This window comes from Pseudomonas sp. BIGb0176 (assembly GCF_024810175.1).
GTDB classification, from domain to species: Bacteria; Pseudomonadota; Gammaproteobacteria; order Pseudomonadales; family Pseudomonadaceae; genus Aquipseudomonas; species Aquipseudomonas protegens.
Genome location: NZ_JANUEC010000001.1, coordinates 2165496 through 2395613, shown reverse-complemented (window position 1 = coordinate 2395613; position 230118 = coordinate 2165496). Strand labels below are relative to the sequence as shown.

Below are 230118 nucleotides of genomic sequence, written 5' to 3'. Positions count from 1 at the left end.
AAGGCGCCGAAGACGGTCAAGGGCCAGGGCTCGGTCGGCGGCCTGCGGGCACTGATCCTCACCGGCACCCTGGACAGTGCGGTACGCATGGGTTTCCTGACCTTCCTGCCGTTCCTGCTCAAGGCCAAGGGCGCCGGCACCGCCGGTATCGGCCTGGCCCTGACCCTGCTGTTCGTCGGTGGCGCTTTCGGCAAGCTGCTGTGCGGTTACCTCGGGGCGCGCATCGGCATGATGAAGACCGTGTGGATCACCGAGTTCACCACCGCCAGCCTGATCGTGCTGGCGGTGTTCCTGCCCTATGTGGGGTTGATGGTGATGCTGCCGCTGCTGGGGCTGGCGCTGAACGGCACCTCGTCGGTGCTCTATGGCGCGGTGCCGGACCTGGCGGGGGCGGGCAAGCGCGAGCAGGCGTTCTCGCTGTTCTACACCGGCACCATCGGCGGCGGGGCACTGGCGCCGGTGCTGTTCGGCAGCCTCGGCGACGTCACCGGGATTCCCCTGGCGGTGATGGCCCTGGCCGCGACCCTGTTGCTGACCCTGCCGCTGTCCTGGTACGTGCAGCGTGGCCTGGACGCCGACGCCCGATCCTTGCCCAGCCCCGGCTGAGGTCCCGCCAATGCCCTGAAAGCGCAGGCCCGGAGCGGGATGGTCCGGGCCTGCTGCTTGCTGGTGGAGCGCTAGCCGCGCAGGCGCCATTCGGGCCCCGCGGCAGGGGCCGGCAGCGGCGCTGCCAGGGTCCTGGCCAGTTCGACGAAGCGCTCCAGGCAGCGCGACCCCAGGGGCGTGCGCCAACTGACCGTCTGTTCCAGCACATAGGGCTCGGCCAGCGGCACATAGACCACCCCGGGACGCTGCAGGGTCGCGGTGTAGTCGGGCACCACGGCCACCCCGCGCTCCGCCGCCACCAGGGACACCAGGGTGGTCATCTGTGACGCCGTGGGCCCCAGGCGCGGGATAATCCCGCTGTGGGCGCAGAGGTCCTCCAGGGCGGTGTTCAGGGCCGATCCGTAGGCGCTGGGAAAGGTCACGAAGGATTCCCCCGCCAGTTCGCAAAACCCCAGGCTGCTCCTGCCGGCGAAGGCGCTGCGCGACGGCACCGCCACCACCAGGGAATCGCGCGAACTCACCAGCGACTGCAAACCGTGGGCCGGCAAGTTGGGCGCCCCCCAGCCAAAGCCGATATCCAGGCTGCCATCGATCAACTGCTGGCGCTGGCTGGCGGTGGACACCTCGCGAAACGCCAGCTCCACCTCCGGCAGGCTGCGGCTGGTGTTACGGATCATCTCGGAGAAAGCGTTGGACAGGGGAATCGAGCTGGCATAGCCGATGACGATACGGCCGATGGCGCCATGGGCGATCTTGCGCGCGGTGGCCTCGGCCTCGCCGACGGCACTGATCACCCCCCGGGCCTGCTGCAGGAACAGTTCGCCCTCCGGGGTCAGGCACACGGTGCGGGTCGAGCGTTCGAACAGGCGGATGCCCAGGCGCGCCTCCAGGGCGGCGATATGCCGGGTCAGCGGCGGTTGGGCGATCCGCAGGCGCAGGGCGGCGCGGCCGAAGTGCAATTCATCGGCAACGGTGACGAAATAACGCAGACGACGGAGCTCTAGCATTTCTTGTTTTTCCAGTATCAATCACGACGCAAACAGTATTGGCCGCTATTTGCGACTGTCATCAGAATGTAAGACGACCAGCCTAGACCAGCTTTCCAAGTTGCCGCAGGCGCATGGGTACAGGCTCGGTTCACTCTGTTTTCCGATTGTTTTCGCAGGTATAAAAATGACAAGCAGCGAAGCCACGGCCGTCCGTTTTTCCTTGTCCCAGCGTGCGCTGGGCCTCAGTGCTCCAGGCACCTCGAGCATGCGCAGCAAAGCCAACGCCCTGAAGGAAAGCGGGATCAAGGTGATCAATTTCGCCGCCGGCGAATTGTCCTTCGATGCCTGCGAGGACATGCGCGCCGGGGCCATCGAAGCCATCGCCAATGCGCGCAACCGCTACACCCCGCCCATCGGCCTGCCGGCCCTGCGCGAGAAGCTCGCGCAACGGGTCAGCCAGCGCACCGGGGTGGAGTTCGCCGCCAATGAAGTGGCGGTCACCGCCGGGGCCAAGCAGGCGCTCTACAACGCCTGCATGGTGCTGCTCAACCCCGGGGACGAGGTGATAGTGCCCACCCCGTACTGGGAAACCTTTCCCACCCAGATCCGCCTGGCCGGCGCCACCCCGGTGTGCGTCCAGACCCGCGCCGACCACTACCGGCTGACGGTGGACGCGGTGCGTGGCGCGCTCACCGAGCGCACCCGGATGATCGTCATCAACACCCCCAACAACCCCACCGGCACCGTCTATGAACGCGAGCAACTGCTGGCCATCGCCCAGTTGGCCCAGGAGCGGCAACTGTGGGTGATGTTCGACGAGTGCTATCGCGGCCTGGTGCGCGAAGGCCGCGAGCACCACAACATCCTGGCGCTGTGCCCGGCATTGAAAGGGCAGACGGTGCTGATCGATTCCTTCTCCAAGAGCCAGGCGGTGACCGGCTGGCGGGTCGGCTACGCCTGCGCCCCGGCGCCGGTGATCGCGGCCATGCACAACCTGCAGGGGCACACCACCTCAAACCCCAGCAGCCTGTCCCAGTACGCCGCGCTCAATACCCTGAACGCCGATTCGTCGCACTTTGCCGACCTGGTCAACCCGTTCCTGCAACGCCAGCTGCACGCCGCACGCACCTACCTCGACCGCCTGGAAGGGGTGAGCTATGCGCCGCCGGAAGGCGCCTTCTACCTGTATATCGATGTCTCTTCCCGGCTCGGCGGCTACTACCACGGCGAAGCGGTGCGCGATGTGGATCACCTGGCCGACCTGCTGCTGACCGAGGCGCACATCGCGGTGGTGCCCGGCTCCGGTTGTGGCGACCCCCACTGCATCCGCATTTCCTACGCCGTGGAATATGAGGAACTGATCGAGGGCCTGGGCCGTTTCGCCCAGTTCATCTCGGCGATCGTCATCGACTGAAGCGGCTCCCGGCAGCCCAGCCCCCAGGGGATCAAGCCCGTTCCCGAGCCCGCCGTGGCCCGGGCCGGCGTCGTTCATCTTGTTGTCCGTGAAGTGAAGAACAATTACAGGAGAAAAACATGGAGAGTTCCCGCAAGGCGTTCATCGGCTACGTGCACCAGGCCCTGGTGGATGTCGAGGACCGCAACCTGGTGGAGGCCCTGCTGACGGGCTTTGAAAACCACCCCGACAAGCTGGACGGCTACTGCCTGACCTACCAGCGCATGACCTCGCGCAAGTGGTCCGAGGACTCGCTGTGCACCTTCTTCTGCGGCTGGCGCAGCCCGGATGGCGCGGCCCATGCGGTGTCCAGCATCATCGTGCGGCTGCTGCAGGAGTCCGAGGACCTGCCCGGTGATGACAACAAGCTCAAGCTGCTGGAGGCGGCCCGGCACTGCGGCGAGATCATCGTCGAGGACGTCGGCCTGGGCGAGATGCACGGCCATCCCCACCATTCCAAGCTCTACCACCGCATGGCTTCGGCCATCTGCGGCTCGGACAACTGGCGCCTGCAGGACAAGTACCTGAACCCCATCACCAAGGAGTTCTCCACCTGGGTCGGCGAGAAGCGCCCGCTGGCCCCGAACCTGGTGGAAGCCCTGGAGATGATGGCCCTGACCGAGCTGTTCAACACCGGCGAGTACAACCTGATGACACCACTGTGGAAGAACTGGCTGCGCGAATCCTGCGGTTACCCCGCCGGGGAAGCCAACCGCATCGCCGGCTTCCTCAGCGTTCACTGCGGCGCCGTCGAGGCCCGGCATTTCCGCCACGCCACCGACGCCCTGAAGCTCTACACCCAGGCCACCGGCCAGCAGGTCAACTACCGGCGCATCGCAGCGCTGTCCGATGAGTACGTGCTGCGCGCCTGCCAGCACCTGGAGAAGATGGCCTCCGTACTCAAGGAATAAGCGCCTGCCAACCAGGCCGGGCAGGGCGCCTGCCCGGCACCGCAGGCCGGACCCTCATTCATTTATTGGAGAACTACCCACATGCGTCTTGAATCCGACTCGATGGGTTCCATTTCGGTACCGTCCAACAAGTACTGGGGAGCCCAGACCGAACGCTCCATCCACAACTTCCCCATTGGCCGTGCACGCTTCCAGTGGGGGGCGCCGATGATCCGCAGCATGGGCATCCTGAAGAAGGCCGCGGCCCTGGCCAACCTCAAGCTCGGCGAGCTGCCGGAAGCCATTGCGCTGCCCATCGTCAAGGCGGCGGATGAGGTGATCAGCGGGCAACTGGACGAGCATTTCCCGCTGGTGGTGTTCCAGACCGGTTCCGGCACCCAGTCCAACATGAACGCCAACGAAGTGATCGCCAACCGGGCCATCGAGATGCTCGGCGGCGAGCTGGGCAGCAAGAAGCCGATCCACCCCAACGACCACGTCAACCGTGGCCAGTCGTCCAACGACACCTTCCCCACGGCGATGTACATGGTGGTGGTGACGGAGATCTTCGAAACCCTGCTGCCGGGCGTCTCGGTGCTGCGCGACACGCTGTTCGAGAAGGCCGAGCAGTACCGCGATGTGGTCAAGGTCGGACGCACCCACTTGCAGGACGCCACCCCCATCACCCTGGGCCAGGAGATCGGTGGCTGGGTCGAGCAGATCGACTACGCCCTGGCGGCCATCCAGCACAACCTCACCGGCCTCTACGACCTGGCCATCGGCGGCACGGCGGTGGGCACCGGGCTCAACTCCCATCCGCAGTTCGGCGACGAATGCGCCCGGGTCATCGCCGAGCTCACCGGCTACCCGTTCAAGTCCTGCGCCAACAAGTTCTTCGCCCTGTCGGCCCACGATGCCCTGATCAACACCTCGGCGGCGATCCGCACCCTGGCCATGGCCCTGATGAAGATCGCCAACGATGTGCGCTGGCTGGCCAGCGGGCCGCGCTGCGGCATCGGCGAGATCGACATTCCAGAGAACGAGCCGGGCTCCTCGATCATGCCGGGCAAGGTCAACCCGACCCAGTGCGAGGCGCTGACCATGGTCTGTACCCAGGTCTTCGGCAACGACGCCACCGTGGCCTTCGCCGGCAGCCAGGGCAATTTCCAGCTCAACGTCTACAAGCCGGTGATGGTGCACAACGTGCTGGAAAGCATCACCTTGCTGGCCGAGTCCTGCCGGGCCTTCAACGACCACTGCGCGGTGGGCATCGAGCCGAACCGGGCGCGCATCGAGGCCAATATCGAGAAGAACCTGATGCTGGTGACCGCCCTCAACCGCCACATCGGCTATGACAAGGCCGCGATCATCGCCAAGACCGCCCACCACGAGGGCAAGTCGCTGCGGGAAGTGGCCCAGCAGCTGGGCTATGTCTCGGCGGCGGATTTCGACCGCTACGTGGTGGCCCTGGACATGACCCATCCCTGAGCGAACCCGGTGTTCCCCAACCACAAGAGGCGTGTGAATCCCATGCAGGAAGCTGATATTCGCCGAACCAACCTGAGCCAGTTGCTGCGCCGCAAGCGCTGCCTTCGCGTGCTCGAAGCCCACAGCCCGATCTCCGCCCTGCTGGCGGAGCAATCCAGGCTGGAGCGGGGCAGCGGACCGAGCCTGGTCTACGACGCCATCTGGTCCAGTTCCCTTACCGACTCGACCCACAAGGGCCTGCCGGACATCGAGATCCTCTCGCCGAGCAACCGCTTGCACGGCATCCGCGAGATCTTCGATGTGTGTTCGTTGCCGATGATTTTCGACGGCGATACCGGGGGCAAGGCCGAGCACTTCGCCATCCACGTGAAGATGCTGGACCGGGCCGGGGTCTCGGCGGTGGTGATCGAGGACAAGTGCGGGCTGAAGAAGAACTCGCTGTTCGGCAACGCGGTGAGCCAGCTCCAGGACTCCATCGAGGAGTTCTGCGAAAAGATCCGCGTGGGCTGCGCCAACCGCAGCCACGAGGATCTGCTGATCATCGCCCGTTGTGAAAGCCTGATCCTCGACAAGGGCATGGACGATGCCATCGAGCGCTGCCTGGCCTATGTCGCGGCCGGCGCCGACGGGATCATGATCCACAGCCGCAAGAAGGACGGCCTGGAGATCCTCGAGTTCGCCCGGTTGTTCCGCCGCCACTGCCCGCGTGTGCCGCTGATCTGTGTGCCCACCAGCTACGCTCACTTGAGTTTCGACGAGCTGGAGGGGGCCGGCTTCAACGCGGTGATCTACGCCAACCACATGCTGCGCAGTGCCTACATGGCCATGCGTGATGTGGCGGTGGGGATTCTCGAGCATGGCCGGACCCTGGAGGTGGAGCCGCGGTGCCTGGGCATCGACGAGATCCTCGACCTGGTGCCGGGCACCCGTTAGGCACTCGCGGCCAACCCCCTTCGCAGGGCCGTGGAACGGGCGTGCTTTATCCGATTCCACTCCGAGATTCGGAACGTTCTGAATTCAGAATTTTCCTACAGACGCTGTGGGGGGCGCTGTCTAGACTCGCTCCCCGTTCGCCCGGCCAGCTACCACAGGCAACACGCTGAATGGCGGTGGTTGGTCAGGGCGGGCTGCAACACGGCTGTACCTGCCTGCCCGGTCCATGTTTCGCCTACTGCCCAGGCTGACCGGGTTGGTTCTACAGCGTGGGGCACTCATGGCCCCGGTCCCCGCATCCCCCCAACCTCTCATCGCCCCAGCCCCCTGATACCCGGCCATCGCCAGTGGCTCAGGGCAAGGTCTGGGCGCGGGCCAGGCTCGGTGCCTGCGCGCCATCCTCCCAGGCACCACCCAGGGCCCGGAACAGATTTACCTCGGCCAGCAACTGCGCCAGGCGATCGTTGATCAGCCCTTGCTGGGCGCTGAACAGCGAGCGCTGGGCATCGAGGAACACCAGGTTGCTGTCGACGCCGATGCGGTAGCGGTGCTCGGCCAGGTTGTAGTAGTCCTGGCTGGCCTGCACCAGGCTGTGCTGGGCACTCAGTTGCTGCTGGAAGGTCTGGCGCGCGGCCAGGCCGTCGGCGACTTCCTGGAAGGCGGTCTGGATGGCCTTTTCATACTGGGCGACGCTGATGTCCTTCTGCAGCCGGGCGTAATCCAGGCTGGCCCGCAGGCTGCCGGCATTGAAGATCGGCAGGTTGATCTGCGGCTGGAAGGTCCAGGCCCCGGCACCGCCCTTGAACAGCCCGGACAGCTCCTTGCTGGCGCTGCCGGCGTTGGCGGTCAGGCTGACGCTGGGGAAGAACGCTGCACGGGCCGCGCCTATATTGGCGTTGGCGGCCTGCAACTGGTACTCGGCCTGGAGAATGTCCGGGCGCCGCTGCAGCAGGTCCGAGGGCAGGCCCGCGGGCACCTGGGCCAGCATGCCCTCGGCCAGCCCGCGCCGGGGCAGGGCGTCGGGCAGCGGCGCCCCCACCAGCAGCGTCAGGTTGTTCAGGTCCTGGGCCACCTGGCGCTGGTAGCGGGCCAGGCTGGCGCGGGCACTGTCGACGCTGGTGCGGGCCTGGGCCACATCCAGGGCCGAGATCTTGCCGGCGCTGCCATTGCGGGCGGTCAGGCGCAGGCTCTGTTCGTCCGCGGCCAGGGTCTTGCGGGTCAGCTCCAGCAACTCCTGGTCGGCACACCAGCTCAGGTAGGCCGTGGCGACATTGGCCACCAGGCTCAACTGCGCGCTGCGCCGTGCCTCTTCGCTGGACAGGTAGGTCATCAGCGCCTGCTGGCTGAGGCTGCGGATGCGCCCGAAGAAGTCCAGCTCATAGGCACTGATGCCCAGGTTGGCGGAGTAGCTGGAGCTGATCAGTGCCTTGCTGCCGGTCATCTGTTCCGGCAGGCGCTGGCGCTTGCCCGAGACGCCGGCGCTCACCGCCGGGAACAGGTCGGCACGCTGGATGCGGTACTGGGCCTGGTAGGCCGCGACATTCAGCGCCGCCACTCGCAGGTCGCGGTTGTTCTGCAGGGCGCTGTGAATCAATTGCTGCAGCAACGGGTCCTGGAACAGTCCCTGCCAGTCGGCCCCCGGGTTGCCGGCAGCGGGGGCGAAGGCTGCGCCCTGTGGGTACTGGGGCGCCACGGGAGCGGTCGGGCGCTGGTAGTCCGGGGCCAGGGAGCAGCCGCCGAGGGCCAGGGCCAGGGCCGCCAGGGTCAGTGGGGAGTTACGCATTGATCAGCCTCGTGACAAGGACATCCTGATGGCGGACAGCCAGGGGCGTGCGGGCGGTTTCAGGCGCCGACCATCCACTTGGCCAGCCCGTGACGGCCGCTGACCCCGAGCTTGGCGGCGGCGCGCTTGAGGTAGGTTTCCACCGAGCTGTTCTTGACGCTCAGGCGCTGGGCCATTTCCGGCACGGTGCCGCCGGTCAGCAACCCCAGGCAGACTTCCTTTTCCCGCGCCGAGAGGGTGATGTCACCCAGGGACAGGCGCTCATCGAACTCCCGTTGCAGCGGTGTCTGCTGCAAGGCATCGGCGGGCTTGGCACTCCAGCTGCGCAGGTTCTTCAGGGCCTGTTGCCGGTGCAGCTGGGCGTGGCGTTCCAGCAACGGCAGCAGGGTCTGCGACAGGCTCTTGAGAAACGACAGTTCGGACAGGGAAAAGCCGCCCTGGTCGGGAGCCCGGTAGAGGGCGATGACACAGCGGCGATTGGCTTTGCGCGAGACCAGGTGGCATTGGTGCGCGGTGGTGCGGGAAGGGCCGCTGCGGGCCTGGGCATTCATTTGAATCAGCAGCGAGTCGTCCATTTCCAGCATCTGCTGCAGCAGCGGGTCATGGCGTCGCGGCGGCTCCGGCAGTGGCAGGTCCTTGTGCAGCCCGGCGCGGCCCAGCAGGGTAATGGCCAGGGGGCTGGCCTGGCGTTCGTCCAGGGTCCATTCGCTGAGTACCAGTTGGGTCAGTGGCACCAGCTTGTCCACCAGTTGCAGCATTTCGCTGGCGAACTGCGGGTGGCCGGAGCTGGAAATCAACTGCCCCAGTTCGAAGTAGAAGTGCGGGGTTTCCAGGTTCGCAATACTGCTGGTCAGACTCATATCCTTATCATCCTTGATCGAGACAAATCGCTGATCGACGCGCGCTTGCCGCGGCATGCCGTGGCAGATTCCCGATGAACCTGATCCAGTTCCCGGGCGTTGATTTAAGCCTATGGCTTTGCCTGGCGTCTGTAGGGGGAAACCGGGACATCATGGCCCTGCCAGGGCCTCGCCAAGGCTCTGGGTCAAGCCCTTGCGACGGTCCCGTCGCGCCCGCCGGCGGGGTGTTTCCCGGCGTCAAGGTTGCCCGAGGGGCAAGCCTGCGGTGGAACGCAAAAGCCCTCCGCCAGGCCATGAGCGTCGTTCACGCGTAGCCAATTTCCTACAGCCGATTCAGCTGATCAGCAGAGCTGCTGCAACAGCCCGGCGCGGTGCTGCCCGAGGTGGCCGACCGGGGCCGGAACTGTCCGGGTTTCGGGTGACATACAGGCCCTGGGGCCGATGCTTAAATCCGCGGACGCCGGTGCCCGGGCCCATCACATGAGAAGGATCTTATGACGCATTTTTCCGCCGCAGCCGTGGGCGCTTTCGTCGCGCCAGTCACCCCAGCCAGCCACTGCCCGCCATGGGCCGGGCACCCCGCCCGGGGGCGCGCATGAACGCCGGTCCGGTACAGGCCCGGGGCCTGCCGCTGACCGCCGGGCAGCGCGATATCTGGCTCGACCAACTGAGCCGGGGCGACTCGCCGCTGTACAACATCGGCGGCTATGCCGTGCTCAAGGGGCCGTTCCGGCCCGAGCTGATGCAGCGCACCGTGGAGCTGCTGGTGGACAAGCACGACGTGCTGCGCACGGTGCTGTCCCTGGAGGGCAGCGTCGACGGCCTGCCCTTGCAGCACTTCGATCGGCAGTGGCCGGTGGAGCTGGTGTTCCATGACCTGTCCGCGGCGGCCGATCCGCTGGCGGCGGCCCAGGCGCAGATCCGCCGGCAGATGCAGCAGGCGTTCAAGCTCGACGGCGAACGGCTGTGCCGCTTCTCGCTGTTCCGGGTGGGCCCCGAGCATCACCTGATGGAAGTCGAGGCCCATCACCTGATCCTCGACGGCTGGGGGTTCGCCCAGCTGTCCCAGTCCCTGGGCGGGCTCTACAGCGCCCTGGCCAGCGGCGAGGAGCCCCAGGCCACGGCGCCGTCCTTTGTCGACTTCATCGAGGACGACGCCCGCTACCACCAGTCCAGCCGCTATGCCCGGGACCGCGACTACTGGCTGGACAAGTACCAGAGCCTGCCGGAGCCGGTGCTGCGCCCGCGCTACCGGCCCGCCGCCGACGCCGCGACCCCGGGGGCGACCCTGGTCCAGGCGTTCCCCGCGGCCTTGCACGAACGTATGAAGGCCCTGGGCAAGAGCACCGGGGCCTCGGCCTTTCATGTGCTGCTGGCGGCGCTGCATGTGTACTTCACCCGCACCCTGCAACGGGACGAATGGGTCCTGGGCATGCCGGTGCTGAACCGCCCCAATGCGGCCTTCAAGGTGACCCTGGGTTCCTTCACCCAGGTCAGCGCGGTGCGCATGGACTTCGGCCGCGAACTGAGCTTCGAGGCCCTGGTGGGGGCGGTGCGCGATGTACTGAAACAGGACTTCCGCCACCAGCGCTTTCCCCTGAGCGAACTCAACCGCGCCCTCGGCCTGCTGCGCGAAGACCGCGCGCAGCTGTTCGAGCTGTCGCTGTCCTACGAACTGGAAGACCTGGACTACCGCTACGGCGAGGCGGCGGCCTCGTCGGTGAAAGTCTCCAACCGCCACGAGCCCACGCCCCTGGCCATCCACCTGCGCAGCAACAGCTTCGATGACAGCGCCTGGATGCACTACGTCTACGACTCGGCGTATTTCCAGCCCGAGGAAATCGAGGCCCTGGCCGCGCGCCTGCTGCATGTGCTGGAGCAGGGGCTGGACAATGTGCAACTGCCGGTGGCCCGCTTCTCCCTGCTGCCTGCCGCCGAGCTGCGCCGCTTGCAGGCCTGGAACGCCAACGAACAGCCAGCCGCCGCCGAACAGCGGATTCACGCCCGGGTCGCGGCCTGGGCCCGGCGCACGCCCCAGGCCATTGCCCTGGTCGCCCAGGGCCAGGCCCTCAGCTATGAACAGCTCGACCGCCGGGCCAACGCCCTGGCCCTGCACCTGCGCGAGCTCGGAGTGGGGCCGGATGCGCGGGTGGCCATTGTCGCCCGGCGCAGCCCGGAAACCCTGGTGGGGCTGCTGGCGATTCTCAAGGCCGGCGCGGGCTATGTGCCCCTGGACCCGGCCCATCCGGCTGAGCGCCTGGCCTTCCTGCTGCACGACAGCGCACCGCGGGCGGTGTTGACCCAGGGCGCCCTGCGCCAGTGCCTGCCGACGCTGAACGTGCCGCTGATCGACCTCGACAACGGCCAGTGGCTGGATGGCCCGGGCGAGATTGCCGAGGCCGCCGGGCTGACCGCCGAGCACCTGGCCTACGTGATCTACACCTCCGGCTCCACCGGCCAGCCCAAGGGCGTGATGGTGGAGCACCAGAGCCTGTCGAACCTGGTGGACTGGCATGGCCGGGCTTTCGACCTCCAGGCTGGCAGCCACACCTCATGCCTTGCCGGTTTCGGCTTCGATGCCATGGCCTGGGAAGTCTGGCCGGCCCTGTGCGCCGGGGCGACCCTGCACCTGGCGCCGGTCAGCGACGGCCCCGAGGAGCTGGACCGCCTGCTGGCCTGGTGGCGCGCCCAGCCGCTGGAGGTGAGCTTTCTGCCGACCCCGGTGGCCGAGTACGCCCTCAGCCAGCAACAGGGCCACCCGACCCTGCGCACCTTGCTGATCGGCGGCGACCGCCTGCGCCAGTTGCCTGCTGACCCCGGGTTTGCCGTGATCAACAACTACGGCCCCACCGAGGCTACGGTGGTCGCCACTTCCGGTGCCATCGAGGCCGGGCAGGCCCTGCATATCGGCCGGCCCATCGCCAATACCCGGATCTACCTGCTGGATGAACAGCAGCAACTGCTGCCCATCGGCGTGCCCGGCGAGCTCTATGTGGGCGGTGGCGGGGTGGCCCGGGGTTACCTCAACCGCGATGGGATGAATGCCGGACGCTTCCTTGCGGACCCCTTCAGCGACCGCCCCGGCGCGCGCATGTACCGCAGCGGCGACCTGGCTCGCTGGCGGGAGGACGGCAGCCTGGAATACCTGGGGCGCAACGACGATCAGGTGAAGATCCGCGGCCTGCGCATCGAGCTGGGGGAAATCGAGACCCGCCTGGGGGATCACCCGGCAGTGCGCGAGGCGCTGGTCCAGGCCCGGGACGGCCAGTTGCTGGCCTGGTTCATTCCGCGCCAGGCGGTCACGGCCCTGCAACTGCGGGAATTTCTGCGCCAGCAGTTGCCGGAGTACATGTTGCCCATGGCCTACGTACCGCTCGACGCCTGGCCGCTGACCGGCAACGGCAAGCTGGACCGCCGGGCGCTGCCGGCGCCGGGGCCCGAGGACCTGATCAGCCGCGCCTACGAGGCGCCCCAGGGCCCGCTGGAAATCACCCTGGCCGGGCTCTGGAGCGAGCTGCTGCAGGTGGAGCAGGTGGGCCGCCACGATCACTTCTTCGAACTGGGCGGGCATTCGCTGCTGGCCCTGCAACTGATCCAGCGCATGGCCCAGGCCGGCCTGCAGGCCGATGTGCGGGTGCTGTTCGGCCAGCCGACCCTGGCCAGTCTCGCTGCGGCGGTGAGCACCGGGCAGGTCGTCGAGGTCCCGGCCAACCGCATTCCGCCCGACTGCCAGCGCATCACCCCGGCGATGCTGCCCTTGGTGGAGCTGGACCAGGACAGCATCGACCGGGTGGTGGCCTGCATCCCCGGCGGCGCTGCCAATGTGCAGGACATCTACCCCCTGGCGCCGTTGCAGGAGGGCCTGCTCTATCACCACATGACCGCCGCCCGCGATCCCTACCAGCAGCACGCGCTGTTCGCCTTCGCCCGGCGCGAGGACCTGGACGCCTTCGCCCTGGCGCTGCAGGCAGTGATCGAGCGCCACGACATCCTGCGCACCAGCCTGGTCTGGGACGTGCTGGAGCAGCCGCTGCAGGTGGTCTGGCGCCAGGCCCGGCTGACGGTGCAAGAGTGGCAGGCCGGGCCCGGCGGCCATGTAGCGGAGCGCCTGCGCGAGCACTTCGACCCGCAGCACAACCCGCTGGATATCCGCCAGGCGCCGATGCTGGCCCTGGCCTGGGCCGAGGACCGGGCCAATGGGCGCTGGATCGGCCTGCTGCGCTTCCATCACCTGGTCAACGACGCCAGCAGCACCGCGGTGCTGCTGGCGGAAATCGCCGCCCATGTGCAAGGCCGGCAAGCCAGCCTGGCGCCGGCCTATGCCTACCGTGACTACGTGGCCCGCACGCGCCAGGGGCAGGCCGCCCACAAGGCGTTCTTCGAGGCCGGCCTGGGCACGGTGGACGAGCCGACCCTGGCCTTCGAACTGCAGGAACGGCCCGGGGAACAACTGGACCTGCAGCACGCCAGCGGCCTGCTGGAAGCCGAGCTTGGCCAGCGCCTGCGAACCCAGGTGCGCCAGCTCGGGGTCAGCGCCGCCAGCCTGTTTCACTTGGCCTGGGCCCTGGTACTGGGGCGTACCAGCGGCCGTGAGGACGTGCTCTTCGGCAGCGTATTGCTGGGCCGTCTGCAAGCCGGAGCGGGGGCCGACCGGGCCCTGGGCATGTTCATCAACACCTTGCCACTGCGCCTGGAACTGGCGGGGCTGACGGTGGCCGAGGGGCTGGGCCAGGCCCAGCAGCGCCTCAGTGCCTTGCTCGCCCACGAGCAGGCGCCGCTGTCCCTGGCCCAGCGCTGCAGCGCGGTGGCGGCGCCGACCCCGCTGTTCAATGCCTTGCTCAACTATCGCCACAACCTCGGCGGCGACCTGTTGCAAGGTTTGCCTGGGGTCGAGTTGCTGAGCAGCGAAGAGGTGCTCAGCTACCCGCTGATGCTGGCGGTGGACGACCTGGAACCGGGTTTCCGCCTGGGCTGCCGGGCCCCGCGGCGGATCGGCGCGCAACGCCTGCTGGGCTACCTGAACACCGCTCTCGAAGCGCTGGTGCTGGCCCTGGAACAGGCGCCGCAGACGCCGTTGCACAGCCTGTCGATCCTGCCGCCGGTGGAGTCGCGCTACCTGCTGCAAACGCTCAATGCCACCCGTTCGCAATACCCGCGGGAGCTGACCCTGCATGCCCTGTTCGAAGCCCAGGTGCGGCGCACGCCCGAGGCCATTGCACTGCAGGCCGGCGCGCGGCAACTGAGCTACCGGCAGCTCAACCAGCGCGCCAACCAGCTGGCCCATTACCTGCGCGAGCAGGGTGTGGGGCCGGATGTGCGAGTCGGGCTCTGCGTGCAGCGCAGCCCGGAACTGCTGATCGGCCTGTTGGGCATCCTCAAGGCCGGCGGTGCCTATGTGCCCCTGGACCCGGACTACCCGCTGGAGCGCCTGCGCTACCTGGTGCAGGACAGCCAGCCACTGGCGGTGCTGGTGCACCAGCCGACCCGCGAGCTGCTGGGCCCGCTGCCCCTGTCGCTGATCGACTTCGACCGCAGTACCTGGGAGCAGGCGCCGCAGCATGATCCCGTGGTGGCAGGGCTGACGGTTTCGCACCTGGCCTACGTGATCTACACCTCGGGTTCCACCGGTACACCCAAGGGGGTGATGGTGGAGCACCGCGGCCTGGGCAACCTGATGCACTGGAGTTCGCAGCTGTGTGGCGAGCGGGCCCGGGGCACCCTGCTGCAAAAGGCACCGTTCAGTTTCGACGGCTCGGTCTGGGAGCTGTTCTGGCCCCTGGTCACGGGCATGCGCCTGTTGCTGGCGCGGCCCGACGGCCAGCGCGATCCGCTGTATCTGGCGCAATTGGTGCGCGAGGAGCAGGTGAGCATGATCAAGTTCGTGCCGGCCATGCTCCTGCAATTTCTGCAGCTGGAAGAGGCCGGCCAGTGCCACAGCCTGACCGATGTGTTCTGCGGCGGCGGCGAGCTGACCGAAGCGATTGCCCGGCTGTTCCGCCAGCGCCTGCCCGGGGCCCGTTTGCACAACGTCTACGGCCCCACCGAGGCCACCGTGGACAGCAGCGCCTGGACCCTGGAGCCCGGGGCGGCGGTGCCGCCGGTGCAACTGCCGATCGGCAAGGCCATCACCAACACCCGGCTGTATGTGCTGGATGCCCATGACCAGCCGGTGCCCCAGGGCGTCAGCGGCCAGCTGCACATTGGCGGGGTCGGGGTTGCCCGGGGTTACCTGGGCTTGCCGCAGTTGCAGGCCGAGCGCTTTATCGACAGCCCCTTCGTCGCCGGCGACCGGCTGTACCGCAGCGGTGACCGGGTGCGCTACAACGCTGACGGCGACCTGGAGTTCCTCGGGCGCAACGACTTCCAGGTCAAGCTGCGGGGCCTGCGCCTGGAGCTGGGGGAAATCGAGGCGCGGCTGGCCAGCCACCCGGCCCTGCGCGAGGTGGCGGTGCTGATGCGTGGCGAGCGCCTGGTGGCCTATTTCAGCCTGCACCCCGGGGTGGCGGCGCCGGGGATCGAGGCGCTGCGGGCCCATGTCCTGGAGCGTCTGCCGGAGTACATGGTGCCGGCAGCCTATGTGCAACTGGCGGCGCTGCCCCTGAGCGCCAACGGCAAGCTGGCGCGCGATGCACTGCCGGAGCCGGGCCTGGAAGCGGTGCTGAGCCGCGATTTCGAGCCGCCCCAGGGGCCGCTTGAAACCACCCTGGCGCGGCTCTGGGCCGAGGTGCTGCAAGTGGAGCGGGTAGGGCGCCACGACCACTTCTTCGAACTGGGCGGGCATTCCCTGCTGGCGGTCAGCCTAGTGGCGCGGATGCGCCAGGAAGGCCTGCACGCCGATGCCCGCCTGTTGTTCAGCCAGCCGACCCTGGCGGCGCTGGCGGCCCATACCCTGGGCCAGTTGCAGCGCCTGGAAATCCCCGCCACCACCATCCCCCAGCTCAAGCGCCAGCGGCGTCTCTGAGGCCGCTGCAAGTGCTTTTCCCCGCGCCGGCCCCAGGGCCGGCGCGGGCCGTGGTGCCTCAGCGGGACAGGCCCCGCGCCATGTCCCGGCTTCCCATGTCAGCCCCGCTGCGGCGGATGTTTTAGCGTCTGCGAGCTGCCAGCAAGCCTGGCGGGCTCACTGTCCCTGGTGCTTTTTGCGCAACGGCGCGACAGCCCCGCGCGGTGCCTGGCAGCGGCGCTTGTCGCCCGTCCGGGCAGTGGGGCGCCGGTGAAAGGTTGCATCTGAAACAAGGACGTTCTCTTCAACCGTTTCCGAATTCTCAGGCAGGTTACAAGATGCAGTTCAGCGAATTGATGGCAGTGCTTTCGACCCTGGCGATCCGTCTTCAACGGGAACAGGAGGACCTGCTCGTCCAGGGCGATGACGAGGCGCTGGACGACGGGCTCTGGGACAGCCTGGTGCAGCACAAGGCCCGGCTCCTGGAACTGCTCGACGGCCAGGGTGGCAGCTGGCTGAGCCCGGCCTTCAGGATCACCCCGGACATGCTGCCCCTGGTGCAGCTGGACCCGCCCGCCATCGAGCGTATCGTCGCCGCAGTGCCCGGTGGCGCCGCCAACGTGCAGGACATCTACCCCCTGGCGCCGCTGCAGGAGGGCATGCTCTATCACCATTTGTCCGCCGCCCAGGGCGACCCCTATGTGCTGCAGGCGCGCTTCGCCTTTGCCAGTGCCGAGCGACGGCAAGCCTTCGCCGAAGCCTTGCAATGGGTCATCGACCGCCACGACATCCTGCGTACCGCCATCGCCTGGGAAAGCCTGGATGAGCCGTTGCAGGTGGTCTGGCGCCAGGCGCCGCTGGTGATCGAGGCCGTGGCGCTGGACCCGGCCGACGGCGATGTGCTCGGCCAGCTGCAGGCCCGCTACGACTCCCGGCACTTTCGCCTGGACCTGCGTCAGGCGCCGCTGCTGCGCCTGGTGCACGCCGAGGACCCGGCCAACCAGCGCCAGGTGGCGCTGCTGCTGTTTCATCACCTGGCCCTGGATCACTCCGCGCTGGACCTGGTACGCCAGGAAATCCACGCCCGCCTGCAAGGGCACAGCGAGCGCCTGCCGGCCCCGGTACCGTTTCGCAACCATCTGGCCCAGGCCCTGGCAAGCCGCAGCGAGGCGGCCCACGAGCGCTTCTTTCGCGAGATGCTCGGCGATGTCGACGAGCCGACCCTGCCGTGCGGCCTGGGGGATGTGCAGGGCGCCGGGCGGGTGATCGAAGAGGCCCGGCTGACCCTGGACCGCGAGCTCAGCCAGCGCCTGCGGGCCCAGGCCCGGCAACTGGGGGTGAGCAGCGCCAGCCTGATGCACCTGGCCCTGGCCCGGGTGCTGGGCCAGCTGTCGGGGCGCGAAGCGGTGGTGTTCGGCACCGTGCTGCTGGGCCGCATGGAGGCCGGCGAAGGCGGCGAGCGGGCCCTGGGCATGTTCATCAACACCTTGCCGCTGCGGGTGGATGTCGGCGCCCAGGGCGTGCGCGCCGGGGTCCTGGCCACCCATCAGCGGCTCAGTGCCTTGCTCGCCCATGAGCATGCGTCCCTGGCCCTGGCCCAGCGCTGCAGCGGGGTCAGTGCGCCGACGCCGCTGTTCAGCGCCATGCTCAACTACCGCCACAGCCACGCCGCCGATGGCGCCCAGGTGCAGGAGGTGGCCCCGGGCATCCAGGTGCTGGGCGCCGAAGAACGCACCAACTACCCGCTGACCATCAACATCGATGACCTGGGAGAGGATTTTTGCATCACCGCCCTGGTGGATCGGCAACTGGGCGCCGAGCGCATCGCCGGCTACCTGCTGACCGCCCTGGAGAGCCTGGCCCTGGCCTTGCAGAGCACTCCGCAGGCACCGCTGTACAGCCTGGAGATGCTCCCGGCCAGCGAGCGCCGCTACCTGTTGCAGGGCCTGAACACGCCGCTGGGGCACTACCCGGACAGCCCGCTGATCCACCAGCAGGTGGAAGCCCAGGCCCGGGTCCAGCCCGAGGCCCCGGCGCTGCTGTTCGGCGAGCTGCGGCTGAGCTACGGCGAGCTCAACCGGCGCGCCAACCAGGTGGCCCACCGTTTGCTGGCGCTGGGCGTACGCCCGGACCAGCGGGTGGCGATCTGTGTCGAGCGCGGCGTGGAAATGATCGTCGGCCTGCTGGGCATCCTCAAGGCCGGCGGCGCCTACGTGCCCATCGACCCGGCCTACCCCCGCGAGCGCATCGCCTACACCCTGCAGGACAGCGACCCGGTGGCGCTGCTGGTGCAGGCCGGCACCCAGTCCCTGGTGGCCGACCTGCGGGTGCCGCTGATCGACCTCGACAGCCGCACCCTGGCCCATGAAGCCCAGGACGACCCCGAAGTGCCGGGGCTGACCCCGGCCCACCTGGCCTATGTGATCTACACCTCGGGCTCCACCGGCCTGCCCAAGGGGGTGATGGTGGAGCACCGCAACGTGGCCCGGCTGTTCAGCGCCACCCGCGACTGGTTCGACTTCAACTGGCGGGACGTGTGGGCGCTGTTCCATTCCTTCGCCTTCGATTTCTCGGTGTGGGAGATCTGGGGGGCGCTGGTGCATGGCGGCCAGTTGCTGGTGGTGCCCCAGGCCGTCAGCCGTTCGCCGGATGACTGCTACCGGCTGCTCTGCGAAGCCCGGGTGAGCATCCTCAACCAGACCCCCAGCGCCTTCCGTTCGCTGATCGCGGCCCAGGACCAGAGCCCCCTCAAGCACTCCCTGCGCCAGGTGATCTTCGGCGGCGAGGCCCTGGAACCGGGGATGCTCAAGCCCTGGTATGCCCACCTGGAAAACGTCGGCACCCAGCTGGTGAACATGTACGGCATCACCGAAACCACGGTGCACGTGACCTATCGCCCGTTGCAGGCGGCGGATGCCCAGCTGGTGGGCAGCAGCCCCATCGGCCGGCGCATTCCCGACCTGCAACTGTATGTGCTCGATGCCCACCGCGAGCCGCTGCCCAGCGGCGTGGTGGGTGAGTTGTATGTGGGCGGCGCCGGGGTTGCCCGGGGCTACCTCAACCGCGATCAGCTGACCGCCGAGCGCTTTATCGCCGACCCCTTCAGCCACGAGCCGGGGGCGCGGCTGTACAAGACCGGCGACCTGGCGCGCTGGCGCAGCGACGGCAGCCTGGAGTACCTGGGGCGCAACGATGACCAGGTGAAGATCCGCGGCTTTCGCATCGAGCTGGGGGAGATCGAGGCCCGCCTGGCGGCCTGCGACGGCGTGCGCGAAGCGGTAGTGATCGCCCGGGAAGACACCCCGGGGGACAAGCGCCTGGTGGCCTATGTGATCCCCCGGCCGGGGGCCGCTGCCAGCGCTGCGCAACTGCGCGAGCAACTGCAACAGAGCCTGGCCGAGCACATGCTGCCCAGCGCCTTCGTGACGTTGCAGGCCTGGCCCCTGACCCCCAATGGCAAGCTCGACCGCAAGGCCCTGCCGGCGCCGGACAGCCAGGCCCTGGCCCGGCGTGAATATGCAGCGCCCCAGGGCGAGGTGGAACAGGCCATCGCGGCAATCTGGCAAGAGCTGCTGGGCTTGCCGCAGGTCGGGCGCCAGGACAACTTCTTCGAGCTGGGCGGGCACTCGCTGCTGGCGGTCAAGCTGATGGAGCGCATGCGCCAGGTGGACCTGTGCGCCGATGTGCGGGTGCTGTTCGGCCAGCCGACCCTGGCCGCGCTGGCGGCGACCGTGGGCGGGCAGCGCGAGGTGCAGGTGCCAGCCAACCGCATCGCCGCCGATTGCCGCCACATCACCCCGGACCTGCTGCCCCTGGCGGACCTCGATCAGGCCGCCATCGACCGGCTGCTGGCGCGGGTGCCCGGCGGCGCCGCCAACGTCCAGGACATCTATGCCCTGGCGCCCTTGCAGGCGGGGATCCTCTATCACCACCTGAGCAGCGCCGAGGGCGATCCCTATGTGCTCCAGGTGCAGTTCGAATTTGCCGGCGAAGACGCCCTGCAAACCTTCACCCTGGCCTTGCAGCAGGTCATCGCGCGCCACGACATCCTGCGCAGCAGCATGGCCTGGGAAGGCCTGGAACAGCCGGTGCAGGTGGTCTGGCGCCAGGCGCCCCTGGACATTCAGGTGGTCGAGACGGACCCGGCCCAGGGCCCGGTGCTGGAGCAGCTGCAGGCGCGTTTCGACCCCCGTCGCTACCGCCTGGACCTGAGCCGGGCGCCGCTGCTGCAACTGGCCTGCGCCGCGGACCCGGGGCAGCAGCGCTGGCTGGGCCTGCTGTTGTTCCACCACCTGGCCCTGGACCACAGCTCCCTGGAGGTGTTGGTGGAGGAGATCAGCGCGGTGCTGCAGGGCGCCGCCGCGCAGTTGCCGGCGCCGGCACCGTACCGCAACTATGTGGCCCAGGCGCGCCTGGGCCATGGCGAGGAGCAGCACCAGGCGTTCTTCCGCGAGATGCTGGCGGACATCGACGAGCCGACCCTGGCCTTCGGCCTGCAGGACGTGCAGCGCGACGGCAGCGGCATCCGGGAGCGTCAACTGCGCCTCGACCCGGCGCTGTGCCGGCGCCTGCGAGAGCAGGCGCGGCACCTGGGAGTGAGCCTGGCCAGCCTGCTGCACCTGGCCTGGGGCCGGGTGCTGGGGCAACTGGCGGGCCGTGATGACGTGGTGTTCGGCACCGTGCTGCTGGGAAGGATGCAGGGCGGCGCCGGTGCCGACCGGGCCCTGGGCATGTTCATCAACACCTTGCCGTTGCGGGTCAGTGTCGGGGAGCAGGGTGTGGCCGAGGCCTTGCGCGCCACCCACGCCCGGCTGGCCCGATTGCTGGGCCACGAGCACGCCTCCCTGGCCCTGGCCCAGCGCTGCAGCGGCGTGCCGGCATCGCTGCCCCTGTTCAACAGCCTGCTCAACTACCGCCACAGCGCTGCCGACACCGCGCAGCAGGGGCCGGCGAGCTGGGAGGGGATCCGCGTGCTCGACTCCCGGGAGCGCAGCAATTACCCCCTGGCGCTGAATATCGACGATGACGCCCAGGGCCTGCGCCTGACCGTGCAGGCCGTGGCGCAGGTGGACGGCGATCGGGTCTGTGGCTACCTGCAGTGCGTGCTGGAACACCTCGCCCAGGCCTTGGAGCAGACCCCGGCCCTGGCCCTGGAGAACATCCCGGTACTGCCGGCGGCCGAGCGCCGCCAGGTATTGCTGGAGTTCAATGCCAGCACCCGCGACTACCCGCGCCAGCACACCGTGCACCGGCTGTTCGAGGCCCAGGCCCAGGCCCACCCGCAGCGGGTGGCGGCGGTCGAAGGCCAGGCGCAGCTCAGCTACGGCGAGCTCAATACCCGGGCCAACCAGTTGGCCCGGCACCTGCTGGAGCTCGGGCTGCAGCCCGGCGACCGGGTGGCGATCCTGTTGCCCCGGTCCCTGGACCTGCTGGTGAGCCAACTGGCCGTCTGCAAATGCGCCGCGGCCTATGTGCCCCTGGATATCAACGCCCCGGCCCAGCGCCAGGCCTTCATGGTGGAAGACAGCGCCAGCGTGCTGCTGCTCAGCCGCAGCGACCAGGTGCTTGCGTGCCCGGCCAGAAGGGTCGACCTGGACCGCCTGCAACTGGCGCCATTGCCCGGGCACAACCCGGACCTGGCGCAGTCGTCCGAGACCGTGGCCTACATCATGTACACCTCCGGCTCCACCGGCGTGCCCAAGGGCGTGCAGGTGCCGCACCGGGCCATCAGCCGCCTGGTGCTCAACAACGGCTATGCCGACTTCAACCCCGAGGACCGGGTGGCGTTCGCCTCCAACCCGGCCTTCGACGCCAGCACCATGGATGTCTGGGGCGCCTTGCTCAATGGCGGCCGGGTGCTGGTGATCGATCACTACACCCTGCTGGAACCTGCGCGTTTCGGCCGGGCCCTGAGCACGGCCGGGGCCACGGTGCTGTTTGTCACCACGGCGCTGTTCAACCAGTACGTGCAACTGATTCCCGAGGCCCTCAAGGGCCTGCGGATTCTCCTCTGCGGCGGCGAGCGTGCCGACCCGGCGGCCTTTCGCCGCCTGCTGGCGCTGGCGCCGCGGCTGCGCCTGGTGCACTGCTACGGCCCCACCGAAACCACCACCTACGCCACCACCCATGAAGTCACCGCCCTGGCCGATGACGCCGAGCACGTGCCCATCGGCCGGCCGATCGGCAACACCCGGGTGTATGTCCTGGACGCCCAGCAGCGGCCGCTGCCCATCGGTGCCCCGGGGGAGATCGTGATCGGCGGCGACGGCGTGGCCCTGGGTTATCTCAACCGCCCCGAACTCAACGCCGAGAAATTTATCCGCGACCCCTTCAGCGAACAGCCCGAGGCCTTGCTGTACCGCACCGGGGACATTGGCCGCTGGCTGGGCAACGGCCTGCTCGAATGCCTGGGGCGCAACGACGATCAGGTGAAGATCCGTGGCCTGCGCATCGAACTGGGGGAAATCGAGGCGCGCCTCACTGCCTGCGCCGGGGTCAAGGAGACCGTGGTCCTGGCCCGGGAAGACGAGCCCGGGGACAAGCGCCTGGTGGCCTACTACACCCTGCAGGCGGACGCCGCGCCGCTGCCGGCCGAAGCCCTGCGCGCGGCCCTGCAGCAGCAACTGCCGGACTACATGGTGCCCCTGGCCTACGTGCAGTTGCAGGCCTTGCCCCTGACCAACAACGGCAAGCTGGACCGCAAGGCGCTGCCGGCGCCGGCCCCGTCGGCTTTGCTCAGCCGTGAATTCGTCGCCCCCCGGGGCGAGGTGGAAATCGCCCTGGCGCGGATCTGGAGCGAGCTGCTCAAGGTGGAGCAGGTGGGGCGCCACGACCACTTCTTCGAACTGGGCGGGCACTCGCTGCTGGCGGTGAGCCTGATCGAGCGCATGCGCCAGATCGGCCTGAGCGCCGATGTGCGGGTGCTGTTCAGCCAGCCGACCCTAGCCGCCCTGGCCGATGCCGTGGGCAGCGGCCGGGAAGTGCAGGTGCCGGCCAACCTCATCAGCGCTGATTGCCCGCGCATCACCCCGGACCTGCTGCCCCTGGTGGAACTGGACCAGGAGGCCATCGACCGGGTGCTGGCCAGCGTGCCGGGCGGTGTGGCCAATGTGCAGGACATCTACCCCCTGGCGCCGTTGCAGGAGGGCATTCTCTATCACCACCTGAGCGCCGGGCAGGGCGACCCCTACCTGCTGCAATCGCGCCTGGCCTTCGACAGCCTGGAGCGCCTGCAGCGTTTCGCCGGGGCCCTGCAGCAGGTCATCACGCGCCATGACATCCTGCGCACTGCGGTGCTCTGGGAAGGCCTGCCGCAACCGCTGCAAGTGGTCTGGCGCCATGCCGAGCTCCGGGTCGAGGAACAGCACCTGGACCCGGCCGAGGGTGACCTGCTGGCGCAGTTGCAGCAGCGCTTCGACGCTCGTCACTGGCGCCTGGACCTGGCCCAGGCGCCGCTGATCCGCCTGGTCTATGCGCGAGAGCCCGGGCAGCAGCGGGTGCCGGCGATCCTGCTGTTCCACCACCTGGCCCTGGATCACACCGCCATGGAGGTGATCGGCGAGGAAATGCGCGACCTGCTGTTCGACCGCGCGCAGCACCTGGGCACACCGGTGCCGTACCGCAACTATGTGGCCCAGGCACGCCTGGGTGCCGGGCAGGCGGAACACGAGGCGTTCTTTCGCGACATGCTCGGGGACATCGACGAGCCGACCCTGGCCTTCGGCGTAGAGGATGTACAGGGTGACGGCCTGGGTATCGAAGAGGCCGAGCTGGTGCTGCCCGAGGCGCTGAGCCGGCGCCTGCGGCAACAGGCGCGGCACCTGGGGGTGAGCGCCGCGGCCCTGATGCACCTGGCCTGGGGCCTGGTGCTGGGGCAGTTGGCCAACCGTCGCCAGGTGGTGTTCGGCACCGTGCTGATGGGCCGCATGCAGGGCGGCGCGGGCGCCGACCGCGCCCTGGGGGTGTTCATCAATACCCTGCCGCTGCGGGTCGATGTGCAGGGCAGCGTGCGTGCCGCGGTCAAGGCCACCCACGCCCGGCTCAGCGCCTTGCTCGGCCATGAGCACGCCTCCCTGGCCCTGGCCCAGCGCTGCAGCGCGGTGGCGGCCGGCGCGCCGCTGTTCAACACCTTGCTCAACTACCGCCACAGCGTGCCGAACACGGCGGCGCCGGACGGCCTGGATATCTGGCAGGGCGTCGAACTGCTGGGGGGCGAGGAGCGCAGCAACTACCCGCTGAGCCTCAGCGTCGATGACCTGGGCGAAGGCTTCAGCCTGGCGCTGCTGGCCCAGGCCGGAATCGGTGCGCAGCGTGTCGGCGCTTATATGCAAAGTGCCCTGGAGCAACTGGCCCAGGCCCTGGAACACAACCCGCAGGCGGCCCTCGAACAGTGCTCGGTGCTGCCGCCACAAGAGCGCGAGCAACTGCTGGAGGGCTGCAATGCCAGCACCGCCGACTACCCCCGCGGGCAGACCCTGCACGGGCTGTTCGAGGCGCGAGCGGCACAGGCTCCCGACGCCGTGGCGCTGGTGCAGGGGCCGTTGCGCCTGAGCTACCGCCAGCTCAACCAGCAGGCCAATCAGCTGGCCCGGCAACTGCTGGAGTTGGGCGTGCACCCAGACGATCGCGTGGCCCTGTGCCTGCAACGCGGGCCGCACTTGTTGCGGGGCATGCTGGCGGTCCTCAAGGCCGGGGCGGCCTATGTGCCCATCGACCCGAGCCTGCCGGCCGAACGCATCGCCTACCTGCTGCAGGACAGCGCGCCGCTGGCGGTGCTGGTGCAAAGCGCCACCCGCGAGCTGCCGGGCAGCCTTGCGGTGGTGTCGATCGATCTCGATGGGGTTGCCTGGCAAGAGGCCGAGCAGGGCAACCCGCTGCTGCCGCACCTGACCCCGGCGCACCTGGCCTATGTGATCTACACCTCCGGTTCCACTGGCCTGCCCAAGGGCGTGATGGTGGAGCACCAGAGCCTGGAAAACCTGGTGCACTGGCACTGCGCGAGTTTCGACCTGGGCCCGGGGCGGCACAGCTCCAGCGTCGCCGGCCTGGGCTTCGACGCCATGGCCTGGGAGGTCTGGCCGACCCTGTGCAGCGGCGCGACCCTGCACCTGCCGCCCGCCGAAGTGGGCAGCCAGGATATCGAAGCGCTGCTGCACTGGTGGCGCGCCCAGCCCCTGGATGTCAGCTTCCTGCCGACCCCGGTGGCCGAATACGCCTTCAGCCAGGGGCTCGGCCACCCCACACTGGACACCTTGCTGATCGGTGGCGACCGCCTGCGCCAGTTCGCCGCCGACCCGGGTTTTGCAGTGATCAACAACTACGGCCCCACCGAAGCCACGGTGGTGGCCAGCTCCGGGCGGATCGAGGCCGGTAGCGCCCTGCATATCGGCCGGCCCGTGGCCAATGCGCGGCTCTACCTGCTGGACGAACTGCAGCGTCCGGTGCCCCAGGGGGTCAGTGGCGAGCTGTATGTGGCCGGCGCCGGGGTGGCCCGGGGTTACCTCAACCGCCCGCAAATGACCGCTGAGCGCTTTCTCAACGACCCCTTCAGTGCCGAGCCCGAGGCACGCATGTACCGCACCGGTGACCTGGCCCGCTGGCGCGCCGACGGCAACCTCGACTACCTGGGGCGCAACGACGACCAGGTGAAGGTGCGCGGCATGCGCATCGAACCTGGGGAAATCGAGGCGGCGCTGCTCACCCATCCGGCCCTCAAGGAAGCCCTGGTGCTGGTCCGCGAGGGGCGCCTGCTGGCCTATTTCACTTCCCGTACCGAGGGCGTGCAAGCCGCCGCCGAAGACCTGCGCGACCACCTGCAAGGCCGGCTGCCGGACTACATGCTGCCGGTGGCCTATGTGCGCCTGCCGGCCATGCCCCTGACCGCCAACGGCAAGCTCGACCGCAAGGCCCTGCCACCGCCGGGGGAAGAGGCCTGGCTGAACCGGGAATTCGTGGCCCCCGAAGGCGAGGTGGAACAGGCCCTGGCACGGATCTGGAGCGAGGTGCTGCAGGTGGAGGCGGTGGGGCGCCATGATCACTTCTTCGAACTGGGCGGGCATTCGCTGCTGGCGGTGAACCTGATCGAACGCATGCGCCAGATCGGCCTGGACGCCGACGTGCGGGTGCTGTTCGGCCAGCCGACCCTGGCTGCGCTGGCGGCTGCGGTGGGCAGTGGCCGCGAGGTCGCGGTCCCGGCCAACCGGATCACCGCGGATTGCCCGCGCATCACCCCGGACCTGCTGCCGCTGGTGGAACTGGAGCAGGAAGCCATCGACCGAGTGGTGGCCAGCGTGCCCGGCGGCGTGGCCAACGTGCAGGACATCTACCCCCTGGCGCCGTTGCAGGAGGGCATCCTCTATCACCACCTGAGTGCCCGGCAGGGCGACCCCTACCTGCTGCAAACGCAGCTGGCCTTCGCCAGCCGGCAACGCCTGGATGATTTCGCCGCAGCCCTGCAGCGGGTGGTCGAGCGCCACGACATCCTGCGCACCGCGGTGCTCTGGGAAGGCCTGAAGCAGCCGCTGCAAGTGGTCTGGCGCCAGGCAGGGGTGCAGGTGCAAGAGGTGCAAGCGAACCCCGCCCAGGGCGAGGTCCTGGAGCAACTGCAGGCGCGCTTCGATGCCCGGCACCTGCGCCTGGACCTGACCCGGGCGCCGCTGATGCGCCTGGTGTATGCCCAGGACCCGGCCCGCCAGCGCATCGTCGCCATCCTGCTGTTCCATCACATGGCCCTGGACCACACCGCCCTGGAGGTGGTGCGCGAGGAAATCCAGGCCTGCCTGCTGGGGCAGTCGCCCGCGGGCACGGCGATTCCCTATCGCAACTACGTGGCCCAGGCGCGCCTGGGTGTGAGCCGTGAAGAGCACGAGGCATTCTTTCGCGAGATGCTCGGCGATATCGATGAGCCGACCCTGCCGTTCGGCCTGCAGGACGTGCAGGGCGATGGCGATGCCATTGAAGAGCGCCAGCAGGCCCTGGAGCCGTCACTGAGTGCGCGCCTGCGAACCCAGGCCCGGTTGCTGGGGGTGAGTGCGGCGAGCCTGTTCCACCTGGCCTGGGCCCGGGTCCTGAGCGTCACCTCGGGCCAGGACCGGGTGGTGTTCGGCACCGTGCTGCTGGGGCGCCTGAGCGCCGGGCAGGGCGCCGACCGGGCCCTGGGCATGTTCATCAACACCTTGCCGCTGCGGGTCGACCTGGATGCGCGTGGCAGCCGTGCCGCGGTCAAGGACACCCACGACCGGCTCAGTGCCTTGCTGGGTCATGAACACGCCTCCCTGGCCCTGGCCCAGCGTTGCAGCGGGGTGGCCGCGCCGCTGCCGCTGTTCAGTGCCATGCTCAACTACCGCCACGGCAGCGACGGGGTGCCGAGCCAGGCCGTGCAACAGGCCTGGCAGGGCATCGAGACCCTGCATAGCGAGGAGCGCACCAACTACCCCCTGAGCCTCAACGTCGACGACCTGGGCCAGGGGTTCCGTCTCACCGCCATGACCCTGGCGCGGATCGGTGCCGAGCGTATCTGCGGCTACATGCAGCAGGCCCTGCTGGCCCTGGTGGAGAACCTGGAGACGGCGCCGCAGCGGCCCCTGCGCGAGGTGCCGATCCTGCCGCCGCAGGAGCGTCAGCACCTGCTGCAAGGGTTCAACGCCACGGCCGTGGATTACCCCCTGGAGCAGACCCTGCACGGGCTGTTCGAGGCCCAGGTGCGGCGCAGCCCCGAGGCCACTGCGGTGCAGGCCGGCGAGCAGCAGCTGAGCTACGGCGCACTCAACCGGCGCGCCAACCAGCTGGCCGGGCACCTGCTGCAACTGGGCGTCGGCCCCGACAGCCGGGTGGCGATCTGTGTCGAGCGCGGGCTGGAAATGGTGGTCGGCCTGCTGGCGATCCTCAAGGCCGGCGGCGCCTATGTGCCCATCGACCCGGGCTACCCCGCCGAACGCATCGCCTACATGCTCGACGACAGCGCGCCCCTGGCGGTGCTGGCCCAGGGCGCGACCCGGGCATTGCTCGGCGAACTGGCGCGGCCCCTGGTGGACCTCGACCAGCTGGCCTGGAGCGGGCCGGCGCCGGGCAACCCGCAAGTAGAGGGGCTGACCCCGGGGCACCTGGCCTATGTGATCTACACCTCCGGTTCCACCGGCCAGCCCAAGGGCGCGATGAACGAGCACCGGGCCGTGGTCAACCGCCTGTTGTGGATGCAGGCGCAGTACCGCCTTGGCACCGAGGACGCGGTGTTGCAGAAGACCCCGTTCAGTTTCGACGTCTCGGTCTGGGAGTTCTTCTGGCCGCTGTTCACCGGCGCGCGCCTGGTGATGGCGCGCCCCGACGGGCACAAGGACCCGGCCTACCTGCGCCAGGTGATCCGCGAGCAGGGCATCAGCACCTTGCACTTCGTGCCCTCGATGCTCGATGTGTTCCTGGCACAGGGCGAGGGCGCCGAGGACCTGGGCCTGCGCCAGGTGATGTGCAGCGGCGAGGCATTGCCGGGCAGCCTGGTGCGGCGCTTCAAGCAGCAACTGCCACAGGTGGCATTGCACAACCTCTACGGCCCCACGGAGGCCGCGGTGGACGTCACTGCCTGGGATTGCAGCGGCCCGCTGGCCGATACCCCGGACCACACGCCCATCGGCAAGCCCATCGCCAATACCTGCATCTACCTGCTGGACGCGCAGATGCAGCCGGTGCCCCTGGGGGTGGTGGGCGAGCTGTACATCGGCGGGGTGCAGGTGGCCCGGGGTTACCTGAACCGCGAGCAGTTGAGCGCCGAACGTTTCCTCAAGGACCCGTTCAGCCAGGAACCGGGGGCGCGCCTGTACCGCACCGGCGACCTCGGGCGCTATCAGGCCGACGGCACTATCGAGTACCTGGGGCGCAACGACGACCAGGTGAAGATCCGCGGCCTGCGCATCGAACTGGGGGAGATCCAGGCGCGCCTGACCCAGCTGGAGGAGGTCAAGGAGGCGGTGGTACTGGCCCGCGAGGATGTGCCCGGCGACCAGCGCCTGGTGGCCTACTACACCACCCACGACAGCGCCCGGCGCCTGCCCGTCGAGCACCTGCGCACGCAACTGCTGCAGCACCTGCCGGAGTTCATGGTGCCGGCGCTGTTCGTGCACCTGGCGGCGCTGCCCCTGAGCGCCAACGGCAAGCTGGCGCGCAAGGAACTGCCGGCCCCGGGGCTGGAGGCGGCCCAGGTGCGCGAGTACGAGGCCCCGGTGGGCGACACCGAAATCGCCCTGGCGCGGCTGTGGGCCGAACTGCTCAATGTCGAGCGGGTGGGGCGTCACGATCATTTCTTTGAACTGGGTGGGCACTCACTGCTGGCGGTCAGCCTGATCAGCCGCATGCGTGAGCTAGGCATGGAAGCCGATGTCCGGGCGTTGTTCGAACAGCCGACCCTGGCGGCCTACGCGGCCATGACCGAACGAATGGAGATCGTCCTGTGAGCGTGATCGAACTGTTGGCGACACTGAAGGAAAAGGATGTGCAACTGGTGCTCAAGGACGACCAGCTGGTGGTCCAGGGCAACAAGCAGGCCCTGAGCGAACCGCAGCTGCTGGCCCGCTTGCGCGAGCACAAGCCGGAGCTGATCGAGCTGATCCGCGCCGGCCAGTATTCGCCGAGTAAGGCCGGGCAGGTGCAGGTGCCGGCCAATGGCATCACCCCGGGCATCAGCCGCATCACCCCGGCGATGCTGCCCCTGGCCAACCTCGACCAGGAGGCCATCGAGCGCATTGTCGCCAGCGTCCCGGGCGGGGTCGCCAACGTGCAGGACATCTACCCCCTGGCGCCCCTGCAGGAGGGCATTCTCTACCACCACGTCAGTGCGCAGCAGGGCGACCCCTATGTGATGCAGGCGCAGTTCGCCTTCGCCAGCGAGGAACGCCTGGAAGCCTTTGCCGAGGCCCTGCGCGGGGTCATTGCGCGGCACGACATCCTGCGCACCGCGGTGCTCTGGGATGGCCTGGAGCAGCCGATGCAGGTGGTCTGGCGCGAGGCCGGGCTGGAGCTGCAAGAGGTCGAGACCGACCCTGCGGCCGGTGAGGTTCTGGCCCAGTTGCATGCGCGTTTCGACGCCCGCCACTATCGCCTGGACGTCAGCCAGGCGCCGCTGCTGCGCCTGGTGCATGCCCGGGATGAAGCCGGGCAGCGCATCGTCGCCATGCTGCTGTTCCACCACATGGCCCTGGACCACAGCGCCCTGGATGTGGTGCGCCACGAGATGCAGGCCTTCCTCACCGGGCAGGCCGAGCGCCTGGGGCCGGCCATGCCGTTTCGCAACTACGTGGCCCAGGCGCGGCTGGGCATCAGCGAACAGGAGCACGAAGCGTTCTTCCGCCAGATGCTCGGCGATATCGACGAGCCGACCCTGCCTTACGGCCTGCAGGATGTGCAGGGCGATGGCCGGGCCATCGAGGAATGCACCCAGGCCCTGCCAACCGAGTTGAGCCAGCGCCTGCGGACCCGGGCCCGGCTGGCCGGGGTCAGCGCGGCCAGCCTGTTCCACCTGGCCTGGGGCCGGGTGCTGGGCACCCTGGCGGGCAAGCACAAGGTGGTGTTCGGCACTGTGCTGATGGGCCGCCTGCAAGGCGCCGAAGCCACCGAGCGGGCCCTGGGGATCTTCATCAACACCTTGCCGTTTCGCCTGGATGTGGACAGCCAGGGCCTGGGCGAGGCCCTCAAGGCCACCCACGCCCGGCTCACCACCTTGCTGCGCCACGAACACGCGGCCCTGGCCCTGGCCCAGCGTTGCAGCGGCGTGAGCGCACCGACCCCGCTGTTCAGCGCCTTGCTCAACTACCGGCACAGTGCTGCCGGGGCCAGTGCCGCGGCCCAGGCCGCCTGGGCCGGGATCAGCACCCTGAGCTCCGAGGAGCGCACCAACTACCCCCTGACCCTGAGCGTCGACGACCTCGGGCAGGATTTCAGCCTGACCCTGCTGGCCAGCACCCAGGTCGACCCGCGGCGCATCCTCGGCTACCTGCTGTGCACCCTGGAGAACCTGGCCCAGGCCCTGGAGCAGACGCCGCAACTGGCCCTGGAGCAGTTGCCGATCCTGCCGGTGGCGGAGCGCGAGCAGGTGCTGGAAGGCTTCAACCGCAGCGCGGTGGACTACCCCCGGGGGCAGGCTATCCATGGCCGCATCGAGGCCCAGGCGCAGCGCACCCCAGACGCCCTGGCGGCCTGCTACCAGGGCCGCTCGCTGAGCTATGCCGAGCTCAACCGACAGGCCAATGTCCTGGCCCGGCAACTGCGCGGGCTGGGGGTGCAGCCCGATGACCGGGTGGCCATCGTTGCCCGGCGCAGCCTGGAAACGGTGGTGGGCCTATTGGCGATTCTCAAGGCCGGGGCCTGCTATGTGCCCATCGACCCGGCCCACCCGGCCGAGCGTCTGAACTACCTGCTCCAGGACTGCGGCCCGCGGGCGGTGCTGACCCAGGCCGAGCTGCTGGGGCGCCTGCCGGCCCTGGCGGTGCCGGTGATCGAACTCAACCAGCGGTTGTGGCTCGATCAGACGGCGGACAATGCCCAGGTACCGGGGCTGAGCGCGGCCAACCTGGCCTATGTGATCTACACCTCCGGCTCCACCGGCCTGCCCAAGGGGGTGATGGTGGAGCATCGGACCCTGGGTAACCTGGTGGACTGGCACTGCCAGGCCTTCGACCTGCGTCCCGGCAGCCAGGCCTCGTGCTTGGCCGGCTTCGGTTTCGATGCCATGGCCTGGGAGGTCTGGCCGGCGCTGTGTGTGGGCGCGACCCTGCACCTGGCACCGGCCCAGGACGGCAGCGAGGACCTGGATGCCTTGCTCGCCTGGTGGCGTGCCCAGCCCCTGGACGTGAGCTTCCTGCCGACCCCGGTGGCCGAGTACGCCTTCAGCCAGGAGCAGGGCCACCCGAGCCTGCGCACCCTGCTGATCGGCGGCGACCGCCTGCGCCAGTTCAGCCACGACCAGGGCTTTGCCCTGATCAACAACTACGGCCCCACCGAAGCCACGGTGGTGGCCAGTTCCGGGCCGATCCACGCCGGTGGCGAGCTGGACATCGGCCGGCCGGTGGCCAACGCGCGCATTTACCTGCTGGATTCCCAGCAGCGCCCGGTGCCCATCGGCGTCGCCGGTGAGCTGTATGTGGGCGGCGCCGGGGTGGCCCGGGGGTACCTCAACCGCCCGCAATTGACCGCCGAACGCTTTCTCGACGATCCCTTCAGCGACCAGCCTGGGGCGCGCATGTACCGCAGCGGCGACCTGGCGCGCTGGCTGGCGGACGGGCGCATCGACTACCTGGGGCGCAACGACGATCAGGTGAAGATCCGCGGCGTGCGCATCGAGCTGGGGGAAATCGAGACCCGTCTTTGCCAGTTCCCCGGTATCCAGGAAGCGGTGCTGCTGGCCCGCGAGGATCAGCCGGGCAACCCGCGGCTGGTGGCCTATTTCACCCAGCAGCAGGATGTCGCCCTGGACGTGGCGCAGTTGCGCGCCCACCTGCTGGCGCAGTTGCCTGACTACATGGTGCCGGTGGCTTATGTACGGCTCGACGCCTTGCCCCTGACCGCCAACGGCAAGCTCGACCGCAAGGCCCTGCCGGCGCCGGATCAGGCGGCGCTGTTTGGCCGTGAATACCAGGCCCCGCAAGGCGCCACCGAAACCACCCTGGCCGCGATCTGGCAGGAGGTGCTGCACCTGCCGCGGGTCGGGCGCCAGGATCACTTTTTCGAGCTGGGCGGCCATTCGCTGCTGGCCATGCGCATGGTGTCCCAGGTACGCCAGCGCCTGGGGGTGGAACTGGCCCTGGGCGAGCTGTTCGCCAATGCCGAGCTGAGCGCGGTGGCCGCGGTGCTGGAGCGCGCCGGGCGCAGCCATCTGCCGGAGATCTTCCCGGCGGTGCAGGATCACGACCTGCCGCTGTCCTTCGCCCAGCAGCGCCTGTGGTTCCTGGCGCAGATGGACGGTGCCGCCAGCGCCTACAACATTCCCATCGGCCTGGGCCTGCGCGGGCAGCTCGATCGCTCGGCGCTGCGCCAGGCGCTGCAGGCCATCGTCAGCCGCCACGCCACCTTGCGCAGCCGTTTCGTGCGCGTCGAGGACCAGCCCCAGGTGCTGATTGGGCCCCTGGACAGCGCTCTGGAACTGCACGAGGAAGACCTGCGCCAGGCGCCGCTGACCCTGGCCGGGCGGGTGCGTGCCGAAGCCGCCCAGGCCTTCGACCTGGAGCAGGGGCCGGTGATCCGCGCGCGCCTGCTGGCCCTGGCGGACGATCACCATGTGCTGCTCCTGACCCTGCACCACATCGTTGCCGATGGCTGGTCCATGGGCGTGCTGACCCGGGAGCTGGTGGCCCTGTACGAGGCCTTCAGCCAGGGCCGGCCCGATCCCTTGGCGCCGCTGGCGGTGCAGTACAGCGACTTTGCCCTGTGGCAACGGCGCTGGCTCAGCGGCGAGGTGCTGCAGCAGCAGAGCGACTACTGGCGCCAGGCCCTGGCCGGCGCGCCCAGCCTGCTGATGCTGCCCACCGACCGGCCGCGGCCGCAGCAGCAGCAGGATTTCAGCGGTGGCAGCATCGAGCTGCTGCTGGACCGGGCCCTGAGCGACCAGCTCAAGGCCCTGAGCCAGCGCCATGGCTGCACCCTCTACATGACCCTGCTGGCCGGCTGGGGGCTGCTGCTGAGCCGCCTTTCGGGGCAGGACGATCTGCTGATCGGCAGCCCGGTGGCCAACCGCATGCGCGCCGAGGTGGAAGGGCTGATCGGGCTCTTCGTCAACACCCTGGCCCTGCGCTTGGACCTGGACCCGGGGCAGAGCGTGAGCGGGCTGCTGGCCCAGGTCCGCGCCCGCAGCCTGGAGGCCCAGGCGCACCAGGACCTGCCGTTCGAGCAGGTGGTGGAAATCGTCCGGCCCCAGCGCAGCCTGTCCCACAGCCCGCTGTTCCAGGTGGTGCTGACCTGGGTCGACAACTTCGCCCAGGACCTGCAACTGGGGGACCTGAAACTCGAAGGTGTGGCCGGGGCCAGCGCGGTGGCCAAGTTCGACCTGACCCTGAGCCTGGGAGAAAGCCAGGGGCAGATCCGCGGAACCCTGGACTACGCCACCGCGCTGTTCGATGAGGCCACGGTGCAGCGCTATGCCGCCTACCTGGTGCAGGTGCTGCGGGCCATGGTGGCCGACGATCAGCAATGCCTGGCCCAGGTGCAGTGGCTGGATGAGACCGAGCGCCGGCAACTGCTGGAGGATTTCAACGCCAGCGCCGTGGACTACCCACGGGGCCGGACCCTGGCCCAGCGCTTCGAGGCCATTGCCGCTCGGCAGCCCGAGGCCACGGCCCTGCAGGTAGGCGCGCAGCGCCTGAGCTATGGCCAGTTGAATGCCCGGGCCAACCAACTGGCCTGGCACTTGCGGGCGCTGGGGGTGGGCCCGGATCAGCGGGTGGCGATCTGCGTCGAGCGCGGGCCGGGGATGGTGATCGGCCTGCTGGGGATTCTCAAGGCCGGTGGCGCCTATGTGCCCATCGACCCGGGTCACCCCGCGGAACGCATCGCCTACCTGCTGCAGGACAGCGCGCCGCTGGCGCTGCTGGTGCAGGGCAGCACCCGGGCCCTGGTGGGCCAACCGGCCATGGTTCGGGTGGACCTCGACCAGCCCGAGTGGCAGGCCCGCCCCGAGGGCAACCTGCAGGTGCCGGGCATGAGCTGCGCGCACCTGGCCTATGTGATCTACACCTCCGGTTCCACCGGCCTGCCCAAGGGCGTGATGGTGGAGCATGCCAGCCTGGAAAACCTGCTGGACTGGCATTGCCAGGCCTTCGACCTGGGGCCGGGGCGACATGCCTCCAGCGTCGCCGGTTTCGGCTTCGACGCCATGGCCTGGGAACTCTGGCCGACGCTCTGCGGCGGCGCCACCCTGCACCTGCCGCCGGCCGGTATCGGCCACCAGGACCTCGACCAACTGCTGCACTGGTGGCAGGCCCAGCCCCTGGACCTGAGCTTTTTGCCGACCCCGGTGGCCGAATACGCCTTCAGCCAGGGCCTGGGCCACCCGACCTTGCGCACCCTGCTGATCGGCGGCGACCGCCTGCGCCAGTTCAGCCAGGAGCCGAGCTTTGCCGTGGTCAACAACTACGGCCCCACCGAAACCACGGTGGTGGCCAGCTCCGGGCGGCTGCTGGCCGGCGGGCCCCTGGACATCGGCCGGCCCATCGCCAATGCACGGATCTACCTGCTGGACCCGCAGCAGCGGCCGGTGCCCATCGGCGTCGCCGGTGAGCTGTATGTGGGCGGCGCCGGGGTGGCCCGGGGCTACCTCAACCGCCCGGAGCTGACGGCCGAACGCTTTCTTGAAGACCCCTTCAGCACCGTGCCGGGCGCACGCATGTACCGCAGCGGCGACCTGGCGCGCTGGCGGGCGGACGGGCGCATCGACTACCTGGGGCGCAACGACGACCAGGTGAAGGTGCGTGGCGTGCGCATCGAGCTGGGGGAGATCGAGACCTGCCTCAACCGCCTTCCGGGCATCCGCGAGGCGGTGCTGCTGGCCCGGGAAGACCAGCCGGGGCAGACCCGGCTGGTGGCCTATTTCAGTGCAACCCCCGGCGCCGAACCGAGCCCGGCCGAGCTGCGCAGGCGCCTGCTGGAGCAACTGCCGGAGTACATGGTGCCGGCGGCCTATGTGCACCTCGCTGCCTTGCCCCTGACCGCCAACGGCAAGCTCGACCGCCGGGCGTTGCCGCAACCGCCGCTGGAGGCGCTGCTGAGCCGGGACTATGTGGCCCCCGAGGGCGACAGCGAGATCGCCCTGGCGCAGATCTGGAGCGAGCTGCTGCAGGTCGAGCGGGTAGGGCGCCACGATCACTTCTTCGAACTGGGCGGCCATTCGCTGCTGGCCATGCGCATGCTGTCCCAGGTGCGGCAGCGCCTGGGGGTGGAGCTGGCCCTGGGCGAGCTGTTCGCCAATGCCGAACTGTGCGCCGTGGCCGCGGCCCTGGCCCGGGCCGAGCGCAGCAGCCTGCCGGACCTGCTGCCGGCGCCGCGCAACCAGCCGCTGGCGCTGTCCTTCGCCCAGCAGCGCCTGTGGTTCCTGGCGCAGATGGAAGGGGCCAACACCGCCTACAACATTCCCATCGGCCTGCGCCTGCGCGGGCCACTGGACGGCGCGGCCCTGCAGCAGGCCCTGGAGCGCATCGTCGCGCGCCATGAAACCCTGCGCAGCCGCTTTGCCCAGTACGGTGACGAAGCCCAGGTGCTGATCGCCCCGGCCGAATCCGGGCTGGAGCTGCTGCTGGAAAACCTGCGGGGCCACCCCCAGGCCAGCGACGCCTTGCAGGCCCTGGTGCAGGGCGAGGCCTCGGCGCCGTTCGACCTGCAACGCGGGCCGCTGATCCGCGGGCGCCTGGTCAGCCTGGCGGACGACCACCATGTGCTGTTGCTGACCCTGCACCATATCGTCAGCGATGGCTGGTCCATGGGCGTGCTGACCCGGGAACTGGTGGCGCTGTACCAGGCCTTCAGTCGTGGCCTGCCCGACCCCCTGGCGCCGCTGGCGGTGCAGTACAGCGACTTTGCCCACTGGCAGCGGCACTGGCTCAGTGGTGCGGTGCTGGAGCAGCAGGCGCAGTACTGGCGCCAGGCCCTGGAGGGGGCGCCGCCGTTACTCATGCTGCCCACCGACCGGCCACGGCCGGCCCAGCAGGACTACGCCGGCAGCAGCGTCGAGGTGCGCCTGGATGCGCAATTGACCGCCGGCCTGCGCGCCCTGAGCCAGCGCCATGGCACCACCTTGTACATGACCCTGATGGGCGCCTGGGCGCTGCTGCTGGGGCGGCTCTCGGGGCAGTCCGAGGTGGTGATCGGCACCCCGGTGGCCAACCGCATGCGCGCCGAGGTGGAAGGGTTGATCGGGCTGTTCGTCAACACCCTGGCCCTGCGCCTGGACCTGGAGGCGGCGCCCCGGGTCCAGGCGCTGCTGGCCCAGGTCCGCGCCCGCACCCTGGAGGCCCAGGCTCACCAGCACCTGCCGTTCGAGCAGGTGGTGGAGATCCTGCGGCCGTTGCGCAGCCTGTCCCACAGCCCGCTGTTCCAGACCCTGTTCACCTGGCAGAACGGCGACGGCCCGCAGCTGGAGCTGGGGGACCTGCAACTGGAGGGCATCCACGAGGCCAGCCACTTCGCCAAGTTCGACCTGTCCCTGAGCCTGGGGGAGGTGCAGGACCGCATCGAAGGCAGCCTGGAATACGCCACGGCGCTGTTCGATGAAACCACCATGCTGCGGTATGCCGGCTACCTGCAGCGGGTGCTGCAGGCCATGGTGGCCGATGAACAGATGCTGCTGGCACAGGTGCCGCTGCTGGATGCCGCCGAGCGCGAACAGCTGCTGCACGGCTTCAATGCCACCGCCCGCGACTACCCCCTGGAACAGACCCTGCACGGGCTGTTCGAGACCCAGGTGCTGCGCAACCCCGAGGCCATCGCCGTGCAGGCCGGCGAGCAGCAGTTGAGTTACCGCGAGCTCAACCAGCAGGCCAACCAGCTGGCCGGGCACCTGCTGCACCTGGGCGTCGGCCCCGACAGCCGGGTGGCGATCTGCGTCGAGCGCGGGCTGCCCATGGTGGTGGGCCTGCTGGGCATCCTCAAGGCCGGCGGCGCCTACGTGCCCATCGACCCGGGCTACCCCGCCGAACGCATTGCCTACATGCTCGACGACAGCGCGCCCCAGGCGCTGCTGGCCGATAGCGCGACCCGGCCGCTGCTGGGCAACCTGGCGCTGCCCCTGGTGGATCTCGACCAGCCGCAATGGCACCGCCAGCCCCGGGTCAACCCGCGGCTCAACGGCCTGACCCCGAGCCACCTGGCCTATGTGATCTACACCTCCGGTTCCACCGGCCGGCCCAAGGGCGCGATGAACGAGCACCGGGCGGTGGTCAACCGCCTGCTGTGGATGCAGGAGCAGTACCGTCTCACTGCCGAGGACGCGGTATTGCAGAAGACCCCGTTCAGTTTCGACGTCTCGGTCTGGGAGTTCTTCTGGCCGTTGTTCACCGGCGCACGGCTGGTGATGGCGCGCCCCGATGGGCACAAGGACCCGGCTTACCTGCGCCAGGTGATCCGTGATGAACGCATCAGCACCTTGCACTTCGTGCCCTCGATGCTCGATGTATTCCTGGCCTATGGCGACACCCGCGAATGCGCCGGCCTGCGCCAGGTGATGTGCAGCGGCGAGGCGCTGCCGGGCAGCCTGGTGCGGCGCTTCAAGCAGCAGTTGCCGCAGGTGGCGCTGCACAACCTCTACGGCCCCACGGAAGCGGCGGTGGACGTCACCGCCTGGGATTGCGCCGGCCCGCTGGCACAGACCCCGGACAACACCCCCATCGGCAAGCCCATCGCCAATACCCGCATCTACCTGCTGGACGGGCAGATGCAGCCGGTGCCCCGGGGCGTGGTGGGCGAGCTGTACATCGGTGGGGTGCAGGTGGCCCGGGGTTACCTGAACCGCGAACAACTGAGCGCCGAACGCTTCCTCAAGGACCCGTTCAGCCAGGAACCGGGCGCGCGCCTGTACCGCACCGGCGACCTGGCCCGCTACCTGGCCGACGGCACTATCGAGTACCTGGGGCGCAACGACGACCAGGTGAAGATCCGTGGCCTGCGCATCGAGCTGGGGGAAATCCAGGCGCGCCTGACCCAGCTGGAAGGGGTCAAGGAAGCGGTGGTGCTGGCCCGGGAAGATGTGCCGGGCGACCAGCGCCTGGTGGCCTACTACACCACCGTTGCCGGGCAGCCGGCCCTGGCGGTGGAACAACTGCGCCGGGCGCTGCTGGAACACCTGCCGGAGTTCATGGTGCCGGCGCTGTTCATGCACCTGGCGGCGCTGCCCCTGAGCCCCAATGGCAAGCTGGAACGCAAGGCCCTGCCGGCCCCGGGGCTGGAGGCGGCCCAGGTGCGCGAATACGAGGCCCCGGTGGGCGACACCGAGATCCTCCTGGCGCAACTCTGGGCCGAACTGCTCAAGGTCGAGCGGGTGGGGCGCCACGACCACTTCTTCGAACTGGGCGGCCATTCGCTGCTGGCGGTGAGCCTGATCGGCCGCATGCGCCGGGCCGGGCTCTCGGCGGATGTGCGGGTGCTGTTCGGCCAGCCGACCCTGGCGGCCCTGGCCGCTGCCGTGGGCCGCGGTCGCGAGGTGCAGGTACCGGCCAACCTGATCTACCGCGACTGCCCGCGCATCACCCCGGACCTGCTGCCGCTGCTGGCACTGGACCAGGCCGCCATCGACCGGGTGGTGGCCACGGTGCCCGGCGGTACCGCCAATGTGCAGGACATCTACCCGCTGGCGCCGTTGCAGGCCGGCATCCTGTTCCACCATCTGGCGGCTGGAGCGGGTGACCCCTACGTGTTGCAGGCGCAGTTCGCCTTTGCCAGCACCGAGCGCCTGCAGGCCTTCGCCCAGGCCTTGCAGGGGGTGATCGAACGCAATGACATCCTGCGCAGCGCGGTGCTCTGGGAAGGCCTGGAGCAGCCGCTGCAAGTGGTCTGGCGCCAGGCGCCGCTGTGCTGCGAAGAGATCGCCCTGGAGCCTGGCGACGGCGAGGTGCTGGGCCAGTTGCAGGCGCGCTTCGACAGCCGTCGCTACCGCCTGGACATCGCCCAGGCGCCGCTGCTGCGCCTGGTGCATGCCGCCGACCCGGTGAACCAGCGAGTGGTGGCCCTGCTGCTGTTCCATCACCTGGTGATGGACCACGTGGCCCTGGAGGTGCTGCAGCACGAACTGCAAGCCTTCCTCCTGGGCCAGCAGCAGCGCCTGGGGGAAGCGGTGCCGTACCGCAACTACGTGGCCCAGGCACGCCTGGGCATCGGCGAGGCCGAGCATGAGGCGTTCTTCCGCCAGATGCTCGGCGATATCGACCAGCCGACCCTGCCGCTGGGCCTGCAGGAGGTACCGGGAGGCAGCGCCGAACTCAGCGAAGCGCGCCAGCCCCTGGACCGCCTGCTGAGCCGGCGCCTGCGCTTGCAGGCGCGGCAACTGGGGGTCAGTGCCGCAAGCCTGATGCACCTGGCCTGGGGCCGGGTGCTGGGCAGCCTGGCGGGGCAGCAGCAGGTGGTGTTCGGCACCGTGCTGCTGGGGCGGATGCAGGGCGGCGAGGGCGCCGAGCGGGCCCTGGGAGTGTTCATCAACACCTTGCCGCTGCGGGTCGATCTGGGCGAGTTGCCGGTGCGCGAGGCCCTGCTGGCCACCCATGAGCGGCTGGCGCAGCTGCTTGGCCACGAACAGGCGCCGCTGGCCCTGGTCCAGCGTTGCAGTGGGGTGGAGCCGGGTACACCGTTGTTCAGCAGCCTGCTCAACTACCGCCACAGTGCCCCGGCGGCAAACCAGGCGGGGCAGGCCGGCAGTGCCTGGGAGGGCATGCAGTTGCTCAATGCCCAGGAGCGCAGCAACTACCCGCTGACCCTGAGCATCGACGACCTGGGGGACGGCTTCATGCTCACCGCCGTGGCCGCCGGGATCGATGCCCGGCGCATCTGCGACTACCTGCACGGCACCCTGGAACAGCTGCTGCTGGCCCTGGAGCAGCAACCGGAACAGGCCATCGGCCAGGTGCCGGTGCTGCCGCAGGCCGAGCGCCGACAGGTACTGGAGGGCTTCAACGCCACGGTGCGCGACTACCCGCGCGAGCAGGCCCTGCACCAGTGTTTCGAGGAGCAGGTGCTGGCCCGGCCGCAGCAGGTGGCGGCGGTGCAGGTCGCCGAACAGCTCAGCTATATCCAGCTCAACACCCGGGCCAACCAGCTGGCCCAGCATCTGCTGCAACTGGGGGTGCAGCCCGGGGATCACGTGGCGCTGCTGCTGCCGCGCTCCCTGGACCTGCTGGTGAGCCAACTGGCGGTGAGCAAGTGCGGCGCCGCCTATGTACCGCTGGACGTCAATGCCCCGGCCGAGCGCCTGGGGTTCATGCTGGCCGACAGCGGGGCGCCGGTGCTGCTCAGCCACAGCGAGCGGGTGCTGGAAGCCGCGGTGCAACGGGTCGACCTGGACCGCCTGCGCTTCGACCGGCTGGCCGGGCACAACCCGAACCTGGCGCTGTCGTCCGAGGCGGTGGCCTACGTCATGTACACCTCCGGTTCCACTGGAGCGCCCAAGGGCGTGCGGGTGCCGCACCGGGCCATCACCCGGCTGGTGATCAACAACGGCTATGCCGATTTCAACCCCGAGGACCGGGTGGCCTTCGCCTCCAACCCGGCCTTCGACGCCAGCACCCTGGAGGTCTGGGGGCCGCTGCTCAACGGTGGCCGGGTCGTGGTGGTGGACCACGCGACATTGCTGGACCCGCACGCCTTCGGCTCGTTGCTGGAACGCACCGGGGTCAGCCTGCTGTTCCTCACCACCAGCCTGTTCAACCAGTACGTGCAACTGATTCCCCAGGCCTTCAAGGGGCTGCGCATGCTGCTCTGTGGCGGCGAACGGGCGGATGCCACGGCCTTCCGGCGGATCCAGGCCGAGCTGCCGCACTTGCGCCTGGTCAACGGCTACGGGCCCACCGAGACCACCACCTTTGCCGTGACCCATGAGCCCGGTGAGCTGGCGGCGGATGCCGACAGCGTGCCCATTGGCCGGCCGCTGTCCAACACCCGGGTGTACGTGCTCGATGCTCTGGGCCAGCCGCTGCCGGTGGGGGTGGTGGGGGAGCTGTACATCGGGGGTGATGGCGTGGCCCTGGGCTACCTCAACCGTCCGGACCTGTCGGCGCAGAAGTTCCTCATCGACCCGTTTCACCAGCAAACCCAGGGTACCGCTGCGCCGGCCCTGATGTACCGCACCGGCGACCTGGGCCGCTGGCTGGAAAATGGTCTTCTGGAATGCATCGGGCGCAATGACGAGCAAGTGAAGATCCGCGGCCTGCGCATCGAACCCGGGGAAATCCAGGCGCAGTTGGCCCGCTTCCCCGGCCTGCGGGACGGCGTGGTCGTGGTGCGTGAAGACAGCCCCGGGGACAAGCGCCTGGTGGCCTACTACACCCTGCACGAGCACACCCCGGCGCCGGATGCCGAGCAACTGCGCAGCCACCTGCAACAGCAGTTGCCGGACTACATGGTGCCCCTGGCCTATGTGCACTTGCAGGCCTTGCCCCTGACCCGCAACGGCAAGCTGGACCGCCGTGCGCTGCCGGCGCCCGGCAGCGCGGCCCAGCTCGCCCAGGCCTATGCCGCGCCCCAGGGCGCGCTGGAGCAGGCCCTGGCCGGGCATTGGGCGGCGGTGCTGAAGCTCGAGCAAGTAGGGCGCCACGACCACTTCTTCGAACAGGGCGGGCATTCGCTCTCGGCCATCCAGTTGCTCAACCGCCTGCAACAGGCGGCGTTCGACGTGACCCTGGCGGAGCTGTTCCAGCACGCCACGGTGGCGGCCATGGCGCGCCTGTTGAGCGAGCGCACGGCCGCGCCGCGCTCCACCGAGCTGATCCCGGTGCGCACCGGCGGCAGTGGCCCGGCGCTGTTCCTGGTCCATGAGTTCACCGGGCTGGACGTGTATTTCCCGGCCCTGGGCCAGCACCTGGACGGCGATTTCCCGATCTACGGCCTGCCCGGCGTGGCGGTCGGCGAGCCGCAGTTGCGCACCCTGGAATGCCTGGCCACACGCTTGCTTGACGTGATGCGCAAGGCCCAGCCGCAGGGGCCATATCGCCTGGCCGGCTGGTCCTTCGGTGGGGTCCTGGCCTATGAGATCGCCCAGCAGTTGCTGGGCCTGGACCAGGAGGTGGAGTTCCTCGGCCTGATCGACAGCTACGTGCCGCGCCTGACCGACCAGGGCAAGGCTCGCTGGTCTGGCGAGCACGCGCACAAGCGCCACCTGCTGTTGCAGTGCCGCGCCTACTGGAGCGCCCAGGGCGCGGCCGGGGTGCAGCCCCTGGCGCACCTGGAACAACTGGAGGCGCTGCTGGAGCCACTGGACTTTGCCGACCTGCTGCAACGCTGCCGCGACCAGGGGCTGCTGTTCGAGCAACTGGCCACGGCGCCGCCGCAAGCGCTCGGTCATTACCTGGACCGCGAGGTCGCCCACGGCCATGCCCTGGCCCATTACCGGGTCCATCCCCTGGGCATGCCGGTGCATCTGTTCTGCGCCGCCGAACGGCCCACCGAGCTGTCCCGGCGCAGCCCGACCCTGGGCTGGGGCGAGATCCTGCCGGCGGGCGAACTGCACTGCATCAGCGTGCCCGGGGACCACCTGAGCATGATGAAGGCGCCGCATATCCAGGCCCTGGGGCACGCCCTGGGCCAGGCCCTGGCGGCGGCCAGGGCCAAGGGCGCGGTGAGCGCTGCGCCGCACCAGCCCTTGCTGCGGATCCAGAGCGGGCGCCCCGGGCACACGCCGATCTTCTGCGTGCCCGGGGCCGGTGACAGCATCACCGGCTTTATCGGCCTGAGCGAGGCCCTGGGGGCCGAATGGCCGATCCTCGGCCTGCAGGCCCGGGGCCTGGACGGCTGCGGGGTGCCCCATGGCCAGGTCGAAGTGGCAGCCCGGCATTACCTGGAGGCCATCACCGCCGAGTACCCCGACGGGCCGCTGCACCTGATCGGCCATTCCTTCGGCGGCTGGGTGGCATTCGAGATGGCCGGGGCCCTGCAGGCCGCCGGTCGCGAAGTGGTGTCGCTGACCCTGATCGACAGTGAGGCCCCCGGAGGCAATGGCGCGCTAGGGCGGCCCTATACCACCACCGCGGCGCTGTGGCGCTTGATCGAATCCATGCAACTGGCTGCAGGCCAGGACATGGGCATCGACCCCGAGCGCTTCGCCGCCGAGGACGACGGCATGCAGATGCACCTGCTGCATGCCGGCATGGTACGGGTCGGGCTGTTGTCCCCGCGCGCCGACCCGCGGGCCATGCACGGCCCGGCGCGAACCTTCGCCAGCGCCCTGCGCACCCGCTACCAGCCTCGGCGCCCGTACCAGGGCAAGGTGCGCCTGGTGCTGGCGGATGACCCGAGCCTGGACGCCGCCGGCAACCGCCGGGAGCAGCAGGGGATGGTCCAGGGCTGGCGCCGGCAGGCTGCGCACCTGCAGGTGTGGTACGGCCCGGGCAACCACTTCAGCCTGCTCAAGGCGCCCAACGTCTACCACCTGGCGGCCTGGTGGCATGACGGCCTGGCGCTGCCCCAGGGGGAGGTCATGTCATAGGGCGCGGGGCAACACAGGCGCTGGCCCTGCCGGCGCCTGGACACCCGGTTTCATTCATCTGGAACACCGCTCACTACGGCAGCACGGTGTTCTGTAAGGGGGCTCGCCGCTGGCCGGTGCAGCCCGCCCTCAACGGACTTGTGGTCATCTATGGAAAAGTCGAAGTTTCGCAAAATCGGTATGGGGCTGTTGCTGGTGGTTGTGGCCGGGTTGATTTTCTATACGGTGCAGGCGCCGGCGGAGCCGCCGCAGTACCTGACCGCCAAGGTCGAACGGGGGGATATCGAGAACGCGGTCCTGGCCTCGGGCCTGCTCGAAGGCATCAAGCAGGTGGATGTCGGGGCCCAGGTCTCCGGGCAGTTGAAGTCGCTCAAGGTCAAGGTCGGGGACAAGGTGAAAAAGGGCCAGTGGCTGGCGGAAATCGACCCGCTGGTGCTGCAGAACACCCTGCGCCAGGCCCAGGTGGACGAGGAGAACCTGCAGGCCAAGCGCCGCGCCACTGCGGCCCAGCTCAAGGAAACCAAGGCCATCTACGAGCGCTACCGTGACTTGCAGTCCGACGCCTCGATTTCCCAGCAGGATTACGAGACCGCCGAATCCAACTACGAGGTGCAGCGGGCCAACCTGCTGTCCCTGGACGCGCAGATCAAGAGCGCGCACATCCAGATCGACACCGCCAAGGTCAACCTGGCCTACACCCGCATCGTCGCGCCGATCGATGGCGATGTGGTGGGGGTGGTGACCCAGGAAGGCCAGACGGTGATCGCCAACCAGCTGGCGCCGGTGCTGCTCAAACTGGCGGACCTGGACACCATGACCGTCAAGGCCCAGGTTTCGGAGGCCGATGTGATCCATATCGCCCCCGGCCAACAGGTGTACTTCACCATCCTCGGCGAGGCGGAAAAACGCTACTACGCCAAACTGCGGGGCACTGAGCCGGCGCCGCAGAACTTTCTCGAGACCCAGACCGCCGGCACCCCCAAGCAGAACACCGCGGTGTTCTACAACGCGCTGTTCGACGTGCCCAACCCGGACCATAGGCTGCGCATTTCCATGACTGCCCAGGTGCGCATCGTGCTGGATACCGCCAAGGACGTGCTGATGGTACCGGTGGCGGCCCTGGGCCCGCGCAATGCCGACGGCAGCTTCGCGGTGCGGGTGCTGGACGCCAAGGGCCATGCCCAGGCGCGCAACGTCAGCACCGGGATCAACAACAACGTCAAGGTGCAGATCAAGGACGGCCTGGCGGAGGGTGACCGGGTGGTGATCGGTGATCCGCTGCCCGGCACGGCAGGGGCCTGAGCATGAGCGAGCCCCTGCTGCACCTCACCGGCATCAGCCGCAGCTTCACCGCCGGGGATCGGGAGTTCCTGGCCCTCAAGCACATCGACCTGAGCATCCAGGCCGGGGAAATGGTGGCGATCACCGGGGCCTCGGGGTCGGGCAAGTCGACCCTGATGAACATCCTCGGCTGCCTGGACTACGCCACCGCCGGCAGCTACAAGGTCAACGGCCGGGAAACCCGCGACCTCGACGACCAGGCCCTGGCGGAACTGCGCCGCGACTACTTCGGCTTCATCTTCCAGCGCTACCACTTGCTGCCGCACCTGAGCGCCATGCACAACGTCGAGATGCCGGCGATCTACGCCGGTACCCCGCAAGTCAGGCGCCATGGCCGGGCCCGGGAACTGCTGGCGCGCCTGGGTTTGTCCGGGCACCTGGGCCACCGGCCCAACCAGCTCTCCGGCGGCCAGCAGCAGCGAGTGAGCATCGCCCGGGCGCTGATGAACGGCGGCGAAGTGATACTCGCCGACGAACCCACCGGTGCCCTGGACACCGCCAGTGGCAAGGAGGTGATGAACATCCTCCAGGAACTGCACGGCCTGGGGCACACGGTGATCATCGTCACCCACGACCCCAAGGTGGCGGCCAACGCCCAGCGCATCATCGAAGTGCGCGACGGCGAGATCGTCAGCGACCGGGCCAACCCGCGCCCGGCGGACGAGGCGCCGAGCGAGCCACCGGTCAGCGTGCGGCCCGCCGGTGCGCGGCGCCTGGTGGCCAGCCTGGGGCTGTTCAAGGAGGCCTTCGTGATGGCCTGGGTGGCGCTGGTCTCGCACCGCATGCGCACCCTGCTGACCATGCTCGGGATCGTCATCGGCATCACCTCGGTGGTGTCCATCGTGGCCATCGGCGAGGGCGCCAAGCGCTACGTGCTCAAGGACATCCAGGCCATTGGCAGCAACACCATCGACATCTTCCCCGGGGCCAGTTTCGGCGACAGCCGGGCGGCGGCGATCCAGACCCTGATGCCCGCCGACGTGACGGCCCTGAACCAGCTGTACTACGTCGACAGTGCCACGCCCATGGTCGGCCGCAGCCTGTTGCTGCGCTACGGCAACATCGATCTCAACGCCACGGTCAACGGCGTCAGCCACCTGTACTTCCAGGTTCGCGACATCAAGCTGGCCAGCGGCATTTCCTTCAGCGAGAACGACGCGCGGCGCCAGGCCCAGGTGGTGGTGATCGACCACAACACCCGCAACCGCCTGTTCGGCTCGGATGTCGACCCGCTGGGGCAGGTGATCCTGGTGGGCAACCTGCCGTGCACGGTGATCGGCGTGACCCGGGAGAACAAGAACATGTTCGCCGCCAGCAACCTGCTGAACGTCTGGCTGCCCTACGAGACCGCCGCCGGGCGGGTGCTCGGCCAGCGCCACCTGGACAGCATCAGCGTGCGGATCAAGGACGGCCAGCCGAGCAAAGTGGTGGAGGAGCATGTGAAGAAGCTGATGGAGCAGCGCCACGGCACCAAGGATTTCTTCACCAACAACCTCGACAGCATCATGCAGACGGTGCAGCGCACCAGCCGCTCCCTGGCCCTGCTGCTGTCGCTGATCGCGGTGATTTCCCTGGTGGTGGGGGGAATCGGGGTGATGAACATCATGCTGGTGTCGGTCACCGAGCGGACCCGGGAGATCGGCATCCGCATGGCGGTGGGGGCCCGGCAGTCGGATATCCGCCAGCAGTTCCTGGTGGAGGCGGTGATGGTCTGCCTGATCGGTGGGGCCATCGGCATCAGCCTGTCGTTCGCCATCGGCTACCTGTTCACCCTGTTCATCAAGGAGTGGGAGATGGTGTTTTCCATGGGGTCGATCATTACCGCGTTCGCCTGTTCGACCCTGATCGGCATCGTCTTCGGCTTCGTTCCGGCGCGCAACGCCGCGCGCCTGGATCCCATCGAGGCCCTGGCCCGGGATTGACAGGCCGTAGACCGAACCGCCGGCGCTGGGGCCGGCGGGGGTTACAGGGCCAAGGCTGGATCAGGCCGTCGGGGTTTCGCTGCTGTGCGGCGCTGGTTCCTCGGGCGAGTACATCCAGCGCAGCAGCGAGTGCCGGCCACTGATGCCGAGCTTGATGGCGGCGCGTTTCAAGTAGCTTTCGACGGTATTGACCTTGAGCTTGAGCTGCTCGGCCAGCTGCGGCGCGGTGCGCCCGGCCAGCAGCCCGACACAGACCTCCAGCTCGCGGTTGGACAGGCGCAGCCCGGACTGTTCCAGGCGCGCGGCAAAGCGCAGGCGCAGGCTTGCCAGGCCCTCGATGGCGGCACTGTCCTGCTCGGCGGCATTGCCCCGGGGCTGCAGGGCGCTGATGTGTTTTTCCACCATGGGCAGCAGCAACGGCGAGATGTCCTCCAGCAGCAGGCGTTCCTGAGGGGAAAAGCTCTGGTCCTGGCTGCTGCGGTACACCGAGAGCACGTAGTGGTAGGAGTCCTTGCGCCCGGTCAGGTGCAGTTGTGCCGGGTCCGCGTGGCCGCGCTGGCGTTGCAGCGACGGGCCCGGGGCCGGTTCGCCGGGTTGTTCGGGAAAGCCGGTGAGCAGCAGCGGGTCATTGCTGGCATGGGCATCGCTGTACAGCGGGTGGCGGGTCTGCATCAGGGTGTTGCCGGTTCTGCCGACGGCCTGTTCCGGGTCGGCCCGCAGTTGGGTGATATGGGTGGCGTCCACAGCCAGCTGGGTGAGTATCAGGTCGTGCAGCATGCGCGGAAAGTTGCGGCTGCCGGTGCTGGCGATGACCTTACCAATGTGTGGAAACAGTATTTGTGAGTTCATCATTTCATCCATGAATGTGAAGGTGTGGAGGGGGGCTGCCTTATAGCAACGAGTTTGGGTCAGGGTTGATTTACCTCCTGTTTGCTCTGGGCGACAAAGGGTCGCCTCGTATCCTAGTACAAGGTTTTGTTGGTCGTTTGGTGAAAATGGTCAAATAGTCGATTTTTCAAGCATCGACTTTGCTTTTTTGAGGGGCTGGTCAAAGAAGGATCGCACCATCAATCGCTGTAGAGGGGGAGCAGCTTGAAATCGGTCTGGACCACAATACATCGATGGCCTCATTCCTCTGGTCCTAGCTGGGCCAATGAGGCTGATAGTGTTCTGCTCATCACATTCTCAGGCGCTAGTACTGGGTTTTTTCCAGAAGTGATAAAAAGGTTCGATCTTCTGAATCTGAAATTCGCATTTCTGGTAAAGCCCACATGCGGACAGGTTGTTCTTTTGGGTAACAACCTGACATTGCTTGAAACCTCGGTCCTGGAACCATTGTTGAGCGTGTCTGACCAGCGTTTGACCATGTCCTTGTCCGCGAACTGATGAATCAACGGCGAGTAGCCCTATGTCTGCAATGCCGTTCTTTGTGCCAGCGGTCAACATCGCCACTATTTTAGTGTTACTGCGTATCACAAATACCTCGAGAGCGATTTCCTTGGCTGCTGACCTTCTGGCCCAGATGCTGTAGAGCTCATGGAATTTTTCCAGGTCGATATTAGGGTCAACTGAAAACCTTGAGTACTCGCCGCTTTGAACAGCGAGGTCGATCAACTCTTCAACTTTCATTGATGGATGGTAGGTTTCCACCAGTGACGAATATCTCTTGCCCTTGGTGGTGGCGAGGTTGGTGATGAACGTAGCCTTAAGATCTACTAGGCTGCCTTTCATGGGGAGTGAGTCCAGCTCACTCAGCTCTTTTTCTGATTGCCAGTAAACTAAGCTGGCACCTAGTTTTAGCGCCTTACTTAACTGCTCTTGCAGATGTGCCTTCGAAAGTGTGGGGTTGCTGATTCGATAGACTGGGGTCTGAAAAAAATCGGTGTCCCACTCAAGCTTTTCTATATCCATTGCTCTCTCGATGTTTAAGTTGATTGCTGTTTTACAAAGAGATAAGTATTAAGAGTTCAAGGGGGTGTCAGGGTTTTCCCTGAACACGTAGTACTTGCATGCGAGAAAACTGTACGCCGCTAATAATATTATGGCCGATGCTTGGACTATTTCATGTGGATAGTGGAGTTGGTCGAAAAATACATACAGTAATATCAGGTTTATTACATAGCCTGATACATGCATTTGTATGTAGCGAAATGGTGCGCCAGCTCGCCCGCTTTTTTTGAAAGTCCAACGGTAGTTGACAGAATAGCTGTAGGTGGCTCCTGCCAAATACATAAGCGTCATAGATAATTTTTCTCCACAACCGGCATACACGATCAGTAAGTAACCAGCGTAAGCCAAGGCATTGCTGGTTACGCCAATAATTCCGTAGCGAATCAGCTGAATGATGGTATGGGTAGGGATAGTGTTCACTATGGCATTCTATTTGGCTTTGGAGTTGAAGGGGTAGTGGAACTGCCAGTATTCAGACTAGAAGGTTTTTCGTCCGACGATATAAAGCGGACGCTTTTTAGTCTCGTCGAATGTCTTGCCTATATATATGCCGACTACGCCTTGAATGGAGATGACAATTCCGCCAATGAAGAAAATAGATACCATGAGGCTGGTCCAACCTTGTACTACCGTGCCATGAAAGTAGGTGGTGATCATAAGGTAGATGCCATAGATGAATGAAAGTGAGGCCATTGTAAAGCCGAGCTTTACTGCAAGCCTAAGTGGTTTGTCCGAATAGGCGATAATGGTATCCATGGCCAGACTCCAGAGTTTGGAGAAAGTGTAAGTGCTTTTGCCGTGGCCTCGTTCGCAGTGCTCGACATCAATGCCGGTGCTGGTAAAGCCCATCCAGTGGACCAAGGCGCCAAAAAAGCGCAACTGTTCACGCATTTGGCACAGATTGTCAGTAACTTGGCGGGAAATTATTCGAAAGTTACCGCTATTCCCGTCATACTCAAAGTCGGCAAGATAACTGAACGTCTTGTAAAAAAACCACGAGCCTAGGCGCTTTATTGCAGAGTCTTTTCTTAAACCTCGTAGAGCCAGGACAATGTCGTACCCTTCCTGTGCCTTGGCATATAGCCGGGGAATTTCTTCAGGACGATCCTGTAGGTCGCAGTCCATGACCACAACCCAATCTCCTCGGGAACTATCGAGACCCGCAGTGATGCCGTAATGCTGGCCGAAGTTCCGGCTTAGCTGAATTCCCCGCACTCTTGGATCGACCTTTGCCAACTGTTTTATTAAATCCCAGGAGCGATCACCGCCGCAGTCCTCAATCAACAGGATTTCAAAATTTGGTGTGATCTCTTCCAGCGATGTTTTCAATCGCGCATAAAGCTCCATCAGCGAATTTTCAGCCTTGTAAACAGGTACGACGACAGAAATGTGAGGTTTTTCTTTTGGATTTTCCACTGTGCTTATCATTTATAGGTTTAAAGGGGAGTTCGGGATTTACCAGAATTTTTGATAGCGAAAACAGAGCTCTAGGAAGTAGTAGAGTGCTCCGAATGCAGTGTGTGCGAAAAACAAGATGACGCAGCGTTTATATTTTTTTACGTTGCTTATTGTTGCTGTAAAAGCTTCTTTGTTTTTTAGCAGGAATGCCGCAGAGAAAAGAAAGCTCAAATATAGGCCAATCTGACCGCTCCACCAAAAATTTCCGGCATACATCCGGTAGCCACTTTCAGAAAAGAAGTAAGTCAAAGTTAGCCCCATCAAGAGACAGAGCGATGCGAGAAGCAGTGCCTTGTCTTTGATGAACTCTTTAGGGTAGTAGCAGAGTACAAGAAGTGGGAATGCGATAGATAGAATCAGCTTGATGAACAAGTATTTTGAGTAGTGGGCCATGCTTTCAAAAGGCAGAAATAGAACGTGGCTTTCCTCATTTGCGGTTTCTATTGAAAGGCTTTGGTAGAAGTAGGTGTGCAGAAACTGAAGACTGAGCACGAATACTGTCGGCAGGAAAAAAGCCCAGTAAATATATGCGCTTTTCAGGCTGCTTTTCAGTTGCTGGGTTGCGATGAGAAACAAAATCAGTGCTGGCAAAATGATAATAAGGAAATTTGGCTTTGATATTCCGCAGAAAAAAATTGAAATTGCCAGTAGCGTGCCTCTTGAGAGTGTATTGCCTGAGGTTTCGGTGAAAGATTTTAATGTGTAGCAAAAAGCGATGAGGGCTAGTGGCTTGAGCAGGAGCATTGTTGGACTATGATAAATCGTAAGCCCCACATAGCCAAAATAGAAATGATGGTCAAATACCGCAAGGATCTGGAGGGGGCTGGCCACTAGTAAACATACTGACACAAGCGTGGCTGTTTTAGCTGAGGTGTACCGGCTGAGGACTTTATAGTTTAAGATCGCCAGCAGGTAAATGGCGGAAACTATGATGATGGTGGAGGCTATGGCGTAATTGACACTTAGAATATTTTTAGTGAGGATCGTGAGTAGATGGTATAGCGGGTGCGGCAGCATGAGAGTGCCGTTATCTTCCATATCGCTCGCCCATTTCAGGTGTGCAATATAGTCGCCGCCAATTGTTGAGAGCTTATATATAAGGGGGGTGAAGGTGATGAAAATAAATGCAAATAGTATGAAGTAGGCGCGAGTGTGGTGTTGGCGGTTTTTATCTGGTGCTGGATATGTTTCGCTTATGTTGTCGTCTGTCATTCGCTCTCGCCTATTTTATTCTGGTTTTTACAGGAATCTATTCTTGGAGTGGTTTTGGTGTTCTATTTAATCTTGCCGGAATGAGTTGGTCTTTGGGTTGGTCTATGTTTTTTGCATATGTTTAAGTGATAAAGTAATTCTGGGTCGCACTGAGTTAATGGTTTATTGACGACGATGATGTTTTGATTTTCGTGTTCAGAATCTGTTCCTGTTTTACTTTCTGTTTTAGGTTCAAGAGCATCGTCCTGCTGCCGGACCTTATAGGCCCAAGTCCCCGTCAAGCTAAGGGGCGAGAGGTAAATTTGGCGGCGAGTATACCCTCAGTCCCTCTAGGGAGTCCTCTATTGTTGGCCCACGAGTGCTGTTTTCGGAGCGAAACAGCAAACTGATCTGGTCTTCGTCCTCATTGGTCGCAGGAATATCCGCTTCCGACAATTGGTTTGGCTGCTACCTCCGCAACGGATTGACCTCCCCGGGAAGCCACCCAGAACTTCCTGGAGGAGGGCAATGTTGGTAGTCAGGTGGGCCAGGGTTACTGGCGCTTCTCGCAATTGACCATCCATGGCACACCAAAGCGGTCCACCAGCATGCCGAAGCGCTCGGCCCAGAAGGTGGCTTCCAGGGGCATCTGCACGTTGCCCTGTTCGGCCAGGGCGGCGAATACCCGTTCGGCTTCGGCGGCGTTGTCGATGTTCAGCGAGATCGAACAGCCGTGGATGCCCAGGTAGGGCAGCTCAGGGGTGGTGTCCGAGCCCATCAGCACCTGGTCGCCGACGCTCAGGCGGGTGTGCATGATGCGTTCGTGACAGTCGGCAGAGATGTGATCACGGGCCGGGCTTTCACCGAAGGTCATCATCATTTCCAGGGTGCCGTTCAGGCATTGGGCATAGAAGGTGAAGGCGGCCTTGCAGGTGCCGTTGAACACCAGGTAGGGGTTGATTTTCATGCTGTGCTCCGGTCGCAGGTAACGGGCAGGCACGCGGGCCTGTGGACGAACTTCCATAGCAAAGCCGCTATCGGCCCTGCGCGGAGGTTTTTTTATAGATGGTTTTTCCATGCTCGCCCGTGGCGATATAACCGTCGCCGCGCCATTGGGGGCGCGGCGGCGGTGCGGGCGGGGGTTACAGGCGCGGCTGCTCCTGGGGCGTGCCGAGCAACTGGTGCAGGGTGTTGATCAGCGCCTGCTGGCGCAGCCGGTCTTGCTGGTGCCGGGCTTCGGCGGCGGCGACATCGGCGTTGCAGTGCGGGCAGGTGCTTTCATGGGCGTGGATGTACTCCAGGCAATTGCGACACAGGGCCAGGCGCGGCGGGATGCGGCCTTCCTCGGGCGACGCCTGGCCCTGGTTGACCCAGGCCAGCTTGATCACCTGGCCGCTGTCGTTGACGCTCGATACCGCCTCGCCGGTGTCGATGCGTTCGGTGATCAGGTCGAAACGGCCCACCGAGAACGACGCCGGGCCGGCGTCTTCGAGCTTGACGATGCGTTCGCGCAGGCCCTTTTTCGCCAGGTCCAGGGTCCGGTAGTGGCAGTAGGGATTGTTCCCCGGCTTGCCCAGCAGCGAGTGCGAGGTCCAGGTGCACCCGCCGCGGCAGACATCGTTGTAGTAACAGGTGCGGCAGTAGCCCCACAGGTCGTCCACCGAGCGCAGGCGGCCGAAGTGGATGCCTTCGCTGTAGTGCCAGATGTCGTGCAGGCTCATGCTGCGCACGTTGCCACCGGAGAAACCCACGGTGGCCAGGGACGGGCAGCCCTTGACCGTGCCGTCGGCCTCCAGGGCCAGGACCGTCTGCCCGGCGGCGCATCCGCTCCAGTGCACGCGATCGTCGCCGAAGCCGCGCCACATGTGCTCGTAGGGGCCGTAGTAGCCGATGTTGTTGCCCACATTCATCAGCAGCCCGCGCTCGGCGCCTTCGCGGTACAGGCGCGCCAGCAGCGGCATCACCTCCAGCAACTGGTAGGGCTGCAGCAGCAGCTCGGGGTGATCCACCGCATTGCCCATGGCCACGGTCAGCTGGATCTGCCAGTGGCTGGCGCCGGCATCGATGATCAGCTCCATCAGGGCCGGCAGGTCGGGCAGGGTGGCGGCGCCGATCTGCGTGTTGACGCTGACCTTGAGCCCGGCCTGCTTGGCCCGGCGCAGGGTATCCAGGGCCTTGTCGAAGGAGCCGGGGACATTGCGCACCGCGTCATGCAGCGGCGCCAGGCCATCTAGAGAGACGCCGACGCCATTGAGCCCGGCATCCACCGCGGCCTGCATCTTGGCCGGGGTCAGGTTGCGCCCGCCGGTCTGGATCGCCACGTACATGCCGTGGTCGTGGATGGCCTGGATCAGCCGCGTCCAGTCCTTGCGCAGATAGGCTTCGCCACCGATCAGGGTGACTTCCCGGGTGCCCAGGGCGGCGATCGAATCGATCACCGACAGGCATTCCTGGGTATTGAGTTCGCCCGGGCGCCGATGCCCGGCGCGGGAGCCGCAATGCAGGCACTTGAGGTCGCAGGCGAGGGTGATTTCCCAGACCACATGCACCGGGACAAAGCGCTTGAGGTCGGTTTCGCTGAGGTAGCGGGCGGGGAGACGGTCTGACATGAGAGTTCCTTGCGCACCCGGCGGTGCGCGGCACCAACCCATCGAAATAGGCGCGCCTTCCTTGTGTCGCAATGGCGCGGTCGTTTTGTGGCAGCCCCCGGGGCCGCGGCGGGCGGCCCCGGGTGCTGGTGGTCAGCGCTGTTCCAGGCGGCTGATTTCTGCCTGCAACTGCTGCACCGCCTGGGTCAGGTTGTCAGCGTTGGCCAGTTGCTGCTCGCCCTGGGCCACCAGTGCCTTGAGCCGCGCCAGGTCGCCGCTGGCCTGGGCCTGCTGCAGCGCCACGGCATACAGCGGGTGGCGCACTTCGGCGGCCGGGCCGGCCTGGCTGGCGTAGTCCGCTGCCTGCGCCTGCTCCACCGGGGCCGGGCTCACGGCGGCGTGTTGCACCACGTGCCAGTGCCCCTGGAACTGGTACTTGTAGCTGGCGAAGCCGCTGGCCCAGTCCAGGCCGAGGATGCCCTGCAGGTGGAAGGTCTCGGCGATCTGGCTGGTGGGGCCGCTGGGGTTGCCGGCCAGGCTGAGAATGATGTGCCCCTCGCTGGAGGGGTCGAGCTTGACCTGGGAGTAGTCGCCCCACACGTCGGCGTGGAACTGCACCGGTGGCGAGGTGCTCTGGGTCACGCGGGCAACGCCGCTGACGCGTTTCTTCGGGGTATCGACCAGCAGGTCGAGGGTCAGCACCGGCCCACCGATCACGGGGTTGGCGACGATGAGGCGGGTATGGAACAGTCCGATTGTCATGCTGCAACTCCTTATCTTCTTGAAGACATCAGGTTCGATGGACGGCCGGGCTCAGCGCCGCTCCTGCTGGCTGATCTCGGCCTTGGCGGCCACCAGTGCGGTACGGATCAGCGGCAGCTGTTCCAGTTGCTGGGTGGCGACCTTGTGCAGGCTCTTCATCTGCGCCAGATCACCGCTGGCGATGGCACCGTGGATCGGCGCCCCGTACAGCGCCGAGATCGGCGGCAGCGGATGGTTGGGCTGGCCGCGGTGCAGAGGGGCCGACAGGGTGCTGGACTGCACGGTTTCCTGCAGGTGGGCGGGCACCTGGTTGACCGTCACCCAGCTGTGGCCGTTGTAGTACTGATAGTTGGCCACGCCTTCCTTCCAGTCGTCGCTGACCACCAGGTGCAGCTTGAAGTTGATCACCGAGTTCGACCCCGGGCCGCCCTGGTTGCCCTGGGCCGTGATGAGGATCTTGCTGGTGCTGGGCGGCATGACGGTGAGGTAGGTGTACTGGCCCCAGACATCGCTGTGCAGGTCCAGGGGCGGGTTGACCGCCTGGGTGATGCTGGAAGTGCCGCGCACACTGTGTTCCGGGGTATAGGCCAGCAGGTTGAGGATCAGGGTGGGTGCGCCGGGTTGCGAGGTGCCGATGCGGTAGCTCAGGGGGAACAGGCCTTCGGCTTGCGAGTAGTTGCCGGACATTTGCTTTGCCTCCATTCAATGACAGGGGAACCGCGATCAGCGGCGTTCCAGGCGGGCGACTTCCTTGGCCAGCTGTTCGTAGGCGTTGTGCAGATCCTTGGGTTCGTTCCTGGCCGGATCGCGCTTGGCCAGCAGGGCTTTCATCTCCGGCAGCTTGCCTTCGCTGATGGCCGACTGGATGGCGACTCCGTAGGGGGGGATCACATGTTGGGATGCATTGCTCATGGCGTTTGCCTTCCGTGGGTGTGGATGGGGTGCTGCGCTACTCGGCAGCTTTTGCAGTTAAGCAGCGCGGGTGGAATTGGCAGGGTAATGGCACATTGATTTTGTGGGTTTCCGACCGGTGGATTCACGGTCGGTAAAGGGTTGATTTTGGAGACATTCCAAAGGGCGATATGCAGGCGGGAGGTGATTGCGGATGGCGATAGGAGGGGGTGAGAAAGGGGGGCGAGCGTAGGCACCGGCTGCCGGCGAAGAGGCCCGCGACAGCCATGCATCGCCCTGGCCGGCGCCTTCGCTGGCAAGCCAGCCCCTACGGGGTGTCAGTGCGCTCGGACCACCCCCAACTCCTCCAGCCGGCGCCGCGTCTCGGCCGCCGTCACATGATGAATCGCATGCCACCCCAGCGCCGTTGCGGCGACGATATTGGGCGCATGGTCGTCAATGAACACCAGTTCCTCGGGGGCCACCCCCGGCAAATGCGCACGAATGCGCCCCAGGGTCGTGTGATAGATCTCGGCATCCGGCTTGATCTGGCGCTCTTGCCCCGACACCACGATGTCGCGAAAGCGCTGCAGAAACGGGTAATTGTCCCAGGCATAGGGAAAGGTTTCCCGGGACCAGTTGGTCAGCCCGAACAGGGGCACCTGCGCCTGGTGCAGTTCTTCCAGCAGGGCCACGCCCTGATCCAGTGGCCCCTTGAGCATCTCCGGCCAGCGCCCGTAATAGGCCTCGATCAAGGGGGCATGGTCGGGGTGCTCGGCCACCAGGCTGCGGGTCGCCTCGGCCAGGCTGCGGCCGGCGTCCTGCCGGGTATTCCAGGCCTGGGTGCAGATGGTGTCGAGGAACCACTGGCGGCGCTCATCGTCGGGGATCAGCTGGCGGTACAGGTGGTGCGGGCTCCAGTCGAACAGCACGCCACCAAAATCGAAAACCACGGCACGAATCGTCATGAACACGTCCTTTTGAGCGGTTATGGGCCAGGCGCCATCCTGCGACGCCCGGCAGCACAATGCAATTTGCCGCTGGCCGCTGGTCCGCTCGGCGGCACCCTGGCCACGAATCGTGATCCAACCCCTGTATCCGGCCTTTTCCAGGCTGGCACAGGAGCTGCCCATGACTGCCAAGAACCCCACGGGGCCGCGCTCGTCCGAGCATGCCTCGAATCATCATGACCCGGGTTTCGACCCCGATTCGCCAGACCTGGCCGACCCCCAGGTAGACCCGGTAGGCCCGGCCAGGGCACCCCTGGACCGCCCTGAACCCGAGCACCGGCGCAAGCGCTCGCGGGCCTACGATCCCCTGGCCAACCTGAAGAAATGACCCGGCGCGCCGACATGCGGCAGTCGCCGGGCGGTGTGGCGGGTGTAAGGTAAAACGCCCAAGCCCCAGGCTCGCCGAGGAAAAAGGAGGTGTCCATGAGCACGCCGCTGCTGAACAAACTGCAGATCAACGGCTATCAGGTCTTGAGCGTCAACCACGGGCCCTGGAAGGTCTGCACGCCGGGTGACCGGCTTGCTACCTTCGGCACCCGGGAAGAGGCCATGGCCTTTGCCGCCGCCCTGCCGGCGCGCAGGCAACGACCGGCCGCCACCGGTGGCTAGCGCCCAGGCAGGAAAAAAGCCCCGACCGGTTCGGGGCTTTTTTATGCCCGGCCGGGGGCATGGCCGGACGGGGCGAGGGCGCAGCGGGGCGCAATTACGGCTGCATGAAACTCAGCAGCGGGAGGATGAAGGCTGCTGCCAGGGCCAGTGCCCACAGGGTCTGCAGAAACAGCTCATCGGCGTTGTCGGCGGCGGGCCGCGGGGCGAGGCGGCGGCGCCAGTAGAAGTACAGGCCGCTGACCACGAACACACAGGTGATGCCCATCATGTACTCCAGCTCCCACTTCTGGGGGCTGATGGCCAGGCTGCCGTCCTGGTCATCCGGGTAGTCGAGCCGCCACCAGGCGCCCAGCAGCAGCGGCACCAGCCCGGCCAGGAGCCAGGCCAGGCGCGCGCCGGGCATCCGGGTCAGCAGGGTCACGGCCAGGCCGATCAGGCACAGCACCCAGACAAAGAGGTACAGCTGAAAGCCCATGGCCCCACCGAACAGCGTGCTGCTGACATCCCGCGGCTGCATCATCTGCACGTCGCACAGCAGCATCAGCGACAAGGGCGCGGCAACGACGATCCAGCACAGAGGGCGGTAGAGCCACAACCACAGGGTAAACAGGCGAGACATGGGCACACTCATCGAGGTTTGGTGAAGCAAGAAAGAGGCGGGGTTGACGGTCAGTCGACAATGACCCGGGTGCCAGGGCCCAGGCACAGGCTCAACTGTTCGCCGGCCCGGTTGAAGGCGCAGTACGGCAGGGGCGCCTTGCTGGCATTGACCAAGGGGGGGATGAAGAAGCCCCCCAGCAACACCGCCCATGCAATCCGCAACGACAGCTCACGGAGGGTGGCGGGGGCTCTCGGCTTGAGCCGCTGCCGGTGCAACAGGTAGATGCCGCTGTAGACCAGGGCGAAACCGAAGACCATCACATAGTCCAGCTCCCGGGCCTGGATGCTGAAGATCAGGTTGCCGTCGAAATCGTCCGGGTAGTTGATCCGCCACCACAGGCCCAGCAGCAACTGCACCAGCCCACCGATGATCCAGGCCAGGCGGGCGCCGGGCACCCGGGTCAGCACGGCCAGGCCCAGGCCGATGACGCTGAAGGCCCAGCCGCCCAGGTACAGCATGAAACCCATGGAGCCGCCGAACAGCGTGCCGCCGACTTCCCGGGGGACGATCAGGTGCAGGTTGCAACGGATCATGGTGGCCAATTGTGCGGCCACGGCGATCCAGCACAGGAGGTAGTAGAGCCGGGACCAGAAGGTGTGCAGGGGCGACATGCAGAGACTCGAAAAAAACAGGGCCGATGAGAGTGTGTGGTGGGCTGGGTTCAAACCAACAGCAAACCGCAGGCAACCGCGAACAGCACCAGGGCGATGCTGATGCCCGCCAGGGGAATGCGAAACCAGTAACGAATCGCCAGCACCCACAGGCTGGCGAGAAACCCCAGGCCGATCAGCAGCAAGCCACGGGCCTCCAGCAGCAGGGCCGGGTGCAGCCAGGCGAGGTAGCCATAGACCAGGCCGAACAGCATGGCGCCCAGGCTGTGGCTGGCGTTGAAGCCGACCCAGGCCCGCCACAGGCTGGTCTGGCGGGTGATCATCGGCGACACCTGGCGCATGCGTTCGGCCAGGGCCGGGTCACGGGGCTGGAATTTGTCGGTGGCGAAGGTGTAGATCAGGTGCAGGGTGCCGAGCAGCAGCACGATGGCTGAGCTGGCGATGATCAGGGCGGGGGCCAACACGTTTCTTCCTTGGGCGGTGCTCGGGTGCGCGGAGTATGCCGGGCCGCCCGGGGTTTTGCACCTGCGGGCGCGGCTTTTTTACCGGCACGGGGCAGGGCGCCGGGCGCCCTGCCCAGGGGCTCAGAAGTGCTCGGCGTCGAGGCCGAACAAGGAGGCGCTGCCGGCGCGGATGCTCTGCTCCAGGCTGAGGATGCGCGGCAGCATGCGACTGAAGTAGAAGCGCGCGGTGGCCAGCTTGGCACCGTAGAAACCGTCGTCCTCGGAACGCTTGTGCTCGGCCACCTGGGCCATGCGCGCCCACAGGTAGGCGTAGGCCACGTAGCCGAACAGCTGCAGGTATTCGACGCAGGCGCTGCCCACCGCGTGGGGGTTCTGCGCCGCCTGTTCACGCAGCCAGTCGCTGAGGTCTTCCAGGCGTTGCACCGCGTCCAGCAGCTCGGCGGCGTAGGCGGCGCCGGGCAGGTAGGCGTAGTCGCGGATCTCGCCGGTGAACAGGCGCAGGGCCACGCCGCCGTTGCCCACCACCTTGCGCCCCAGCAGGTCCAGGGCCTGGATGCCGTTGGTGCCTTCGTAGATCTGGGCGATGCGTACATCCCGCACCAGTTGCTCCTGGCCCCATTCGCGGATGTAGCCGTGGCCGCCGAAGATCTGCTGGCCCAGCACGCAGCTGTCCAGGCCGGTGTCGGTGAAGAACGCCTTGGCCACCGGGGTCAGCAGCGCCACCAGGGCCTCGGCGTTGTGCCGCTCATGGGGCTGGTCGGCGAACTTGGCCAGGTCCAGCTGCTGGCCGACGTAGCTGGCGAAGGCGCGGCCGCCTTCGGTCATGGCCTTCATGGTCAGCAGCATGCGCCGCACATCGGGGTGGACGATGATCGGGTCGGCGATCTTGTCCTTGGCCACCGGGCCGGCCGGGGAGCGGCTCTGGATACGCTCGCGGGCGTAGGTGCGGGCGTTCTGGTAGGAGTTCTCGGCGCAGCCGATACCCTGGATGCCGATGGACAGGCGCTCGTAGTTCATCATGGTGAACATCGCCGCCAGGCCCTTGTTGGCCTCGCCGATCAGCCAGCCGGTGGCGCCGTCGAAGTTCAGCACGCAGGTGGCCGAGGCCTTGATGCCCATCTTGTGCTCGATGGAACCGCAGCTCACCGCGTTGGCCGCGCCGAGATTGCCGTTGGCGTCCACATGGATCTTCGGCACCAGGAACAGCGAGATGCCCTTGGGCCCGGCCGGGGCGTCCGGCAGCTTGGCCAGCACCAGGTGGATGATGTTCTCGGTCAGGTCCTGCTCGCCGCCGGTGATGAAGATCTTGCTGCCGCTGATGCGGTAGCTGCCGTCGGCCTGGGGCTCGGCGCGGGTGCGGATGATCCCCAGGTCGGTGCCGGCGTGGGCCTCGGTGAGGCACATGGAGCCGGCCCAGCGGCCTTCGTACATCGGCGGCAGGTACAGCTGTTTCAGCGCTTCGCTGGCGTGGGCGTCGATGGCCAGGCAGGCCCCGGAACTCAGGGCCGAGTACAGGGCGAAGCTGGAGTTGGCGGCGTAGAGCATTTCCTCGAACTGCACCGCGAGCATCTTCGGCATGCCCATGCCGCCGTAGGCCGGGTTGCCGCTCAGGCCGACCCAGCCGCCCTGGATATAGGTGCTGTAGGCCTCCTTGAAACCGGCCGGGGTGCGCACCTGCCCGGCGTGCCAGCTGGCGCCTTCCTCGTCGCCGCTGCGGTTGAGCGGGGCGATCAGGTTGCCGGTGACCTTGGCCGCTTCTTCGAGAATGGCGTCGGCGGTGTCGCCGTCCACGGTATCGGCCAGGGCCGGCAGGCGCGCCCAGAGCTTGGGTGCGTTGAACACTTCATGCAGGACAAAGCGCATGTCGCGCAGCGGAGCGTTGAATTCGGGCATTGCAGGAACCTCGGGCAAAAGTGGAGGTTGAGCGGCCTCGGCCGCATGAATCGACAACGAAAACCCCGCCACCTTGTAGGAGCCGGCTTGCCGGCGAAGAGGCCCGCAAGCCATGCATCGCCCTGGCCGACGCCTTCGCTGGCAAGCGGAGCGCCGCCCGGCCAGCTCCTACAAGGGCTGGGTAGGTGTATTCAGGCTAGAAGTTTTTCGCCATGTCGCGCAGGACGAACTTCTGGATCTTGCCGGTGGAGGTCTTGGGCAACGGGCTGAAGACCACGGTACGCGGTACCTTGAAGCCTGCCAGGTGCTCGCGACAGAAGGCGATGATCTCGGCTTCGCGCACGTCCTGATGATCGGCCTTGAGGGTGATGAAGGCGCAGGGCGTCTCACCCCACTTTTCATCGGGCCGGGCCACCACCGCCGCTTCCAGCACTGCCGGGTGGCGATAGAGCACGCCTTCCAGTTCGATGGTGGAAATGTTCTCGCCCCCGGAAATGATGATGTCCTTGAGCCGGTCGCGGATCTCCACGTAGCCGTCCGGGTGGGTCACCCCCAGGTCGCCGGTGTGGAACCAGCCGCCCTCGAAGGCTTCGGCGGTGGCCGTGGGGTTCTTCAGGTAGCCCTTCATCACGGTGTTGCCGCGCATGAAGATCTCGCCGATGGTCTGGCCGTCCCGGGGCGTGGGTTCGAGGGTTTTCGGGTCGGCCACCATCACCCCTTCCAGGGTCGGGTAGCGCACGCCCTGGCGCGACTTGATCTGCGCCCGCTGTTCCAGGGGCAGTTCATCCCAGGCGGCGTGCCAGGCGCACAGGGTCACCGGGCCATAGACCTCGGTCAGGCCGTAGACGTGGGTCACCTTGATGCCCATTTCCTCCACCGCGCCGATCACCTTGGCCGGCGGCGCGGCCCCGGCCACCATGGCGTTGACCGGGTGGTCGATGGCCGCCTTGGCGGTGTCGGGCATGTTCACCAGGGCATTGAGCACGATGGGCGCGCCGCACAGGTGCGTGACCTGATGCTCGCGGATCAGGTCGAGGATCTTCTGCGGGTCGACCCGGCGCAAAAACACATGCACCCCGGCCAGGGCGGTGACGGTCCAGGGGTAGCACCAGCCGTTGCAGTGGAACATCGGCAGGGTCCACAGGTACACCGGGTGGTTGCCCATGGCCCAGGTCATCTGGTTGCCCAGGGCGTTGAGGTAGGCGCCGCGGTGGTGGTAGACCACGCCCTTGGGGTTGCCGGTGGTGCCCGAGGTGTAGTTCAGGGCGATGGCCTGCCACTCGTCATCGGGCCACTGCCAGGCAAACTCGGGATCGCCCTCGGCCAGGAACGCTTCGTAGTCCAGCTCGCTGACCGGCTGGCCCTCGCCGTACTCCGGGTCGTCGAGGTCGATCACCAGGGGCGGGTGATCGAGCATGGCCACGGCGGCGTGGATCACCTCATGGAACTCGCGGTCGGCGATCAGCACCTTGGCTTCGCCGTGGGCCAGCATGAAGGCGATGGCCTCGGCGTCCAGGCGCACATTGAGGGCATTGAGCACGGCGCCGATCATCGGCACGCCGAAGTGTGCTTCGAGCATCGCCGGGATGTTAGGCAGCATCACCGCCACCGTGTCGTTCTTGCCGATGCCGCGCCCGGCCAGGGCCGAGGCCAGGCGCCGGCAGCGGCTGTAGGTCTGGGCCCAGGTGCGACGGATCGAACCGTGGATCACCGCCGGGTAATCGGGGTAAACCGCAGCGGTACGCTCGATGAAGCTCAAGGGGGAGAGGGCGATATGGTTGACGGCAGTCGGCGCTAGGCCTTGCTCGTAGATGGACATGGTTCGGGTACCCGGTGGCTGATTATTAGCTCTATTGGCCGAGGCTTGGGTGGCGCGTGCTGTGTACCTGGGGGCACTGACTGTAGGCGCCGGCTTGCCGGCGAAAGCGATCCCACGGGCCTCTTCGCTGGCAAGCCAGCTCCTACGTTCGGCGTTGCTTACAGGTACGCAGCACACCCAGCGAAAGCTCGGTGACTTATCCGGGGTCTTTTATATACTGTTTGTCGATTGATATGGAAGTACTACCTGAGTTGTATAGTAGTTGTACTATAAAAAGAACCTACCCTTCCGGCCGCGAGACTGATCGACCATGCCCGACTCTACCCACCTGCGTCACTGGCTGCGCCTGCAGCGTGAAGGCCAGTTGCCGGACTCGCCCTGGCTCGGCCACGACCCGCAACCCAGCCTGCTGCTGGACGCCCAGGCGCAGCCGCTGGACCTCAACCCGGCACTGCGCCAGTGGCTGGACGATGCTGCCACTGGCGATCTCGCGGCCCTGCTGCCGGTCAACCACCCGGCCCTGGTGCGGGCCTGCCTGGAACAGCAGCGGGCCATCGAGCAGGTGGAAGCCCAGTGGGGCGAGCGCATCCTGCTCTGGAGCTTTATCCCCGATCCGCATCGCCAGCGGGTACTGGCGCGCTGCCAGGAAGCCACGGCCCAGGTCCGGGCCGAGCGCGAGTCGGCCAAGGCCCGGCGCCTGTACCGCCTGATCACCGAAAACACCACTGACCTGATTTCCCGGCACACCCCGGACGGCAGCTTCCTCGACGCCTCACCGGCCTCCTGGACCCTGCTCGGCTACTGGCCCGAGCAACTGCGCGGACGCCTGGCCCGCAGCCTGTTCCACAGCCAGGACCTGGCCGGGCTGATGCAGCGCACCCGCGATGCCCTGGAGCAGGACGGCTACCACACCATGACCTACCGCATCCGCCATCGCGACGGCCACTACCTGTGGTTCGAAACCGCCTGCCGCGGTATTCGCGACACCTACACCGGCACCGTGGTGGAAGTGGTGGCGGTGTCCCGGGACATCACCGCCCGGGTCCAGGCCGAAGAGAACAAGCGGCGCCTGGCGGAAGTGGTAGAGGCCAACCCCGACCCGGTGCTGTTCATCCAGCCCGGCGGCGCGGTGACCTACCTCAACCCGGCGGCGCGGCGCACCCTGGGGCTCGGCGACGGGCAGGCAATGCCGCCACTGGCGGCCATCCTCAGCGCTGCGGTACTCGACAGCCTGCAACGCGAAGGCTGGGACCGCGCTGAACACAGCGGCCGCTGGAACATCGAGGCGCGCCTGCAACCGCCGGCCGGCGGCGCCTCGGTGCCGGTCTCGCTGATGCTCCTGGCCCACCGCGCGGCCAGTGGCGAGCGTTTCTATTCCCTGGTGGCCCACGACCAGAGCGAGCGCGAACTGCGCGAAGCCCAGCAGCGCCATCACCAGGACGAACTGGCCCACACCGCGCGCCTGGTGACCCTGGGCGAACTGGCCTCGGGTATCGCCCACGAGATCAACCAGCCGCTGGCCGCAGTGGTCAACTACGCCAATGCCAGCCAGCGCTACTTGCAGGCCCTGGGCACCCAGCCCGAGGCCGCCCGCAAGGTGGCCCAGGGCCTGGAACGGATTGCCGAGCAGGCGACCCACGCCGCCGAAGTGATCAAGCGCCTGCGGGCCTTTTTGCGCAAGGGCGGGCGCCGGGTGCAGGCCCTGGACATCGCCGAAGTGGCCCGGGAAACCGTGCGCCTGTGTGCCTGGGAAGCCCAGGCCAGCCAGGTGACGATCGACTTGCAGCTGGCGGATAATCTGCCGCCGGTGTACGCCGACCGGGTGCTGCTGGAGCAGGTGCTGCTGAACCTGCTGCGCAACGCCATCGAGGCCAACCGCGAAGTGCATGGGCAGCAGGGCTCGCACATTGTGCTGGCCGCCGAGGCGACGGCCGAAGGCGGGGTGCAGATCAGCGTCAGCGACCAGGGCCCCGGTGTCTGCGCCGAGCAACTGCCGCAGCTGTTCACCCCGTTCTACACCAGCAAGGCCAATGGCCTGGGGCTCGGGCTGTCCATGAGCCGCAGCATCGTCGAGGGCTTTGGCGGCGACTTGCAGGCCCAGCCACAGGCCGTCGGCCTGCGCATGTGCTGCCGGCTGCCGGCCAGTGCCCCGGCCGACCCCTCGGCAACGTCCCAGGCAACTTCCCCCGCAACGACAGGAGCAAGGCAATGACGAGTGTGGCGCAGCAACTGGTGTATGTGGTCGACGACGACCCGGGCATGCTCGACTCCACCGTCTGGCTCCTGGAGTCGGTGGGGCTCAAGGCGCTGCCCTTCACCAGTGGCCGCGAGTTTCTCGAACACTGCGACCCGAGCCTCAATGCCTGCGTGCTGCTGGATGTGCGCATGCCCGGCATGGGCGGGCTGAACGTCCAGGAAGAGCTGCGCCAGCGCGATATCCGCCTGCCGCTGATCTTTGTCAGCGGCCACGCCGACGTGCCCATCGTGGTCCGCGCGTTCAAGGCCGGGGCGGTGGATTTCATTGAAAAGCCCTACAACGAACAGCTGTTGCTGGACAGTGTGCAGCAGGCCCTGAGCCGCGCCGACAACCATCAGAACCAGAGTGCCGGGCAGGCCCGGGTGCAGGCGCTGCTGGAAAGCCTGACGCCACGGGAGAAAGACGTGTTGCTGCCGCTGGTGCAGGGCTACACCAACCGGGAAATTGCCGAGCAACTGGGGGTCAGCATCAAGACCATCGACCTGTATCGCTCACGGGTGATGAAACGCATGCAGGCCGAACACCTGCCGGAATTGGTGGGCATGGCCATTGCCGCCGGGCTGGTAGACCCGCTGCACCTGCGCTGAGGTTCAGGCCACCGCGCTGCGCACGGGCACGCCGCCCAGCAGCCGCTCGATGGCGCCGCTCAGCAGGTTTTCCAACAGGGCTTCGCGTTCCCGCTCGGCCAGGGGTTGCTCGCTGAACCAGCTGGGGGCGCTGTTGAGCAGGTTGGCCAAAGCATGGGCCGCGGCGCGCTGCGCCTGTGGGCCAAGGCCGGTCGGGGTGCCCAGCAACTGCACCAGCTGTTGTTCGTAGCGTTCGCGCAATTGCCCGACCCGCAGTTGCTGGTCGGGATTGAGGCAGCCGCTGTCGCGCTCCACCAGGCGGAAATGCCGCGGCAATTCCCGGTGCAGCTTCAGGTGGGCGCGGATCAGCGCCGGCAGGCAGTCGCCCTGCAACTTGCGCCGTTGCAGGCGCTTGAGGGTGCTGTGCAGCTCATCGAAGAACTCCTCGATCAGGTCCAGCAACAGGTGCTGCTTGCTCGGGTAATGGTGGTACAGCGAGCCCGGGGTCAGCCCCAGATGGCTCGCCAGCTCACGCATGCCGACCTGGCCGAAGCCCTTGCTGGCGAACAGCTCCAGGGCCTTGTCGCGGCTTTCGGCAAAGCGTGAGCAACGCTCAGCCATAGTGATGGAAACCCCGACCGGTCTTGCGCCCCAGGTAGCCGGCGGCAACCATTTCCTTGAGCAGCGGCGCGGGGCGGTACTTGCTGTCGTTGAAGCCGTCGTAGAAGGCTTCAAGGATCGCCAGCAGGGTGTCCAGGCCGATCAGGTCGGCCAGGGCCAGCGGGCCGATCGGCTGGTTGCAGCCCAGGCGCATGCCGGCGTCTATGTCCTCGGCGCTGGCCAGGCCTTCCTGGAACACCAGGATCGCCTCGTTGATCATCGGCACCAGGATGCGGTTGACCACAAAACCCGGGCGGTTGCCGGCGGTGATCGCGGTCTTGCCCAGGCGCTGGGCCATATTCATGGCCAGGGCGTGGGTCGCGTCGCTGGTCTGCAGGCCGCGGATCACTTCGATCAGGCCCATCACCGGCACCGGGTTGAAGAAGTGCAGGCCGATGAACCGCTCGGGCGCGCTGACGCTGGCGGCCAGTTGGGTGATCGACAGCGACGAGGTGTTGGAGGCGATCACGCACTCGGCGCTGACCTGGGCGGCGATCTGCTGCAGCACCTTGAGCTTGAGGTCGAGGTTCTCGGTGGCGGCTTCGATCACCAGTTGCGCATCCTTGAGCACGCCGTAGTCGGTGTTGATGCGGATCCGGCCCAGGGCGGCGAGCTTGTCGTCTTCGCCGAGGGTGCCCTTGCTCACCTGGCGGTCGAGGTTCTTGCCGATGGTGGCCAGGGCCTTTTCCAGGGCGCCCTGGGCGATGTCCAGCAGGGTCACGTCAAAGCCCGCCTGGGCGCAGACCTGGGCGATGCCGTTGCCCATGGTGCCGGCGCCGATCACCCCGATATTCGCAAGATTCATCTTCAGCTCTTCCTTTGTTCATTGCCTTCGCGGAGCATGGCGCGTTTGCCTTGCACAGCGCGTTATCCAGCGCGAGTCTAGAGCCCGGCGCGGTGGCCGGCCTATGCCGAAAGCGGTCAAGCGTGCTGGCGTTTTTTGCCATAGGTCCAGCTACGGGAGCACAGCCTCTACATGCGTGAATCGGATTCGGTCGCGGTCTACTTTGTCCGGGTGATGACCCACGCCCTGCGCCAGCAGCCGGCGCGGCTGGCGGCCGTGCTGCGCGAGGCCGGCATCGACCCGGCGTTGCTCGACCAGCCCCGGGCACGGGTGCCCGGCAGTGCCTTTGCCGCGCTGTGGCTGATCCAGATCCGCGAGTTGCAGGACGAATTCTTCCAGCTCGACTCCCGGGGCATGCCGCCGGGGGCCTTTGCCCTGATCTGCCGCGGGCTGATCCAGGAGCCCAACCTGGAAAAGGCCCTGCGCCAGTGCCTGAACAACTTCGGCCTGTTCCTGCGGGACGTCGGCGCCAGCCTCAGCCTGCGGGGCAAGCGTGCGGTGATCAGCCTGGACAGCCGCTGCGCCGACCCGCTGCGCAGCCACTACGCCGAGGAAACCCTGCTGGTGCTGATCATCAGCCTGTTGTGCTGGCTCGGCGGGCGACGGATTCCCATCGACCGCGCCGATTTTCGCCACTCGCGCCTGAGCCTCAGCGACGATGCGCTGCTGTGGGGCAGCAACCTGAGCTGGAACGCCGGGCGCACCGAGATCGAATTCGCCAGCCGCTTCCTGCGCCTGCCGGTGGTCCAGGACCTGGCCTCGCTCAAGGTGTTCCTGCGCAGCGCGCCGCAGTGGCTGGTGATCCGCTTTCGCAACCAGCACGGGCTGACCACCCAGGTGCACCAGCGCCTGCGGGGCAGCCACTACAGCCAGTGGCCGACCCTGGAAGCCTTCGCCCGCGAAGTGCAGATGAGCGCCAGCACCCTGCGCCGGCGCCTGGAGCGCGAGGGCGGCTCGTACCAGGAGATCAAGGACGAAGTACGCCGCGGTGTCGCCGTCGAGCTGCTACGCCGCTCGGCGGCCAGCATCAGCGAGATTGCCGAACTCACCGGCTTCCAGGAGCCCAGCGCCTTCCACCGCGCGTTCAAGAAATGGACCGGCGAAAGCCCCGGGCGCTACCGCGCCCGTTTCCAGCCAGCCCCCGCCTGATTCCACGACATCCCGGCTCCTACGGATTTCGTCCCGTCACGCAGTCCGTTGTAGGAGCTGGCTTGCCAGCGAAGGCGCCCGCAAGATCACCGCCTGATCCGAGGGCCCATTCGCCGGCAAGCCGGCGCCTACGGTCGGTGTGGGTTAGGCCGGGCTGCGGCCGGGCATCTGGATGCCGTGCTGCTGCACGCGGCGGTACAGGGTGGCGCGGGAAATGCCCAGGGCCTTGGCTGCCGCCACGGGTTTCCAGCGGTGGCGCACCAGGGCGTCCAGCAGGGCCTGGCGCTCGGGGCTGGTGGCGGTTTCCAGGGCGGGCAGGGCGCCTTCGGCCTCGGCGCCGCGCAGTTGTTCGGGCAAGTCATGCAGTTGGATCAGCGGTCCTTCGCACACCGCGCAGGCGTAGCGCAGCACATGGCGCAATTGCCGCACGTTGCCCGGCCAGCGGTAGCCCAGCAGGCATTCCAGCGCCGCATTGCCCAGTTGCACCGGCGCACCGCAGCGCTTGGATTCCTCTTCGACAATCCGGGTGATCAGCGCCAGCCGGTCGCTGCGCTCGCGCAGCGGTGGCAACTGAAAGCGCGCGCCCCCCAGGCGGAAATACAGGTCCTCGCGAAAGCTGCCCTCGGCCACCAGCGCTTCCAGGTCGCGGTGGGTGGCGCAGATCACCTGAATATCCACCGCCTTGCGTTGCGCGGCCCCCAGAGGTGCCACTTCACCCTCGGCCAGCACCCGCAGCAGGCGGGTCTGCAAGGCCAGGGGCATGTCGCCGATTTCATCGAGGAACAGGGTGCCGCCATCGGCCTGTTGCAGCAGCCCCTGCATGCCCTTGTTCGAGGCCCCGGTAAAGGCCCCGGCGACGTAGCCGAACAGTTCGCTCTCGATCAGGTTCTCGGGAATCGCCGCGCAGTTCACCGCGACGAAGGGCCGGTCCCGACGCTGGCTGGCCTGGTGCAGCTGGCGGGCGAAGACTTCTTTGCCGGAACCGGTCTCGCCCTGGATCAGCACCGGCAAATGCCGGTCCTTGACCCGCACTGCCAGGCGCAGGCTCTGTTCCACCCGTGGGTCCAGCGGTTCGCCGGCCAGGCTCAGGCGCGGGCGACTCTGGGGTCGGCGCGGCGCCTGCAAGCGGCCATGCAGCTCGGCAGACAGCGGGCACAGGGCCTCGTCCCGGGCGCGCTGCAACAGCTGCGGGTCGAACACCTGGGCGATGTGCTGCGGCAGCCGCCCAAAGCGTTGTAACAGGTAATGACGCGCCGCCGGGTTCAGCGCCCGCAGGCAACCGTCGTCGTCCCAGGCCAGCAGGTAGTCCGGTTGGCTGTCGACATAGCCCGGGCTGGCATGGGCCCGCAGCACCCAGTAGCCCTGGGCGCTGTTCATGAAGAATGCCTGTTCGATCTCCCGCGCGCTCTGCACCACCATCTGCCGGATCAGGTGCTGGGAACGGCGGTCGTCCGGGGAACGCACCGCCGACACGTCCAGCACCCCCAGCAACTCGCCCTGGGGGTCGAACACCGGGGCGGCGGAACAGGTCAGGCCGATGAACGCGGCGCGAAAATGGTCGCGCTTGTGCACGGTGATCGGCGTGCGCGCGGTGAGCACCGCCGCCACGCCGCAGGTGCCTTCTTCACCCTCCGACCAGCAGGTGCCCAGGTACAGCCCGGCCTTGCGGCAGTCGTTGCGCAGGGTGGATTCCACCCGGTAGTCGATGGTCTGGCCCTGGGCGTCGGTGAGCAGCACGCAGTAGTCGGCGTCGCGCACCCGGCCATGCAGGCGGGCCACTTCTTCGCTGGCGATGCGCAGGAACAGCTCGGAACGCTCGCGGCATTCCTTGAGCACGTTTTCGGACAGGATGCGCGGCCCCTGCAGCGAGCCGGGGTCCAGTTGGTGCTGCTCCATGGAGCGGCGCCAGGAATCGAGGATCAGGCTCGGCACCGGCGCCTGGGGCAGGTGATCGGCGTTTTTCAGGACCCGGCTGACGCAGTCCACATGGGCTTTTGAATGTGCGGAAAGCATGAAGGCCTCCGGTTGCAGCTTCTTATCGTTGTGGGCGCATTAAGCGCCGATCCGCGGCTCCCGACAAGCACCGGGCGGCGCCGTGGGGGCGCTGAGACGCAACGTCTCAGGGTCTCGCCAAGGCCCCGTGCAGCCTGACATGCAACGTCTCAGGCGCAGGGCTTCCCGACACCTGCAGGCGAGTGCAACAGCCGCTCTGCCACGGGCCTTTGCAGCGGTTTTTCCATAACTGGCACCGACCTTGCTCTGGCTCTTGGCAACCAGCCCTTGGCAACCCGCGCCGACTGGCCCATCGAAGAATAAGAACGAGGTGCCCGATGTTTTCTCCTGCCTGTGCTCCGCCCGCGGTGAGCCCATGAGCCGCCGCCCCCTCACTGTCGGCATCATCGCCAACCCGGCTTCGGGCCGTGATGTGCGCCGCCTCACCGCCAATGCCGGGTTGTTCTCCAGCACCGACAAGGTCTCGGTGATCCAGCGTCTGCTGGCGGCCTTTGGCGCCACCGGCATCACCCAGGTGCTGATGCCCACTGACATGACCGGCATCGCCGCCGCGGTGCAGAAAAACAGCCGCAGCCGCCAGGCCCGGGAGCAGCACTGGCCGGCCCTGGAGTTTCTCGACCTGACCCTGCGCCAGAGCGTCGAGGACACCCGCCAGGCCGCACGCTGGATGGCCGAGCGCGGGGTGTCGCTGATCGCCGTGCTCGGTGGCGATGGCACCCACAAGGCGGTGGCTGCCGAGGTCGGCGATATTCCGCTGCTGACCCTGTCCACCGGCACCAACAACGCCTTTCCGGAACTGCGCGAAGCCACCAGCGCCGGGCTGGCCGGTGGGCTCTACGCCAGCGGCCGGGTGCCCGCCGAGATCGCCCTGCGGCGCAACAAGCGGCTGCTGGTGCGCGAGCCGTCCCGGGGCCTGTGCGAAGTGGCCCTGGTGGATGTGGCGGTGTCGCCCCTGGCCTTTGTCGGTGCCCGGGCCATCAGCCGCGCCAGTGATCTGGTCGAGGTGTTCGTGACCTTCGCCGAACCCCAGTCCATTGGCATTTCCGCGCTCTGCGGGCTGTGGTTGCCGGTGACTCGCCAGGAAGCCCACGGCGCCTGGATGCGCCTGGACCCGCAGTCCCCAGAAGCGCTGCTGGTGCCCCTGGCCCCGGGCTTGTTGCAAGGCTGCGGGGTGCTGGAGGCCGGTTACCTGCCAGCCGATGTGCCCCAAGCCCTGTGCCTGAGCGCCGGCACCCTGGCCCTGGACGGCGAGCGCGAGATCGAATTCAACCCCCACGACCGGCCCACGGTCACCCTGGATGCCGGCGGCCCGCTGAGCATCGACGTCAACGCGGTCCTGGAACACGCGGCGCGCCAGCGCCTGCTGGCCATCGACCGCCATCACCGGCAACACCCCGTGAACCTTCAGTCCGAAGACACCCTGGAGAATAAAAATGTCGACACCCCTGACCACTGATCAGTTGCTCCACGCCTACCGGGTGATGCGCACCATCCGCGCATTCGAAGAACGCCTGCACGTGGAATTCGCCACCGGCGAGATCCCCGGTTTTGTCCACCTCTATGCCGGTGAGGAAGCCTCGGCCGCCGGGGTCATGGCCCACCTGCGGGACGATGACTGCATCGCCTCCAACCACCGGGGCCACGGCCATTGCATCGCCAAGGGCGTGGACGTCTTCGGGATGATGGCGGAGATCTACGGCAAGAAGACCGGGGTCTGCCAGGGCAAGGGCGGCTCCATGCACATCGCCGATTTCGAGAAGGGCATGCTCGGCGCCAACGGCATCGTCGGCGCCGGGGCGCCGCTGGTGGTGGGCGCGGCCCTGGCCGCCCGGCTGCAAGGCACCGACGGCGTGTCGGTGGTGTTCTTCGGCGACGGCGGCTCCAACGAAGGCGCGGTGTTCGAGGCCATGAACATGGCCTCGGTGTGGAACCTGCCGTGCCTGTTCATCGCCGAGAACAACGGCTACGCCGAGGCCACGGCCTCCAACTGGTCGGTGGCCTGCGACCACATCGCCGACCGCGCCGCCGGCTTCGGCATGCCCGGGGTGACGGTGGACGGCTTTGATTTCTTCGCCGTGCACGAAGCTGCCGGCGCCGCCGTGGAGCGGGCCCGGGCCGGGGAGGGGCCGTCGCTGATCGAGGTCAAGCTGACCCGCTACTACGGCCACTTCGAGGGCGACGCCCAGACCTACCGCGCGCCGGATGAGGTCAAGCATTACCGCGAGCACAACGACTGCCTGATGCAGTTCCGCGAGCGCACCACCCGTTCGGGCCTGGTGCAGGCCAGCCAGCTGGACCAGATCGATGCCGACGTGGAAGCGCTGATCGAAGACGCGGTGCGCAAGGCCAAGTCCGACCCCAAACCGAGCCCCGCCGACCTGCTCAGCGACGTCTACGTCGCTTATCCATAACGCCCCACAGAACAACAAGAGACCACCATCATGGCGAGAAAAATCAGTTACCAGCAGGCCATCAACGAAGCCCTGGCCCAGGAAATGCGGCGCGACCCCAGCGTGTTCATCATGGGTGAAGACGTGGCGGGCGGCGCCGGCGCCCCCGGCGACAACGACGCCTGGGGCGGCGTGCTCGGGGTGACCAAGGGCCTCTACCATCAATTCCCCGGGCGGGTGCTGGACACCCCGCTGTCGGAGATCGGCTACGTCGGCGCTGCGGTCGGCGCCGCCACCCGTGGCGTGCGCCCGGTGTGCGAGCTGATGTTCGTCGACTTCGCCGGCTGCTGCCTGGACCAGATCCTCAATCAGGCGGCGAAGTTTCGCTACATGTTCGGCGGCAAGGCCCAGACCCCGCTGGTGATCCGCACCATGGTCGGCGCCGGCCTGCGCGCCGCGGCCCAGCACTCGCAAATGCTCACCTCGCTGTGGACCCACATCCCCGGGCTGAAAGTGGTCTGCCCCTCGTCGCCCTACGACGCCAAGGGCCTGCTGATCCAGGCCATCCGCGACAACGACCCGGTGATCTTCTGCGAGCACAAGCTGCTCTACAGCCTGCAGGGCGAAGTGCCGGAGGAGTCCTACGCGATTCCCTTCGGCGAGGCCAACTTCCTGCGCGACGGCAAGGACGTGACCCTGGTGTCCTACGGGCGCACGGTGAATACCGCCCTGGACGCGGCCCGCAGCTTGGCCGGGCGCGGTATCGACTGCGAGGTGATCGACCTGCGCACCACCAGCCCGCTGGATGAAGACAGCATCCTGGAAAGCGTGGAGAAGACCGGGCGCCTGGTGGTGATCGACGAAGCCAACCCGCGCTGCTCCATGGCCACCGACATCTCGGCCCTGGTGGCGCAGAAAGCCTTCGCCTCCCTCAAGGCGCCGATCGAAATGGTCACCGCGCCCCACACCCCAGTGCCGTTCTCCGACGCCCTGGAAGACCTGTACATCCCCGACGCGGCGAAGATCGAGAAAGCCGTGCTCACCGTGATCGAGTGGAGCCGCTGATGAGCCAGATCCATACCCTGACCATGCCCAAGTGGGGCCTGTCGATGACCGAGGGCCGGGTCGATGCCTGGCTCAAGGAAGAAGGCCAGAGCATCAGCAAGGGCGATGAAGTGCTGGACGTGGAGACCGACAAGATCTCCAGCAGCGTCGAGGCGCCGTTCTCCGGCATCCTGCGTCGGCAGATCGCCCGCCAGGACGAGACCCTGGCGGTGGGCGCGCTGCTGGGCATCGTGGTCGAAGGCGAGGCCAGTGACGCCGAGATCGACGCGGTGATCGAGCAGTTCCAGGCCAGCTTCGTGCCCGGCGACAGCGCCGATGAAGACAGCGGCCCGGCCCCGCAGAAGGTCGAACTGGGCGGCCGCCTGATCCGCTATTTCGAGCGCGGTGAAGGCGGTACGCCGCTGCTGCTGGTGCACGGCTTTGGCGGCGACCTCAACAACTGGCTGTTCAACCACGAAGCCCTGGCCGCCGGGCGCCGGGTGATCGCCCTCGACCTGCCGGGCCACGGCGAATCGACCAAGGCCCTGCAACGGGGCGACCTGGATGAATTGAGCGAAGTGCTGCTGGCGCTGCTGGATCACCTGGAGATTCCCGTGGCCCATCTGGTGGGCCACTCCATGGGCGGCGCGGTGTCCCTCAACACCGCGCGGCTGGCGCCGGACCGCGTGCGTTCCCTGACCCTGATCGGCAGCGCCGGGCTGGGCCGCGAGATCAACGGCGACTACCTGCAAGGTTTTGTCGAGGCCAGCAACCGCAATGCGCTCAAGCCGCAGCTGGTGCAGTTGTTCTCCAACGCCGAGCTGGTGAACCGGCAGATGCTCGACGACATGCTCAAGTACAAGCGCCTGGAAGGGGTGCAAGCGGCCCTCGGGCAGTTGGCCGGCAACCTGTTTGCCGACGGCCGCCAGCAGGCCGACCTGCGCCCGGTGGTGCAGGACGGCCCGCAGCCGGTGCTGGTGATCTGGGGCAGCGACGACCGGATCATTCCGGTGAGCCACAGCGCCGATCTCAAGGCGCAGATCGAGGTGCTGCCGGGGCAGGGGCACATGCTGCAGATGGAAGCGGCGGAGCAGGTCAACCGCCTGATCCTCGACTTTATCCAGCAGCACTGAGGTGTTCTGCGGCGGCCAGGGGGCCGTCGCAGCTCTACAAGAATAAGGAGAAGCCAAGATGAGTGTTTCCCTCAAGCCTGTTCCCAGCATGCGTGCCGCGGTCTGGCACGGCCGCCACGATATCCGCGTCGAAGACGTACCGCTGCCCGACGCGCCGCCTGCCGGCTGGGTGCAGATCCGCGTCGATTGGTGCGGCATCTGCGGCTCCGACCTGCACGAATACGTGGCCGGGCCGGTGTTCATTCCGGTGGACGCACCGCACCCGCTGACCGGGATCAAGGGCCAGTGCATCCTCGGCCACGAGTTCTGCGGCGAAATCGTCGCCCTGGGCGAAGGGGTCCAGGGTTTCAGCGTTGGCCAGCCGGTGGCCGCCGACGCCTGCCAGCACTGCGGCACCTGCTACTACTGCACCCACGGCCTGTACAACATCTGCGAAAACCTGGCCTTTACCGGGCTGATGAACAACGGCGCCTTCGCCGAATTGGTCAACGTGCCGGCCAACCTGCTGTACGCCTTGCCGGCCAACTTTCCCGCCGAGGCCGGAGCGCTGATCGAGCCGCTGGCGGTGGGCATGCACGCGGTGAAAAAAGCCGGCAGTTTGTTGGGGCAGAACGTGGTGGTGGTCGGCGCCGGCACCATCGGCCTGTGCACCATCATGTGCGCCAAGGCCGCCGGCGCGGCCCAGGTGATCGCCCTGGAAATGTCCGGCGCGCGCAAGGCCAAGGCCCTGGAGGTGGGCGCGACCCACGTGCTCGACCCCAAGGAGTGCGACGCCCTGGCCGAGGTCAAGCGCCTGACCGGCGGGCTGGGGGCCGATGTCAGCTTTGAGTGCATAGGCAACAAGCACACCGCCAAGCTGGCCATCGACCTGATCCGCAAGGCCGGCAAGTGCGTGCTGGTGGGGATATTCGAAGAGCCCAGCGAGTTCAACTTCTTCGAGCTGGTGGCCACCGAGAAAACGGTGCTGGGGGCCCTGGCCTACAACGGTGAGTTCGCCGATGTGATCGCCTTTATCGCCGATGGCCGGCTGGATATTTCGCCCCTGGTGACCGGGCGCATCCAGCTGGAAGAGATTGTCGGCCAGGGCTTCGAGGAACTGGTCAACAACAAGGAGCACAACGTCAAGATCATCGTGTCCCCCGGTCAGTTGCGACGCTCGTAAACGAGCGATTTGGCGATGGCCGGCCGCGGCCATCGCACTTTTTTACAGTTTTGCGTTCTATCACCTGGCCTGGCCGCGCCGATCCCCGCCGCAGCCCGTGAATTCCGACCCGGTGCCGATGGCCTACGCTCCCTCTTCTTGCATGATGCAAACCCGCTTTCAGCGCCTGTTCCTGGTGGCGCTGCTGATGCTTGGCGCCACGGCCTGTACCCAACAGCAAGGGCGCGATTTTGCCAAACAGTTTCGTGAAGGCAAGCCTGACGAATTCTTCCAGACCAGCGTCGATCGCATGGCCACCATCGGCATGCGCGACAACCTGCAGAGCCTGTACCTGCTGATGGGCAAGCTCTACCTGCGCAACCCCAGCCAGTGGCGCAAGTCGGGTTTCCCCGATGGCACCACGGCCCAGCGCGAGATCCGCAATGCCATCGAAAAGCGCCAGCCGCTGCCGGCCCTGGGGGATCGTCGCGACCTGGCGGCCCTGAGCTATTCCCTGAGCCCGGAGTTCCAGGGCGATCGGGTGGGGGCGTTCATCTATGCCATTGGCAGCATGCTGGTGACCGCCCATGGCGGGCGCACCGAGTTCTACATGACCGATACCATCGACCCGCAGTTCATCAGCAACGCCGCGCGCAATATCGAGAAGGCCACCTGGCTGCTGAGCCAGCGCCAGGATGCCAATGGGGTGCTGTTGCTGTTCTCCAACGAGATTTCCGAGGAGGGCAGCAACCTGAGTTTTGCCGTGGAGTTCGGCAAGATCGTCGCGCGCCTGGATTTGCTGACGCAGATTCTGGATGAGCGCTATCGGCGGGTGGGGTTCAATTACGCGCAGAGCCTGCTGCTGATGAATTTCTTGCCGGTGCAGTAGGAGCTGGCTTGCCAGCGAAGGTGCCCGTCCAGACGCTGCAAGGCCCAAGGGCCTTTTCGCCGGCAAGCCGGCTCCTACAGGGAACTGCACGGACTATCTGCCTGCTGTAGGAGCTGGCTTGCCAGCGAAGGCGCCCGTCCAGACGCTGCATGTCTCGCGGGCCTTTTCGCCGGCAAGCCGGCTCCTACGGGGAACTGCACGGACTATCTGCCTGCTGTAGGAGCTGGCTTGCCAGCGAAGGCGCCCGTCCAGGCGCTGCATGTCTCGCGGGCCTCTTCGCCGGCAAGCCGGCTCCTACGCGGCGCTTTTGCCCCGCGCAAAAAACGGTCGCATTTCAGGTCATGCCGAGTTTCTTGCGGGCCATCACCAGGGCTACGACGCTCAACGCCGCCGCCAGCATCAGGTAGAAACTCGGTGCCAGTTGTGAGCCGGTCAGGGCAATCAATCCGGTAGCAATCACCGGTGCAAAACCGCCGAAGATCGTGACCCCCAGGTTGTAGCTCAGGGACATGCCGGTGACCCGGGTGCGCACCGGGAAGATGTCCGCCATCAGCGACGGCAGCGGGGCGAAGTACACCGCCTTGATCAGGGCCATCAGCGCCACCACCAGCAGCAGCGAACTGGCACTGGGGCGGCTGTTGAGCCAGAAGAACGCCGGCAGGATCGCCACGGCATAGACCACCGCCGCTGCCAGCATGATTTTCAGGCGACCGATATGGCCGGACAGGTAGCCGACGATGGGCGTGATGATGGTCAGGATCAGGCCGCCGGTAAGGGTCGCCAAAAAGCCCGAGGACTGGGCGATGTTCAGGCGGGTGGCGGCGTAGGACGGCATGTACTGGATCATGTAGTTCGAGGCGGTCGACACCACCAGGGTGCCCATGGCGATCAGCAACAGGGTCTTCTGGGTCACCAGCACTTCGCGCAAAGGGCGTTCCCCCGGTTCGCTGGCCTTGAAGTCCGGCGACTCGTCCACCGTACGGCGGATGTACAGGCCCACCGGGCCCAGCAGCAGGCCGAAGAAGAACGGCACGCGCCAGCCCCAGTCGAGCATTTGCTGGGCATCGAGGTGCTTGGTCAGGAAGTAGCCGAAGGTCGAGGCGATGACCACGCCAAAGCCCTGGCTGGCGAATTGCAGGCTGGCGACAAAGTGCCGGGTGCGCGGCGGCGCGTGTTCCAGCATGAAGGCGGTGGAGGTGCCGAACTCGCCGCCGGCGGAGAAGCCTTGCAGCAGTCGGGCCAGGAGGATGCCGATCGGCGCGGCGAGGCCCAGGGTGGCGTAGCTGGGCATGATGGCGATCAGCAGGGTGCCCGTCAGCATGATCAGGATCGACAGGGTCAGGGCTTTCTTGCGGCCCCGGCGGTCGGCGTAGGAGCCCAGTACCGCCGCGCCCAGGGGGCGGATCAGGAACGAGATGCCGAAGGTGGCGAAGGCCAGCAGCAGGGAGAAGGTCGGGTCCGCGGTGGGAAAGAACACCTGGCTGATGGTCAGGGCGAAGTAGGCGTAGATCGACAGGTCGAACCACTCCAGGGTGTTGCCGATCAGGGCGGCGCCTATGGGTTTCCACAGGGCCTTGGGTTCGACCCGGGTCGCGGTCGAGGTGGTGGCTAACGCTGTCATACAGGACGCTCCTGCTTATTGTTGGATTTTGAGCGACAGGTGCCCGGCCAGGGCCGGGCGGGGTAAGCGATGGCCTCAGGTCCGGGGCAGGTCCCCCAGGTCCCAAAACAGGGCCGTCATGATCTCCAGGCCTTCACGAATCACCGGCAGCAGCAGGTGTTCGTCCGGGGCGTGCTGCGAGCAGCCGGGGTAGGAGTGGGGAATCCACAGGGTCGGCAGCCCCAGCACGTCGGCGAAGATGTCGTTGGGCAGGGTGCCCGCCAGGTTCGGCAACAGCGCCAGGCGCTGCGCACTGCTACCTGCAATCGAGGTCTTGGCGAACCTGACCCAGGGGTGGTCCGGGTCCAGGCGGGTGGCCGGGGAGCAGCGCTCCATGACGATCTCCACCTGGCTGAAACCTTCGAGGTCCAGGTGCGCCCGCAGCAGGCTTTCCAGCTGCTGCCAGGGCGTGCCGAGGACAAAGCGCAATTGGCAGAAGGCCACGGCCCGGGGCGGAATCGCGTTCACCGGCTTTTGCGGGTTGCCTGTGCTGAAGGCGAGGATTTCCAGGGTGTTCCAGGCGAACAGGCGCTCGCCCAGGGTCAGCCCCGGTTCGCCCCAGTGTTCGTCCAGAGGGCGGCCCAGGGACTCGCGCTGGATCTCCAGGTCGGCGATGGCGGCGCGCACGTTGTCGGGAATGTTCGCCGGCAGCAGTTCGCGGCAGCGGATGCGGCCGTTCTGGTCCACCAGGCTGGCCAGGGCGTTGGCCAGTACCACGCCGGGGTTGCTCATCACCCCGCCCCAGTTGCCCGAGTGCAGGCCCTTGTCCCGGGTGTTGACCTCCAGGCGGAACTGCGCCGAGCCGCGGGAGCCGAGGAACAGCGTCGGCCGGGCCTGATTCAGCCGTGGGCCGTCGGAGGCGATGAACACATCGGCCCGCAACAGTTCGCGCTGCTCCTGGCACAGCTGGCGCAGCCCCGGGGAACCGGCTTCCTCACCCATCTCGAACAGCAGCTTGAGGTTGAAGCCCAGGCGCCCGTCGCGGGCCTTTAGCACTTGCTCCAGGGCGGTCAGGTTGATGCTGTGCTGGCCCTTGTTGTCGGCGGTGCCACGGCCGTACCAGCGTTCGCCCTCCAGGGTCAGTTGCCAGGGATTCAGGCCCGCGCGCCACTGCTCGGCGTAACCCGGCACCACATCGCCGTGGCCGTAGCTGAGCACCGTGTGCAGGGCCGGGTCTTCCAGGCGCGTGGCAATCAGGAACGGCCCACCGGCCTCGGGGTTGGCCAACATGTGGCAGTCGAAGCCCAGGCGCTGCAGCAGCGGCTGGATTTCCTCCAGCAGGTAGCGCGGCAGTTCATCGGCATGGGCCGGGTCCTGGCTGTCACTGCGAAACGCCACCCGGCGTCGCAGGTCCTGTTCAAAATGGCCGGCGTCCAGGTACTGGCGAACGCCGGCGAGGGCAGCTTGCTTGGTCATTGCAACTCCGGTCGGGCAAGGGGAACGGGCCCATGGTGGAGTTGGCAAAGGCATCTGTATATTGCTGTTTTTTGAAGGCATGATTCTAAAAATTGGATGCCTGGCAAGGGGATGCAGATGGACTATCGGTATTTTCTGGCGGTGATCGATGCTGGCTCCCTGGCCGCGGCGGGGGAGCGTTTGCACATCGCCCCCAGCGCGGTGAGCCGGCAGATCGCCCTGCTGGAAGAGAGCGTTGGCGTGGCGCTGTTCGAGCGGCGCCCGCGGGGCATGCAACTCACCGCCGCTGGCGAAGCCCTGGCCGAACACGCCCGGCGCACCTGGCTGGAACAGGAGAACATCCTCGCCGAACTGCGGGGCGAGGGTTACCCGGGGGCCAAGGTGATCCGCCTGGTATCCACCGAGGGCCTGTCGCGGTATTTCCTGCCCCGGGTGCTGCTGGAGCATTACCGCCTGCGGCCCGGAGCCGAGTACCGCCTGGACGTGATCTCGCCCCACGAGTGCGTGCAGCGCATTCGCCGGGGCGAGGCGGACGTGGGGCTGACCTTCAGCACCGAGCCGGTGGAGGGGGTGAATGTGTGCTATTCGATCCGCTCGCCGATTCGCGCCCTGATGCGTGCGGGGCATCCACTGGCCAACGCTGGGGTGCTGTCGTTGGAGCAGGTACAGGCATTTCCCGTGGCCTTGACGCCCAAGGGCACCACCCAGCGGCAACTGCTGGACCTGGTGTGCCAGATGGATGGCCTGAGCTTTGAACAGGTGATGACTTGCAACTTCTCCGGGGCCCTGCATGAGTTTGTGCGCCAGTCGGATACGGTGGCCTTTGCCAGCGCCATCAGTGGTGAAGGGCAGGGGATGGATGGGCTGGTGTCGGTGCCGCTGTCCAACCCGCGCTTGGGCGATCGGGACATTCAGGTGCTGACCATGCCCAAACGGGTGCTGCCGGAAAGTCTGGCGTTTTTTATCGAGACCTTGATTGTGCGGTTGCAGAAAGAGGGCTGAGCGATGCGGCTGACTGTGGAGCAGGCTGTTTGCGCCGCTCGTGGTTAACGGCGGGTGCCGATCAACCTCTTCTATACGGCTATCGACCAAGCCTTGGCTGTGGCTCCGATGCAAAAAACTACCTGTGAATGGAGGCATTCAATCGTTGAAAACGCTGAAAAAATTTACCGTGCATGGCACCGCTGTGGGCAGCGACAGGAGCGTTCAACTGGATGAGATCTCGATACTCGCCGAGCCGGACACACTCAGGGTGCTGGGTGAGTTCCTGATCAAGGCTTCAGCCGACATGGCGGCCAATGGCCTGGAGCATGTGCACCTGCAAGACGTGATCGAGCACTTCTCGCACCAAGAGCATGTGGATGTGATTGCCCTCAACCGGGCTGTGATCAAGCCTGCCTGAGGCAGCGCCGTGCCCGGCCCGGCTACATGTTGCGAATCCTCTCGTCGGCCCTGAGCTCGAACTCAAAGCCAATGCCCACATCATTCAGGGTTTCGGTGACGCGGGCCATGAAGTACTCGGCCTGCGCGGGCAATTCATACAAGCCAATGACCCGGATGATCGGGTACTTGCCATAGGCGCCGGGGATCTCGGTGTAGATCTCGCCACTTTCGATGAAGGCGATGTAGCTGTTGATTTTCTCTTGCAGCACGAGCAAGTGCTCGCCTTGTTCCGCCTTGTCGCCCCATTCGAGGTGGTCGGTCATCACCAGTAGCAGGTCGTTGGGAGCCTCCTTGGAGATCCCCCAGAAATCGATGACTTTGGGATTGGTGACGGACATGGCTGATCCTTCAGGCGGCGGGGGCGGGGATTGTATTACGTGCCCCGGGGTTAGTGGCGGTGCTGTTGCGCGTGCAGCATGGATGGGCATGCAGCGCACGATGCAGGAACTGTTCTAGTGACCGGGCCGGGCCCTGATGGCGAGAACCGCCCCGGCGATTTTCCAACAACCGTTGCGTAATGGATAGTTGGCCATAGGATGTGCGCGTTCCCGATGATGATCGGGCCCTATCGTCGCGATCCTTTACTCAGTTTCAAGGTTGCTGCATGAATCCGGATGACTTCAAGAAATTCAATATCGGCTCCATTGTTCGGGCCACTCAAAGCTCTGCTGCGCTCAAACACCAGCTCGGATTCCTGATCAAGGTTCTGGAGGAACTGGATATCCAGTTCTCCGACTGCGAGCAGGATCCTCTGCGCCTGGCGAAAGCCTATGTTGCCGGGGAAATTCCTGCTGAGCGCTGCAAGGCGCAGGCTGCACTCTGGTGGGCAAAAATCGATGAGCAAGGGGCAATACGAGGGTTCAAGGACCGGGAGGTATTGAAGGCACGACTGGCCATTTGTCTGCTGTCGAATGATGAGGACGATATTTCCGTGTTGGGAGATAACCTCTCGTGGTTTCTTGAGGTGTTGGGTTTCTTGAATGTGGAACCGATGAAGCCAATTGAAATGATGAGAGAGTATTTCGAGTTCAAATAGAAGTTCATTCGCGCCCGGCTCGCTCTCGGTGCCCTGGCCGGCAGCCTGACGACAGCCAAGCCCCCATGCGTTTTGCTGGCTCCCCCCGTCACGCGGGCGGAGTGCTCGACGCGTTTTCCATGAGCAGCATGTGGATTTCATTGCGCTTGATCGGGCGCTGATCCTGCCTGCACAAGGTGTTCCTGCGCGCGGCTCAATCGGCGAGCGCGCAGGGGGCGAGCTACAGGCTGGAAGCCTCTTGGTTCACTTTCAGCTCGAAATCGAAGCCGATGCTCCGTTCATGGAGGATCTCGGTAATGCGTTTGAAAAACCAATCGACTTGCTCGGGCAGTTCGTGCAAACCCAGTACCCGGATAATCAGGTGCTTGCCGCAGGCATCGGGAATTTCGCTGTAGATCTCTTCACTTTCGATGAAGGTGATGTAGGTGTTGATCTTCTCTTGCAGCAGGAGCAGGTGTTCGCTGTGTGCCGCTTCGTCACCCCATTCGAGGGGGTCGACCATGATCAACAGCAGGCTGTCGGGCGCCGATTTGGGGATGGCCCAGATATCGATGACTTTTGGATTGGTGATGGACATTGCTGATCCTTCAGAACGTGGGGGCGGCGGCATTATAGTCCGTAGCGATGGGTTTCTTCAGTGGGCAATCGGTGGTCGCGGTTCCGGCCCGTGGGCGAGGCCAGGGTGGGCTTGCCCCGTTCAGGCGCAACCTGATCGAGCGGCGGCGTGCTCTTTTCAATAGCGGTCTGATCGACGGTAGTGACAAAACGCCATCATCTGCTATGGCTTGTTAGGCCCCCCGTGGATAGATGCGGGGCTCCAGGTGCCATTGCCCAGAAAAATCGAGACGGCGCGGGCCGCGTTATTCGACTTAACTGATGCTCACGCGCCAAGGGGGACATGGGCGCAGGAGGACCGAGTGGGGCCTGCGTCCCGACAGGCCTGGATTGACCCGAGTGAGTATCGACGTTGCCGTGCCGGGTGGGCCGCTAACCTGGTCGTCGGCTTGTTTGCAGCTCTCTGACACTCAGTCGATAGCGTGGAATGACAGCAGGGAAGTACCGACCATTCTATTAGAGAGATAAAAAATGAACGTCAGGACAATGAATCTTGCTCCAAGGTCTGCCGCCTTTTTCTCGCTCATTGTCCTGGTGGTGTTCGCCCTGGGCATTGTCGCCGTGCTGCAAATGGGCAAGCTGCGAGACGCGGAGCAGGATGTCGAGACCAACTGGATGACCAGCATCCGCGAGATCGGCAAGATGAAGACCAGCGTCTTGCGCCTGCGTCTGGAAAGCATCCGCATCACCGTGACCACCGACGAACAGCAGCGCCAGACCCGCATCGCCTCGTTGAGCGGTTATCGATCCAACCTGCAGAACACCATCAACCAGTACGAACCGCTGATCACCGGGCCGGCGGAGCGTGAGCTGTACCAGGCTGTAGCGACCGATGTGCAGGCCTACTTCAAGCTGGTGGACGAGCTGGAGCCGCTGCTGCGCAGTGGCGACAACGCCGCGGCCATCACCCTGATCAACACCCGCATCAGCCCCATGACCAACGCCATGCAGGAGAAGATGGACAAACTCTCGGACTTCAACGACGAGGGCGCCAGGCAGGCGGGGATCACTGCTGCGTCGGTTTACAGCAGTGGCCTGACGCTGGTGCTGGTGTTGATGGGGGTGACGGTGGTGCTCACCGTGGTGTTGGCGGCGGTGCTGACCCGCAGCATCACCGCGCCCATCAGCGACGCCCTGGCCGTGGCCGAACGTATTGCCGGCAGCGACCTGTCCCGGGAGATCGGCGTCAGTGGCCGCGATGAAGCCGGCCGCCTGCTGGCCGCCCTGGCGCAGATGCAGACCAACCTGCGGGAAACCATCGCCCACATCGCCGATTCCTCCACCCAACTGGCCTCGGCCTCGGAAGAAATGACCGCGGTGACCGAAGACGCCAGCCGCGGGCTGGTGCGTCAGAACGACGAAGTCAGCCAGGCGGCCACCGCAGTGACCGAAATGAGCGCCGCGGTGGACGAGGTGGCCCGCAACGCCGAAGCCGCCGCCCAGTCGTCCCGCGAGTCCATGGAGTTCACCCGCTCCGGCATCGAGAACGTGGCCCAGACCCTCAAGGCCATCGAAGGCCTGGCCGGCAACGTCGCCACCACTGGCGAGCAGGTCAAAGCGCTGTCCAGCCGCGCCCAGGACATCAGCAAAGTGGTGGAAGTGATTCGCGCCATTGCCGAACAGACCAACCTGCTGGCCCTCAACGCCGCCATCGAAGCGGCGCGGGCCGGCGAGCAGGGCCGCGGCTTTGCGGTGGTGGCCGATGAAGTGCGGGCCCTGGCCCACCGCACCCAGCAGTCGACCCAGGAAATCGAACAGATGATCACCGCGATCCAGGCCGACTCGACCCACGCGGTGAGCGCCATGAACGTCAGCGCCGAGATGGCCAGCAGCTCGATCTCCGTGGCGCAGAACGCCGACCTGTCCCTCAAGCAGATCGCCCAGGCGATTACCCAGATCAACGAACGCAACCTGCTGATTGCCACCGCCTCGGAAGAACAGGCCCAGGTGGCGCGCGAGGCGGACCAGAACCTGACCAGCATTCGCGAGCTGTCGATCCAGAGCTCGGCGGGGGCCAGCCAGACGGCCAGCGCCTGCGGGGAGATGGCCAATCTGGCGATCGAGTTGAACCGGCTGGTGGCGCGGTTCAAGGTTTGAGCGCGGTTTTTTGCCCTACGGTGGTCTGGTTCCTCCGTAGGAGCTAGCTTGCCAGCGAAGCTCGCCAACGATGATGCGCAATCAGCGAATCAATGCGGCGTCGGCGAGTGTTTTGCAAGCCAGCGTGTGCCTGCCCAAACCCATTCTTGAAATCCGGGTTCACAGGCTTTTGTCGGCGCAGGCGCAGGCTGCAAATAGGCTGTTGCGCCCCTCATATTGAACGCTGGTTAACCCGGGCCATCAATTGCTCGGCGCTTTCCTTGCGCTCGGAATAACGGTCCACCAGAAACGCCTGCCGGTCGCGCAGCAGCACGGTGAACTTCACCAGCTCTTCCATCACATCCACCACCCGGTCGTAGAACGGCGAAGGCTTCATCCGCCCGGCGTCGTCGAACTCCATGTAGGCCTTGGGCACCGAGGATTGGTTGGGGATGGTGAACATGCGCATCCAGCGCCCGAGCACGCGCAACTGGTTGACCACGTTGAACGACTGGGAGCCGCCGCAGACCTGCATCACTGCCAGGGTTTTGCCCTGGGTCGGACGCACCGCGCCGAGCTCCAGCGGAACCCAGTCGATCTGCGCCTTGAACACTGCCGACATCGCTCCGTGGCGCTCTGGCGAACACCAGACCTGGCCTTCCGACCACAGCACCAGCTCCCGCAGTTCCTGGACCTTGGGATGGTCCGCCGGGGCATCGTCGGGCAAGGGCAAGCCGGAGGGGTTGAAGATCCGCGTCTGGGCACCGAAATGCTCCAGCAGGCGCGCCGCCTCTTCGACCAGCAGCCGGCTGAAGGAGCGCTCGCGGGTGGAACCGTAGAGCAACAGGATGCGCGGCTTGTGCTCGTCTGGCGTCGAAGTGGGTGCGCCATCGAACAGGCGCAAATCCAGGTTGGGCAGGTGCTCGGACATGGGTCCTCCTTAAAGCGTGCCGATGCGATCGAGCTCGGTCTTGAGCTGATCGCGGCTGAGGTGGTTGAAGGGCAGTGCGAAGAAGGCTGCGCAGCGCTGTTCGATCTGCGCCAGGGTGGCGCGGAACGCGGCGTCGATCGCTGCCTCTTCACCGCGCACATCGGACGGGTCCGCCAGCCCCCAATGGGCCTTGAGCGCCGGACCGAAATACACCGGGCAGCTTTCACCGGCCGCCTTGTCGCAGACGGTGATGACAATATCCGGCGGGTTGTCGGCGAAGGCGTCATTGCCCTTGCTGTACAGGCCGTCGGTGGCGATGCCGGCCTGCTGCAAGGTCGACAGGCTACGTGGCAGCACCTGGCCCTTGGGGAAGCTACCGGCGCTGACCGCCGCAAACCCCTCGGGCGCCAGATGGTTGAACAGGGCTTCGCAAAGAATGCTGCGGCAACTGTTGGCCGTGCACATGAACAGGACTCGCATGGGGGGCTCCTGCCGCTTTGGGCGGCTGTCAGAGGCTCAGGCGCAGGGCCAGGGCCGAAAGGGTGACCAGCAGAACCGGAAGGGTCAGCAGCACGCCGACCTTGAAGTAATACCCCCAGGTGATGCGCAGGCCCTTGCGCTCCAGCACGTGCAGCCAGAGCAACGTGGCGAGGCTGCCGATGGGGGTGATTTTCGGGCCCAGGTCGCAGCCGATGACGTTGGCGTAGATCATCGCCTCGCGCACCAGCCCCTGTGCCTCGCTGGCCTGTATCGACAGCGCGCCGATCAGCACGCTGGGCATGTTGTTCATCACCGAGGACAGCAGCGCCGACAACAGGCCCGTGCCCAGGGTGGCGCTCCACAGCCCCTGTTCGGCCAGGCGGTTCAGCACCTGGGCCAGCAGGTCCGTCAAGCCGGCATTCTTCAGGCCGTACACCACCAGGTACATGCCCAGCGAGAACACCACGATCTGCCACGGCGCCTCGCGCAGCACCCGGCGCGTGGAGATCCGGTGGCCCTTGGCGGCGACGGTAAACAACAGCGCGGCACAGGCCGCCGCCACGGCGCTGATGGGAATACCCAGGGGCTCCAGGGCGAACAGCCCGACCAGCAGCATCAGCAGGGTCCAGCCCCCGACCCTGAAGGTGGCCCGGTCACGGATCGCCGTGCAAGGTTGCGGCAGCGCATCCAGGGCGTAGCGGTGCGGCAGGTCCTTGCGGAAATAGAGGAACAGCACCAGCAAGGTCATGGCGACACTGGCCAGGCTCACCGGCAGCATCACCGCCGCGTACTCGGCGAACCCCAGTCGGAAGTAGTCGGCGGACACGATATTCACCAGGTTGGACACCACCAGCGGCAGGCTCGCGGTGTCGGCAATGAAGCCCGCGGCCATGACGAAGGCCAGCGTCGCCCCGGGGCTGAAACGCAGCGCCAGCAGCATCGACATGACGATGGGCGTGAGGATCAGCGCTGCGCCGTCATTGGCGAACAGCGCCGACACCGCCGCCCCCAGCAGCACGCAGAAGGCGAACAGCCGATGGCCGCTGCCCTTGGCCCAGCGCGCCACATGCAGGGCGGCCCATTCGAAGAACCCGGCCTCGTCCAGCAGCAGACTGATGATGATCACCGCGATGAAAGTCGCGGTGGCGTTCCAGACAATGGCCCACACCGTGGGAATGTCCTGCAGCGATACCGCGCCCACCGCCAGTGCGATCATTGCGCCGAGCGTGGCGCTCCAACCGACGCCGAGGCCCTTGGGCTGCCAGATGACGAGAATCAGGGTGAAGAGAAAAACAGCCACAGCGACAAACATGCAGGTTCACTCGATAGGGGTCAGCAGCAGGCGGCTTCGCGAACGGGGCGGCCATCCATGTTCTGCAGGCGCGCGGCGTTGTCCTTGAGCCAAGCGGCGTTGGCCTTGGCCGTCACCTGCAGAATCTCCCGGACCCAGCCCGGCAACTCGGGGTTGAGGCGGTAATACACCCATTGGCCCTGGCGGCGGTCGAGCAGCAAGCCACTGCTGCGCAGTTGCGCCAGGTGGCGGCTGATTTTTGGCTGGCTGTCGTCGAGTGCACACATCAGCTCGCAGACACACAGCTCACCCTGATCGGCGATCAGCAGGGTGGCGCGCACACGGGTTTCGTCGGCCAGGCTTTTGAAGACTTCGGGAGGCGTGATCATGCTCGCTCCTTGTATATGGAAAATCGAATATACGAATATCCATATGTATTGAGCAAGCCAAAATTTTTCGAGGCGCAGGTCTGCGGTGAGGAGCGGCCAGAGGCGCGTGGCTTTTCATGGACGTTGCACGGCCGCCCATTGCACTATTGCGCCGGCCTTTCAGCCACTCATCACCCTCCCGTCGAAGACAGAGCCCTCTACGACCCCCTGCCAAGGAAGTCATCAGACCCATGACCGTCAGCGAACTGCTTGCCGCCATTCGTAAACCCTATGTCGAAACCCTGGCGCGTATCGCCGCAGAAGGGGCGGCGCATGTCGAGCCCGCTTACCGCAACAGCGATGGTTCGCTGGCGGTTGAAGGGGCCATGGCCACGCCTTGCCGGGTGGATGTGATTGCGGCCGAGGGCGCTTCGACTGGCGAGCCGGTGCAGGTCGATTCCGAAACCGAGCTGGGCTTTGAGCCTGTGCGCTTTGCGATCGAGCAGATGGCGGTGGTGATCTCGCCCTTTGGCTGGGACTGGTTGCCCCTGGAGGTGCGGGGCTTGAGCCTGGAACAGGCCTCTGAGGTTATTCGCACCTGGTTCTTTGAGTGGTTCGATGGCGAAGATGAAAACCTGCCAACCGAAGAAGGGCTGCAAGGGGTGCTGCACTTTGTGTCGGACCCGGAGGCCACGGAGGAGGGGTACAGGCTCAAGATTGACCTCGGCTCGGCGCCCGAAGAAGCGCTGGAAGCACTGCTGTTTGCATTGGCCGATGCCGGCGCCAGCGGAGCTTTTCTCGCATAGAGCAGGAGAGGCCCCCGAGCCGACCTGATATCGCTTCCCCTGTAGGAGCTGGCTTGCCAGCGAAGCTCGCCAACGATGACGCGCAGCCACCTTCTTACCGCGTGCACCTGGGGGCGGGTTGGCCACGGCTCAATGCCTGCCTTCGACCCTCCTGTCCGCAGGGGCAGGAAGATCAACAGCCAACACCGCCAACGATAGTCTCGCTCTCAGAGCTTCATGCCCACCGCCAGTCGGTTGAAGGCATTCATCAAGGACACGGCCAAGGTCAGGTCGGAAATTTCAACGTCGCTAAAGTGCGCTTTCAGCGGTTCGTACAGCTCGTCCGGCGCGCCCTTGTCGTGGACGTAGGTGAGGGTTTCGGTCCAGGCCAGCGCGGCGCGCTCGCGTTCGCTGAACAGTTCGCTGACGCGCCAGCCGGCCAGGCAATCCAGCTTGTCTTGCGCCACCCCACACTCGCGCAGGGTCTGTGAGTGCTTGCCCAGGCAGAACGAGCAGCCGTTGATCTGCGACACGCGCAAAAACACCAGTTCCACCAGGGGCAAGCCCAGGGGGCTGGCGACCAGCGCGGTGTTGGTGGCGAGCAGGCCTTGATAGGCGGCTGGCGACAGGGTGGCAAAGGGCAGTCTGAGTTGGCTCATGGTGAAACTCCGATAGGGAAAAAAGTGATCAGGCACAAACGAGAGGGTTGAACAGGGGCTGCAAGGACAGTGCGCTGCGGGCCTCGTCGAGGGTTGCACGCACGGCCTCGTCACCGAACACCAACCCTTGCAGATAAGTGAACTGCAGGTCGAACAGGCCGAGGGTGTTCAGCACCTGGCGCAGGTAAGGCGTCAGAAAATCCGGTTGGCGTGCCCGTTCGCCCTGGTGAAAGCCGCCGGAACTGACCAGTACATGCACCGGGCGGTCCTTGAGCAGGCCGACCTTGCCCTCCGGGCCGGAGCTGAAGGTGCGGTGAATGCGCAGCACGTAGTCGATCCACAGCTTGAGCGCGGCCGGCAGGGTGAAGTTGTGCATGGGCGTGGCAATGAGCAGGGCATCGCTGCGCTCCAACTCGCCGATCAGCCCTTCGGACACCTCGAACAGTGGCGCGTCGAAGGGCGTGGGGGTGGTCAGGGCGTGGGCGTAGTCCATGCCCAGGGGTGGCAACGGATTGGCCCCCAGATCGCGCTCGACCAGTTCGAGGTGCGGATAGCGTTGGCGCAGGGAACTCACCAGTTCCAGTGCCAACTGGTTGCCATGGGAAACCTGCCCACGGGGGCTGGCGTTGATCAGTAGAAGGTTGTTCATGCCGGCTCCCCACCTTGAAGTCGCTGAGTGAAATGCATGCCACGGGCCAGCAACCCCTGACGGAAATAGAAACGCTGGGCCAGGGGCATATGCAGGCCGGTATCCAGCACCAGGTGATCGCATTGACGCTGCACGGCCTCCTCCCGCACGGCGCTCAACAGCCGCGCACCCAAGCCGCTGCGCTGAAGGTCGGGGCTCACGACCAGGTCATCGACGTAGATGAAGCGCCCGTAGAGCAGGTTTTCCAGCTCGCGGTAACCCGCCAGGCCGACGATGCGCTCAGCGTCCCACACGGCGAGCAAGCGGTAGCCCTGCTCGGTTTGCCGGGCTACTTGGGCGACATAGGCCGCCGGGCTGGTGAGGTGGGGGCGCAAGACACGCATCAAGTCGAAACTGGCCGCCAGGGCCGCTTCGCTTTCGAGGTGTTGAAGGGTGTAGGGCATGTCCGTCATCCGCTGAAAAGAGATGAGCCACTTTAGAAGGTCAATGGCTTAAGCTATAGGGCCAAAAAATGCATAAATGACTAGGCCATGATCCTTCCTTTCGAATTGGACCGCAGCCAGACGGCGCCGATCTATCGCCAGCTTTACCAGCGGTTTCGCGAGTCTATCGCCGATGGCCGCCTGCGTCCTGGAGACCGAGTGCCGGCGGTTCGCGCCTTGGCGGCGGAACTCAACCTGGCGCGGGGCACCGTGGAAGCGGCCTACCAGCTGCTGATAGGCGAGGGCTACCTGACTGCTCGCGGGGCCGCCGGGACCATTGTCACGCCGCAACTGGCACCGGTTTCGGCGCCCACGCAGCGCGCCCCAGTGGCCCCCACGACCTACCAGGCCACCCATGCCGGCACCTCGCCCCTGGCCCTGCAAATGGGCCTGCCAGCGCTGGATGCCTTTCCGCGCAAGCTCTGGACCCGCCTGGCGGGCCGGCAACTGCGCCAGGCGGGCGTCGAAGGCCTGGTCTACCCGGACGCGCGCGGCTACGCCCCGTTGCGTGCGGCCATTGCCTCCTACCTGGGGATTTCCCGGGGCATCAGCTGCCACCCGGAGCAGATTTTCGTCTGCGCCGGCTACCGCGCCTGCCTCGACTTGATCAGCCACACGCTGATGGGCCCGGGCGCCACTTGCTGGCTGGAAGAGCCCGGCTACTTCATGGCCAGGAACGCGCTGCTGGAAGCCGGCGCGCAACTGGTGCCGGTGCCCGTGGACGATCAGGGTCTGGACGTCGCCCAAGGCATCGCCCGCGCCCCGGAGGCCGGCTTTGCCGTGGTCACCCCGACCCACCAGAGCCCCCTGGGGGTGTCGCTGTCCCTGCCGCGGCGCCTGGCCCTGCTGGACTGGGCCAACCGTCAAGGCAGCTGGATCATCGAGGACGACTACGACAGCGAATACCGCTACCAGGGCAAGCCCTTGCCGGCCCTCAAGAGCCTCGACCAGCAAGGCCGCGTGCTCTACACCGGCACCTTCAGCAAAGTCCTGTTTCCAGGCCTGCGCCTGGCCTACCTAGTGGTGCCCGCCGAACAGACCCCAGCGTTCGCCCGCCAGGCGGATCGTTTGCACAACCATTGCCCGCACCTGCTGCAGGCGACGGTCGCGGCCTTTCTCAACGAGGGGCACTTTGCCCGGCACCTGAACAAAATGCGTGGCCTGTATGCGCGTCGGCGGCAATGGCTGGTGGAGGCGTTGCACCAGGCGTTGGGTGGGCGTTTGCAGATAGACCCGCAGGCGGGGGGCATGCATGTGGTGGCTGGGCTGGGGGAGGGGGACGATGTGCAGATTGCCCGGCGGGCTCGGGAGGTGGGGGTTGCGGTGGAGCCGTTGTCGCAGTGGTATCTGGGGGAAGGAGGTAGGCAGGGGTTGGTGATGGGGTTCACCAATGTGGTCAGTGCCGAGCAGGCGGCGAGTGTGGCGCTGCGGTTGGCTCGGGCCATTGGCTGAAAAGGGGGGCTACGGCCGCTGAGGCTGGAGTCTTTCCTGTGGCAGCCCCCGCCATTTGGCAGGCCACAACCCCTGTGGCGAAGGCTGAAGGGCCAGACCAAAACCTGTAGCCGCTGTCGAGCGCAGCGAGGCTGCGCACGAGGACGCAGTCCTCGCCAAACCTGCCGATGCTTTTCACCTGGCTGCATACGGTTCTGCGTACATATCCGTTGCTGCGGTCACGGCTGCTTAGGGTTCCGCTCTTACAGCGGGTCACTTTTGAACAGCGCAAAAGTAAGCAGTTTCCTGATGGCCCTGACCGTCGAAACCTGTAGCCGCTGTCGAGCGCAGCGAGGCTGCGCACGAGGACGCAGTCCTCGCCAAACCTGCTGATGCTTTTCACCTGGTTGCATGCGGTTCTGCGTACATATCCGTTGCTGCGGTCACGGCTGCTTAGGGTTTCGCTCTTACAGCGACTCACTTTGGAAAAGCCCCAAAGTAAGCAAAGGGCTCCTGCCCCCGCATCCGGCGCCTCGCCTAGGCTCGGCGTTCCCTCACTCCGGCATTGCTCCGGGGGCACGCCGCCACAGGCCATCCATGGCCTGATGGCGGCTAGCTCGGCATCCATGCCGAGCTGCCCCCTGCGCAATGCCTGCGTTCGGCCTTCTGGAGGGGGCAGGAAGATCAAGAGCAGGATCAAAAGCCAAAGCAAGATCAAAGGCCGGGGCAAAACCGAGCGCGTTTTACGCGCTTGTTGAGTTCAATGGCGTTCAAGGCTCTTGCGCTGTTCGCCACTGAATCACCTCCAGCACCGCGCAGCCCTCCCGGGTGAGCAGATGCACCCCTCGGGTGACCCGCGTCAGGTCGCAGTCGGCAATGTCTTTCAGGTTGAGCGTGGACAGAGTGTCCATCAGATCCCGCACCACGGTGAAACGATGGGCCGCACTGCTGGCCAGATCGCTCAGGGAGGCTTGGGTGTCGAGGTAGAAAACGGCTTGGTTGGCGTCGTGAGTGTCGACGGCGGTAAAGCGCGAAAGTGGCTGGTCAATCATCGGTACAGCTCCTGTTTATGGAGCAATCACCAAGGTTGCCGACGACGAAGAAAATGACCGCTGTGCGCGCCTATGACCACCGGAGAATCACCGCGCACAGCCGTCATAACATCCTGTCGCGGGCACCGGAAAGGCGACTGCAAAGGTGTTGTGGACGCTGATGCTGCGTTGTAATTCGACCGGCCAAGGTCGTCGCGGATTTTGCTGCGAGGGGGGACTATAGGGGCGGTGTTTGGAGGCGGCAACCGTGCATTGGGTGAGATGTTTGAGCGGTTATGTCTTAACAATTAGCGACTGCTGAATCAGGTGAGTTGCCCCTGACCTTGTGGACAGACTTGAAAGGCAGCTTTCGGCCAGAAGCGGACGAAAAACTATTTCCGCTCCCCATTGATTTAGTCGTCCTGATCGCGGTCACGACACCACCGGAGGAAGCCACTAAAGGTAGTTGCGATAGGTGCTAATTCGCCCTTTAGAAGAAGGTCGAACTGACCGAACTCTACATCAAACACAGCTTGGGATGAGCGATTGTAGAGCACGATGCCTTGCCCCACTACTCCGGTAAGAGCCAGATAACCAACTGGCACTCCAAGCTCGTTGATCGCGTAGGTAGTCATCTCCTCAACCTGATCTATTTCGATCAACTCATACCATCCCCGAACAGGCATTGCGCCGTGACGAAAATAAAGATCGGCTAGCTCAGTACCCTCGATTTCCAACGTGGTGACGTAAAACGAGACGTCAGCTTGGTGAGCTAGCAAATGTGCTCTATAGCCAGAGGAAGAGTTAGATTGGAGCCATTCTTCGATGTCGGAGGGGAGCATATGTTGAGGGCCAGGAGCGAAGTTTGTTCGGCAGACTACTAGAGTATTTTTACCGTGCAAAGCTCTAGGTAAGCGCTGTCCGCTCCTGGCCGATAGCAGTCTTTCACTAAGTGCAGCAATAAATACCTCTACTCAAGCTAAACAGGCGCCGCACAATACGCGGCGCCTATCCACTCAATGCACAATCTGCGCAAGAAACGCCTTAGCCCTCTCACTCTTCGGCGCCCCAAAAAACTCCTCCGGCGGCGCATCTTCAACGATGCGCCCACCATCGAGAAACAACACCCGCTCCGCCACCTGCCGCGCAAACCCCATCTCATGAGTCACACAAAGCATGGTCATGCCGCTGCCAGCGAGCTTCACCATCACATCCAGCACCTCACTCACCATCTCCGGGTCCAGCGCCGAAGTCGGTTCATCAAACAACATAATCTTCGGCTCCATGCACAACGCCCGGGCAATCGCCACACGCTGTTGCTGCCCACCCGAAAGCTGGCTCGGGTACTTATCCGCCTGATTCTCAATCCCCACCTTGGCCAGAAACCCTCGCGCCAACTCTTCAGCCTTTTTCCGCGACAACCCGCGCACGGTCATCGGCGCCAGGGTGCAGTTGTCCAGCACGCTCATGTGCGGGAACAGGTTGAAGTGCTGGAACACCATGCCCACTTGGCTGCGGACCTGGGCGGCTTCGCGGGTGTTTTGCGAGAGGTCGGTGCGGTCCACCAGGATGCGGCCTTTTTCGGCGATTTCCAGGCGGTTGATGCAGCGAATCAGGGTGGATTTGCCGGAGCCGGAAGGCCCGCAGAGGACGATGCGTTCGCCCTGGCGCACCTTGAGGTCGATGTCGTGCAGGACGTGAAAGGCGCCGTAGAACTTGTTCAGCCCGGCAATATCGATCACCACTTCACGCGGGTCGGCAATGGGCTGGATGGGCGCTTTGGAGGCGGCGGGAAGCGGGGCGGTCTGGGTCTGCATGGCGGTTCTCCGTCGGTCAGTTGAAGCGCTCGGCGCGGTAGGGGGTGGGGTCGGTAAAGGGCGTTTCGCCGGTGACCATCTGTGCCAGCAGGTGGCCGCTCACCGGGCCCAGGGTCAGGCCGTGGTGGGCGTGGCCGAAGTTGAACCACAGGCCGGGGTGGCGCGGGGCCGGGCCGATCACTGGGCACATGTCCGGCAGGCACGGGCGGCGGCCCAGCCAGGGTTCGGCGTCGAGGCGTTCGCCCAGGGGGTAGAAGTTCCGGGCCAGGGCTTCGCAGCGGCGCAGTTGGATTTCGTTGATCGGGTCGTCGCAGTCAGCGAATTCGATGCCGGTGGTCAGGCGGATGCCGCCCACCATCGGCGCCAGGACGTAGCCGCCCACCGGGTCGAGGATCGGGTGCTGCAAGCGGGTCCCGGGCAGGGCGGCGTAGTGCATGTGGTAGCCGCGCTTGATCGCCAGGGGAATGCGGTAGCCCAGGGGTTCAAAGATGCCGCTGGCTTGCGGGCCCAGCGCCACCACCACTTCCTGGGCGGTGATCGGGCCGAGTTCGCTGTGCACCTGCCAGCCGCCTTCGATCTGGGTCAGGCTCAGGGCATCACCGATGACGAATTGGCCGCCGCGCTGCTTGAACAGTTCGGCGTAGCCACGGGTCAGGCCGCCGGGGTCGCTGACGGTCTTGGGGTCGAGCCAGTGCAGGCCGCCGACTACGTCTTGGTGCAGGCCAGGTTCCAGGGCCCGCAGTGCAGTGCGATCCAGTACCCGGTAGTTGAGCTGGTAGTCGCGCAGGTCGGCGGCGGCGCGTTGGGCGATGTCGAAGGCCTGCTGGTCGTTGAAGGCTTCGAGCCAGCCGCCGTCAGCGATCAGCTGCAGCATGTTGGCCGGGCGGGCCAGGTCCAGGTGTTCGCTCACGCAGCGTTCGATCAGCGGCAGCATGGCGCGAGTGGCGGCAGCCAGGCCCTTGGGCGAGGAGTGGCGCCAGTATTGCAGCAGCCAGGGGCCGGCCTTGGGCAGGTGGCGCAGGCTGTAGCGCACGTCCGATTGCTGGTTGAGGCCGTAGCGCACCAGCTTGGTCACTTCCCGGGGGAAGGCGTAGGGAATCACGCTGGCGCGTTCGATCAGCCCGGCGTTGCCGTGGCTGGTGCCGTTGCCCGGGGGCTGGCGGTCCAGCAGCACTACTTGGCGGCCGCGGGCCTGCAGGTGCAGGGCGCTGCTGACGCCGACGATTCCGGCGCCCAGAACGAGGGTTTGGCAATGCATGTTTCAGTCCTTATGACAGGGGCCGCGGGGCGGCCCGCTCAAGGGTTCAGTTCAGGTGCCGGCCCAGGCGGCCTTCCAGGTATTTGAGGCTGCGCCGCACTATTTCGACGATCAGCAGGTACAGCACCGCAGCCCACAGGTAGATCTGGAAATCGAAGCTGCGGGAGAAGGCCAGCTTGGTCACCCCCATCAGGTCGTAGATGGTCACCAGGGAGGCGATGGCGCTGGCCTTGATCATCAGGATCAGTTCGTTGCCCAGAGGCCCGATGGCGATCAGCAGCGACTGCGGCAGTATCACTTTGCGAAACGCGGTCCAGCGCGACAGGCTCAGGGCCTTGCAGGCTTCGCGCTGGCCCTGGGCTACGGCCAGCAGGCTGCCGCGCAGGATCTCCGCCTGGTAGGCGGCGGTGTTCAGGGTGAAGGCCAGCAGGGTGCAGAACCACGCGTCGCGGAAGAACCACCACAGGCCCACGTCTTGCCAGAAGCCTTTGAACGAACCCAGGCCGTAATACAGCATGAACAGCTGGGCCAGCAGCGGCGAGCCACGGAAGAAGTACACATAAGCCCCGGTGAAGCGCCGCAGGAAACGATTGCTGGACAGCCGCCCGAGGGCGATCAGCAGGCCGAGCACCGCGCCCAGGCTGAAGGAGATCGCCACCAGCTTGGCGGTCACCAGCAGGCCGTCGATAAAGCGCGGGCCGTAGCGTTCCAGCAGTTCCTGGTTGAGGAACAGGTTCAGCAGGTCATCCAGGTTCATGGCTGCAGGCTCCGTTGCGCACGGTTGAAGCGTCGTTCGAGAAAACTGAACAGGTGCCCGGACAGCGCCGAGAAGAACAGGTAGCCAAAGCAGGCCACGCTGTAGAACAGCATGGGTTCCTTGGTCACGCTGACCGCGAGGTTGGTCTGGCGCATCAGGTCCACCAGGGAAATGGTCGACACCAGGGAGGTGTCCTTGAGCAGCGACAGCCAGTTGTTGGAAAGCCCCGGCAGGGCGATGCGGGTCAGTTGCGGCAGCAGCACCCGGGTGAAGGTGGTGCGGCGCGACAGGCTCAGGGCGCGGGCGGCTTCGTACTGGCCCTTGGGCAGGGTCTTGAACGCCGCCAGCCAGATCTCGCTGGAGAAGGCGGCGAACACCAGGCTGAAGGCGATCATCGCGGCGACGAAGGTGTTGATCGCCACTTCACCGGGGTAGCCCAGGGCGCCGAGGATCTTCTGCGCGGCAATCTGGCAGCCGTAGTAGATGACCAGCAGGGTCAAGAGCTCCGGCAGGCCGCGAAACACCGTGGAAAAGGTCGTGGCCCAGGCCCGCGCCCAGCGGTTTTTCGAGCGCGCGGCCAGGGCTACGGCCAGCCCCAGGGGCAGGCCGATGGGCACGCAGGCCAGTGCCAGGGCGATGGTCACCAGGGCCCCGGCAAGCAGGGCCGAGCCCCAGCCGCTGGCGAAGGACAGGAGTGACAGCTGTTCGAACATGCGCGAACCCTCTGGAAAAATGAACCGTGCAGGGCGCCGCCGCGCTCAAGGGAACGCGGGGCAACGGCAGCGGCAAAGGCGGGCGGTCAGTAGATGTCGAAGGCGAAGTAGCGGCTGGAGATTTTCTTGTAGGTGCCGTCGGCAACGATCTCGTCCAGGGCCTTGTTCAGGCGCTCGCGCAGGGCGTTGTCTTCCTTGCGCACGGCGATGGAAGCGTCGGCGGTGGTGCCGTTGACGTCGCCGATGATCTTGCAGCAATCCTTGCCGGTGCTTTCAGCCCAGGCCAGCAGCGGGAACTTGTCGGCGATCACCCCGTCCACGCGCCCGGCGGCCAGGTCGCTGTTGGCTTCGTCCAGGGTCGGGTAGAACTTCACGTCGGCGCCGGCCGGGCCGTAGTGGTCCTCGGCGTAGATGGCCTGGGTCGAGGAGGCCTGACCGCCCACGGTGCGGCCCTTGAAGTTGGTCTGGGCGTCGGTGATGTCCGAGTCCTTGGGCACCGCCACCGACAGCGGGGTGCGGTAGTAGTGGTTGCTGAAGGCGATCTTCTTCTTGCGTTCGTCGGTGGCGATCATCGAGGCCACCACGGCGTCGTATTTCTTCGCCAGCAGCGCCGGGATGATGCCTTCCCAGTCCTGGGCAACGATCTGGCATTCAACCTTCATGCGCTCGCACAGGGCGTTGGCGATGTCCACGTCAAAGCCGTGCAGCTGGTTGTTGGAGTCCACGTAGTTGAAGGGCGGGTAGGCGCCTTCGGTGGCGATCTTCAAGGTTTCGGCCTGGGCCGTGGAGGCGGCGATGACCAGGGCGCAAGCGCCGGCGAAGCGGAGGACGTTGTTCATGGAGCACCTCGGTTATTTATTGTTTTGGTCGGGCGGACGATGTGTAGCCAACAAACTCGTTATGCAGGGCAGCGGTGGCTTCCAGGCGTTTTTCCACCTCGGGTCCCAGGTGCTTGCACACCTCGTTGACCAACAGGTGCACCAGCGACAGCATGGCCGCGGTGGATTCCCAGAACAGGTTGAATTCAGTGGGCACGCGGAACACCTCGTCGGCGTTCTGCTCGGCCCAGTCGCAGAAGGTGTCGGTGACCAGGGTCACCGGAATCCCCGCCTCGCGGGCCTTGTGGCACAGGGTCAGGGCGTGGCGCGAGTAGCGCCTTGCCTCGAACACCACCAGGGCGCAGTCCTCGGCGGGGCTCAGCAGTACGTCGGCGAAATGCCCGGCGGCGCCGTCCACCAGGTGCACGCCGTCGCGCAGGTATTGCAGCAGGTGGACCATGGAGGCGGCGATGCCGCGCTCGGTCTGGAACCCCGCCACGTACACCCGGCGCCGGCTGGCTAGGCGCTGGACCACGGTCTGCCAGGCCGGGGTCAGGCTGTATTCGTAGACCTTGACCAGCGCCGCCACTTCCAGCTCGAAGCTGCGGGGCAGGCCCTGGGCCGCCGGGTTGGGCTGCTGGCGAAATTCCTGCAGGCGGTCGCCCACCAGCCACGGGCCTTCGCCGAGGTCGTTCTTCAGGTCGTTTTTCAGATCCTTGAAATGGCTGTAGCCGATGGCGCGGCAGAAGCGGCCGACGCTGGACTCGCTGACGCCGAGTTTTTCGGCGATGTCGGCGGCGGTCTGGAAGGGCAGTTCATAGAGGTTGGCCAGCATGTAGCTGGCAATCGCCCGGCCCGACGCGGTGGCGCTGGACAGGCTGCTTTCAAGGCGTTGCTTGATGGGCTGGCTCATGGTTGTTTTCATTCTTGTGGGCCGTTGACAATGGAAAATGAATGTTTTCTGTCATGAAGTCAACATTTGACAGTTAACTGGCGTGACGCGATAGTCAGGCACCTTCCAATAACAATTCCAATGGAGCTGCAATGACCGAAGCGAACCAGGCGACCCTGGCGCAGGCACCCGTCGAGTACCTCGATCTGCCTGCCTTGACCGACTTGCTGCAACGCATTTTTCTTCGCCACGGCACCTCTGCCGAAGTGGCCCGGGTGCTGGCTGATAACTGCGCCCGCGCCGAGCGCGACGGTTCCCACAGCCACGGGGTGTTCCGCATTCCCGGTTATCTGTCGTCCCTGGCCAGTGGCTGGGTGAATGGGCAGGCGCTGCCGCAAGTGGAGGATGTGGCCCCCGGCGTGGTGGCGGTGGACGCCGCAGGCGGCTTTGCCCAGCCGGCTCTGGCGGCGGCCCGCGAGCTGCTGCTGAGCAAGGCCCGCAGCGCCGGGATCGCGGTCCTGGCGATTCGCAATTCCCACCATTTCGCCGCCCTGTGGCCGGATGTCGAGCCCTTCGCCGAAGAAGGCCTGGTGGCCCTGAGCCTGGTCAACAGCATGACCTGCGTGGTGCCCCACGGCGCCCAGCGGCCGCTGTTCGGCACCAACCCGATTGCCTTCGCCGCACCCCGCGAGGGCGCCGAGCCCATCGTCTTCGATCTGGCCACCAGCGCCATTGCCCACGGCGATGTGCAGATCGCCAAGCGCCAGGGCCAGCAGCTGCCACCGGGCATGGGGGTGGACCGCGACGGCCAGCCCACTTGCGACCCGGCAGCGATTCTCGACGGTGGCGCCTTGCTGCCCTTTGGCGGGCACAAGGGCTCGGCGCTGTCGATGATGGTGGAGCTGTTGGCGGCGGCGCTGACCGGTGGCAACTTCTCCTTCGAGTTCGACTGGTCACAACACCCCGGGGCGCAAACGCCCTGGACCGGGCAACTGCTGATCGTCATCGACCCCAACCACCTGGGCGGCGGGCATTTTGCCCAGCGCAGCGGCGAGCTGGTGCGGCAGATGCAGGCCGTGGGCCTGGAGCGCATGCCGGGGGATCGGCGCTACCGCACCCGAGCCAAGTCCCTGCAAGAAGGCATTCCCCTGGCCGCCGCCGAACTGGCGCGGCTGCGGGCCCTGGCGGGCGACGACTGAACGGGCGACGACTAAGGACTTCATCCCTTCGCACCCGGGTCCATGAGCCCTTGGTGTTACTCCAGGTAGTGGGCCCGGTAGCGGGCCGGTCGTGGATCGGATTTGCCGCTCCCTGCCAGCCCCTCCAAAGCACCGTGAACTTGCCCCCAAGGCAGCCTATGGGCGGCCTTGGCGCGTTTCGATAATCGCCTCCGACATTTCGTCCCCCGTTTGCGGAGCGCGCCATGCATAACAATAAGAACTGCCAGTACCCTCTGATTCCGGCCCTGCTTGTCGGCCTGTCGACCCTTGGCCTGGGCTCTGTCGCCGAAGCCGAGATCATGCTGTACGACAAGGACCAGACGACCTTTTCCACCGACGGCTACATCAACGCCTTCTACGTCAACAGCAAGGTCGACCGCGCCGGCGACCAGTACGACCGCCGGCAGGCGCGGGTGAAGATGGGCTTTCTGCCCAACTACCTGGGCTTCAACATGGGCAAGCAGGTGGACGACCTCAAGCTCGGCGCCCGGGCCTCGTTCTGGGTGACCATCAACGACAGCGAGACCAACGGCACCGACACCGCCATCGACGTGCGCCAGTTCTACGGCACCGTGGCCAACCCGGAGTGGGGCGAGGTGCTGATCGGCAAGGACTTCGGCCTGTTCGCCCGTTCCAACATCCTGCTCGATGAAATGCTTGCCGGTTACGGCCAGGTCAGCGACAGCCTGGGGCTGGTGGACGGCGGCGGGGTGTCGTTCGGCAACATCGGCAGCGGTTACCCCTATCCCTTTCCGTCGTCGCAGATCACTTACCGCAGCCCGATGATGGACGGCCTGCGGGTGGCGGTGGGCATCCTCGACCCGGTGGACACCAACGACAGCAGCGCCCTGGGCAAGGCCTACCAGAAGAACCCGCGCACCGAGAGCGAGGTCACCTACCAGTTCGACCTGGGCGGGGCCAAGTTCTACAGCTGGCTCAACGGCAGCTACCAGACCTCCGACAACACCGACCCCAACGTGCAGTCGGTAACCTCCAAGGGCCTGGGCTATGGCCTGCAGGCCAAGATGGGCGGCCTGTCCCTGACCGGTTCCGGGTTCCAGGCCAAGGGCATCAACCCGTTTTTCACCAACAACGCCGGCGAGGCCACCCTGCGCAATGTCGACAGCAAGGGCTACCTGCTGCAGGGCTCTTACAAGCTGGGCAAGAACCGCCTGGCGCTGTCCTACGGCAAGACGAAGGACGACGGCAACGGCGTGGTCGGCAGCGGCGCCGATTACCAGACCCGGGGCGTGGCGCTGTTCCACGACATCAACGACAACCTCAAGCTGGTGGCCGAGTACAACCAGTTCGAGATCGACGGCCACCACACCACCGCGCAGAACGAAAACACCGACACCTTCGCCGTGGGCGCGGTGCTGACCTGGTAACCCCAGCGCCGGCCCTGGCGTGCGCATCGCGCCCGGGCCGGCGCCCCGCATTCCCCGCCTATTTTCCGCAACGGCGCCTTCCCCGTAGGAGCCGGCTTGCCGGCGAATAGGCCCGCCAGCCTTGCACCAAACCGGCCGACGCCTTCGCTGGCAAGCCAGCTCCTACGGAGGTGGCGCGCCGCATTCCCGGCCTATTTTCCGCATTGGCGCCTTCCCTGTAGGAGCCGGCTTGCCGGCGAATAGGCCCTCAAGCCTTGCACCAGCTCGGCCGACGCCTTCGCTGGCAAGCCGGCTCCTACGGAGGTGGCGCCCCGCATTCCCGGCCTATTTTCCGCATTGGCGCCTTCTCCCCGTAGGAGCCGGCTTGCCGGCGAATAGGCCCGCCAGCCTTGCACCAAACCGGCCGACGCCTTCGCTGGCAAGCCAGCGCCTACACCCATGGAACCGGCTACCCGCTACCCAAGTAGCATTCGTGCCCCGGGGCCGGCTTCGTACACTCATTGCTCAGACAACCCGCGCCGGAGGCGACGATGCAGCAAGCCCAGAGCGAGGGCGTGGTCAGCGCCATGTCCCAGGCCGTCGATCCGCAGCAGGTGGCCCAGGACCTGGCCAGCCAGTTACTGCATCCGCACCTGGGCTTCGTGCTGTTCTTCTGTTCCGCCGAATACCCCCTGCACACCCTCGGCCCGGCCCTGCAGCAGAGCTTCGGCGGCATCCCCCTGGTGGGCTGCACCAGCGCCGGGGAAATCACCCCGCAGGGCTACGGGCGCAATTGCGTGACCGCCATCGGCTTCGATCACCGGCACTTTTCCATCGCCGCCGAACTGATCGACCAGATGGAGCACTTCAGCCTGATCGACGCCCAGCAGATGGTCGAACGCCTGGTGGGCCGCTGCCGCAGCAACACCCTGGCGCCGATCAAGGGCAACAGCTTCGCTCTGACCCTGCTGGACGGCCTGTCGAGCCGCGAAGAGATGGTGCTGGCCGCCCTCAGCGCGGCCCTGGGGGACATTCCGCATTTCGGCGGTTCGGCCGGCGATGACAACTACCTGACCCACACCCACGTGTATTACGGCGGCGAGTTCCACAGCGGCGCGGCGGTGGTGGTGCTGGTCAACACCTGGCTGGATTTCGAGGTGTTCACCACCCACCACATCCTGCCCCGGGAAGAAAAACTGGTGGTCACCGGCGCCGACAGTACCTTGCGCCGGGTCTATGAACTGAACGCCGAGCCCGCCGCCGAGGAGTACGCGCGGCTGATCGGCGTGCCCCTGGCGCAGCTCGACCATCGGGTGTTCGCCGCCCACCCGCTGGCGGTGCGCATCAACCAGCACTATTACGTGCGCGCGGTGCAGCAGGTGCACCCGGACCTGAGCCTGAGTTTCTACTGCGCGGTGGAGAACGGCATCGTCCTCACCGCCATGACCCCCGGCCCCTTGCTGCCCAACCTGCAACAGCTGTTCGACGGCTTGCAGCAGCGCCTCGGCGGGTTGCTGCTGACCATTGGCTGCGACTGTTTTTTGCGCCGCCTGGAGCTGGAGGGGCAGGGCAGCCTGGAGCAGATCGGGGCCTTTTTGCGGGAACAGCGGGTGATGGGTTTCAACACCTACGGAGAACAGTTCAATGGCATGCACATCAACCAGACCTTCACCGGGGTCGCCATTGCCCGCAGTCGAACTCCGGCCCGCCGCTGAGCTGCAAGCGCAGCTCGACTGCCTGCAGCGCGAGAACCGCAAGCTGCGGCGCATCAACAGCGCGCTGATCGAGCGGGTCGAATCCGGCATCACCCGCGGCAATGACCCCTATGCGGCGTTCCAGCATTCGGTGGTGCTGGCCGAGCAGGTGCGCGAACGCACCGACGCCCTGAACCAGGCCATGGCCGAGCTCAAGGCCGGCAACCATTTGCTCAGCGAAGCGCGGCTGCGGGCCGAGACGGCGCACCAGCACCTGATCGACGCCATCGAGAGCATTTCCGACGCCTTCGTGCTGTTCGACCAGGAGCAGCGCATCGTCCTGTTCAACAGCCGCTTCCGTGCCTTCTGGAGCCACAGCCGGGTGCGGATCATGGCCGGCATGCGCCTCTCGGAAGTGCGCAGGTTGCTGACCAGCACCGGGTTGTTCAGCGAAGAACCGCGCAGTGGCGGTGACGAGCAGTTGCTGTATCGCCTGCACAACGGCCGTTGGTTGCAGGTCAGCGAGCGGCCGACCCGGGAAGGCGGGCGGGTGATCCTGTTCACCGATATCACCGAGGTCAAGCACAGCGAAACCCTGCGCCGGGAACAGGCGGTGGCGCAAAAGTCCCACCTGCTGCAACGGGCGGTGGACAACCTGTCCCAGGGCGTGGCCATGGTCAGCGCCGAGGGCGTGCTGGAGTTGTGGAACCGGCGCTTCCTGGAACTCAGCGGGCTGGCCCCGGTGGCCGCGCATCGCTTGTTTGCCGAGGTCATCGGCGACAGCGAACTGCGCCTGCTGAGCCCCGACAGCCGCGACGCCAACGGCCGGCCGATCCACGAATGCGAGCAACGCCTGAGCGATGGCCGGGTGCTGGAGATCCGCACCCATCCGCTGCCCACCGGTGGTTTCGTCAACACCTTCACCGACATCACCGAGCGCTACCAGCACGCCGAGGCCCTGAGCGAAAGCGAACGCTGGATCCGCCTGATCACCGACCATGTGCCGGCGCTGATCGCCTACCTCAATGCTGATCTGGTGTATGAGTTCACCAACAAGGTCTACGAGGAATGGTACTGCTGGCCCCGCGGCGTGATGCTCGGCCAGAGCCTGCGCGAGGTGCACAGCGAGCAGCACTACCAGCGCCTGGAAAGCTATGTGGAACGGGCCCTGGCCGGGGAGAGCGTGACCTTCGAATTCGCCGAGACCAACATCAACAATCAGGAGCGCTACATGCTGCGCTCCTACGTGCCCAACCGCCTGGCCAATGGCGAGGTGGTGGGGATCTTCGTGCTGATCCGCGACATCACCGAGCGCCGGCGCACCGCCGAGGCCCTGCATCAGGCCTACCAGAACCTGGAGCTGCGGGTGCGCGAACGCACCGCCGAGCTGACCACCCTCAACCAGCAGCTGCTGCGCGAAATCGAAGAGCGCAGCCGGGTTGAATCGCGGCTGCGCGAGGCCAAGGCCGAGGCCGAACGGGCCAACCTGTCGAAGACCAAGTTCCTCGCCGCGGTCAGCCATGACCTGCTGCAACCCCTGAACGCCGCGCGGCTGTTCACCAGCGCCTTGCTGGAGCGTCGCGATCCTCAGGCCAGCAGCGCCCTGGTGCGCAATGTCAGCAACTCCCTGGAAGACGTGGAAAACCTGCTGGGTACCCTGGTGGACATTTCCAAGCTCGATGCCGGGGTGATCAAGGCCGATATCGCGCCCTTTGCCTTGAGCGAACTGCTGGAAAACCTCGCCGCCGAGTACGCCCAGGTGGCCCGCAGCGAAGGCCTGGAACTGCACTTCGTGGCCTGCTCGGCGCTGGTGCGCAGCGACATCCAGCTGCTGGCGCGGATTCTGCGCAACCTGTTGAGCAACGCCATCCGCTACACCCGCCAGGGCCGGGTGGTGCTGGGCTGTCGGCGCCAGGGGCGCTGGTTGTCGATCGAAGTCTGGGACAGCGGCATGGGTATCGCCGCCGAACGCCTGGAGGAAATCTTCCAGGAGTTCAAGCGTGGCGAAGAACAGCGCCCGGACCAGGATCGCGGCCTGGGCCTGGGGCTGGCCATCGTCGAGAAGATTGCCGGGATTCTCGGGCACCGCATTGGCGTGCGCTCCTGGCCGGGGCGTGGTTCGGTGTTCAGCGTGCAGGTGCCGATCAGCGCCAGCGCGCCCTTGCCAGCGCCGCGCCCGGAGCTGGGCGACGCCCTGCTGGAGCGTTTGCAGGGGGCGCGGATCTGGGTGCTGGATAACGACGCGGCGATCTGCGCCGGCATGCGCACCTTGCTTGAAGGCTGGGGCTGCCAGGTGATCACCGCCTTGTCCGAAGAAGACCTGGCGCGCCAGGTGGACGACTACCGCGCCGAGGCCGACCTGCTGATTGCCGACTACCACCTGGACCAGCAACAGAACGGCATCGATGCGGTAGCGCGAATCAACGCCCGTCGCGCCCTGGCGATCCCGGCGATGATGATCACCGCCAACTACAGCAACGAGCTCAAACAGCAACTGCGCGAACTGGGCCACACCCTGATGCACAAACCGGTGCGCCCGATGAAACTCAAGACCGCCATCAGCCACCTGCTGAGCCCAACGCGGCATCCCTGACAACCGTAGGAGCTGGCTTGCCAGCGAAGGGGCCCGCAAGACCGCCTTCGCCGGCAAGCCGGCTCCTACAGGGTCGGTGCACGATCAGCGCAATTCAACGGCGCAGGTAGGCGCCGAAATCGATGTCCCCGGCACTGAGGATCGCTTGCACCCGGTTGTGCACGTTGAGCTTGCGCAAAATCGCCGAGACGTGGGCCTTCACCGTGGTTTCGGCAATGTCCAGGGTGTAGGCGATCTGCTTGTTGGATTCGCCCTTGGTCATGCGTTCCAGCACCAGGAGCTGTTTGCGGGTCAGGGCCTGGAGCAGTTCCGGGGGGAAGCTCGGGGTCTCGCTGCTGCGCCGCCCCGGTTGGCTTTTCTGGGTGCGGATGATGTCCGGCGGCAGGTACACGTTGCCGTTGAGGATCTGTTCGATGGCCTCGGTCATCTGCGAGCGCGCCGAGGATTTGGTGATGAAGCCGACGGCGCCGTAGGTGATGGCCTGGAGCACGATCTGCTTGTCCTGCTCGGCGGAAACGATCACCACCGGAATGGTCGGCGCTTCGTTGCGCAGGGTGATCAGGCCGTTGAGGCCGTGCATGCCGGGCATGTTCAGGTCGAGCAGGATCAGGTCCAGGTCGTCGTGCTCCTGGGTCAGGGCCAGGGCGCTGTCCAGGTCGGCGGTTTCCATCACCTCGCTGCCGGGAAATCCGTCGCTGATGACGTTGTGGATGGCTTCGCGAAACAGTGGGTGATCGTCGGCTATCAGAATTTTATACATGGCCTTTCACCTCGTTATTGTGGTTATGGGGGCGGCAACGCCGTGCTGCGGCGCTCAGGGAAAGGGTTGCGGCCGGGCCGCCTCCACGGGCAGGCCGGCGGCCTCCCAGGCATCCAGGCCGTCGCGGTACCAGTAGATGTTCTTATAGCCCAGGGCTGCCGCGCGTTTTACCGCGTTCCAGCTCAGCCAGCAATCGGCACGGCAATAGAACACCAGGGCGCGCTGCGGGTCGGCGTGGCTCAGCCGTTGCAGGTTGCCGGCGAAATAAGCCTGCCACTCGGGGCTCAGTTCGCCGTCGCCGGTGTTGGCCAGCCAGTGGCTGCCGGGGAGGTTGGCGTGGGGCTCGCTGTCGATGAAGCGGCCTTGCAGCCATTGCCGACGGTAGACGTCGATCAGCAGGGGCGCCGGTTGCTCCTTGAGCAGCTCTTGCAGGCCCGGGGTGTCGATGATCCGGCCCTGGTCGATCTGCAGCGGGGTCGGGCTGCGGTACAGGCTGGTGCGATAGCCCTCGGCGGAAAACAGCGGGGCAGCGGCATGGGCGGCGCCCAGCGCCAGGCTCAGGGTTAGCGCGGCCAGGGTCTCTAAGGCACGGGGCATAAGGCTTTTATCCTTTTTGTTATAGGCCCATTACATGCCAGGGCAGGGCCTTTTGTGAATGCGACCATCGACAGCAAAAGCAGTACCAAAGTCGTAGATCGCCCATGGGCAAGCGCTGTGTAGGAGCCGGCTTGCCGGCGAAAGGGGCCTGGGGTCTGGCGTTGGGATTGCGGGCCTCTTCGCTGGCAAGCCAGCTCCTACGTTGGGTGGAGGTGGGTGGCAGGATTGTGGCTCAGGTGCTTTTGCGCAGGGCGGCGTGCTGGGGGTTGAAGGTCAGCACCGCCAGCAGGGAGAACACCAGGGTCAGGCCCAGGCACACGGCCAGGGCCAGCAGGTTGAGGCGTTCGTACAGGGCGAAGCGCACCAGTTCCACGGCGTGGGTGAAGGGGTTGAGGGCGCACAGCCAGTACAGCCAGGGGCTGGCTTCGAGCATCTTCCACAGCGGGTACAGCGCCGAGGACAGGAAGAACAGCGGGAAGATCACGAAGTTCATCACCCCGGCAAAGTTCTCCAACTGGCGGATGGCGTTGGACAGCAGCAACCCCAGGGCGCTGAGCATCAGGGCCACCAGCAGCAGCGCCGGCAGGGCGCTGAGCAGCCCCATGGCCGGCGGTTGCACGCCATACAGCCAGGCCACGGCGAGGAAGGCATAGACCTGCAGCAGCGAGATCAATGAGGTGGCCAACAGCTTGCTGGCCAGCAGGAAGGCCCGGGGCAGGGGGCTGGTGAGCAGCACGCGCATGCTGCCCATTTCCCGGTCGTAGACCATCGACAGCGAGCCCTGCATGCCGTTGAACAGCAGGATCATGCAGGCCAGCCCCGGGACGATGTAGACCTCGTAGGGAATGTAGGTGCTGTAGGGCTCGATGATGGCGATGCCCAGGGCCGCGCGAAAGCCGGCGGCAAACACCAGCAGCCACAGTAGCGGGCGCACCAGGGCGCTGAGAAAGCGTGTGCGCTGCAGCACGAAGCGCAGCCATTCGCGCAGCACGATGCCGCGCAGGCATTGCCAGTAGGCGTTCATGCGAGCGGTTCTCCGATCGGGGCCGGGCGTGGCTGGGGATTCTGGGTCAGGCGGGCGAAGGCCGCGCTCAGGTCGCCGCCCTGTTCCTGGCTGATGGTGCCGGCCACGCCACTGGCCACCAGGCGCCCCTGATGCAGGATCAGCAACTGGTCGTCGGCCTGCACCTCATCCAGCAGGTGGGTGGTCCAGAGCACGCTCAGACGCTGTTCCTGGCACAGCTGGCGAATGTGCCGGTTGAGCGCCAGGCGGCTGGCGGGGTCGAGGCCGGCGCTGGCTTCATCGAGCAGCAGCAGGCGCGGTTCATGCAGCAGGGCGCGGGCGATCTCCACCCGCCGGCGGTGGCCGCCATTGAGGGCGCGCACGCTATCCCGGCGCCGTTCGCTCAAGCCCTGGCGCGCCAGTTCGGCGTCGATCCGCGCCTGCCCCTGGCGCCGCGACAGGCCATGCAGCGCGGCGTGGTAGTGCAGGTTCTGCTCCACGCTCAGGTCCAGGTCCAGGGTGCTTTGCTGGAACACCACGCCGAGCTGGCGCAGGGCGGCCCGGGCGGCGTTGCGCAGCGAGCAGCCGCCGACGCGGATGTCGCCCTGCTGCAGGTCGTAGAGCCTTGTGAGCAGGGCGATCAGGGTCGACTTGCCGGCGCCGTTGGGGCCCAAGAGCGCGGCGAAGCGCCCGGGAGCCAGGCTCAGGCTGACCTGATCGAGGGCCTGGCGCGGGCCGTAGGCGAAGCTCAGCTGGCTGACCTCCAGGGCGTTCATGGGGTCACCACCACGCCCCAGGGATAGCGCCCGACCTTCACCGACTTGAGCACCTTGAGGCTGTTCACATCGATCACCGAAACATCGCCGCTGACCCCGTTGGTGGCCAGCAACTGGCTCTGGTCCGGGGTGAATGCCAGCTGCCAGACCCGCCGCCCCACCAGCAGGTAGTCGAGGATCTCGTAGGTCTTGGCGTCGATCACCGCCACGTGGTTGGCCGGGCCCAGGGCGACGAAGGCGTACTTGCCGTCGGCGCTGAGCTTGATGCCCACCGGCTGCACCTTGTCCGGGTGCACGCCCTTGATCTTGAAGTTCAGGGTCTTGAGCACCTGGCGCGTGGCCACGTCGAGGATGGTCACGGTGCCGCCGATTTCCGCCGAGGCCCAGAGCCTTGAGCCGTCCTGGTTGAACTCGACGAAGCGCGGGCGCTGGTCCACCAGGGTGCTGTCGGCCAGGGTCTGGGTGCTGGTGTCGATCCAGTGCAGCATGTTGGTGGTTTCGCTGGTGTTCACCGCCCACTTGCCGTCGGGGCTCACCGCCATACCTTCGGGCTCGACCCCGACGTTGATCTGGCCGAGGACCTTGGCGGTCTCGGTGTCGATCACCGTGACCAGCGCATCGTCCTCGTTGGACACGTACAGCCAGCGGTTGTTGGGGTGCAGGGCGAACTGCTCGGGGTCCTTGCCGGACGGCAGCTCCTTGATGATCTTGCGGGTGGCCACTTCCATCACCTGGACCCGGTCCGAATCGCTGGCGCAGATGTACAGCAGCTTGTTGTCATGGGACAGCAGCAGCCCGCGCGGGCGCTGGCCCACCGGCAGGGTCTGGGTGACTTCCAGGGTCTGCAGGTCGATCAGGCTCAGGCTGTTGTCCTTTTCATTGGAGACCCAGGCCGTGGCGGCCATGGCGTGCCCGGCGGCGAGCAGCAGGCCCGCGCACAGGACGGAGCGGCAGAGAAGGGGGCGGCGCATGGCGGATTCCTTGTTGTTGTGGTTATCGGATCAGGGGTAGCGGCAGGTCACTTCGGGGCGGTCGTAGCCCAGGCTGTCCATTTCGTTGAAGGGGTGCAGGAAGCCGTCCTGGGGCGAGGTGCTGACCAGGGCCCGGGGCTGCACCAGGGGAATCGGCTGGCGCAGTTCACCGTTCCACGGCCGGTAGCTGAGCTTGCGGCCCTTGAACCCGTCCAGGGGCAACTGGTCGCTGAGCAACAGGGTCTGCAGGGCCCGAGGGTCGGCCTGGCGCAGTTTGCTCACCGCGCTGGCGATGCTGCGCACGGCCATCCAGGCGGCGAAGTCGCGGTCGTTCATCCAGCGTCCGGCCTGGGCTTCGAAGCGCTTTTGCAGTTGCGCGGCGCCGAAGGTCTCCACGCTCTTGTGCCAGCCGGTGGGGGTCAGGCCCTGGGTGCCGGCCACCGGGCGCGGGAACCAGGTCTGGTAGGGCAGGTACTCGCCGAAGTCGCCGCGCTCGTCGGCCACCAGCACCACGTCGTATTCGGCGGTCTGGGTGAACAGCGGCATGTCGGCCTGGGCGCTGCGGCGCTGGTCGTTGTCGAAGGTCCAGTCTTTCTCGGCGACCAGCTTCACGCCGAAGCGCTGGGTGGCCCGGCGCAGGGCATCGGCGTAGGCCCGGTCATCCTCGGTCTGGCCGACGACGAGCAAGGCCCGCTGCCATTTGCGCAGCACCATGAACTGCACCAGGGCGTCGGCCAGCATCGCCCGGCCGGGCAGGCTGTGCAGTACGTTGCCCAGGCACTGGCTGCTGCGCAGGCGGTCGTCGGGGCTGCCGGCGTTGAACAAGAGGCTGTCGGGCAGGGCGGCGGACAACTCGCGCAGGCTGGCCGCCGGGGCATTCACCACGAACAGCCGCAGGCCCTGGTCGTGCTGGGCCTTGGCGGCTTGCAGCAAGGCTTCGGGGCTGTCGACGCTGGCGCTGTCGAGCTGGAACTGCTGCTTGAGAAAGCGCCCGGTGCTGTTGCTGTCGACAATCGCCAGCTGCGCGCCCTGCAGCCCGGCGTCGGCTGGCTCGGGAATGATGTTGGACAGCAGCGGGCCGGGGTCGGGGTGATAGCCCAGGTAGCCGATGCGCACCTGCAAGGGGTCCTCGCTGGCCTGGCTCGCGGCCAGGGGCAACAGGACCGAGGCCAGGGCCAGCAGGCAGGTCGGGATAAGCGGGGCAGGCTGGTGCATAAGGCACTCCACGGCAGGTGGCGCCAGCATAGGAAGAGTACCGGGGCGGGGAAATATGCAGAAAGTAGCGCCCGGGCAGTACCAAGGTAGTAGCCCGGCGCGGGTGCGGCGGTCTTAGCATGGTTGCAGCGGCCCCGACCCTGGAGAACACCGGCATGCGCATCCTCAAATTGCTGCTGTTGCCCTTGCTGCTGATCCTCAGCCTGATCGGCGTCGACCGTCTGCACGGCCCGCGCCCGGTGCTGCCCCAAGCGCTGCCGTTGGTGCCGGGGCGCTAGGCATGTCGGCGCTGTGGCGGATCAACCTGTGGGTCACGGCATTCTTTGCCGTGGTGACCCTGGCCTGCGCGGCCTTGCTGCTGCACCAGGCGGTGGCCGATGTCGAGCGTGAGTTGCAGTCCGCCGAGGCGGTGGTGGAGTACTTGAGCGACAGCGCCGCGCGCAACCCGGCGGGCCTGCAACCGCACCTGACCCAGAGCCTGCGCCATGTACGGGTGCACTGGCTGGCGGCGGACGAGGCGGCCCGCATGCCGGAGGAGGCCGGGTTGGACGCCTGGCTCGGCCGCCAGCTGTTCAGCGAGCGCCGCCACAGCGCCCGCGAGCTGGACCTGGGCGACGGCCGCCGGGTGCTGATCGCCGTGGACGCGCGGGATGAGATCGACGAAGTCTGGGATTCCCTGCAACAGCTGTTGAGCCTGTGCGGCCTGGCCCTGTTCCTGAGCCTGCTGACCATCCGCTGGGCGGTGCGCCGCGGCATGGGCCTGCTGGATGACCTGTTGCGGGCCTTGCAGCAGGTGTCCGGCGGGCAACTGGCGGTGCGCCTGCGCGAAGCCGGCCTGCCGGAAGCGCGGCAACTGGCCGGGCACTTCAACCGCATGACCGCGACCCTGGAACAGACCCGCGCCGACAACGCGCAACTGACCCAGGCCCTGCTGGCGGTGCAGGAGCGCGAGCGCACCTACCTGGCGCAGACCCTGCACGACGACCTCGGGCAATACCTGGCGGGCATCCGCGCCCAGGTCTGCCTGCTGCGCATGGTGGCCGACCAGCCGACGGTAGTGGAGCACACGGCCCAGGCCCTGGAGCTCAACTGCGAGCGCTTGCAGCAAGGCTTTCGCGCCCTGGTGCAGGACCTGTACCCGGTGGTGCTGCAGCACCTGCCGCTGGCCGAAGCCTTCGGCCTGCTGGTGAGCCAATGGCAGGACAGCCAGGGCATCGACTGCCAATTGCGGGTCGGCGCCGACCTGCCAGCGTTGCCCAGCGCCAGCAAGACCCACCTCTACCGCCTGCTGCAAGAAGCGCTGACCAATGTCGCCCGGCACGCCGGCGCCAGCCAGGTACGGGTGCGCCTGCAACGCAGCGCCCGGGGCCTGCGCCTGCTGGTGCGCGACAACGGTCGCGGCGCGCACCAGCCCCAGCGCCCCGGCGTCGGCCTGCACTCGATGGCCGAACGGGCCCGCAGCCTGGGCGGCGAACTGCACATCCTCAGCCGTCCCGGCGCCGGTTGGGCCCTGGCCTTGAACATGCCCCTGAACATGCCCATGGAGGCCTGATGAACATCTTGTTGGTGGATGACCACGCCGTGGTCCGCCAGGGTTACGCCAGCCTGCTGCGCGCGGTATTGCCGGCGATGCAGGTGCGCGAAGCGGCCAGCGGCGAAGAGGCCCTGGCCCGGGTCGCCGAAGAAGTGCCGCAGCTGGTGATCATGGATTTCGGCCTGCCGGGCATCAGCGGCCTGGAGACCACCCGCCGCCTGCGCCAGCGCCTGCCGCAACTGCGGGTGCTGTTCTTCAGCATGCACGACGAACTGCCCCTGGTGCGCCAGGCCCTGGAGGCCGGCGCCTCGGGCTACCTGACCAAGAACTCCGCGCCCCAGGTGCTGATCGAAGCGGTGCACCGAGTACTGGCCGGGCACGCCTACATCGAACAGCCCCTGGCCACGCAACTGGCCTGCACCCCGGCGCAGAACAGCAGCGACCCGCGTTTGCAGAGCATGACCCAGCGCGAGCTGGAGATCTTCGTGATGCTGGCCAAGGGCACCCCGGCGCGGGTGATTGCCGAGCAGCTGTGCATCAGCGCCAAGACTGTGTCCAACCATTTGACCTTGCTCAAGAGCAAGCTGCAGGTCAGCTCCCATGCGGAACTGGTGCATTTGGGGATTGATATGGGGGTGGTGCGGGTGAGTAGCGGCTAGCTACAAGTGGTAAGCGGCAAGATAAATTCAGTATTTTGCTTATTATTTTGCTAATTCACGGGATAAAAATCAGATTTATGAAGTTATTGGGTTCTTCATAAATTTCCAGCATAACTCTATAATTTTGAGTGTTATGTGAGATTTAAGGATTTAACACTCGATATGCTGAATTTAACGCTTGCCAGGCCGGATGAGGTGCTCAAGCTGCTTTGCACCCGCCTGCGCCAGGAACGCCTGTCCCAGCAGATGACTCAGGCCGAAGTCGCCGCCCGTGCCGGCATCGGGGTTGGCACCCTGTCCAATCTGGAGGCCGGGCGTAGTGTCGCATTCGACAGCGTGGTTCGCGTGGCGATGGTGCTGGGGCGTCTTCGCGAGCTGGAGCAATTATTCCTGCCGCAGCTGGAAAGCCTCGACGACATCCTCCGTTATGAACAGGGCGCCCAGCGGCAGCGCGTCAAAAGGAAGTCCGCCGATGCTTAAGCAAGTCGATGTCTACTACGACGGTTGGGGGGAGCACTGGCGCTGGGGTTCGCTGGTATCCACGACGGCGCTGACCGGCCGCCCCTTGATTGCCTTCGAGTACAGCGAGGAGGCACAGGATCGCGGCCTGGAACTGTCGGCCTTGCGCTTGCCGCTCAAGGGCCCGAGGCTGCGTCGGGACTTTCCCGATCATCAACTGTGGCTGCCGGGGCCGGTCTATGACTCGCTGCCTGACGGTTGGGGCATGTTGCTGATGGATCGCCTGTTCAAACGCCGTGGTCTCAACCCCGCGCAGATTGGTCCTTTGGAGCGACTGACCTATATCGGCACCCAAGCCATGGGCGCGATGTCGTTCGAGCCTGTGGCGCCGGAGCTGTTCATGGCGCCTGAAGAGGTTCCCCTTGAGCGACTGGCTGCCGAAGTTCAGGAGGTGCTCCATGGTCAGGGCGGGGAGTTTCTGCAGCGACTGCTGCGGATGGGCGGCTCGCCGCAGGGCGCTCGACCCAAGGCCTTGCTCTATCGCGACCCTGAGGGAGGGCGTTTCAGCACGGCGGCGGCATCTGGCCTGGAAGCCTGGTTGATCAAGTTCCCGGGAGCGGGTGAACACCCCGAGGTCTGTGCTATCGAAGCTGTCTACGCACAATGCTTGCGCGAATGCGCCATCGAAACGTCGGACAGTGAACACTTCGAGCTACCCAATGGACAGGCGGCCTTCGCCACCCGAAGATTCGACCGGCACAAAGACATGCGCGTGCCCATGCAAAGCCTGGCCGCCTTTACCGGTGCGGACTACCGAGCAGCCGGGGCGCTGGACTACAGCAATTTCCTGCGGGCAACCCAGTACTGCTGCAATGATGTGCGGGAAAAGGCGCTGGCCTTTGCCCGGATTGTGTTCAACGTGGCGTTCAACAACCGTGACGACCACCCGAAGAATTTTGCCTACCTTATGTCGTCGAGCGGCCAGTGGAAGCTGGCGCCGGCTTACGACGTGACCTTCTGCGAGGGGCCGGGCGGCTATCACCAGATGGACGTATTGGGCGAGGCGTTGCACATCACTCGCAAGCACTTGCTCAGGCTCGCGGCGGTGGAGGCGGAACTCTCGGTGAGGGAGGCCACCGATATCATCGAGCACATCTGCCAGGTTGCCAGCGGCTTTACCCGCAGCGCCCGGTCCCGGTTCCCGGGTGGCATCACCGTGGACACCCTGAGCATGATTCAGGCGCGCATCGACGAAAACCTTGCGCGACTCAGCTAGCGTGGCTGTAGCTGCTATTGAACTGGCGATTGTTCCAATAGCAGGTACAGCGAGGCGCTTGGTCATGCCTGGGGCAACGGCCTATTTATCCCAACTCCCCGGACACCCCTGGCACCCCTCCATATTGGCATCCTGAAAATTCCCATAGTGCTGCCGCGCCCCGCGCAGGTCGGCGCGTTCCAGATTGCTCTCGCCAAACTTCGCCTCCTGCAGATTGGCATCACTCAGATCGGCCCCTTGCAGATCCGCCTTGCTCAACCAGGCCATCTCCAGGTCCGCCGCCCGCAGTTTGGCCTGGTGCAGCTTGGCCCCGGACAGGCGGGCAAATTGCAGGTAGGCCGCGCTGAGGTCGGCTTTTTCGAATTGCGCGCCCTGGGCAAACAGGCCCCAGCCCTGGATCGCCATCAGCTTGGCGTCGGTGAAGTCCGCCAGCCGCAGGTTGCTCTGTTGCAGGCTGGCGCGGGTCAGGTTGGCGCCTTGCAGGCGGGCCTTTTCCAGGTTGGCCAGGTCCAGTTGGGCGTGGCGCAGGTCGGCGCCGGAGAGGTCGGCGCCGGCCAGGTTCATCTTGCGCAGGTCCTGGTTGGCCAGGTTGGCGCCGCGCAGGTTGGCGCCGGGGCATTGGCTGGCTTCGGCGATCAGGCAGCCGTTGATGGTCAGCGGGACGTCGTTGCCGTCGTCGTCGACGTTCATGGCCAAGGCGGGGGAGAGGCCCAACAGCAGGGCCAGGGGCAGGTAGTTCATGGTGCGGTTCTCCAGGCGGGAGTGAAGGCGGGTGTGGCGAGGGAGCGGGCTCCCTCGCCACAGACAAGGCGGGGATGATCAGCGTTGGGCGGTCTTGTTATCCCAGCTCGGGATCTTGAACACCCAGAACGAGCCGCCTTGGGCCACCGGCTTGGTCAGTTCGGCCATGTCGCCGCCCCACAGCGGCACCGCGCCGCCGTAGCCCACGGTCACGCCGATGTACTGCTCGCCATCCTGTTCCCAGGTGATGGGCGGCGAGACGATGCCGCTGCCGGTCTGGAATTTCCACAGCTCCTTGCCGGTCTTGGCGTCGAAGGCCTTGAAGAAGCCGTCGCCGGTGCCGGTGAACACCAGGTTGCCCTTGGTCGCCAGGACCCCGGCCCACAGCGGCAGGTGTTCCTTGTGCTCCCAGACCAGCTTGCCGGTGGTCGGGTCCATGGCGCGCAGGGTGCCGACGTGGTCGTCGTACATGCGCTTGATACGGAAACCCATGCCCAGGTAGGCCGAGCCTTTCTTGTAGTTCACTTCCTCGGTCCAGTACTCCTCCTTCCACTGGTTGCCGGGGATGTAGAACAGCCCGGTGTCCTGGCTGTAGGCCATGGGGTTCCAGTTCTTGCCACCCAGGAACGGCGGCGAGACTTCCACCGGCTTGCCCTTGGTTTCACCCGGCAGCGGCTTGGCCGGACGCTGGCCTTCGTTTTCCACCGGGCGGCCGGTCTTGAGGTCGATGTGGCTGGCCCAGGTGATGTTGTCGACGAAGGGGAAGGCGTTCTGCAATTTGCCGTTGTTGCGGTCCACCACGTAGAAGAAGCCGTTGCGGTCGGCGTGGCCGGTGGCCTTGACCACCTTGCCGTCCTTGCCCTTGTAGTCGAACAGCACCAGTTCGTTGTTGCCGGAGAAGTCCCAGGCGTCGTTCGGCGTGTGCTGGTAGAACCATTTCACTTCGCCGGTGCTTGGGTCGACGCCGACCTGGCCCGAGGTGTACAGGCTGTCGTAGTCGTGGGGGTTGCCGTCTTTGGCGGTGCGCGCCCAGGTGTTCCACGGCCCGGGGTTGCCGGCGCCGACGATGATGGTGTTGGTTTCGGCATCGAAGCTGGCGCTCTGCCAAGGGGCGCCGCCGCCGTGGCTCCAGGCTTCGACCTTGCCGGTTTCGGTGGTCTTGTCGTCGGGCCAGGACGGCGCCTTGACGTCGCCGGTGGGGGTGCTGTCCTTGCCGTTCAGGCGGCCCATGTGGCCTTCGACGAAGGGCCGCATCCACACCTCTTCGCCGGTCTCCGGGTCGCGGGCGAACAGCTGGCCGACCACGCCGAATTCATCGCCCGAGCTGCCGTGGATCAGCAGCACCTTGCCGCTGGTCTTGTCCTTGATCAGCACCGGGGCGCCGGTCATGGTGTAGCCGGCGCTGTGGTCGCCGAACTTCTTGTTCCACACCACCTTGCCGGTGTTCTTGTCCAGGGCGATGACCCGGGCGTCGAGGGTGCCGAAGTAGATCTTGTCGCCGTAGATCGCCGCGCCGCGGTTGACCACGTCGCAGCACGGGCGAATGTTGTCCGGCAGGCGGTGGTTGTAGGTCCACAGGCGCTTGCCGCTCTTGGCGTCCAGGGCGAACACCCGCGAGTAGGAGCCGGTGACGTAGACCACGCCGTCGCGGACGATGGCCTGGGATTCCTGGCCGCGCTGCTTCTCGTCGCCGAAGGAGTAGGACCAGGCCGGGGTCAGCTTGAACACGTTCTTGTCGTTGACCTGGGCCAGGGGGCTCCAGCGCTGGGCGTTGGTGCCCATGCCGTACTGCAGTACGTCCTTGGTGGTCAGGTGGTCGTTGGCGATGTCTTCCCAGGTCACGTTCTTGCCGGCAGGTGCCGCCGGGGCGGTGGCCGCTGTGGCCGCCGCGCCCAGGGACAGGCTGCCGGCCAGCAGCAGGGCCTGGACGGCAAGGCTCAGGGGGGAGAGGGCGGGTAGCGATCTTATTGTCATGGTTGCGGTTCCCAGTGGAGGTTTTGGCCTGACTAGGGTCTGCCGCGCGAGGCGCTTTGAGATACGGAAAAAGTCCCGCCCTTGCCGGGAATAGTTCCCGGGCGGCACCTGATTTAGGCCCGCGCCACAAGCCCTACTACCAAGGGAGTAGGGCGCGGCCACCAAAGCAGCATACGGCCGCCCTCCGGCTGTTTCTAAGATGGCGCCATGGCCTCTGTAGCTGAGGTCTTGCGTGCAATCTTGAGGGCATAACAATGACAACAAAACGCAACGCCTTGCTCGTGGTAGGGCTGCTGACCGGTGCCTTGGCCACCGGTGCCGTATGGGCCCATGGCAACGTGGTGCCCCAGGCGGTGGAGACCAAGGGCCTGACGCCGATCAAGGATGCCGGGGTGAGCGTCGATGGTGACGGCTGGGCCGCGGTCAACCCGTACCGCACCTCGCCCGAGCACGACAAGGCGGTGGAAATCGGCGCTTCGGCCTACAACCAGAACTGCGCCGCCTGCCATGGCCTGGAAGCCAAGTCCGGCGGTATCGCCCCGGACCTGCGCATGCTCGACGCCGGCGAAGCCGGGGATGAATGGTTCGTCGAGCGGGTGCGCCACGGCGCGGTGCGCGATGGCCGGGTGTACATGCCGAAGATGGCCGATTACCTGAGCCAGGAAGCCCTGTGGGCGGTGCGCACCTACCTGGACAGCGTGCGCGTCGAGGAGTGATCGCCATGGGCCGCTTCGCCCTGTTCCTGGTTGGCCTGCTGCTGTGTTGCGCCACGGCCCAGGCCGAGGTGCGCAACTACGACACGATGATCGCCTCCGGTGAACTGAAGGTGGCGGTGTACGAGGATTTTGCCCCCTACAGCTTCGAGGACCAGGGCCAGCCCCGAGGCGTCGACGTGGAGCTGGCGCAAGCCCTGGCCGAGGCCCTGGGGGTGCGCTTGCAACTGATCTGGGCGCCCCCGGGGGAGAAACTCGACGACGATTTGCGCGACTACATCTGGCGCGGCAGCCCGCTGCGCCACCAGCAGTTGGCCGACCTGATGATGCGCGTGCCCTACGACCACGACTACGCGCAAAAGCGCAACGAACTGGGGGAGCTGGCCAACGATCACGTGGTGATGTTCGGCCCCTATCAGGAGGAGCGCTGGCAGGTGGCATTCGACCGCCGCCGGCTGGATGCGGTGGCCAGTGTCGCGGTGTTCCAGGAGCACCCCATTGGCGTCGAAGTGGACAGCGTGCCGTCGTTCTACCTGACCTCGGTGTTCAACGGCATGCTCAGTGCCAAGACCCACCATTACCCCAGCGTGCAACAGGCGTTCGGCGCCTTGCGGGCCGGGCAGGTGGACGCGGTGATGGCCATGCGCGGCGAGATCGACTGGCAGTTGCATAAGGCCGCTGATCCGCAGTTGACCCTGGCGGAAAACGCCTACCCGAACATGGGCAAGCAGGTGTGGGAGATCGGCATGGCGGTGCATGAAAGCAACCGCCAGCTGGCCTATGCCGTGGAAGAGGCCCTGGAAGGGCTGATCCGCGACGGTCGCCTGCAGGCGCTGTACGCCCGTTATGGCCTGCGTTACGAGGTCCCACAGATGTATCAATAGGAGCTGCGATGAACTGGCGAGCGACCTGTCTGCTGGCGTGCTGGCTGCCCTTGGCGACCCCGGTGCTGGCCGCCGATCCGCAGGCCCCGGGCCCGGACCCGGTGCCCTCGGTGATGTGGGCCTTCTACCACAAGCAATTGCTGGGGGAGGCGGCGTTCGTCTTCGATGACCGGGTCAAGCTGCTGGCGCCGCCCTTTGCCGAGGATGCGCGGCAGGTGCCCCTGGAGATCGACGCCCGGGCCTTTGGCGGCGAGGTGGTACGCATCCTTGCCTGGGCCGAGCTCAACCCCTTGCCGCGCATCGTCGATTTCGAACCGGGGGAGCGAGTGCTGCCCTGGCTGTCGATCCGCATCCGTATCGAGCAGGCCACGCCGCTGCGCGCCGCGGTGCTGACCCGCGATGGCCTGTGGCACGTGGGCTCGACCCTGATCGATGCCGCGGGCGGCGGCTGTACCGCCCCCAGCGTGGTGCGCACCCAGCCCGGCTGGGAGGAGCACATCGGCGAGGTGCTGGGCGGGCGCTATCCCCGTGGGGATGCCAGCCGCCTGCGCTTGCAAGTGTCCCACCCGATGGACAACGGCCTGGTCAGCGGCGTCCCCGAATTCTTTCTCAACCACGCCGAATTGCGCGACCAGAACGACCAGCGCCTGGCCAGCCTCGAACTGTTCCCGGCGGTCAGCGAAAACCCCAACCTGGCGTTCGATATCCTGGGGCCGGGGCAGACCCGCTTGCTGTTGCGCGACAACAGCGGCAACCAGTTCGAGGCCAGGCTGCCCTGACCGCATCCTTTGACCCACCCGAGCCGAGGCGCGCCATGCGTTGGATCCTGCTGTTGCTGCTTTGCCTGGGCCTGCCGGCCCGGGCCGACCTGGACTATCCACTCAAGCCCCGGCAGATCGCCGCGGGCACCTGGCTGCTGGAAGGCAGCACCGACAACTTCGCCAAGGCCAATGGCGGCAACATCGTCAACACCGGCTTCATCGTCACCGACAGCGGGGTGGTGGTGATCGACAGCGGGCCGTCGAAACGCTACGGCGAAGCCTTGCGCCGGGCGATTGCCGCCACCACCGACAAGCCGGTGATCCAGTTGCTGCTGACCCACCATCACCCCGACCATGTGCTGGGCAATCAGGCTTTTGGCGACGTGCCCATCGGCGCCCTGGCCGGCACCAGCGACCTGCTGCGCCAGCAGGGCGAGGCCATGGCCGAGAACATGTACCGCATGGTCGGCGACTGGATGCGCGGCACCGAGGTGGTGCTGCCGACCCAGGTGCTTGAGCCCGGGGTGCTTGAGGTGGGCGGGCATCGCTTGCGCTTGCTGGGCCTGAGTGGGCACACCGGCGCTGATCTGGCGATTCTCGACGAGAACACCGGGGTGCTGTTTGCCGGTGACCTGGTGTTCTACGAGCGCGCGCTGACCACCCCCAACAGCCCGGGGCTCGGGGTCTGGCGCAAGGACCTGGACACCTTGCAGGCCTTGCCGTGGAAACTGATCGTGCCTGGCCATGGCCCGGTGGCGACGGATGCCCGGCCCTTTGCCCAGATGCGCGACTACCTGGGCTGGCTGGACGGGTTGATGCGCGACGGCGCCGCCCAGGGCGACGACATGGCGGAGATGATCCGCCGCCCGATCCCCGAGCGTTTTGCCAGCATCAGCCTGACCCGCTATGAGCTGATCCGCAGCGTCAGCCACCTGTACCCGCGTTACGAACGCCAGCGCCTGCAGCGTATCGACGGCCTGTAGGAGCCGGCTGGCCGGCGATGGCGGTCTTGCGGGCCCCTTCGCTGGCAAGCCAGCTCCTACGGTAGGCAGGGAGATCGGGTGGGGTTTTGTAGGCGTCGGCGGCCGCTCCTGTACCAAGGAACTAGAAAACTCCGCACTGCGGGCAATTGTTGGCAGGCAGGCCGGGACCAAGAATTCCCGGCAGACCGGGAAAATTTCCCGGGAACAACAATAACCGCCGAGGTAGCCGTCATGACCCAACCCCCACGTCGTCCCTTTTTCGCCGTGAGCCTGGTGCTCAGCGCCATGCTGCTGTCCAGCGCGGCCCTGGCCGCCGTCACCGATGAAGAGATCCTCCAGGACCCGAAGAACCCGCAGCAGATCGTCACCAACGGCCTGGGCGTCCAGGGCCAGCGCTACAGCCCGCTGGACATGCTCAACGTCGATAACGTCAAGGAGCTGCGGCCGGTCTGGGCCTTCTCCTTCGGCGGCGAGAAGCAGCGCGGCCAGCAGGCCCAGCCGCTGATCAAGGACGGGGTGATGTACATGACCGGTTCCTACTCGCGGGTGTTCGCGGTGGACGCGCGCACCGGCAAGAAGCTCTGGCAGTACGACGCGCGCCTGCCGGACGACATCCGCCCTTGCTGCGACGTGATCAACCGCGGCGTGGCGCTGTACGGCGACCTGGTGTTCTTCGGCACCCTGGACGCCAAGCTGGTGGCCCTGAACAAGGACACCGGCAAGGTGGTGTGGAGCAAGAAGGTCGCCGACCACAAAGAGGGTTATTCCATCAGCGCGGCGCCGATGATGGTCAACGGCAAGCTGATCACCGGGGTGGCCGGCGGCGAGTTCGGCGTGGTCGGCAAGATCCAGGCCTACGACCCGAAAAACGGCGAGCTGCTGTGGATGCGCCCCACCGTGGAAGGCCACATGGGCTACGTGTACAAGGACGGCAAGGCCATCGAGAACGGCATTTCCGGTGGCGAGGCGGGCAAGACCTGGCCGGGTGACCTGTGGAAGACCGGTGGCGCGGCGCCGTGGCTTGGCGGCTACTACGACCCGGAAACCAACCTGCTGCTGTTCGGCACCGGCAACCCGGCGCCGTGGAACTCCCACCTGCGCCCTGGCGACAACCTGTATTCCTCGTCGCGCCTGGCCCTGAACCCGGACGACGGCACCATCAAGTGGCACTTCCAGAGCACCCCCCACGACGGCTGGGACTTCGACGGCGTCAACGAGCTGATCTCCTTCAACTACAAGGAAGGCGGCAAGGAGATCAAGGCCGCCGCCACCGCCGACCGCAACGGCTTCTTCTACGTGCTCGATCGCACCAACGGCAAATTCATCCGCGGCTTCCCCTTTGTCGACAAGATCACCTGGGCCACCGGCCTGGATAAGAACGGCCGGCCGATCTACAACGAGGCCAGCCGCCCTGGCGCCCCGGGTAGCGAAGCCAAGGGCAGCTCGGTGTTCGTCGCCCCGGCCTTCCTCGGCGCCAAGAACTGGATGCCCATGGCCTACAACCGCGACACCGGGCTGTTCTATGTGCCGTCCAACGAATGGGGCATGGACATCTGGAACGAAGGCATCGCCTACAAGAAGGGCGCGGCGTTCCTCGGCGCGGGCTTCACCATCAAGCCGCTGAACGAGGATTACATCGGCGTGCTGCGGGCCATCGACCCCATCAGCGGCAAGGAAGTCTGGCGCCACAAGAACTTCGCGCCGCTGTGGGGCGGGGTGCTGACCACCAAGGGCAACCTGGTGTTCACCGGCACGCCTGAGGGCTTCCTCCAGGCGTTCAACGCCAAGACCGGCGAGAAGGTCTGGGAATTCCAGACCGGCTCCGGGGTCCTGGGCTCGCCCGTGACCTGGGAAATGGACGGCGAGCAGTACGTCTCGGTGCTCTCCGGCTGGGGCGGCGCGGTGCCGCTGTGGGGAGGCGAAGTGGCCAAGCGGGTCAAGGACTTCAACCAGGGCGGCATGCTCTGGACCTTCAAGCTGCCCAAGGACCTGGTGAGCAAACGCTAATCGTAGGAGCCAGCTTGCCGGCGAAGAGGCCCGCAAGAGCGCTTTCGCCGGCAAGCCGGCTCCTACAAAGCCCTAGCGATATCCCTGCCAACCGTAGGAGCCAGCTTGCTGGCGAAGAGGCCCGCAAGAGCGCTTTCGCCGGCAAGCCGGCTCCTACAAAGCCCTAGCGATATCCCTGCCGACCGTAGGAGCCAGCTTGCTGGCGAAGAGGCCCGCAAGAGCGCCTTCGCCGGCAAGCCGGCTCCCGCACAGGGCAATCAACCTACGACCAAATGACGAGAGCCCCCCTGCCAACGATGCATTCGTCCGGCACGCGGGGCTCTCTACCATCGAGCCATCGCCTGTCGTGGACAGGCATCGACCAGCAGAGGCCCAGCATGATCTACGCACAACCCGGAACCCCAGGCGCCGTCGTGTCCTTCAAGCCACGCTACGGCAATTTCATCGGTGGCCAGTTCGTGCCGCCGGTGGACGGCCAGTACTTCAGCAACACCTCGCCGGTCAACGGTGAGGTGATCGCCGAATTCCCGCGCTCCACTGCCGCGGACATCGACAAGGCCCTGGACGCCGCCCATGCCGCCGCCGATGCCTGGGGCAAGACCAGCGCCCAGGACCGTTCGCTGGTGCTGCTGAAGATTGCCGACCGCATCGAGCAGAACCTGGAGATCCTCGCGGTCAGCGAAACCTGGGACAACGGCAAGGCCGTGCGCGAAACCCTCAACGCCGACGTGCCCCTGGCCGCCGATCATTTCCGCTACTTCGCCGGTTGCATTCGTGCCCAGGAAGGCGGCGCCGCAGAGATCAACGAACTGACCACCGCCTACCATTTCCACGAACCCCTGGGCGTGGTCGGGCAGATCATCCCGTGGAACTTCCCGCTGCTGATGGCCGCCTGGAAGCTGGCCCCGGCCCTGGCCGCCGGCAACTGCGTGGTGCTCAAGCCCGCCGAGCAGACCCCGCTGTCGATCATGGTCTTCGCCGAGCTGATCGCCGACCTGCTGCCGGCCGGGGTGCTGAACATCGTCCAGGGCTTTGGCCGCGAAGCCGGCGAGGCCCTGGCCACCAGCAAGCGCATCGCCAAGATCGCCTTCACCGGCTCGACCCCGGTGGGCTCGCACATCATGAAATGCGCCGCCGAGAACATCATTCCGTCCACCGTCGAACTGGGCGGCAAGTCGCCGAACATCTTCTTCGAAGACATCATGCAGGCCGAACCCAAGTTCATCGAAAAGGCCGCCGAAGGCCTGGTGCTGGCGTTCTTCAACCAGGGGGAAGTCTGCACCTGCCCATCCCGGGCCCTGGTCCAGGAATCGATCTACGAGCCGTTCATGGCCGAGGTGATGAAGAAGATCGTCAAGATCAAGCGCGGCAACCCGCTGGACACCGAGACCATGGTCGGCGCCCAGGCGTCGCAGCAGCAGTACGAGAAGATCCTCTCCTACCTGCAGATCGCTCAGGAGGAGGGCGCCGAGCTGCTCACCGGTGGCGCCGCCGAGCTGTTGGAAGGTGACCTGGCCAGCGGCTATTACATCCAGCCGACCCTGCTCAAGGGCCACAACAAGATGCGCGTGTTCCAGGAAGAGATCTTCGGCCCGGTGGTGGGCGTGACCACCTTCAAGGACGAAGCCGAGGCCCTGGCGATCGCCAACGACAGCGAGTTCGGCCTGGGCGCCGGGCTGTGGACCCGCGACATCAACCGCGCCTACCGCATGGGCCGGGCGATCAAGGCCGGCCGCGTGTGGACCAACTGCTACCACCTGTACCCGGCCCACGCCGCGTTCGGTGGCTACAAGAAATCCGGGGTGGGCCGCGAGACCCACAAGATGATGCTCGACCACTACCAGCAGACCAAGAACCTGCTGGTGAGCTACGACATCAACCCCCTGGGCTTCTTCTAAGGGCAACAACAGGCGCGGTGGTTGGGTGCCGCCGCGCTTGTGCGGGACGGACACGGGGAGGGCTCATGGGTGGGCACCTCCCCGTGTGCGTTGTGGGCGCAGCACTGCCATCCCTGTAGGAGCCAGCTTGCTGGCGAAGGGGCCCGCAAGCCCACCCCCATTTCCCCCTACCAACGCACCCGCCGGTTCGTCCCAAAGTAGCATTCGGCCCCCGCGCTCCCCGTGCATTAATGCCTTTACCGGAATCCCCCGGCACAACAAGAGGCTTGACCCCATGTGGCATAAACCCGCGTACACCGACCTGCGTATCGGCTTTGAAGTGACCATGTACTTCGCCAACCGCTGAGCCGTCCCGCTCCGGCCGGTACTGGTGTCGGCCGGAGCCTTTTGCCCTTCAGGAGCACCTCATGCATATCCGCATTCTCGGTTCCGCGGCGGGGGGCGGTTTTCCCCAGTGGAACTGCAACTGCCGTAACTGTGCCGGCGTGCGCGACGGCAGCCTGCGCGCCCGGCGCCGCACCCAGTCGTCCATCGCCCTGAGCGACCAGGGCAGCGAGTGGATCCTGTGCAACGCCTCCCCGGACATTCGCCAGCAGCTGGAGTCCTTTCCGGTGCTGCAACCGGCCCGACAGCTTCGGGACACCGCCCTGGCCGGAGTGATCCTGCTGGACAGCCAGATCGACCATTGCACCGGCCTGCTCAGCCTGCGCGAAGGCTGCCCGCATCAGGTCTGGTGCACCGAGATGGTCCACCAGGACCTGTGCAGCGGCTTCCCCCTGTTCAACATCCTCAGCCACTGGAACGGCGGCTTGCAGTGGCAGCCCATCCACCTCGATGGCCGGGAATTCAGCCTGCCGGCCTGCCCGGACATCGCGCTGCGGGCGATTGCCCTGCGCAGCAGCGCGCCGCCGTATTCGCCCCATCGCGGCAACCCGCACCCGGGGGACAATATCGGCCTGTTCATCGAGGACCGGCGCAGCGGCGCCAGCCTGTTCTATGCCCCGGGTCTGGGGCAGGTGGATGAGGCCCTGCTGGCGTGGATGGAGCGCGCCGATTGCCTGCTGGTGGACGGCACCTTGTGGCGCGACGATGAAATGCGCGTCTGTGGCGTCGGCGACAAGCTGGGCAGCGAGATGGGCCATCTGGCGCAAAGCGGCCCCGGCGGCATGCTTGAGGTGCTGGAGCGCTTTCCCCGGGCGCGCAAGGTGCTGATCCACATCAACAACACTAACCCGATCCTCGACGAGGACTCCCCCGAGCACGCCGAACTGACCCGCCGCGGCATCGAAGTGGCGTACGACGGCATGGATGTTCACCTCTGATCTGCACAGCGCACGTCGCATGCACCACACGCCGTACGCTACATACCGTAGGAGCCAGCTTGCTGGCGAAGGGGCCCGCAAGACCGCCTTCGCCGGCAAGCCGGCTCCTACAGGGGAGAGACGGGCAGGGGCCGGATCACCACCACCCAATGGTCGGATTGCTTTCAGCAACGGATGCTTTAGGCTGGCGTTCTTCTCCAGAACAATAAGAAAACAGGCTTCCCCCATGAGCCAGAATCTCAGTCTGCTGCGCAAGTTCGTGTCCCCGGAAATCATCTTTGGTGCCGGTTGCCGGCATAACGTCGGCAACTATGCGAAGACCTTCGGTGCGCGCAAGGTGCTGGTGGTCACCGACCCCGGGGTGATCGCCGCCGGCTGGGTCGCCGATGTCGAGGCCAGCCTGCTGGCCCAGGGCGTCGAGTACTGCCTGTACAGCGCGGTGTCGCCCAACCCGCGGGTGGAGGAGGTGATGCACGGCGCGCAGATCTACCGGGAAAACGCCTGCGATGTGATCGTCGCGGTCGGTGGCGGCAGCCCCATGGATTGCGGCAAGGGCATCGGCATCGTCGCCGCCCACGGGCGCAGCATCCTCGAGTTCGAGGGGGTGGACACCATCCGCATGCCCAGCCCCCCGCTGATCATGATCCCGACCACTGCCGGCACCTCGGCGGATGTCTCGCAGTTCGTGATCATCTCCAACCAGCAGGAGCGGATGAAGTTCTCCATCGTCAGCAAGGCGGTGGTCCCTGATGTGTCGCTGATCGACCCGGAAACCACCCAGGGCATGGACCCCTTCCTTTCCGCCTGCACCGGCATCGACGCCCTGGTGCATGCCATCGAGGCTTTCGTTTCCACCGGCCACGGGCCGCTGACCGATCCCCACGCCCTGGAAGCCATGCGCCTGATCAATGGCAACCTGGTGCAGATGATCGCCAACCCCGCGGATATCGCCCTGCGCGAGAAGATCATGCTCGGCAGCATGCAGGCCGGGCTGGCGTTCTCCAACGCGATCCTAGGCGCGGTGCATGCCATGTCCCACAGCCTGGGGGGCTTTCTCGACCTGCCTCACGGGCTGTGCAACGCGGTGCTGGTGGAGCATGTGGTGGCCTTCAACTACAGCGCGGCGCCGGAGCGCTTCAAGGTGATTGCCGAGACTTTCGGCATCGACTGCCGCGGGCTCAACCAGCGGCAGATCTGCGGGCGCCTGGTGGAGCACCTGATCGCCCTCAAGCGCGCCATCGGCTTCCACGAGACCCTGGGCCTGCATGGGGTCAGCAGCAGCGATATTCCGTTCCTCTCGCAGCACGCAATGGGCGACCCATGCATCCTCACCAACCCTCGTGAATCCAGCCAGCGTGATGTCGAGGTGGTCTATGGCGAGGCCCTCTGACGAACAGCAACGGGCCCTGGCCGGGCTCTTGGGGCTGGGCAACCACTCGGCGCGCAAGAGCCATTACCCGGAACTGGCGGCGCGCCTGGAAGACCTGGAAACCGAGCGCAACCGCTACAAGTGGCTGTTCGAGAACGCGGTGCACGGCATCTTCCAGGCCAGCCTGCAGGCCGGCATGCGTGCCGCCAACCCGGCCCTGGCGCGCATGCTGGGGTATCAGGACCCCCAGGAAGTGCTGTTTTCCCTGGCCGACCTGGCGGGCAACCTGTTCGTGGGCGGCGCTGGGGAACTGGCGGCCATCGGCGAGCAGTTGCAGAACCAGCGCAGCCTGCTGGGTTACGAAACCCAGCTGCGGCGCAAGGACGGCAGCAGCATCGATGTGCTGATGAACCTGTTGCTCAAGCCCGACCAGGACGGGCTGGTTGAAGGGTTCGTCGCCGACATCACCGAGCGCAAGCTGGCCCAGCAGCACCTGGAACAGCTCAACGACCAGCTGGAGCAGCGGGTGGCGGCGCGCACCGATGAGTTGCTGGACGCCAACCGCAACCTGCAGCAGCAGATCGCCCGGCGCGAGCGCATTGAGCGCGACCTGCGCGAGGCCCGGGACGCCGCCGAGGCGGCCAACCGCAGCAAGGACAAGTACCTGGCCGCCGCCAGCCACGACCTGCTGCAACCTCTGAATGCCGCACGCCTGCTGATTTCCACCCTGCGCGAGCGCAGCCTGCCGGCCCCGGAGCAACTGCTGGTGGAACGCACCCACCAGGCCCTGGAAGGCGCCGAGGACCTGCTCACCGACCTGCTGGATATTTCCAGGCTCGATCAGGCGGCGGTGAAGCCGGACCTGGCCACCTACCGCCTGGATGAAATGCTCGCGCCCCTGGTTTCCGAGTTCCAGTCGGTGGCCGAGGCGGCGGGGCTGGGGCTGCGGGTGCGCTTCGGTGATTTTGCCCTGTTCACCGACTTGCGGCTGATGACGCGGATCCTGCGCAACTTCCTCAGCAATGCCTGCCGCTACACCGAGCGCGGCAGCATCCTGCTGGCGGCGCGGCGCCGGGGCGACCAGTTGCGGCTGGAGGTGTGGGACACCGGGCGCGGCATTGCCGCCGACCGCCTGGAGTCGATTTTCCTTGAATTCAACCAGCTGGATGTAGGCCGCGCCGCCGACCGCAAAGGGGTGGGCCTGGGGCTGGCGATTGTCGAGCGCATCGCCAAGATCCTCGGCTATCGGGTGCAGGTAGCGTCGCGGCCGGGGCACGGTTCGCGGTTCAGCATCGAGGTGCCCCTGGCGGCCCGGGTGCCCTTGCCCTTGAGCCAGCAGGCGCCGCAGCCGGGCACCGGCAACCCGCTGCCGGGGCGGCGCCTGCTGGTGCTGGACAACGAGTTGAGCATTCTTGAAAGCATGGCCGCGCTGCTCGGCCAGTGGGGCTGCGAGGTGCTGACCGCCACCGATCAGGCCGCGGCCCTGGAGGTGCTGCAGGGCCGGGCGCCGGAGTTGATCCTGGCGGACTTCCACCTGGATCACGGGGTCACCGGCTGCCAGGTGGTCAGGCGCTTGCGCGAGCATTTCCAACAACCGCTGCCGGCGGTGATCATCACCGCCGACCGCAGCGACCAGTGCCGCCGCGCCTTGCAGCAACTGGGCGCGCCGCTGCTCAACAAACCGGTGAAGCCGGGCAAGTTGCGGGCCGTGCTCAGCCAGTTGCTGGGCTAGTGGTGGCAAGGGGGGCGGCTAAATCGATGCGCCGCGCGGGGCTCAGATGATGCGCAGCATCCACAGTAGGCCCAGGTAGACCGCTGCACAGCCCAGGGGCCAGACCACCAGCAGGCGGGTCTGGCTGAAGAACGACGGCGCTTTGCCCACCAGGGTCGAGTCTTCCAGCTGTTGCAGGGTCTTGGCGGGGACGCCTTCCTCCACCGGGGCCTGGAGCTGGGCCTCGATCAGCGGCTCGACTTCTTCGACCTTGCGTATCATCCCCCGGCCCGTGGCGAACAGCGCCGCGCCGACGAAGATCAGCAGATAGATCACCAGGAATTTCCAGTGGGAGGAGTAGCTCAGGTCGAGGAAGCTGGGCGTCGGGCTGTTGTCCCAGAACCAGTTCAAAGGCTGGGTGTTGGCATTGACCTGGTACACGAAATACTTGATCGGGCGGTTGATGGTCGAGGCCATGGTGGTGTAGCTGTCCAGGCGCCAGTAGAGCATTTTCAGGGTCGAGAAAAAGGTCGAGATCAAGGCACCGGTAAACAACAGTGCGCCTGCGGCGATGTACAGCCGGTACTGCAATTGGGCCCTGGTGTAGGTCATGGGTGCTTCCTGCAATGAACAAACGGGCCGCAATACTATATTCCGTGGCCGCTGGGCGATAGGGGCGCGCCCTGGTTCATCGGTTGCCGCGCTGCAGGTTTGCGCTGGTGCCATGGGCGACACGGGTTATCCTTGAGCCCCCTTCAGGTCGGACGAGTCAGCCCATGCTGGAAGTGCAAGGAGTGTTCAAGAGCTATGCCACCCCCCAGGGGCCGCTGGCGGTGCTGCAGGGTGTCGATTTGCACCTGGGGCAGGACAGCAGCCTGGCGCTGATGGGCGAATCCGGCAGCGGCAAGAGCACCTTGCTGCACCTGGTGGCCGGGCTGGACAGGGTGGATGGCGGCAGCATTTGCATCGGCGCCCAGCGTCTGGAGCGCATGAGCGAAAGCCAGTTGGCCAACTGGCGCCGCACCGAAGTCGGCCTGGTGTTCCAGCAGTTCAACCTGATCGGCAGCTTGCGGGTCGAGGACAACCTGGGTTTCCAGGCGCGCCTGGCCGGGCGCTTCGATCCGCGCTGGCAGGCGCAGTTGGTGGAACGCCTGGGCCTGGGGGACTTGCTGCGCCGCTACCCCGAGCAGTTGTCCGGCGGCCAGCAGCAGCGGGTCGCTTTGGGCCGGGCCCTGGCGTCGAGGCCCGGGCTGTTGCTGGCCGATGAGCCCACCGGCAGCCTCGATGAAACCACCAGTGACCAGGTGCTGGATTTGCTGCTGGAATTGCTGGCCGACAGCCCCACCAGTTTGCTGATGGTGACCCACAGCCAGCGCGTGGCCAGCCGTTTGCAACACACCGTGGTCCTGCAGCGTGGCCGCCTGGCCGCAGCGGGCGGGGCCTGAGATGCGGGTGCTGCGTGGCACCTTGCAGGCGCTGTTGAGCCACTGGCGCCAGCACCCGGTGCAGTTCTTCAGTGTGCTCACCGGTTTGTGGCTGGCCACCAGCCTGCTGACCGGGGTCCTGGCCCTCAACAGCCAGGCCCGGGACAGCTATGCCCGGGCCAGCCAGTTGATTGGCGGTGAACCTCAGGCCAGCCTGGGCACGGCCACTGGCGCAAGCTTTGCCCAGCAATGGTTCGTCGACCTGCGCCGGGCCGGCTGGCCGGTGTCGCCGGTGCTGCAAGGGCGGGTGCAGTTGCAGGGCTTCGAGGCGCTGCGCCTGCAACTGATGGGCATCGAGCCTTTGTCCTTGCCCGCCGGTTCCGCAGTGGCCGGCAAGCCACTGGCGATGCAGCAGGTGGTGGAATTCTTCAGCCCGCCGGGGCGTACCTGGGTTGCCCCAGAGACCCTCGCCAGCCTCGGCTACCGCGAGGGCCAGCAGCCCCGTGCCAGCAATGGCCGGCTGCTGCCGCCGTTGCAGGTGCAGGCGGACATGGCCCCGGGGCTGCTGCTGATGGACATCGGCTTTGCCCAGCAGGTACTGGACCAGCCGGGGCAACTGAGCCGCCTGCTGCTGCCCCGGGACTTTGCCGCCCGCGCGCCGCCCTTGCCGGCCGAGCTGGCGGGGCAACTGGTGCTGCATTTGGGCGAGTCGGAAAACACCCTGGCGCGCCTGACCGAGAGCTTTCACCTGAACCTGGATGCCTTGGGTTTCCTGTCCTTCGTGGTCGGGCTGTTCATCGTGCATGCCGCCATCGGCCTGGCCCTGGAGCAGCGTCGTGGCCTGCTGCGGACCTTGCGCGCCTGCGGGGTCAGTGCGCGGCTGCTGATCTTCAGCCTGATTCTGGAACTGGGGGCCCTGGCGCTGCTGGGTGGAGTGGCGGGGGTCATCAGCGGCTACCTGCTGGCCGGGCTGCTGCTGCCGGACGTGGCCGCCAGCCTGCGCGGCTTGTACGGCGCCGAGGTGGCGGGGCAGTTGAACCTCAGCCCCGGGTGGTGGTTCAGCGGTATCGGCCTGAGCCTGTTGGGGGCCTTGCTGGCCGGCGCCGCCAGCCTGCTGCGGGCGGCGCGCCTGCCGCTGCTGGCCCTGGCCAACCCCCAGGCCTGGCATCAGGCCCATGCCCGCTGGCTGCGCCGCCAGGGTGCGGTGGCCGTAGTGGCGCTGCTGCTGGCCCTGGCGGCGTGGCAGTGGGGCGACAGCCTGGCCAGCGGCTTTGTGCTGATGGCGGCCTTGCTGCTGGCGGCGGCCCTGGGCCTGCCGGTGCTGCTCGATGCGGTGCTCGGGGCCTTGCTGGGGCACCGGCGTGGGGTGCTGGGGCAGTGGTTTCTTGCCGATTGCCGCCAGCAACTGCCGGCCCTGAGCCTGGCCCTGATGGCGCTGCTGCTGGCGCTGGCGGCGAATATCGGCGCCGGCAGCATGACGGCAGGGTTTCGCGAAACCTTCAACGACTGGCTGGAGCAACGCCTGAGCGCCGAGTTGTATGTCAATCCGCAGAGCCCGGAGCAGGCCCGGCAGTTGCTGGACTGGTTGCCGCAACAGGCCCAGGTTGCCGCGGTGCTGCCCAGCTGGCAGGTGGCGTTGCAGGTGCAGGGTTGGCCGGCGGACCTGTATGGGGTGATCGACCATTCCAGCTACCGCCAGCACTGGCCGCTCCTGGAAAGCGACGGCGCCGAGCCCTGGGCACAACTGGCGAGCCAGGACACCCTGATGCTCAGTGAACAGCTGGCCCGACGCCTGAAGGTGCGCCCCGGCGACCGCCTGAGCCTGCCGGTGCCCGCCGGGCAGTGGGCGCCCCGGGTGGTGGGGATCTACGCCGACTATGGCAACCCCAAGGGCCACCTGCTGGTGAATGCCGGGCACTTGCTGGCGCATTGGCCAGCGCTGACGCCGAGCCGTTTCAACCTGCGCCTGGCGCCGGGAGCGATGCCCGGGCTGGTCGGCGCCTTGCAACAGCAGTTCGCCCTGGACGACAGCCGGATCATCGATCAGGCCCGGCTCAAGGGCTGGTCGCAGCAGGTCTTTGAACGCACCTTCGCCGCCACCGCCGCCCTCAACAGCCTGACCCTGGGGGTGTCCGGGGTGGCGCTGTTCATCAGCCTGCTGACCCAGAGCCAGAGCCGGCTGGGCCAGCTGGCGCCGCTCTGGGCCCTGGGGGTGGGGCGGCGTCAACTGATGCTGCTGAACCTCGGGCAGACCTGGCTGCTGGCCTTGCTCACCCTGGTCCTGGCGCTGCCGCTGGGCATCCTCCTGGCCTGGTGCCTGGACAGCGTGATCAATGTCCAGGCCTTTGGTTGGCGCCTGCCGTTGCGGGTGTTCCCCGGGCAGCTTCTGCAACTTTTGGGCCTGGCCATGCTGGCGACTCTGTTGGCATCGGCCTGGCCGCTGCTGCGTTTGTACCGCGCGCAACCGGCGGACCTGCTGAGGACTTTTGCCCATGAAGACTGATGTGTTGGGCCGGGCCCTGGCGGGGTTGCTGCTGGCGCTGCTGGCCGGTTGTGAACAGCCCGCCGAGCCGCCCCAGGGTTTTGCCGGCCTGGGCAGCGAGGCCGCGGCCTTCACCCCGGTGTTGCCGGGGCGCAGTTTCAGCTTTCCTGCCGACCACGGTGCCCATGACGGGTTTCGCATCGAGTGGTGGTACCTCACGGCAGACCTGAGCGACGCCCAGGGCCGCCACTTCGGCGTGCAGTGGACGCTGTTTCGCAGTGCCCTGCGGGCCGCTCCCGAACAACTGGGCTGGGGCGCGCCGCTGGTGTGGCTGGGCCATGCAGCGGCCACTTCGGCCCAGAGCCACCACGCCGCCGAGCGCTATGCCCGGGGTGGCGTCGGCCAGGCCGGGGTGATCGCGCAGCCGTTCCAGGCCTGGATCGACGACTGGCAGTTGAGCACCCTGAACAGCGCCGGCGACCCCCTGGCGCGGATGCAGGTGCAGGCCGCGGGGCCGGGGTTCGCCTATCGCCTGCAACTTTCCAGCAGCCGGCCGCTGGTGCTGCAGGGCGAGGGCGGCTACAGCCGCAAGTCCGACCAGGGGCAGGCCTCCTACTACTACAGCCAGCCGTTCTTCCAGGCCGCGGGGGAGTTGCAGATCGATGGCCAGCGCTATCAGGTCAGCGGCCCGGCCTGGCTCGACCGGGAATGGAGCAGCCAGCCCCTGGGCGCGGACCAGAGCGGCTGGGACTGGTTCTCTCTGCACCTGGACAGCGGCGAGCGGCTGATGCTGTTCCGGGTCCGCGAGCGGGACAAGGCGCCCTATATCACCGGCACCTGGATCAGCACCGATGGCCACACCCAGAGCCTGGGCAAGGAGCAGATCCAGTTGCTGCCGCTGGCCCAGTCCAGGGTCCAGGGCCGCAGCCTGCCCACCACCTGGCAACTGAAGATCCCCGCCAAGGGCCTGGATATCACCACCCGGGCCCTGAACCCCCAGGCCTGGATGAACCTGAGCATTCCCTACTGGGAAGGGCCGCTGCAATTCGCTGGCAGCCACAGTGGCAGCGGCTACCTGGAGATGACCGGTTATTGAGGGCGCCGCGACGCTTGCACCCATCCCCCCGGTGAAAGCTGGCAGGGCGTCTATGCTCAAGGGCCTGACTGAAAGTCAGTGTGTTTCTCAACCACAAGGAATGTTCATGATGAAAACCCTCAATACCCTGGCCCGCGCCATCGCCCTGGCCACTGTGCTGGGCACCGCCAGCCTTGCCGCACACGCCGCCGATATCCCGCTGTCCGGGGCCATCGAGGCCGATCAGGTGGTGACCAAGGTCCTGTCGGTGGACGCTGCCAAGCACCAGGTGGTGCTCGAAGGCGCCGGGGGCAAGCCGGTGCATGTGCAATTGAGCGATCAGGCCAAGGACCTGGGCCACCTCAAGGTCGGCGATCAGGTCAAGGTCACGGTCACCCACTCGGTGGTGGCGGTGCTCGACACCGACGTTGAAAAGGGCAAGCCCGATTCCAGCGAAGCCAGCGGCGTGGTCCGCGCTACCGCAGACAACCCCAACCCCGGCGGCGCGGCCTATCGCCAGGTGCAGGTGCAGTTGAAGATCACCGCCATCGACTTGAAGAAAAACCAGCTGACCTTCGAAGGCCCGGCGGGCAACAAGAAAGTGGTGAGCGTGGAGAAACCCGAAGTCCAGCAGCGCCTCAAGGACCTCAAGGTGGGCCAGAGCGTGCTGGTGACCTACACCGACATCCTGCAGGTCAGCACTGCCCACGAAGGCTGAGGGGGCAGGACTGAGCGGGGGAGGCAATGGGCAATCGGGTTAACTGCACCGTGCAGTTTTATTCAGAATCTGCCCACGGACTTTCCCCGCCAGTTGCACTAGAATGCCAACCGTTCGCCCGGTGCAAGGGCTCTTTACCGGTGCAAGGATTGCCAAGGCCAGAGCACTGGGCGAACACCTTTCCCTGTCGCGTCCTGCGACTTTCCCGCTTTACATCACCCTGAATCGACCCTGGCTGGATGCTCCGGCGCGAGCCTGCCGTGCTCCCTCTACAGTGCCACCGGACTCAAGCTGACCTGGCGTGCAAGCAGGCTGACGAAGCCGCCTGGCTGCGCGTGGCCACCCTGCAGCGACAGCAGGACGATGTTCGGACCTATGGCCAGCGCCGCGACAGCCTCGTCTTCCCGGGGCAGCAACTGCCCGGTGACCCGCAGCCCCGCCTGTTCCCGGCTGATGCGTGGCCTGTCCTGGGTCGCGGCCCACAGGTTGTGATCCCAGACAAAATCGTCCTCCAGGCTCAACTCCACCTCATGCACCTGGCCCATTTGTGGCGGCGTGCCCAGCCATTGGCCCCGGCCTTCGCCGAACGCACTGCTGAAATTGACCCACAGGCTATGGTCGGCTTCTACATGGAGGGTGTTGAGGGTGATACGCATGGCCAATCCTTTCCTTGGTACTGCGGGTTCAAGAGGCGTCCAGCCGGCTTTCCGGGGGGGCGGCCGGGCTGGATGGCAAGCGGCCACTGCGCTTGTTATTGCACACTGCGCGGGCCTTCAACAGAATGCGCGATTGCCCGACCGGGACAGGTCGAGGGCGGTGAATGATAGCGGAGATCCTGGATTGATCTGGTTAAAACGTTTGCTCATGTCGGTGGGCGTACTGGCGCTGGTATTGCTGGCGGTGGTCGTGTTCAAGAACGGCTTCTCCACGACGCCGGCCCATGTATTGGCCGAGCACCCTGATGCGCGGTGGCAGGGGGGCCCCGATGGTGGGCATTACATTGAGATCACCCGCTCCGAGCCGCCTTATTTCTTTGTGCAGGTGCGTCATGAAAGTGGCGACTTGTGGGATGAGGGCTGGCTCAAGTACGAGGACGGCGACGCCAGCGCCCTGACCACCGACAAGGTGCTAGCCTTCGACGGTGACGGAGTGATTTACCTGCAGCAACGCAAGGTATTGGCGCCACTGCGTTCCTCGGCCCATTGATGGCACCCGGCCTTAAGGTTGGGCAGCCCCATCCCCTGTGGCCCCCAGCCCATAGGCATCCCACAACTTGTTGCGGAACTTGTTCTGCGGATCGACCCGGGCCTTCAGCGCCAGGAACTCCCCGGCCCGTGGATAGGCCGCGCGAAACTGCTGGGCCGTGGCGTGGATCTGGTACGGCAGGTAGTAGCTGCCGCCGCGCTCGATGGCGCTGTCCACCAGGGCGCGGGTCCATACGCCGACTTTTTCCCGTTCCTCTGGCGCGGTGCTCTGCTGGTAGTACAGCACCAGGGCGAAGACCTCGGTCTTGGCCCAGGCCAGCAGGGTGCCGGGGTCGGCCTTGGCGTGGCGGATCGACAGGTTGATCACGTTGACCTTGTGCGCCCGCAGGGTCGCGCCCATCTCCTGGATGAAGCTTTCCAGCTGGTCGGGGGGCACGAAGTATTCCTGCAGCACGTAGGTGCGCTTGGCCCGGGAGTCGGGTTCCAGTTCACGCACATCGAGGCTGGCTTCGTGGTTGCGCCAGGACACTTGCGGTTTCTTCAGCACCAGGGGGTCGATCACTTCCTGGCGCAGGGTCTTGCCGCCGGGCCACTGGCTCACCACTTTCAGGGCCTTCTGTTCTTTCCAGTAGTTCTGGTCCAGGGGCGTGAGGCGTTCCTTGACCGTGACCGGCAGGTCGGTCTGGCTGTAGGAAACCGCGCGCAGGGCCTGGTACTGGTCGGGGTAGAGCACGGCGTTGTGCAGGATGACCTTGGGGTTGTTCTGGATCCGGGCCTGGAAGTAGGGGCGGTAGTCCCCCAGGGGCATCTCGTCGACGCTGCGCAGCAGGCGCACGTTGTCGCTCAGTTGCAGGGTGGCTTGGACGATCACCCCCAGGCCGCCGTAGCCGCCGATGGCGCCGTAGAACAGGTCGCTGTTGTGCTGCGGGCTGGCGTCCACCACTTGGCCGTCGGCCAGCACCAGCTTGATGGATTTCACCGAGCTCACCAGCGGGCCGTAGCCGATGTAGCGGCCATGGGCGTTGACGCTCAGGGCGCCGCCGACGGTGAAGTTGGCGTAGCTCTGCATGATGCTCACGGACAGGTCGTGGGGGTCGATGTAGTCCTGCACGGCGCGCCAGGTGATGCCCGGCTGCACGGTGATTTCCTTGCGTTCCTTGGAGAAGTCGAGCACCCGGTTGAAGCCGCGCATGTCGATCTGTAAGGCCTGTTCGGTGGCGGTCTGGCCGCCCATGCTGTAGCGCCCGCCGCCAATGGCGATGGGGCCGGGGTGCCCGGCCACCAGCTGGACGATCTGCTCCAGGCGGGTGGGGCGCACCACCTGGTCCACCACTATGGGGTTGAGCTGGGTGATGTCGTTGACGGTTTCTGCGGCGTGGGTGGTGAGTGCGCCGCCGAGTGCCGCGCATAAAAACAGGCCGATCGCGAATCTCATTCGCCGTGTCCATCCCTGGTGGTGGCGCGCCGCTGATGGGGGCGCAAGTGGCGGCAGAATAACGCCGCGACGGGTCCATGACCATGGGGGCAGCGCACCGGCTGCAAGGCCGGCATCGACCCGCGGGCCTGCCTTGCGCCTTAGAGCGCCGGCAGGCCCAGGGTGGCGGCGCAGTGCTCCAGGGAGCGCTGCTGGGTCTGGGCGTAGAGCTGCAGTTCGTCGAGGGTGGGGCGGCCCAGGGCGGCTTCGAACGCCTGGCGGTTGGATTGCCCGGCGTAGTGGCTCTGGCTGTCGTCCCCCAGGTTGGACTGGAAGATCCCGGCGGCGCTGACCGGCAGGAAATCTTCATACACCAGGGGTTCGGCGCTCAGGTGCCCGGCCGCCAGCAGCGCTGCCAGGGTGGTGGGCCGCTGGGGCTGGTTGCGCGCGGCCAGCCCGGTTTCGCTGACGAAGTAGCGAAAGTAGGCCAGGCCCTGTTCGCGCATGGCTGGGTGGCTGTCGGGAAATTCCCTGAAGTGCTCTTGCATCAGTTGGTTGTAGCGTTGGGCATTGACTTCGTTGGGGAAGTCGCCCAGGGCGTCGCGGGCGGCGTTCAGCAGGCGGTCGTAGAGCTCGCGGCCCTTGGGGGTCAGCGCCGCGCCGCGCTGTTCGATCTCGCCGAAACGCGCGCTGTGGCTGCCCTGGCTCTGGGCCTGGTCGGTGAAGGCCACGGATTCCTCCAGGGCCTTGAAGCTGGTCTGGCGCAGCAGGATCGGGCATTCCCGGCGCGGCGGGCCTTCGATCACCGCCTTGGGGGTGATGCCGCGGGCAGGCATCAGCCGTTGCACTTCATCGATGTCCAGGGTACGCGGGGTCAGGTGGTTGATGTGCGGGCCCTTGAAGGCCACCACGTCGGCGATCAGCCGGTGCTGGGCGCTGAGGCTGGCGTACTGGGCGGCGGTCACCGTGGCGTGGTGGTGCCAGCGGAAGGTTTCCAGGGCCTGGCGGATAAAGCGCTCGGCGTCTTCGGCGTCCAGGCCTCCGGCAGCCTCGGCCTGCTGGATCAGTTCCAGCACCTGGGGGGTGAAGATCTGGCGCCGGGCCAGGACCTGTTCGGCAAAGCTGCGCAGCTCCGGGTTGTCGATCAGCTCCAGGCGCAGCAGCGAGGTGAAGACCCGGAACGGGCTGACTTGCAGGGCCGCTTCGTGCACCGCGCGAAAGGCCGTGGAATGCACCGGCACCCCGGCGGGGGTCAGGTCGTAGTAGCCCACCGGCTGCATGCCCATCACCGCGAACAGCCGGGCCAGGGTCGCCAGCTCGGCGGCGCTGCCGACGCGGATCGCGCCGTGGCGCTCCAGGTCCAGGCGCTGCAGTTCACCGCTGCTCTGCAGGTGCCGGGCAAGCGCCGGCTGCCGCTCCAGGACCTGGGCGTTGACTTCGGCCACCAGCTCCATCAGGGCGCCGTAGAGCGGCACCTCTTCGCGGTACATATCCGACATCGCCCGGGAAAATCCCTGGCGGATCAGGTCCGGGCTGACGAAGTGCTGGTTGCTCATGAACAGGCTTCCCGTGGCAGAGGGGCGAGGCGTGAAAGGGCGGGTCGGCCTCGATTCTGCTGGGCCTGCCCGAGGCTGACAAACGAAGTTTCCTCTGAACTTCATTCTGCAAATGAATGCATGAGCGGGCCGCTGTCAGTGCCGCTGGCGTTCCAGGAACTGCTGGTACAGCCGGGCACTGCGCACCGGGCGTTCGACCATGGGCATATGCCCGATGCCCTCCCAGAGTTGCACCTGGGCCTGGGGCAGGCCCTTGGCCCAGACCTGGGCGCTGCTGGGGTGCAGCAGGCGGTCCTCGCGGCCCCAGAGCAGCAGGGTCGGGGCCTGGATCTTCGCCAGCTCGGGCTCCATGGGCGGGCTGGCCTGGAGCTCGGCGAAGATCCGCGCCAGTTGCCCGCGGCGCGCCTGATAGCGTTCGGCGATGGCCGCCAGCACTGCTTCGGGCACCCAGGGCGGGGCGGCCATGGTCAGGCTGTAGAAGTGCTGGAAGTCGGCGCGGGAGCGGACCAGGAAGGGGTTCTTGCCCTGTTCCAGCAGGTGCTGCAGGTCGCTGGTCTCGGGGGCTTCGACGCCGGCCGGGTCGAACAGCGCCAGGCCGCTGATCCGTTGCGGGGCATGGGCGGCCAGCCAGGCGGCGATATAGCCGCCCATGGAGTTGCCGATCACCTGCACCCGCTGGATGCCGCAGGCGTCGAGCAAGCGCAAAAGGCGCTGGGCCTGGGCCGGAACGCGGTAGTCCTGGTGGGCGGCATAGGCGGTTTCGCCATGGCCGCCCAGGTCCGGGATCAGCAACCGGTAGTCGCGGTTGAAGTGCCGGGCAAAACGCAGCCAGATGCTCTTGTCCGCGCTCAGGCCGTGCAGCAACAGGATCACCGGCGCCTGGGCCGGGCCGCCCTGGTAGGTCATCAGGGTCTCTTCGCCGATCTGCACCGGGACTTTCTGCAGCCGGTACAGGCGTGCTTCCAGGGCCACGCTGGCGTCGTACAGCAGGTGGCCGATGCGCGGGTAGGTGCGGTAGCACCAGAGTGCGGCAAGGAGCAGCAGGACCAGGATCACCAGCATCGGCGGCCTCCAGGGGCAGGGTGGATCGGCTCAGGGGCGGCGCGCGTCGTGCTCGCCACTGCGAAGTCGGTTATCGGCCGCCCCTCAGTTATAGCCAAATATTCCCCACCTGCTGGCGCTGGCAGGCCGAAACTGGGCGTTGGCAGTGATGGCGCTTTGAAACGCGACTGATAGACTTTCACCGGTTGCTTGCCACCCGCTCGTTCCACCTTTACCCATTGCTGATCGGAGGCGACTTGCTCCCTGCGCAGGACACCAGAGGGAAGGGACTGTCATTGGCCAGGAGGCTTTATCGGTCACGGACCCTGGGCCTGGCCCTGGGGTTTTTCTGCGTGGCCGCGGGGATGGCGCCCCTGCAACCGGCGCCCTGGGTCTGGGGCTTCATGCTGTTCAATGCATTTGCCTGGCCGCACCTGGCCTACCAATGGGCGCGGCTGGCCCGGGTGCCGTTTCGTGCCGAGTACCGCAACCTGCTGGTGGATTCGCTGCTGGGGGGCTTCTGGGTCGGCGCCATGCACTTCAATCCGCTGCCGCTGGCCACCACCCTGGGGATGATGGCCATGAACAACATGGCCCTGGGCGGGTTACGTTTCTTCCTCGCCGGCAGTGCGGCCCAAGTGCTGGGCATGGGCGTTGCCCTGTGGCTGTTCGGGCCGGCGTTTGTCGCCCAGACCACCCCTGAGCAGGTGTATGCCTGCCTGCCGATGCTGACCCTGTACCCGCTGGCCCTGGGCTACATCTGCTATCAGCAGGCGGTGACCCTGGGCCGGCATAAGCGCGAGCTGCTGGCCCTGAGCCGCACCGACAGCCTGACCGGGCTGCTCAACCATGGCGCCTGGAAGGACCAGTTGGAGATCGAGTTCCAGCGCTGCAAGCGCCAGGCCCATGGTGGTGCCATCGCCCTGATCGACATCGACCACTTCAAGGCCATCAATGACACCTACGGCCATGTGGCCGGGGATGTGGTGCTGCGCCAGTTGAGCAAGCTGCTGCGGCAGAACCTGCGGGTCAGCGACCAGGCCGGGCGTTATGGCGGCGACGAGTTCTGCGTGATCCTGCCGGACGTGCCCCTGGCTCATGCCGCCGAACTGATGGAGGCCCTGCGCGGTCGTTTTGGGGCCCTGGGCTATGAACAGAGCCCGGCGCTGCAGGTCAGCCTGAGCATCGGCCTGGCGGCCTTCAACCCCCTGCACGACGACGCCATGGGCTGGCTCAACGATGCCGACCAGGCCCTGTATGCGGCCAAGACCTGCGGCCGCAACAACGTCACCTGCCACCCGCCGGAGCAGCCTTCCAGGCGTTTGCTCAACTCCCTGTAGCCGCTGTTCCTTGTGTCCCGCGAAGGCGTCTGTGGGTATGCCGCCGGGTCGGGGGTGTTCCCTTCGCCGGCAAGCCGGCTCCTACAGGGAGTGGGGTCAGTCGTGGGTGGGGTGCAGGCGCCGGGCCAGTTCCAGGGCGGTGCGGCCGCTGGCGATGCCCGGCACCAGTCGGGCGAAGGGGATGTCGATCAGTCGGTCTTCGCGCACTGCGCGCAATCGCGACAGCACAGGGTCGCTGTGCAGCAGCTGGCGTTTGCGCCGGGCCGGGGACCACAGGGCGTCGGCCAGGAGCATGGCGTCGGGGTCGTTGGCCAGCAGGGTCTCGCTGTCCACGGTCAGGCGCGGGCGGTCGATGGCGGCAAAGCTGTTGCGTGCACCGGCCGCTTGCAGCAGCACGCCGACAAACCCGCGCTGGCCCTGGCTGGCCAGGCCGTTGACTTCGCTGTCCAGGTAGAACACCGAAGGGGTCGGGCGCCCGCGGTACAGGGCCGCGGCGGCCTCCAGGTCGGCATCCATCTGGCCCACCAGTTGCTGCGCGCGGGCCTCCTGGCGCAGCAGTCGGCCCAGGGTCAGCAGGTCGCGGCGGATATGCCCGAAGTAGTCCTGGTCATGCCCGGCGCAGGCCGATTCCAGCAGGTAGCTGCCCACGCCTATGGCCCCCAGGCGTTGCCGGGAGCTGAAGTTTTCCGGGAAGGCCGAGGCGAAGCCGCCCACCACCAGGTCGGGTTTCAGGCTGTAGAGCACTTCTGCCGACGGGTACTGGCGGGCGATGACCGGCACGCCGTGGTAAAGCCCTTCGGCCTGGGCCTGGTCATCGTCGTCCAGATAGGCGACGCCGATCATCGACGGCCCGGCACCCAGGGCCAGCAGCAGGTCGGCGCTGTGCTGGTTGAGGGCGACGATGCGCTGGGGCGGGCCGTCCACCGTCCAGGTCCGGCCACAGTTCTGGTAGCTGTGCGCCAGGGCCGGCAGGGCCGCCAGCCACAGCAGCAGGCCGAGCAGTCTGCTAGGCATCCGCGGTTCCTCCGTAGGGCGCGGGAATCCGTAGATCCGCCACCGGTTCGCCCTGGACCAGGTGCTGCTGCACCAGGCGCAGCACCTCGCCGTCATCGCGCACCCGGTACCAGCAGCCGTCCGGGTGCACGGTGAGTACCGGCCCCAGGTTGCACGGGAACTGGCAGGCGGTGCGGGTCAGCAGCACGCCACCGGGCGTCTCCATGTGCTCCAGGCGCAGCAGTTCGCGGCGCAGGGTCTTCCACAGCGCCAGGGCGCCGCGCCGCACGCAGCGCGGGCCGGTGCACAGGAACACCTGGCGGGCATGGGGCGGCACCCGCGACCAGTCCGGGTCGCTCTGCACCGCGTTGACGTTGTCGCAGGCCAGGTGGCGCTCGCGCTGGCCGATGCTGGCGCAGGCCAGGGCCGCGTCCAGCCCGCGCCGGCCCAGGGCCTGGGCGGTGATCCACAGCCGCGGTGCCTGGGGGTGGGCCTGGGCCAGGCGCCCCAGCTCATCGCGCAGCCAGTCCAGGTAGGCACTGTCGGAGCTGGGTTCCAGGTCCACCACCAGCAGCTTCGCGCCGTCCTCGGGCAGGGCTTCGCCCAGCGCCGCCCAGAGGCTGTCGAAGCCGTCCAGGGTGTCGATCACCCGGGTGTCGGCGCCGTCGCCGCGCAGGGCCTCGAGCTCCTTGCGAAAGGCTTCGCCGAGGGCGCCGCCGTGCAGGCCGGGGCCGACGAACAGCACCCGTTGATAGTTCTCATGCATGTCGGTCGGCCTCAGAAGCGGTAGGTGTAGCGCACTTCGGTGGTGAAGGGGCGCCCCAGGTTGTCCACCGAGGGCGAGGTGCTGGTCATGCTGGTGCTGTAGTCGCGGTCGAACAGGTTCTCCACCAGTAGGCTCAGGCGGTGCTGCTGGGCCGTATCCAGGTAGCGATAGGCATCGGCGTCGACCACCGAATAGTGGCCGTAGTCGACGTTCTTCGGGCTGTCGATCTGGCCGATGTAGCGGACCGCGCCACCCACGCCCCACATCCGGTCCGGGGCTTCGAAGCCCAGCCGCGAACGGGCGAAGAAACCGGGGATGTTGCTCAGGGTCACGCCGTTGCGCGACTCCACCAGGTTGCGGGTCATGTCCGCCTGCAGGGTCCATTGCGGGCTGAACTGCCAGCGCCCGTCGAGTTCGATGCCGCGCACCTTGATCCGGCCCTGGCCGTTGCTCCAGACATCGTTGGCGTCGAGGGTGATCAGGTCGTCGATCTTGCGGTGGAAGGCGCTGACGCTGGTGTTGAATTCGCCGGCCAGCAGGCTGCCCTTGTAGTCCAGGCCGAGCTCGGCATTGAGGCTCTTTTCCGGCTTGAGGTCGGGGTTGCCTTTTTCGTAGTCCTCGTTGGCGTACAGCTGCTCGGCGTTGGGCAGCTTGAAGGCGCTGCCGTACTGGCCGCGCAGTTGCCAGTGGGGCGAGAGGTCGTAGAGCGAGGTGAGCATGCCCACGGTGGCGCTCTCGCCGCCGCTGATTTTCTCGTGGCGCACGCCCAGGCTCGGGTGCCAGTCGGGCAGGGTGTCGAACACCGGGCGCAGTTGGGTGTACAGGGCATTGGCCTGGGCCTGCTTGTTATCGATCTTCAGCACGTCGTCCTGGCCCTTGAACCACTGGTTGTCGGTGCCCAATACCAGCACGTGGCCGCCGTCCAGCTCGGCCTTGCCCTCGGCCTGCAGGCCCCAGTCGGTGAAGCCCCAGTAGTCGTTGTGGTTGCGCACCTTGAGGCTGGCGTCGTCGAGGCTGTCGATCCTGGTGTAGCGGGTGTCCCAGTCGTTGACATGGCCCTTGACGAAGTAGCTGAAGCCTTCGTCCAGGCGCTGCTCGAAGGTCGCGGTGGCGATCTGCTGGATGCGGTCGTTGGTGGTTTTCCGGTTGTTCACCGGGCGGGCGAAATCCAGGTTGGCGTCGCTGTACTGGTAGAACAGTTCCAGCCGCGAAGCGTCGCCAAGGCCCTGGATCGCCTTGGCGCCGAAGGTGGTCACTTCATAGCTGCGTTTCTTGTCCCGGGTGTTCGCGTTGTAGGCGCTGTTGCGAAATGGCTGGTAGCCATCGGAGACGTTGTGGCTGACATAGGCCAACAGCCCGAGCTCGCCCAGGCCGTTGCTGAGGATCTGCTCGGCGCGGGCGTCGCCGCTCCTGCCCATGAAACTGTCCAGGCCCAGGTTGACCTCGCCGGAGACGTCGCGGGTCTGCGGGCTGCGGGTGACGATGTTGATCACCCCGGACACCGCCTGTGTACCGAACAGCAGGCTCTGGCCACCCTTGAGCACCTCGATGCGCTCGATGGCGTTGGCCGGCAGGGTATCCAGGTACAGGCCGCCGTACAGGCGGTTGTTCAGGCGCACGCCGTCCAGCAGGATCAGGGTGTCGTCGTTGCGCCCGCCCAGCAGGGAGTAGGTGCCGTAGTCGAAGGGGCCATTCTTGGGCGCCACATACAGCCCCGGCACGTACATCTGCAGGACCCGGGTGATGTCGCTGCTAGGGCCGGCGCGTTCGATCTGCTGGCGGTCGATGATCTCCACCTTGCTGCCGTACCGGGCCATTTCGGCCACCGTGGTGGACTCCACCGAGGGGGCGGAAACAAATTGCCGGTCCAGCGTCAGGGGGCTGTCGTCCGCCAGCAGCAGGGGGCTGAACAGGCAGCCGAGCAGGGCGCCGCTCATGGTGCGGCCAGGTGCACGCCAGTCGCGTGCAGGCAAAGTGTCAGGTGTTGTCATTGTTGGTCTTCTCGAAAGTGTCTTCGGGAAGCACGCAGGAGAGGGTATCGGCCACGGGCACGCGACCATACCGGCCCATGCCCGCCCACCGCAGGATTGCCAAACAGACGTCACAGGCCGGTCTCCGGGCTTGCGAGTCTGGCGGCATTCGCCTTCCCATACCTTGGGTACAGTGGCCTGTTGAATGCAGCACTCGCTTACCGTTGCGGGGGCAGCACCGGACTTGCCCGAAAAGGGGCGCACCGGTTTCCCGTTTCACCTCCTGCACGGCGGCAGGAGGCACCTGAAACTGGGCGGCATATGAACATCCGCCCCGGCGTTCGTCAACGTTGCGCCTGCCGCCAGGTGTTACCGGATTCATCGCCCTGACGCCTCTGTAGCCGCTGCCGAGCCCACGAGGCTGCGCAAAGGCCCGCAGGGCCTTGCTTGGCAGTCTCATGTCGAGCACCTCAGCGGTCTTGAGATTTCGCGCCCCTGCGGGCCGTGCTTCCGAGCGCGGCCCGAGCCTGCGGCAGCGGCTACAGGAGCAGGGCGCTTTGCGGGGCCAGGTGCCGCTGTGCGTGCAGGGCCGTGCGTGACTCGCAGGCCAGCAGCGGCACCGCCCGTACCGAGTCGCCCGGCTGCAGTTGCAGGCGCTTGGCGGTCAGCCGGTCCACCAGCAGGCAACCCGAAACCAGGCGCCCGGGGGCGGCGGTGATGCGGCAGCTTTCCAGGCGCCGGTTGTGGATCAGCCACACCGGCGCCTGTGCGTCCGGAGTGCCCACCAGCAGGGGCAGTGTCTGGCTTTCGCGCACGCTGCGGATCTTCGCCACCTCGGCCTCGATCAGCGGCCCGCCATCGAAGATGTCGATGCAGCCCTGATGACTGAAGCCTTCGTCGCGCAGGATGCTCACCGCCTGTTCGGTGCTGGCGTGGGCCTGGCCGATGGCGGCCTGCGCCTGGGGGCTGAGCAGGCAGGTGTACAGCGGCTGGCGCGGCATCAGTTCGGCGATGAAGGATTTGCTGCCGTGGCTGGACAGGCGATTGGCCTGCTGGAAACCCATCTTGAAGAAGTGCCGCCCCAGGCTGTCCCAGAACGGCGAGCGGCCCTGGCTGTCGAGCTGGCCGCGCAGTTCGGCCACCAGTTTGTCGCCGAACAGCCGGGGGAATTCGGCGACAAACAGCAGGCGCGCGGTGGACAGCAGGCGGCCGGTGTAGCCCTGGCGGTGATCGCGGCGCAGGAACAGCGAGCACAGCAGCGACTGCCCGGTCATCTCGTTGCACAGGAACAGGGTCGGGATGTGCTTTTCGATGCCCAGCACCGGGGCGCTGCCGTGGGTGGTGCCGACCCGGTAGTTGTAGCAGGGCTCGCGCAGGCCGATGGCGCCGCTCAGGCCGCAGACCCCGATCACCTGCTGCTCGTCATCTTCCATGACGAACAGGTAGTCGGCATCGGCCCGCTCCACCTGGTTGGCGAAGGCTCGCTGCGCCCAGCGCACCCGATGGGCCAGGCGCTCGGGGTCGGTGGACAGGTTGTTCAGTTCGCGACAGCTGCCTTCGAGCAGGCTCAAGACCGCCGGCAGATCGGTGACGCGGATCGGACGGACGATCATTGGCGGGCTCCTGGCAATGACGCCGGGCAGGGGGGCAACAGGGGCCGGTTCATAAGGCAACGCTCCGTACCGGCTCGCCCGGCGCCAGTTGCAGGGCCTGGAACATGGCCGGGTCGAGGCCGATTTCAGCGCCCGGGGCGGTGTCCAGCGCCGCGACTATGGCGCGAAAGCCCTGCAGCCGCTCGTTGCTCAGCAGCCACCGCTGGCCCTGGCCGCTCTGGGGGCTGGGGTAACTGGTGGCGACCCGGCTCTGGGCGATCGAGCGCAGTTGGTGGCTGCGCCCCTGCAGGGTCGGCCCGGCATCGAACAGGTCGACGTACTGGGTCGGCGCGAAGCCTTCGTCGATCAGGATCTGGCAGGCCTCCCGGGCATCCGGGTGAACCTGGCCGATGCAGTCCTGGGCCGCCTGCGCCAGCATCGGGATGTACAGCGGGTACTGGGGCATCAGTTCGGCGAGAAAGCCGCGGCCCTGCAGGGCGCACAGGCGCTCGGCCTCGACATAGGGCAGGTCGAAGAAGTGCTGGCCCACGGCTTGCCAGAACGGCGACTCGCCGTTGGCGTCGCTATAGCCGACGATCTCGCTGATGCAGCTGTCGGCGAAGCGCTGGGGGTGGGCGGCGATGAACAGCAACCGCCCGCGGGAGGTGAGCTGGGCCAGTGGCGTACCGCCCAGCGGCGGGTCGACATGGAAGCTGCGCAGCAGGGTCTGTTCGCTGAGGTCGTGGCACAGCGACAGGGTGGGCACCCCGTGCTGGATGTTCAGCTCCCGGGAACTGCTGATGAACGGGCGGTTGCGCAGGCTGTAGAACGGGCTGGCAAAACCGGCAGTGGCGAGGATGTCCGAGCAGCCGCGCAACTGGCCGCTGTCGAGGTCCTCGAGCACCAGGAAATAGTTCTCCGGGCCCTGGCTGGCCTCGCTCTTGGCGAAGGAGGCCTGGGAGTCGAGGATCTTGTCCTGCAGGCAGGTTTCGTCAGCCACCAGGGAGGTGACGCCCAGCAGGCGTTCGCGGGCCAGGCGCCGCAGTTGGGGCAGATCGGATAACGCCACCGGACGCAAGGCCAGCATGGGTGTACTCCTGTATCAAGGGCCGCTTGCCCCGGGGGGCAGGCACTGGCCAGACATCACTGTCGGTTACCACGCAGTTCCATGGCCGCGGCATCCGGCGGCCAGTCCCCGGGCCGCTCTTGCTGGCAGCGCCGGGGTTGGCGCGACGCCCTGGGGCGCCGCGCGGGTGCAACTAGTGCTTGAGCGGGTCGGGCAGGGCGGCGCCGCTGCCCAGCTTGTTCAGCAGGAACAGGTAGACCAGCCCGGCAAGGATCCAGATGGCGCCGAGTTTCTGCGCATCCACGCCCATGTTGTACATGATGGCGCTGACGATCACGAAGCCGATTACCGGGCAGATCAGGTGGCGCACCACCTGGCCGGACTTCTGCCGGCGCCAGTAGAAATTGATCACGGTGATGTGCAGCAGCATGAAGCCGCTCAGGGCGCCGAAGTTGACCAGGGAGGTCAGGGTGTCCACCGAGTTGATGAACAGGTAGCAGATCAGCAGCGACAGCACCGCCACCAGGTAGATGCTGATGTGCGGGGTGTTGTGCTTGGGGTGGACCTTGGCCAGCACCTTAGGCAGCTTGCCGTCGCGGGCCATGCCGAACAGCAGGCGCGATACCGCGGCCTGCGAGGTGATGGCCACCGCCACGCCCCAGGCCAGCGCGGTGGCCACTCCGGTGAGGGTCGCCAGCCAGCTGCCGGCGGCCAGTTCGGCGATTTCATAGAAGGCGGTGTCGGCGGACTTGAAGCCCATGCCGGCGGCCAGGTCGGTGGCGATCCAGGTCTGTACCACGAAGATCGCGCCCATCACCACCAGGGTGATCAGCGCGGCGCGGCCGACGCTGCGGCCCGGGTCGCCCTTGACCTCTTCGGCGAGCGTGGAGATGGCATCGAAGCCGAGGAACGACAGCACCGCGATGGACACGCCCTGCATCAGCATGCCGAAGTGGAAGTTCTCCGGGTTGTACAGCGGCGCCAGGGTCAGCTGGCCGTTGCCGGCGCCACCGTGCAGGGCATTCCAGGCGTAGAACAGGAAGATCCCCAGGACCGCCAGTTGCGCGAGCAGGAACAGGATGTTCATCCGCGCGGTGAAGGTGATACCGCGCAGGTTGACGAAGGTGGCGCTGACCAGGAACGCCAGGATGAAGCCGACCTTGGGCACTTCCGGGTACAGGTGGTTGAGCGCCATGGCCGCGTAGACGTAGAGCAGCGGCGGGATCAGCAGGTAGTCCAGGAGCATCAGCCAGCCGGCAAGAAAGCCCACATGGGGGTTGAGGCCGCGCTGGGCGTAGGAATACACCGAACCGGCGATGGGAAAGGCGCGGGCCATGGCGCCGTAGCTCAGGGCGGTGAAGACCATCGCCACCATGCCGATGATGTAGGCCAGGGGCACCATGCCCGGGGCTTCCTGGTTGACGTAGCCGTAGACCCCGAACGGGGCGATGGGAATCATGAAAATCATCCCGTAGACCACCAGGTCACGCAGGCTCAGCCCGCGCTTGAGTTCCTGTTTGTAGCCGAATTCTTCAATCTCCATGAAGCCGTTCTCCTTGAGCCTGTGTAAGTGGGTAAAGGCGGGGCCCTGCGGGTCGTCATTGACACCTCGGGCCGCGCTTTCGTGTTTGAACCTGGCAGGGTTTAAAGACACACCACAGCGGTTTTTCTAGTTGTTGTACCGGTCCTGCAAACAGCGTTTTGGCGCGCCGGGTGAGTCCTTCGGGGCGCGCCGGTGAAACCTTCCTCTCGCCGCGGCTACAGCAGCGGCGCCAGTGTATCGCTCCAGTGCTGCACCGCTTCAGGGGTACGCAGCAGATCGTTGCGCACCTCGATCAATACCGACGCCAGGCCACGGGCGTCGCCGTGCACCGGCACGGTCATGTCGCTCAACGGATCGATCTCGTAGGGCTGGTTGCCCGCCACCTTGATCGGCAGCCTCCACAGCCCTTCGAGGATCCGCGCCGCGTAGTCGGTGGCGCTGCCATACAGCACGCCGATTTCCAGCGCGCGCGGCTGCCCGTAGTAGACCGGGGTGAAGCTGTGGATCCCCACCACCCGCACTTCACGGCCCTGGGCCAGGCGCCGGTCGATGATCCTTTGCAGGCGCTGGTGAAACGGCGTGAACAGCTGCTGGCGGCGGTACTCGCGAGTGGCCTCGTCCAGCTGCTGGTTGCCCGGCACCTGATAGATCTCGCTTTGCAGCGGGATGCTGTCGGGGGCGTGGCGCGGCCGGTTGAGGTCGATCAGCAGGCGCGAGTAATTGGCCGCGATCAGGGTCGCGCCCAGGGCCTGGGACAGGCTTTGGGCCAGTTCCAGGGCGCCCGGGTCCCAGGCGATGTGTTCGCGGGCCGCCAGCGGGTCCAGGCCCAGGTCGTGCAGGGCCGGTGGAATGTAGTGGCTGGCGTGTTCGCACACCAGAATCAGCGGGTGCTCGGAGTCTTCACGGATCAGGCGGTAGGCCGGCTCGGTGTAGAACCCCAGCTCGGCGGATTTAGTACAGGTGTCCATAGTGCTCACAGAGTTGGGCAGCGGTCAGGTGCTCGGTCAGGGACACTTCCTTTTGTTTGACGGCGAAGTAGGTGGCCAGCAGGTCCTGGGGCAGGAACTGCAGCAGTTCAGTGTTGCCGCGCAGGCATTCCAGGGCCTGGGGCAGGGAGCCCGGCAGCGGCACGATGCCACTGGCCAGGCGTTGCTCGGCGCTCAGGTCCGAGGGGGCCTTGTCGGTCACCGCATTGAGCACCCGTTGCTGTTCGAGGCCCAGGCGCCCGGCCATCAGGATGACCGCCATGGCCAGGTGCGGCGAGGCGGTGGCATCCAAGGCGCGGAATTCCAGGTTGTACTGCGGCGCCACCGGCTTGCCGCCCAGGCTCAGGGTCGGGCAGATACGCAGCGAGGCTTCGCGGTTGCGCAGGCCCAGGCAGGCATAGGAGGCGCTCCAGTGATGGGGCTGCAGGCGCTGGTAGGAAATCGGCGTCGGCGCGGTGAAGGCGCACAGCGCCGGCAGGTGCCTGAGCACCCCGGCGGCCCAGTGCTGGCCCAGGCTCGACAGGTCGTCGCCACTCACCGCGTGGGGGTCGTAGAGCAGTGGCTCGCCGTCCAGGTTTTGCAGGCTCAGGTGCAGGTGCACCCCGTTGCACACCGCGTCGTCGGCAGTCTTGGGCGCGAAGCTGACCCGGTGCCCCAGTTGCCGGGCGATTTCCCGGGTGATCTCGCGCACGTTCACCGCCCGGTCGGCAGCGGCCAGGCCCTGGGTCGGCCGGCAGGTGATCTCGTACTGCTGCTTGCCGTATTCGGGGAGGAACATTTCCGGTTCGGCGCCGGCGGCTCGCAACGCCGCCAGCAGCCAGCCACCGAAGGCCGCGCCCTGGCGCTGGGCTTCCAGGGAGAAGGCCAGGTGCTCGCGCTGGCCGGTGCCGGTGTCGAGGTTGAATTCATGCTCGAAGGCCGCGGTGATCTGGATGCCCAGCTCGCGGTAGCGCTCGATTTCCTTGCGCAGCAGGGTGCGCGGGCAGGCCGCCCAGGGCGTGCCGTCGGTCTCGCAGATGTCGGCGTGGATGAAATCCAGCGGCGCCGCGCTGGCATCCGGCCCGGCGCCGACACTGACCCGGCTGTCCAGGTCGGGGATCAGTCGCAGGTCGCCATAGGCGCCCCAGGGGTTGTCCTCGGCGATCAGGTCCTGGGGCGTCAGCGCGCTGTTGGCCGGCACCCAGCCGCAGCCGCCGACCTTGTAGCGCTCCAGTTCGTCGCTGGGAAAGGAGCGGCCACGGGTGACGCCGATCAGGTCGGTGGTGACGATGCTGGTCATGGCCACCGGGGTCAGGGCCTCGATGCCCTGGCCCCGGCTCATCCGCGGATCTCCCGCAGGCGGCCGAGCACGGTGTCGGTGTCGGTGATCCAGCAGTAGCCCTTGATTGCGTTGAGGCAGGCCTGGTGCCGGGTATCGCCGTAGGTGGCGCAGGCATCTTCCACCAGGGTCACCAGGTAGCCGCGGTCGGCGGCGTCGCGCACGGCCATGTCCACGCACTGGTCGGTGACGATCCCGGCGATGATCAGGTGGCGGGTTTCCAGGTTGCGCAGCACGTAGTCGATGTTGGTGGAGTTGAACACCCCGGAGGAGGTCTTGGGCAGCACGATCTCGTTTTCCACCGGCTCGAGCTCGGCAATGATCGCCGCCTGGGGGCTGCCCTTGGGCAGGTGCATGTCCGACAGCTTGTGGTCCAGGGAGCGGTCACGGCCATCGGCGGTCAGGCTTTCGATAATGGTGTGCAGCACGTTCTGCCGCGCCTCGCGCACCGCCGCCAGCAGCCGTTGCTGGTTGGGGATCACCCGCTCTCGTGCGCGCTTGAGAAAGGCCTCGCCCTCGGGCCCTTGCAGGTGCGGGTCGAACTGCGGTTCAAGCCACGCCCGCTGCATGTCCACCAGCAGCAGGGCGGTGTGGTCGACGACGAAGGGCAGGTCCCGGGGCGAACGGTGGGGCAGGCTGAACATCCTTATTTTTCCTCCAGCACATGGGTAGCAAATTCCGCCCGCAGGGCATCGATGCCCTCCAGGCGTTGATCAAGATGAGGGCTGCGCGGGGTCAGGCAGGCGACCAGCGCCTCGACCTGGGCCAGCGCCGGCACCAGGGTGTCGAATGGCGACAAGGATTCCACCGGTGCACTGATGACCAGGTCCGCCAGCTCCCGCAGCGGCGAGGCATAGATATCGGTGAACAGCACCACCCGGGCGTTGCGTGCCTTGACCGCACTGGCCACGCGCATGGCCTGGGACTGGTAGCGGCGGTAGTCGAACAGCAGCACCAGGTCCTGGCGCTGGACATCGAACAGGCGGTCCGGCAGTTGGGCGTTGTCGTCAAGGAAGAAACAGCCCGGGCGCATCAGCCGCAGGTGGTTGAACAGGTAGAGGGCGAGGAAGCTGCTGAAGCGGCCGCCGAAGCAGTACACCGAATGCCGGCTGTCCAGCAGCCAGTCCATGAGCACGCGGATATCTTCGGGCTGGGTCAGGGCCTGGGTGTCCTGCAGTACGCGCTGGCTGTCGGCCAGGTAGCGGCCCCAGGTATCGCCCTGGGCCACTTGCGAACGCGGGCGCAGCAGGGTGCTGGGGGAGCGCAGGCGGTCATCCATGTCACTGAGCAGGGCTTCCTGGAATTCGCCGTAGCCGCTGAAACCGAGCTTCTTCACCAGGCGCACGATGGTCGGATCGCTGACCCCGGCGTGTTCCGCCAGGCGTGACATCGGCCCCAGCCCGTTGCGCGGGTAGTGATCGAGCAGGGCCCGCACGACCTTGCGCTCGGAGGGCGTGAGGTCGAGGGCGGGGTCGGTGATCAGGTCTCTGAGAGAGGGCATCGGGGTGCCTTGGAAGTGATGTCGTTTTTATTTCATAAAATGGCGAAATGGATATTTATGTAATAGACGCTACATGTCTAGTGAATTTTCCTCTGATATCAAATTGCCCTGAAATGGGGCGGTTTCAGGTGGGAATCTGTTGTTGGCGGGGCGGGAAGCCACGGTGCGGGACGTAGGGGAGCGATCGCAACAGGGTCTGGCTTACGCCGAGCAGGCCGAATACAGTGGCGCGACCGCACCGGACAGGCACCGGCGTGCTGTTTTGCAATGAACCTTGGAGGCGGTTGCAGCAAAGATGTTGCATCTGCCCGGCCCGTGTAGGTTTGCCAATCGATAACGCCAGAGTAAACACCGTGCAGGCCACCCGTCTGACCCTGATCTGCCATGCCCGCACCGCCGCCCAGAAGCTGGCGCGTTTTCCCCGGGACGAACCCCTGGAGCTGGACTGGCAAGCCCAGGCCCTGAGCCGCGCCGGTGATTTCAAGCGCAGCGTCCGGGTGCTGTGCGGGCCCGAGTTGCGCACCCGCCAGAGCGCCCAGCTGTTCAGCGCCGAGCATGAGGTGCAGGACGCCTTGCGTGACTGTGATTTCGGCGCCTGGCAGGGGCTGCGCATCGATGAACTGCAAGAGCGTGAACCCGAGGCGCTGCAGGCCTGGCTCAAGGACCCGCAGCTGGCGCCACCGGGAGGCGAATCCCTGGCCCAGTTGTGCCAGCGCGTGGCGCAATGGCTGGAGGTCATGGCGCAGCGCCCGGGCCACTGGCTGGCGGTGACCCATCCCTTCGTCATCCGCGCTGTGCTGGTGCAGGTGCTGCAGGCGCCGCTGGCCAGCTTCAACCAGATCGACATCGAGTCCCTGTCCCGGCTCGACCTGAGCCACGCCGGCCGCTGGCGCCTGCGCCTGCCCGGCCCCCCGACGCCATCCCGGTAGCCGCTGCCGAGCCCGCGAGGTTGCGCAAAGGCCCCGGGGGGCTTGCCTGGCCATCTCCCGCCGGACATGCGACGGCCTCCAGGCCAGCATCGCCGCGCCGATGCCCGCCGCCCCAGGGGGCCACAGAAGCATTTCTCATCAGGCCAAAGCGCCGCATACTGGCCCGCTGGCAAAACAGCGAGAGCAAGCCCATGAAAACCCTCCTGGTGATCGGCATCGGCGCCGGCAACCCCGACTACATCACGATCCAGGCGATCAAGGCGCTGAACCGCAGCGACGTGGTGTTCCTCATGGACAAGGGGCCGAGCAAGGATTCCCTGATCGACCTGCGGCGCGAGCTGTGCGAGCGCTACCTCACCGAGCGGCCCTTTCGTTACGTCGAGGCGCAGAACCCCGAGCGCGAGCGCGGCGACGTGGACTACCAGGCCAGTGTGCAGACCCTGAACCGCGACAAGCAGCAGGTCTTCGAGCGGCTGATCAACCAGGAACTGGCGGACGGTGAAACCGGCGCTTTTCTGGCCTGGGGCGATCCGGCGCTGTACGACAGCACCCTGCGCATCCTGCAGCAGATCCTGGCCAGCGGCGCGGCGTCGTTCGAGTACGAAGTGATCCCCGGCGTCACCAGTGTCCAGGCCCTGACGGCCCGGCACAAAGTGCCGCTGAACCGCATTGGCCGCTCCGTGGAAATCACCACCGGACGCCGCCTGGCAGCGGGGCAGGCCGGTTCCGCCGACAGCCTGGTGGTGATGCTCGACGCCGAGGACTCCTACCGCCACCTGCGCAACCAGGGCCTGGACATCTACTGGGGGGCCTACCTGGGCACCGCGGATGAAATCCTCATCAGCGGCCCCTTGGACCAGGTGGCCGATGAAATCCGTCGTGTGCGCCTGCAGGCCCGCCAGACCCATGGCTGGATCATGGACACCTACCTGCTGCGCAAACCCCAGGACTGACGCCCCGCCGGACCCGCGTCGACCGATTGCATCCCGCTCCTGCACGTCTCTTCTGCAGGAGCGGGCTTGCCCGCGAAAGCGCCGGGATGGACGCCGCCGGACCCGCGTCGCCCCCTTCGCCGGTAAGCTGGCTCCTACGTCCCCTTCCTGCATTAATCTTCTGTAGGAGCGGGCTTGCCCGCGAAAGCGTCGGGATGGACGCCGCCGGACCCGCGTCGCCCCCTTCGCCGGCAAGCCGGCTCCTACATCCCCTTCCTGCATTAATCTTCTGTAGGAGCGGGCTTGCCCGCGAAAGCGCCGGGATGGACGCCGCCTGACCCGCGTCGCCCCCTTCGCCGGCAAGCCGGCTCCTACGGGCGCGGTGGTGTGGTGCTTTCCAGGCCGCGGCCGAAGCGTTCGCGGTACACCGACGGCGGTACGCCCACCAGGCCGCGAAAAGCCACGCGAAAGCTCTCCACCGAGCGATAACCGCAGCGCAGGGCAATGCTTTCGGTACTCTCGCTGCCGCTTTCCAGCAGTTCCCTGGCCCGGGCCAGCCGTTCATGCTGCAGCCAGGCCTTGGGCGAGGCGCCAGTGGCGTCGTGGAAGCGCCGCAGGAAGGTGCGTTCGCTCATCAGCGCCCGGGCCGCCAGTTCGCTCACGCTCAGCGGTTGATGCAGACGCTCCCGGGCCCATTGCATGACTCGCGACAGGTCGCTGCGCGGGGTCCGGCTGACCGGTGCGGGAATGAACTGCGCCTGGCCGCCGGTGCGTTGCGGCGACATCACCAGGCGCCGGGCCACGCTGTTGGCCACCTGAGTGCCGAAATCCCGGGCCACCAGGTGCAGGCAGGCATCGATACCGGCGGCGCTGCCAGCGGAAGTGATCAGCTGCCCGGCATCGACATAGAGCACATCCGGGTCCACCCGGATATTCGGGAAACCCTCGGCCAGCTCGCGGGCGTAGCGCCAGTGAGTGGTGGCGCTACAACCATCCAGCAGCCCGGTCGCCGCCAGAACGAACACCCCGGAGCAGATCGACAGCAGCCGCGCACCGCGTTGGTGGGCCTGGCGCAGCGCTTCCAGCAACTTCGGCGGCGGCGCCTGCTCGCGGCTGCGCCAGCCGGGAATGATGATGGTCCGCGCCTGCTCCAGCAGCTCCAGGCCCCCGTCGGCCAGCACCTGGATCCCGCCCAGGGCACGCATCGGGCCGGGGTCCACGGCGGCGATGGTTTGCCGGTACCAGGGGAAATCGAACTCCGGCCGGGCCAGGCCGAAAATCTCCACTGCAATGCCGAACTCGAAGGTGCAAAGGCCGTCGTAGGCGAGAATCGCCACCAGGCCAGGGTGATTGTGCATTTGGCGGAAAGTTACCAGTCAGTGTCTGGGTCGCCACTTTAGCGTGGTGGGGCAGGGCCTATAAAGTCCTTCCCACCTTAATCGCAAGTTTCTGGAGATGCCTATGACCAGCCTGGTCCGCAGCACTGCCGCCGCCCCTTCGGCCGTTGCCCTTATGCATTTTTGCAACCGCCTGACCTTTGAAACCGACTGTTCCGACGTCCACAGCAGCCAGGAGGCCGGTGAAGTGGATTTTGTCCTGGTGGATGTGCGTGGCCCCGAAGCCTTTGCCCGTGGCCATGTCCCCGGCGCGATCAATCTGCCCGGGCGCTTGCTCACCGCCGAACACCTGGCCGGTTATCCTCGCGACACCCTGTTCGTGGTGTATTGCGCCGGCCCTCACTGCAATGGCGCGAACAAGGCGGCGGTCAAGCTGGCGGCCCTGGAATACTCGGTCAAGGAGATGATCGGCGGTGTCACCGGCTGGCTCGATGAGGGCTTCCAGCTCAGCACCGGGCAACCGCGCCGCGAGGGAGCGGATCTGTCCTGCGCCTGCTGAAGGGCTGACTCCGCTGGTAGCGGCCTTGGGCTGCGGCTAGCGGGGATGTGTCGGTAAAAATGGCCCGTTCTGAGGCGAACGTCGGGATTTTCAGGGACAAACGCATCATGTCGGGGCGAGGGAGGAGGTAGAGGATCGCGGGCGCATATTTTTTATAAGTATTTGTCGCATAAACACAATTTGCATCCCGGGAGCCGCTCTAGACTGCTGGCCACTTCGATTTGCCCCCCAATCGAAACCAGCCAATAAAAGCCTCCGTCTCCTGGAGTTATAAATGAACAAGTTTGCGCTGTTCGGTGCCCTGGCACTGTCGCTGTTTTCCTTTACCGCTTCGGCCGACGAGGCCAAGCCGATCCGTATCGGTATCGAAGCCGGCTACCCGCCGTTCTCGATGAAGACCCCCGACGGCAAGCTCACCGGTTTCGATGTCGACCTGGGCAACGCCCTGTGCGAGCAGATGCAGGCCAAGTGCACCTGGGTCGAGCAGGAGTTCGACGGCCTGATCCCGGCGCTGAAAGTGAAGAAGATCGACGCCATCCTGTCGTCCATGACCATCACCGACGACCGCAAGAAGAACGTCGATTTCACCATCAAGTACTACCACACCCCGGCGCGCTTCGTGATGAAGGCCGGCACCAGCATCAAGGACCCGCTGACCGAGCTCAAGGGCAAGAAGGTCGGTGTGCTGCGGGCCAGTACCCATGACCGCTTCGCCACCGAAGTGCTGGTGCCGGCGGGCATCGACCTGGTGCGCTACGGCTCCCAGCAGGAAGCCAACCTGGACATGGTCTCCGGCCGCGTCGACGCGCTGCTGGCGGATTCGGTGAACCTCGACGATGGCTTCCTGAAAACCGACGCCGGCAAGGGCTTCGCCTTCGTGGGCCCTGAGTACAACGATCCGAAATACTTCGGCGGCGGTGCCGGCATTGCCGTGCGCAAGGGGGATCAGGAACTGGCCGGGAAATTCAACAAGGCCATCACCGAGATCCGTGCCAACGGCAAGTACAAGCAAGTGCAGGACAAGTACTTCGATTTCGACGTCTACGGCGAGTAAGCCCGGGCGTTGAAAAAGGTGGTTGCCGGGGGCCGGCAGCCACCTTTTTTGTGCGCCACTGTTTTATTCTGCGCCACGCCTTTTTCTGATCTCCGGAGTTGCCATGCAACGCATCGACCATTCCTTGCCCTGGGGCCACCTGGGCACCCAGCGCCAGCTCAGTGTGTTCCGCTTTGGCAGCGGCCCGCGCAAGGTGTACATCCAGGCCAGCCTGCACGCCGACGAACTGCCCGGCATGCGCACTGCCTGGGAGCTCAAGCAGCGCCTGGCGCAGCTGGAGAACCAGGGGCGCCTGCAGGCAGTGGTCGAGCTGGTGCCGGTGGCCAATCCCATCGGCCTCGACCAGCAGGTGCAGGGCAGCCACCTGGGGCGTTTCGAGCTGGGCAGCGGCAAGAATTTCAATCGCGCCTTCGTCGAGCTCAGCGGCCCGGTGGGCGACTTGATCGGCAAGCAACTGGGGGACGACGCCACGGCCAATATCGCCCTGATCCGCCGTGCCATGGTCCAGGTGCTGGATGAGCTGCCAGCGGCTGATTCGCAGCTGCAAGCCCTGCATCGCTTGCTGTTGCGCCATGCCTGCGACGCCGACATCACCCTCGACCTGCATTGCGATTTCGAAGCGGCGATCCACCTCTATGCCTTGCCCCAGCACTGGCCTCGCTGGCAATCCCTGGCGGCGCGGCTCAAGGCCGGGGTGGCGCTGTTGTGCGAAGACTCCGGCGGCAGCTCTTTCGACGAATCCTGTTCCGCGCCCTGGCTGCGCCTGGCCCGGGACTTTCCGCGGGCGGCGATTCCCCCGGCAAACCTGGCCGCCACCCTGGAGCTGGGCAGCATGGGCGACACCCGGGTGCAGCAGTCCCGGGCCAACTGCGAAGCCATCCTGGGGTTTCTCGCCGAACAGGGGCTGATCAGCGGCGAGTGGCCGGCCGCTCCGCAGCAGTGCTGTGAAGGCATGCCCTTCGAAGGCACCCAGTACCTGTTCGCCCCCCACCATGGCGTGGTCAGTTTCCTGCGCGATGCCGGAGAGTGGGTGGAGCGTGGCGATGCGTTGTTCGAAGTGGTGGACCCCTTGAGCGATCGCGTCAGCACCGTGTGTGCCGGCACCAGCGGCGTGCTCTTTGCCCTGGACCGTGGGCGCTACACCCAGCCGGGCATCTGGCTGGCCAAGGTAGCCGGCCGCGAGGCGATTCGTGAAGGCAAGCTGATCAACGACTGAACCGCCACCGCAGGGGTCGATCGGGCGTTGGCTGGCCAGCGCAAGCTACAGCGCGCCCACCCCTTGATCCGGCGTCACGCCCTGCGCCGGCCAGCCGGCTCCTATGACAGATGTGCCCATGCCCCGAGTGTCGCTGTGCATCCGCCTGCTGTTCGCCCTGTGTCTGCTGGCGGCGACGTTCAATCACCTGCGCGCCGCCTTCGAGCATGGCCTGCTCTGGGATTATGGCTACGGCGCCGCCACGCCCCTGGCCAGCCGGGCCTTCTGGGGCTCCCTGACGCTGTTCGATCCGCTGGCGGCGCTGCTGCTGTTGGTGCGCCCGCGCTGGGGCCTGCTGCTGACCCTGGCAATCATCCTGCTGGATGTGCTGCACAACAGCCTCTACGTGGCGGCCCATGGCCAGTGGCTGGAGACCTTCTACCTGTCCCAGGTGGGGTTTGCACTGGCGGTGCTGCTGTGCTTGCCGCTGGCCTGGCGCGGGCTGGGCAGATGAACGCTCGGGGCTGGCAGTGCTAGGCTCTGGCGACCCGTTTTTACCCCTTCAAGGAGCTACACATGATCCGCTACCTGGCGCTGTTGGCGCTGCTGGCCGCGCCTTGGGTGCAGGCCGCCGATGCACTGCACGATGACCTGCCGCTCAAGTACCTGGAGCAGGCCCCGGCCGAGCCGCGCAACCAGCCGCTGGTGATTTTCCTGCATGGCTACGGCAGCAACGAGGCCGACCTGTTCGGCCTTCGCCAGCGCCTGCCGGCGAGCTACACCTATGTGTCGGTGCGGGCACCGCAGACCCTGGAGGAGGGCAGCTACCAGTGGTTCCACCGCAAGGGCCAGGGCCCCTACGACGGTGTGACCAGCGAGCTGGCCAGCGGCGCCGAGCTGATCGGCCAGTTTGTCCGCGCGGCGCTGGCCAAGTACCAGACCCAGCCGGACAAGGTGGTGCTGGTGGGGTTCAGCCAGGGCGCGGTGATGGCCTATGAAGTGGGCCTGCGCCATCCGCAGTCGGTGCGGGGCATCGCCGCCTTGAGCGGGAAGATCCTGCCGGTGCTGGCAGCGCAGGTGAAGAACAACCCGAGCCTGCAGCGCCTGGGCATCTTCATCGGCCATGGCACCCTTGACCAGCGCCTGCCCTACAGCGATGCGGTGGATGCCCAGCGCTTGCTGCAGGGGTTGTCACTGCAACCGCAGTTCCATGCCTACCCGGGCCTGGGGCACAGCATCAGCGACGCCGAGATCGACGACCTCAAGGGCTGGCTGCAGGGGCTCAACCCCTGAGCCGGCACGGGGTCTACTGACCGAGGATCTGCTTCATCAGCGCGGTGTGGCCGGCCTTGTCGGTGGCCCGGGAAATTATCTGGATCACCGCCATGCGTGTGCCGGAGCCGGCAATCAGGGTGGAGTTCAGGGTCAGGCCGCCGCCCATGGTGGCGGTGCTGTCGATCTGGCGCACGCCAAGGCCCTTGAGGGTCATGTTCTTTTCGCTCTGCTTGCTGAAATCCGGCAGCGCCGCGGCCTGTTGCGCGAGAAAGCCGCTGACCGCGTCATCGAGAAAGGCGGCGTCGTTGTCCTGGACCTTGGCCCCATGGGGAATGGTGTTCTGCGCCGCGATCACCACGGTACGGGTGGTGGCGTTGGAATACAGGGTGCCGCTGGCGCCCTCGGTGCCATTGGCCTCGCTGCCGGCCGGCAGTACCGAAGCGCTGAACCCCTTGGGCAGGGTGAAGGTGAGCTTGCCGTCGAGGACTGCGACCTTCTCCCCCGAGGCCTGCCTGGCCGCGGATTTGCTGGCGGCGACCGCGTTCAGCGCGCCCAGGCCCGCTACGGTGGCGAACACCAGGACCAGGGCTTTTCTAGCGAAAGATGACATGCGCAATCTCCGGGCAGTGATCAAAGGCGCGCATCATCCCACGGCCGTTGCGGCCTGCTCCACAAGGATTTTTCAGCGCGGCTCCGATGACGGCCAGCCAAGGCTTGTAGGAGCTGGCTGGCCAGCGAAAACTTCCGCCAGCCCGGTGCAAGACTCAAGGGCCCCTGTGCCGGCCAGCCGGCTCCTGCACAGTGGCTCGCAACAGCCGCTTGCTCAGCCCCAGGACCAGCATCGACGCTGCCAGCGCCACCGCGAAGGCGAGCATGCCCAGCGGGGGCAGGGCCAGTGCCAGGGCCAGGCAGAAGGCGGCGAAGGCGTACAGGCCGGTGGTCAGGGAGCGCAGCAGGACAGTGGTGAAGGCCACGCCACGACTCTGATGGGAGAACACCGCAAGGACGCTGCCAAGCACCGGGAACACCGCGAGCATGCCGCTCCAGCGTTCGCCGACGGTGCTGGCCAACAGGGTCACGGCCAGGGTCAACAGGGCCCCGGCGAGCATCCGGTAGGGCAGTTTGTCGGAGCGCGGCCCAGGGCTGGCGGGCAGTTCGCCCACCGGCGGAAACAGCCGTGGGGCCAGGAGCAGGGCGCTGGCGGCGCAGAGGCTGGAAAAACCCAGGGATGGCGGCACCTGGGCGATGACCGTGGCCAGCAAGGCCCACACCAGGGTCGCAATGGCCAGGGCCCCGGGCCAGGAGAAGCGCTGCGCGGCATGGGTATAGGCGACGCTGAAGGCGATCATCGCGAACACCGCCGACAGGGCCGCCACCGCGGCATGGGTGGCGAACACCTGGCCCTGCTCCAGGGCCAGGAACAGCAGGATCGGCCCCACCACCACGGGAAACCCCGCCAGCCAGCCAGCGACATTCGGGCCCCAGCGCTTGCTCGCCAGGGAGATCAACCACAGAAATCCGGGAACGGTCAGCAGTTTCAACAGCAGCATGGGCGCACTCGGCGGATGAACGGTGCGCCACGCTAGCATCCAACGAAGCGATTGGCGCGTATCTGCAGGCAGGGAAGTGGCCGGGAGTGAAGTGCAGGGTCGTTTTTTCTTGTACAGATAGAAAGTATTGAATCGATTAAAGGCTTGTTTGTACAAGTATTTGGGCTTAAAAGGCATTTTTTGCCGATAAAAATTGTACAAAAAATAAATTGTCGTATAGGTTTTTAAGGTGTGGGATGTGCCGATAGCTGCTCAGTTTTTCAAGGGGCGGCGGTCGCTGCCCACGCTTTTTGGGCTCCGAGGTCAGGCCCGGGTGGAACCGGGGCTGGGTCAGTTAGGTGGTCGACCACCTCGGAGGCCTTTTTTCCTTGGCACGTGCAAGGAATTGCCCGCCCTGCCAGCCTTTCGGAAGCCATGCGCCATGCACGATCCTCTCTCCCAGCACTTTCACGGCATTTTGCAGGGGTTGGGTGAAGACCCGACCCGCGAGGGCTTGCGGGACACTCCGCAGCGAGCCTCAAAAGCCTTGCGTTATCTGTGCCACGGTTACGAAACCAGCCTCGAAGAACTGGTCAACGGTGCGTTGTTCAGCTCCACCAGCGACGAGATGGTGATGGTCCAGAACATCGAGTTGTATTCCCTGTGCGAGCACCATTTGCTGCCGTTCATTGGTCAGGCTCATGTGGCTTACATCCCCACCGGCAAAGTGCTGGGCCTGTCCAAGGTGGCGCGGATCGTCGACATGTATGCGCGACGCCTGCAGATCCAGGAGACCCTCACGCGGCAGATTGCCGAGGCGATCCAGGAAGTGACCCGGGCGGCCGGGGTGGCGGTGGTCATCGAAGCGCGGCACATGTGCATGATGATGCGCGGGGTCGAGAAGCAGAACTCGCTGATGAACACCTCGGTAATGCTGGGGGCCTTTCGCGAGTCGGCCAGCACCCGCCAGGAGTTTCTTCAGCTGTTGCGCAGGCAGCCTTGAATGAAACGCAGGCGGCGAGTGGGCGTGGCCCGGTTGCTGTGGCTGCTGGTCGTGCTCAGCGCTACGGCCAGTGCCGGTTGGCAAGAGTCGTTGCCCAATGCGCGGCTGCTGGGCAGCGGTGAGTTCAGCTGGTTCGGCTTCAAGGTCTACACCGCGCGGCTCTGGGGCACGACGTTGCCATTGACGGCCGATCGCCCCTTCGCCCTGGAACTGACCTACCGGCGCACGATCAGCCGCGACGATCTGGTGCAGACCAGCCTCGACGAGATCCAGCGCCTGTCCGGCAGCGCGGTGAGCCCGGCGCAACTCAAGGACTGGCAGGCGCAGATGCAGCGCGCCTTCGTCGATGTCGAACCGGGCCAGCGCATCACCGGGGTGTTCCTGCCCGGGCGCGGGGTGCAGTTCTTTGTCGACCAGCGCTTGCAGTACAGGGTCGAGGACGAAGCCTTCGCCCGAGCGTTTTTCGCCATCTGGCTCGACCCGCGCACGCGCAATCCGCAGTTGCGCGCACAACTGCTGGGCCAATAGCGGGCGCAGCACAGGAGATATTCCATGCTCAAGCAATACTTGCTAGTGCTGTGCCTCGGCCTGGTCGCATGCAGCGACACCGACGTCAAGCAGTACCGTGACCAGAAGCCCGAGCTGGAACTGCGGCAGTTCTTCAGTGGTCGTGTGGAGGCCTGGGGCCTGTTCCAGAAGCGCTCCGGCGAGGTGATCAAGCGTTTTCATGTGCAGATCGACAGCCGCAGCGAAGGCGAGAAATTCATCATGCACGAAGACTTCACCTACAGCGACGGCACCCGCCAGACCCGGGTCTGGACCCTGGTCCCCGCGGGGCCCGGCCTGTGGCGCGGGACCGCCGACGATGTGGTCGGCGAGGCCCGGGGTGAGGTCGCCGGCAATGCCCTGCGCTGGCGCTACGTGCTCAACCTGCCGGTGGATGGCAAGACCTACCAGGTGCACTTCGACGACTGGATGTACCTGTTGGACGAAAACACCCTGGCCAATCGTTCCTACATGACCAAGTTCGGCTTCGAGCTCGGGCAGGTGACGCTGTTCTTCCGGCGTCAGCCCGGCTGATTGGGTCGGGTCGGGGCCTCAGGACGGGTCGTCGAGAAAGCGCCCCTGGTGATCCGGGCTCGGCAGTAAACAGACGTCGAGACGGCCGAACAACCGATAGCGATTGCGCGCAATAAGGTCGTAGACCCAATCCCGCAGCGGCCGGGGAACCCCGCGCAACAGCCGCAGCCAGCGCCAGGGCGCCGGCAGTTGCGCCATCAGGCGGATAAACGCATCGGAGCGCTGGGACAGCCGGGTTTCCTCGATCAGCACCACGCTGTCGAACTGTTCGGTGGGCAGGCCGAACCAGGCCAGCAGCGCCTGGCCCTGGGGCGATTGCACCGAGGCCAGCTTGATCCGCCGCTGGCTGTCGTGGCGGATGACGAAGCGCACCGAGGCATTGCACAGCTTGCACACGCCATCGAACAGCAGCACCCGGTCGCCGGGTTGCAGGAAAGGGGGCAGAGGTTCGGGGGGCGTCGCAGTGCTGTTCACAGGGCTACCTTGGGCCAGAAAATACCCACTGCCGAAGGTTTCGGCGCAGGGCACAACCTGCGCAGCATACTCGCCTTGGCGGGGTAAATTCAGGCTTGGGTGCCCGCATTGAAACGTCTAAGCTGGGCCCCTGCGCCAATCCGCCTGGGAAATATCCGTGAAATTCAGCTTGCCGAAAATCGCCACCGCGCCCTTTTGCCCGCCGGAGGTGGCGGGTTCCGTCGCCGTCGACCCCGGCGCTTCCCTGTGGCGCCGCCTGCTGCGCTTTGCCGGCCCCGGGCTGCTGATTTCCATCGGCTACATGGACCCCGGCAACTGGGCCACGGCCATCGAGGCCGGCTCGCGCTACGGCTACAACCTGCTGTTCGTGGTACTGCTGGCAAGCCTGGCGGGGATGGCGGTGCAGTGCCTGTGTTCCCGCCTGGGGATCGCCACCGGGCGCGACCTGGCCCAGCTCTGCCGCGAGCGCTACAGCACCCGTTCGGCGCGCACCCAGTGGCTGCTGGCAGAGGTTTCGATCATCGCCACCGACCTGGCCGAAGTGCTGGGCTGCGCCTTGGCGTTCCACCTGCTGCTGGGGGTGTCCCTGAGCACCGGGATCGTCATCACCGCCTTCGACACCCTGTTGGTGCTGGCCCTGCAGAACCGCGGCTTCCGCCGGCTGGAGGCGATCATGCTGGCGCTGGTGGCGACCATTGGCGTGTGCTTCTTCATCGAGCTGCTGCTGATCAAGCCCTACTGGCCGGACGTGGCCCGGGGCTTTGTACCCTCGCTCTCGGCCATCGGCGACGCCGCGCCGCTGTACCTGGCCATCGGCATCCTCGGCGCCACGGTCATGCCCCACAACCTCTACCTGCACACCTCCGTCGTGCAAACCCGGCTGGTGGGCAACGACCGCGCCAGCCGCGCCGACGCCATCAAGCTGGCGCGGATCGACACCATCGGCTCGCTGGCCCTGGCGCTGCTGGTGAACGCGGCGATCCTGATCCTCGCCGCCGCGGCCTTCCACAACACCGGCCACAGCGATGTGGTGGAGATCCAGGACGCCTACCACCTGCTCGACCCGCTGGTGGGCGGGGCCCTGGCCAGCGTGCTGTTCGGTGTGGCGCTGCTGGCTTCGGGGCAGAGCTCGACCTTCACCGGGACCATTGCCGGGCAAGTGATCATGGAGGGTTACCTGAACCTGCGGATTCCCTGCTGGCAGCGGCGCCTGATCACCCGTGGGCTGGCCCTGATCCCGGCGTTCATCGGCGTCTGGCTGTTGGGTGACGGCGCCGTGGGCCAGTTGCTGGTGCTGAGCCAGGTGGTGCTCAGCCTGCAACTGCCGTTCGCCCTGTACCCGCTGATCCGCATGACCAACGACCGGCGCCTGATGGGCGAGTTCGTCAACCGCTGGCCGACCCGGATCCTCGCCTGGAGCCTGTTCGCCATCATCAGCGCGGCCAATGCCTGGCTGATCCTGCAAATGGCCCTGTAGGAGCCGGCTTGCCGGCGAACGGCCCCTGGATCCTGCGCAAGCCTTGCCGCCGCCTTCGCTGACAAGCCAGCTCCTACGGGGCGGGGCGGCGGTCCCAGTAGGGCTCGGGGCCGAATTTCTCGACGAAGAAGTCGATCACCGTGCGCACTTTCACTGACAGCCGTCGGCTGCCGGGCCAGAGGGCGGCGATCTGTTGCGGTTCGAGGCTGGTGGCCACGTCGAAGTCTTCGAACAGCGCCACCAGCCGGCCCTGGTGCAGGGCTTCGCCAATCAGCCAGGAAGGGAACATCACCAGCCCCAGGCCCTGTTCGGCGGCCTGGGTCAGGGTGTCGGCGTGGTTGCCGGTCAGCGGGCCCTTGACGCTGTAGGGCGTCCAGTCTGCCCGGCCCTGGCGGAAGAACCAGCGCTGCTGGCCGGTCTCGCCCTTGTAGGCCAGGCACTGGTGCCGCTGCAGTTGCTCCGGATGCTGCGGGGTGCCGTGCCGGGCCAGGTACGCCGGGCTGGCCGCTACCCGGTAGCGCTGCGGGGCCAGCAGGCGCGCCTGCATCGAGGAGTCTTCCAGGGTGCCGATGCGAAACAGCAGGTCAGTGCCGTCCTGCAAGGGGTCGATGTAGCGGTCGGTCTGCTGGATATCCAGCTGCAGCTTCGGGTAGCGCCCGTGCAGTTCACCGAGCCAGGGCGACAGGTGGCGCTGGCCAAAGACCACCGGGGCGTTGATCCGCACCAGCCCGGCCGGCTCGTCTTGCTGTTCCTGCAACGCCTGTTCGGCTTCCTCCCACTGCGCCAGTACCCGCCGCGCGTGGTGCCCCAGCAGGCGCCCGGCCTCGGTGGGGCTGACGGCGCGGGTATGGCGGTAGAGCAACTGCTGGCCCAGGGCCTGTTCCATCAGTTGGATCTGCCGTGAAATGGACGAGGGCGCCAGCCCCTCGCGGCGCGCCACGGCAGAAAAACTGCCCTGGTCGAGCACGGCGATAAACAGGCGCAGGGCCTTGAAACCGAGGTCGTTGAAGCCGTGCATGGGTCGATCCTGCTGTGCGTTTTGCGCAAAGGTGTTGTCGGCATGCTCCCATTTATCGCAAAGCTTGCGCAATCGATAATGCCGGCCATTCCTTGATGTCGAGCAGGTGTTGCATGTCCTCTGAAACCATAGAAGTACCGCTGCCCAACCCGGTGGCGAGCGCTGTACCCGCTGCCGGCTGGCAGCGTCTGATGCTGTTGCCGCTGGTGATCCTGGCGGGCATGGGCCTGTCGGTGGAGGCCGGTCTGCTGGGCCCGCTGGGGAGCCAGGTGGGCCATTTGTGGGCGACCCTGAGCATCTTCGGCGTGGGCACGGCGCTGCTGTTGCTGCTGCTGTTGTTCAGCGGCCCGCAGCCCGGGCCGGCCTTCAGCCAGTTGCCGCGCTGGCAGTTGCTGGGCGGGGTGCTGGGGCCGATCTACGTGGTGGTGCTGACGTTGGCCACGCCCCATATCGGCATTGCCATGACCATGATCGCGATCCTTTCCGGGCAGGTGGGCAAAAGCGTGCTGATCGACCATTTCGGCTGGTTCGGCAGCGCCCGCAAGCCGGTCAATGCCGAACGCTGGCTGGCCCTGGCGCTGATTGTGCTGGCCCTGATCCTGATTGCCCGAGGTTGAAGATGAATCTGTTTCTATTGCTGGTTGTGGTGGTGGCCGCCGGTGCGGTGCTGAGTGTGCAGGCGGCGATCAATGGCCGCCTGGGGGAAAGCGTCGGTGTGTTGCGCAGCAGCCTGCTGACCTTTGCCGTGGGCGCCCTTATCACCGGGCTGCTGATCGTGTTTTTCCAGCCGCCCCAGGCCATGAGCCTGCTGCAGGCGCCGAAATGGCAACTGACCGGCGCGTTGTTCGGCGTGGTCTACATGCTGGTGATGGTGGGGGCCGTGCCCCGGGTCGGCACTGCGGTGGCCACGGTGGCGGTGATTCTCGGGCAGTTGGGCATGGGCATGCTGATCGACAACTTCGGCTGGTTCGGCAACCCGGCCATCGAACTGTCGCCCAGCCGCCTGCTGGCGATGCTGTGCCTGGCCCTGGCGCTGCTGTTCATGTACCGCAGCAGCGTGCGCCGCGCCTGAACCCGCTTCAATCGCGCTCCAGGCACGCGGCGCCAGCCAGTGCCACCTGGGCGTCTTCACCGGCTTTGACCCCGGAAACCCCCACCGCGCCGACCACCTGGCCGCCGACGCGGATCGGCACGCCGCCTTCCAGGGAGGTGAGCAGCGGCGCCGAGAGAAAGGCGCTGCGCCCGCCATTGACCATGTCCTCGTAGGCCTTGGTTTCGCGCCGGCCGAGGGCCGCGGTGCGGGCCTTTTCGGTGGCGATATAGGCACTGATCGGCGCGCAGCCGTCGAGGCGTTCCAGGGCCAGGGGATGGCCGCCGTCGTCGACCACGGCGATGCTCACCGCCCACCGGTGGCGCTGGGCCTCGGCGCGGGCGGCGGCGAGGATGCGGCGGGCTTCGTCTTGACCCAGTACGGCTTTGTGCTGCATGGCGAGCTCCAGGGGCGTGAGGTTCAGGGCAGGGCGGCTTCCAGCACTTCGATCCAGTGCCGTACCGGGGTCCGGCCGGCGCCGTCGAGGTGGCTCTGGCAGCCGATATTGGCGGTGGCAATGAGGTCCGGCTGGCCGCTTTCCAGGGCCTGCAGCTTGTCGTTCCGCAGTTGCCGCGCCAGCGCCGGCTGGGTCAGCGAATAGGTGCCCGCCGAACCGCAGCACAGGTGGCTGTCGGGCACCGCGGTGAGGTGAAAACCCAGGCGTTGCAGCAGGCTTTCCACGGCGCCGCCGAGCTTCTGCGCGTGCTGCAGGGTGCAGGGGCAGTGGAAGGCCAGGCGCTGGCCGCTGTGGGCGCCGAGCTGTTCCAGGGGTTCATCCCGCAGCACTTCCACCAGGTCCCGGGCCAGGGCACTGACGCGCTGGGCCTTGCTGCGGTAGGCCGGGTCATGGGCCAGCAGGTGCTGGTAGTCCTTGATGAAGGCGCCGCAGCCGCTGGCGGTCTGGACGATGGCTTCGGCCCCCAGTTGCAGGTGCGGCCACCAGGCGTCGATATTGCGCCGGGCGCGCTGCAGACCGGCTTGCTGGGCATCCAGGTGATAGTCCACCGCGCCGCAGCAGCCGACCTCGCTGACCGGTTGCACGCTGATGCCCAGGCGATCCAGGACCCGCGCTGCGGCGGCGTTGGTATTGGGTGACAGCCCCGGCTGCACGCAGCCTTCGAGCAGCAGCACGCGCCGTGCATGGCGCAGGGGCGGACGCGGTTTGGCGGTGGGCACCTGGCGCGGCAGCTTGTCCTGCAGGGCCTGGGGCAGCAGCGGGCGCAGGCGGCTGCCGCCATGGATCAGGGCCTTGAACAGCTGCGGGTTGGCGCTCAGCGCCCGCAGGCCGCGGCGCAACAATTGCTGGCCGGCGGGCCGGGGCAGGGCGGCATCCACCGCGGCGCGGCCGATGTCCAGCAGGTTGTGGTAGTCGACCCCGGAAGGGCAGGTGCTTTCGCAGTTGCGGCACGACAGGCAGCGGTCCAGGTGCTGCTGCGTCTGGGCGGTGGCCGGGGCGCCTTCGAGCACCTGCTTGATCAGGTAGATGCGCCCCCGCGGGCCGTCCAGCTCATCGCCCTGCAACTGGTAGGTGGGGCAGGTGGCGTTGCAGAAGCCGCAATGCACGCAACTGCGCAGGATGCGCTCGGCTTCGGCGGCCCGGGGCAGTTGCCGGGCCTCGGGGCTGAGGGTGGTCTGCATGGTCTAGAGCTCCGCGTAGAGTCGGCCGGGGTTGAAGATCCCTTGCGGGTCCAGCTGGGCCTTGAGGCGCTGGTGGTAGTGCAGCAGGGTCGGCGCCAGGGGCTGGAACGGGCTGTCTTGCAGGCCGTGGCTGTAGCAGCTGGCGTGGCCGCCAACGGCGCTGACAACGGCGCGGATGTCGGCGGCCGTGGCATCGGTCTTCAGCCAGCGCTGGGCGCCGCCCCAGTCCAGCAGTTGTTCGCCGGGCAGGGGCAGCAGCGGCGTGTTGTGCGGCACCGACAGGCGCCACAGCGGCGGGCCGGGGTTGAAGAAGTCCAGTTGCTGCTCGTTGAGCTGGCTCCAGTAGCCCGGGTCCAGGGGCTCGCCGCCGAGCCGGTCATGGGCCGCCGCCACCGAGCCTTCACCGCCCTCCAGGCGCAGGTGCAGGCGTTCGCCGTCATGGCAGGCGGCGCTGATGGGCAAGGGCTGCTGGCCCCATTCGGCAAGCTGGGCGAGGGCCCGCTGGCGGTCCATTTCCAGGCTCAGGCTCATGCATTGCCGGGGCTTGGGCAGGACCTTCAGCGAGACCTCGGTGACCAGCCCCAGGCAGCCGTAGCTGCCGGCCATCAGCCGTGACAGGTCATAGCCGGCGACGTTCTTCATCACCTCGCCGCCAAACCGCAGGTGTTGGCCGCTGCCGCTGATGACCCGGGTGCCGAGGACGAAATCGCGCACCGCCCCGGCCCAGGGCCGGCGCGGCCCGGACAGGCCGCTGGCGAGCATGCCGCCCAGGGTCGCGCCCGCGCCGAAGGACGGCGGTTCGCAGGGCAGCATCTGCCCGGCGGCGTCCAGGGTGGCGTGCAGCTCGGCGAGCGGCGTACCGGCCCGGGCGCTGATCACCAGCTCCGTGGGGTCGTAGCTGACGATGCCGCGATGGCTGCGGGTATCGAGTATTTCCCCGGCACTCTCGCGGCCGAGAAAGGCCTTGCTGTTGGAACCCTGGATGCGCAGCGCGGTGTTGCTCGCCAAGGCATCGCGCACCTGTTCCAGCAAGGTCTCGGCGGCGTCGAAATCGCTGGCCACGTTCATCAGAATCGCTCCAGTTCGGGGAAGGGCAGTTGCCCGTGGTGGATGTGCATGGCGCCAAATTCGGCGCAGCGGTGCAGGGTCGGGATGTTCTTCCCCGGGTTGAGCAGGCCGCTGGGGTCGAAGGTCGCCTTGATGGCGTGGAACAGGGTCAGCTCGTGGTGGTTGAACTGGGCGCACATCTGGTTGATTTTCTCCCGGCCCACCCCGTGTTCGCCGGTGATGCTGCCGCCCACTGCCACGCACAGTTCGAGGATCTTGCCCCCCAGGGCCTCGGCCCGCTCAAGCTCGCCGGGCTGGTTGGCGTCGAACAGGATCAAGGGGTGCATGTTGCCGTCGCCGGCATGAAACACGTTGGCCACCCGCAGCTGGTGTTCGTCGGCCAGGCGGGCGATGCCCCGCAGCACCCCCGGCAGCTCGCGGCGGGGGATGGTGCCGTCCATGCAGTAGTAGTCCGGGGACAAGCGCCCCACCGCCGGGAAGGCGTTCTTGCGCCCGGCCCAGAAACGCACGCGCTCGGCCTCGTCCCGGGCCAGGCGCACCTCGCTGGCGCCGGCCCGTTCCAGCACCTGGCGCACCCGCTCGCAATCGTCGTGGACATCGGCTTCCACGCCGTCCAGCTCGCACAGCAGGATGGCCTCGGCGTCCACCGGGTAGCCGGCATGGATGAAGTCCTCGGCGGCGCGGATCGCCAGGTTGTCCATCATCTCCAGGCCGCCGGAGATGATGCCCGCGGCAATGATGTCGGCCACGGCGCGGCCGGCGGCTTCCACTGAGTCGAAGGCCGCCAGCAGCACCTTGGCGATCTGCGGCTTGGGCAGTAGCTTGACCGTGATTTCGGTGATCACCCCCAGCAGGCCTTCGGAGCCGGTGAACAGCGCCAGCAGGTCGAAGCCCGGCGCGTCCAGGGCCTCGCTGCCCAGGGTCAGGGGCTGGCCCTCGACGCTGAGCATCTGGACCTTGAGCAGGTTGTGCACGGTCAGGCCGTATTTCAGGCAATGCACGCCGCCGGCGTTTTCCGCGACATTGCCGCCAATCGAACAGGCGATCTGCGAAGAGGGGTCGGGAGCGTAGTACAGGCCCCAAGGCGCGGCGGCCTGGGAGATCGCCAGGTTGCGCACCCCGGGCTGGAGCCGGGCGCAACGGGCGGCGGGGTCGATCTGGAGGATTTCCTTGAAGCGCGCCATCACCAGCAGCAGGCCCTTTTCCAGGGGCAGGGCGCCACCGGACAGGCCCGTGCCGGCGCCCCGGGCCACCACCGGCACCCGGTGGGCGTGGCAGATCTGCAGGATGCGCTGCACCTGGTCCAGGTGCCGGGGCAGGGCCACCAGCATCGGCGTGCTGCGGTAGGCGCTCAGGCCATCGCATTCGTAGGGTTTGAGCTGTTGCTCCTGGTCCAGCAGCTCCAGCTCCGGTAGCTGCTGGCGCAGGGCCTGGATCAGGGCCTGGCGGTCGACGTCGGGCAGGGCGCCATCGAGGCGTTCGTCGTAGAGAATCGTCATGGCGGCTAAGGACCTTGTGTGGTTTTTATCAGGTCGCGAATGCTGTACGGCTGCCTTGCATGATTGGCCCGGCGGGCTTTAGTGTCCATGTGCGTTGGCAGTGGTCGAACCACTTTGTTTTCCAGGGCAGGCCGGGGTTTTTCCGAAAGATCAGGTTTTTCAAACGCTTGGCGGGCACGCAGGAATAGCCGGACAAATGGCACAGGGCTGGTCATACCAGTGGGAGGAAGCATGCAGGACACGCAAGCGGGGCGTCGGCCCCAGGTGGCGGACCTGGTCTGCGCACGGATCGAGCGGCTGATCGTCGACGGGGTATTCAAGACCGGCCAGTTGCTGCCCTCGGAACGGCGCCTGACGGCCAAGCTCGGGGTTTCGCGCACGGCCCTGCGCGAGGGCCTGAAACTGCTGCGGGCGCGGGGCATCATCGACACTCGACAGGGCCGCGGCTCCCAGGTGGCGCAACTGTCGGCCCCGGCGGCGCAGTCGCCGCTGATGCATCTGTTCAGCTCCCAGCCCCGCACCCTCTACGACCTGCTGGAAGTGCGCAGCCTGCTTGAAGGCGAGTCGGCGCGGCTGGCGGCCCTGCGCGGCACCGAAGCGGATTTCGTGCTGATCGAGCGCGCCTACCAGGCCCTGCTGCAGGCCCATGAACAGGCCCTGGAGCCCGCCGCCCTGGCGCGCCTGGACCACGCCTTTCACCTGGCGATCTGCGAGGCCTCGCACAACCCGGTGCTGGTGCAGACCCTGGGCTCGCTCACCGACCTGCTGCTGAACTCGGTGTTCGCCTCGGTCAACAACCTCTATCACCGCCCGGCGCCCAAGCGCCAGATCGACCGCCAGCATGCGCGGCTGTACAACGCAGTCACCGGGCGCCTGCCGGAACAAGCGCGCAAGGCGGCGGTGGCGCATATCCAGGGCATTGCCCGCAACCTCAGGGACATCGAGGACGAAGAACAGCGGCTGGTGCGCGCTACCTTGCGTTTGCAGGGCTGGGAGTGAGGGGCCGACCATCAGTCGCGTGCGCCCTGGCCGGGCGGTGCCTTGGCCTAACCTGTGGGGACTCGGCCCGAGCGGGGCGCTCGGTGAAGCACCCGCTCAAAGGCCCGAGCCTTGAACCCGAGGAGCCATGCCATGTCCACGCAAACCTGTGCCTGCCCGGCCTGCACCTGCAAGCTGGGCGCCCATGCCATCGTCCGTCACGGCAAGCACTACTGCTGCCAGGCGTGCGCCGACCATCACGCCCACGGCGAGCCTTGCGCTTGCACCGAAGGCTGCAAATGCGCCAAGGGCGCCCACGGCTGAGGGGGGATCGGCGGGTGGGGCCGTGCGGCTCCACCCGCGTTGCTGCGTCCTAGACCGAAGGGCGCCAGGTGACGTTTTCGATACCGAACTTTTCGGCCATGGGCTTGCTGGTCTTCTTCACCCGTTCGCGGCCGAAACGTCCTATCCGACCCACTCCAGCGTCGCAACTGGCCCAGTGCCAGGCCTCGGCGTTGTCCATCTTTTCCTGGCGGATGATGAAGGACTTGGGGGCGCCGTGGAGGGTGTATTCGATGACGAAAAGTTTTGCGTTGTTCATAAAGCCTTGGTTCCTCCCTGTGATCTTTTAGTGATCCTGGCGCGGCGGAAAAATTCACTCTGATTGTCCGCCCGGGCTACCGACGGTCATGGGCCGCCAGCCGCTCTATCCGAATGGATTCCCGAGCGGCGCCCAGGCCTTCATCCGGATGGGCGCGGCAGCGGTTGGCGGCGCCCCGGGCGGCTGGTTACCATGGGCGCCCGCCGACCTGCCGCGACCTTGCCATGGCCCTAGCCGCACCCCCCGACCTCAGCGACCCCGCGATCCCGGTGCAACCCCTGGCCCGCACCTATCCGCGGGGCTTGTTCATCGAGCCCCATGAACACGATTGGGGCCAGTTGCTCTACGCCATGAGCGGGGTGATGTGGGTCGAGACGCCCCATGAAGCCCTGGTGGTGCCGCCCCAGCGCGCGGTGTGGTTGCCGCCGGGGGTGAGCCACGGGATTCGCGTGGTCAGCGACCTGCAGATGCGCAACATCTATTTGCGCCCGTCCCTGGCGGCGACCCTGGACCCCAGCGTCCAGGTGCTGCAGGTGGACAACCTGCTGCGCGAATTGATCGTGCGCCTGGTGGAACTCGACCCGCCGCAGCCGGAGTACTACGAGGCGCTGGTGGGGCTGGCCCTGCTGGAACTGCGCCGGGCTCGTCGCTCGCAATTGAAGATAGCCCTGCCGGACGCCTCCGACCGGCGCCTGGGCAGCCTGTGCCAGGCGGTGATGGCGGCGCCGTCCCTGGCCATCTCCTTTGAACAGCACGCCGATGCGGCGGGGGCCAGCGTGCGCACCCTGGCGCGGCTGTTCAAGGAGCAGTTGGGCGTGGGCTTTGCCGAATGGCGGCGCCAGGTGCAACTGGCCACTGCTGCCGCCGAGCTGATCCAGGGTGTACCGGTGAGCCGCATTGCCCGGGAGCTGGGTTATTCCCCCAGCAGCTTCAGCGACATGTTCCGCCGGGAACTGGGTGTCGCGCCTTCCCAGTACGCCAGCGCCAGCCAGGTGTAGCCGCTGCCACAGGCTCGGGCCGCGTTCGGACGAACGGCTCCGCAGGAGACGCGGCAATCTCAAAGCCGCCATAGGTTCGTCGGGATATCGCCAAGCAAGGCCCTTCGGTCCTTTTCGCAGCTTCGCAGGCTCAGCAGATGCTACAGGGACTGCCTGGCGTCGTGTAGCCGCTGCCGCAGGCTCGGGCCGCGTTCGGACGAACGCTCTGGGCGGCACTCCGTCGCAGGAGACATGAAGATCCGGAGAGCGCCGGATGTGCATCAGGCGGACGCCAGCCAAGCGACCGCCAGGGGTTCGGCCTTGGCCGAAATCCTGAAGCACTTGGCCGATGCCGCGGGACCGTGCCACCTAGACTGTGCCGCACACGCCACTTCACCCCGGCATGAGCCGCACGGCCTCTGGAGCGCAGCATGAACTACCTGATTTCCCTGGCCGCCGGCCTGTTGGTCGGCCTGCTTTACGGCGCCTTACAGGTGCGTTCTCCGGCGCCGCCGGCAATTGCCCTGGTTGGCCTCTTGGGCATGCTCGGCGGTGAGCAGTTGTGGCCCGTGGGGCGCCAGTTGCTCGGCAGCTGGCTGTCCTGAACACGCATTTTTCCTTTCCCCCCCGACTCATGGAACCGACGATGAAAGCACTGCAATTTTCCGCCACCGGCGACCTCGCGGCCCTGCACGTAGTGGACCTGCCCACCCCGGTACCGGCTGCTGGCCAGGTGCTGGTGCGCATCAAGGCTGCGGGCCTCAACCCCAGTGATGTGAAGAACGTCCTCGGGCGCTTTCCCTACACCACACTGCCGCGGGTGCCCGGGCGGGACTTTGCCGGGGTGGTGGAGCAGGGGCCGGCGCAACTGCTGGGCCAGGAAGTCTGGGGCACCGGCAAGGAGCTGGGCTTCTTCGCCGACGGCAGCCATGCCCAGTACGTGGTGCTGTCCGCCCAGGGCGTGGCCCGCAAGCCACGGCACCTGAGCTTTGCCCAGGCCGCAAGCCTCGGGGTGCCCTACACCACGGCCTGGGATGCCCTGGAGCGCAGTGGTGTAGCCCGTGACACCCGGCTGCTGGTGATCGGCGGCGGCGCGGTGGCCTCGGCGGCCCTGGCCCTGGCCAAGGTGCGCGGCGCCCGGGTGCTGGCGGCGGCGCGCCGGGTGGAGCAGGTCCAGGCGCTTGAAGCCCAGGGCTACCCGACCCTGCACCTGCAACAGCCGGAAACCCTGGCGGCCCAGGTGGCCGAAGTCTATGCCGGCGGTGCCGAGGTGATCTTCGACACCACCGGCTTCTGGCTGCCGGCCTCGGTGCCGGCCCTGGCCACCTTTGGCCGCATCGCCATCATCGCCGCCCCGGTGGACGGCCATGTGCAACTGCCGGCCCTGGCGCTGTACCGCAAGGGTGGCTCGGTGGTGGGGATCAACTCGCTGTTGTATGGCGTAGAGGCGTGCGCGGCGATGCTGGAGCAGTTCGGCCGCTATTTCGATGAAGGCCTGCTGCCGCTGCCGGAAGGCCTGGTGGAATCGCCGCTGGAGCGGGGGCTGGAGCGTTATGCCGAAGTGAACCAGGGGCGCGGCGAAAAAATCATCCTCATCCCCTGAGCGCAGCGGCCATCCCTGCGTAGGAGCCCGCTTGCTGGCGAAGGGGCCCTTGAGATCGCCTTCGCCGGCAAGCCGGCTCCTACGGGGGATGCGTGCGCCGTGTGTCCTGTGTAGGAGCCAGCTTGCTGGCGAAGAGGGCCCAGAGATCGCCTTCGCCGGCAAGCCGGCTCCTACGGGGGATGCGTGCGCTGCGTGTTCTGTGTAAGAGCCAGCTTGCTGGCGAAGGGGCCTTGAGATCGCCTTCGCCGGCAAGCCGGCTCCTACGGGGGATGCGTGCGCCGTGTGTTCTGTGTAGGAGCCAGCTTGCTGGCGAAGAGGGCCTTGAGACCTCCATCGCCGGCAAGCGGAACGCCGCCTGGCCGCTCCCGGGAGAGAAATCAGGTCTCGGGCACGCCCTTTTCCCAGGCCGACCAGTTGCCGAGGATGTCCTGCACCAGGGGGTTGCCCGCCCGGTAGAGGTTTTCCAGGGCCGGGACAAAGCCGCCCTGGTCGGCGTACTTGAGCAGGTTGTCCACTTCGCTGGCCCCCGGGGCCGGGCGGTCGAAGTCGGAACCGGCGCGCACCACCGCCAGGCGCTGGATGTCCAGCAGGCCCTCGCGGCTGGCCCGCAGCAAGGCTTCGTAGGTGGAGTTGTCTTCCTGCTGGGTGGTGCAATAGGTGCCTTTGTTGTCGGTCAGCAAGCGGGTCCAGACCTCCGCCCGTTCGCTCAGGCGGGTGCCGGAAAACCAGGTGTTGCCCGCCAGGGTGTCGCAGCGGGTCACCACCGGTGGTTGGTTGGCCGGGGCCTTGGGGTATTTCAGGCGCCAGGCCGCCGACTCCTTGCTCTCGCTCAGGGCCACGTTGCGGCTCAGGGCGAAGGCCTTGGCCTGGAGCTTGGGGTTCAGCTCGAAGACTTCGGTCTTGTAGTCCAGGGGCGGTTTTTCGTTGGGGCCCTTGGTGTTGATCCCCAGGTAGCCGGTGGGCCAGCCCTCGGGCGCATCCCGGGAGTCGATTTCCCACTGGGTGCCGAACTCCACCAGGTAATGGGCCCAGGCGGCGGTGCCGATGGTGCCGTGCTGGGGGCTGATGCCGGCGATCCCGGCAATCAGGAAATAGCTCTTGCGCAGGTCGAATTTGGGCGACAGCGCCAGGGCCAGGGTCGACGCCGCGGCATTGGTCTGGCCCATGCCCGTGGTCAACAGGCACACCTCCCGGTCGTTGCAGCGAATCACCGGATACTCCGCCGCCAGCCCCGGCACGCGGATCTCGCGCTTGAGCTCCAGGCGCTCGATCCAGTGCTGCGCTTCCGGCGCGAACATGCTGATCAGCACCACCTTGGGCTTGATCGGTGCCTCACTGGCCCAGGCGCCGCTAGCCACCAGTGCACTCAAGCCCATTGCCCACGAAACCTTTTGAATCCCACGCATACAACCTCCATGACTGCCGTTAACCGGCGCTTATCCTGCCTGATCCAGGTTGCAACTCATCGCAACCGCTCTTGTCTTGCCGCTGCTTTAAAACTGATAGCCAACCCCGGCGTAATAGCCCCAGCCATTGGAGCGGGCGCGGAATTCGCCGTCGCCGAAATTCAGCACGCTGCCGTCTTCCCAGTTGCCGCCGTTGTGGAAGTAGCGGCCCACCAGGGTGAAGCGCAGGTGGGTGAAGGAATAGAGCAGCACGTTGGTGGCCACCGTGGCGTTGGCGGTGCGGGCCGGGTTGTCCTTGTGCAGGTCGGAGCCGAAATCGAAGTTGGTGAAGCCGATGTAGGTCAGCGAGGCACCGTTGCTGAAGCTGTCGATGGGCACGATGTATTTCAGCTGGGCGCGGTAGCCGTCCCAGGAATACTCGTTGCTGGCGCCGTAGTTTTCCCACTGGTAGCGGCCGTAGAAGTTGGCCGAGAGGTTCACCCGCGAATGGGTGTCGATGTCGGTGCCCAGGCCGCTGTACAGGGTGTTGGCGCGGTTGGCGGTGCGGCTGCCGTGGTCGTAGATCCAGTCGAAGGCCACGTACCACTCCTTGAACGGGCCGATGGCCAGGCTGCGGCCGGCCAGGTAGTCGATGGAGATTCGCGGCTCGTGCTCCATGAACAGCGGCGAGCCGTGGTCCCAGATGCCCTTGTCGTGGCTGTTGCCGATGTCGAGGATCTTCGGCAGGTCGATGTAGCCGTACAGCTCGAAGGGGCCCTTGCGCCCGAAGTATTCGTATTCCAGGTAGATGTCGTCTGCCGGGCGCGGGCCGAAGCTGATGTCCTTGCTGCCGATGAGCATCAGGTCCTGGTTGTACCAGCCGGAGAGGTAGGCGCCCTGTTTGGCCGGTTGCACATCGGCGCTCAGGCTTTCGCCCTGGGCCGAGTCGTCCGCCGGGGCGGCGGGGGGCTGGGCGAAGGCGCTGGGTAGACCCGTAACGCCGGCCAGCCACAACGAAACAGCCAGGGTACGGCAGGACGCATGGCGTCGCAGAGGGTTGAGCATGGAAAGTCCCTGTTCTTGCAGTGTGAAGTCCCTTGTGCTCGACACTTCGAAAGAAGGCGGCGAACACCCACAAAATTACAACTCGCAAACGTTTGCATATGGCGTACCAACTTGAAACAGCGGCTTGCGACAAAGGCGTGAATGGCCGCGGGATTGGCGCTTGGGGCGGGGTGCGTGCCGATGGCGGGGAGGGCCGGACGCTGCAGGCCTGGGCAATGCCCGCCCCCCAGGCCCGGCGCTGGTGCAGGCGCGCAATGCTAGAGTGCGCCACTTACCCGCCACCACCTCGGGAGTGACCATGGAGCTGTCCGACCACCTGCTGATGCTTGAACGCCAGTTGCAACAGGCCGAAGTGCGTGCCGATCGCCAGGCGCTGGAGGCCTTGCTGGCCGATGACTTTCTTGAATTCGGCGTCAGCGGCGGGCGCTGGGACAAGGCCCAGGTGCTGGCCAGCCTGCCGCAGCAGGTCTTCATCGAACGGCGCATCAGCGAGTTCGCCGTGCAGTGCCTGGGGGCCGACCTGGCCCAGGTCACCTACCTGTGCCATAACGCCGCAGCGCCCGGGCGGGCGGCCAGCAGTGCCTGGCGCAGCTCGCTGTGGCGCTGCCAGGAGGGGCGCTGGCAGATGCTGTTCCATCAGGGCACGCCGCGGCCAAGTGCCTGAGGGCTCTGCTAGAATCCCGGTCCCAGACTTGACGAGGTGCCCCATGAGCGAGCCGATTCGCCTGACCCAGTACAGCCACGGAGCCGGCTGCGGCTGCAAGATTTCCCCCCAGGTACTGGAGGTGATCCTGGCCGGCAGCGGGGCGCAGAACCTCGACCCCAAGCTCTGGGTCGGCAATGCCTCGCGCGATGACGCGGCGGTGTACGCCATCGATGAAGAGCGCGGCGTGGTCTCCACCACCGACTTCTTCATGCCCATCGTCGACGACCCCTTCGACTTCGGCCGCATCGCCGCCACCAACGCCATCAGCGACATCTACGCCATGGGCGGCGACCCGCTGATGGCGATTGCCATTCTCGGCTGGCCGGTGAACGTGCTGGCCCCGGAAATCGCCCGGGAGGTGATCCGCGGCGGCCGTGCCGTGTGCGACGCCGCGGGCATTCCTCTTGCGGGCGGGCACTCCATCGATGCGCCGGAGCCGATCTTCGGCCTGGCGGTCACCGGGCTGGTGGAAAAACGCTTCATGAAGCGCAACGACACCGCCACGGCCGGTTGCCTGCTGTACCTGACCAAGCCCCTGGGGATCGGCGTGCTTACCACCGCCGAGAAAAAGGGCAAGCTGCGCAGCGCCGACATCGGCCTGGCCCGCGACTGGATGTGCACCCTGAACAAGCCCGGCAGCCGTTTCGGCAAGCTCGAAGGGGTGACCGCGATGACCGACGTCACCGGTTTCGGACTGCTCGGGCACCTGGTGGAAATGGCCGACGGCAGTGGCCTGACCGCGCGCATTCACTACGACCGCGTACCGCGCCTGCCGGGGGTCGAATACTACCTGGACCAGGGCTGTGTGCCCGGTGGCACCTTGCGCAACTACAGCAGCTACGCCGACAAGGTCGGGCGAGTGCAGGAACTGCACAAGCGCGTGCTCTGCGACCCGCAGACCAGTGGCGGGCTGCTGGTGGCGGTAACCCCGCAAGGCAATGCCGAATTCCTGGCCCTGGCGGCGGAACTGGGCCTGGAACTGGCGCCGATTGGCGAGCTGGTGGAGCGACAGAGCCACGCGGTCGAGGTGTTCTGATGTCTCTGGACTGCACCGACTACCGCGAGATCTTCCTCAACGACCGGCCGATGATGGACACCCGCGCGCCGATCGAATTCACCAAGGGCGCCTTTCCCGGGGTGCTCAACCTGCCGCTGATGACCGACCAGGAGCGCCAGCGGGTCGGCACCTGCTACAAGCAGCAGGGCCAGCAGGCGGCCATCGTGCTCGGGCATCAACTGGTGTCCGGCGCGATCAAGGAGCAGCGCATCCAGGCCTGGGCGGATTTTGCCCGGGCCCATCCCGACGGCCTGCTGTACTGCTTCCGTGGCGGCCTGCGCTCGCAGATCGTCCAGCAATGGCTCAAGGACGAAGCGGGCATTGACTACCCGCGGGTTGGCGGCGGCTACAAGGCCATGCGTACCTTCCTTCTGGACACCACCGAACAGGCCCTGCAGCAGTGCGATTTCGTCCTCCTGGGGGGCATGACCGGCACCGGCAAGACCCAAGTGCTGGGCCAGCTGGACAACGCCCTGGACCTGGAAGGCCACGCCAACCACCGCGGCTCCAGCTTCGGCCGCCGCGCCACCGGACAGCCAAGCAACATCGACTTCGAAAACCGCCTGGCGGTGGACCTGCTGAAAAAGCGTGAGCGCGGCGTGCAGAGCTTTGTCCTGGAAGACGAAAACCGCATGATCGGCAGTTGCGCCTTGCCGCTGCCGCTGTACCAGAGCATGCAGGGCTTGCCCATGGTCTGGCTGGAGGACAGCCTGGCCAACCGGGTGCAAAGGATCCTTGACGACTACGTGGTCAACCTCTGCGCCGAGTTTGTGGCGGTGCATGGCGAACAGGGCTTCGCGCTGTTCGCCGAGCGCCTGCTGGAAAGCCTGAACAAGATCCACAAGCGCCTCGGTGGCGAGCGGCACCAGCGCCTGTTCCTGCTGATGGAAGCCGCGCTGGCGGAACAGGCCCGCAGCGGCGACGTGGAACGGCACCGGGCCTGGATCGAAGGCTTGCTGGGCGAATACTACGACCCGATGTACGCCTTCCAGCGCGAGAGCAAGGGCGCGCGGATCGAGTTCAGCGGCGAGCACGGCGCCGTGCTCGATTACCTGCGCCAGCGCTCACCGCGCTGATTCGTTCGCCGGCAAGCCGGCTCCTACAGGGCAGCTCCCACCAACCGTAGGAGCTGGCTTGCCAGCGAAGGGGCCCGCGAGATCGCCTTCGCCGGCAAGCCGGCTCCTACATGGGCAGCTCCCCACCGACCGTAAGAGCTGGCTTGCCAGCGAAAGGGCCCTCCAGCCCTACAACAACACCGCACCAATCAACCCGCAGACAATCCCCACCAGCATGGTCAGTACGGCCACGGTCACCAGTACTCGGGCATCGAAATCCTTGCGCAGCATCAGCAGCGACGGCAGGCTGATGCTCGGCAGGGTCATCAGCAGGGCCACCGCCGACCCGGTGCCCAGGCCCAGGGTCATCATGGTCTGGACGATGGGAATCTCTGCCGCCGTGGGGATCACGAACAGGGTCCCGGCGATCGCCAGCGGCACCAGCCACCACAGGCTGTCACCCATGGCACCGTCGATATGCGGAAACAGCCAGACCCGCGCCGCGCCCAGCACCAGTACCGCCAGCACGTAGATCGGAATGGTGCTCCAGAACAGTTGCCACAGGGTTTTGCCCCAGCGGCTGAGGAACGGCTGGTCGTTCACCGTGCTGGCTTCCACCACCGCATCCACCGCGGCTTCGGGCAGTTGCTCGGGGCCGGCGACACGCTGCGCCACCAGGGAAACGCCCAGCACCAGGACAATGCCCGCCACCAGGCGCAGGGCGGAAAAGCCCCAGCCCAGGACAAAGCCCATGAACACCAGGGTCGCCGGGTTGAGCACCGGGTTGGCGATCCAGAACGCCAGGGCCGCGCCCACCGAAACCTTCTGCCGGCGCAGGCCAGCAGCCACCGGCGCGGCGCAGCAGGAACACATCATGCCCGGCAGGGCGAACAGGCCGCCGCGCAGGGTCGAGCCGAAGCCGGCACGGCCGAACAGGCGCAGCAGCCAATCCCGGGGAATCAGCACCTGCAGCAGGGAACCCAGGATCACCGCCAGCACCGCAGCCTTCCAGATGGCCAGGAAGTACACCTGGGAATAGGCCAGGGCGGCGCTCCAGGGCGAGCTCTGCTGATCGTTGAGGATCGAGGCGCCGATGCTGTGGCTGTCGGCGGCGACAAAGGCCTTGAGGTAGTAGGGCGACCACTTCACGTAATACAGGCCGATGGCGGCGACCAGCAGGAACAGCAGGGGTTTGCACCAGAACGCCCAGCCGCGGTTGGGCTGGGTGGAGGCGAGGTTGGACATGAAAGGTATTCCGCACGAGGACAATAAGCGCGAATTGTAGCCGCTGGCGCCGGCGTGCTGCGAACCGATCTCGTCCGGCCTTGCCTGGCGATCCCCCGTCGGGAGCTCATCGGCCTTGAGAACGCCGCGTCCCTACGGGCCGTTCGTCCGAACGCGGCCCGAGCCTGTGGCTGCGGCTACACAAAACCTTGATCGGCACTGGCCCTGTAGCCGCTGCCGAGCGTCAGCGAGGCTGCGCAAAGGCCCGCAGGGCCTTGCCTGGCGATCTCCCGTCGGAGCGCGGTCGGCCTTGAGAGCGCTGCGTCCCTACGGGCCGTTCGTCCGAACGCGGCCCGAGCCTGCGGCAGCGGGGAGCGATTTTCAGAGGGTGCGAATCGAGGTGCGGATGGCCCGGGCACATTCGATCACCGAGGGCGCGAGCTTGCGTTCGGCTTCTTCCAGGGTCCAGCGGCTGCTGGGCACCACCACGTGCACCGCGGCCACCGGCAAGCCCTTGCCGTCGAGGATGGGCGCGGCTATCGCCATGTCCCCCAGGAACAGCTCTTCCGGGTTCAGGGCGTAGCCGCGACGCTGGGTGGCGTCGATCTCGCGCTGGATGTCCGCCAGTTCGGTCAGGGTGTGCCGGGTGTGGGCCTTGCGGTCGCTGGCCTGGAGGATCTGCAGGGCCTCGGCGGCGGGCAGGGCGCTGAGGTAGGCGCGGCCCGAGCCGGTGCAGTACATCGGGATACGACTGCCGATGGGCATGTGGATGGGGATGAACTTGGGCGCCACGAAGCGCGCTACATAGACCATGTCCAGGCCATCGGGCTCGGTGAGGTTGGTGGTTTCCCCGGTGACCTGGGCCAGCTCGGCGAGGAAGGGGTTGGCCACGTCCACCAGGGTGTCGGCGGCCAGGTAGTTGTAGCCGATCTCCATCACCCGCGGGGTCAGCTGGAAGCGCTTGGTCTGCGGGTGCTTACGCACGTAGCCCAGCTGTTCCAGGGTGTGGATCATGCGCTGCGCCGAGCTTTTGTTGATGTCGGCGGCCGTGGCGATTTCCGCCAGGTTCATGGTCCGTTGCGCGGCGTTGAAGGCCCGCAGCACCGCCAGGCCCTTCTCCAGTGACTGGTTGAAAAGGGAGTTGTTGTTATCGCTCATGACCAGTCCTTTCAGGTTATTTTGTATTTTGAATATCGATATTCGATATTTATAAATCTCTTTACGATTTTTGTAAATTGTTTATAGTCGGGCTCATGCCTCCTGCCTTCCACAACAGAGGCTATCCATCACGGACTTCAAACAATAAAACCGTCCAATGGGAGATTCGCCATGCACACCCGCACTCGCGTCCTTGCACCCGCTGTTTTCGCATTCTGTTGCGCCCTTGGCCTGGGCCTTTCGGCGTCGGCCCAGGCCGAGCCGCTGTACAAGGTCGGGGCCACCGCCACCGGCATTCCCTTCACCTTCCTTGACGTCAAGAGCCAGAGCATCGAGGGCATGATGATCGATGCCGCCCGGGCCGTGGGCAAGGCCGGCGGTTTCGCCGTGGACATCCAGCAGACCACCTTCGCCGCACTGATCCCCTCACTGACCTCGAACAAGATCGACATCATTTCCGCTGCCATGCTGCGCACCCCGGTGCGCGAGAAAGTGGTGCAGTACTCCGACCCGGTGTTCAGCTACGGCGAGGGCCTGATCGTCAAGGCCGACGACGCCAGCGACTACCGCCGCATGGAGGACCTGGCCGGGGAAACCGTCGGCGCCCAGGTCGGCACGGTGTTTATCGACGAGTTGAACAAGCGCGGGATCTTCAAGGAAGTGCGCGGCTACGACTCGATTCCCGATCTGATGCGCGACCTGGCCCTGGGGCGGATCAAGGCCGGTTTCGCCGACCGGCCGATCCTCGCCTACCAACTGGCCCAGGGCACCCAGAACAAGGTGCGGCTGGTCAAGGGCTACCAGCCGGTGGTCATGGGCGATGTCTGCCTGATCGTGCGCAAGGGCGATGCCCAGACCCTGGCCGAGGTCAATCGCGGGATCGCCGCGATCAAGGCCGACGGCACCCTGGACCGCATCATCGAGCACTGGAAGCTCAACTGATCCAGTCGCGGCCCGGCGCCTGGCCCGGGTCCCTTTCCTGCTGATTAAACGGGTCTCTCCATGTTTCTCCAGAACGCTCTGGACTTCCTGCCCATTCTGTTGAAAGGCGCAGTGGTCACCCTGCAGGTCACCGTTGGCTCCTTCGTGCTCAGCTCGCTGATCGGCCTGGTCTTCGCCTTGATGATGGTGTCCAAGGTGCGCTCGGTGGCGTTGTTCGCCATCGGCGTGGTCAACGTCATTCGCGGGCTGCCGATCATCGTCCAGCTGTTTTACATCTACTTCGTGCTGCCGGATTTCGGCATCCAGCTCACCGCCATGCAGGCCGGGGTGATCGGCCTGGGCATCGCCTACTCGGCGTACCAGGCGGAAAACTTCCGCGCCGGTATCCAGGCCATTCACCAGGGGCAGATCGAGGCCGCCGAATCCATCGGCATGCGCGGGCCGATGATCATGCGTCGGGTGGTGCTGCCCCAGGCCCTGCGCATCGCCTTGCCGCCCTATGGCAACACCCTGGTGATGATGCTCAAGGACTCGTCCCTGGTGTCCACCATCACCGTGGCCGAAATGACCCGGGCCGGGCAGCTGATCGCTTCCTCGACCTTCGAGAACATGACCGTCTACACCCTGGTGGCCTTGCTCTACCTAGCCCTGAGCCTGCCGCTGTCCTTTGCCCTGCGCCGCCTGGAGGCGCGCATCAGCACCCGGAGAAAGCCATGATCCAGATCAAGGGCGTACACAAGAGCTTTGGCAATGTGGCGGTGCTCGAAGGCATCGACCTACAGGTGCACAGCGGTGAAGTGGTGTGCCTGATCGGGCCCTCGGGGTCCGGCAAGTCGACCCTGCTGCGCTGCATCAACGGCCTGGAAAGCTACGAGCAGGGCGACATCCTGGTGAGCGGGGCGCGGGTCGACCGGCAGGCCAAGAGCATCCATGAACTGCGTACCCGGGTGGCCATGGTGTTCCAGCGCTTCAACCTGTTTCCCCATCGCACGGCCTTGCAGAACGTCACCGAGGGGCCGATCTACGTCAAGAAACAGGACCCCCGGCAAGCACGCCTGCGGGCCGAGGCACTGCTGGAAAAGGTCGGCCTGGCCCATCGCATGCACGCCTACCCGGACGAGCTCTCCGGCGGCCAGCAGCAACGGGTGGCCATTGCCCGGGCGCTGGCCATGGACCCGGAGGCGATTCTCTTCGACGAACCGACTTCGGCGCTGGACCCGGAACTGGTGGGCGAGGTGCTGGCGGTGATGCGCAAGCTGGCCGACGAGGGCATGACCATGATCGTGGTCACCCATGAAATGGGCTTTGCCCAGGACGTGGCAGACCAGGTGTGCTTCCTCCACAGCGGGCGCATCGTCGAGGCCGGCCCGGCCCGAACCGTGCTCAGCACCCCGAGCCACCCGCGCACCCAGGACTTCCTGCGGCGCTTGCTCAACCAGGGCGCGGAGGTGCAGGCATGAGCGCATCCGAGCCCCTGCGCATGCCGCCCTCGCTGTGGGCGGCCACGGCCATGCCGGCCGAGCACACCCCGGCACTGGCCGAGGACCGGGAGGTCGATGTGGCGATTGTCGGCGCCGGCTACACCGGGTTGGTGAGCGCCCTGCGCCTGGCCCAGAGCGGTGCCAGCGTCTGTGTGCTGGATGCCGGCGAGCCCGGCTGGGGCGCCTCCGGGCGCAACGGTGGGCAGGTGATCCCCGGGCTCAAGTTCGACCCCGAGCAACTGCTGGCCAAGTTCGGCCCGGTACAGGGCGAGGCGCTGATCGATGCCGTGGGTGGCGCGGCCGATGAAGTGTTCGAGCTGATCAAGGAACACGGCATTCGCTGCGACGCCACCCGCAAGGGCTGGATCCAGCCGGCGTTTTCCGGCGCGGCGATGCACACCCTGGAGCAGCGCGCCGAGCAGTGGCGCCAGCGCGGCGTGGCCGTGGAGTTGCTGGACAAGGCCGCCGTGAGCCAGCGCATCGGCAGTTCGCAATACCTGGGCGGCTGGGTCGACCCGCGGGCCGGCAGCCTGCACCCGCTGAACTACGCCCGGGGCCTGGCCCGGGTGGCGATGGGGCTGGGGGTGAGCATTCACGGCCAGAGCCGGGTCCGGAAGCTGCAGCGCGATGGCGGGCGCTGGACCCTGGAGACCGACCGCAGCGCTCGGGTGCGTGCCTCGAAGGTACTGCTGGCGACCAATGGCTACACCGACGACTTGTGGCCGGGGTTGCGCCAGACGGTGATCGCCGCCAACAGTTTCATCATCGCCACCCGGCCGCTGCCTGCCGAGCTGCGCCAGAGCATCCTGCCGGGCGGCGAGGTGTGTTCCGATGCCCGGCGCCTGCTGCTGTATTTCAAGCAGGACGCCCAGGGGCGCCTGCTGCTGGGTGGGCGCGGGCCGTTTTCCGAGCCGCGCCGGGATGCCGACTGGAACCACCTGGAGCGTTCGTTGCTGAACCTGTTTCCGCAATTGGCGGGCGTCCCCATCGAGTATCGCTGGAGCGGGCGCGTGGCCCTGACCCCGAGTTTTCTGCCGCAGTTGCACGAGCCGGCGCCGGGGCTGTCGATCCTGCTGGGCTACAACGGGCGCGGCATTGCCTTGTCGACCCTGCTGGGCAAGCACCTGGCGGCGCGGCTGACGGGAGCGGGGCAGGGTTTTCCTTTCCCGGTCACGCCATTGCGGCCGATTCCGCTGCACGGCTTGCAACGCCTCTACCTGGGAGCGGGGATAGCCTGGTACCGGTTGCTCGACGCCCTGGGCTGATCAGCTCGGGCAGTCCTGCTCACCGTCATCCAGGCCCTGCTTGTAGCTCTGGCTGTGCAGGCTGGCCTTGCCGTTGCGCCAGGTCAGGGTCAGCACGTACAGCGAGTCGAAGTCGCTGGAGGCCCAATCCTCGGTAATCGGGCGCTTCTCGCCCACGGCTTCTTCGGCGACCTTGTTGATCAGCTCCGGCAGGTAGCCGTGGGACCAGGCGGTGTAGATGATCGAGTTGTGGTAGCGGTCATGCAGCAGCTCGTCCGCCAGGTCGCTGGTGTCATTGGCGGCAAAGTCGATGTTCACCGGCAGGCCGAGCTTGATGGCGCTGGGGCTGATGGTCATCAGCGGGCGGATATAGCTGTAGGAGTTGTCCAGCTCGCCTTCCTCGACGTTGCGCGTGGGGTTGGCGGCGAACACGTACTGCGCCTTGCCGAATTTCTCCGGCAGCAGCGAGGCCAGGTCGATGGCCCGGTTCAGGCCCTGGCAGTTGAGCTGCCCGAGGCCGCCGGCGGGCTTTTCCGCGTGGCGCAGGAACACCAGGGTCTGGGTGCCGTCCACCGGTTGCGCGCGGCTGGCGCTGGATTCCAGGGACAGGCACAGGGCGCCGCCCAGCAACAGGGCCGGCAACGGCAGGTAGCGGCGGTGCTTGAAGTGGCGGGCAAGGCGGCGGGGCAGGTTCATGGTGCGGTCATTCTTCAAGTGCGATGCGTGAGGCTGACAAACCCATGTTCCCTGTCGTTGCTCATGGCCTGATCGGGCCGTGGCTTATGAGTCCCTGAACGGCTTTTGGTTCGATTGCAGGCAGCTTAAGCGCTGCATGTTGCCGATTTAAGAAAACCCGGCGGATAATTCCCCGCCGTTGCCCATCCGTGGCGCCGCCCCCTTTTGATTGAGACTGGAAGCCTGTCATGAGCGATCTTTCCGCCTTTGCCGTCACCCAGAAATGGCCTGCGCAATTCCCTGAGTGGATTCAGTTGTATTCCTTGCCGACCCCCAACGGGGTCAAGGTCTCGATCATGCTCGAAGAGATCGGCCTGCCCTACGAGGCGCATCGGGTCAGCTTCGAGACCCAGGACCAGATGACCCCGGAGTTCCTCAGTGTCAGCCCGAACAACAAGATCCCGGCGATTCTCGACCCCCACGGCCCGGGGGACCAGCCGCTGGCGCTGTTCGAGTCGGGGGCGATCCTGATCTACCTGGCGGACAAGAGCGGGCAACTGCTGGCCCAGGAGTCGGCGGCGCGTTATGAAACCATCCAGTGGCTGATGTTCCAGATGGGCGGCATCGGCCCGATGTTCGGGCAGGTGGGGTTCTTCAACAAGTTTGCCGGCAGGGAGTACGAGGACAAGCGGCCGCTGGAGCGCTACGTGAACGAGGCCAAGCGTCTGCTGGGGGTGCTGGACAAGCACCTGGGGGGGCGCGAGTGGATCATGGGCGAGCGCTACACCATTGCCGATATCGCGACCTTTCCGTGGATTCGCAATCTGATCGGGTTCTATGAGGCGGGTGAATTGGTGGGCATCGACAACTTCCCCGAGGTCAAGCGAGTGCTGGCCAAATTCGTGGCGCGCCCGGCGGTGATCCGCGGGTTGGAGATTCCCAAGGTTTCTTGACGCACGCACGCCCTGTAGCCGCTGCCGCAGGCTGTGCACGAGCGCGCAGCGGTGGCGGCGATCCCAAGAATGCCAGGGGGGTGTCTGGGGGCGCCCAGCCAGGGCCTGCGTACCGAACGCAGCCCGCTCTTTCGCAGCCTCACCCTGGCTCGGCAGCGGCTACAGCCAACGTTGTGCCTCATAACGCTGGGCCTTATTAAGAAACAGGAATTTTTGCATGCGCCCCTTAAGTTTCAAGCAAGTCGATGTCTTCAGCTCGACTCCCCTCAAAGGCAACCCCTTGGCCGTGGTATTCAACGCTGACGAGCTCAGCACCGAGCGCATGGCCACCTTCGCCAACTGGACCAACCTCAGCGAAACCACCTTTCTGCTCCAGCCCCGCGATCCCCGGGCCGACTACCGCCTGCGGATCTTCACCACCACCCAGGAATTGCCCTTCGCCGGCCACCCGACCCTGGGCAGTTGCCACGCCTGGCTCGAAGCCGGCGGCGTGCCCCGGGGCGAGGAGATCATCCAGGAGTGCGAAGTGGGCCTGGTGCGCATCCGCCGCCAGGGCGATCAGTTGGCCTTTCTCGCGCCGCCGCTGCTCAAGGCCGGCCCGGTGGAGCCCCAGGTGCTGGAGCAGGTGCGCCGTGGCCTGCGCCTTACGCCCGGGGACATCGTGCAGGCGCAGTGGGTCGACAACGGCGCCGGCTGGCTGGCGGTGATGCTCGGCGAACGCCAGCAGGTGCTGGACCTGCAACCGGACTACCCGGCGCTGATCGGTCTGGCGGTCGGGGTGATCGCGCCCTGTGACCCCGAGCGTGATGACAGCGACGCGCAGTTCGAGGTACGGGCCTTTATCGCCGGTGATGGCATGCCCGAAGACCCGGCCACCGGCAGCCTCAATGCCGGCATCGCCCAGTGGTTGCTGGGCGCCGGGCTGGCACCGGCTCGCTACCGCGTCAGCCAGGGCCTGAGCATGGGCCGGGCAGGGCGGATTGACGTGGAACAGATCGGCGATGAAATCTGGATCGGCGGCACGGTGCGAACCTGCATTGAGGGACACCTGCGGCTTCTCCAAACCAGTGAGCAAGCGTGCGGGAATACACCTTCGCCCACTGGACCGAGGCATCCATGAGCGCGCTGGCACCTGGCGATTTTGCAGGCACCGGCACGCACAAGCCGGCACGGCTCCTGTGCGCCTGGGCCCAGGTTGTGTCCTGGAAGGGCTGGATGCTGCGGGCAGGCCTGCTGGGTTTGCTGGCGCTTGATCCACTGCTTTGCATTGCACAAACCACGGCGGTCAAACAACCGCCCGGCCCGGCCACCTTGCCTGGTAATACATCGGGGAGCGAATTCGCGGCATCCGCCAGCGTGGCGCCCACGCCAGGGGGCAAGGGCGTGGCGGTGAATGCCACGTGCAACCTGCCGGTCAAGCCATCAGCCGGCAAAGTCGTGGAGATATATTGGACCCAGGGCCCGGAAAATCGTCGCGTGGTGGGCCGCGAGGCTGACCATTACGTCGATCTCAATCTGATCGTTCGAACTGTGGGTTACCGGCCTGGCGAGTGCATCGAAGCGACGATTCAGTCCGAAAACGCTGCCGATGAAATTGCCGACAGGATCAAGAAAATCGTGCTCAGGGGAAAGGTTGACGATACCGGCATGGCCTACTTCAAAACGCCTCTGAAGGACTACACCCTCAATTTGCAGGGCAGCGAGCCGCCGTAGTGTGCACACCCGTGCGGGAGCCAGGAGCTGCTGCAAGCGGCCAACCGCCGGATTTGTCGCACGCAGGTTTTTCAATGGCGGCTGCCGCTGTTGCGTCAGATGGTCGCAGGCTGGCCGCGTCGAGTGACCGATACCCCTTGGATCGCGGGGCCTCAAGGGCATTGTTACGGCTTGGGCAAGACTCTCTTGAGCCGTGCGGGTTTGTACCGGGGCGGCTGCGGGCATAAGCTTTCAGCCTTTTTTCGCCATAGCTCGTGTTGTTTCGCGCTCAGCCTTAGGAAAAATCATGTCCAGCCAGTTCCCAGAAGCCCGTCCGCGTCGCCTGCGTCGCTCCGAACAACTGCGCAGCCTGTTCCAGGAAACCGAATTCACCCTCAACGACCTGGTGCTGCCGATTTTCGTCGAGGAAGAAATCGACGATTTCGTGCCGATCAAGAGCATGCCCGGGGTGATGCGCATTCCCGAATCCAGGTTGGCCGGCGAGATCGAGCGCTACGCCCGCGCCGGGATCAAGTCGGTGATGACCTTCGGCGTCTCCCACCACCTGGACTGCGACGGCAGCGATACCTGGAAGGAAAACGGCCTGGTGTCGCGCATGTCGCGCATCGCCAAGGATGCGGTGCCGGAGATGATCGTGATGTCCGACACCTGCTTCTGCGAATACACCGATCACGGCCACTGCGGGGTCATGCACGGCCATGAAGTGGACAACGACCAGACCCTGCTCAACCTCGGCAAGCAGGCGGTGGCTGCGGCCCGTGCCGGCGCCGATGTGATCGCGCCGTCGGCGGCCATGGACGGTCAGGTCCAGGCCATCCGCCGCGCCCTGGATGCCGCCGGCTTCACCCAGACGCCGATCATGGCCTATTCCACCAAGTTCGCCTCGGCGCTCTATGGCCCGTTCCGTGAAGCCGGCGGCAGCGCGCTCAAGGGCGATCGCAAGAGCTACCAGATGAACCCGATGAACCGCCGCGAAGCGGTGCGCGAGTCCTTGCTGGACGAACAGGAAGGCGCCGACTCGCTGATGGTCAAGCCCGCCGGGGCCTACCTGGACATCATCCGCGACATCCGCGAGGCCTCGCGCCTGCCGGTGGCGGCGTACCAGGTCAGCGGCGAGTACGCGATGATCAAGTTCGGCGCCCAGGCCGGCGCCATCGACGAGCAGCGAGTGGTGCGCGAAACCCTGGGTTCGATCAAGCGCGCCGGCGCCGATCTGATCTTCACCTACTTCGCCATGGACCTGGCCCTGGCCGGGATCTGATTAGGCTCCGCAGTACTGCCACGAACGTCGTCCGGCGTTCGTGGCTATTGCCAAGACTTCCGCCTCTACATGACAATGCGATTCATTATCAAATATGAATCCTTACTGTCATGCCCGCCGACGACTTATCCCTGCGCTGTGCCGTCACCGACCTCTACACCCATCACCATGGCTGGCTGCAGGGCTGGTTGCGCCAGCGCCTGGGCAACGCCTTCGATGCCGCCGACCTGGCCCAGGACACCTTCGTGCGGGTGCTCAAGGCGCGCAACGCAGTGGAGATCCGTGAGCCGCGGCCCTACCTGTCGCGCATTGCCCGGGGCCTGCTGATCGATCTGTTTCGCCGGCGTTCCCTGGAACAGGCCTACCTCGAAGCCCTGGCCCTGGTACCCGAGGGCGAGCACCCGTCGCCGGAGGAGCAGAGCGTGCTGTTCCAGGCGCTGATGGAAATCGACCGGCTGCTGGATGGCCTGGGGCCCAAGGTGAAACAGGCTTTCCTGCTGTCCCAGTGCGACGGCCTGACCTACGAGCAGATCGCCGAGCGCCTGCAGATTTCCGTGCGCAGCGTGAGCAACTACATGGCCAAGGCCATGGAGCATTGCTGCCTGATGCAGATGCGGATGCAGCTGTCATGAGTTTCGCCGGCCTGCAACTGAGCGTCGGCGAGCGCCAGGCCATCAGCGGCGCGGCACGCTGGTACGCGCAATTGCGCTCCGGCAGCGCCAGCGAGCAGGAGCAGGCCGCCTGGCGCGAATGGCTGGCCGCCGACCCCTTGCACCGCCAGGCGTGGGAGCGCATGCAGCAACTGGGCGAGCAGATGTCGGCACTGCCCGGCGGCCTGGCCGGTTCCACCTTGCGCGGGGCAGGGCGCTCGCGCCGCGAGCTGATGCGCAACCTGGTGGTGCTGGCCTCGGCCGGTTCCCTGGGCTGGCTGGGCTGGCGCAGCGACAGTGCCCAGCAACTGCTGGCCGATTATCGGACCCAGATCGGCGAGCGCCGGCAAGTGCGCCTGGCGGACGGCACTTCGCTGCTGCTCAATACCAACACCTCGATCAACGTGCAGTTCGACAGCCAGCAACGCAAGGTGCAGCTGTTGTGGGGCGAGATGCTGGTCAGCACCGCTGCCGATCCCTTGCAGCGGCCGTTCCGGGTCTTCACCCGGGACGCCGAGGTGCTGGCCCTGGGCACTCGCTTCGTGCTGCGCAGCGATGAGCGTGAGGAGCAGGTGGCGGTGCTGGAGCACGTGGTGCAGGTCAGCCTGGGCGCAGGCCTTGCGCCGCGTCGGGTCGAGGCCGGCCAGCAACTGGCGTTCAGCGCCGGGGGCTTTGCCGCGCTGCGGCCCAACGATGCCGCGGTGGGTGCCTGGCGCCAGGGCAGCATCATCGCCATCGACCGGCCCCTGGGGGAATTGCTGGCCGACCTGTCGCGCTACCGCCGCGGGGTTGTGCAGTGCGATCCGCAGATTGCCGGGCTGAAGATCTCCGGGGCCTTCCCCATCGATGACACCGACCGCGCCCTGGCGGCGCTGGAAAGCGGTTTCTCCCTGCAGATCAAGCGCTACACCCGCTACTGGGTACGGGTTTGCGATAGCCGCGTGGGTTGAATCCGCGGGGCAAAAAAAATTCAATGGTCTTTGCATGTTTGCCCCTCCTGGTCCGGCTTATCCCCCAGTGGATTCATTTTCGTTAGCGGGGAAGGCAAAGCATGTCTGATGTTCACAAGTCGAAGTTGGCCCAGGCGATCAAGGTCGGGCTCTGGGGCGCACTGGCGGTCTACGGTGCGGCACTGCTGCCGTTGACCGCAGTGGCGGCGAGCGAACAGACCGCGGTGCGCCGCTTCGATATTGCCGCCGGTGACCTGACCGAGGTGCTGAGCCGTTACGCCAGCGCTGCCGGTGCGGCAATTTCCTTCGATGCCCGGCAGACCGCCGGCCTGCGTTCGGCGGGGCTCAAGGGTGAATACGGGGTACAGGAAGGCTTTGCGCGGATTCTCGCCGGCAGCGGCTGGCAGGCCGAGCCGCAGAGCAACGGCAGCTTCGTGCTGCGCCCCGTACCCCAGGGCAGCGGCGCTCTGGAGCTGGGCACCACCCAAGTGCAGGGCCAGGAGCTGGGGGCCACCACCGAGTATTCCGGTTCCTACACCACTGGCGCGGTCACCATCGGCAAGGGCCAGCACTCGCTCAAGGAAACCCCGCAGTCGGTGACCGTGATCACCCGCAAGATGCTCGATGACCAGAACCTCAACACCATTGACCAGGTGATGGAGAAGACCCCGGGCATCACCCTCTACGACTCGCCCATGGGCGGCAAGTATTTCTACTCCCGGGGCTTTCGCATGACCGGCCAGTACCAGTACGACGGCGTGCCCCTGGACATGGGTAGCAGCTACGTACAGGCCGACAGCTTCAGCAGCGACATGGCCTTCTATGACCGGGTGGAGATCCTGCGCGGCGCTGCCGGCATGCTCAAGGGCGCGGGCGGCACTGCCGGCTCGGTGAACTTCGTGCGCAAGCGCGGCCAGGCCACGCCGCACACCGAACTGACGATGTCCGCCGGCAGCTGGGACAACTACCGGGCCCAGGTGGACACCGGCGGGCCGTTGAACGATGCCGGTACCGTCCGCGGCCGGGCGGTGGTGACCCAGCAGACCCGGCAGTACTTCTACGACCTGGGCGAGCGCAAGGACCAGGTCTACTACGGCGCCCTGGATTTCGACCTCAGTGACGCCACCACCCTGGGCCTGGGCATGGCCTATGAAGACGTCGACTCGCGCCCGTGCTGGGGCGGCCTGCCGCGCTACAGCGACGGCAGCGACCTCAAGCTGGGCCGTTCCACCTGCCTGAACACCGCCTGGAACAACTCGCGCAGCAAGCGCGCGACCTATTTCGCCGACCTGCGCCAGCAACTCAACGACGACTGGGCGCTGAAGGTGGCCGGGGTCTACACCCGCAATACCCAGGATATCGAGTACGCCTTCCCCAGCGGTTCGGTGCCGGTGGGGGCCAGCCGTTCCAGCACCCTGATGCTGGGCAGCATCTACGACTACGACCAGGTGGACTACGGCTTCGATGCCTATGTCGACGGGCACTTCCAGGCCTTTGGCCAGGAGCACGAGCTGACCTTCGGCGCCAACGCCAGCCGCTCGATCAAGGACGACTTCTACGCCGTGGCCGGCTTGCCCCAGCGGCAGAATGTGCTGGACCCCGATCACCACCTGCCCAAGCCCGACGACAGCTACTACGAAAGCAACTCCACCCGGGGCGGCCCCACTGATCTGCGGATCCAGCAGCAAGGGTTGTATTCCACTGTGCGCCTGAAGCTGGCCGACCCGCTGACCCTGGTCATGGGCAGCCGGGTCAGTTGGTACAAGTCGCAGAACGATTCCGTGGCCTATTGGCGCGATACCCGCACGCCCAGCAGTGCCCGTTCCAAGGAAACCGGCGAGGTCACGCCGTTCGCCGGGGTGCTGTACGACCTCAACGACAACCTCACGGCCTACGCCAGCTACTCCAGCATTTTCACCCCCCAGGGCAGCTATCGGACCCTGGACGGCGCCTCCCTCAAGCCGCTGGTGGGCAAGAGCTACGAGCTGGGGATCAAGGGCGAGTGGTTCGATGGCCGCCTCAACAGCGCCTTCAGCCTGTTCCGCACCATCCAGCAGGACGCGCAGCAGGACGACCCCGCCTGCCCGGACAGCACCTGCTCGCTGAACTCGGGCAAGGTCCGCGCCCAGGGCTTTGAAGCGGAGCTCAGCGGTGAGGTGATCGAACGCCTGCAAGTGTTGGCCGGCTACACCTACACCCAGACCAAGACCCTGGAGGACGCCAACAGCGCCAACAACGGCTTGCCGTTCACCACCTACGTGCCGCGCCACCTGCTGCGGGTCTGGGGCGACTATCAGCTGGGCGGTGCCCTGGAGCGCTTCACCGTGGGGGCCGGGGTCAACGCCCAGAGTGACAACTACCGAGTCTCGCCCACCAGCGGCAACCACATCCGCCAGGCCGGCTATGCGATCTGGAACGGACGCATCGGTTACCGCATCGACGACACCTGGTCCCTGGCGCTGAACGGCAACAACCTGCTGGACAAGCGCTACTACACCACCATCGGCACCGAAGGCTTCGGCAATTTCTACGGTGACCCGCGCAACCTCACCCTGTCGGTCAAGGCCGACTTCTAAGGCCGGGTGGCGGCCGCGCAGGCCTTCTGCACGGCCGCTTCAGGCCCCGGGCCCGGCGTCGAGCAAGGCCATAAAACGCTGCAGCTGTGGCGAAGGGTTGTCCCGGTGCCAGTTCATGTACAGCCCGATGCTTGGCCCGGGCTGCGTGCCCATGGCCCGCAGCGGGCGGTAGGCGACGCTGCCCTGCAGCACCGCATCGGCCATCGAGCGGGGCACCAGGGCCACGCCGAAACCGCAGCCCACTAGGCCCAGCTGGGTCTGGACCCGGGCCACTTCCTGGACCACCTTCGGGGTGAACCCGGCCGCGCTGCACAGCGCCATCAACTGGTTGTGGTAGCCGCGGCCCAGGGCCTGGGGCGTGAACACGAAGTCGTCGTTGGCCAGCTCTCGCAGGTCCACCTCTGGCGCCTGGGCCTGGGGGTGGTCGTGGGGCAGGGCGATGACGATCGGCTCATCGAGGATCAGGCGCGAGGCTATCTGCCCTTCGGGCAGCGGCAGCTCACGCATGAACGCCAGGTCGATGTCGCCGCCGAGCAAGCCCTTGAGCTGCTCGGCCGAAGGCAGTTCCCGCAGTTCCAGGCGCACCTCGGGCAAGGCCTGGCGAAAGCCCCGCAGGCTGGCGAGCAAGCTCGGGTAGCCGGCCAGTGACAGGCTACTGACGCGCAGGCTGCCGGCCAGGCCCTGGGCAATATGGCGCGCCTGCTCGATGCCCTGTTCCAGGGTAGCCAGGGTGCGCCGGGCGCTGTGCAGGAAATCCACCCCGGCCGGGGTCAGGGCCACGCCTCGACGATTGCGCCGCAGGAGGCTGAAACCGAGTTTTTCCTCCAGGCGGGCGATGGCCTGGCTCAGGGGCGGCTGGGCCATGTGCAGGCGCGTGGCGGCCTTGTGAAAGTGCAGTTCTTCGGCGACGGCGATGAACTGGCGCAACAGGCGCGTTTCGATCATGGCGATGCTTCCTGGCTGGGGGCTGTGGGACTGTAAACTCCAAGGCTCATGGTTTCACAGCGAATTCATTGATATCAAAAACCTCTCACAGAACCTGGAATTTAGTATTAAGTCACTGATTTTCATGCTGTTACCCTGGAATTCACACAGGAGGGAAGAGCATGGATTTCAGCGGCAGAACGGCGATTGTCACCGGCGCCGGGCGCGGCCTGGGCTTGAGTTATGCACGGGCCCTGGCCCGTCGTGGTGCCCAGGTGGTGATCAGCGATTGCGGGAGTGACGGCAGCGGCAGCGGGGCGGATGACAGTGTCGCCCATGATGCGGTGCAGGCCTTGCGGGCCAGCGGTGCCAGGGCGCTGGCCGACACCGCCGACCTGGGCACCGAGGCCGGTTGCCAGGGGCTGGTGCAGCGCACCCTGGAGGCCTTTGGCAGCCTGGATATCCTGATTCACAACGCCGGCTGGGTTGGCTACCAGGCGCTGGAGCAGACCGACGCCGGGTTTCTCGAGCGCATGCTGGGGATCAACCTGTATGCGCCCATCTGGCTGGCCAGGCATGCCTGGCCCCATCTGCGGCAGTCCGCCGCACCGCGGCTGCTGTTGACCACCTCCGACCGTGCGCTGTACCCGGAATATGCCCAGCCGGGGCTGCTGGCCTACTGCGCGGGCAAGATGGCCCAGGTCGGGATCATGAATGCCCTGGGCCAGGAAGGGGCGGAGCACGGGATCCGGGTCAACGCGGTGTCGCCGGTGGCCAAGACCCGCATGTGGGGCGTCAGCGAGGAGCCGCCGGAACTCAAGCCGGACTGGGTGACGCCGGGGGTGCTGTTTCTGGTCAGCGAGCAGTGCCAGGACAGCGGCTACATCCTGCGGGCCAGCAATGGCCAGTTCAGTGCCTGGCGCCCCCAGGAGGCCCCCGGTGTGGATTACCCCCGGGACCTGAAGCGGATCGCGGCGGCCACGCCGGAGCAGTTCGCCCGGCGCTGGGGGCAGATCAAGCAGCCTTTCATCGGGGCCTGAGGGAGGGGGCGGCGCTCTGCGGGGAGATCTCCCGTTCGCGGAAGTAGCGCTCCAGCACGCGCGGGTCGGCCGAGCGCTCGGCCAGGGCCACGTAGGTGTCCGGGCGCAGCAGGTAGAAGGCGTTGCGCGCCAGCCCCGCGGCGGCATGGGCCGGGCGCCAGTCGAAGGTGCGCAACGGCACCTGGTGCGCGGTGCACCAGTCGCGCAGGGCGTCACTGGTGACGCCGTAGACATGCACCTGCCAGCCCAGGTACTCCAGGCTGTCGAAGTTGTCGTGTTCACCATCGCGAACCCAGGGCAGGCGGTCGCCGCCGTGCACCGGGCCGACGCCGCCGGCGCTCAGGGGCATGCCGCGGTAGTTCAGGGTGATCTGCGACACGGTACGGAAGAGAAACTCCCGGGCGCTGTCGAAGGCGGCGATCTTCGGCAGCAGCAGGGGCGCCAGGCGGGTGCGCGCCAGGTAGGCCACCGGGCCGTCGGCGGTGGCGAAGCTGAACACCCGGTCGGTGGTGGCCACCAGGCGCCGGGCGAACTCCATGCGTTCGGTGGCGTAGGTTTCCAGCAGGCGCTCGGCACTCTTGCCGCTCAGTACCGCTGCCAGTTTCCAGGCCAGGTTGATGGCGTCGCCGATCCCGGTGTTCATGCCCTGGCCGCCGGCCGGGCTGTGCACGTGGGCGGCGTCCCCGAGGAGGAACACCCGGCCGGTGCGAAACTGCTCGGCCACCCGGTGATGCACCTTGTAGGTGGAGAACCAGTTGACCTGGGCCACCTCGACCTTGAGCTGGCGCATGGCGCGCTGGCTGACATCCTCGAAGCGCAGGTTCTCCGGGTGCTCGGCACGCTCGTCGCGCACCGTGCCGATCAGCCGTGCGCGGCCGCTCTGGGCCAGGGGGAACACCGCGAGAAAGTCGGCGTCATCCAGGTCTACGTGCAACTGGCCGTCGATGCTCGGGCCGCTGGCCTGCACATCCGCGACGTAGAACACCTGCTGGTAGGTGCCGCCGGGAAAGCCGGTGCCCAGGGTCTTGCGCACCGTGGAGCGGGCGCCGTCGCAGCCGGCCAGGTAGAAGGCCTGGCAGTGTTCTTCGCGCCCGTCGGGGCCGCGCAGGCGGGCGTTGATCAGGTGGCCGTGGTCGGTGAAGGCCAGCAGCTCGGTGTTGCGTTCGACCTCCACCCCCTGCAGCGCCAGGCGTTCGATCAGCAGTTGCTCGTGTTCGTCCTGAGGAAAGATCTGCAGGAAGGGGTAGGGCGTCAGGTCTTCGCCGATGGCGTTGAACGGCAGGTGGGCGGCGCGCTCGCCCTTGACCCAGAGGTTCACCGCCGGCACATGGTGGCCGCGCTCGACGATGGCCCGGGTCAGGTCCAGCTGGCGGTACAGCTCAAGGGTTCGCGCCTGCACCGCCAGGGCCCGGGAGGTAGTGCCCGGGCCCGGGGTCTTGTCGATGATCCGCACCTTGACCCCCTGCCGGCGCAGCCAGAGCGCCAGGACCAGGCCGGTGGGGCCGGCGCCGATGATCAGTACGTCGCTGCAATTCATGGGCTTGCCCTCGGTAGACGATCAAGGTCATGCAGGCGGCTGCCGCCGGGCTCAGCGCTGGGCGAAGGCCAGGTTCAGGCCGAGCCCGGCGAAGCTTGCGGCAAAGCTGCGGCGCAGCCAGTTCTGCACCTGGGGCGACTCGATCACCGCGGTGCGGAACAGGTTGGCCAGCAGGCCATAGAGCACGAACACGAAGAAGGTCATGGCCATGAACACGCCGCTCAGGAGCAGCATCTGCGGGATCGGGTCGCTGCCGTCATGGGCGATGAACTGGGGCAGGAAGGCCAGGAAGAAGAGGGTCAGCTTGGGGTTGAGGATATTCAGCAGGCAGGCCTTGAGCATCAGCGCGCCGGGGCCATGGCTGACGGCGTTGCTGTCCACGGCGAAGGCCGAGCGGTCGCGCCAGGTGGCGTAGGCCAGGTACAGCAGGTAGGCGACGCCGGCGAACTTCAGGCCCTGGAAGGCCAGCGCGCTGGAGTGCAGGATGGCCGACAGGCCGAGGATCGAGGCCAGCAGGTGCGGGACAATCCCGGCGGTGCAGCCGATGGCGGTGAACAGGCTGGCGCGCTTGCCGGCCACCAGGGCGGTGGAAATGGTCAGGATCACGCCGCTGCCGGGAATCAGCACGACGATCAGGCTGGTGATCAGGAAATCCAGGGTCAACATCCGGGCATCACTCCATTGAGGGCAGGCGCAGGTTCATGGCTGGGCGCCACACCTAAGTCGGGGGTCATCAAAATACACCCAGCCACACCGCCAATAGAAGGATTCTAGCCTGTAGCCGCTGCTGAGCCCGCGAAGCTGCGCAAAGGTCCGCAGGACCTTGCCTGGCGATCTCCCGCCGATCGCGCAGAGGCCTCAGGGTCGCAGCGTCTGCTACGCAGCCTGCGGCAGCGGCTACGAGGGCCGCGGCGGGAACAGCGCTCGCATTCCTTGGTCGAACGCCCCAGCCGCTGCTTTACTTGCACGGCCCTCGCCCAGCCATCTCGCGGAGCCCCATGATTTCCTCTCGTCTTCTCAGTTGCTTCCTGGGCCTGTCGCTGCTGGCCGGTTGCGCCAGCCAGCGCGGCCCCCAGGCACCAACACTGACCCCCGAACAGACCCAGGCCCGCATCCTGCGCCTGCTGCCGGCCCAGGTGGCGGACCGCCCGGGCTGGGCCCGGGACATCCAGGTGGCCTTCAGCGCCCAGGGCCTTGAGCCGAGCCAGAGCAACCTGTGCGCGGTGCTGGCGGTGACCGAGCAGGAATCCACCTTCCAGGTCGACCCGACGGTGCCGGGCCTGGGGCGCATCGCCCGGCAAGAGATCGACCGCCGCGCGGCCAAGGTGCATGTGCCGGCGCTGCTGGTCAGCGCCGCCCTGCAAGTGCGCGGCCCGGACGGCCAGTCCTACAGCCAGCGCCTGGCCAGTGCCCGCAGCGAGAAGGAATTGAGTGCGATCTTCGATGACTTCATCGGCATGGTGCCCCTGGGCAAGACCCTGTTCGGCGGCTTCAACCCGGTGCACACCGGTGGGTCGATGCAGGTCAGCATCGAGTTCGCCCAGCAGCATGCCCAGGGCTATCCCTACCCGGTGCAGGACTCCATCCGTCATGAGGTCTTCAGCCGCCGCGGCGGCCTGTATTTCGGCATCGCCCACCTGTTGGGCTACCCGGTGGACTACCCGCAGCCGTTGTACCGTTTCGCCGATTTCAACGCCGGCTGGTACGCCAGCCGCAACGCGGCGTTCCAGAGCGCGGTGAGCCGTGCCAGCGGGATCAGGCTGGCGCTGGATGGCGACCTGATCCGCTACGGCTCGATCATGCCCGGCAGCACCGAGCTGGCGGTGCGCACCCTGGGCAAGCAGCTGGGGCTGCGTAACCCGCAGATCCGCGTCCAGCTGGAGAAGGGCGACCGCCAGGACTTCGAAGAAACCGAGCTGTACCGTCAGGTGTTCGCCCTGGCCGATCGCACGGCGGGCAAGCCCGTACCGCGCCAGCAACTGCCCGGCATCGAACTCAAGAGCCCGAAGATCACCCGCCAGCTGACCACCGCCTGGTTCGCCAAACGGGTGGACGAACGCTACCAGCGCTGCCTGCAACGCCCGCTGTAGCAGCTGGCTTGCCAGCGAAGGCGGCCGCCAGGGCGATGCAGGGCCTCTTCGCCGGCAAGCCGGCTTCCACAGGGGGCACTGTTGTGCGGGGCGCAGGTGCTTGCTTGTCAGGCCCGGGGGCGGCGTGGCAGGATGCGCCATGAATTTTTTCCGGCTCGTCTCCCGCCCTCATCACCATCGACCTCATCTCCGGGGCCGTGGTCGCTTGTGCGCGTCGAGCCGTCAGTCATCGAGCAATCGCGATCACTGACCTTCGATGAAAAAAACCAAGGCGCCCCACAAGGCGCCTTTTTTATTGCCTATCAAAAAACCAGAGGAATGACCCATGACCATGTTACGTGGCACTCGAATGATCACCGGCGAACAAGCCGCCACCCTGCGCACCCTGGAAGGACGCTTCCGGAGCTGGCTTCATCGAAGCGGGCGCTGAAGAAGTCATTGTCCCGGCGCTGTGGGGCCAGGACACCTTTATCGAGAAGGCCGGCGGCAGCGAAGTCATCGGCCAGATGTGGGCCTTCAACGACAAGGCCGGGCGGCCTTGCTGCCTGATCCCGGAAGCCACCGCGCTGTTCCAGGAAACCGCCGGCGAGCTGCTGGCGGGGCGCGAGCAGGCGGCCTTCTTCTACGTTGCCCGCTGCTATCGCTACGAGCGGCCGCAAGCCGGGCGCTACCGCGAGTTCACCCAGTTGGGCCTGGAGATTCTCGGCCCCGATCCGCAGCGCGCCCTGGAGCAGGCGCGGGCACTGTGCGTGGGCTTTCTCGACGCCTTGGGCCTGGAATACCAGCTCAACCTCGGGGTCAAGCGCGGCCTGACCTACTACCTCAATGGCGAGGGTTTCGAAGTGCGCTGCCCGCGCCTGGGGGCGCAGCAGCAAGTGGTGGGGGCAGGCGCCTATCGCCAGGGTGCCGGCTTCGGCATTGGCCTGGAGCGCCTGCAACTGGCGCTGCAAGCCTGACCGCCTGCGTGCGGTAGGGACTGGCTTGCCAGCGAAGGCATTCGCCAGGGCGGTGCAGGGCTGGCGGGCCTCTTCGCCGGCAAGCCGGCTCCTACGGGGTGGTGCTCCGGGATGTGCCTGCTTGCTGTAGGAGCTGGCTTGCCAGCGAAGGCGTTCGCCAGGGCGGTGCAGGGCTTGCGGGCCTTTTCGCCGGCAAGCCGGCTCCTACGGGTGGGGTCAGGGGCGCCGGCGTACGAATTTGCGCCACAGCCAGACCCACAGCAGCACCAGGGGGAAGGCCAGGATCACGAAGGGCAGCACATAGCTGCCTTTCTCCAGGGCCTCGGCGGTGCCGTCGGCCAGGTTGTCCAGCAGGTTGCTGAAGGCGCGCTTGAGGCTGGATTCGCGCTGGACGCCGTCGCTGGGCAGGAACTTCAGGGTCAGGAGGTTGGTGTCCAGGCGGCGTTGCTGGCCGGCGGCGGTCTGGGCCAGGGCCTGCAGGTCGTTCTCGATGCCGGCCTGTTCCCGGCTCAGGGCAATCAGGTCGCTGACGCTGATGTCCTTGCGCGCCGCCAGTTCGTCCAGGCGCTGCTGTTGGGCCTTGAGCCGCTGCTGCTGGCGCTGCACATCGGCCACGGCATCGGCCAGGTCTTCGGCGCTGGTGATGCGCTCGCCCAGTTCCGCGCCCTGGGAGGCCTGCTGGACGATGGGCTCCACACCGTCCGGGACTATTCGCAGCGTCACCTGGGCGCGGTACTTGCCCTGTTCCAGGCGCAGGATATTGCACGGGCCGAACTGGGCCTTCTCGCAGGCTTCGCGGGTTTGCGCCAGGCGCGGACCGATCTGCGCGGCTGGCAGCGACAGGCTCAGTTCATGCTCATAGGCCAATTGCGCGCCGGCCTTGCCCTGGGCCCCGCCCAAGGCCACGGCGCTGCTGTTGTGGTCGCTGGGAGAGCAGGCGCTGAGGGCCAGGGCGCCGAACAGGGCCAGGGCCAGTCGACGGAATTTCGCAGGGTGATCGTCCTGATGTTGCATGGGGGCTCCTTGAGGGATGAATCGGCGACAGGGTCGCAGGTGCGCATCTTACCGTCGTTCGGGGAAAGACCACGATCCCGGCTGGGCTTATCGAGGATAATTTTCCTGGCTAATGCTGATAGGCGCGGAGCGGGTTCAGGGCTACACCTGTGGCAGCCCGGGACGACGGAGTTTCGGCGCAGATCAAGGAGTGCGTCATGCGCGAGTCGGATATCCCCCCAGGCTTTGCCCCCTTGCCCCGCAGCAGCCCGCTGCTGGAACTGATCGGCCCGGTCTACGGCTGCGGCAGTGGCAGCGAACTGCGCGTCGGCCTGCGGGCCGATGCCCGGCACGCCAACGGCCGGGGCAGGGTGCATGGCGGCATCATCGCCACCCTGGCGGACATCGGCATGGGCTACGCCATGGCGTTTTCCAGCGATCCGCCCTTGCCGTTGATCACCGCCAGCATGACCCTCGACTACCTGGGCGCGGTGCAGGTCGGGGAATGGATCGAGGTGCACCTGGAGCATGCCAAGCGTGGCCGGCAGATGGCCTTTGCCACCGTGGTGCTGCGGGTCGGCGAACGGGAAGTGGCCCGGGCCAGCGGCGTCTTCGCCGTCCCAGCCGCAGCCCTGTAGCCGCTGCTGAGCCTGCGAAGCTGCGCAAAGGTCCGCAGGACCTTGCCTGGCGATCTCCCGTCGATCGCGCAGAGGGCTCAGGATCGCGGCGTCTGCTGCGCAGCCTGCGGCAGCGGCTACAGCTGTTTCCAATCCAGGCCGAAACGCGCCAGGTATTTGCGCAGGCGGTCGGCGTCGTTGGGGTTGGCCTTGCCCAGGCGTGACACGCCGAACAGCCGGCGCCCCGCCTCCGACAGGCTGTCGGCGCGGCGGCACTCGGCAATCACTGCCTTGAGTTGCAGGCGGTCGAACAGGTCCAGCTCCACATCATCGCCCAGCAGTTTCTGCAGTTCGTCCTCTTGGTTCTCCAGCCCCCAGGCGTGGCGCAGGCGCTGGATCTCTTCCTCGGCCTGGGCCTGGTCGATGCGCCCGCTGTCGGCCAGGGTGGCCATGCGGGTGATGGAGGCCGACAGCTCGCGGAAGTTGCCCAGCCACGCCGCTTCGCTGGAGCTGGCAAAGGCCAGGTAGCGGCGCCGCGCCTCCAGGTTGAAACGCACCAGTTGCCCTTGCTCCCGGGCGTGACGCTCCAGTTCGAAATCGATGTTCGGCTCGATGTCCTCGCGGCGTCCCGCCAGTCCCGGCAGGTTGAAGGTCCAGAGGTTGATCCGCGCATACAGGTCTTCGCGGAACAGGCCCTGGGCCACCCGGCCGCGCAGGTCGCGGTGGGTCCCGGCGATGATCAGGAAGTCACTCTCCACTTCCTGGTCCGCGCCCATGGGGAAGAAGCGTTTTTCCTCGATGGCCTTGAGCAGCATCGCCTGTTCGTCCAGCCCCAGTTCACCGATCTCGTCGAGAAACAGCATGCCGCCATCCGCCGCCCGCAGCAGGCCTTCGCGGGCATTCTGGGCGCCGGTGAAGGCGCCCTTGATATGGCCGAACAGTGCAGACATGGCACCGTCGCCGCGCAGAGTTGCGCAGTTGACCTCGACAAAGCGCCCCTGCACCTGGTGCCGGCCACGCTTGAGCTCATAGATGCGCCGGGCCAGGAACGACTTGCCGGCACCGGTGGGGCCGATCAGCAGCATCGGTGCCCTGGAGCGCACGGCGACCCGTTCGATCTGCTCGATGGAGCGGTTGAATGCCGGGTTGCGGGTGGCGATCCCGGACTTGAGGAAGGCCAGGCCCTCCAGGCGCTTGTGGGCAAAACGCGAGGCGATGCGGTCGTAGCGCGACAGGTCGAGGTCGATCAAAGCGTGGGTGCCGGTGGCGTGCTGGTCCGGGTCGCGGCGCCGCGCCGGTGAGGTCTGGATCAGCCGGGCAGGGAGGTAGCGCGCCTCGGTCAGCAGGAACCAGCAGATCTGCGCCACGTGGGTGCCGGTGGTGATATGCACCAGGTAGTCCTCGCGCTCGGTGTCGAACGGGTAGGCGCTGGTGAAGTCGTGCAGGGCGCCGTACACCTCCTCGAAATCCCAGGGATTGTTCAGGCCCATGGGGTGCAGGCGCACCTCGGTTTCCGGCGACACCTGGCGCACGTCGTTGGCCACCCGTTCGGCCAGGCTGACATCCCGCGCGTCCAGGCCATGGATCAGTTCCAGGCGGTTGATCAGCACATCCTGCTGCTGGCACAGACCGACCGTGGGCCGCCAATGGCTCCAGCGGTTGGCACCCTTGCCGACACGATCGAGGGTGGAACCGACAAAACCTATGGCGACCGTGGGCTTGTTCGACATGTTTATACCTGGAGATAAAAAACGATAAGTAAAGATATAAAATTATCGAGGTGTTTGTCTTGCCGGATACGTGATGAAAAAGTGATAAAAAATAAAAACGTTATAAATCAATGAGTTGAAAAATAATTTGGTGGAAAATCAAAACCTGGCACAGCGGCTGCAATATCTCTGGCAACGAACAAGACAACAGAGCGAGACGCCAAGATGGCCAACTTCCAGCTGTTCAACACCCAACAGGCAAAAGCGCCAGCGAGCACCACCCTGAACGCTTCCAAGGCCGGGGCCTATGCCTACAACGCCAAGCATCGCCTGGCCCAGCTGGCGGTTACCGGTTGCTTGAACTCGACCTTCTACACCTCGCCTGAAGGCCAGCTGGAAGCGGTGCTGCAACTGGTGAGCGAGCTGGACAGCCGCTTCGTCGCCCAGGCCGCCCGTTACGCTCGCCAGCAAGGCCATATGAAGGACATGCCGGCGCTGCTGCTGGCGGCGCTGACCGCGCAACGTTCGGCCCTGGTGCCGGAGCTGTTCGCCCAGGTGGTGGACAACGGCAAGATGCTGCGCAACTTCGTGCAGATCCTGCGCAGCGGCGTGACCGGGCGCAAATCCCTGGGTTCGCAGCCCAAGCGCCTGGTGCAGAACTGGTTGAACAGCGCCACCGAGCGCCAGCTGTTGCAGGCCTCGATCGGCAACCAGCCGTCCCTGGCGGACGTGGTGAAGATGGTTCACCCCAAGCCAGGCGAGGCCTGGCGTGAAGCCTTCTTTGCCTGGTTGATCGGCAAGCCGGTGGATGTGCAGGCGCTGCCTGAGCTGACCCGGGACCTGCTGGCGTTTCGCAGCGGAGCGACCCGGGAAGTGCCCCAGGTGCCGTTCCAGTTGCTCGGCAACGAGACACTGAGCGCCGAACAATGGGCCGGGCAGGCCCGCAACATGGGCTGGCAGGGGCTGCGCATGAACCTCAATACCCTGGCGCGCCACGGCGCGTTCCAGGTGCCGGGTTGCACCGAGTACGTGGCGGCGCGGCTGGCGGATGCGGGGGAGGTGGCCAAGGCCCGGGTCTATCCGTACCAGTTGCTGGCGGCCTACCGCATGGCCGGTGACGAGGTGCCGCAGGCGGTCCGCGAGGCGCTGCAGGATGCCCTGGAGCTGTCCCTGGCCAACGTGCCGGCGCTGGCGGGCAACGTGGTGGTCTGCCCGGATGTCTCGGGCTCGATGCACAGCCCGGTCACTGGCTATCGACAGGGCGCCACCACCGCGGTGCGCTGCATCGATGTGGCGGCACTGGTGGCGGCCGCGGTGTTGCGCAAGCAGCCGGCGGCGCGGGTCATGCCGTTCGAGCGTGGGGTGGTGAACATCCACCTCAACCCGCGGGACAGCGTGATGAGCAATGCGCAGAAGCTGGCGAACATCGGCGGAGGGGGGACCAACTGCTCGGCGCCCCTGGCGCAGTTGGCCAACGCCAAGAGCCGCGTGGACACGCTGATCCTGGTCTCGGACAACGAGTCGTGGATCGATGCGCGGCGCCAAGGCGCCACGGAAACGATGCGCCAGTGGGAGCGGATCCGGGCCATCAACCCGCAGGCGAAGCTGGTGTGCATCGACATGCAGCCCGGGGCCACGACCCAGGCACCAGACCGCGAGGACATCCTCAACGTCGGCGGCTTCAGTGACGCGGTGTTCGATGTGATCGAGCAGTTCACTGCGGGCAATTACGGTGCGCAGCACTGGGTAAAGGCGATCGAGGCGATGTAACGCTGATCGGTAGAGGATGAAACACACCGTGCGCCGGCCAGCCGGCGCACACTACAGATTTTTTGCTCATTGGCCCTGAATGCCGCTGTGACTACATCCAAAGGCGTCTCAGCAACTCTTGTCAGGGCCGGTGACGGCACGAATGCCAGTGGCTGTACATATTGGTTAAGCCGGTTCGAATCCGGCGATCAGTCACTTCTTTTGTCGTGCCACCTTTTTTGCAGTTTTTGCGACGAATGCTGATGGAACTACATCCAAGGTTCGAGATGCGGGTTCGATTCCCGCCGGTGCCGGAAAACGGCGCCGTGGTTCAATGGTCAGAACGCGAGTGCACCGTTTCATCGACTCCTTGTCGTCGCATCTTTTCCCCCCGCCTCGGCGGGATGGCAGCGAATGCCACGGGTACTACATCGTGTCGCGGGTTCGAACCCCGCCAGCCGCAAGGCTGTAGCTCAGTCGGTAGAGCAAATGTGCCTGTTCCCTTGTCGCTGCCCGCAGGCCCGGCCTGCACCGATTGACCCGGCGAATGCCGGTGGAACTACAGGACAGCGTGGTCGCGGGTTCGAGTCCCGTTCACCGCAAGGTGCTAGCTCAGAGGCAGAGCGCGCTGCATGTTTCACCTCCACTTGTCGCCGTTTGCACCGAACACCGCAATTTCGTAGGAGCTGGCTTGCCAGCGAAGAGACCCCCGAGATCGTCTTCTGCGACCCGGCTCCTGCGCACCCTATTGAACAAGGCCGAATCAGCGGCCACAGGAAAAAGAGTCAACGACATGGAACACAAGACCTACCAACTGCTGGAAGTCGCCAACGGCAAGCCGATCAAGATGTGGACCCAGGGCGTGCCGGTGGAAAACGAAGCCCGCCAGCAATTGATGAACACCGCGAAGATGCCGTTCATCTTCAAGCACCTGGCGGTGATGCCCGACGTGCACCTGGGTAAGGGTTCGACCATCGGTAGCGTGATCCCCACGGTGGGCGCGATCATCCCGGCTGCGGTCGGGGTGGATATCGGCTGCGGAATGATCGCCGCCCGTACTTCGCTGACCGCCTCCGACCTGCCGGATAACCTGGCCGGATTGCGTAGCGCCATCGAGGCGGCGGTGCCTCACGGTCGTACCTCGCCCCGTAGCGGTCGCGATAAGGGCGCCTGGGGCGACGTGCCGAATCAGGCCGACCAGGCCTGGGCTGAGCTGCACCCACGTTTCAAGGCGATCACCGATAAGTACCCGGCCCTGGCCAACAGCAACAACCGCAAGCACCTGGGAACCCTCGGCGGGGGTAACCACTTCATCGAGGTCTGCCTGGATGAGGCCAACCGGGTCTGGTTCATGCTCCACAGCGGTTCCCGTGGCGTAGGTAACGCCATCGGCAACCTGTTCATTCACCTGGCCCAGGCCGATATGCGCCAGCACATCGCCAACCTGCCGGACCGCGACCTGGCCTATTTCGAGGAAGGCAGCCAGCACTTCAACGATTACGTGGAAGCGGTGGCCTGGGCCCAGGATTTCGCCCGGCAGAACCGTGAGCTGATGATGCAATTGGTGATCCAGGCCACCCGCAAGGTGATCAGCAAGCCCTTCGAGGTGGCGCTGGAGGCAGTCAACTGCCACCACAACTACGTGCAGAAGGAGCGCCACTTCGGTGAAGAGGTGCTGGTGACCCGCAAGGGGGCGGTGTCGGCGAAGAAGGGCGAGCTGGGGATCATTCCGGGTTCGATGGGGGCCAAGAGCTTCATTGTCCGCGGATTGGGTAACGAGGAGGCGTTCTGCTCCTGCAGCCACGGCGCGGGGCGTACCATGAGCCGCACCAAGGCCAAGAACACCTTCACCCTGGCCGACCAGATCCGCGCGACCGCCCATGTGGAGTGCCGTAAGGACGAAGCGGTGATCGATGAAATCCCGATGGCCTACAAGGACATCGACCAAGTGATGCACGCCCAGCGCGAGCTGGTGGAAGTGCTGCACACCCTGCGTCAGGTGGTGTGCGTTAAGGGGTAGAACAATGGACGACATGGATGCATTGATAGCAACCCCGCCCGGCTGGCAGTACCAGCTGAGCGACTACGAAGCCCGCCGCGTGCGGGAGGTGATGGACGAGTTGGACAGGCACAGCGCCTGGCTGGAGCTGAGCCGCTTCGGCAACGGTTTCGTGCGTCAGGCCGCGGTGCGCGGGCTGGCCGCGCAGCCTTCGGCAGAGGCCCTGGTGGCTTTGCTGGAGCGCCTCAACGACTGGGTGCCCCAGGTTCGCCAGGAGGCCGCCGCGGCGGTCGAGGCCTATTGGGTGCCGGAGCATGCCGGGCTGCTGTTGCAGACCCTGGCACCGCTGCTGGCCCTGGCCGGCAAGCAGCGCGCCGACCACGGCGCGACTCTGGAGCGGGCCAGCGCCGTGTTGCAACTGGCCCAGGTGCGCGACCAGGTGCAAGGGGCCTTTGGCACTTGCCGGGGCAAGGCTGCGCGCTTTGTCTTCGAGCTGTTGCTCAAGGGCGTCGAGGACCGACCGGCGCTGCTGGCCATGGCCCTGCGCCACCCGGAGGTCAGCGTGCGGCAGATGGCGGTGGACGCCTGCGCCGAACTGCCCGATGAGCAGGCGCTGCCCTTGCTGGAAGAGGTGATGCGCAGCTGCGGCGCCAGTGTGCGGGTCAAGGCCCTGCGGCTGCTGCTGTCGCGTCTGGCCGATTGTCGCGAGTATCTGGCGCAGGCCCTGCTCGACCCTTCGGGGGCCTTGCGTTGTCTGGCCCACTGGGCCGCGCCGCGCCATGGGCTGGACCCGCGGGCAGTGCTGCTGGCCCGCTTGCAGCAGCCGGCCCCGGGCAACAAGCGCCAGTGGCTGGGGCTACTGGGGTTGGTCAGGGAGCTGCAGGAGCCACAGGCCGATGCCATGGTGCGCCAGGCCCTGGCTTCGCCGGCGCTGAGCGTGCGCCTGCAGGCCCTGCAAACCCTGGGTGAACGTGGCATGGCCGAGCAACTGGCAGCCCTGGACGATGCCTCGGACAAGGTCTTCGACTGCGCCCTGGGCCTGTTGCGCCAGCAGCCGTGGGCGGTATTCGACGAGGCCCTGGAGCAGCGTCTGGACCAGCATTGGCACGATCTGCCCAAGGCGCGACGCTGGGCCATGCTGGCCCTCAAACCGGGCTGGCGTCAGTTGGAGTACCTGCTGTGGCGCCTGGGGCAGGGCGGCAGTGACGCCGCCTATTGGCGCGAGGCCCTGGCACGCTGGTGCGATAGCCGCTACGGGATGTTCGACCCGGTGACCCCCAAGCCCCTGCGCGAGGCCATGGTGCAACGCTTGCAGGCGATGGAAGCCGCCGGGGAATTACCCGCCGGTTCGGTCCAGCGGCTGTTGTGAGGAAAGGAGAACCGCCATGTTGACCCCGGTTGAAGATGAGCACAGCCAGGCGCTGCGCCAACAGCTGGAAGCGGCGTTTTGCGTGTTCGATTTTGTGCGGCTGGCGGTGGAGCCGGGTGTCGAGGTGAATCAGGCCTTGCATCGCCAGGGCTTGCAGCACCTGTATCAACACCTGATGGCCAGGCGCCGTGAGGCCTGGAAAAAGCTGCGCCAGGACCCGCGCTACGCCGACGTTGGTGAACCGCAGATGCGCTGGGAACCGGAGCGGGCACTGCCTGAGCGGCTCAGCCCGCAGCAGGTCCGGCAACTGGTTTGCGAAGACCCGGAGCAGCAGGACTGGGCCTTGTACCGGGCGTTTTGCCAGCCACCGTACGGGCTGCATTTCCCGGGTGGGGCCGAGCAGGCCCGGCAGGTGTACGGCCAATGGCTGGACCTGCTGGGGCTCGATCTCCAGCAGCAGCCCCAGGTGATCAACTGGGTGGGCGACCTGGAGCTGGATTGTCAGGCCTCGGCCATGGGCCCGCATCTGCTGCCCTGGAGTGAATATTTCGACGAAGGCCTGGAATGGTGGGGCGTCTGGTGCCTGACGGTGTGGAACCCCGAGCGCCGGACCCTGAGTGTGCTGGCCGCCAGCGCCACGGATTGAACAAGGAAAAGGATCATGGAACATCTGGAGCGCCATCCCCTGAGCAGCGCCATGCGCGAACGGGTATTGGCCGAGCTGGCGCGGATCGAGCGCGAGCGCAATGTGCAGGTGCTGTATGCCTGTGAATCCGGCAGTCGGGCCTGGGGCTTTGCCTCCACCGACAGTGATTACGACGTGCGTTTCGTCTATGTGGAAAAGCCCGAATGGTTCATCCAGGTGGATGCCGGGCGCGACGTGATCGAGCGGCCCCTGGACGACGAGCTGGACATCAGCGGCTGGGAACTGCGCAAGACCCTGGGGCTGTTGCGCAAGTCCAACCCGACCCTGCTGGAATGGCTGGATTCGCCCCTGGTGTACCGCAGCGAACCGACCGCCGCCGAGCGCCTGCGCGAGCTGGCCGAGGCGTTCTACAGCCCGCCGGCGGCGCGCAACCATTATCTGTCGATGGCCAGGAAGAACTTTCGCGGTTACCTGCAAGGTGACAGCGTGCGCTTCAAGAAGTACTTCTACGTCCTGCGGCCATTGCTGGCGGTGCGCTGGATCGACCAGGGGCGCGGCCGACCGCCGATGACCTTCGCCGACCTGCTGACCACCGTCGACCATCAGCCACTGCTGGACGAGGTGGCCGAGCTGCTGGTTTTGAAACGCTGCGCCGACGAGTCCGCCTACGGACCGCGACGCCCGGCACTGCACGCCTTTATCGCCGCCGAGCTGGAACGCCCGGTGCCGAAACTGGTGCGTACCCATGAAGACAACGCGTTGCTGGACGCTTACCTGCGGGAAACGGTCCGGCACTACGCCTGAGGAATGTGATGAAACAGGATGTAATCGAACTGGACGGCGCCATCGGCGGCGGCCAGGTACTGCGCAGCGCCCTGAGCCTGTCGATGCTCACCGGCAAGACCCTGCGTATCCATAATATTCGCGCCCGGCGCAGCCGCCCGGGGCTGTTGCGCCAGCACCTGACCGCGGTGCTGGCGGCGGCCCAGGTATGTGGCGCCAGAACCACTGGGGCCGAGCTTGGCTCCCAGGTCCTGAGCTTCGAGCCGGGGCCGATCCGCGGCGGCGACTACCGCTTCGCCATCGGCACCGCCGGCAGTTGCACCCTGGTGCTGCAGACCCTGCTGCCGGCCTTGCTGCGAGCGCCGCAGCCGAGCCGCGTGAGCATCAGCGGCGGCACCCACAACCCCCTGGCGCCGCCGGTGGATTTCCTCCAGCAGGCCTGGCTGCCGCAACTGCGGCGCATGGGCGGGCGGGTGGAACTGCAGCTGCTGCGCCATGGTTTTGTCCCGGCCGGCGGTGGCGAGCTGGAGGCCTTTATCCAGCCTTCGGAGCTGCAACCCTTGCATCTTCAAGAGCGCGGAGCATTGCTCGGCAGTCGAGCCTGGGCCTTGAGCGCGGGCCTGCCCGAGCATGTGGCGGAACGCGAGTTGCGCCGGGTGCACGATCGCCTGCAACTGCCTCGCGAGCAGCTCACCCCGGTGCTGCTGGATGAAGAGTACGGCCCGGGCAATGTGCTGCTGCTGGAGTTCGCCTTCGAGCACCTGACCGAGCTGTTTTGCGGTTTCGGCCAGAACAGCCTGCGGGCGGAGAAGGTCGCCGACGGCGCCATCGATCAGGCCCGGGACTGGCTGGACTCCGGTGCCGCAGTGGCGGAACACCTGGCCGATCAACTGTTGCTGCCCATGGCCCTGGCCGGTGGCGGCAGCTTCACCACGCCGTGCCTGACCGAGCACCTGCAGAGCAATATCCGGGTGATCGAGGCATTCTTGCCGGTGCGGATCGAGGCGCGGCCATTGAGCGAGCAAGTACTGCAGGTGCAATGCCACGCCCTGCCGTGAAAGGGCTAATGGGCCCGGGTCATCAAGTAGGTTGTCGCCATGTATCACCTGTATGGAAGCCAGGGCACCGGCTCGGCCATCGTCGAGATCGCCCTGGAGTACTGCCAGCTGGCCTACCGCCGCATCGAGGCCGCGCCCTGGGAGGACAGCCCCGGGCGCGAGGCCCTGGCACGGCTCAATCCGCTGTTGCAGATTCCCACCCTGCAACTGCCCGATGGCAGCATTCTCACCGAAAGCGCGGCGATCCTGATCCACCTGGGCCTGGAGTTTCCCGACTCCGGGTTGCTGCCTGCGCCAGCGTCGGCCCGGGCCCAGGTGATACGCGGCCTGGTGTACATCGCCGCCAACTGCTATTCGGCCATCGGCATCTTCGACTACCCGGAACGGTGGATCAGCGACCCCGACGAACCGCTCAAGGCCCGGGTGCGCGCCGCCGCGGCCGAGCGCCTGTATCGCAGCTGGGGGCTGTTCGCCGAGCAGTTTGCGTCGCGACCATATTTCGGCGGTGCGGCGCCGGGTGCCCTGGATATCCAGGCGGCAGTGGTGTCGCGCTGGTCCGGTGCGCGAGAGCACCTGCGCGATAGCCATCCCGATTTTCTCGCCCTGCTGCAACGCATCGACCGCGAACCGCGCATCGCCGCGGTCCTGGCCCGCCACTGGCCCCCCGCATCCTCGTAGGAGCTGGCTTGCCAGCGAAAGCGACCGCCAGCCGTATGCAGGGCTCGCGGGCTCCTTCGCCGGCAAGCCGGCTCCTACGGTGGGTTTTGATATTGATGGGAGAGGGGCACTCTGCCCCGCGTCGTAGGAGCTGGCTTGCCAGCGAAAGCGACCGCCAGCCGTATGCAGGGCTCGCGGGCCCCTTCGCCGGCAAGCCGGCTCCTACGGTGGGTTTTGATATTGATGGGAGAGGGGCACTTTGCCCCGCGTCGTAGGAGCTGGCTTGCCAGCGAAAGCATCCGCCAGACATATGCAGGGCTCAAGGGCCCCTTCGCCGGCAAGCCCGCTCCTGCGGTTAGGAGGTGGGGTGATAGAGAGGTGAATCAGCGGTTGAGTTTCCTGGGGCGAAGCTGGCAGTCTGCGCGCCCGGTTCAGTGTCGGTTTTCTCTCAGGGACGTACTCGATGGATGGCAACACCTGGCTCAAGGCCTTGAATACTCTGCTGACGATTGTGCAGCGCCTGGTGCTGCTCAGTGGCTGGTTTATCGCCGCGCTGGTGCTGGGGTTCACCATCAAGTCCGGGTTGCAGCCCTTTCTGGCGATGTTCCTGGCTTCGCTGTTGGGGGTTGTCGCGTTGGTGGTGCATGAGGGCGGGCATTACCTGGGGGCACGCGGGTGCGCGATGCCGGTGTTGCATGTACGGGTGGCCGCCGTGGAGATCCAGGTGCTGCGGCGCGGCTGGCGGGTGCGCTGGGCACCGCAGCTCAAGCGCAATCGCCTGGGCGGCTATGTGATTGCCGCGAGCAATCTGCAACGGCCACTGCGGCAGCAGTGGATGCTGGTGGTCCTGTGCGGGCCGCTGCTGAATCTGCTGGTGGGTGGCGCTTCCCTGGCGCTTGGGCTGTCCTGGCCCGGGGTGCCGGGGGCCATTGCCCTGGCGTTTGCCGTGATCAATCTGGCCATGGGGGTGGGTAACCTGATGCCTGCCTGGCGGGTACTGCCCAGCGACGGCATGCTCCTGCTGGGCTGGTACCGGCATCGCGACGATCAACGTCCGGAGCTGGCCCAGGCACGCCTGTTGGCCCTGACCGTGGCCGGGGTGCCCAGCGCACAATTGCCGGTGGACGATCTTCAGCGCCTGGCCGAAGGCCCCATGCCCGGGCCCCTGGTCGCATTCGGCTGCCGCCTCAATGCCCTGCAGGACCAGGGCGACTGGCCGGCCGCGGTGCAGATGGAGCAGGAACTGGATCAATTGCTGGCGGCCCGGTCGGCGCAACTGAACGGCATGAGTGGCCTGATCGAGTTGTTGAGGGGCGAGTTGGCGTTCTGCCGCGCTTTGCTGCAGCGTGACGCCGCGCCCCTGAACAACACGCCGATGAGCGCCGAAGTGGATTGGAACGCACCCTGGCTGCGACCGCGCTGCCTGGCCTTGCAAGCCATTCTTGAAGGCGACCGGCAGCGGGGCGAGCACCATCTGCAACAGGCGCTGCAAGCGGCCAATAACAGCGTGGTGCTGTCCCAGGGCAAGAGTGAAGCCCTGCTGGCCGAACAGCTGCGAGCCTTGCCGGCGCCCACCCATCTGTAGGCGCTGGCTTGCCAGCGAAAGCGGCTGTCAGCCTGGCGCAAGGCTCATGGGCCCCTTCGCCGGCAGCCCGGCTTGTGCGGCCTGGGGATGAAAGTAGTCGGTGCAGGAGGACAAAACTCTTATACTCCGGCGCTTTATTTTCCCCACTCCCCCAGAGGAACGCCCCGTGGCCAATGACACCGACCAGGATTTCTACAACCGCGCCGACGCCGTTATCGAGCTGGCCAACTCCCATATCGCCGACAGCAGCCGGGGCAAGGCCAGCGCGTCGCTGATGTACGCCAACTCCCGTTTCAGCGCCTGGGTCAGCGCCTGCGGGTGCCGCAATGCCCAGGAGCTGGCGGCGGCCAAGCAGCAGGCGGTGGATTATTTCGTCGAGGAGTTCCGCCTGATGATGGAAGAGAACCTCACGGACTACATCGAGAACTTCGAGCTGTACATGGGCGCCAAGCAGGACTGAAGGCGCCCAGCGCCGCCAGTTGTGTAGCGCTTCTCGTGCCTGGCCCGGGCTGCCCGTAGCCCGGGGTCTTGTTTCGAGGATGGCAGGGCCCCGGCTACCGAGGGCCCTGCCTGAGTCGCCCCCTCTCCAGGTGGACTCCCGCCTGTTGCGCTGACAAAAAAAGTGAACGGCATCACTCTTTGTTCAAGGGAAGCAGGCATCCGGTCGATAAGCTCTGAATGCCTATTGATATGGAGTTCGTCATGGCCTTGCTACCGGTTCGTCTGTCTCATCGTTTGACCCTCGGCAGTGTGTTGCTGTTGCTGTTCACGGCGTTGGCGGTATTTGCCGTGATGACCTTACGGGGGCAGCCCAAAGTGGTGGAGGCAAGCTCGGCACTGATCGAGCAGACCGGCAGCGCCATCGTTCGCCAGCTGGCGTTGCAGTTGGCGGGCATCGAAGGGGTGACCGCGAGCATGGCCCACCTGCTGGAAGGGCTGCCCAAGGAGCAGGCGCTGGTCATGGCTACCCTGCCCAAGGTGATCGACCATGAAGGCGACAAGGCGATCGCCGGGGGCGGCATCTGGCCAGAACCCAATGCCTTCACCCCCGGCGTGGAGCGCCGCAGTTTCTTCTGGGCCCGCAGCGATGCCGGGCCCCTGGCATTCTCAGATGACTACAACGCCGCCGGCAGCGCCGGTTATCACCATGAAGCCTGGTATACCGGCGCCCGCAACAGCGCGCCGGGCCGTTGCCTGTGGTCCGAGGCCTACCAGGACCCGGTGACCCAGGTGCCGATGACCACCTGCAGCGTGCCCTATCGCCAGGACGGCGCCTTTGCCGGGGTCGCCACCATCGACCTGCGCCTGGACGACCTGGCGCGCTTCCTCAAGGAGCAGGGGGCGGTCACCGGTGGCTATGCCTTCGCCCTGGACCAGGCCGGCAACGTGCTGTATTTCCCTGATGCCCAGGCCGGCGGCGGGGGCCAGATGCTCAGCTTCGACGCCCTGAGCAAGCAGCAACCCTGGTTGCTTCCGGTGGCCGAGGCCCTGGCCAAGCCGGCACCGACCGGGCAGGTGCGCAGCCTGGACCTGGACGAGGACGGGCGCTTGCAGGAAGCGGCGCGGGTCAGCTTGTTCAGCATGCCCGGCAGCGGCTGGACCATCGGCCTGGTGACCCCGGAGCAGAAGGTCACCGGCCTGGCCCGGGCCATGACCACCGAGATCTTGCTGTTCCTCCTGCCGTTGCTGGCGCTGCTGCTGTTCTTTGCCTGGCTGGCCGGGCACAAGCTGATTGCCCAGCTGGAAGAAACCACCCGGCAGATCGATGCCCTGGGCAGTGGCCAGGCCAGCGACAACGCCGAGCTGCACGTGGCCCGGGCCGACGAGATCGGCGCCTTGCGCGCCGCGGTGAACCGCTATGCCGGGCAGTTGCGGCAAATGCTGCAGAAGATCGCCAGCGAAGCCCGGCAGTTGCAGAACGAAGCCGCGCGCCTGGGTCAACTCAGCAGCACCCTGGCCCAGCGTGCCGAGCAGCAGCGCCAGGAGAACACCCAGTTGGCCACGGCCATCACCGAGATGTCCTCCAGTGCCCTGGAAGTGGCGCAGAACACCAACAACTGCGCCGACACCGCGCGCCAGTCCCTGGTGGTGGTGCAGGAGGGCCAGCACAAGGTCGATGCCAACAGCCAGTCGATCCAGCAGTTGTCCGCGGAAATGGCCGAGGCGGCGGCAGTGATCCAGCGCCTGGAGCAGGACAGCCAGCAGGTCGGCGCGGTGCTGGATGTGATCAAGGCGATCTCCGAGCAGACCAACCTGCTGGCGCTGAACGCCGCCATCGAAGCGGCCCGGGCCGGGGAGCAGGGCCGGGGCTTTGCCGTGGTGGCGGACGAAGTGCGGACCCTGGCCGGCCGCACCCAGACCTCGGCCAACGAGATCAGCGGCATGATCAACGACTTGCAGCAGGCCTCGCGTCAGGCGGTGCAGGCGATCCAGGCCGGCGAAACACGAACCCGCCAGGCGGTGGGCGAGGCGTCCGGTGCATCGGATGCGCTGTCCAGCACGGTGACCAGCTTCGACGATATTTCCCAGCGGGCGCAGCAGATTGCCGTGGCGGCCCAGCAGCAGAGCCACGTGACCCAGGAGATCAACGAACTGGCGGTGCGCATCCACGGCATCAGCGAGGACAACGCCCGGGACGCCCAGGCCCTGGACAAGGTCAGCGAGGCCATGCAGGCCCTGTCCGGGCGCTTGTCGAACCTCAGCCAGGGCCACCACTGAGGCATTGTCTGCCCGGGCCGTCGGTGGCCCGGGCGGGTTTCAGTCCCCCCGGGCCGCATTCGCCGGCCCGTATCAGATCTGGCTGTACATCATCAGCTTGAAGTTCAGCAACAGCCCCAACGACACCCAGCCGAGCCCCAGCAGGCCATTGATCAACGGCTTGCCGGGAGCCACGCGCGTGGCCAGGAAGCGGGCGATGGCGGCGCCGATCAGCGCGCCGGGAAAGTCGAACAGATAGAACAGCCAGCCCAAGGCGCCTTCCGGGGAACTGATCCACAGGCAGAACAGTTGCAGGTGCGCGGCCAGGGCCAGGGCCACCCCGGTGAACAGCGCCGGCGTGGGCCGGGTGCACAGCAGCAGGCCGAGAATCAGCCCCTGGGGCAGCCAGTAGGCGGCGAAGTTCTCCCAGAAATAATCTATCGGTTGCCAGGCCCGGACGATTGCCAGGGACAGTCCCCAGAGCAACGCGGCGGCAGCGGGCAGGTGATTCAGGGAGAGCAGGCGCAGGGAGCTGGAAGACATGCAGGATCTCGCTAATGAAGTTATGGATCAGCCGGGCTGATGGTCGGGGAGGGCGCTCTGGCTGCACAGCTCATGCACCACCTGGCGCAACCAGCGATGGGCCGGGTCGGCCTCCATGCGCGGGTGCCAGAGCAGGGAGATGGTCATCTCCGGCAGGGGCACCGGGAGGCTGAAACCGTGCAGGCCGTGCCGCAGGTTGCTGGTGTGGCGCTCGGGCACCATGGCGATCAGGTCCGAACCCCGGGCCAGGGCCAGGGCGGCGGAAAAACCGCTGACCAGGGTGACGATCTGCCGTTCCAGGCACAGGGCTTTCAGGGCCTCGTCCATGCGCCCATGAGCATGGCCCTGGTGGGCGGCGAGGATATGTTCGCCAGCCACGTAGGCATCCAGGCTTACCGGCCCCCGGCTCAAGGGGTGGCCGGCGCGGACCACGCCGATAAAGCGATCGCGAAACAGCGCCCGGGTGCGCAACTCGGGGCTGGTGTCGGCGTCGATCACCGCGGTTTCCAGGTCGACGCTGGCATCGCGCAGGGGCTGGCTGTCGCGGTCCAGCTTGGGTACGAAGTGCACCCGCACCCCGGGCGCTTCAGCCCGCAGTCGACTGACCAGCGCCGGGCCGAAATTCTCGACGAAACCATCACGGCTGCGCAGGGTGAAGGTGCGCTGCAGGCGGCCAAGGTCGATCTGCTCGGCCGGGCGCAGGGCGGCCTGGGCGTCTGCCACCAGTTGGCCGATGCGCTGGCGCAGCTCCAGGGCCCGAGGGGTGGGTACCAGGCCGCGCCCGGCGCGCACCAGCAGCGGGTCGCCGGTGGCCTGGCGCAGGCGGGCCAGCGCCCGGCTCATGGCCGAGGGGCTCAGATGCAGGCGCTGGGCAGCCCGCGCCACGCTGCCTTCGGCCAGCAGTACGTCCAGGGTCAGCAGCAGGTTCAGATCGGGAGTCGACATCGGCGCAATGTAGCACGCAGGCAGCTGGCATGGCGTTGAATGCATCAATTAACTGCAAAGGCTGCGCCTTCCGCCTAGTCACGGCTGGCCCTAGGCTGGCGGGCATCACCTTGCCGGAGCCTGTGCGATGCCCATTCCCGAGTCCCAAGCCGCCCCCCAAGCCGCCCCCCAGGAAGCCCTGGCGCCCCGTGCGCGCTGGGCCCTGGCCAGCCTGTCGCTGGCGATGCTGATGCCGTCCCTGGACACCAGCATCGCCAATGCCGCGCTGCCGAGCCTGGCCCAGACCCTTGAGGCGTCGTTCCAGCAGGTGCAATGGATTGTCCTGGCCTACCTGCTGGCCATTACCACCCTGATCGCCAGCGCCGGGCGCCTGGGGGACCAGTGGGGCCGGCGCCGGGCGCTGCTGGCGGGGATAGCCCTGTTCACCTTGGCCTCGCTGTGCTGCGGCCTGGCCCCTGGCCTGGCCTGGCTGCTGGCGGCCCGCACGCTGCAAGGCCTGGGGGCGGCGGTAATGCTGGCCCTGAGCATGGCCCTGGTGGGTGACGCGCTGCCCAAGGCCCGCACCGGGGCCGCGATGGGCTGGCTGGGCAGTATGTCGGCCCTGGGCACCACCCTGGGCCCGGCCCTCGGCGGCCTGATACTGGCCAGCGTCGGCTGGCGCTGGATGTTCCTGGTCAATGTGCCCCTGGGGTTGGTGGCGCTGTTACTGGCCTGGCGTTGCCTGCCGCCGGACCGGCCTGTGGCGTCGGCCAGTGCCTTCGATGTGCCGGGCAGCCTGCTGCTGGCCTTGAGCCTGGGCGCCTATGCCCTGGCCCTGACCCTGGGGCACAACTTGCTGGCGCCGTTGAACCTGGGCCTGCTGGTGGCCAGCGTGGTCGGGGTCGCGCTCTTGGTGCGTGTCGAGCGCCGGGCCGCCGCGCCGCTGTTCCAGCCGGCCCTGCTGCGCCGGCCACAACTGCGCAGCAGCCTGTGGCTGAGCCTGCTGGTGTCGACAGTGATCATGACCACCCTGGTGGTGGGGCCGTTCTACCTGGCCCGAGGGCTGGGGTTGGGGAGCCTGGCAGTGGGCCTGAGCCTGTCCCTGGGGCCGCTGGTGGCGACCCTGTGCGGCGCCCCCGCCGGGCGTCTGGTGGACCGTTATGGTGCCCGGCCGCTGTCCCGGCTCGGCCTGCTGGGGTTGTGTGGCGGCCTGGGCCTGCTGGCGCTGCTGCCCCGGAGCCTGGGGCTGGCAGGCTACCTGCTGCCGCTGGCCCTGGCCACCGCCAGCTACGCGCTGTTCCAGACGGCCAACAACAGCCTGGTGATGCGTGATGTGGCGCCGCAGCAGCGTGGGCTGACGGCGGGGTTGCTGAGCCTGTCGCGCAACCTCGGGCTGATCAGTGGCGCGGCGGCCATGGGCGCACTGTTCGCCTGGGGCTCGGGGCCGCAGGCCGGCGTCGAGGCAGTGTCCCGCGGCATGCACTGGACCTTTGGCGTGGCGGCGCTGCTGATGCTGCTGGCCTTGCTCAGCGTCGGGCGCAACCGGCTGTCCGAGGAGGCCGGCGCGGCTTGTCGGCCGGCTTGCCCCGACTAAGCTTGGCTGGCACACCCCACCAAGGAGCTGGTAACCGTGAGCACACTTCGCACCCCGTCCCTGGGCCCGATCGTCGGGCATACCACCGATACCTCCTGCCGCTTGTGGATTGCCGCCTCGGATGCCCTGGACGAGAAGGGCGTGGCCGAGGACATCCGCACCATCGGAGTCATCGGCGTGGTGGGCGGCAATGGCCGGGTCGCCGCCGAGAACATCTATTACTTTCGCCTGCGTCGCGAGTACCACCGCACCGGCACCTTCAACCTCGGGGTTGACGTCAACCTGTGGCGCAACGAGACCGAGCGCAAGCAGCTCAAGCCGTTCCTGCTGACGCCCGCCACTCACTACCGGGTGCGCATGGCTTCACTCAATGTCGACGACGCCGGCTCCATCGATGACGAGGTGTCAAGCGAATCGGTGGTCCAGCGCCTGCCGGCGGCATCGGCCTGGGCCAGCGACCTGAACCGCCTCGGCGCCGACCGGGTGTATGTGGAGGCCGAATTCACCACCCACGCCCGTGCCGGCGCTGGGGCGGCTTCCCAGCCCTTGAGTTTTCTCCTGGGCTCGTGCCGGTACCCGGGATTGCCGTGGCAACGCCGGGATTCGGATGCGATCTTCGGCCCCATGCTCAGTGCCCATGGCGATACCCGGTTCGCGCTGATGGTGGGGGACCAGATCTATGCCGATCTCTACAACCGTGCGGTGCCCATCGGCCGGGCGGACAGCTACAAGGAATTCGAGGAGCGTTACCACACCGCCTTCGGCTCGCCCTTCATCAGCCGTCTGCTGGCGCACAAACCCACCTACATGATCCTCGACGACCACGAGATCGAGGACAACTGGACGCAGGACCGCATCGACAAGAACGGTAGCAAGCGCACCCTGTTCAACTGGGCGATGGGCGCCTACATGAGCTACCAGTGGAGCCATGGGCCGCGCTTCGAGGACAGCTATGTGCAGAACCGTGCGATGTCCGGCAACGATCAGTACCTCAAGCACCGTTCGGTCAAGCAGCTGTTCTACGACTTTTCCTGTTCCAACTACCCGTTCTTCGTGCTGGATACCCGTACCCAGCGCTTTGTCGATGATGTGCCCGGCGCCCTGCAGGACAACCACCTGCTGGGCCGACCCTCACTGCACCCGGCCGAACCCGGCCAGTTGGATCGCTTGTGCGCCTGGTTGCGGCATATGCAGGAGGACCGGGGCAACACCCCCAAGTTCGTGGTGACGTCCAGCGTCTTTGTACCCAATGGCGTGGATACCGCGGGCGAGGGCCCGCGCTACGAGCGGCGCAAGAACCAGAGCGACTCCTGGTCGGCGTTTCCCAGCACCCGCAGCACCGTGCTGGAAACCATCGCCCTGTACCAGGTGCAGAACGTGGTGTTCCTGTCCGGCGACATTCATTGCTCGAACATTTCCCGGTTGCAGTTCAGTGGCGGAGCCCAGGGCATCAAGGCTCATGCGGTCACCTCGTCAGCCTTCTATTGGCCGTTCCCCTTTGCCGACGGCGACCCTGCCGGCTACGTGCATGACTCGCGCGCCCCCCAGACCCCGGACAGCTTTGCCCTGAAAAATGTCCCGGGCACCATGGACTACCGCACCTGGGCCTTTACCCAGGCCGACAACTTCGCCCGCCTGGACCTGCACCCCGACACCGCCGAAATGCAGGTGCAGTTCTACGGCACCGACGGCGAGCCCCTGGTGACCCGCAAGCAGGACGATAGCGTCAACGACCAGCCGGAGCGGCTGCAACTGATGCCCTGGTAGCGGGGCTGGCCCTGGGCGCACCTGCTCTAGTGGCCTGTCACATGGAGTTGGTGCAGATGGCTCACCCGCCCGAGAAACATCATCTGGCGCATGTACATCGCCACGAGCAGGGCCAGGGCGCTAAAGCCGTTGAACCCGGGATGCTGGGCCATGGACAGCGCCCCACAGGCGCTGAAGCCGATTTCGATCAGGGCCAGGGCGATACAGCCGGTCAACAGGTTCTGGCAGAGGCTGACCTCCGCCATCGCCTTGACCAGGGTCTTGCCGGCGCCGTCATCTGCCTGGATGACTTCATCCAGTTGCCTGGTCACCGCCTTCCACCTGGCGAAGCTGGAGGATGCCGGGGCATCTGCCAGGCCTACCAGTGCCGCCAGGAACCTGCAGCGGTTCAGCGTAGCGATGGATAGCCAGTCCCAGAGCGGGGCGAAGCCGGTGAAGACGATACCGGACACGTAGCTGAGGATGATCAGCACGAACAACAGGGCGCCGCCGAGAATATCGGGGGGTTGCAGCTGTTCGTGGGGGTACTTGAAGGCCAGGACGATCCAGAACGCCATGCCCGGGCAGATCCGCGCAATCAGATCGTAATAGACGCTGGGAATGAGGTTGAGGATCGAGGTGAGCCCGCTGCCGCCCTCGCTCTTGCCAGGCTCTTTCTTGCCCTTGTCTGCTTCGCACATGGCGCTCTCCCTTGCCCAGGAACTCCTGGCTCCTAACTCTTAGTTCAAGGGGGGAGCGTTGTCCACGGAACGGGCTGGACAAGCACTTTCAGTGCTGCCAGGGCAGGGGGGCGCCTCGAACACGCGGTTGGGCGAACACAGGGCCTGGTGCCCTGTGTCCCTTTGCCAGTCAGTACCCAGGGGCGGCTTACAGCCCCAGTTCCAGCGCCAGCAGGTCCGCCAGTGGCTGGCGGCGGCGGATCAGTTTCGGCTGGCCGTTCTCGAACAGCACCTCCGGCAGCAGCGGCCGGCTGTTGTAGTTGGAGGACATGCTGGCGCCATAGGCGCCGGTGTCGTGCAGCACCAGCAGGTCGCCGACCTGGGCCTGGGGCAGGGGGCGCGGGGTCAGGCATTCGTCGTCCTGGGTGAAGATGTCGCCGGACTCGCACAGCGGGCCGCCGACCACGGTCAGCTGTTGCGGGCGCTCCACCGGGTGGCCGGCGGCGTCCAGCAGGCTCATGCCGTGGTAGGCGCCGTACATGGCCGGGCGCATCAGGTCGTTGAACCCGGTGTCCACCAGCACGAAGTGATGCTGGCCGGCGGTCTTCACCACCCGCACTTCGCTGACCAGGCAGCCGGCCTCGGCCACCAGGAAGCGCCCCGGTTCGATCTCCATGCGCACGCCGTGGCCCAGGTAGGCCTCGATCTCCTGGCGCGCCACTTTCCAGGCATTGGCGTAACGCTGCACGTCCACCGGGGTGTCGCCCTCGCGGTAGGGGGTGGACAGGCCGCCGCCGATGGAGAAGGCCTCGAGGTCGTGGTCCAGGGATTTCACCGCCGCCACCATGGCTGCGCCCACCTGTTCCAGGTGGTCGTAGTCGACCCCGGAACCGATGTGCATGTGCAGGCCCACCAGGTGCAGGCCATGCTGGCGGATCACCGCCAGGGCTTCGCTCATCTGGTCGTGCCAGATGCCGTGCTTGCTGTTTTCGCCACCGGTGTTGGTCTTGCGGCTGTGGCCGTGGCCGAAGCCCGGGTTGATCCGCAGCCAGACCCGGTGCCCCGGGGATTTCTCCCCCAGCTGGCGGAGCATGTCGATGGAGCCGGCGTTGACTTCCACTTGCAGTTCCACCACCCGGGCCAGGGTGGCCTCGTCGAACAGGTCGCAGGTGAAGACGATGCCGGCATCCACCGGGCTGAAGCCGGCCAGCAGGGCGCGTTCGATTTCCCCCAGGGACACCGCATCGACCCGTACCCCGGCTTCGCGGATCAGGCGCAGCAGGTGCAGGTTGGACGAGGCCTTCTGGGCGTAGCGCACCACGTCGAACGCCTGCAACTGGGCGATGCGCGCCTGGATGGTGGCGGCGTCATAGCACCACAGTGGAGTGCCGTACTGGCGGGCGGCGGCGACAAGTTGAGCGGGGGAAAATGGAATGGCCATGGCGAATGCAATCTGTGATCAGTGGGAATGGAGGCAGCATGCCCGTTGGTGGCTATTCAAGAAAATATCTATTCTTTGCCAGGATATTCATATTTGATATGGGCTGGTTGATTAAGCGAGTTTCCCGCCATGGACATCTCCCTGCGGCACATCGAAGTGTTCCGCGCCATCATGCAGGCCGGCAGCGTCACCGGCGCCGCGCGCCTGCTGTTTACTTCGCAGCCCACCGTGAGTCGCGAGCTGGCCCGGCTGGAAACGCTTTCCGGCTTGCGCCTGTTCGATCGTGAAGGCGGGCGCCTGCTGCCCACGGCCCAGGCCCTGCTGTTGCTGGAGGAAGTCGAGCGGGCCTATGTGGGGCTGGAGCGGATCAACAGCGTGGCCCAGTCGATCCGCCGCTTCGAGCACGGCCAGTTGAGCCTGAGCTGCCTGCCGCTGTTCTCCCAGACCCTGCTGCCGCCGGTGTGCAAGCAGTTCCAGGCGCAGCACCCGGGCATCGGCCTGAGCATCACCGCCCAGGAATCGCCGCTGTTGGAAGAGGCCCTCAGTGCCCAGCGCCATGACCTGGGCCTGACCGAAAGCGAGCACCTGCCCCGGGGCACCCAGGGCGAACTGCTGTTCTGCGCCGACATGGTCTGCATCCTCGCGGACGACCATCCGCTGCTGGCCAGGCCACGGCTGGCGCTTGCGGATTTTCGCGGCCAGGACTTCATCAACCTCTCGGGCCTGGATATCTACCGCCAGACCCTGGATGAGCATTTTCGCCAGGCCGGGGTGGATCGCCGGATAGTGGTGGAAACCACCAACGCAGCTTCGGTGTGCGCCATGGTGCGCCAGCGGCTCGGGGTGGCGATCATCAACCCCTTGAGTGCCATGGAAGAGGCCGGGCGCGGCCTGGCGATCCGACCGTTGCAGCTGTCGGTGCCCTATCGGGTGATGCTGATCCGCCCGGATTACCGGCCCTCGTCGAGTTTTGTCGAGGGTTTCAGTGAAGCCCTGCGCACCCAGGCCAAGGCACTGCAAGAGCAGGTCGGGCGGATAGTGCAGGGAGGGCAAGGGGTGAATCGCTCAGGCTGATGGGGGCGTGTCCCAATGTTCAGCTTGTTGGTGAAGAGGGTGCGTTGGCGCTTCAGGGAAACATGTCCCTCTCGTATGGCGGCAGACAGTTACCGAGGATAGCCCTGCGGTCGGCTGATCTTGTGGCAAGCCTCAGGTGCAGGCCAGGACCGTAGCGACTCAATCCCCTGACCAGTTCTGGAGTCAAATAAAATGCCTATTGCCATTCACGCACGCAACAACACCGCCGCTGCGCAGCAAGTCGCCATCAGGAATACCGCCCAGGGCAACAACCTGGCCAACGTCAACATACCTGCCCAGGGCAACGTGGTTCTTTATGTCCTGCAAGCGGATGCCAGTGCCGACCTGTATCTGATCTGCAATGCCAATGCTGCCCAGGCTGCCCAGTTGAGCGTCGTCTACCAGGGCCATAGCAGTGTGGTTCAAGACAGCGACTGGGCCCGCCAATGGACAGTCGATGGTGCCGTGGATGGCGTACAGCTGGACCTGGCATAGCGGGAAAAACTCGCTGGCAAAGACCATCCTGCGCACGCCTTCCCCGTAGGAGCCAGCTTGCTGGCGAAAGCGATCATGCGCACGTCTTCCCCGTAGGAGCCAGCTTGCTGGCGAAAGCGCTCTCACGGGCACCTTCGCTGGCAAGCCAGCTCCTACAAGGAGGGCGGTTTTGCGCGGAGGTTAGCGCTCGATCGCCAGGGCCACGCCCTGGCCGCCGCCGATGCACAGGGTCGCCAGGCCCTTTTTGGCATCACGCTTGATCATTTCATGCAGCAGGGTCACCAGCACCCGGCAGCCCGATGCACCAATCGGGTGGCCGATGGCGATCGCACCGCCGTTGACGTTGACCTTGCTGGCGTCCCATTCCAGTTCCTTGGCCACCGACAGCGACTGCGCGGCGAAGGCTTCGTTGGCTTCGATCAGGTCCAGCTGGTCCAGGGTCCAGCCGGCCTTGTCCAGGCAGCGGCGGGTGGCCGAGACCGGGCCGATGCCCATGATCGCCGGGTCGACGCCGGCGTTGGCGTAGGCAGCAATTTTTGCCAGCACCGGCAGGCCCAGGGCCCGGGCCTTGCTGGCGCTCATCAGCATCACCGCGGCAGCGCCGTCGTTCAGCGCCGAGGCGTTGCCGGCGGTGACGCTGCCGTCTTTCTTGAACGCCGGCTTGAGTTTGGCCAGGGCTTCGGCGGTGGTGCTGGGGCGTGGCTGCTCGTCGGTGGCGAAGGTCAGCGGCTCGCCCTTGCGCTGGGGAATCTGGATCGGGGTGATCTCGTCGACAAAGCGCCCGGCCTCGATGGCCGCTGCGGCTTTCTGTTGGGAAGCGGCGGCGAAGGCGTCCTGGGCTTCACGGCTGATGCCGTATTTCTCCACCAGGTTCTCGGCGGTGATGCCCATGTGGTAGTCGTTGAAAGCGTCCCACAGGCCGTCGCTGATCATGGAGTCGACCATCTGGCTGTGGCCCATGCGCAGGCCGGTGCGGGCGCCGGGCAGCACGTAGTTGGACAGGCTCATGTTTTCCTGGCCGCCGGCGATGATCACCTCGGCATCGCCGCAGCGGATGGCCTGGGCGCCCAGGTGCAGGGCCTTGAGGCCGGAGCCGCAGACCTTGTTCAGGGTCATGGCGGGTACCGCGTGGGGCAGGCCGGCCTTGATCGCGGCCTGGCGGGCGGGGTTCTGCCCGGCGCCGGCGGTGAGCACCTGGCCCATGAGCACTTCGTCGACCTGGGCCGGGTCGATGCCGGTCTGGGCCAGCAATTGGCGGATGACCGCGGCGCCCAGGTCAACGGCGGGAATGTTCGCCAGGGAGCCCTGGAAACTGCCCACGGCGGTGCGGGTGGCGGCAACGATTACGACGTCTTGCATGATGGGGCTCCT

The 230118-nt window shown here is 66.3% G+C and carries 191 protein-coding genes, 3 pseudogenes and 1 riboswitch (2 of these 195 running past the window's edge); of the genes and pseudogenes, 104 read left to right on the top strand and 90 right to left on the bottom strand.

Features of this window, described 5'->3' with window-relative positions:
* Positions 1-606 carry the 3' end of an MFS transporter gene (locus tag M2395_RS10335; protein WP_123430350.1) on the top strand. The gene continues 630 nt to the left of window position 1, outside the view, so the window shows 606 of its 1236 coding nt (coding positions 631-1236); its start codon lies beyond the left edge, outside the window; the stop codon is at positions 604-606.
* A gap of 71 nt (positions 607-677) precedes the next feature.
* On the opposite strand, the gene M2395_RS10330 is transcribed toward M2395_RS10335, so the two are convergent.
* Positions 678-1613 carry a LysR substrate-binding domain-containing protein gene (locus M2395_RS10330; RefSeq protein WP_011060438.1) on the bottom strand — a complete coding sequence of 312 codons (936 nt, stop codon included), beginning with the start codon at positions 1611-1613 and terminating at the stop codon, positions 678-680.
* 166 nt (positions 1614-1779) lie between these two features.
* Here M2395_RS10330 and M2395_RS10325 point away from each other — a divergent pair, with 166 nt between their 5' ends.
* From M2395_RS10325 to aepX, 4 genes are all read left to right on the top strand, one after another.
* Entirely contained in the window at positions 1780-3009 is a 1230-nt protein-coding gene (locus M2395_RS10325) for a pyridoxal phosphate-dependent aminotransferase (protein WP_123430351.1), read from the top strand.
* 119 nt (positions 3010-3128) lie between these two features.
* Positions 3129-3959: a hypothetical protein gene (locus M2395_RS10320; protein ID WP_011060440.1), complete on the top strand. Its 831-nt coding sequence runs from the start codon at positions 3129-3131 to the stop codon at positions 3957-3959.
* A gap of 81 nt (positions 3960-4040) precedes the next feature.
* The gene (fumC, locus tag M2395_RS10315; RefSeq protein WP_053157400.1) at positions 4041-5426 is read left to right on the top strand and encodes a class II fumarate hydratase; all 1386 of its coding nucleotides are present in this window, start codon (positions 4041-4043) and stop codon (positions 5424-5426) included.
* A gap of 42 nt (positions 5427-5468) precedes the next feature.
* On the top strand, positions 5469-6359 hold the full coding sequence (aepX, locus tag M2395_RS10310; RefSeq protein ID WP_011060442.1) for a phosphoenolpyruvate mutase: 891 nt from the start codon (positions 5469-5471) through the stop codon (positions 6357-6359).
* A 352-nt stretch (positions 6360-6711) separates the two neighbouring features.
* Here aepX and M2395_RS10305 read toward each other — a convergent pair whose 3' ends face one another.
* A complete protein-coding gene (locus M2395_RS10305) occupies positions 6712-8142 on the bottom strand; it encodes an efflux transporter outer membrane subunit (RefSeq protein WP_011060443.1) in 1431 nt (476 codons plus the stop codon).
* A 59-nt stretch (positions 8143-8201) separates the two neighbouring features.
* Positions 8202-9002 carry a helix-turn-helix transcriptional regulator gene (locus M2395_RS10300; RefSeq protein WP_011060444.1) on the bottom strand — a complete coding sequence of 267 codons (801 nt, stop codon included), beginning with the start codon at positions 9000-9002 and terminating at the stop codon, positions 8202-8204.
* 595 nt (positions 9003-9597) lie between these two features.
* Here M2395_RS10300 and ofaA point away from each other — a divergent pair.
* The 5 genes from ofaA to M2395_RS10275 all read left to right on the top strand — a co-directional run bounded on the left by ofaA (position 9598) and on the right by M2395_RS10275 (position 47352).
* Positions 9598-15963: an orfamide A non-ribosomal peptide synthetase OfaA gene (ofaA, locus tag M2395_RS10295; RefSeq protein ID WP_123430352.1), complete on the top strand. Its 6366-nt coding sequence runs from the start codon at positions 9598-9600 to the stop codon at positions 15961-15963.
* A gap of 317 nt (positions 15964-16280) precedes the next feature.
* Positions 16281-29384, top strand: a complete 13104-nt coding sequence (gene ofaB, locus M2395_RS10290; protein ID WP_123430353.1) for an orfamide A non-ribosomal peptide synthetase OfaB — start codon at positions 16281-16283, stop codon at positions 29382-29384.
* Positions 29381-44089: an orfamide A non-ribosomal peptide synthetase OfaC gene (gene ofaC, locus M2395_RS10285; RefSeq protein WP_123430354.1), complete on the top strand. Its 14709-nt coding sequence runs from the start codon at positions 29381-29383 to the stop codon at positions 44087-44089. Before ofaB ends, ofaC begins: the two co-directional genes overlap by 4 nt.
* A gap of 150 nt (positions 44090-44239) precedes the next feature.
* Positions 44240-45391, top strand: a complete 1152-nt coding sequence (gene macA, locus M2395_RS10280; protein ID WP_011060449.1) for a macrolide transporter subunit MacA — start codon at positions 44240-44242, stop codon at positions 45389-45391.
* 2 nt (positions 45392-45393) lie between these two features.
* Positions 45394-47352, top strand: coding sequence for a MacB family efflux pump subunit (locus M2395_RS10275; RefSeq protein WP_077933748.1), 1959 nt, complete (start codon positions 45394-45396; stop codon positions 47350-47352).
* 60 nt (positions 47353-47412) lie between these two features.
* Here M2395_RS10275 and M2395_RS10270 read toward each other — a convergent pair whose 3' ends face one another.
* The 11 genes from M2395_RS10270 to M2395_RS10220 form a co-directional block, all read right to left on the bottom strand.
* Entirely contained in the window at positions 47413-48201 is a 789-nt protein-coding gene (locus M2395_RS10270) for a helix-turn-helix transcriptional regulator (RefSeq protein ID WP_041117098.1), read from the bottom strand.
* A gap of 336 nt (positions 48202-48537) precedes the next feature.
* Positions 48538-49263 (bottom strand): N-acetyltransferase, encoded by a 726-nt coding sequence (locus M2395_RS10265; protein WP_041117100.1) that lies wholly within the window; start codon positions 49261-49263, stop codon positions 48538-48540.
* 48 nt (positions 49264-49311) lie between these two features.
* Positions 49312-49722, bottom strand: coding sequence for a GtrA family protein (locus M2395_RS10260; RefSeq protein ID WP_185057764.1), 411 nt, complete (start codon positions 49720-49722; stop codon positions 49312-49314).
* Between the two features lie 57 nt (positions 49723-49779).
* A complete protein-coding gene (locus tag M2395_RS10255) occupies positions 49780-50718 on the bottom strand; it encodes a glycosyltransferase family 2 protein (RefSeq protein WP_197731928.1) in 939 nt (312 codons plus the stop codon).
* Between the two features lie 39 nt (positions 50719-50757).
* Positions 50758-51972: a hypothetical protein gene (locus M2395_RS10250; RefSeq protein ID WP_041117104.1), complete on the bottom strand. Its 1215-nt coding sequence runs from the start codon at positions 51970-51972 to the stop codon at positions 50758-50760.
* 532 nt (positions 51973-52504) lie between these two features.
* Complete coding sequence (locus tag M2395_RS10245) at positions 52505-52918, bottom strand: VOC family protein (RefSeq protein ID WP_041117105.1); 414 nt, start codon at positions 52916-52918, stop codon at positions 52505-52507.
* Between the two features lie 175 nt (positions 52919-53093).
* Positions 53094-54560 carry a GDL motif peptide-associated radical SAM/SPASM maturase gene (locus M2395_RS10240; RefSeq protein ID WP_015634941.1) on the bottom strand — a complete coding sequence of 489 codons (1467 nt, stop codon included), beginning with the start codon at positions 54558-54560 and terminating at the stop codon, positions 53094-53096.
* Between the two features lie 132 nt (positions 54561-54692).
* Positions 54693-55301, bottom strand: coding sequence for a DUF1842 domain-containing protein (locus M2395_RS10235; protein WP_011060454.1), 609 nt, complete (start codon positions 55299-55301; stop codon positions 54693-54695).
* A 51-nt stretch (positions 55302-55352) separates the two neighbouring features.
* Positions 55353-55988, bottom strand: a complete 636-nt coding sequence (locus tag M2395_RS10230) for a DUF1842 domain-containing protein (protein WP_011060455.1) — start codon at positions 55986-55988, stop codon at positions 55353-55355.
* A gap of 36 nt (positions 55989-56024) precedes the next feature.
* Positions 56025-56213 carry a DUF1843 domain-containing protein gene (locus tag M2395_RS10225; RefSeq protein WP_015634943.1) on the bottom strand — a complete coding sequence of 63 codons (189 nt, stop codon included), beginning with the start codon at positions 56211-56213 and terminating at the stop codon, positions 56025-56027.
* 317 nt (positions 56214-56530) lie between these two features.
* Positions 56531-57160 (bottom strand): HAD family phosphatase, encoded by a 630-nt coding sequence (locus tag M2395_RS10220; protein ID WP_011060457.1) that lies wholly within the window; start codon positions 57158-57160, stop codon positions 56531-56533.
* Between the two features lie 163 nt (positions 57161-57323).
* Here M2395_RS10220 and M2395_RS10215 point away from each other — a divergent pair, with 163 nt between their 5' ends.
* Together M2395_RS10215 and M2395_RS10210 are read left to right on the top strand one after the other, a co-directional pair.
* Positions 57324-57530, top strand: coding sequence for a DUF6021 family protein (locus tag M2395_RS10215; RefSeq protein ID WP_015634945.1), 207 nt, complete (start codon positions 57324-57326; stop codon positions 57528-57530).
* A 95-nt stretch (positions 57531-57625) separates the two neighbouring features.
* The gene (locus tag M2395_RS10210) at positions 57626-57811 is read left to right on the top strand and encodes a DUF2188 domain-containing protein (protein ID WP_011060459.1); all 186 of its coding nucleotides are present in this window, start codon (positions 57626-57628) and stop codon (positions 57809-57811) included.
* A 94-nt stretch (positions 57812-57905) separates the two neighbouring features.
* On the opposite strand, the gene M2395_RS10205 is transcribed toward M2395_RS10210, so the two are convergent.
* The 5 genes from M2395_RS10205 to M2395_RS10185 all read right to left on the bottom strand — a co-directional run bounded on the left by M2395_RS10205 (position 57906) and on the right by M2395_RS10185 (position 63259).
* Positions 57906-58430: a hypothetical protein gene (locus M2395_RS10205; protein WP_019095111.1), complete on the bottom strand. Its 525-nt coding sequence runs from the start codon at positions 58428-58430 to the stop codon at positions 57906-57908.
* Between the two features lie 50 nt (positions 58431-58480).
* On the bottom strand, positions 58481-59083 hold the full coding sequence (locus M2395_RS10200; protein WP_015634947.1) for a hypothetical protein: 603 nt from the start codon (positions 59081-59083) through the stop codon (positions 58481-58483).
* A 50-nt stretch (positions 59084-59133) separates the two neighbouring features.
* Complete coding sequence (locus M2395_RS10195; protein ID WP_015634948.1) at positions 59134-59547, bottom strand: LIC_13387 family protein; 414 nt, start codon at positions 59545-59547, stop codon at positions 59134-59136.
* 120 nt (positions 59548-59667) lie between these two features.
* Positions 59668-61440, bottom strand: a complete 1773-nt coding sequence (locus M2395_RS10190; protein WP_015634949.1) for an acyl-CoA dehydrogenase C-terminal domain-containing protein — start codon at positions 61438-61440, stop codon at positions 59668-59670.
* Between the two features lie 196 nt (positions 61441-61636).
* Entirely contained in the window at positions 61637-63259 is a 1623-nt protein-coding gene (locus M2395_RS10185) for an acyl-CoA synthetase (RefSeq protein WP_123430356.1), read from the bottom strand.
* 310 nt (positions 63260-63569) lie between these two features.
* Here M2395_RS10185 and M2395_RS10180 point away from each other — a divergent pair, with 310 nt between their 5' ends.
* Positions 63570-65471 carry a PAS domain S-box protein gene (locus M2395_RS10180; RefSeq protein ID WP_123430357.1) on the top strand — a complete coding sequence of 634 codons (1902 nt, stop codon included), beginning with the start codon at positions 63570-63572 and terminating at the stop codon, positions 65469-65471.
* On the top strand, positions 65468-66103 hold the full coding sequence (locus tag M2395_RS10175) for a response regulator transcription factor (protein ID WP_011060464.1): 636 nt from the start codon (positions 65468-65470) through the stop codon (positions 66101-66103). Before M2395_RS10180 ends, M2395_RS10175 begins: the two co-directional genes overlap by 4 nt.
* A gap of 3 nt (positions 66104-66106) precedes the next feature.
* On the opposite strand, the gene M2395_RS10170 is transcribed toward M2395_RS10175, so the two are convergent.
* Both M2395_RS10170 and M2395_RS10165 read right to left on the bottom strand, forming a co-directional pair.
* On the bottom strand, positions 66107-66703 hold the full coding sequence (locus tag M2395_RS10170; protein ID WP_011060465.1) for a TetR/AcrR family transcriptional regulator: 597 nt from the start codon (positions 66701-66703) through the stop codon (positions 66107-66109).
* A complete protein-coding gene (locus M2395_RS10165; RefSeq protein ID WP_123430358.1) occupies positions 66696-67547 on the bottom strand; it encodes a 3-hydroxybutyryl-CoA dehydrogenase in 852 nt (283 codons plus the stop codon). Before M2395_RS10165 ends, M2395_RS10170 begins: the two co-directional genes overlap by 8 nt.
* A gap of 171 nt (positions 67548-67718) precedes the next feature.
* Here M2395_RS10165 and M2395_RS10160 point away from each other — a divergent pair, with 171 nt between their 5' ends.
* A complete protein-coding gene (locus tag M2395_RS10160) occupies positions 67719-68735 on the top strand; it encodes an AraC family transcriptional regulator (RefSeq protein ID WP_123430359.1) in 1017 nt (338 codons plus the stop codon).
* 144 nt (positions 68736-68879) lie between these two features.
* Here the strand turns inward: M2395_RS10160 and M2395_RS10155 are convergent, their stop codons facing one another.
* Complete coding sequence (locus M2395_RS10155) at positions 68880-70748, bottom strand: sigma-54-dependent Fis family transcriptional regulator (RefSeq protein ID WP_123430360.1); 1869 nt, start codon at positions 70746-70748, stop codon at positions 68880-68882.
* A gap of 355 nt (positions 70749-71103) precedes the next feature.
* On the opposite strand from M2395_RS10155, the pseudogene M2395_RS10150 reads away from it, so the two are divergent.
* The 6 genes and pseudogenes from M2395_RS10150 (at position 71104) to M2395_RS10125 (ending at position 77345) form a co-directional block, all read left to right on the top strand.
* Positions 71104-72179 (top strand): annotated as a pseudogene (locus tag M2395_RS10150) (ATP-NAD kinase family protein).
* A gap of 2 nt (positions 72180-72181) precedes the next feature.
* Positions 72182-73159 carry a thiamine pyrophosphate-dependent dehydrogenase E1 component subunit alpha gene (locus tag M2395_RS10145; protein ID WP_065363509.1) on the top strand — a complete coding sequence of 326 codons (978 nt, stop codon included), beginning with the start codon at positions 72182-72184 and terminating at the stop codon, positions 73157-73159.
* A gap of 30 nt (positions 73160-73189) precedes the next feature.
* Positions 73190-74203 carry an alpha-ketoacid dehydrogenase subunit beta gene (locus tag M2395_RS10140; protein WP_011060471.1) on the top strand — a complete coding sequence of 338 codons (1014 nt, stop codon included), beginning with the start codon at positions 73190-73192 and terminating at the stop codon, positions 74201-74203.
* Positions 74203-75315, top strand: a complete 1113-nt coding sequence (locus M2395_RS10135; protein WP_077933760.1) for an acetoin dehydrogenase dihydrolipoyllysine-residue acetyltransferase subunit — start codon at positions 74203-74205, stop codon at positions 75313-75315. Before M2395_RS10140 ends, M2395_RS10135 begins: the two co-directional genes overlap by 1 nt.
* A gap of 88 nt (positions 75316-75403) precedes the next feature.
* The gene (locus tag M2395_RS10130) at positions 75404-76477 is read left to right on the top strand and encodes a 2,3-butanediol dehydrogenase (RefSeq protein WP_011060473.1); all 1074 of its coding nucleotides are present in this window, start codon (positions 75404-75406) and stop codon (positions 76475-76477) included.
* Positions 76478-76619: 142 nt separating this feature from the next.
* On the top strand, positions 76620-77345 hold the full coding sequence (locus M2395_RS10125) for a hypothetical protein (RefSeq protein ID WP_026020167.1): 726 nt from the start codon (positions 76620-76622) through the stop codon (positions 77343-77345).
* 334 nt (positions 77346-77679) lie between these two features.
* Here the strand turns inward: M2395_RS10125 and M2395_RS10120 are convergent, their stop codons facing one another.
* Positions 77680-78966 (bottom strand): MFS transporter, encoded by a 1287-nt coding sequence (locus M2395_RS10120; protein ID WP_123430361.1) that lies wholly within the window; start codon positions 78964-78966, stop codon positions 77680-77682.
* 75 nt (positions 78967-79041) lie between these two features.
* Positions 79042-80421 (bottom strand): M20 family metallopeptidase, encoded by a 1380-nt coding sequence (locus tag M2395_RS10115; protein ID WP_123430362.1) that lies wholly within the window; start codon positions 80419-80421, stop codon positions 79042-79044.
* Positions 80422-80538: 117 nt separating this feature from the next.
* Here M2395_RS10115 and M2395_RS10110 point away from each other — a divergent pair, with 117 nt between their 5' ends.
* Entirely contained in the window at positions 80539-81423 is an 885-nt protein-coding gene (locus M2395_RS10110) for a LysR family transcriptional regulator (RefSeq protein WP_077933763.1), read from the top strand.
* Between the two features lie 145 nt (positions 81424-81568).
* A complete protein-coding gene (locus M2395_RS10105; protein ID WP_077933764.1) occupies positions 81569-81823 on the top strand; it encodes a hypothetical protein in 255 nt (84 codons plus the stop codon).
* A gap of 22 nt (positions 81824-81845) precedes the next feature.
* Here M2395_RS10105 and M2395_RS10100 read toward each other — a convergent pair whose 3' ends face one another.
* A complete protein-coding gene (locus tag M2395_RS10100) occupies positions 81846-82202 on the bottom strand; it encodes a DUF6572 domain-containing protein (RefSeq protein WP_015634966.1) in 357 nt (118 codons plus the stop codon).
* A 266-nt stretch (positions 82203-82468) separates the two neighbouring features.
* Here M2395_RS10100 and M2395_RS10095 point away from each other — a divergent pair, with 266 nt between their 5' ends.
* On the top strand, positions 82469-82900 hold the full coding sequence (locus M2395_RS10095) for a hypothetical protein (protein WP_041752106.1): 432 nt from the start codon (positions 82469-82471) through the stop codon (positions 82898-82900).
* Between the two features lie 220 nt (positions 82901-83120).
* On the opposite strand, the gene M2395_RS10090 is transcribed toward M2395_RS10095, so the two are convergent.
* A complete protein-coding gene (locus M2395_RS10090; protein WP_233447058.1) occupies positions 83121-83477 on the bottom strand; it encodes a DUF6572 domain-containing protein in 357 nt (118 codons plus the stop codon).
* Between the two features lie 509 nt (positions 83478-83986).
* Between M2395_RS10090 and M2395_RS31795 the strand changes: the two are divergent.
* Together M2395_RS31795 and M2395_RS31790 are read left to right on the top strand one after the other, a co-directional pair.
* Positions 83987-84757 (top strand): annotated as a pseudogene (locus M2395_RS31795) (MCP four helix bundle domain-containing protein); the annotation flags it as partial.
* Positions 84749-85612 (top strand): methyl-accepting chemotaxis protein, encoded by an 864-nt coding sequence (locus tag M2395_RS31790; RefSeq protein WP_373940430.1) that lies wholly within the window; start codon positions 84749-84751, stop codon positions 85610-85612. The pseudogene M2395_RS31795 and the gene M2395_RS31790, both read left to right, overlap by 9 nt.
* Before the next feature lie 211 nt (positions 85613-85823).
* On the opposite strand, the gene arsH is transcribed toward M2395_RS31790, so the two are convergent.
* From arsH to M2395_RS10065, 4 genes are read right to left on the bottom strand one after another with little or no spacing between them, the layout of a single operon-like run.
* The gene (gene arsH, locus M2395_RS10080; RefSeq protein WP_041117166.1) at positions 85824-86522 is read right to left on the bottom strand and encodes an arsenical resistance protein ArsH; all 699 of its coding nucleotides are present in this window, start codon (positions 86520-86522) and stop codon (positions 85824-85826) included.
* A 9-nt stretch (positions 86523-86531) separates the two neighbouring features.
* Positions 86532-87002 (bottom strand): arsenate reductase ArsC, encoded by a 471-nt coding sequence (locus M2395_RS10075; protein ID WP_123430365.1) that lies wholly within the window; start codon positions 87000-87002, stop codon positions 86532-86534.
* A gap of 28 nt (positions 87003-87030) precedes the next feature.
* Positions 87031-88314, bottom strand: a complete 1284-nt coding sequence (locus tag M2395_RS10070) for an arsenic transporter (RefSeq protein ID WP_123430366.1) — start codon at positions 88312-88314, stop codon at positions 87031-87033.
* 20 nt (positions 88315-88334) lie between these two features.
* A complete protein-coding gene (locus tag M2395_RS10065) occupies positions 88335-88682 on the bottom strand; it encodes a metalloregulator ArsR/SmtB family transcription factor (protein ID WP_077933774.1) in 348 nt (115 codons plus the stop codon).
* Positions 88683-88912: 230 nt separating this feature from the next.
* Between M2395_RS10065 and M2395_RS10060 the strand changes: the two genes are divergently transcribed.
* On the top strand, positions 88913-89467 hold the full coding sequence (locus tag M2395_RS10060) for a hypothetical protein (protein WP_123430367.1): 555 nt from the start codon (positions 88913-88915) through the stop codon (positions 89465-89467).
* 206 nt (positions 89468-89673) lie between these two features.
* Here M2395_RS10060 and M2395_RS10055 read toward each other — a convergent pair whose 3' ends face one another.
* Genes M2395_RS10055 through M2395_RS10045 form a run of 3 tightly spaced genes read right to left on the bottom strand, consistent with a single transcriptional unit; the run spans position 89674 to position 91197 of the window.
* Positions 89674-90105: a carboxymuconolactone decarboxylase family protein gene (locus M2395_RS10055; RefSeq protein ID WP_011060488.1), complete on the bottom strand. Its 432-nt coding sequence runs from the start codon at positions 90103-90105 to the stop codon at positions 89674-89676.
* Positions 90106-90133: 28 nt separating this feature from the next.
* A complete protein-coding gene (locus M2395_RS10050) occupies positions 90134-90754 on the bottom strand; it encodes an FMN-dependent NADH-azoreductase (protein WP_103408227.1) in 621 nt (206 codons plus the stop codon).
* Positions 90751-91197 (bottom strand): GNAT family N-acetyltransferase, encoded by a 447-nt coding sequence (locus M2395_RS10045; protein WP_123430368.1) that lies wholly within the window; start codon positions 91195-91197, stop codon positions 90751-90753. Before M2395_RS10045 ends, M2395_RS10050 begins: the two co-directional genes overlap by 4 nt.
* A gap of 87 nt (positions 91198-91284) precedes the next feature.
* On the opposite strand from M2395_RS10045, the gene M2395_RS10040 reads away from it, so the two are divergent.
* The gene (locus tag M2395_RS10040) at positions 91285-92688 is read left to right on the top strand and encodes a PLP-dependent aminotransferase family protein (protein WP_123430369.1); all 1404 of its coding nucleotides are present in this window, start codon (positions 91285-91287) and stop codon (positions 92686-92688) included.
* 749 nt (positions 92689-93437) lie between these two features.
* Here the strand turns inward: M2395_RS10040 and M2395_RS10035 are convergent.
* The 8 genes from M2395_RS10035 to M2395_RS10000 all read right to left on the bottom strand — a co-directional run bounded on the left by M2395_RS10035 (position 93438) and on the right by M2395_RS10000 (position 99974).
* Entirely contained in the window at positions 93438-93719 is a 282-nt protein-coding gene (locus tag M2395_RS10035) for a hypothetical protein (RefSeq protein ID WP_102861821.1), read from the bottom strand.
* 392 nt (positions 93720-94111) lie between these two features.
* Entirely contained in the window at positions 94112-94540 is a 429-nt protein-coding gene (locus M2395_RS10030; protein WP_141323293.1) for a hypothetical protein, read from the bottom strand.
* Between the two features lie 174 nt (positions 94541-94714).
* Complete coding sequence (locus M2395_RS10025) at positions 94715-95515, bottom strand: amino acid ABC transporter ATP-binding protein (RefSeq protein ID WP_077933781.1); 801 nt, start codon at positions 95513-95515, stop codon at positions 94715-94717.
* A 16-nt stretch (positions 95516-95531) separates the two neighbouring features.
* The gene (locus M2395_RS10020) at positions 95532-96773 is read right to left on the bottom strand and encodes an FAD-binding oxidoreductase (protein WP_077933782.1); all 1242 of its coding nucleotides are present in this window, start codon (positions 96771-96773) and stop codon (positions 95532-95534) included.
* 46 nt (positions 96774-96819) lie between these two features.
* Positions 96820-97530 (bottom strand): ABC transporter permease, encoded by a 711-nt coding sequence (locus M2395_RS10015; RefSeq protein WP_072444735.1) that lies wholly within the window; start codon positions 97528-97530, stop codon positions 96820-96822.
* Positions 97527-98243 carry an ABC transporter permease gene (locus tag M2395_RS10010; protein WP_123430370.1) on the bottom strand — a complete coding sequence of 239 codons (717 nt, stop codon included), beginning with the start codon at positions 98241-98243 and terminating at the stop codon, positions 97527-97529. The genes M2395_RS10015 and M2395_RS10010 overlap by 4 nt, the downstream gene beginning before the upstream one ends.
* Before the next feature lie 86 nt (positions 98244-98329).
* On the bottom strand, positions 98330-99082 hold the full coding sequence (locus tag M2395_RS10005) for a transporter substrate-binding domain-containing protein (protein ID WP_123430371.1): 753 nt from the start codon (positions 99080-99082) through the stop codon (positions 98330-98332).
* A gap of 16 nt (positions 99083-99098) precedes the next feature.
* Positions 99099-99974 carry a MurR/RpiR family transcriptional regulator gene (locus tag M2395_RS10000; RefSeq protein ID WP_047285528.1) on the bottom strand — a complete coding sequence of 292 codons (876 nt, stop codon included), beginning with the start codon at positions 99972-99974 and terminating at the stop codon, positions 99099-99101.
* A gap of 131 nt (positions 99975-100105) precedes the next feature.
* On the opposite strand from M2395_RS10000, the gene M2395_RS09995 reads away from it, so the two are divergent.
* From M2395_RS09995 to nahK, 4 genes are all read left to right on the top strand, one after another.
* Positions 100106-101152 carry an Ldh family oxidoreductase gene (locus tag M2395_RS09995; RefSeq protein WP_185057765.1) on the top strand — a complete coding sequence of 349 codons (1047 nt, stop codon included), beginning with the start codon at positions 100106-100108 and terminating at the stop codon, positions 101150-101152.
* A gap of 224 nt (positions 101153-101376) precedes the next feature.
* Positions 101377-102561, top strand: a complete 1185-nt coding sequence (locus M2395_RS09990) for a porin (RefSeq protein ID WP_123430372.1) — start codon at positions 101377-101379, stop codon at positions 102559-102561.
* Positions 102562-103091: 530 nt separating this feature from the next.
* Entirely contained in the window at positions 103092-104255 is a 1164-nt protein-coding gene (gene nosP / locus M2395_RS09985; protein ID WP_077933786.1) for a nitric oxide-sensing protein NosP, read from the top strand.
* Positions 104185-106827: a hybrid sensor histidine kinase/response regulator NahK/ErcS' gene (gene nahK / locus M2395_RS09980; RefSeq protein WP_123430373.1), complete on the top strand. Its 2643-nt coding sequence runs from the start codon at positions 104185-104187 to the stop codon at positions 106825-106827. Before nosP ends, nahK begins: the two co-directional genes overlap by 71 nt.
* Before the next feature lie 94 nt (positions 106828-106921).
* On the opposite strand, the gene M2395_RS09975 is transcribed toward nahK, so the two are convergent.
* From M2395_RS09975 to M2395_RS09950, 6 genes are all read right to left on the bottom strand, one after another.
* The gene (locus M2395_RS09975) at positions 106922-107587 is read right to left on the bottom strand and encodes a response regulator transcription factor (protein WP_011060504.1); all 666 of its coding nucleotides are present in this window, start codon (positions 107585-107587) and stop codon (positions 106922-106924) included.
* 54 nt (positions 107588-107641) lie between these two features.
* Positions 107642-108184, bottom strand: a complete 543-nt coding sequence (locus M2395_RS09970) for a PQQ-dependent catabolism-associated CXXCW motif protein (protein ID WP_011060505.1) — start codon at positions 108182-108184, stop codon at positions 107642-107644.
* 232 nt (positions 108185-108416) lie between these two features.
* Positions 108417-109208, bottom strand: coding sequence for an ABC transporter permease (locus tag M2395_RS09965; protein WP_123430374.1), 792 nt, complete (start codon positions 109206-109208; stop codon positions 108417-108419).
* On the bottom strand, positions 109205-109963 hold the full coding sequence (locus M2395_RS09960; protein WP_015635006.1) for an ABC transporter ATP-binding protein: 759 nt from the start codon (positions 109961-109963) through the stop codon (positions 109205-109207). The genes M2395_RS09965 and M2395_RS09960 overlap by 4 nt, the downstream gene beginning before the upstream one ends.
* Positions 109960-110934, bottom strand: coding sequence for a YVTN family beta-propeller repeat protein (locus tag M2395_RS09955; protein ID WP_123430375.1), 975 nt, complete (start codon positions 110932-110934; stop codon positions 109960-109962). The genes M2395_RS09960 and M2395_RS09955 overlap by 4 nt, the downstream gene beginning before the upstream one ends.
* A 30-nt stretch (positions 110935-110964) precedes the next feature.
* Positions 110965-112149 carry an ABC transporter substrate-binding protein gene (locus tag M2395_RS09950; RefSeq protein WP_077933789.1) on the bottom strand — a complete coding sequence of 395 codons (1185 nt, stop codon included), beginning with the start codon at positions 112147-112149 and terminating at the stop codon, positions 110965-110967.
* Between the two features lie 119 nt (positions 112150-112268).
* On the opposite strand from M2395_RS09950, the gene M2395_RS09945 reads away from it, so the two are divergent.
* From M2395_RS09945 to M2395_RS09925, 5 genes are all read left to right on the top strand, one after another.
* Positions 112269-112427, top strand: a complete 159-nt coding sequence (locus M2395_RS09945) for a hypothetical protein (RefSeq protein ID WP_185057770.1) — start codon at positions 112269-112271, stop codon at positions 112425-112427.
* 2 nt (positions 112428-112429) lie between these two features.
* A complete protein-coding gene (locus M2395_RS09940; RefSeq protein ID WP_053150460.1) occupies positions 112430-113701 on the top strand; it encodes a sensor histidine kinase in 1272 nt (423 codons plus the stop codon).
* Positions 113701-114342 carry a response regulator transcription factor gene (locus M2395_RS09935; RefSeq protein ID WP_053150463.1) on the top strand — a complete coding sequence of 214 codons (642 nt, stop codon included), beginning with the start codon at positions 113701-113703 and terminating at the stop codon, positions 114340-114342. The genes M2395_RS09940 and M2395_RS09935 overlap by 1 nt, the downstream gene beginning before the upstream one ends.
* Positions 114343-114504: 162 nt before the next feature.
* The gene (locus M2395_RS09930) at positions 114505-114822 is read left to right on the top strand and encodes a helix-turn-helix domain-containing protein (RefSeq protein WP_053150465.1); all 318 of its coding nucleotides are present in this window, start codon (positions 114505-114507) and stop codon (positions 114820-114822) included.
* A complete protein-coding gene (locus tag M2395_RS09925) occupies positions 114815-116077 on the top strand; it encodes a type II toxin-antitoxin system HipA family toxin (protein ID WP_053150467.1) in 1263 nt (420 codons plus the stop codon). The genes M2395_RS09930 and M2395_RS09925 overlap by 8 nt, the downstream gene beginning before the upstream one ends.
* A gap of 81 nt (positions 116078-116158) precedes the next feature.
* Here the strand turns inward: M2395_RS09925 and M2395_RS09920 are convergent, their stop codons facing one another.
* The gene (locus tag M2395_RS09920; RefSeq protein WP_077933790.1) at positions 116159-116818 is read right to left on the bottom strand and encodes a pentapeptide repeat-containing protein; all 660 of its coding nucleotides are present in this window, start codon (positions 116816-116818) and stop codon (positions 116159-116161) included.
* A 78-nt stretch (positions 116819-116896) separates the two neighbouring features.
* A complete protein-coding gene (gene exaA, locus M2395_RS09915) occupies positions 116897-118792 on the bottom strand; it encodes a quinoprotein ethanol dehydrogenase (RefSeq protein WP_123430376.1) in 1896 nt (631 codons plus the stop codon).
* A 254-nt stretch (positions 118793-119046) separates the two neighbouring features.
* Here exaA and pedF point away from each other — a divergent pair, with 254 nt between their 5' ends.
* From pedF to M2395_RS09865, 10 genes are all read left to right on the top strand, one after another.
* The gene (gene pedF / locus M2395_RS09910; protein ID WP_077933791.1) at positions 119047-119508 is read left to right on the top strand and encodes a cytochrome c-550 PedF; all 462 of its coding nucleotides are present in this window, start codon (positions 119047-119049) and stop codon (positions 119506-119508) included.
* A gap of 5 nt (positions 119509-119513) precedes the next feature.
* A complete protein-coding gene (locus M2395_RS09905) occupies positions 119514-120389 on the top strand; it encodes an ABC transporter substrate-binding protein (RefSeq protein ID WP_123430377.1) in 876 nt (291 codons plus the stop codon).
* Between the two features lie 8 nt (positions 120390-120397).
* Entirely contained in the window at positions 120398-121168 is a 771-nt protein-coding gene (locus M2395_RS09900) for a quinoprotein dehydrogenase-associated SoxYZ-like carrier (RefSeq protein WP_077933793.1), read from the top strand.
* Positions 121169-121203: 35 nt separating this feature from the next.
* A complete protein-coding gene (locus M2395_RS09895; RefSeq protein WP_123430378.1) occupies positions 121204-122133 on the top strand; it encodes a quinoprotein relay system zinc metallohydrolase 1 in 930 nt (309 codons plus the stop codon).
* Positions 122134-122364: 231 nt separating this feature from the next.
* A complete protein-coding gene (pedH, locus tag M2395_RS09890; RefSeq protein WP_123430379.1) occupies positions 122365-124140 on the top strand; it encodes a PQQ-dependent alcohol dehydrogenase PedH in 1776 nt (591 codons plus the stop codon).
* Between the two features lie 377 nt (positions 124141-124517).
* Positions 124518-126038, top strand: a complete 1521-nt coding sequence (locus M2395_RS09885; RefSeq protein ID WP_015635021.1) for an aldehyde dehydrogenase family protein — start codon at positions 124518-124520, stop codon at positions 126036-126038.
* 274 nt (positions 126039-126312) lie between these two features.
* Positions 126313-126384 carry a pyrroloquinoline quinone precursor peptide PqqA gene (pqqA, locus tag M2395_RS09880; protein ID WP_011060521.1) on the top strand — a complete coding sequence of 24 codons (72 nt, stop codon included), beginning with the start codon at positions 126313-126315 and terminating at the stop codon, positions 126382-126384.
* A gap of 61 nt (positions 126385-126445) precedes the next feature.
* Positions 126446-127360 carry a pyrroloquinoline quinone biosynthesis protein PqqB gene (gene pqqB / locus M2395_RS09875; protein ID WP_077933795.1) on the top strand — a complete coding sequence of 305 codons (915 nt, stop codon included), beginning with the start codon at positions 126446-126448 and terminating at the stop codon, positions 127358-127360.
* Positions 127361-127586: 226 nt separating this feature from the next.
* Entirely contained in the window at positions 127587-128750 is a 1164-nt protein-coding gene (ercA, locus tag M2395_RS09870; protein WP_077933796.1) for an alcohol dehydrogenase-like regulatory protein ErcA, read from the top strand.
* A complete protein-coding gene (locus M2395_RS09865; protein WP_015635023.1) occupies positions 128734-130461 on the top strand; it encodes a NahK/ErcS family hybrid sensor histidine kinase/response regulator in 1728 nt (575 codons plus the stop codon). The genes ercA and M2395_RS09865 overlap by 17 nt, the downstream gene beginning before the upstream one ends.
* Positions 130462-130503: 42 nt before the next feature.
* Here M2395_RS09865 and M2395_RS09860 read toward each other — a convergent pair whose 3' ends face one another.
* On the bottom strand, positions 130504-131052 hold the full coding sequence (locus M2395_RS09860) for a YniB family protein (protein WP_019093656.1): 549 nt from the start codon (positions 131050-131052) through the stop codon (positions 130504-130506).
* A 164-nt stretch (positions 131053-131216) separates the two neighbouring features.
* Here M2395_RS09860 and M2395_RS09855 point away from each other — a divergent pair, with 164 nt between their 5' ends.
* The 4 genes from M2395_RS09855 (at position 131217) to M2395_RS09840 (ending at position 136139) form a co-directional block, all read left to right on the top strand.
* Positions 131217-131885 carry an ABC transporter ATP-binding protein gene (locus M2395_RS09855; RefSeq protein WP_123430381.1) on the top strand — a complete coding sequence of 223 codons (669 nt, stop codon included), beginning with the start codon at positions 131217-131219 and terminating at the stop codon, positions 131883-131885.
* A gap of 1 nt (position 131886) precedes the next feature.
* Positions 131887-134367 (top strand): FtsX-like permease family protein, encoded by a 2481-nt coding sequence (locus M2395_RS09850; RefSeq protein ID WP_123430428.1) that lies wholly within the window; start codon positions 131887-131889, stop codon positions 134365-134367.
* Complete coding sequence (locus M2395_RS09845) at positions 134357-135442, top strand: lipocalin-like domain-containing protein (protein WP_123430382.1); 1086 nt, start codon at positions 134357-134359, stop codon at positions 135440-135442. The genes M2395_RS09850 and M2395_RS09845 overlap by 11 nt, the downstream gene beginning before the upstream one ends.
* A 109-nt stretch (positions 135443-135551) precedes the next feature.
* Positions 135552-136139: a hypothetical protein gene (locus tag M2395_RS09840; RefSeq protein ID WP_026020035.1), complete on the top strand. Its 588-nt coding sequence runs from the start codon at positions 135552-135554 to the stop codon at positions 136137-136139.
* A gap of 269 nt (positions 136140-136408) precedes the next feature.
* On the opposite strand, the gene M2395_RS09835 is transcribed toward M2395_RS09840, so the two are convergent.
* Positions 136409-136795 carry a hypothetical protein gene (locus M2395_RS09835; RefSeq protein ID WP_065363547.1) on the bottom strand — a complete coding sequence of 129 codons (387 nt, stop codon included), beginning with the start codon at positions 136793-136795 and terminating at the stop codon, positions 136409-136411.
* Positions 136796-136979: 184 nt separating this feature from the next.
* On the opposite strand from M2395_RS09835, the gene M2395_RS09830 reads away from it, so the two are divergent.
* Positions 136980-137345: a hypothetical protein gene (locus M2395_RS09830; RefSeq protein ID WP_123430383.1), complete on the top strand. Its 366-nt coding sequence runs from the start codon at positions 136980-136982 to the stop codon at positions 137343-137345.
* Between the two features lie 12 nt (positions 137346-137357).
* On the opposite strand, the gene M2395_RS09825 is transcribed toward M2395_RS09830, so the two are convergent.
* The 3 genes from M2395_RS09825 to M2395_RS09815 all read right to left on the bottom strand — a co-directional run bounded on the left by M2395_RS09825 (position 137358) and on the right by M2395_RS09815 (position 141376).
* Positions 137358-138779: an FAD-binding oxidoreductase gene (locus M2395_RS09825; RefSeq protein WP_123430384.1), complete on the bottom strand. Its 1422-nt coding sequence runs from the start codon at positions 138777-138779 to the stop codon at positions 137358-137360.
* 140 nt (positions 138780-138919) lie between these two features.
* The gene (locus tag M2395_RS09820; RefSeq protein ID WP_185057766.1) at positions 138920-140314 is read right to left on the bottom strand and encodes a VOC family protein; all 1395 of its coding nucleotides are present in this window, start codon (positions 140312-140314) and stop codon (positions 138920-138922) included.
* A gap of 135 nt (positions 140315-140449) precedes the next feature.
* Entirely contained in the window at positions 140450-141376 is a 927-nt protein-coding gene (locus tag M2395_RS09815) for an alpha/beta fold hydrolase (RefSeq protein ID WP_011060534.1), read from the bottom strand.
* Between the two features lie 236 nt (positions 141377-141612).
* Here M2395_RS09815 and M2395_RS09810 point away from each other — a divergent pair, with 236 nt between their 5' ends.
* Positions 141613-142695 (top strand): diguanylate cyclase, encoded by a 1083-nt coding sequence (locus M2395_RS09810; protein WP_050783808.1) that lies wholly within the window; start codon positions 141613-141615, stop codon positions 142693-142695.
* Between the two features lie 96 nt (positions 142696-142791).
* Here M2395_RS09810 and M2395_RS09805 read toward each other — a convergent pair whose 3' ends face one another.
* From M2395_RS09805 to M2395_RS09760, 10 genes are all read right to left on the bottom strand, one after another.
* Positions 142792-143709 carry an ABC transporter substrate-binding protein gene (locus tag M2395_RS09805; RefSeq protein ID WP_123430386.1) on the bottom strand — a complete coding sequence of 306 codons (918 nt, stop codon included), beginning with the start codon at positions 143707-143709 and terminating at the stop codon, positions 142792-142794.
* Complete coding sequence (locus M2395_RS09800) at positions 143702-144454, bottom strand: ferredoxin (RefSeq protein ID WP_053150508.1); 753 nt, start codon at positions 144452-144454, stop codon at positions 143702-143704. The genes M2395_RS09805 and M2395_RS09800 overlap by 8 nt, the downstream gene beginning before the upstream one ends.
* Positions 144455-144465: 11 nt before the next feature.
* On the bottom strand, positions 144466-146391 hold the full coding sequence (locus M2395_RS09795) for a TonB-dependent siderophore receptor (protein ID WP_077933802.1): 1926 nt from the start codon (positions 146389-146391) through the stop codon (positions 144466-144468).
* A 151-nt stretch (positions 146392-146542) separates the two neighbouring features.
* Positions 146543-146747: riboswitch (cobalamin riboswitch) on the bottom strand.
* A gap of 216 nt (positions 146748-146963) precedes the next feature.
* Positions 146964-148037, bottom strand: a complete 1074-nt coding sequence (locus tag M2395_RS09790) for an arginine N-succinyltransferase (RefSeq protein ID WP_011060539.1) — start codon at positions 148035-148037, stop codon at positions 146964-146966.
* 49 nt (positions 148038-148086) lie between these two features.
* Positions 148087-149103: an arginine N-succinyltransferase gene (locus M2395_RS09785; RefSeq protein WP_123430387.1), complete on the bottom strand. Its 1017-nt coding sequence runs from the start codon at positions 149101-149103 to the stop codon at positions 148087-148089.
* A 172-nt stretch (positions 149104-149275) separates the two neighbouring features.
* A complete protein-coding gene (locus M2395_RS09780) occupies positions 149276-150625 on the bottom strand; it encodes an APC family permease (protein WP_011060541.1) in 1350 nt (449 codons plus the stop codon).
* A 215-nt stretch (positions 150626-150840) separates the two neighbouring features.
* Entirely contained in the window at positions 150841-151593 is a 753-nt protein-coding gene (locus M2395_RS09775) for an N-formylglutamate amidohydrolase (protein ID WP_011060542.1), read from the bottom strand.
* Positions 151577-152932 (bottom strand): glutamine synthetase family protein, encoded by a 1356-nt coding sequence (locus tag M2395_RS09770; RefSeq protein WP_015635040.1) that lies wholly within the window; start codon positions 152930-152932, stop codon positions 151577-151579. Before M2395_RS09770 ends, M2395_RS09775 begins: the two co-directional genes overlap by 17 nt.
* Entirely contained in the window at positions 152929-153573 is a 645-nt protein-coding gene (locus M2395_RS09765; RefSeq protein ID WP_011060544.1) for an isochorismatase family cysteine hydrolase, read from the bottom strand. Before M2395_RS09765 ends, M2395_RS09770 begins: the two co-directional genes overlap by 4 nt.
* Positions 153574-153575: 2 nt before the next feature.
* On the bottom strand, positions 153576-154430 hold the full coding sequence (locus M2395_RS09760) for a MurR/RpiR family transcriptional regulator (RefSeq protein ID WP_011060545.1): 855 nt from the start codon (positions 154428-154430) through the stop codon (positions 153576-153578).
* Between the two features lie 353 nt (positions 154431-154783).
* Here M2395_RS09760 and M2395_RS09755 point away from each other — a divergent pair, with 353 nt between their 5' ends.
* Both M2395_RS09755 and cobF read left to right on the top strand, forming a co-directional pair.
* Positions 154784-155359, top strand: coding sequence for a histidine phosphatase family protein (locus M2395_RS09755; RefSeq protein ID WP_123430388.1), 576 nt, complete (start codon positions 154784-154786; stop codon positions 155357-155359).
* A gap of 191 nt (positions 155360-155550) precedes the next feature.
* Entirely contained in the window at positions 155551-156312 is a 762-nt protein-coding gene (gene cobF, locus M2395_RS09750; RefSeq protein WP_019093533.1) for a precorrin-6A synthase (deacetylating), read from the top strand.
* Positions 156313-156662: 350 nt separating this feature from the next.
* On the opposite strand, the gene ftrA is transcribed toward cobF, so the two are convergent.
* Entirely contained in the window at positions 156663-157649 is a 987-nt protein-coding gene (gene ftrA / locus M2395_RS09745) for a transcriptional regulator FtrA (RefSeq protein WP_019095782.1), read from the bottom strand.
* A gap of 103 nt (positions 157650-157752) precedes the next feature.
* On the opposite strand from ftrA, the gene M2395_RS09740 reads away from it, so the two are divergent.
* The 5 genes from M2395_RS09740 (at position 157753) to M2395_RS09720 (ending at position 161729) form a co-directional block, all read left to right on the top strand.
* A complete protein-coding gene (locus tag M2395_RS09740) occupies positions 157753-158187 on the top strand; it encodes a rhodanese-like domain-containing protein (RefSeq protein WP_053150523.1) in 435 nt (144 codons plus the stop codon).
* A 274-nt stretch (positions 158188-158461) separates the two neighbouring features.
* Positions 158462-159241, top strand: a complete 780-nt coding sequence (locus M2395_RS09735; protein ID WP_011060550.1) for an ABC transporter substrate-binding protein — start codon at positions 158462-158464, stop codon at positions 159239-159241.
* Between the two features lie 103 nt (positions 159242-159344).
* Entirely contained in the window at positions 159345-160457 is a 1113-nt protein-coding gene (locus tag M2395_RS09730; protein ID WP_123430389.1) for a succinylglutamate desuccinylase/aspartoacylase family protein, read from the top strand.
* Positions 160458-160575: 118 nt separating this feature from the next.
* On the top strand, positions 160576-160950 hold the full coding sequence (locus M2395_RS09725; RefSeq protein WP_026020012.1) for a hypothetical protein: 375 nt from the start codon (positions 160576-160578) through the stop codon (positions 160948-160950).
* 62 nt (positions 160951-161012) lie between these two features.
* On the top strand, positions 161013-161729 hold the full coding sequence (locus M2395_RS09720; RefSeq protein ID WP_053157559.1) for an alpha/beta hydrolase: 717 nt from the start codon (positions 161013-161015) through the stop codon (positions 161727-161729).
* Between the two features lie 13 nt (positions 161730-161742).
* Here the strand turns inward: M2395_RS09720 and M2395_RS09715 are convergent, their stop codons facing one another.
* The gene (locus M2395_RS09715) at positions 161743-162321 is read right to left on the bottom strand and encodes a hypothetical protein (protein WP_123430390.1); all 579 of its coding nucleotides are present in this window, start codon (positions 162319-162321) and stop codon (positions 161743-161745) included.
* Positions 162322-162475: 154 nt separating this feature from the next.
* Complete coding sequence (locus tag M2395_RS09710) at positions 162476-163261, bottom strand: hypothetical protein (RefSeq protein WP_123397551.1); 786 nt, start codon at positions 163259-163261, stop codon at positions 162476-162478.
* Positions 163262-163682: 421 nt separating this feature from the next.
* Between M2395_RS09710 and folE the strand changes: the two genes are divergently transcribed.
* Genes folE through M2395_RS09695 form a run of 3 tightly spaced genes read left to right on the top strand, consistent with a single transcriptional unit; the run spans position 163683 to position 165323 of the window.
* The gene (folE, locus tag M2395_RS09705; protein WP_019093528.1) at positions 163683-164243 is read left to right on the top strand and encodes a GTP cyclohydrolase I FolE; all 561 of its coding nucleotides are present in this window, start codon (positions 163683-163685) and stop codon (positions 164241-164243) included.
* Positions 164244-164771, top strand: coding sequence for a chalcone isomerase family protein (locus tag M2395_RS09700; RefSeq protein WP_123430391.1), 528 nt, complete (start codon positions 164244-164246; stop codon positions 164769-164771).
* A gap of 24 nt (positions 164772-164795) precedes the next feature.
* Positions 164796-165323, top strand: coding sequence for a DUF3833 domain-containing protein (locus tag M2395_RS09695; protein ID WP_041117266.1), 528 nt, complete (start codon positions 164796-164798; stop codon positions 165321-165323).
* Positions 165324-165341: 18 nt separating this feature from the next.
* On the opposite strand, the gene M2395_RS09690 is transcribed toward M2395_RS09695, so the two are convergent.
* Entirely contained in the window at positions 165342-165797 is a 456-nt protein-coding gene (locus tag M2395_RS09690) for a thiol-disulfide oxidoreductase DCC family protein (protein ID WP_123430392.1), read from the bottom strand.
* A gap of 178 nt (positions 165798-165975) precedes the next feature.
* Between M2395_RS09690 and M2395_RS09685 the strand changes: the two genes are divergently transcribed.
* Positions 165976-167274 carry an Nramp family divalent metal transporter gene (locus M2395_RS09685; RefSeq protein WP_161467262.1) on the top strand — a complete coding sequence of 433 codons (1299 nt, stop codon included), beginning with the start codon at positions 165976-165978 and terminating at the stop codon, positions 167272-167274.
* A gap of 73 nt (positions 167275-167347) precedes the next feature.
* Here M2395_RS09685 and M2395_RS09680 read toward each other — a convergent pair whose 3' ends face one another.
* Complete coding sequence (locus tag M2395_RS09680) at positions 167348-168292, bottom strand: LysR family transcriptional regulator (protein WP_011060561.1); 945 nt, start codon at positions 168290-168292, stop codon at positions 167348-167350.
* A 113-nt stretch (positions 168293-168405) separates the two neighbouring features.
* Between M2395_RS09680 and M2395_RS09675 the strand changes: the two genes are divergently transcribed.
* Together M2395_RS09675 and M2395_RS09670 are read left to right on the top strand one after the other, a co-directional pair.
* Entirely contained in the window at positions 168406-168909 is a 504-nt protein-coding gene (locus M2395_RS09675) for a DMT family transporter (RefSeq protein ID WP_011060562.1), read from the top strand.
* 2 nt (positions 168910-168911) lie between these two features.
* Positions 168912-169364 (top strand): DMT family transporter, encoded by a 453-nt coding sequence (locus tag M2395_RS09670; RefSeq protein WP_011060563.1) that lies wholly within the window; start codon positions 168912-168914, stop codon positions 169362-169364.
* Between the two features lie 7 nt (positions 169365-169371).
* Here the strand turns inward: M2395_RS09670 and M2395_RS09665 are convergent, their stop codons facing one another.
* Genes M2395_RS09665 through glcD form a run of 4 tightly spaced genes read right to left on the bottom strand, consistent with a single transcriptional unit; the run spans position 169372 to position 173587 of the window.
* Positions 169372-169779 carry a heme-binding protein gene (locus M2395_RS09665; protein ID WP_015635055.1) on the bottom strand — a complete coding sequence of 136 codons (408 nt, stop codon included), beginning with the start codon at positions 169777-169779 and terminating at the stop codon, positions 169372-169374.
* Between the two features lie 23 nt (positions 169780-169802).
* A complete protein-coding gene (gene glcF, locus M2395_RS09660; protein ID WP_123430393.1) occupies positions 169803-171020 on the bottom strand; it encodes a glycolate oxidase subunit GlcF in 1218 nt (405 codons plus the stop codon).
* 3 nt (positions 171021-171023) lie between these two features.
* Positions 171024-172088 (bottom strand): glycolate oxidase subunit GlcE, encoded by a 1065-nt coding sequence (gene glcE / locus M2395_RS09655; RefSeq protein ID WP_123430394.1) that lies wholly within the window; start codon positions 172086-172088, stop codon positions 171024-171026.
* Entirely contained in the window at positions 172088-173587 is a 1500-nt protein-coding gene (gene glcD, locus M2395_RS09650; RefSeq protein ID WP_123430395.1) for a glycolate oxidase subunit GlcD, read from the bottom strand. The genes glcE and glcD overlap by 1 nt, the downstream gene beginning before the upstream one ends.
* Before the next feature lie 231 nt (positions 173588-173818).
* Between glcD and glcC the strand changes: the two genes are divergently transcribed.
* Together glcC and M2395_RS09640 are read left to right on the top strand one after the other, a co-directional pair.
* Positions 173819-174586 carry a transcriptional regulator GlcC gene (gene glcC, locus M2395_RS09645; protein ID WP_011060568.1) on the top strand — a complete coding sequence of 256 codons (768 nt, stop codon included), beginning with the start codon at positions 173819-173821 and terminating at the stop codon, positions 174584-174586.
* Between the two features lie 132 nt (positions 174587-174718).
* Complete coding sequence (locus tag M2395_RS09640; RefSeq protein ID WP_053157581.1) at positions 174719-174889, top strand: metallothionein; 171 nt, start codon at positions 174719-174721, stop codon at positions 174887-174889.
* A 49-nt stretch (positions 174890-174938) separates the two neighbouring features.
* Here the strand turns inward: M2395_RS09640 and M2395_RS09635 are convergent, their stop codons facing one another.
* The gene (locus M2395_RS09635; protein WP_011060569.1) at positions 174939-175166 is read right to left on the bottom strand and encodes a DUF6555 family protein; all 228 of its coding nucleotides are present in this window, start codon (positions 175164-175166) and stop codon (positions 174939-174941) included.
* Positions 175167-175390: 224 nt separating this feature from the next.
* On the opposite strand from M2395_RS09635, the gene M2395_RS09630 reads away from it, so the two are divergent.
* The 3 genes from M2395_RS09630 (at position 175391) to M2395_RS09620 (ending at position 177746) form a co-directional block, all read left to right on the top strand.
* On the top strand, positions 175391-176164 hold the full coding sequence (locus M2395_RS09630; RefSeq protein WP_041117284.1) for a helix-turn-helix domain-containing protein: 774 nt from the start codon (positions 175391-175393) through the stop codon (positions 176162-176164).
* Between the two features lie 410 nt (positions 176165-176574).
* On the top strand, positions 176575-176748 hold the full coding sequence (locus tag M2395_RS09625; RefSeq protein ID WP_011060571.1) for a DUF1427 family protein: 174 nt from the start codon (positions 176575-176577) through the stop codon (positions 176746-176748).
* A 41-nt stretch (positions 176749-176789) separates the two neighbouring features.
* Complete coding sequence (locus M2395_RS09620) at positions 176790-177746, top strand: zinc-binding alcohol dehydrogenase family protein (RefSeq protein WP_123430396.1); 957 nt, start codon at positions 176790-176792, stop codon at positions 177744-177746.
* 377 nt (positions 177747-178123) lie between these two features.
* Here M2395_RS09620 and M2395_RS09615 read toward each other — a convergent pair whose 3' ends face one another.
* Both M2395_RS09615 and M2395_RS09610 read right to left on the bottom strand, forming a co-directional pair.
* Complete coding sequence (locus tag M2395_RS09615) at positions 178124-179152, bottom strand: purine nucleoside permease (RefSeq protein WP_041117289.1); 1029 nt, start codon at positions 179150-179152, stop codon at positions 178124-178126.
* Between the two features lie 87 nt (positions 179153-179239).
* On the bottom strand, positions 179240-180196 hold the full coding sequence (locus M2395_RS09610; protein WP_123430397.1) for a nucleoside-specific channel-forming protein Tsx: 957 nt from the start codon (positions 180194-180196) through the stop codon (positions 179240-179242).
* Positions 180197-180458: 262 nt separating this feature from the next.
* Here M2395_RS09610 and M2395_RS09605 point away from each other — a divergent pair, with 262 nt between their 5' ends.
* Genes M2395_RS09605 through mnmH form a run of 3 tightly spaced genes read left to right on the top strand, consistent with a single transcriptional unit; the run spans position 180459 to position 183035 of the window.
* On the top strand, positions 180459-180860 hold the full coding sequence (locus M2395_RS09605) for a DUF4440 domain-containing protein (RefSeq protein ID WP_230493591.1): 402 nt from the start codon (positions 180459-180461) through the stop codon (positions 180858-180860).
* A 43-nt stretch (positions 180861-180903) separates the two neighbouring features.
* Positions 180904-181938, top strand: a complete 1035-nt coding sequence (gene selD, locus M2395_RS09600; RefSeq protein ID WP_015635068.1) for a selenide, water dikinase SelD — start codon at positions 180904-180906, stop codon at positions 181936-181938.
* Positions 181938-183035, top strand: coding sequence for a tRNA 2-selenouridine(34) synthase MnmH (gene mnmH / locus M2395_RS09595; protein ID WP_077933819.1), 1098 nt, complete (start codon positions 181938-181940; stop codon positions 183033-183035). The genes selD and mnmH overlap by 1 nt, the downstream gene beginning before the upstream one ends.
* A gap of 168 nt (positions 183036-183203) precedes the next feature.
* Here mnmH and M2395_RS09590 read toward each other — a convergent pair whose 3' ends face one another.
* The gene (locus M2395_RS09590) at positions 183204-184259 is read right to left on the bottom strand and encodes a permease (protein WP_123430398.1); all 1056 of its coding nucleotides are present in this window, start codon (positions 184257-184259) and stop codon (positions 183204-183206) included.
* A 360-nt stretch (positions 184260-184619) separates the two neighbouring features.
* Entirely contained in the window at positions 184620-185396 is a 777-nt protein-coding gene (locus M2395_RS09585) for an IclR family transcriptional regulator (RefSeq protein ID WP_053150580.1), read from the bottom strand.
* Between the two features lie 171 nt (positions 185397-185567).
* Here M2395_RS09585 and M2395_RS09580 point away from each other — a divergent pair, with 171 nt between their 5' ends.
* From M2395_RS09580 to M2395_RS09565, 4 genes are read left to right on the top strand one after another with little or no spacing between them, the layout of a single operon-like run.
* Positions 185568-186338 (top strand): ABC transporter substrate-binding protein, encoded by a 771-nt coding sequence (locus M2395_RS09580; RefSeq protein ID WP_015635071.1) that lies wholly within the window; start codon positions 185568-185570, stop codon positions 186336-186338.
* A gap of 60 nt (positions 186339-186398) precedes the next feature.
* Positions 186399-187055 (top strand): amino acid ABC transporter permease, encoded by a 657-nt coding sequence (locus tag M2395_RS09575; protein ID WP_011060581.1) that lies wholly within the window; start codon positions 186399-186401, stop codon positions 187053-187055.
* Positions 187052-187798 (top strand): amino acid ABC transporter ATP-binding protein, encoded by a 747-nt coding sequence (locus M2395_RS09570; RefSeq protein ID WP_011060582.1) that lies wholly within the window; start codon positions 187052-187054, stop codon positions 187796-187798. Before M2395_RS09575 ends, M2395_RS09570 begins: the two co-directional genes overlap by 4 nt.
* Entirely contained in the window at positions 187795-189084 is a 1290-nt protein-coding gene (locus M2395_RS09565; protein WP_123430399.1) for an FAD-binding oxidoreductase, read from the top strand. Before M2395_RS09570 ends, M2395_RS09565 begins: the two co-directional genes overlap by 4 nt.
* Here the strand turns inward: M2395_RS09565 and M2395_RS09560 are convergent, their stop codons facing one another.
* On the bottom strand, positions 189085-189759 hold the full coding sequence (locus tag M2395_RS09560) for a histidine phosphatase family protein (protein WP_171820699.1): 675 nt from the start codon (positions 189757-189759) through the stop codon (positions 189085-189087).
* 227 nt (positions 189760-189986) lie between these two features.
* Here M2395_RS09560 and M2395_RS09555 point away from each other — a divergent pair, with 227 nt between their 5' ends.
* From M2395_RS09555 to M2395_RS09525, 7 genes are all read left to right on the top strand, one after another.
* Positions 189987-190691 carry a glutathione binding-like protein gene (locus tag M2395_RS09555; RefSeq protein ID WP_011060585.1) on the top strand — a complete coding sequence of 235 codons (705 nt, stop codon included), beginning with the start codon at positions 189987-189989 and terminating at the stop codon, positions 190689-190691.
* A 217-nt stretch (positions 190692-190908) separates the two neighbouring features.
* Positions 190909-191811 (top strand): PhzF family phenazine biosynthesis protein, encoded by a 903-nt coding sequence (locus M2395_RS09550; RefSeq protein ID WP_053157606.1) that lies wholly within the window; start codon positions 190909-190911, stop codon positions 191809-191811.
* Positions 191808-192404, top strand: coding sequence for a hypothetical protein (locus M2395_RS09545; protein ID WP_123430400.1), 597 nt, complete (start codon positions 191808-191810; stop codon positions 192402-192404). The genes M2395_RS09550 and M2395_RS09545 overlap by 4 nt, the downstream gene beginning before the upstream one ends.
* A gap of 286 nt (positions 192405-192690) precedes the next feature.
* Positions 192691-193665 (top strand): porphobilinogen synthase, encoded by a 975-nt coding sequence (gene hemB, locus M2395_RS09540; protein ID WP_015635078.1) that lies wholly within the window; start codon positions 192691-192693, stop codon positions 193663-193665.
* Positions 193666-193775: 110 nt separating this feature from the next.
* Positions 193776-194297: a sigma-70 family RNA polymerase sigma factor gene (locus tag M2395_RS09535; protein ID WP_015635079.1), complete on the top strand. Its 522-nt coding sequence runs from the start codon at positions 193776-193778 to the stop codon at positions 194295-194297.
* The gene (locus tag M2395_RS09530) at positions 194294-195265 is read left to right on the top strand and encodes a FecR family protein (protein ID WP_123430401.1); all 972 of its coding nucleotides are present in this window, start codon (positions 194294-194296) and stop codon (positions 195263-195265) included. The genes M2395_RS09535 and M2395_RS09530 overlap by 4 nt, the downstream gene beginning before the upstream one ends.
* Positions 195266-195366: 101 nt before the next feature.
* The gene (locus tag M2395_RS09525; protein ID WP_011060591.1) at positions 195367-197841 is read left to right on the top strand and encodes a TonB-dependent siderophore receptor; all 2475 of its coding nucleotides are present in this window, start codon (positions 195367-195369) and stop codon (positions 197839-197841) included.
* Between the two features lie 39 nt (positions 197842-197880).
* Here the strand turns inward: M2395_RS09525 and M2395_RS09520 are convergent, their stop codons facing one another.
* Entirely contained in the window at positions 197881-198786 is a 906-nt protein-coding gene (locus tag M2395_RS09520; RefSeq protein ID WP_123430402.1) for a LysR family transcriptional regulator, read from the bottom strand.
* Between the two features lie 161 nt (positions 198787-198947).
* On the opposite strand from M2395_RS09520, the gene M2395_RS09515 reads away from it, so the two are divergent.
* Entirely contained in the window at positions 198948-199805 is an 858-nt protein-coding gene (locus M2395_RS09515; RefSeq protein ID WP_103407871.1) for an SDR family NAD(P)-dependent oxidoreductase, read from the top strand.
* On the opposite strand, the gene M2395_RS09510 is transcribed toward M2395_RS09515, so the two are convergent.
* Positions 199792-201342: an FAD-dependent oxidoreductase gene (locus tag M2395_RS09510; RefSeq protein WP_123430403.1), complete on the bottom strand. Its 1551-nt coding sequence runs from the start codon at positions 201340-201342 to the stop codon at positions 199792-199794. The two genes, M2395_RS09515 and M2395_RS09510, sit on opposite strands and share 14 nt — an antisense overlap.
* Positions 201343-201393: 51 nt before the next feature.
* Complete coding sequence (locus tag M2395_RS09505) at positions 201394-202008, bottom strand: LysE family translocator (protein WP_011060595.1); 615 nt, start codon at positions 202006-202008, stop codon at positions 201394-201396.
* Between the two features lie 332 nt (positions 202009-202340).
* Here M2395_RS09505 and M2395_RS09500 point away from each other — a divergent pair, with 332 nt between their 5' ends.
* Together M2395_RS09500 and M2395_RS09495 are read left to right on the top strand one after the other, a co-directional pair.
* A complete protein-coding gene (locus M2395_RS09500; protein ID WP_123430404.1) occupies positions 202341-203432 on the top strand; it encodes a DUF1615 domain-containing protein in 1092 nt (363 codons plus the stop codon).
* A 413-nt stretch (positions 203433-203845) separates the two neighbouring features.
* The gene (locus M2395_RS09495) at positions 203846-204388 is read left to right on the top strand and encodes an ATP phosphoribosyltransferase regulatory subunit (RefSeq protein ID WP_041117318.1); all 543 of its coding nucleotides are present in this window, start codon (positions 203846-203848) and stop codon (positions 204386-204388) included.
* A 216-nt stretch (positions 204389-204604) separates the two neighbouring features.
* On the opposite strand, the gene M2395_RS09490 is transcribed toward M2395_RS09495, so the two are convergent.
* Positions 204605-205402, bottom strand: a complete 798-nt coding sequence (locus M2395_RS09490; RefSeq protein ID WP_041117320.1) for a DUF4349 domain-containing protein — start codon at positions 205400-205402, stop codon at positions 204605-204607.
* A 197-nt stretch (positions 205403-205599) separates the two neighbouring features.
* Between M2395_RS09490 and M2395_RS09485 the strand changes: the two genes are divergently transcribed.
* Positions 205600-206019 carry a PaaI family thioesterase gene (locus M2395_RS09485; RefSeq protein ID WP_077933826.1) on the top strand — a complete coding sequence of 140 codons (420 nt, stop codon included), beginning with the start codon at positions 205600-205602 and terminating at the stop codon, positions 206017-206019.
* A 116-nt stretch (positions 206020-206135) separates the two neighbouring features.
* Here M2395_RS09485 and rtcR read toward each other — a convergent pair whose 3' ends face one another.
* Positions 206136-207728, bottom strand: a complete 1593-nt coding sequence (gene rtcR / locus M2395_RS09480; protein ID WP_077933827.1) for an RNA repair transcriptional activator RtcR — start codon at positions 207726-207728, stop codon at positions 206136-206138.
* Positions 207729-207932: 204 nt separating this feature from the next.
* On the opposite strand from rtcR, the gene M2395_RS09475 reads away from it, so the two are divergent.
* The 11 genes and pseudogenes from M2395_RS09475 to M2395_RS31780 all read left to right on the top strand — a co-directional run bounded on the left by M2395_RS09475 (position 207933) and on the right by M2395_RS31780 (position 220271).
* Positions 207933-209477, top strand: a complete 1545-nt coding sequence (locus M2395_RS09475; RefSeq protein ID WP_123430405.1) for an RNA-binding protein — start codon at positions 207933-207935, stop codon at positions 209475-209477.
* 772 nt (positions 209478-210249) lie between these two features.
* Entirely contained in the window at positions 210250-211476 is a 1227-nt protein-coding gene (locus tag M2395_RS09470; protein WP_077933829.1) for an RtcB family protein, read from the top strand.
* Between the two features lie 4 nt (positions 211477-211480).
* Positions 211481-212824: a hypothetical protein gene (locus tag M2395_RS09465; protein WP_015635089.1), complete on the top strand. Its 1344-nt coding sequence runs from the start codon at positions 211481-211483 to the stop codon at positions 212822-212824.
* Between the two features lie 16 nt (positions 212825-212840).
* Positions 212841-213470: a hypothetical protein gene (locus tag M2395_RS09460; protein WP_103291292.1), complete on the top strand. Its 630-nt coding sequence runs from the start codon at positions 212841-212843 to the stop codon at positions 213468-213470.
* Positions 213471-213485: 15 nt separating this feature from the next.
* Positions 213486-214274, top strand: a complete 789-nt coding sequence (locus M2395_RS09455; protein ID WP_011060605.1) for a nucleotidyltransferase domain-containing protein — start codon at positions 213486-213488, stop codon at positions 214272-214274.
* 8 nt (positions 214275-214282) lie between these two features.
* Complete coding sequence (gene rtcA, locus M2395_RS09450) at positions 214283-215311, top strand: RNA 3'-terminal phosphate cyclase (protein ID WP_123430406.1); 1029 nt, start codon at positions 214283-214285, stop codon at positions 215309-215311.
* A 39-nt stretch (positions 215312-215350) separates the two neighbouring features.
* On the top strand, positions 215351-215989 hold the full coding sequence (locus M2395_RS09445) for a glutathione S-transferase family protein (protein ID WP_123430407.1): 639 nt from the start codon (positions 215351-215353) through the stop codon (positions 215987-215989).
* A gap of 442 nt (positions 215990-216431) precedes the next feature.
* Positions 216432-217553, top strand: coding sequence for a site-2 protease family protein (locus tag M2395_RS09440; RefSeq protein WP_019093713.1), 1122 nt, complete (start codon positions 216432-216434; stop codon positions 217551-217553).
* A 166-nt stretch (positions 217554-217719) separates the two neighbouring features.
* Complete coding sequence (locus tag M2395_RS09435) at positions 217720-218013, top strand: DUF3144 domain-containing protein (RefSeq protein ID WP_011060609.1); 294 nt, start codon at positions 217720-217722, stop codon at positions 218011-218013.
* 218 nt (positions 218014-218231) lie between these two features.
* Positions 218232-219149 (top strand): annotated as a pseudogene (locus M2395_RS31785) (cache domain-containing protein); the annotation flags it as partial.
* Positions 219135-220271, top strand: coding sequence for a methyl-accepting chemotaxis protein (locus M2395_RS31780; RefSeq protein ID WP_405046090.1), 1137 nt, complete (start codon positions 219135-219137; stop codon positions 220269-220271). The pseudogene M2395_RS31785 and the gene M2395_RS31780, both read left to right, overlap by 15 nt.
* A 72-nt stretch (positions 220272-220343) precedes the next feature.
* On the opposite strand, the gene M2395_RS09425 is transcribed toward M2395_RS31780, so the two are convergent.
* Together M2395_RS09425 and M2395_RS09420 are read right to left on the bottom strand one after the other, a co-directional pair.
* Entirely contained in the window at positions 220344-220793 is a 450-nt protein-coding gene (locus M2395_RS09425; RefSeq protein WP_015635096.1) for a hypothetical protein, read from the bottom strand.
* 27 nt (positions 220794-220820) lie between these two features.
* Positions 220821-221738, bottom strand: a complete 918-nt coding sequence (locus M2395_RS09420) for a LysR family transcriptional regulator (protein ID WP_123430408.1) — start codon at positions 221736-221738, stop codon at positions 220821-220823.
* A 127-nt stretch (positions 221739-221865) separates the two neighbouring features.
* Between M2395_RS09420 and M2395_RS09415 the strand changes: the two genes are divergently transcribed.
* Both M2395_RS09415 and M2395_RS09410 read left to right on the top strand, forming a co-directional pair.
* On the top strand, positions 221866-223311 hold the full coding sequence (locus M2395_RS09415; RefSeq protein ID WP_123430409.1) for an MFS transporter: 1446 nt from the start codon (positions 221866-221868) through the stop codon (positions 223309-223311).
* A gap of 36 nt (positions 223312-223347) precedes the next feature.
* Positions 223348-225078 carry an alkaline phosphatase D family protein gene (locus tag M2395_RS09410; RefSeq protein WP_233447060.1) on the top strand — a complete coding sequence of 577 codons (1731 nt, stop codon included), beginning with the start codon at positions 223348-223350 and terminating at the stop codon, positions 225076-225078.
* 26 nt (positions 225079-225104) lie between these two features.
* Here the strand turns inward: M2395_RS09410 and M2395_RS09405 are convergent, their stop codons facing one another.
* Both M2395_RS09405 and lysA read right to left on the bottom strand, forming a co-directional pair.
* Positions 225105-225758: a hypothetical protein gene (locus M2395_RS09405; RefSeq protein WP_123430410.1), complete on the bottom strand. Its 654-nt coding sequence runs from the start codon at positions 225756-225758 to the stop codon at positions 225105-225107.
* A gap of 187 nt (positions 225759-225945) precedes the next feature.
* Positions 225946-227178: a diaminopimelate decarboxylase gene (gene lysA / locus M2395_RS09400; protein WP_123430411.1), complete on the bottom strand. Its 1233-nt coding sequence runs from the start codon at positions 227176-227178 to the stop codon at positions 225946-225948.
* A 129-nt stretch (positions 227179-227307) separates the two neighbouring features.
* Here lysA and M2395_RS09395 point away from each other — a divergent pair, with 129 nt between their 5' ends.
* Both M2395_RS09395 and M2395_RS09390 read left to right on the top strand, forming a co-directional pair.
* Complete coding sequence (locus M2395_RS09395) at positions 227308-228252, top strand: LysR family transcriptional regulator (RefSeq protein WP_015635101.1); 945 nt, start codon at positions 227308-227310, stop codon at positions 228250-228252.
* 192 nt (positions 228253-228444) lie between these two features.
* Positions 228445-228747 carry a hypothetical protein gene (locus M2395_RS09390; protein ID WP_015635102.1) on the top strand — a complete coding sequence of 101 codons (303 nt, stop codon included), beginning with the start codon at positions 228445-228447 and terminating at the stop codon, positions 228745-228747.
* Positions 228748-228927: 180 nt separating this feature from the next.
* On the opposite strand, the gene M2395_RS09385 is transcribed toward M2395_RS09390, so the two are convergent.
* Both M2395_RS09385 and M2395_RS09380 read right to left on the bottom strand, forming a co-directional pair.
* Positions 228928-230106 carry an acetyl-CoA C-acetyltransferase gene (locus M2395_RS09385; protein ID WP_123472542.1) on the bottom strand — a complete coding sequence of 393 codons (1179 nt, stop codon included), beginning with the start codon at positions 230104-230106 and terminating at the stop codon, positions 228928-228930.
* Between the two features lie 11 nt (positions 230107-230117).
* Position 230118, bottom strand: a 1-nt sliver of a protein-coding gene (locus tag M2395_RS09380; RefSeq protein ID WP_011060620.1) for a CoA transferase subunit B. 659 nt of this gene lie beyond the right edge of the window; just 1 of its 660 coding nucleotides falls inside the window; the start codon falls outside the window, past its right edge; its stop codon straddles the right edge of the window (only 1 of its three bases is visible, at position 230118).

Coding starts and splice junctions, on each gene's coding strand:
- M2395_RS09470 (WP_077933829.1), top strand. CDS start 210,250: ATGGAACACAAGACCTACCAACTGCTGGAAGTCGCCAACGGCAAGCCG.
- M2395_RS09725 (WP_026020012.1), top strand. CDS start 160,576: ATGCCCCGAGTGTCGCTGTGCATCCGCCTGCTGTTCGCCCTGTGTCTG.
- M2395_RS10330 (WP_011060438.1), bottom strand. CDS start 1,613: ATGCTAGAGCTCCGTCGTCTGCGTTATTTCGTCACCGTTGCCGATGAA.
- aepX (WP_011060442.1), top strand. CDS start 5,469: ATGCAGGAAGCTGATATTCGCCGAACCAACCTGAGCCAGTTGCTGCGC.
- M2395_RS09800 (WP_053150508.1), bottom strand. CDS start 144,454: ATGCATGAGAACTATCAACGGGTGCTGTTCGTCGGCCCCGGCCTGCAC.
- M2395_RS10215 (WP_015634945.1), top strand. CDS start 57,324: ATGACTGCCAAGAACCCCACGGGGCCGCGCTCGTCCGAGCATGCCTCG.
- M2395_RS09425 (WP_015635096.1), bottom strand. CDS start 220,793: ATGTCTTCCAGCTCCCTGCGCCTGCTCTCCCTGAATCACCTGCCCGCT.
- M2395_RS10160 (WP_123430359.1), top strand. CDS start 67,719: ATGCGTGAATCGGATTCGGTCGCGGTCTACTTTGTCCGGGTGATGACC.
- M2395_RS10320 (WP_011060440.1), top strand. CDS start 3,129: ATGGAGAGTTCCCGCAAGGCGTTCATCGGCTACGTGCACCAGGCCCTG.
- exaA (WP_123430376.1), bottom strand. CDS start 118,792: ATGACAATAAGATCGCTACCCGCCCTCTCCCCCCTGAGCCTTGCCGTC.
- M2395_RS10180 (WP_123430357.1), top strand. CDS start 63,570: ATGCCCGACTCTACCCACCTGCGTCACTGGCTGCGCCTGCAGCGTGAA.
- pedH (WP_123430379.1), top strand. CDS start 122,365: ATGACCCAACCCCCACGTCGTCCCTTTTTCGCCGTGAGCCTGGTGCTC.
- M2395_RS10245 (WP_041117105.1), bottom strand. CDS start 52,918: ATGAAAATCAACCCCTACCTGGTGTTCAACGGCACCTGCAAGGCCGCC.
- selD (WP_015635068.1), top strand. CDS start 180,904: ATGAGCGAGCCGATTCGCCTGACCCAGTACAGCCACGGAGCCGGCTGC.
- M2395_RS09565 (WP_123430399.1), top strand. CDS start 187,795: ATGAGCGCATCCGAGCCCCTGCGCATGCCGCCCTCGCTGTGGGCGGCC.
- M2395_RS10130 (WP_011060473.1), top strand. CDS start 75,404: ATGCGTGCCGCGGTCTGGCACGGCCGCCACGATATCCGCGTCGAAGAC.
- M2395_RS09740 (WP_053150523.1), top strand. CDS start 157,753: ATGACCAGCCTGGTCCGCAGCACTGCCGCCGCCCCTTCGGCCGTTGCC.
- ftrA (WP_019095782.1), bottom strand. CDS start 157,649: ATGCACAATCACCCTGGCCTGGTGGCGATTCTCGCCTACGACGGCCTT.
- M2395_RS09580 (WP_015635071.1), top strand. CDS start 185,568: ATGCACACCCGCACTCGCGTCCTTGCACCCGCTGTTTTCGCATTCTGT.
- M2395_RS10030 (WP_141323293.1), bottom strand. CDS start 94,540: ATGCTCCCCTCCGACATCGAAGAATGGCTCCAATCTAACTCTTCCTCT.
- M2395_RS10095 (WP_041752106.1), top strand. CDS start 82,469: ATGAATCCGGATGACTTCAAGAAATTCAATATCGGCTCCATTGTTCGG.
- M2395_RS09535 (WP_015635079.1), top strand. CDS start 193,776: ATGCCCGCCGACGACTTATCCCTGCGCTGTGCCGTCACCGACCTCTAC.
- M2395_RS09520 (WP_123430402.1), bottom strand. CDS start 198,786: ATGATCGAAACGCGCCTGTTGCGCCAGTTCATCGCCGTCGCCGAAGAA.
- ercA (WP_077933796.1), top strand. CDS start 127,587: ATGAGCCAGAATCTCAGTCTGCTGCGCAAGTTCGTGTCCCCGGAAATC.
- M2395_RS09770 (WP_015635040.1), bottom strand. CDS start 152,932: ATGAGCCGGGGCCAGGGCATCGAGGCCCTGACCCCGGTGGCCATGACC.
- M2395_RS10100 (WP_015634966.1), bottom strand. CDS start 82,202: ATGTCCGTCACCAATCCCAAAGTCATCGATTTCTGGGGGATCTCCAAG.
- M2395_RS09515 (WP_103407871.1), top strand. CDS start 198,948: ATGGATTTCAGCGGCAGAACGGCGATTGTCACCGGCGCCGGGCGCGGC.
- M2395_RS10025 (WP_077933781.1), bottom strand. CDS start 95,515: ATGCAGACCCAGACCGCCCCGCTTCCCGCCGCCTCCAAAGCGCCCATC.
- M2395_RS10055 (WP_011060488.1), bottom strand. CDS start 90,105: ATGAGCCAACTCAGACTGCCCTTTGCCACCCTGTCGCCAGCCGCCTAT.
- M2395_RS09570 (WP_011060582.1), top strand. CDS start 187,052: ATGATCCAGATCAAGGGCGTACACAAGAGCTTTGGCAATGTGGCGGTG.
- M2395_RS09950 (WP_077933789.1), bottom strand. CDS start 112,149: ATGCACCAGCCTGCCCCGCTTATCCCGACCTGCCTGCTGGCCCTGGCC.
- M2395_RS10010 (WP_123430370.1), bottom strand. CDS start 98,243: ATGTTCGAACAGCTGTCACTCCTGTCCTTCGCCAGCGGCTGGGGCTCG.
- M2395_RS09780 (WP_011060541.1), bottom strand. CDS start 150,625: ATGGAGATTGAAGAATTCGGCTACAAACAGGAACTCAAGCGCGGGCTG.
- M2395_RS10000 (WP_047285528.1), bottom strand. CDS start 99,974: ATGAGCCAGCCCATCAAGCAACGCCTTGAAAGCAGCCTGTCCAGCGCC.
- M2395_RS09925 (WP_053150467.1), top strand. CDS start 114,815: ATGCTTAAGCAAGTCGATGTCTACTACGACGGTTGGGGGGAGCACTGG.
- M2395_RS09545 (WP_123430400.1), top strand. CDS start 191,808: ATGAGCGCGCTGGCACCTGGCGATTTTGCAGGCACCGGCACGCACAAG.
- M2395_RS10140 (WP_011060471.1), top strand. CDS start 73,190: ATGGCGAGAAAAATCAGTTACCAGCAGGCCATCAACGAAGCCCTGGCC.
- cobF (WP_019093533.1), top strand. CDS start 155,551: ATGAAAACCCTCCTGGTGATCGGCATCGGCGCCGGCAACCCCGACTAC.
- ofaB (WP_123430353.1), top strand. CDS start 16,281: ATGCAGTTCAGCGAATTGATGGCAGTGCTTTCGACCCTGGCGATCCGT.
- pqqB (WP_077933795.1), top strand. CDS start 126,446: ATGCATATCCGCATTCTCGGTTCCGCGGCGGGGGGCGGTTTTCCCCAG.
- M2395_RS10205 (WP_019095111.1), bottom strand. CDS start 58,430: ATGTCTCGCCTGTTTACCCTGTGGTTGTGGCTCTACCGCCCTCTGTGC.
- M2395_RS10305 (WP_011060443.1), bottom strand. CDS start 8,142: ATGCGTAACTCCCCACTGACCCTGGCGGCCCTGGCCCTGGCCCTCGGC.
- M2395_RS09785 (WP_123430387.1), bottom strand. CDS start 149,103: ATGCTGGCCTTGCGTCCGGTGGCGTTATCCGATCTGCCCCAACTGCGG.
- M2395_RS09850 (WP_123430428.1), top strand. CDS start 131,887: ATGCGGGTGCTGCGTGGCACCTTGCAGGCGCTGTTGAGCCACTGGCGC.
- M2395_RS09765 (WP_011060544.1), bottom strand. CDS start 153,573: ATGTTCAGCCTGCCCCACCGTTCGCCCCGGGACCTGCCCTTCGTCGTC.
- M2395_RS09945 (WP_185057770.1), top strand. CDS start 112,269: ATGGTTGCAGCGGCCCCGACCCTGGAGAACACCGGCATGCGCATCCTC.
- M2395_RS10040 (WP_123430369.1), top strand. CDS start 91,285: ATGATCCTTCCTTTCGAATTGGACCGCAGCCAGACGGCGCCGATCTAT.
- M2395_RS10035 (WP_102861821.1), bottom strand. CDS start 93,719: ATGATTGACCAGCCACTTTCGCGCTTTACCGCCGTCGACACTCACGAC.
- M2395_RS10185 (WP_123430356.1), bottom strand. CDS start 63,259: ATGTCCATCTACGAGCAAGGCCTAGCGCCGACTGCCGTCAACCATATC.
- M2395_RS10145 (WP_065363509.1), top strand. CDS start 72,182: ATGTCGACACCCCTGACCACTGATCAGTTGCTCCACGCCTACCGGGTG.
- M2395_RS10300 (WP_011060444.1), bottom strand. CDS start 9,002: ATGAGTCTGACCAGCAGTATTGCGAACCTGGAAACCCCGCACTTCTAC.
- M2395_RS09465 (WP_015635089.1), top strand. CDS start 211,481: ATGGACGACATGGATGCATTGATAGCAACCCCGCCCGGCTGGCAGTAC.
- M2395_RS10070 (WP_123430366.1), bottom strand. CDS start 88,314: ATGTTTGTCGCTGTGGCTGTTTTTCTCTTCACCCTGATTCTCGTCATC.
- M2395_RS09475 (WP_123430405.1), top strand. CDS start 207,933: ATGGCCAACTTCCAGCTGTTCAACACCCAACAGGCAAAAGCGCCAGCG.
- M2395_RS10125 (WP_026020167.1), top strand. CDS start 76,620: ATGATGCAAACCCGCTTTCAGCGCCTGTTCCTGGTGGCGCTGCTGATG.
- M2395_RS09445 (WP_123430407.1), top strand. CDS start 215,351: ATGTATCACCTGTATGGAAGCCAGGGCACCGGCTCGGCCATCGTCGAG.
- M2395_RS09845 (WP_123430382.1), top strand. CDS start 134,357: ATGAAGACTGATGTGTTGGGCCGGGCCCTGGCGGGGTTGCTGCTGGCG.
- M2395_RS09855 (WP_123430381.1), top strand. CDS start 131,217: ATGCTGGAAGTGCAAGGAGTGTTCAAGAGCTATGCCACCCCCCAGGGG.
- lysA (WP_123430411.1), bottom strand. CDS start 227,178: ATGGCCATTCCATTTTCCCCCGCTCAACTTGTCGCCGCCGCCCGCCAG.
- M2395_RS10235 (WP_011060454.1), bottom strand. CDS start 55,301: ATGACAATCGGACTGTTCCATACCCGCCTCATCGTCGCCAACCCCGTG.
- M2395_RS09735 (WP_011060550.1), top strand. CDS start 158,462: ATGAACAAGTTTGCGCTGTTCGGTGCCCTGGCACTGTCGCTGTTTTCC.
- M2395_RS09965 (WP_123430374.1), bottom strand. CDS start 109,208: ATGAACGCCTACTGGCAATGCCTGCGCGGCATCGTGCTGCGCGAATGG.
- M2395_RS09905 (WP_123430377.1), top strand. CDS start 119,514: ATGGGCCGCTTCGCCCTGTTCCTGGTTGGCCTGCTGCTGTGTTGCGCC.
- hemB (WP_015635078.1), top strand. CDS start 192,691: ATGTCCAGCCAGTTCCCAGAAGCCCGTCCGCGTCGCCTGCGTCGCTCC.
- M2395_RS09385 (WP_123472542.1), bottom strand. CDS start 230,106: ATGCAAGACGTCGTAATCGTTGCCGCCACCCGCACCGCCGTGGGCAGT.
- M2395_RS09900 (WP_077933793.1), top strand. CDS start 120,398: ATGAACTGGCGAGCGACCTGTCTGCTGGCGTGCTGGCTGCCCTTGGCG.
- M2395_RS09405 (WP_123430410.1), bottom strand. CDS start 225,758: ATGTGCGAAGCAGACAAGGGCAAGAAAGAGCCTGGCAAGAGCGAGGGC.
- M2395_RS09415 (WP_123430409.1), top strand. CDS start 221,866: ATGCCCATTCCCGAGTCCCAAGCCGCCCCCCAAGCCGCCCCCCAGGAA.
- M2395_RS09840 (WP_026020035.1), top strand. CDS start 135,552: ATGAAAACCCTCAATACCCTGGCCCGCGCCATCGCCCTGGCCACTGTG.
- pedF (WP_077933791.1), top strand. CDS start 119,047: ATGACAACAAAACGCAACGCCTTGCTCGTGGTAGGGCTGCTGACCGGT.
- M2395_RS09795 (WP_077933802.1), bottom strand. CDS start 146,391: ATGAGCGGCGCCCTGCTCGGCTGCCTGTTCAGCCCCCTGCTGCTGGCG.
- M2395_RS09635 (WP_011060569.1), bottom strand. CDS start 175,166: ATGAACAACGCAAAACTTTTCGTCATCGAATACACCCTCCACGGCGCC.
- M2395_RS09460 (WP_103291292.1), top strand. CDS start 212,841: ATGTTGACCCCGGTTGAAGATGAGCACAGCCAGGCGCTGCGCCAACAG.
- M2395_RS09700 (WP_123430391.1), top strand. CDS start 164,244: ATGAAACGCAGGCGGCGAGTGGGCGTGGCCCGGTTGCTGTGGCTGCTG.
- glcE (WP_123430394.1), bottom strand. CDS start 172,088: ATGAACGTGGCCAGCGATTTCGACGCCGCCGAGACCTTGCTGGAACAG.
- M2395_RS09640 (WP_053157581.1), top strand. CDS start 174,719: ATGTCCACGCAAACCTGTGCCTGCCCGGCCTGCACCTGCAAGCTGGGC.
- rtcA (WP_123430406.1), top strand. CDS start 214,283: ATGAAACAGGATGTAATCGAACTGGACGGCGCCATCGGCGGCGGCCAG.
- folE (WP_019093528.1), top strand. CDS start 163,683: ATGCACGATCCTCTCTCCCAGCACTTTCACGGCATTTTGCAGGGGTTG.
- fumC (WP_053157400.1), top strand. CDS start 4,041: ATGCGTCTTGAATCCGACTCGATGGGTTCCATTTCGGTACCGTCCAAC.
- glcD (WP_123430395.1), bottom strand. CDS start 173,587: ATGACGATTCTCTACGACGAACGCCTCGATGGCGCCCTGCCCGACGTC.
- M2395_RS09610 (WP_123430397.1), bottom strand. CDS start 180,196: ATGCTCAACCCTCTGCGACGCCATGCGTCCTGCCGTACCCTGGCTGTT.
- rtcR (WP_077933827.1), bottom strand. CDS start 207,728: ATGTCGAACAAGCCCACGGTCGCCATAGGTTTTGTCGGTTCCACCCTC.
- M2395_RS09670 (WP_011060563.1), top strand. CDS start 168,912: ATGAATCTGTTTCTATTGCTGGTTGTGGTGGTGGCCGCCGGTGCGGTG.
- M2395_RS09455 (WP_011060605.1), top strand. CDS start 213,486: ATGGAACATCTGGAGCGCCATCCCCTGAGCAGCGCCATGCGCGAACGG.
- M2395_RS10240 (WP_015634941.1), bottom strand. CDS start 54,560: ATGTCAGACCGTCTCCCCGCCCGCTACCTCAGCGAAACCGACCTCAAG.
- nahK (WP_123430373.1), top strand. CDS start 104,185: ATGGCATGCACATCAACCAGACCTTCACCGGGGTCGCCATTGCCCGCA.
- M2395_RS10170 (WP_011060465.1), bottom strand. CDS start 66,703: ATGGCTGAGCGTTGCTCACGCTTTGCCGAAAGCCGCGACAAGGCCCTG.
- M2395_RS09835 (WP_065363547.1), bottom strand. CDS start 136,795: ATGCGTATCACCCTCAACACCCTCCATGTAGAAGCCGACCATAGCCTG.
- M2395_RS09675 (WP_011060562.1), top strand. CDS start 168,406: ATGTCCTCTGAAACCATAGAAGTACCGCTGCCCAACCCGGTGGCGAGC.
- M2395_RS10325 (WP_123430351.1), top strand. CDS start 1,780: ATGACAAGCAGCGAAGCCACGGCCGTCCGTTTTTCCTTGTCCCAGCGT.
- M2395_RS09500 (WP_123430404.1), top strand. CDS start 202,341: ATGATTTCCTCTCGTCTTCTCAGTTGCTTCCTGGGCCTGTCGCTGCTG.
- M2395_RS10075 (WP_123430365.1), bottom strand. CDS start 87,002: ATGCGAGTCCTGTTCATGTGCACGGCCAACAGTTGCCGCAGCATTCTT.
- glcC (WP_011060568.1), top strand. CDS start 173,819: ATGCAGGACACGCAAGCGGGGCGTCGGCCCCAGGTGGCGGACCTGGTC.
- M2395_RS09620 (WP_123430396.1), top strand. CDS start 176,790: ATGAAAGCACTGCAATTTTCCGCCACCGGCGACCTCGCGGCCCTGCAC.
- glcF (WP_123430393.1), bottom strand. CDS start 171,020: ATGCAGACCACCCTCAGCCCCGAGGCCCGGCAACTGCCCCGGGCCGCC.
- M2395_RS09990 (WP_123430372.1), top strand. CDS start 101,377: ATGCATAACAATAAGAACTGCCAGTACCCTCTGATTCCGGCCCTGCTT.
- M2395_RS10275 (WP_077933748.1), top strand. CDS start 45,394: ATGAGCGAGCCCCTGCTGCACCTCACCGGCATCAGCCGCAGCTTCACC.
- M2395_RS09615 (WP_041117289.1), bottom strand. CDS start 179,152: ATGCGTGGGATTCAAAAGGTTTCGTGGGCAATGGGCTTGAGTGCACTG.
- M2395_RS10165 (WP_123430358.1), bottom strand. CDS start 67,547: ATGAATCTTGCGAATATCGGGGTGATCGGCGCCGGCACCATGGGCAAC.
- M2395_RS09440 (WP_019093713.1), top strand. CDS start 216,432: ATGGATGGCAACACCTGGCTCAAGGCCTTGAATACTCTGCTGACGATT.
- M2395_RS09550 (WP_053157606.1), top strand. CDS start 190,909: ATGCGCCCCTTAAGTTTCAAGCAAGTCGATGTCTTCAGCTCGACTCCC.
- M2395_RS09395 (WP_015635101.1), top strand. CDS start 227,308: ATGGACATCTCCCTGCGGCACATCGAAGTGTTCCGCGCCATCATGCAG.
- M2395_RS09560 (WP_171820699.1), bottom strand. CDS start 189,759: ATGAACCTGCCCCGCCGCCTTGCCCGCCACTTCAAGCACCGCCGCTAC.
- M2395_RS09920 (WP_077933790.1), bottom strand. CDS start 116,818: ATGAACTACCTGCCCCTGGCCCTGCTGTTGGGCCTCTCCCCCGCCTTG.
- M2395_RS31790 (WP_373940430.1), top strand. CDS start 84,749: ATGCAGACCAACCTGCGGGAAACCATCGCCCACATCGCCGATTCCTCC.
- M2395_RS09625 (WP_011060571.1), top strand. CDS start 176,575: ATGAACTACCTGATTTCCCTGGCCGCCGGCCTGTTGGTCGGCCTGCTT.
- M2395_RS09715 (WP_123430390.1), bottom strand. CDS start 162,321: ATGTCATCTTTCGCTAGAAAAGCCCTGGTCCTGGTGTTCGCCACCGTA.
- M2395_RS10115 (WP_123430362.1), bottom strand. CDS start 80,421: ATGACCAAGCAAGCTGCCCTCGCCGGCGTTCGCCAGTACCTGGACGCC.
- M2395_RS09485 (WP_077933826.1), top strand. CDS start 205,600: ATGCGCGAGTCGGATATCCCCCCAGGCTTTGCCCCCTTGCCCCGCAGC.
- M2395_RS10155 (WP_123430360.1), bottom strand. CDS start 70,748: ATGCTTTCCGCACATTCAAAAGCCCATGTGGACTGCGTCAGCCGGGTC.
- M2395_RS10210 (WP_011060459.1), top strand. CDS start 57,626: ATGAGCACGCCGCTGCTGAACAAACTGCAGATCAACGGCTATCAGGTC.
- nosP (WP_077933786.1), top strand. CDS start 103,092: ATGCAGCAAGCCCAGAGCGAGGGCGTGGTCAGCGCCATGTCCCAGGCC.
- M2395_RS09555 (WP_011060585.1), top strand. CDS start 189,987: ATGAGCGATCTTTCCGCCTTTGCCGTCACCCAGAAATGGCCTGCGCAA.
- M2395_RS10015 (WP_072444735.1), bottom strand. CDS start 97,530: ATGAACCTGGATGACCTGCTGAACCTGTTCCTCAACCAGGAACTGCTG.
- M2395_RS09710 (WP_123397551.1), bottom strand. CDS start 163,261: ATGCTGCTGTTGAAACTGCTGACCGTTCCCGGATTTCTGTGGTTGATC.
- M2395_RS10225 (WP_015634943.1), bottom strand. CDS start 56,213: ATGAGCAATGCATCCCAACATGTGATCCCCCCCTACGGAGTCGCCATC.
- M2395_RS10135 (WP_077933760.1), top strand. CDS start 74,203: ATGAGCCAGATCCATACCCTGACCATGCCCAAGTGGGGCCTGTCGATG.
- M2395_RS10265 (WP_041117100.1), bottom strand. CDS start 49,263: ATGGATATAGAAAAGCTTGAGTGGGACACCGATTTTTTTCAGACCCCA.
- M2395_RS10220 (WP_011060457.1), bottom strand. CDS start 57,160: ATGACGATTCGTGCCGTGGTTTTCGATTTTGGTGGCGTGCTGTTCGAC.
- M2395_RS09760 (WP_011060545.1), bottom strand. CDS start 154,430: ATGCCCTCTCTCAGAGACCTGATCACCGACCCCGCCCTCGACCTCACG.
- mnmH (WP_077933819.1), top strand. CDS start 181,938: ATGTCTCTGGACTGCACCGACTACCGCGAGATCTTCCTCAACGACCGG.
- M2395_RS09510 (WP_123430403.1), bottom strand. CDS start 201,342: ATGAATTGCAGCGACGTACTGATCATCGGCGCCGGCCCCACCGGCCTG.
- M2395_RS09865 (WP_015635023.1), top strand. CDS start 128,734: ATGGCGAGGCCCTCTGACGAACAGCAACGGGCCCTGGCCGGGCTCTTG.
- M2395_RS09805 (WP_123430386.1), bottom strand. CDS start 143,709: ATGCCTAGCAGACTGCTCGGCCTGCTGCTGTGGCTGGCGGCCCTGCCG.
- M2395_RS10060 (WP_123430367.1), top strand. CDS start 88,913: ATGACCGTCAGCGAACTGCTTGCCGCCATTCGTAAACCCTATGTCGAA.
- M2395_RS09530 (WP_123430401.1), top strand. CDS start 194,294: ATGAGTTTCGCCGGCCTGCAACTGAGCGTCGGCGAGCGCCAGGCCATC.
- M2395_RS10020 (WP_077933782.1), bottom strand. CDS start 96,773: ATGCATTGCCAAACCCTCGTTCTGGGCGCCGGAATCGTCGGCGTCAGC.
- M2395_RS10190 (WP_015634949.1), bottom strand. CDS start 61,440: ATGCCCGAATTCAACGCTCCGCTGCGCGACATGCGCTTTGTCCTGCAT.
- M2395_RS10065 (WP_077933774.1), bottom strand. CDS start 88,682: ATGATCACGCCTCCCGAAGTCTTCAAAAGCCTGGCCGACGAAACCCGT.
- M2395_RS09575 (WP_011060581.1), top strand. CDS start 186,399: ATGTTTCTCCAGAACGCTCTGGACTTCCTGCCCATTCTGTTGAAAGGC.
- M2395_RS31780 (WP_405046090.1), top strand. CDS start 219,135: ATGCCCGGCAGCGGCTGGACCATCGGCCTGGTGACCCCGGAGCAGAAG.
- M2395_RS09940 (WP_053150460.1), top strand. CDS start 112,430: ATGTCGGCGCTGTGGCGGATCAACCTGTGGGTCACGGCATTCTTTGCC.
- M2395_RS10045 (WP_123430368.1), bottom strand. CDS start 91,197: ATGCCCTACACCCTTCAACACCTCGAAAGCGAAGCGGCCCTGGCGGCC.
- M2395_RS10175 (WP_011060464.1), top strand. CDS start 65,468: ATGACGAGTGTGGCGCAGCAACTGGTGTATGTGGTCGACGACGACCCG.
- M2395_RS09720 (WP_053157559.1), top strand. CDS start 161,013: ATGATCCGCTACCTGGCGCTGTTGGCGCTGCTGGCCGCGCCTTGGGTG.
- arsH (WP_041117166.1), bottom strand. CDS start 86,522: ATGTCCGAGCACCTGCCCAACCTGGATTTGCGCCTGTTCGATGGCGCA.
- M2395_RS09505 (WP_011060595.1), bottom strand. CDS start 202,008: ATGTTGACCCTGGATTTCCTGATCACCAGCCTGATCGTCGTGCTGATT.
- M2395_RS09590 (WP_123430398.1), bottom strand. CDS start 184,259: ATGTCCAACCTCGCCTCCACCCAGCCCAACCGCGGCTGGGCGTTCTGG.
- M2395_RS09895 (WP_123430378.1), top strand. CDS start 121,204: ATGCGTTGGATCCTGCTGTTGCTGCTTTGCCTGGGCCTGCCGGCCCGG.
- M2395_RS09790 (WP_011060539.1), bottom strand. CDS start 148,037: ATGATCGTCCGTCCGATCCGCGTCACCGATCTGCCGGCGGTCTTGAGC.
- M2395_RS09935 (WP_053150463.1), top strand. CDS start 113,701: ATGAACATCTTGTTGGTGGATGACCACGCCGTGGTCCGCCAGGGTTAC.
- M2395_RS09975 (WP_011060504.1), bottom strand. CDS start 107,587: ATGTATAAAATTCTGATAGCCGACGATCACCCACTGTTTCGCGAAGCC.
- ofaA (WP_123430352.1), top strand. CDS start 9,598: ATGAACGCCGGTCCGGTACAGGCCCGGGGCCTGCCGCTGACCGCCGGG.
- M2395_RS10050 (WP_103408227.1), bottom strand. CDS start 90,754: ATGAACAACCTTCTACTGATCAACGCCAGCCCCCGTGGGCAGGTTTCC.
- M2395_RS10090 (WP_233447058.1), bottom strand. CDS start 83,477: ATGTCCATCACCAATCCAAAAGTCATCGATATCTGGGCCATCCCCAAA.
- M2395_RS10120 (WP_123430361.1), bottom strand. CDS start 78,966: ATGACAGCGTTAGCCACCACCTCGACCGCGACCCGGGTCGAACCCAAG.
- M2395_RS10200 (WP_015634947.1), bottom strand. CDS start 59,083: ATGTCGCCCCTGCACACCTTCTGGTCCCGGCTCTACTACCTCCTGTGC.
- M2395_RS09525 (WP_011060591.1), top strand. CDS start 195,367: ATGTCTGATGTTCACAAGTCGAAGTTGGCCCAGGCGATCAAGGTCGGG.
- M2395_RS09970 (WP_011060505.1), bottom strand. CDS start 108,184: ATGCCCCGTGCCTTAGAGACCCTGGCCGCGCTAACCCTGAGCCTGGCG.
- M2395_RS10250 (WP_041117104.1), bottom strand. CDS start 51,972: ATGACAGACGACAACATAAGCGAAACATATCCAGCACCAGATAAAAAC.
- M2395_RS09680 (WP_011060561.1), bottom strand. CDS start 168,292: ATGCACGGCTTCAACGACCTCGGTTTCAAGGCCCTGCGCCTGTTTATC.
- M2395_RS09930 (WP_053150465.1), top strand. CDS start 114,505: ATGCTGAATTTAACGCTTGCCAGGCCGGATGAGGTGCTCAAGCTGCTT.
- M2395_RS09815 (WP_011060534.1), bottom strand. CDS start 141,376: ATGCTGGTGATCCTGGTCCTGCTGCTCCTTGCCGCACTCTGGTGCTAC.
- M2395_RS09390 (WP_015635102.1), top strand. CDS start 228,445: ATGCCTATTGCCATTCACGCACGCAACAACACCGCCGCTGCGCAGCAA.
- M2395_RS09490 (WP_041117320.1), bottom strand. CDS start 205,402: ATGCAACATCAGGACGATCACCCTGCGAAATTCCGTCGACTGGCCCTG.
- M2395_RS10110 (WP_077933763.1), top strand. CDS start 80,539: ATGGACTATCGGTATTTTCTGGCGGTGATCGATGCTGGCTCCCTGGCC.
- M2395_RS09820 (WP_185057766.1), bottom strand. CDS start 140,314: ATGAGCAACCAGCACTTCGTCAGCCCGGACCTGATCCGCCAGGGATTT.
- M2395_RS09665 (WP_015635055.1), bottom strand. CDS start 169,779: ATGCAGCACAAAGCCGTACTGGGTCAAGACGAAGCCCGCCGCATCCTC.
- M2395_RS09695 (WP_041117266.1), top strand. CDS start 164,796: ATGCTCAAGCAATACTTGCTAGTGCTGTGCCTCGGCCTGGTCGCATGC.
- M2395_RS09825 (WP_123430384.1), bottom strand. CDS start 138,779: ATGAGATTCGCGATCGGCCTGTTTTTATGCGCGGCACTCGGCGGCGCA.
- M2395_RS09960 (WP_015635006.1), bottom strand. CDS start 109,963: ATGAACGCCCTGGAGGTCAGCCAGCTGAGCTTCGCCTACGGCCCGCGC.
- M2395_RS10230 (WP_011060455.1), bottom strand. CDS start 55,988: ATGTCCGGCAACTACTCGCAAGCCGAAGGCCTGTTCCCCCTGAGCTAC.
- M2395_RS09730 (WP_123430389.1), top strand. CDS start 159,345: ATGCAACGCATCGACCATTCCTTGCCCTGGGGCCACCTGGGCACCCAG.
- M2395_RS10005 (WP_123430371.1), bottom strand. CDS start 99,082: ATGAACAACGTCCTCCGCTTCGCCGGCGCTTGCGCCCTGGTCATCGCC.
- M2395_RS09995 (WP_185057765.1), top strand. CDS start 100,106: ATGACCGAAGCGAACCAGGCGACCCTGGCGCAGGCACCCGTCGAGTAC.
- M2395_RS09585 (WP_053150580.1), bottom strand. CDS start 185,396: ATGAGCGATAACAACAACTCCCTTTTCAACCAGTCACTGGAGAAGGGC.
- M2395_RS09885 (WP_015635021.1), top strand. CDS start 124,518: ATGATCTACGCACAACCCGGAACCCCAGGCGCCGTCGTGTCCTTCAAG.
- M2395_RS09630 (WP_041117284.1), top strand. CDS start 175,391: ATGGCCCTAGCCGCACCCCCCGACCTCAGCGACCCCGCGATCCCGGTG.
- M2395_RS09955 (WP_123430375.1), bottom strand. CDS start 110,934: ATGCGCCGCCCCCTTCTCTGCCGCTCCGTCCTGTGCGCGGGCCTGCTG.
- M2395_RS09420 (WP_123430408.1), bottom strand. CDS start 221,738: ATGTCGACTCCCGATCTGAACCTGCTGCTGACCCTGGACGTACTGCTG.
- M2395_RS10270 (WP_041117098.1), bottom strand. CDS start 48,201: ATGAACTCACAAATACTGTTTCCACACATTGGTAAGGTCATCGCCAGC.
- M2395_RS09860 (WP_019093656.1), bottom strand. CDS start 131,052: ATGACCTACACCAGGGCCCAATTGCAGTACCGGCTGTACATCGCCGCA.
- M2395_RS09775 (WP_011060542.1), bottom strand. CDS start 151,593: ATGGACACCTGTACTAAATCCGCCGAGCTGGGGTTCTACACCGAGCCG.
- macA (WP_011060449.1), top strand. CDS start 44,240: ATGGAAAAGTCGAAGTTTCGCAAAATCGGTATGGGGCTGTTGCTGGTG.